This is a genomic window from Paenibacillus sp. FSL H8-0282 (assembly GCF_037963825.1).
Classification (GTDB): domain Bacteria; phylum Bacillota; class Bacilli; order Paenibacillales; family Paenibacillaceae; genus Paenibacillus_AQ; species Paenibacillus_AQ odorifer.
The window spans coordinates 3,287,270-3,517,955 of record NZ_CP150146.1 but is presented as its reverse complement, the minus strand read 5'-3'; the positions used below and the strand labels follow the sequence as shown (position 1 = coordinate 3,517,955).

Below are 230,686 nucleotides of genomic sequence, written 5' to 3'. Positions count from 1 at the left end.
CGGACGCGTATGATCGGTCGGCAACTCCAGCACCGGCGCTTCCTCCGCATAGGCGGACAGCCAGTACGCCTCATGCGCTTCCATCCGCTCAACCTCGAGCGTGCCTTGTTGCCAGACCGCATAGTCCTTGTACTGAATCCGCAGTGGCGGCAGCTCCTCGCCGGCATACGCCGTCATGAAGTCCGACAGCAAGATGTTCATCGATACGCCGTCCGACACAATATGATGCATGTCCCACAGCAGCCAATGGCGGTCCTCCGCTAGACGCAGCAGCGCAGCGCGCAGTAGCGGCGCTTGGTCAAGTGCGAACGGACGCACGAAGTCCCGTGTCAACGCCCGCGCATGCTCTTCATGCGTATCTTGGTAAACCCATTCCAACGACACGTCTTCGTGTATCTGTTGTCTCGGTTCACCGTCTACCCATGTGAACGACGTTCGTAGCGATTCGTGACGGGTAATGACTGAACGAATCGCTTGCTCCAGCCGATCCGCGTCCACCTTCCCTACCAGTTCCACGACGCCCGGCATGTTGTAGCGCGTGCTCTCTGGCTCCAGCTCATGCAGGACATACAACCGCCGCTGCGCCGACGACAGCGCATACGATGCCTGTGGCTCTGCCGGCTCAATCCGACCGTAGTCGCTAGGATCCATGCTGTGCACATATTCCGCCAACGCCTTCACCGTCGGTCGCGCGAACAACTCCCGTAGCGGCAACTCCACCGCCAACTGCTGATGGATGCGCGACACCAGCGTCACGGCTTTCAGCGAATGACCGCCGCGCTCGAAGAACGAGTCGCCGATGCCGATCGCACTCCCGCCCAGTGCCTCCGCGAACAGCTCCGCCAATTGCGCTTCCAGCCCATCCCGTGGCACTTCATAGGCTTCGGTGTAAGCCTCCCGATCCGGCGCAGGCAGCGCCTTGTGGTCTACCTTGCCGTTGTTGTTCAGCGGAATGTTCTTCAATTGTACAAAATAGGACGGAATCATGTACTCCGGCAGCTGTGCCGCCAAATGCGCACGTAGCTCCGGAACGGGAATAGCTTCGTCGCTCACGATATACGCGCATAAATACGTCTGCCCTTGCTCCTCTTCACGGGCAATAACCACTGCTTCGCGGATATGCTCTTGCGTCATGAGCCGCGTTTCGATCTCCCCGCATTCGATCCGGTAGCCGCGGATCTTCACCTGATGGTCAATCCGGCCCAAGTATTCGAGGTTGCCGTCCGGCAGCCATCTTGCCAAATCACCGGTCCGGTACATCCGTGTACCTGGTTCAAAAGGATTGTCCACGAACTTCTCCGCCGTCAGTTCCGGCCGGTTCCAGTAACCACGGGCTAAGCCATCGCCAGCGATACACAGCTCACCTGCAACACCGATCGGCTGCAACTGCCAGTTGTCGCTCAAAATATACAGCTGTGTATTGGCGATCGGACCCCCGATGCTCACCGTCTGATCATTGGTTACTTCCCGCATCGCGGACCAAATCGTCGACTCGGTCGGACCGTACATATTAAACAGCGCGGCCTTCGATTTGCTTTGCAGCACCGCCAGCAGATCGTCCGTCCAAGCCTCTCCTCCAATCAACATTTCCGTGACGCTTTCCAGCCACCCATCGTTGCCTGCAGACAGCAGCATCTTCAACCGGGAAGGCGTCATCTGCACCACGTCGATATGCTGGCGCTCGATCAGCGCCGCCAGCTGCTGAGGCTCCTTCTGCTGCTCTTCATTCGCTGTCACGACCCGCATGCCTTGCGTCAACGCAAGCAGTGTTTCCACCACCGAGATGTCGAACGACAGCGTGGTCGCAAATAACATCGACTTCGCTGGGGCGAACGGAATCGCTTGCCTCATCCCTGCGATAAAGTTCACCACCGAGCGGTGCTCGATCATGACTCCTTTCGGGTTGCCTGTTGTACCCGAGGTATAAATTACATACGCCAAACGCCGGGAGTCTATCGTTAGCGGCGGATTGGCCTCGAGTTGCGCTTGTCCCCTCTCCGTCAACTCGAGCACCGAACCCTTGAATCCACATGGATCCAGGCCCGGCTGAATCAGAAGTACCTCCGCGCCGCTGTCCGCTAGCATATACCGGATACGTTCGGCAGGCAGCGACGGATCGATCGGCAAGTAGGCTCCGCCTGCTTTCAGGATGCCGAGTACCCCGATAACTATCTCCAGCGAGCGTTCCGCCAGGATGGCCACGATGCGATCTGGACCCACACCCTGTTCGCGCAGCGTCCAAGCCAGCTGATTCGTCCGCGCATTCAGCTCCGCATAAGTTAGCTGCCGGTCTTCGTACACGACCGCCTCCGCGTTCGGTGTCTTCTCGACTTGGGTCTCAAACAGCCCATGGATCGTCGCTTCACGCGGATAATCCGCTACCGTGTCATTGAACGCGTGCAACTGCTGCTTCTCCTCCGGCGTTACGAGTTGCAAAGAAGCTATGCTTGCGTCCGTTCGTTCGGTAATTTGAGTCAACAGTTGTACAAAGTGAGACAATAGACGCTCAACCGTAGACGCATTGAACAAGGCGCGACTGTATTCCAGTGTCATATGGAGACTTTGATTGACTTCTACGATGTTTAGCGTCAAGTCGAATTTCGTCACCGGATGGCTCAGCTCGACCGGACGAACGTCAACGTCTGCCAGATCAAAGCTTACCTGCTCCATATTTTGCAATATCAGCATCGTGTCGAACAACGGGTTGCGGCTCCTATCCCGGCGCACGTTCAGCTTCTCTACCAGTTCCTCGAACGGGTAGTCCTGGTGTTCAAACGCTGCCAGTGTCCGCGCCTTCACCTCGTGCACGAAGTCGATAAATCGCTTGTCCCCGGATGGAGCGTTGCGCAGCGCCAGCGTGTTCACGAACATCCCGATCATCGGCTCCGTGTCCGCATGTGTGCGCCCCGACACCGGCGTACCCACCACGATGTCGCTCTGCCCCGTGTACTTGTGTAGCCACACGTTATAGGCTGCAAGCAGTACCATGTAAAGCGTCGATCCCGTCTTCGCTGCGACTTTCTTCAGCCCTTCGGCCACGTCAGCGTTAAGCTCCGCATGAACACGTCCGCCCTCGCTGCTTGGTACCGCAGGACGCACTCGGTCGGTCGGCAGCTCCAGCACCGGTGCTTCCTCCGTAAAGGCGGACAGCCAGTACGCCTCGTGCGCTTCCATCCGCTCGGCCTCGAGCGTGCCTTGCTGCCAGACTGCATAATCCTTGTACTGAATCCGCAGTGGCGGCAGCTCCGCGCCGGCATACGCCGTCATGAAGTCCGACAGCAAGATGTTCATCGATACGCCGTCCGACACAATATGATGCATGTCCCACAGCAGCCAATAACGGTCCTCCGCTAGACGCAGCAGCTCGGCGCGTAGCAGGGGTGCTTGGTCAAGTGCGAACGGACGCACGAAGTTCCGTGTCAACGCCCGCGCATGCGCTTCATCTGTATCTTGGTAAACCCATTCCAACGACACGTCTTCGTGTATCTGTTGTCTCGGTTCGCCGTCTACCCATGTGAACGACGTTCGTAGCGATTCGTGACGGGTAATGACTGAACGAATCGCTTGCTCCAGTCGACCCGCATCTACCTTCCCTGCCAGTTCCACGACGCCCGGCATGTTGTAGCGCGTGCTCTCCGGCTCCAGCTCATGCAGCACATACAACCGCCGCTGCGCCGACGACAGCGCATACGATGCCTGTGGCTCTGCCGGCTCAATCCGGCCGTAGTCGCTAGGATCCATGCTGCGCACATATTCCACCAACGCCTTCACCGTCGGACGCGCGAACAACTCCCGCAGCGGCAACTCCACCGCCAGCTGCTGATGGATGCGCGACACCAGCGTCACGGCTTTCAGCGAATGACCGCCGTGCTCGAAGAACGAGTCGCCGATGCTGAACGAGCCCGTGCCCAGCACCTCCGCGAACAGCTCCGCCAATTGCGCCTCCAGCTCATCTCGAGGCGCTTCATAAACCTCTAGACCTATATTTAAATCTGGTGCCGGCAACTCCTTGCGGTCTACCTTGCCGTTGTTGTTCAGCGGAATGTTCTCCAATTGAACAAAATAGGACGGAATCATGTACTCCGGTAGCTGTGCCGCCAAATGCGCACGTAGCTCCGGAACGGGAATAGCTTCACCGCTCACGATATACGCGCACAAGTACGCCTGCCCTTGCTCCTCTTCCCGGGCAATGACTACCGCTTCGCGGATGTCTGCGTGCCCCATGAGCCGCGCTTCGATCTCCCCGCACTCGATCCGGTAGCCGCGGATTTTCACCTGGTGGTCAATCCGGCCCAAGTATTCGAGGTTGCCGTCCGGCAGCCATCTTGCCAAATCCCCGGTCCGGTACATCCGCGTACCTGGTTCGAACGGGTTGTCCACGAACTTCTCCGCCGTCAGCTCCGGCCGGTTCCAGTAACCACGGGCTAAGCCATCGCCAGCGATACACAGCTCACCTGCAACACCGATCGGCTGCAACTGCCAGTTGTCGCTCAAAATATACAGCTGTGTATTGGCGATCGGACCCCCGATGCTCACCGTCTGATCATTGGTTACTTCCCGCATCGCGGACCAAATCGTCGTCTCGGTCGGACCGTACATATTAAACAGCGCGGCCTTCGATTTGCTTTGCAGCACCGCCAGCAGATCGTCCGTCCAAGCCTCTCCTCCAATCAACATTTCCGTGACGCTTTCCAGCCACCCATCGTTGCCTGCAGACAGCAGCATCTTCAACCGGGAAGGCGTCATCTGCACCACGTCGATATGCTGGCGCTCGATCAGCGCCGCCAGCTGCTGAGGCTCCTTCTGCTGCTCTTCATTCGCTGCCACGACCCGCATGCCTTGCGTCAACGCCAGCAGTGTTTCCACCACCGAGATGTCGAACGACAGCGTGGTCGCAAATAACATCGACTTCGCTGGGGCGAACGGAATCGCTTGCCTCATCCCTGCGATAAAGTTCACCACCGAGCGGTGCTCGATCATGACTCCTTTCGGGTTCCCTGTTGTGCCCGAGGTATAGATCATATAGGCCAAATCGCTCGACGTTGCATTAAGCGCGAGGTTTGCTTCTGACGGTGCTTGCCCGGCTTCCACCAGATCCAGCACCGTGCCTTCGAATCCGCACGGATCCAGGCCCGGCTGAATTAGTAGCATCGCTGCGCCGCTGTCCGTTAGCATATACCGGATACGTTCGGCAGGCAGCGACGGATCGATTGGCAAGTACGCCCCACCGGCCTTCAGGATGCCAATTACCCCTACCATCAGCTCCAGCGAGCGTTCCGTCAGGATGGCCACGATGCGATCCGGACCCACACCCTGTTCGCGTAGCGTCCAAGCCAGCTGATTGGCCCGCGCATTCAGCTCCGCATAAGTCAGCTGCCGGTCTTCGTACACAACCGCCACCGCGTTCGGTGTCTTCTCAACTTGGGCCTCGAACAACCCATGGATCGTCGCTTCACGCGGATAATCCGCTACCGTGTCGTTGAATGCGTAGAGCAGCAACTGTTTCTCCTCTGGCGTTATAAGTTGCAGAGAAGCTATGCTTGCGTCCGTTCGTTCGGTAATTTGAGTCAACAGTTGTACAAAGTGAGACAATAGACGCTCAACCGTAGACGCATTGAACAAGGCGCGACTATATTCCAGTGTCATGTGAAGACCTTGATTGACTTCCACGACGTTTAGCGTCAAGTCGAATTTCGTCACCGGATGGCTCAGCTCGACCGGATGAACGTCAACGTCTGCCAGATCAAAGCTTACCTGCTCCATATTTTGCAATATTAGCATCGTGTCAAACAGCGGGTTTCGGCTCCTATCGCGGCGCACGTTCAGCTTCTCCACCAGTTCTTCGAACGGATAGTCCTGATGTTCAAACGCTGCCAGCGTCCGCGCCTTCACCTCGTGCACGAAGTCGATAAATCGCTTGTCCCCGGATGGAGCGTTGCGCAGCGCCAGCGTGTTCACGAACATCCCGATCATCGGCTCCGTGTCCGCATGTGTGCGCCCCGACACCGGCGTACCGACCACGATGTCGCTCTGCCCCGTGTACTTGTGTAGCCACACGTTATAGGCTGCAAGCAGTACCATGTACAGCGTTGATCCGGTCTTCGTTGCGACCTTCTTCAGCCCTTCGGCCACGTCCGCGCTAATCTCTGCATGAACGCGTCCGCCCTCGCTGCTTGGCACCGCCGGACGCGTATGGTCGGTCGGCAGCTCCAGCACTGGCGCTTCCTCCGCATAGGTGGACAGCCAGTACGCCTCGTGCGCTTCCATCCGCTCGGCCTCGAACGCGCCTTGCTGCCAGACTGCATAATCCTTGTACTGAATCCGCAGTGGCGGCAGCTCCGCGCCGGCATACGCCGCCATGAAGTCTGACACCAGAATGCTCATCGATACGCCGTCCGACACAATATGATGCATGTCCCACAGCAGCCAATGGCGGTCCTCCGCTAGACGCAGCAGCTCGGCGCGCAGTAGCGGCGCCTGGTCAAGTGCGAACGGACGCACGAAGTTCCGTGTCAACGCCCGTGCTTGACCCTCATCCGCATCCCGGTAAACCCATTCCAACGACACGTCTTCGTGTATCTGTTGTCTCGGTTCGCCATCTACCCACGTGAACGAGGTGCGTAGCGATTCGTGACGGGTGATGACTGAGCGAATCGCTTGCTCCAGCCGGTCCACGTCCACCTTCCCTGCCAGTTCCACGACGCCCGGCATGTTGTAGCGCGTGCTTTCCGGCTCCAGCTCATGAAGCACATACAACCGCCGCTGCGTCGACGACAGCGCATACGATGCCTGTGGCTCTGCCGGCTCAATCCGACCGTAGTCGCTAGGATCCATGCTGCGCACATATTCCGCCAACGCCTTCACCGTCGGTCGCGCGAACAACTCCCGTAGCGGCAACTCCACCGCCAGCTGCTGATGGATGCGCGACACCAGCGTCACGGCTTTCAGCGAATGACCGCCGTGCTCGAAGAACGAGTCGCCGATGCTGAACGAGCCCGTGCCCAGCACCTCCGCGAACAGCTCCGCCAATTGCGCCTCCAGCTCATCTCGAGGCGCTTCATAAACCTCTAGACCTATATTTAAATCTGGTGCCGGCAACTCCTTGCGGTTTACCTTGCCGTTGCTGTTCAGCGGAATGTTCTTCAATTGTACGAAATAGGACGGAATCATGTACTCCGGCAGCTGTGCCGCCAAATGCGCACATAGCTCCGGAACGGGAATAGCTTCGTCGCTCACGATATACGCGCATAAATACGTCTGCCCTTGCTCCTCTTCACGGGCAATAACCACTGCTTGGCGGATGTGCTCTTGCGTCATGAGCCGCGTTTCGATCTCCCCGCATTCGATCCGGTAGCCGCGGATCTTCACCTGATGATCAATCCGGCCCAAGTACTCGAGGTTGCCGTCCGGCAGCCATCTCGCCAAATCACCGGTCCGGTACATCCGTGTACCTGGTTCAAAAGGATTGTCCACGAACTTCTCCGCCGTCAGTTCCGGCCGGTTCCAGTAACCACGGGCTAAGCCATCGCCAGCGATACACAGCTCACCTGCAACACCGATCGGCTGCAACTGCCAGTTGTCGCTCAAAATATACAGCTGTGTATTGGCGATCGGACCCCCGATGCTCACCGTCTGATCATTGGTTACTTCCCGCATCGCGGACCAAATCGTCGTCTCGGTCGGACCGTACATATTAAACAGCGCGGCCTTCGATTTGCTTTGCAGCACCGCCAGCAGATCGTCCGTCCAAGCCTCTCCTCCAATCAACATTTCCGTGACGCTTTCCAGCCACCCATCGTTGCCTGCAGACAGCAGCATCTTCAACCGGGAAGGCGTCATCTGAACCACGTCGATATGCTGGCGCTCGATCAGCGCCGCCAGCTGCTGAGGCTCCTTCTGCTGCTCTTCATTCGCTGCCACGACCCGCATGCCTTGCGTCAACGCCAGCAGTGTTTCCACCACCGAGATGTCGAACGACAGCGTGGTCGCAAATAACATCGACTTCGCTGGGGCGAACGGAATCGCTTGCCTCATCCCTGCGATAAAGTTCACCACCGAGCGGTGCTCGATCATGACTCCTTTCGGGTTCCCAGTCGTACCCGAGGTGTAAATTACATAAGCCAAACGCCGAGAGTCTATCGTTAGCGGCGGATGGGCCTCGAGTTGCGCTTGTCCCCTTTCCGTCAACTCGAGCACCGAACCCTTGAATCCACATGGATCCAGGCCCGGCTGAATCAGAAGTACCTCCGCGCCGCTGTCCGTCAGCATATACCGGATACGCTCGGCAGGCAGCGACGGATCAATTGGTAAGTAGGCTCCGCCAGCTTTCAGGATACCCAGCACCCCGACAACCATCTCCAGCGAGCGTTCCGTCAGGATGGCCACGATGCGATCCGGACCCACACCCTGCTCGCGCAGCGTCCAAGCCAGCTGATTGGCCCGCGCATTCAGCTCCGCATAAGTCAGTTGCTGGTCCTCGTACACGACCGCTACCGCATTCGGCGTCTTCTCAACTTGGGCCTCGAACAGCCCATGGATCGTCGCTTCACGCGGATACGCTGCCGCCGTGTCGTTAAATGCGTAGAGCAGCAATTGCTTCTCCTCTGGCGTTATAAATTGCAGAGAAGCTATGCTTGCGTCCGTTCGTTCGGTAATTTGAGTCAACAGTTGTACAAAGTGAGACAATAGACGCTCAACCGTAAACGCATTGAACAAGGCGCGACTATATTCCAGCGTCATGTGAAGACTTTGATTGACTTCGACGACGTTTAGCGTCAAGTCAAACTTCGTCACCGGATGGCTCAGCTCGACCGGACGAATGTCAACGTCTGCCAGATCAAAGCTTACCTGCTCCATATTTTGCAATATTAGCATCGTGTCAAACAGCGGGTTTCGGCTCCTATCGCGGCGCACGTTCAGCTTCTCCACCAGTTCTTCGAACGGATAGTCCTGATGTTCAAACGCTGCCAGCGTCCGCGCCTTCACCTCGTGCACGAAGTCGATAAATCGCTTGTCCCCGGATGGAGCGTTGCGCAGCGCCAGCGTGTTCACGAACATCCCGATCATCGGCTCCGTGTCTGCATGTGTTCTCCCCGACACCGGCGTACCCACCACAATGTCGGTCTGCCCCGTGTACTTGTGTAGCCACACGTTATAGGCTGCGAGCAGCACCATGTACAGCGTCGATCCCGTCTCTACCGCGATTCGTTTAAGAGCCTCTGCAGTCTTGGCGCTCACCGAGGTGTATACCTTTCCGCCTTCGCTGCTTGGCACCGCCGGACGCGTATGGTCGGTCGGCAGCTCCAGCACTGGCGCTTCCTCCGCATAGGCGGACAGCCAGTACGCCTCATGCGCTTCCATCCGCTCTACCTCGAGCGTGCCTTGCTGCCAGACTGCATAATCCTTGTACTGAATCCGCAGTGGCGGCAGCTCCTCGCCGGCATACGCCGCTATGAAGTCTGACACCAGAATGCCCATGGATACGCCGTCCGACACAATATGGTGCATGTCCCACAGCAGCCAATGGCGGTTCTCCGCTAGACGCAGCAGCCCGGCGCGCAGTAGCGGCGCCTGGTCAAGTGCGAACGGACGCACGAAGTTCCTTGTCAACGCCCGTGCTTGACCCTCATCCGCATCCCGGTAAACCCATTCCAACGACACGTCTTCGTGTATCTGTTGTCTCGGTTCGCCGTCTACCCATGTGAACGACGTGCGAAGCGATTCATGACGGGTAATGACTGAACGAATCGCTTGCTCCAGCCGATCCGCGTCCACCTTCCCTGCCAGTTCCACGACGCCCGGCATGTTGTAGCGCGTGCTCTCCGGCTCCAGCTCATGCAGCACATACAACCGCCGCTGCGCCGACGACAGCGCATACGATGCCTGTGGCACTGCCGGCTCAATCCGGCCGTAGTCGCTAGGATCCATGCTGCGCACATATTCCGCCAACGCCTTTACCGTCGGTCGCGCGAACAGCTCCCGCAGCGGCAACTCCACCGCCATCTGCTGATGAATGCGCGACACCAGCGTCACAGCCTTCAGCGAATGACCACCGCGCTCGAAGAATGAATCCCCGATGCCGATCGCACTCCCGCCCAGTGCCTCCGCGAACAGCTCAGCCAATTGCGCCTCCAGCGCATCCCGCGGCGCTTCACAGGCTTCTAAGCCTGCATTTAAATCTGGTGCGGGTAACGCCTTGCGGTCTACCTTGCCGTTGTTGTTCAGCGGAATGTTCTCCAATTCAACAAAATAGGACGGAATCATGTACTCCGGCAGCTGTGCCGCCAAATGCGTACGTAATTCCGGAACGGGAACAGCTTCACCGCTCACGACATACGCGCACAAGTACGCCTGTCCCTTTTCCTCTTCACGGGCAATGACTACCGCTTCGCGGATGTCAGCGTGCGCGATGAGCCGCGCCTCGATCTCCCCGCATTCGATCCGGTAGCCGCGGATCTTCACCTGATGATCAATCCGGCCCAAGTACTCGAGGTTGCCGTCCGGCAGCCATCTCGCCAAATCACCGGTCCGGTACATCCGTGTACCTGGTTCAAAAGGATTGTCCACGAACTTCTCCGCCGTCAGTTCCGGCCGGTTCCAGTAACCACGGGCTAAGCCATCGCCAGCGATACACAGCTCACCTGCAACACCGATCGGCTGCAACTGCCAGTTGTCGCTCAAAATATACAGCTGTGTATTGGCGATCGGACCCCCGATGCTCACCGTCTGATCATTGGTTACTTCCCGCATCGCGGACCAAATCGTCGTCTCGGTCGGACCGTACATATTAAACAGCGCGGCCTTCGATTTGCTTTGCAGCACCGCCAGCAGATCGTCCGTCCAAGCCTCTCCTCCAATCAACATTTCCGTGACGCTTTCCAGCCACCCATCGTTGCCTGCAGACAGCAGCATCTTCAACCGGGAAGGCGTCATCTGCACCACGTCGATATGCTGGCGCTCGATCAGCGCCGCCAGCTGCTGAGGCTCCTTCTGCTGCTCTTCATTCGCTGCCACGACCCGCATGCCTTGCGTCAACGCCAGCAGTGTTTCCACCACCGAGATGTCGAACGACAGCGTGGTCGCAAATAACATCGACTTCGCTGGGGCGAACGGAATCGCTTGCCTCATCCCTGCGATAAAGTTCACCACCGAGCGGTGCTCGATCATGACTCCTTTCGGGTTCCCTGTTGTGCCCGAGGTGTAGATCATATAGGCCAAATCGTTCGACGTTGCATTAAGCGTGAGGTTTGCTTCTGACGGTGCTTGTTCAGATTCTGCCAGGTCCAGCACCGTGCCTTCGAATCCGCACGGATCTAGACTAGGCTGAATCAGCAGCACCTTCGCCCCACTGTCCGCTAGCATATACCGGATACGTTCGGCAGGCAGCGACGGATCGATTGGCAAGTACGCCCCACCGGCCTTCAGGATGCCGAGTACCCCGATAACCATCTCCAGCGAGCGTTCCGCCAGGATGGCCACGATGCGATCCGGACCCACACCCTGCTCGCGCAGCGTCCAAGCCAGCTGATTCGTCCGCGCATTCAGCTCCGCATAAGTCAGTTGCTGGTCCTCGTACACGACCGCTACCGCATTCGGCGTCTTCTCAACTTGCGCCTCGAACAGCTCATGGATCGTCGCTTCCCGTGGATAGTCCGCCGCCGTGTCATTGAAAGCGTGCAGCAGTTGCTTCTCCTCCGGCGTTACCAGTTGCAGAGAAGCTATGCTTGCGTCTGTTCGTTCGGTAATTTGAGTCAACAGTTGTACAAAGTGAGACAATAGACGCTCAACCGTAGACGCATTGAACAAGGCGCGACTATATTCCAGCGTCATGTGAAGACTTTGATTGACTTCGACGACGTTTAGCGTCAAGTCAAACTTCGTCACCGGATGGCTCAGCTCGACCGGACGAATGTCAACGTCTGCCAGATCAAAGCTTACCTGCTCCATATTTTGCAATATTAGCATCGTGTCAAACAGCGGGTTTCGGCTCCTATCGCGGCGCACGTTCAGCTTCTCCACCAGTTCTTCGAACGGATAGTCCTGATGTTCAAACGCTGCCAGCGTCCGCGCCTTCACCTCGTGCACGAAGTCGATAAATCGCTTGTCCCCGGATGGAGCGTTGCGCAGCGCCAGCGTGTTCACGAACATCCCGATCATCGGCTCCGTGTCTGCATGTGTTCTCCCCGACACCGGCGTACCCACCACAATGTCGGTCTGCCCCGTGTACTTGTGTAGCCACACGTTATAGGCTGCGAGCAGCACCATGTACAGCGTCGATCCCGTCTCTACCGCGATTCGTTTAAGAGCCTCTGCAGTCTTGGCGCTCACCGAGGTGTATACCTTTCCGCCTTCGCTGCTTGGCACCGCCGGACGCGTATGGTCGGTCGGCAGCTCCAGCACTGGCGCTTCCTCCGCATAGGCGGACAGCCAGTACGCCTCATGCGCTTCCATCCGCTCTACCTCGAGCGTGCCTTGCTGCCAGACTGCATAATCCTTGTACTGAATCCGCAGTGGCGGCAGCTCCTCGCCGGCATACGCCGCTATGAAGTCTGACACCAGAATGCCCATGGATACGCCGTCCGACACAATATGGTGCATGTCCCACAGCAGCCAATGGCGGTTCTCCGCTAGACGCAGCAGCCCGGCGCGCAGTAGCGGCGCCTGGTCAAGTGCGAACGGACGCACGAAGTTCCTTGTCAACGCCCGCGCATGCGCTTCATCTGTATCTTGGTAAACCCATTCCAACGACACGTCTTCGTGTATCTGTTGTCTCGGTTCGCCGTCTACCCATGTGAACGACGTTCGTAGCGATTCGTGACGGGTAATGACTGAACGAATCGCTTGCTCCAGTCGACCCGCATCTACCTTCCCTGCCAGTTCCACGACGCCCGGCATGTTGTAGCGCGTGCTCTCCGGCTCCAGCTCATGCAGGATATACATTCTTTTTTGCGCCGACGTCATTAGATAATCCTCGCCCGGCTTCGCCGGTTCGATGGCACTGTATGCTGTCTTGGACATTCCCTCTATCTTCCGCGCCTGCTCCTTAATCGTCGGTAGTCGGAATACTTCCTGCAGCATCAGATCAGCATTCATCGTCTTCTGGATTTTGGACACCAGCGCAGTCGCCCGCAGGGAATGTCCCCCGATTGTAAAAAAGTCGTCGCTTACTCCAATGTTCTCTAAGCCAAGCACGTCCTGCCAAATACCGAGCAGCTTCCGTTCCGTTTCGGTGCTTGCCGCCTCATACCGTTCTTCCGAATGAATTCTATCATCCGGCTCCGGCAACGCTTTGCGATCCAGCTTGCCGTTGGGGGTCAGTGGCAAGCGCTCCATCGGCATAATGTACCCTGGTATCATATATGCCGGTAGTGCTTGCCGGAGATACTCCCGAATATCCGCCGAAGTCGTCTCCAGCTGCAGTACCACATACGCACACAAGTATTTCCCATCGGCGGCATCCTCTCGAACGATTACCACTGCTTCGCGGACCGCCTCATGCTTCAACAGTTGGCTCTCGATTTCTCCCGGCTCCACCCGGAAGCCGCGAATTTTCACTTGATGATCACGGCGCCCCAGGAATTCCATGTTGCCGTCCGGCAGCATTCGCCCCATGTCTCCTGTCCGATACATACGCCCCTGCGGCACAAACGGATTTGCCATAAACGATGTACTCGTTTTGGCCGGATCGTTCAAATATCCTCTAGCTACGCCCACTCCTCCGATATACAGCTCACCAGCCACCCCGTATGGAACCGGATGTCGTTCCTCGTCTAGAATGTAGAAGGTATTGTTCCCTAGCGGTTTTCCGTACGGAATACTCGTTTGATCCGGCGTAACTTCCTGGATCGGATAGTAGTTGGACCATATGGTTGCTTCCGTTGCACCCCCAAGCCCAATCACATGCAAGTTTGGGAAGAAGTACGTCTTCGCACGTTCCGCTAAATCGACCGGAATCCAGTCCCCGCTCACAAGCGCCAGCCGCAGTGTCTTCTGGCTGATAAGTTCCTCCTGTTCCTCCAAGGTATGCAGTACATGGTTCAGCGTCGTCGGCACCGAGTCCCAAATCGTAATCGCCTCTTGTCCAAGCAGTTGTAGCAGCTGTTTCGGATCCTGTATATGTTCCCGATTTGCAATAACTACCTGGGCTCCCACCGCCAGCGGTCCAAAAATGTCATACACTGACAAGTCGAAGCACATCGAAGTGACGAACAATAGCCGATCTTCCTTGTCAACAAGAAATTCTTCATTAACCCAGCTAATCAAGTTCACTGCCGAATGATGCTCAATCATTACCCCTTTCGGCAGTCCGGTTGAACCAGAGGTGTAAATAATGTACGCCAACTCGCGCGAATCTATGGTAAGGTGAAGCGCCTCGCTAGAATACTCGATCAGTGAAGGGTCCCTGCTGTCGACGAATTGTGCAAGCGCTTCTACATACGTCCGATCGACGATAACGACATTTACTCCCGCATGACCGATAATATGCGCGATCCGGCTTTGCGGATAGTCAGGATCAATCGGTACATATGCAGCGCCTGCTTTAAGAATCGCCAGCATACCGACAATCATATCGAAGCCCCGCTCGGTCATTAACCCTACCCGATCATTTACTTGCACCCCAAGGTCCCGCAGTCGCCGCGCCAATCGGTTAGACCGCTCGTCTAGCTCCCGATAGGTCAGTTGCTGACCGTTCCATCTTAAAGCTGGCTGTTCAGGTGTCCTCGCCACTTGTTCCTCGAACAGCTGGTGCAGCGTCTTCTCTGCTGCGTACGGCATATCCGTCTGATTCCATTCAAACACGATCACTTGTCGTTCCGCAGCCGTCATCAGATGCTCCATTGACAAGATATCGGTCTCTTCGTCGCATATAGCTTCAAGGATTCGTTCGTACCAAACGAACGCCGTCTCAATCTCCTGGTTCTCAAAATAAGCCGGCGCGTATTTGATCTGCACATTCAGCCTATTAAAGGATTGAGATACCTCCAGATCAAACCACGTATTCGTCATCTCGTTTGCTTCCAAGTTCAGCGCCGCCGTCTCCGGTACGATCGCTTGCCCCGGACGCATCTCCTCAAGCACATGGAAATCCGTGTAGTTAAACAACGTATCGAAGATCGGGTTGACCGACGAGCTTGACACTTCTCCGATTGATTGGGCGATGTCGACCAGAAACATTTCATGCACTTTCATTTGCATAAGCTGCTGTTTTGTGCGATATACCAGTTCCGGCTTGGACACTTTACGTGTTAGCCGCATGCGGATCGGCACCGTATTGAGGTAGCAGCCTAATACTTTGTCCGCATCCTCGATTGCCGGCCGATCGTGGCTGACCACGCCCGTTACAATATCTTCCTCCGTCGTCAGGATACCAAGCAAATACAAGTACGCGCTCAGGCACAACTCCTTGACGGTACAACCGTATCGCTTCGCCTGCTGCTCCAAGGATCCGAGCAGCGTGCCGCTAAGTTGGCTGCGATAAATTCTACTGTCCGCCCCACGCTCCCTCTTTTTGCCCGCGTAGTTGAACGGCAGCTTGTTGCGGGTATACCCCGCAAATTCGTTGATCCAATATAGCCGGCTCTCCTCGTCGTTCTCCCGGAACCGGTTGATTGCCACATAATCCTTGTAGTTGCTTTGTAGCGGCTTTATCTCGACCGGTTTTCCCTGTAGCAGTTGCTGATAGATACCCACAATCTCCTCCTGGAAGGATGCCACACTCCATCCGTCCAGAATCGCATGGTGGAACGTAAACACCATGTAATAATCGTGCTTTGCATTAAGCCGGAATAAGCGAAATCGCCACAGTACCTCACCATCGAACCGAAACAAGTTACGCTGGTCTTGTTCGATATATGCGCGGATAACGCGCTCTTGCTCCTCTCGGCTGAGTGACGATACATCTTGTGTCGACGGCTCCAGCACGATCCGAGCGTGCACAATCTGGACTTCTTCCTCAAAATGCGTTAGATCGAAGGTTGTGCGCAGGATCGGATGCTTATCGGACAACCGCTGCATCGCTTCTGCAAACCGCTCCATCGACACAATCTTGAAATGGTACAAAAACTGATCGTGGTAAATTGGCTCCTCTGGCCGCAATCTCGAGTAGAACACCATGCTTTGCTGAATCTTGCTAAGCGGATACACATCCTCACAATCGGCCGGCAGTTGTTTTGCCTGCTCGGGATCGTCCGTGATACGCCGTTTCATCTGCTTAAGCATCTCCCGTCCAAACTCCAGTTGCCGGACGGGCTTGCGTTCCTGAGATAACAAGTCGGACAACTGTCCGATTGTCTGATGCAGGTACAAATCTTTCATCTGGAGGGGCGTCTCCATGTCGCGATTTATCCGGCTGACCAGGCGAATGACCTTGATCGAATCACCGCCCAGCACAAAGAAGTTATCGTGGATGCCGACCTGCTCCGTTCCTAGCACTTCCTGCCAAATATCTGCCAACTGTCGCTGAGTCGGTGTGCTTGGCGCTTCGTAGACGCTGCCTGTATGCGCCGCTTCCGGCTTCGGCAACGACTTGCGGTCTACCTTGCCGTTAGTGGTCAACGGGAGGCTGTCTATGGCCACAAAGTAGGACGGAATCATGTACTCCGGCAGACATGCGGCCAAGTGCGCTCGTAACTCCGGAGCCGAAATCGCTTCACCGCTCACGATATACGCGCACAAGTACGCCTGCCCTTGCTCCTCTTCCCGGGCAATAACCACCGCTTCGCGGATGTCAGTGTGCGTCATGAGCCGCGCCTCGATCTCTCCGCACTCGATCCGGTAGCCGCGAATTTTCACCTGATGGTCGATCCGACCTAAGTACTCGAGGTTGCCGTCTGGTAACCATCTCGCCAAATCCCCGGTTCGGTACATCCGCGTACCCGGCTCAAAAGGGTTGTCCACGAACTTCTCTGCCGTCAGCTCTGGCCGATTTAGGTAACCGTACGCCACACCGTCACCACTTACGTACAACTCGCCCGCAGCCCCAATCGGCTGCAGCTGCTGCCATTCGTTGAGAATATAGGTTCGCAGCGTCGGAATCGGCTTGCCGATGTTGCTGATGCCGCTTGCGATCTCCGCCTCTCCAAGCTTTTTGTACGTCACATGCACCGTCGTTTCCGTGATCCCGTACATGTTGATCAAATCCGTATTCGGATACTTCCGGCTCCATTCCCGTAATCGACCCGGCGCCAGCGCTTCTCCGCCAAAAATGACGACTCGTACGCTCAGTGCCGCGTCCGGTTCCTGCATTTCCCGTTGTAACAACGCATAAAACGCACTCGGTGTCTGGTTCAACACCGTCACCCGCTCTTGCCGCAGCAGCCACACCATCTGCTCCGGATCCCTCGCCGTCATCATCGGCACGACGACCAGCTTGCCTCCGTAGAGCAGCGCTCCGTACATTTCCCATACCGAGAAGTCGAAGCAATACGAGTGAAATAATGTCCACACATCTCGTTCGTTGAAATCGAACGCCAAGCGGTCGTTGAACAACAGCCGCACAACATTCCGGTGTGCGATCATCGTTCCTTTCGGCTTTCCGGTCGTCCCCGAGGTATAGATCACGTACGCCAAATCCGCCGGCTTCGCCCCCTGCGGCGGGTTCTCTGCTTGTGCCTGTGCTGTTTCGTCGACATATACCCGGCATCCCGTAAACGCAAGCGATGGCATCCGAAACTCGACGTCACGGGTCGTTACCAGCCACTCCGCCCCGCTGTCTGCCAGCGTATAGGCAATTCGCTCGGCCGGATAATCTGGATCGATCGGCAAGTACGCCCCGCCGGCTTTCAGGATACCCAGTACCCCGACGATCATCTCCACAGAGCGATCTATCAGGACCGCCACGATGCGATCCGGTCCCACACCCTGCTCGCGCAGCGTCCAAGCCAGCTGATTCGCCCGCCTGTTCAGCTCCGCATAGGTCAGCTGCCGATTTTCGCACACGACAGCTACTGCGTTCGGCGTCTTCTCGACTTGGGCTTCGAATAGCCCATGGATCGTCTCTTCCCGCGGATAGTCCGCCGTCGTATCGTTGAACGTGTGCAACTGTTGCTTCTCCTCATCCGAAACGATATCGATCTGGGAAATCGGCGTATTTATTTGTTCCATTATCAAATCAAGGAAGTTAGCGAGCTGCTGTTTCAACCTGATCTGGCTCTCATAAGCATACCGATCGACATCATAATGCAGTACAAATGAAAGTGTATCGTCTTCCTTTTGAAAAAATATATGTATGAGGCATTCAGAGAGAGTAGGATCAATCGTTTGGTGAATGCTGTTAAGTGAGATAATCGTCCCTAAACGAAGAAACTCATCACGGTTTATAGGCAGTCCGGTTTTTTCAGCAATATAAGGATGTGGAAATTTCTGATGTTTAGCAGCTTCCGTTAAGCAATCGCGCACCTGGATCAGAACGTCCCTGAAGGTACTCTCTGAGCAAATTCGAATTCGAATCGGCAATACAGCCGAAGCAACTTCTTCACTTCCTTTTTTTTTCAGTGGAGGCATACCCACTAATAAATCCGTAAGATTTAGATATCGGGAAAGAAACAACAGCGTTCCGGACATTAAGACCATGAACATTGCTTGTTCGGAGTTTTTAGACAGGGACTCTACACAATGTAAAGTCTCATTTGAAAGTTGCTGTTCAACCTGTCGGAACGACTGGCCGACTATAACACCTTCCGTACCTAGGGAGATGGTTGTTGGTGACGGTGATTCCGCAAGCTGTTCAAGCCAATAATCAACGGCCTCCGAGTATTTACCACTAGAAGCCATAAGCCTAACGGATAAAGAATCCATTTTTTGAACCTCCATTACATAGAGTAGCTTGGCGAGCGATCTGTTTTACGACCAGTCAGTCAAGCATCAGCAGTCCTTGATATAAACTGGGCATATCTGTTTCGTAAATCGCCTGTTCCAAACGTAATCTCAGTTCATCGACAGGCAGCTTTTTCCCTTTAAGAATGGTCCGAAGTAGATGTAGGGATCTCTCAGTTTGCTCTAATGTCGGCTCTTTACTGGAAACGGTAATTTCTTCCTTCATTCTCTGCAAAATCTTATACGGCTCGACAACATTTTTTTGATATTCATCCTCATCTTCATTATGATTTTTTGTGCATACGGCAATAGATAAGCATTTATCCATCGGATTACTCTTGCGCCTCAGGAAACTTCTCCCGGGTTTATGCCTCATTTTGGGAAGACAATCTTGTATTGTCGAATGGACCGAGTCTATTGCATATACCGTCGCTTCTGGAAAATGTTCCTTCAAGAGCGGCCCTAGCGATTCACGAGGCCCAGTATCGATAAATGCATCAACAGGTAGAGTTGCCATCCTATTCATACAGGCCGTCCACAAAACTGGCCTCATTAATTGGTCAGTAAGCAATGGAATAATATCCTGTTCACTTTTGTAAAAATCCCCAGTAACATTCGATACAACTTGATGCCGCAAAGGATGAAGTGTAAGTTCATTCAAAAATGTGCGAAATGGGGCAGCTGCCGGTTCCATGAGTGGACTGTGAAAGGGAGCGCTGACTTTTAACGGTATGACTTGCGCGCCTGCAAGTTTCATGGAAATAGCGGCTTCTTCCACTGCATCGTTTACCCCTGAAATTACAGTTTGTTTACTAGCGTTGTAGTTAGATGGCACGACCGTACCTATATTTAGCGAAACCTCTCTGCATATCTCCTCCACTTGTCCTGATAAAAGACCGAGCACGGCATACATCGAACCTCCGCCCTCCGGTACAGCTTCCTGCATATATTTTCCTCTGGCATGCACAAGCTTGATAGCGTCGGTAAACGATAAGGTCTCTGCTGCACATAACGCCGATATCTCTCCAAGGCTATGCCCCGCAAGGACGGGTTGCACAACCTCAACCTCCTGAAGTATTATTCGATAGGCAATCAAACTTACGGTTAAAATTGCGGGTTGGGCAATTTCAGTCTTTTTAAGTACTTGCGGGCTTCCCTCGAAACATATTTTTTTTATATCGAAACCAAGAGCATCGTTGGCCATCTCGAACAATTCCCGTGCGATCGGATAAGCTGAATGCCACGCTTGACCCATCCCAACATATTGAGTGCCTTGTCCTGGGAATACAAATGCCATTTTATGCAAATATGACACCTCTTTCAGTCGGTTTATCCACTTTTATACTTGTATGCGATTACAATACCAAAATAAAAAGAGAGCTCTGTCTCTGTAATAAGAATCGCCTTAAGAGTGCACTCATAATTAAAGCTTTTCGAACGATCTGTCCTCCTCTTTTCTTCTCTTCTGATAAGTGAGAGATTTTATTAGTTGCTATAAAATGGTTAAACAAGGTGGCGAATCCATAGAATTCATCGGATCCCTTATTTTCAATAAATAACAAAATTGTACCATTTATTATTATATTTCAACTAGGAATACCCATCAACTTAAAAAAATTATTCTGTTGCTCGAAGCACACATACTCTGCTCGTGACGGACATCTGTCCACAAGATTAAATGACAATTATTCTCGCAAATGACGCGCTTGACCAAATGACCGTCGCATCTTTTTTAGAAAATTCACGAGTTGCTACACGCAAGACGACATCAGCTATGGAACGAGTATTCTTTTTTTGATCACGATTCGGATGCATGATTTCAATGTCCGTATTATCTCGGCAAACTTTTTCCCAATTCTCAACGACGATTGACCGAGTAAAGTCAAGGATATTGGGCTTGATTTCTCTCAAAGAACATTGAGTAGTAGAATGCCATCTTTCGGATTTCTGACGATATAACCTGCTGTAGATACAGTACAAGGTATAAAACCATCGGCATCAAGGTACGCATCTTCGTAGAAACTTACCACTTCGGAGCGGCTTGACATCATACATCTGATTTCTAATAGTCTTTATAGGTTTACTTGCAGACCAACGTCGGCGTTTGCCCGGCAACAGGAATTCTAGTTTCAGTTTCCAGATCAACTAACGTAAGGGCAGTGTGTTGATTTCGGCCTTACTGACCGCCTAAAGCTTCGGACTCGAATTCTCTCGGTCATTTGCTTCAAATGCCTATCCATCTCTGAAACTAGAATTCTGCAACCAAACAGAGTCAGTTGAATGTGTACCTAACCCTCAATCAGCGCAGGAACTCGATCAAACTTTACCCACTCGTCGCTTGTTACCGAACATTCACCATAATAAAACAGACACTGCTATTCAAAATTAATAAATTCGAATAATTCGTCTTCGTCTTCTTCTTTTTCATGTTGAAAGATCTCCATTTTTATTTCTTTAATGCACACAGAAGAATCGGTTGCTGTTACTTTAATGAGTTCACAAAAGCTTTGAAGCAGTCTCGTCGTTGTCTCATGATCGAACAAATCCCGGCTATATTCCAAAGATAATTGAAGTTCTTGTTCTATTTCGACAACATTCATCGTTAGATCCATCTTCGTTGTCGAGATATCTTGTTTAACGGGATGAACCTCAATACCTGCTAAATAGAGAATCGATTGTTCCATATTCTGCAGCACCAGAATCGTGTCAAACAGCGGGTTGCGGCTAATATCACGGCGCACGTTCAGCTTGTCCACCAGTTCCTCGAACGGGTAGTCCTGATGTTCAAACGCCATTAGCGTTCGCTCCTTCACCTCGCGCACGAAGTCGATAAACCGCTTGTCCCCGGACGGAGCGTTGCGCAGCGCCAGCGTGTTCACGAACATCCCGATCATCGGCTCCGTGTCCGCATGCGTTCTCCCCGACACCGGCGTACCGACCACGATATCGGTCTGCCTCGTATACTTGTGCAGCCAGACATTGTAGGCTGCAAGCAGTACCATGTACAGCGTTGCTCCGGTCTCTGTTGCAATCTGCTTGAGTGCATGGACAGTCTGAGCGCTCACCAAGGTTTGCACTCGACCGCCCTCGCTGCTTGGCACCGCCGGACGTACCCGGTCGGTCGGCAGCTCCAGCACCGGTGCTTCCTCTGCAAAGGCGGACAGCCAGTACGCCTCATGCGCTTGCATCCGCTCGACCCCGAGTGTGCCCTGCTGCCAGACCGCGTAGTCCTTGTACTGAATCTGCAGCGCCGGCAGCTCCTCGCCGGCATACGCCGTCATGAAGTCTGACACCAGAATGTTCATCGATACACCGTCCGACACAATATGATGCATGTCCCACAGCAGCCAATAGCGGTCTTCCGCTAAATGCAGTAGCTCGGCGCGTAGCAGAGGCGCCTGGTCGAGTGCAAATGGACGCACGAAGTTTCGTGTCAACGCCCGCGCATACGCTTCATTCGTATCCCGGTAAACCCATTCCAACGACACTTCTTCGTGTACCTGTTGTCTCGGTTCGCTGTCTACCCACGTGAACGAGGTTCGCAGCGATTCGTGACGGGCGATGACTGAGCGAATTGCTTGTTTCAGCCGATCCGCATCCACCTTCCCTACCAGTTCTACAACGCCCGGCATGTTGTAGCGCGTGCTCTCCGGCCCCATCTCATGCAGGACATACAACCGCCGCTGTGCCGACGACAGCGCATACGATGCCTGCGGCGCCGCAGGCTCAATCCGGCCGTAGTCGCAATGCTCCACGCTGCGCACATATTCCGCTAATGCTTTCACCGTTGGACGCGCGAACAGCTCTCGGAGTGGCAACTCCACCGACAACTTCTGATGGATGCGCGACACCAGCGTCACGGCTTTCAGCGAATGACCGCCGCGTTCGAAGAACGAATCCCCGATGCCTACTGCGCCCGTACCCAGCACCTCCACGAACAGTGCTGCCAATTGCGCCTCCAGCTCATCCCGCGGCGTTTCATAGGCTTCTATGCCTGCTTTTAAATCTGGTTCAGGCAACGCCTTACGGTCTATCTTGCCGTTGTTGTTCAGAGGCAGCTTCTCCAACGCCACGAAGTGCGACGGAATCATGTACTCCGGCAACAGTGCCGCCAAATACGTACGTAATTCCGGAACGGGAACAGCTTCGTCGCTCACGACATACGCGCACAAGTACGCCTGCCCTCGCTCCTTTTCGCGGGCAATAACCACCGCTTTGCAGATGTCTGCGTGCGCCATGAGCCGCGCCTCGATCTCCCCGCATTCGATCCGGTAGCCGCGAATCTTCACCTGATGGTCGATCCGGCCCAAGTACTCAATGTTACCGTCCGGTAACCATCTCGCCAAATCCCCGGTCCGATACATCTTCGTACCCGTCTCAAATGGGTTATCCACGAACTTCTCCGCCGTCAGCTCTGGACGGTTCCAGTAACCACGTGCCAAGCCATCGCCCGCGATACACAGTTCACCTGCGACGCCGATCGGCTGCAATTGCCAGTTGTCGCTCACAATGTACAGTTGTGTATTATCGATCGGTTTACCGATAGGTACAACCGGTTCCATAAAGGAGGTCATGCAGTCAAAATATGCAACCTCTACCGTTGCTTCTGTTGGCCCGTAAAGGTTGTGTAGCGTCGCTTCGTGACCCTCGGTTAACTTGTAGAAGCCCGCGACGTGCTGCGGCTTTAACGCTTCGCCGCTTGCAAATACCCGGCGTAAGCTGCTAAGCTTCTCTGTTTTAAACGCTTGCCCAGCATACTCCAGGAAGACGCTCAGCATCGACGGCACAAAGTGCATTGCCGTCACGCGATACCGCTCAATTGTTTCAGCTAGCACAGCGGGATCTTTCTCTCCCTGTGGTGGAAGCATGCAGACTCGGGCCCCTGTCATTCCCCATAGAAATAGCTCCCATACGGAAACATCGAACGTGATCGGCGTCTTCTGCAGAATGATGTCCTGTTCCCCAATCGGGTAGCGCTTTTGCATCCATTGCAGGCGGTTGATGACCGAGCGATGCTCAATCATGACCCCTTTCGGGTTGCCTGTTGTACCCGAGGTATAAATTACATACGCCAAACGCCGGGAGTCTATCGTTAGCGGCGGATTGGCCTCGAGTTGCGCTTGTCCCCTCTCCGTCAACTCGAGCACCGAACCCTCGAATCCACATGGATCCAGGCCCGGCTGAATCAGAAGCACCTCCGCGCCGCTGTCCGTCAGCATATACCGGATACGCTCGGCAGGCAGTGCCGGATCGATCGGCAAGTAGGCTCCGCCAGCCTTCAGGATGGCGTAAAGCCCTACCATCAGCTCCAGCGAGCGTTCCGCCAGGATGGCCACGATGCGATCCGGTCCCACACCCTGTTCGCGCAGCGTCCAAGCCAGCTGATTGGCCCGCGCATTCAGCTCCGCATAAGTCAGTTGCTTATCCTCGTACACGACCGCCACCGCGTTCGGTGTCTTCTCAACTTGGGCCTCGAACAGCCCATGGATCGTCGCTTCCCGTGGATACGCTGCCGCCGTGTTGTTAAACGCGTAGAGCAGCAACTGCTTCTCCTCTGCCGTAACGAGCGATATCGAAGCAATCGGCCGCTGCGCGTCCTCTAGAATTTGCCGCGCGATTTCTTTGATATGCCCCTCCATGCACTGGATGAACAACGGGTCGTAAACCTTGGCGTTGTAACGGAATGTCATCGACAACGCTTCGCCAGGCGCCAATACTATTGTCATGTCATAGTTCGTCTGCTCAAATACACCTACGTCACGGATCGCAAACGCCGCTTCATCCGTCTCGCCCGCTTGCCCAATCGCTTCGGCAATCGGGTAGTTCTCGAATACCAAAACATGGTCGATCAAGCCCGTCTTCAGTGGGCTCAGCCCTTGAATCTCGTACAATGGATAATGGCTGTGTGATTCCGACGCCAAAGCCGCATCCTGCACCTGCTGCAGCAGCGCCGTTACACGCTGGTCCTCCGTACAGTTAATCCGAACCGGCGTCGTATTGATAAACAGACCGATCATCCGCTCAATACCCGCTACCTCCGATGGTCTGCCCGATACGACCGTCCCGAATACCACATCCTCGCTTTGGTTGTACTTCTGCAGCAGCAGCCCCCAGATCGCCTGAATCACTGTATTCAGCGTCACTTGTGTCTGGCGCGCCAACTGCTCCAACTGCCGGGTCATCCCTCGATCCAGATGGAACGCGTACTCCCGCTGCTCGAATCCCGCATGCCCTACTTTCCCCGTGCTTCTTGGCACACTCGCCTGTTGCTCGTAGTTCGCCAAGTACTGGCTCCAATACTGGCGCGCCTCTTCCCGGTCTTGCTTGTTCAGCCATGCCATGTAACGGCTAAATGGATTCACTGGCTCCAACTCAATCGTCCGATTCGTCTGCAACCCGCGATAAATCGCCAGGAGTTCCTGCATCAGAATGCTCGTACACCAGCCGTCCATGAGGATGTGATGGAAGCTCCAGATCACATGCTGACATCTGTCCTGCCCATTGACGATCGTCACGCGCATCAGCGCATCTTCACTTAGATCGAAGCCGCTTTGCCGGTCTTCTCGCTTGATTTGTTCAAGATCTCCCTGATCTCTTACGCGCAGATCGACTGGCCGCTCCTGCAACACAAGCTGCATCGGCCGCCTAACCTGCTCGTTCACGAATGCCGTGCGCAGCATTTCATGCCGTGCCGTTAAACGCCCCAAGCTCTCCTCGAATATCGTAGCGTCGAGCGTCCCTTCGATCCGGAACGTAAACTGCTCGAAATAGGCCGTCGTATCCGGGTCAAGCTGGGCGTGATACAGCATGCCTTCCTGCATTGGTGACAACGGATAGATGTCTTGCACCTTGTAGCCGTAGGCTTGCTGCAAACAGCTCGCTTCCTGCGGCTCCAAATCTACCAAACGGAAATCGCTCACAGTCTTTTCGCTGTACGCCTGTCCGATACAGTGAGCAATCAGCCTGCGAAGCGCTTCTGTATAACGTGCCATCCAGCGTTCTACCGTTTCCTTCCGGTACACCTCCGCCGCATAGTCACATGTTAAAACGAGCTCCCCGCCGATCACCATTCCGTTCACGCTCAGCTTGTAATCTCTTGGACGGTTCGGGTCGATACTACGACCAGTCCCGTACGACGACGATTCAAATACGCTGGTGGACACATCCCGGTCGAACTGTCCCAAGTAGTTGAAGCAGATCTCCGGACGAAGGTCGAACTTCAACTCCTGCTTGTGCTCCGCTGCCGTCAAATATTTCAGCAATCCATACCCTAGTCCTTTTTTCGGAACGCTACGAAGCTCTTCTTTCACCGTCTTAATACTGTCGGTCAGATCCCCGGACGCGCTCAGATCAAGCAGCGTCGGCACGATCGTCGTAAACCAGCCGACCGTGCGGCTGACATCCACCGGTTCCCCGATATCTTCCCGGCCATGTCCTTCCAGATCCACGATAAACCGACGCTCGCCGGTCCATTCCTGTAGTGCAAGGCCTAACCCCGTCAGCAGGATATCGTTGATTTCCGTATAGTACGCCCGGTTGGCCTGGTTCAATAGCTGCGTCGTCTCTTCCCGCGACAGCTTGATCGTCACCGCTCCGCCGGTTTCATCGGCTTCCCCGACCCCTTCGTCTATCGGCAATGCCGTAACCGCTGTCTGCTCGATCCACTTCCAATATGCGATTTCCCGCAGCAGCTCCTCGCTGTCCGCATAGCGCGCCAGCGCCTTCGACCAAGTCTGGAACGCGTCCGTCTTCTCCGGAAAGCGGATCATTTCGCCTCGCTGCGCCTGCTCATAGCCGGTCTGCAAATCTTCGAACAGGATGCGCCATGACACTCCGTCCACTACTAAATGGTGGATGACGATGAGCAGGTGATCGCCCTCGCCGGTCTTCATCAGCCCAAGACGCAGCAGTGGCCCCTGCTCCAGGTGCAGCCCCCGCTGCAGGCGATAGGCTTCCGCCGCGATCCGCTCTTCCACGGCTGATTCGCCGCGTAAGTCGATCACGTCCATGCCAAAATTTGACTTGACAAGCCCGCCGTTCCACTGTACGAGACCCTGTTCTTCTATCCGATAGCTCATCCGTAGCGCATCATGATGCGCTACGATCCGTTCAAACACGCGCTGCAGGACGCTTTCGTCGAATCCGTCCCGACGATGCAGCATGACCGCCTGGTTATAATGATGCGGTAGCGGTGACGACTGTTCGAACAACCAATGCTGGATCGGAGTTAGCGGTACTTCGCCTTCTACCGGATGCTGATCGATTTGCCGTGCCAGCGTCTGCACATGCGGGCTCAGCTTCATGATCGTCGGATAACGGAACAGATCACGGATCGCCAATTGCAACTGATGTTGCCGCAGCCGTGCGGCAATCTGAACGGCCTTGATCGAATCTCCACCCAGCTCGAAGAAGGAATCCTGAACGCCAATCCGTTTGACGTTCAGAACATCTTGCCAAACCGATGCCATCAAGGCTTCTTCCGTTGTCCGCGGGGCTTCATACCCATGCAAACTTGCCTCCCGATCCGGCACTGGCAGCGCCTTGCGATCTACCTTGCCGCTAGAATTCAGCGGCAGACGATCCAGCGCCACAAAATACGACGGGATCATGTAGTCTGGCAGCTGTGCCGACAAATGCGCACGTAGCTCCGGAACAGAAATAACTTCACCGCTCACGATATACGCGCACAAGTACGCCTGCCCTTGCTCTTCTTCACGGGCAATGACTACCGTTTCGCGGATGTCTGCATGCGCCATGAGCCGCGCCTCGATCTCCCCGCATTCGATCCGGTAACCGCGAATTTTCACCTGGTGGTCGACCCGGCCCAAGTACTCGATGTTGCCGTCCGGCAGCCATCTCGCCAAATCCCCGGTCCGATACATCCTCGTACCCGGCTCAAAGGGGTTGTCTACGAACTTCTCTGCCGTCAGCTCCGGCCGGTTCCAGTAACCACGTGCTAAGCCATCACCCGCGATACACAGCTCACCTATAACGCCGATCGGCTGCAATTGCATATTTTCGTTTACAATAAATAATCTTGTATTCGGAATTGGGCTGCCAATCGGAATAATGCTTGGAACCTCTTTCCACTCCTTAGGAGGGGGCGCTAGCCATACTGAAGCGCATACCGTTGATTCGGTTGGACCATATTCATTCACATATTGAACATGTCTGCTCCATTGATTAACTAAATCATGTGGAGCTTCTGAACCTCCGGTAATAAGAATTCGCAAGGATGGCAATTGCTCGGGCGGTAAATGTCTCGCATACAACGGCGGCAGCGTAACGATAGTCGCCTTATATTCATTCATCCATTGAACAAAACAATTTGGATCCAAAATATCTTCCTGGTTGGGTATGCACAGTGTCCCGCCTGTAAGCAAAGCCATACAAATTTCCGATACGGAAGCATCAAACGAAAAACTAGCAAACTGTACAATACGATCTCCAAGACCCATTTCCATTTCGTTCGCATACAACAGAATTAAACTTGCGATACCCTGATGGGGGACCATAACTCCCTTTGGCCTTCCTGTAGATCCCGATGTATAAATGACGTATGCCAACTGGCTAGAAACGCTGTTAATTGGCAAATTGGCAGTAGATTGAACATAAAGGGCTTCATTCTCTAGATCCAGTACATCGATATCAATGGAAATGTTAGTTGTACCAGAATGGGTCGCTAACCATCGCGCTCCACTGTCTTCAAGAATATACCGGATACGCTCAGCTGGTAGCGATGAATCGATTGGCACGTATGCCCCGCCGGCTTTCAGGATACCCAGCACCCCGACAATCATCTCCACAGAGCGATCCATCAGGACCGCCACGATGCAATCCTGGCCCACACCCTGCTCGCGCAGTGTCCAAGCCAGCTGATTCGCCCGCGCATTCAGCTCCGCATAAGTCAGCTGCTGGTCCTCGTACACAACCGCCACCGCGTTTGGTGTCTTCTCGACTTGGGCCTCGAACAGCCTGTGGATCGTCGCTTCTCGCGGATAGTCCGCTGCTGTATCGTTGAACGCGTGCAACTGCTTCTTCTCCTCTGGTGTTACCAGTTGTAGAGAAGCTATGCTTGCGTCCGTTCGTTCGGTAATTTGAGTCAACAGTTGTACAAAGTGAGACAATAGACGCTCAATCGTAGACGCATTGAACAAGGCTCGACTGTATTCCAGTGACATGTGAAGGCCTTGATTGACTTCCACGACGTTTAGCGTCAAATCAAACTTCGTCACCGGATGGTTCAGTTCGACCGGGCGAACCTCAATGTCCGCTAGGCTAAAGCGTGTCTGCTCCATATTTTGCAATATTAGCATCGTGTCGAACAGTGGGTTACGGCTTCTATCGCGGCGCACGTTCAGCTTCTCCACCAGTTCCTCGAACGGGTAGTCTTGGTGTTCAAACGCTGCCAGCGTCCGCACCTTCACCTCGCGCACGAAGTCAATAAACCGCTTCTCCCCGGACGGGGCGTTGCGCAGCGCCAGCGTGTTCACGAACATCCCGATCATCGGCTCCGTGTCCGCATGTGTGCGCCCCGACACCGGCGTACCGACCACAATGTCGCTCTGCCCCGTGTACTTGTGTAACCACACGTTATAGGCTGCAAGCAGTACCATGTACAGCGTTGATCCGGTCTTCGTTGCGACTTTCTTCAGCCCTTCGGCCACGTCCGCGCTAATCTCCGCATGAACGCGTCCGCCCTCGCTGCTTGGCACCGCCGGACGCGTATGGTTGGTCGGCAGCTCCAGCACCGGCGCTTCCTCCGCAAAGGCGGACAGCCAGTACGCCTCATGCGCTTCCATCTGCTCAACCTCGAGCGTGCCTTGTTGCCAGACCGCATAGTCCTTGTACTGAATCCGCAGCGGCGGCAGCTCCTCGCCGGCATATGCCGTCATGAAGTCCGACAGCAAGATGTTCATCGATACGCCGTCCGACACAATATGATGCATGTCCCACAGCAGCCAATGGCGGTCCTCCGCTAGACGCAGCAGCTCGGCGCGTAGCAGGGGTGCTTGGTCAAGTGCGAACGGACGCACGAAGTTCCGTGTCAACGCCCGCGCATGCGCTTCATCTGTATCTTGGTAAACCCATTCCAACGACACGTCTTCGTGTATCTGTTGTCTCGGTTCACCGTCTATCCATGTAAACGAAGTGCGCAGCGATTCGTGACGGGTGATGACCGAGCGAATCGCTTGCTCCAGCCGATCCGCGTCCACCTTCCCTGTCAGTTCCACGACGCCCGGCATGTTGTAGCGCGTGCTCTCCGGCTCCAGCTCATGCAGTACATACAACCGCCGCTGCGCTGACGACAGCGCGTACGACGCCTGCGCCGCCGTCGGCTCAATCCAGCCGTAGTCACTTGGATCTACGCTTCGCACATATTCCGCCAACGCCTTCACCGTCGGTCGCGCGAACAACTCCCGCAGCGGCAACTCCACCGCCAGCTGCTGATGGATGCGCGACACCAGCGTCACGGCTTTCAGCGAATGACCGCCGCGCTCGAAGAACGAGTCGCCGATGCCGAACGAGCCCGTGCCCAGCACCTCCGCGAACAGCTCCGCCAATTGCGCCTCCAGCTCATCTCGAGGCGCTTCATAAACCTCTAGACCTATATTTAAATCTGGTGCCGGCAACTCCTTGCGGTTTACCTTGCCGTTGCTGTTCAGCGGAATGTTCTTCAATTGTACGAAATAGGACGGAATCATGTACTCCGGCAGCTGTGCCGCCAAATGCGCACATAGCTCCGGAACGGGAATAGCTTCGTCGCTCACGATATACGCGCATAAATACGTCTGCCCTTGCTCCTCTTCACGGGCAATAACCACTGCTTCGCGGATGTGCTCTTGCGTCATGAGCCGCGTTTCGATCTCCCCGCATTCGATCCGGTAGCCGCGGATCTTCACCTGATGATCAATCCGGCCCAAGTACTCGAGGTTGCCGTCCGGCAGCCATCTCGCCAAATCACCGGTCCGGTACATCCGTGTACCTGGTTCAAAAGGATTGTCCACGAACTTCTCCGCCGTCAGTTCCGGCCGGTTCCAGTAACCACGGGCTAAGCCATCGCCAGCGATACACAGCTCACCTGCAACACCGATCGGCTGCAACTGCCAGTTGTCGCTCAAAATATACAGCTGTGTATTGGCGATCGGACCCCCGATGCTCACCGTCTGATCATTGGTTACTTCCCGCATCGCGGACCAAATCGTCGTCTCGGTCGGACCGTACATATTAAACAGCGCGGCCTTCGATTTGCTTTGCAGCACCGCCAGCAGATCGTCCGTCCAAGCCTCTCCTCCAATCAACATTTCCGTGACGCTTTCCAGCCACCCATCGTTGCCTGCAGACAGCAGCATCTTCAACCGGGAAGGCGTCATCTGCACCACGTCGATATGCTGGCGCTCGATCAGCGCCGCCAGCTGCTGAGGCTCCTTCTGCTGCTCTTCATTCGCTGCCACGACCCGCATACCTTGCGTCAACGCAAGCAGTGTTTCCACCACCGAGATGTCGAACGACAGCGTGGTCGCAAATAACATCGACTTCGCTGGGGCGAACGGAATCGCTTGCCTCATCCCTGCGATAAAGTTCACCACCGAGCGGTGCTCGATCATGACTCCTTTCGGGTTCCCTGTTGTGCCCGAGGTATAGATCATATAGGCCAAATCGCTCGACGTTGCATTAAGCGCGAGGTTTGCTTCTGACGGTGCTTGCCCGGCTTCCACCAGATCCAGCACCGTGCCTTCGAATCCGCACGGATCCAGGCCCGGCTGAATTAGTAGCATCGCTGCGCCGCTGTCCGTTAGCATATACCGGATACGTTCGGCAGGCAGCGACGGATCGATTGGCAAGTACGCCCCACCGGCCTTCAGGATGCCAATTACCCCTACCATCAGCTCCAGCGAGCGTTCCGTCAGGATGGCCACGATGCGATCCGGACCCACACCCTGTTCGCGTAGCGTCCAAGCCAGCTGATTGGCCCGCGCATTCAGCTCCGCATAAGTCAGCTGCCGGTCTTCGTACACAACCGCCACCGCGTTCGGTGTCTTCTCAACTTGGGCCTCGAACAGCCCATGGATCGTCGCTTCACGCGGATAATCTGCTACCGTGTCGTTGAATGCGTAGAGCAGCAACTGTTTCTCCTCTGGCGTTATAAGTTGCAGAGAAGCTATGCTTGCGTCCGTTCGTTCGGTAATTTGAGTCAACAGTTGTACAAAGTGAGACAATAGACGCTCAACCGTAGACGCATTGAACAAGGCGCGACTGTATTCCAGTGTCATATGGAGACTTTGATTGACTTCTACGATGTTTAGCGTCAAGTCGAATTTCGTCACCGGATGGCTCAGCTCGACCGGACGAACGTCAACGTCTGCCAGATCAAAGCTTACCTGCTCCATATTTTGCAATATCAGCATCGTGTCGAACAACGGGTTGCGGCTCCTATCCCGGCGCACGTTCAGCTTCTCTACCAGTTCCTCGAACGGGTAGTCCTGGTGTTCAAACGCTGCCAGTGTCCGCGCCTTCACCTCGTGCACGAAGTCGATAAATCGCTTGTCCCCGGATGGAGCGTTGCGCAGCGCCAGCGTGTTCACGAACATCCCGATCATCGGCTCCGTGTCCGCATGTGTGCGCCCCGACACCGGCGTACCCACCACGATGTCGCTCTGCCCCGTGTACTTGTGTAGCCACACGTTGTAGGCTGCAAGCAGCACCATGTACAGCGTCGATCCCGCCTCTGCCGCGATTCGTTTAAGGGCCTCTGCAGTCTTGGCGCTCACTTCGGTGTATACCTTTCCGCCCTCGCTGCTTGGCACCGCCGGACGCACTCGGTCGGTCGGCAACTCCAGCACCGGCGCTTCCTCCGCATAGGCGGACAGCCAGTACGCCTCATGCGCTTCCATCCGCTCAACCTCGAGCGTGCCTTGCTGCCAGACTGCATAATCCTTGTACTGAATCCGCAGCGGCGGCAGCTCCTCGCCGGCATACGCCGTCATGAAGTCCGACACCAGAATGCTCATGGATACGCCGTCCGACACAATATGGTGCATGTCCCACAGCAGCCAATGGCGGTCCTCCGCTAGACGCAGCAGCCCGGCGCGCAGTAGCGGTGGTGCTTGGTCAAGTGCGAACGGACGCACGAAGTCCCGTGTCAACGCCCGCGCATGCGCTTCATCTGTATCTTGGTAAACCCATTCCAACGACACGTCTTCGTGTATCTGTTGTCTCGGTTCACCGTCTATCCATGTAAACGAAGTGCGCAGCGATTCGTGACGGGTGATGACCGAGCGAATCGCTTGCTCCAGTCGACCCGCATCTACCTTCCCTGCCAGTTCCACGACGCCCGGCATGTTGTAGCGCGTGCTCTCCGGCTCCAGCTCATGCAGCACATACAACCGCCGCTGCGCAGACGACAGCGCATACGATGCCTGTGGCTCTGCCGGCTCAATCCGGCCGTAGTTGCTATAATCCATGCTGCGCACATATTCCGCCAACGCCTTCACCGTCGGTCGCGCGAACAGCTCCCGCAGCGGCAACTCCACCGCCAACTGCTGATGGATGCGCGACACCAGCGTCACGGCCTTTAGCGAATGACCACCGCGCTCGAAGAACGAGTCGCCGATGCCAATCGCGCCCCCGCTCAGCACCTCCGCGAACAGCGTCGCCAATTGCATCTCCAGCGCATCCCGCGGCGCTTCATAGGCTTCGGTGTAAGCCTCCCGATCTGGTGCCGGCAGCGCTTTACGGTCTACCTTGCCATTGTTGTTCAGTGGCAGCTTCTCCAGCTCCATGAAGTGCGACGGAATCATGTACTCCGGCAGCTGTGCCGCCAAATGCACACGTAGCTCCGGAACGGGAATAGCTTCACCGCTCACGATATACGCGCACAAGTACGCCTGCCCTTGCTCCTCTTCCCGGGCAATAACCACAGCTTCGCAGATGTCAGCATGCGTCATGAGCCGCGCCTCGATCTCTCCGCACTCGATCCGGTAGCCGCGAATTTTCACCTGATGGTCGATCCGACCTAAGTACTCGAGGTTGCCGTCTGGTAACCATCTCGCCAAATCCCCGGTTCGGTACATCCGCGTACCCGGCTCAAAAGGGTTGTCCACGAACTTCTCTGCCGTCAGCTCTGGCCGATTTAGGTAACCGTACGCCACACCGTCACCACTTACGTACAACTCGCCCGCAGCCCCAATCGGCTGCAGCTGCTGCCATTCGTTGAGAATATAGGTTCGCAGCGTCGGAATCGGCTTGCCGATGTTGCTGATGCCGCTTGCGATCTCCGCCTCTCCAAGCTTTTTGTACGTCACATGCACCGTCGTTTCCGTGATCCCGTACATGTTGATCAAATCCGTATTCGGATACTTCCGGCTCCATTCCCGTAATCGGCCCGGCGCCAGCGCTTCTCCGCCAAAAATGACGACTCGTACGCTCAGTGCCGCGTCCGGTTCCTGCATTTCCCGTTGTGACAACGCATAAAACGCACTCGGTGTCTGGTTCAACACCGTCACCCGCTCTTGCCGCAGCAGCCACACCATCTGCTCCGGATCCCTCGCCGTCATCATCGGCACGACGACCAGCTTGCCTCCGTAGAGCAGCGCTCCGTACATTTCCCATACCGAGAAGTCGAAGCAATACGAGTGAAATAATGTCCACACATCTCGTTCGTTGAAATCGAACGCCAAGCGGTCGTTGAACAACAGCCGCACAACATTCCGGTGTGCGATCATCGTTCCTTTCGGCTTTCCGGTCGTCCCCGAGGTATAGATCACGTACGCCAAATCCGCCGGCTTCGCCCCCTGCGGCGGGTTCTCTGCTTGTGCCTGTGCTGTTTCGTCGACATATACCCGGCATCCCGTAAACGCAAGCGATGGCATCCGAAACTCGACGTCACGGGTCGTTACCAGCCACTCCGCCCCGCTGTCTGCCAGCGTATAGGCAATTCGCTCGGCCGGATAATCTGGATCGATCGGCAAGTACGCCCCGCCGGCTTTCAGGATACCCAGTACCCCGACGATCATCTCCACAGAGCGATCTATCAGGACCGCCACGATGCGATCCGGTCCCACACCCTGCTCGCGCAGCGTCCAAGCCAGCTGATTCGCCCGCCTGTTCAGCTCCGCATAGGTCAGCTGCCGATTCTCATACACGACCGCCACCGCATTCGGCGTCTTTTCGACTTGCGCCTCGAACAGCTCATGGATCGTCGCTTCCCGTGGATAGTCCGCCGCCGTGTCATTGAACGCGTGCAACTGCTGCTTCTCCTCCAGCGTTACGAGTTGCAAAGAAGCTATGCTTGCGTCCGTTCGTTCGGTAATTTGAGTCAACAGTTGTACAAAGTGAGACGATAAACGCTCAACCGTAGACGCATTGAACAAGGCTCGACTGTATTCCAGTGACATGTGAAGGCCTTGATTGACTTCCACGACGTTTAGCGTCAAATCAAACTTCGTCACTGGATGGCTCAGCTCGACCGAACGAACGTCAACGTTCGCCAGACTAAAGCGCGCCTGCTCCATGTTCTGTAACACTAGCATCGTATCGAACAACGGGTTTCGGCTCCTATCGCGGCGCACGCTCAGCTTCTCCACTAGTTCCTCGAACGGATAGTCCTGGTGTTCAAACGCCGTCAGCGTCCGCGCCTTCACCTCGCGCACGAAGTCAATAAACTGCTTGTCCCCGGACGGAGCGTTGCGCAGCGCCAGCGTGTTCACGAACATCCCGATCATTGGCTCCGTGTCCGCATGCGTTCTCCCCGACACCGGCGTACCCACCACAATGTCGGTCTGCCCCGTGTACTTGTGTAGCCACACGTTATAGGCTGCAAGCAGCACCATGTACAGCGTCGATCCCGTCTCTGCCGCGATTCGTTTAAGGGCCTCTGCAGTCTTGGCGCTCACCGAGGTGTATACCTTTCCGCCCTCGCTACTTGGTACCGCCGGACGCGTATGGTCGGTCGGCAGCTCCAGCACCGGTGCTTCCTCCGTAAAGACGGACAGCCAGTACGCCTCATGCGCTTCCATCCGCTCAACCTCGAGCGTGCCTTGCTGCCAGACCGCGTAATCTTTGTACTGAATCCGCAGCGGCGGCAGCTCCTCGCCGGCATATGCCGTCATGAAGTCCGACAGCAAGATGTTCATCGATACGCCGTCCGACACAATATGATGCATGTCCCACAGCAGCCAATGGCGGTCCTCCGCTAGACGCAGCAGCTCGGCGCGCAGTAGCGGCGCCTGGTCAAGTGCGAACGGACGCACGAAGTTTCTTGTCAACGCCCGTGCTTGACCCTCATCCGCATCCCGGTAAACCCATCCCAACGACACGTCTTCGTGTACCTGTTGTCTCGGTTCGCCGTCTACCCATGTGAACGACGTGCGAAGCGATTCATGACGGGCGATGACCGAGCGAATCGCTTGCTCCAGCCGATCCGCGTCCACCTTCCCTACCAGTTCCACGATGCCCGGCATGTTGTAACGCGTGCTCTCCGGCTCCAGCTCATGCAGCACATACAACCGCCGCTGCGCCGACGACAGCGCATACGATGCCTGTGGCTCTGCCGGCTCAATCCGGCCGTAGTCGCTAGGATCCATGCTGCGCACATATTCCGCCAACGCCTTTACCGTCGGTCGAGCGAACAGCTCCCGCAGAGGCAACTCCACCGCCAGCTGCTGATGAATGCGCGACACCAGCGTCACAGCCTTCAGCGAATGACCACCGCGCTCGAAGAATGAATCCCCGATGCCGATCGCACTCCCGCCCAGTGCCTCCGCGAACAGCTCCGCCAATTGCGCTTCCAGCCCATCCCGTGGCGCTTCATAGGCTTCGGTGTAAGCCTCCCGATCCGGCGCAGGCAGCGCTTTGCGATCCAGCTTACCGTTTACTGTAAGCGGTAGTTTCTCAAGCGCGACGAAATAGGACGGAATCATGTAGTCCGGCAGCTGTACGCCCAGATGCGCACGTAGCTCCGGAATCGGAACAGCTTCGTCGCTCACGACATACGCGCACAAGTACTGCCCTTGCTCCTCTTCACGGGCAATGACTACTGCTTTGCGGATGTCTGCGTGCGCCATGAGACGCGTCTCGATCTCCCCGCACTCGATCCGGTAGCCGCGGATCTTCACCTGGTGGTCGATCCGGCCCAAGTACTCGATGTTACCGTCCGGCAGCCATCTCGCCAAATCCCCGGTCCGGTACATCCGCGTACCCGGCTCGAACGGGTTGTCCACGAACTTTTCCTCCGTCAGCTCCGGACGGTTCAGGTAGCCGCGCGCCACACCCTCACCGGCAATGCACAATTCACCCGCAGCCCCGATCGGCTGTAAACTTCCAAAGTAATCGACAATAAATACTTGTTGATTGTCCATCGGATGACCGATCGGCACCGTATCCATTTCCGGTATCAGTAACTCTGGTTTGACCTCATACAAAGTGGAATCCACTGTACATTCTGTGGGTCCATATACATTTAGCAATTGCACCTGTTCGCCGAATGTTTTCCAAAAAAATTGTACAGTTTGAACAGTCAGTGCTTCTCCACCCACAATAATCTGCTTTACCCGAAGCGCCTGTCCAAATCTTGATCCACTATAGCTCAATAGAGAAAGGTAAGTAGGTGTTGCATCCGTGATATCGATCTCATTCTTCCAAAAGAAAGACAATAACCCTTCTCGGTCCAACTTCAAGTGTTCTGGAACGATGTGAAGCGTTTTACCGAATAAAAGTGCCCCGTAAATCGGTTTAACCGACATATCGAAAATAAAAGGAGCAAGCTGTGCCATATTCCGATATTCCGGATTAGCCTCGTAAATGGGATTAAACAAACTCAGCGTGAAATTGATCACGCTTCTGTGCTCGATCATCACTCCTTTTGGGTTTCCCGTAGTGCCTGACGTATAAATGACGTACGCCAAGTGATTCGGCTGTATAACCGTAGGCAAATTCGATTCCAAACGCTCTTTGTCGCCGGTATTATCAAAGTCTAGAACCGTTCCTCTAAATCCACCCATCTTCAAACTTGGACGAGCTAGCAATATGTCCGCACCGCTGTCTACCAACATATACTGAATCCGTTCGCTCGGATAAGCAGGATCAATTGGCAAGTACGCCCCGCCGGCCTTCAATATGGCCATCATTCCCACTATGGTCTCAATCGAACGTTCCGTTAGGATCGCTACGATGCGATCCGGCCCAACCCCGTGATTCCGCAGCGTCCAAGCCAGCTGATTCGCCCGCGCATTCAACTCCGCATAAGTCAGCTCTCGGTCCTCGTATACAACCGCAACTGCGTTCGGTGTCTTCTCAACCTGCGTCTCGAACAGCCCGTGAATCGTCGCTTCCCGCGGATACGCTGCCGCCGTTTTGTTGAATGTATAGAGCAGCAATTGCTTCTCCTCCGGCGTTACCAGTTGCAAAGTAGCTATGCTTGCGTCCGTTCGTTCGGTAATTTGAGTCAACAGTTGTACAAAGTGAGACAATTGCCGCTTAACCGTAGACGCATTGAACAAGGCTCGACTATATTCCAGCGTCATGTGAAGACTTTGATTGACTTCTACGACGTTTAGCGTCAAGTCGAATTTCGTAACCGGATGGCTCAGCTCGACCGGACGAATGTCAACGTCCGCCAGATCAAAGCTTACCTGCTCCATATTTTGCAATATTAGCATCGTGTCAAACAGCGGGTTTCGGCTCCTATCGCGGCGCACGGTCAGCTTCTCCACCAGTTCTTCGAACGGATAGTCCTGATGTTCAAACGCTGCCAGCGTCCGCGCCTTCACCTCGTGCACGAAGTCGATAAACCGCTTATCCCCGGACGGGGCGTTGCGGAGCGCTAGCGTGTTCACGAACATCCCGATCATCGGCTCCGTATCCGCATGTGTGCGCCCCGACACCGGCGTACCCACCACAATGTCGGTCTGCCCCGTGTACTTGTGCAGCCACACGTTATAGGCTGCAAGCAGCACCATGTATAGCGTCGATCCCGTCTCTGCCGCGATTCGTTTAAGGGCCTCTGCAGTCTTGGCGCTCACCGAGGTGTATACCTGACCGCCCTCGCTGCTTGGCACCGCCGGACGCGTATGGTCGGTCGGCAGCTCCAGCACCGGTGCTTCCTCCGTAAAGACGGACAGCCAGTACGCCTCATGCGCTTCCATCCGCTCAACCTCGAGCGTGCCTTGCTGCCAAACCGCGTAATCTTTGTACTGAATCCGCAGCGGCGGCAGCTCCTCGCCGGCATATGCCGTCATGAAGTCCGACAGCAGGATGTTCATCGATACGCCGTCCGACACAATATGATGCATGTCCCACAGCAGCCAATAACGGTCCTCCGCTAGACGCAGCAGCTCGGCGCGTAGCAGCGGTGCTTGGTCAAGTGCGAACGGACGCACGAAGTTCCGTGTCAACGCCCGTGCTTGACCCTCATCCGCATCCCGGTAAACCCATTCCAACGACACGTCTTCGTGTATCTGTTGTCTCGGTTCGCCGTCTACCCACGTGAACGAGGTGCGCAGCGATTCGTGACGGGTGATGACTGAGCGAATCGCTTGCTCCAGCCGATCCGCGTCCACCTTCCCTGCCAGTTCCACGACGCCCGGCATGTTGTAGCGCGTGCTTTCCGGCTCCAGCTCATGCAGCACATACAACCGCCGCTGCGCCGACGACAGCGCATACGATGCCTGTGGCTCTGCCGGCTCAATCCGACCGTAGTCGCTAGGATCCATGCTGCGCACATATTCCGCCAACGCCTTCACCGTCGGTCGCGCGAACAACTCCCGTAGCGGCAACTCCACCGCCAACTGCTGATGGATGCGCGACACCAGCGTCACGGCTTTCAGCGAATGACCACCGCGCTCGAAGAACGAGTCGCCGATGCCAATCGCGCCCCCGCTCAGCACCTCCGCGAACAACGTCGTCAATTGCGCCTCCAGTGCATCCCGCGGCGCTTCATAGGCTTCAGTGAAAGCCTCCCGATCCGGCGCAGGCAGCGCTTTGCGGTTTACCTTGCCGTTGTTGTTCAGCGGAATGTTCTCCAATTGTACAAAATAGGACGGGATCATGTACTCCGGCAGCTGTACGGCCAATTGCATTCGTAGTTCCATAACCGGAACAGTCTCATCGCTCACGATATACGCGCACAAGTGCGCCTGCCCCTTTTCCTCTTCCCGGGCAATGACTACCGCTTCGCAGATGTCTGCGTGCGTCATGAGCCGCGCCTCGATCTCCCCGCATTCGATCCGGTAGCCGCGGATCTTCACCTGATGGTCAATCCGGCCCAAGTATTCGAGGTTGCCGTCCGGCAGCCATCTTGCCAAATCACCGGTCCGGTACATCCGTGTACCTGGTTCAAAAGGATTGTCCACGAACTTCTCCGCCGTCAGTTCCGGCCGGTTCCAGTAACCACGGGCTAAGCCATCGCCAGCGATACACAGCTCACCTGCAACACCGATCGGCTGCAACTGCCAGTTGTCGCTCAAAATATACAGCTGTGTATTGGCGATCGGACCCCCGATGCTCACCGTCTGATCATTGGTTACTTCCCGCATCGCGGACCAAATCGTCGTCTCGGTCGGACCGTACATATTAAACAGCGCGGCCTTCGATTTGCTTTGCAGCACCGCCAGCAGATCGTCCGTCCAAGCCTCTCCTCCAATCAACATTTCCGTGACGCTTTCCAGCCACCCATCGTTGCCTGCAGACAGCAGCATCTTCAACCGGGAAGGCGTCATCTGCACCACGTCGATATGCTGGCGCTCGATCAGCGCCGCCAGCTGCTGAGGCTCCTTCTGCTGCTCTTCATTCGCTGCCACGACCCGCATGCCTTGCGTCAACGCCAGCAGTGTTTCCACCACCGAGATGTCGAACGACAGCGTGGTCGCAAATAACATCGACTTCGCTGGGGCGAACGGAATCGCTTGCCTCATCCCTGCGATAAAGTTCACCACCGAGCGGTGCTCGATCATGACTCCTTTCGGGTTCCCTGTTGTGCCCGAGGTATAGATCATATAGGCCAAATCGCTCGACGTTGCATTAAGCGCGAGGTTTGCTTCTGACGGTGCTTGCCCGGCTTCCACCAGATCCAGCACCGTGCCTTCGAATCCGCACGGATCCAGGCCCGGCTGAATTAGTAGCATCGCTGCGCCGCTGTCCGTTAGCATATACCGGATACGTTCGGCAGGCAGCGACGGATCGATCGGCAAGTAGGCTCCGCCTGCTTTCAGGATGCCGAGTACCCCTACCATCAGCTCCAGCGAGCGTTCCGTCAGGATGGCCACGATGCGATCCGGACCCACACCCTGTTCGCGTAGCGTCCAAGCCAGCTGATTGGCCCGCGCATTCAGCTCCGCATAAGTCAGCTGCCGGTCTTCGTACACGACCGCCACCGCGTTCGGTGTTTTCTCGACTTGGGCCTCGAATAGCTCATGGATCGTCGCTTCCCGTGGATAGTCCGCCGCCGTGTCATTGAACGTGTGCAACTGCTGCTTCTCCTCCGGCGTTACGAGTTGCAAAGAAGCTATGCTTGCGTCCGTTCGTTCGGTAATTTGAGTCAACAGTTGTACAAAGTGAGACAATAGACGCTCAACCGTAGACGCATTGAACAAGGCGCGACTGTATTCCAGTGTCATATGGAGACTTTGATTGACTTCTACGATGTTTAGCGTCAAGTCGAATTTCGTCACCGGATGGCTCAGCTCGACCGGACGAACGTCAACGTCTGCCAGATCAAAGCTTACCTGCTCCATATTTTGCAATATCAGCATCGTGTCGAACAACGGGTTGCGGCTCCTATCCCGGCGCACGTTCAGCTTCTCTACCAGTTCCTCGAACGGGTAGTCCTGGTGTTCAAACGCTGCCAGTGTCCGCGCCTTCACCTCGTGCACGAAGTCGATAAATCGCTTGTCCCCGGATGGAGCGTTGCGCAGCGCCAGCGTGTTCACGAACATCCCGATCATCGGCTCCGTGTCCGCATGTGTGCGCCCCGACACCGGCGTACCCACCACGATGTCGCTCTGCCCCGTGTACTTGTGTAGCCACACGTTATAGGCTGCAAGCAGTACCATGTAAAGCGTCGATCCCGTCTTCGCTGCGACTTTCTTCAGCCCTTCGGCCACGTCAGCGTTAAGCTCCGCATGAACACGTCCGCCCTCGCTGCTTGGTACCGCAGGACGCACTCGGTCGGTCGGCAGCTCCAGCACCGGTGCTTCCTCCGTAAAGGCGGACAGCCAGTACGCCTCGTGCGCTTCCATCCGCTCGGCCTCGAGCGTGCCTTGCTGCCAGACTGCATAATCCTTGTACTGAATCCGCAGTGGCGGCAGCTCCGCGCCGGCATACGCCGTCATGAAGTCCGACAGCAGGATGTTCATCGATACGCCGTCCGACACAATATGATGCATGTCCCACAGCAGCCAATGGCGGTCCTCCGCTAGACGCAGCAGCCCAGCGCGCAGTAGCGGCGCTTGGTCAAGTGCGAACGGACGCACGAAGTCCCGTGTCAACGCCCGCGCATGCTCTTCATGCGTATCTTGGTAAACCCATTCCAACGACACGTCTTCGTGTATCTGTTGTCTCGGTTCGCCGTCTACCCATGTGAACGACGTGCGAAGCGATTCATGACGGGTAATGACTGAACGAATCGCTTGCTCCAGCCGATCCGCGTCCACCTTCTCTACCAGTTCCACGACGCCCGGCATGTTGTAGCGCGTGCTCTCTGGCTCCAGCTCATGCAGCACATACAACCGCCGCTGCGCCGACGACAGCGCATACGATGCCTGTGGCACTGCCGGCTCAATCCGGCCGTAGTCGCTAGGATCCATGCTGCGCACATATTCCGCCAACGCCTTTACCGTCGGTCGCGCGAACAGCTCCCGCAGCGGCAACTCCACCGCCAGCTGCTGATGAATGCGCGACACCAACGTTACGGCCTTCAGCGAATGACCGCCGCGCTCGAAAAACGAGTCGCCGATGCTGAACGAGCCCGTGCCCAGCACCTCTGCGAACAGCTCCGCCAATTGCGCTTCCAGCCCATCCCGTGGCGCTTCATAGGCTTCGGTGTAAGCCTCCCGATCCGGCGCAGGCAGCGCTTTGCGATCCAGCTTACCGTTTACTGTAAGCGGTAGTTTCTCAAGCGCGACGAAATAGGACGGAATCATGTAGTCCGGCAGCTGTACGCCCAGATGCGCACGTAGCTCCGGAACGGGAACAGCTTCACCGCTCACGATATACGCGCACAAGTACGCCTGCCCCTTTTCCTCTTCACGGGCAATGACTACCGCTTCGCGGATGTCTGCGTGCGCCATGAGACGCGTCTCGATCTCCCCGCACTCGATCCGGTAGCCGCGGATCTTCACCTGGTGGTCGATCCGGCCCAAGTACTCGATGTTACCGTCCGGCAGCCATCTCGCCAAATCCCCGGTCCGGTACATCCGCGTACCCGGCTCGAACGGGTTGTCCACGAACTTTTCCTCCGTCAGCTCCGGACGGTTCAGGTAGCCGCGCGCCACACCCTCACCGGCAATGCACAATTCACCCGCAGCCCCGATCGGCTGTAAACTTCCAAAGTAATCGACAATAAATACTTGTTGATTGTCCATCGGATGACCGATCGGCACCGTATCCATTTCCGGTATCAGTAACTCTGGTTTGACCTCATACAAAGTGGAATCCACTGTACATTCTGTGGGTCCATATACATTTAGCAATTGCACCTGTTCGCCGAATGTTTTCCAAAAAAATTGTACAGTTTGAACAGTCAGTGCTTCTCCACCCACAATAATCTGCTTTACCCGAAGCGCCTGTCCAAATCTTGATCCACTATAGCTCAATAGAGAAAGGTAAGTAGGTGTTGCATCCGTGATATCGATCTCATTCTTCCAAAAGAAAGACAATAACCCTTCTCGGTCCAACTTCAAGTGTTCTGGAACGATGTGAAGCGTTTTACCGAATAAAAGTGCCCCGTAAATCGGTTTAACCGACATATCGAAAATAAAAGGAGCAAGCTGTGCCATATTCCGGTATTCCGGATTAGCCTCGTAAATGGGATTAAACAAACTCAGCGTGAAATTGATCACGCTTCTGTGCTCGATCATCACTCCTTTTGGGTTTCCCGTAGTGCCTGACGTATAAATGACGTACGCCAAGTGATTCGACTGTATAACCGTAGGCAAATTCGATTCCAAACGCTCTTTGTCGCCGGCATTATCAAAGTCTAGAACCGTTCCTCTAAATCCACCCATCTTCAAACTTGGACGAGCTAGCAATATGTCCGCACCGCTGTCTACCAACATATACTGAATCCGTTCGCTCGGATAAGCAGGATCAATTGGCAAGTACGCCCCGCCGGCCTTCAATATGGCCATCATTCCCACTATGGTCTCAATCGAACGTTCCGTTAGGATCGCTACGATGCGATCCGGCCCAACCCCGTGATTCCGCAGCGTCCAAGCCAGCTGATTCGCCCGCGCATTCAACTCCGCATAAGTCAGCTGTCGGTCCTCGTATATAATCGCAACTGCGTTCGGTGTCTTCTCAACCTGCGTCTCGAACAGCCCGTGAATCGTCGCTTCCCGCGGATAGTCCACAGCCTTGTCATTGAATGCGTGCAAAAACTGTTTTTCCTCCTGTGAAATAACCTCGACTTGTTCGAGCGGCACATCCCTGTAATCTATAATACGCTCCAAAAAATCTGATAATTGTTTGCAAAACCGCAGCAAGCTTGCTTCAGTATATCGATTTAGTTTGTAGTTAATGTTGATAAACAATCGATTGTCTTCTTTTGAGAACGACATTAAGGTTTCACACTCAGAATTATTAAGATCGACCATTTGATGAATTTCCTTGTATAAAATCGCTGTTTTAAGTCGCAATCGTTCATGATGAGTTAAAGGCAATCCATTTTTATCCGCAATATGTTTATGTGGAAATAGCTGAAACTTAACCGCATTTATTACGCATTCACGTACCTCTAGCAAGATATCCCTAAATGTTCTTCCTGGTTCTATATGTAATCTAATTGGCAGTAGATCTATTACGGCTCCCTCGTTATCTTTTCTTTTAAGCGGGGGCATACCTACTATAATATCCGGATTATTCAGGTGTTTTGACAAAAATATGGATATAACTGACAAAAGGACGACGAAAATTGCTTGTTCCGATCCTTTAGTCATAACTTTTATTTCTTCTGTAATCTTAGGAGATAGAGCGAATTTTAATTCCCCTCTGCAACCCTCTTCATGGCCGTTTCTCGTTTCCAGAAGGTGAGTAAGAACAGGAGGATTACTGAGCGCTTGCAACCAATACTCTATTGCTTCTGCAAACTCTTCATTCGTTAGCAGCAATCGTTGCGTCAAAAAATCTGCCATGCTCACCATACGCTCCTTTGAGTTAAATGTTAAGAGAAAATAATGACAGATGAATCTGTCATTATTTCTCTCGGAGAATATGCACCTTATTTACACAAACTCCATATCTCCAAACAATTCAAAATCGTTTTCTAATATCTCCGTCTTGATCGTGCCGATTTTTACTGTAGGCTCTGATGCAATACACTTGATTACTTCACAAAAACCAGTAAGCAATCTCCATATGGTTTCTTCATCAAACAATACTCGACTGTATACTACTGCTAGTTGGATTGCATGATCTGCCTCTATAACGTTCAGCGTCAGGTCTAGCTTCGTCGTCGGATGGCTCAGCTCGACCGGACGCACGTCAACGTTCGCCAGATTAAAGCGCGTTTGCTCCATGTTCTGCAGCACCAGCATCGTGTCAAACAGTGGGTTTCGGCTCCTATCACGGTGCACGTTCAGCTTCTCTACCAGTTCCTCGAATGGGTAGTCCTGGTGTTCAAACGCCGCCAGTGTCCGCTCCTTCACCTCATGCACGAAGTCGATAAACCGCTTGTCCCCGGATGGGGCGTTACGCAGTGCCAGCGTGTTCACGAACATCCCAATCATCGGCTCCGTGTCCGCATGCGTCCGCCCCGACACCGCCGTGCCCACTACGATGTCGCTCTGCCCCGTGTACTTGTGCAGCCACACATTATAGGCTGCAAGTAGCACCATGTACAGCGTCGATCCCGTTTCTGCTGTGACTTTCTTCAGCCCTTCGACCACGTCCGCGCTAATCTCCGCATGAACGCGTCCGCCTTCGCTGCTTGGCACCGCCGGACGCGTATGGTCGGTCGGCAGCTCTAGCACTGGCGCTTCCTCCGCATAGGTGGACAGCCAGTACGCCTCGTGCGCTTGCATCCGCTCGACCCCGAGCGTACCTTGCTGCCAAACCGCGTAGTCCTTGTACTGAATCCGCAGCGGCGGCAGCTCCGCGCCGGCATACGCCGCCATGAAGTCCGACACCAAAATGTCCATGGATACGCCGTCCGACACAATATGATGCATGTCCCACAGCAGCCAATAGCGTTCTTCCGCTAGACGCAGCAACTCAACACGCAGCAGCGGCGCCTGATCGAGTGCGAACGGACGCACGAAGTTCCGTGTCAACGCCCGCGCACGCGATTCATCCGTATCCCGGTATACCCATTCAAATGACACATCTTCGTGCACCTGTTGTCTCGGTTCACCGTCTATCCATGTAAACGAGGTGCGCAGTGATTCGTGACGGGCGATGGCCGAGCGAATCGCTTGTTCCAGCCGATCCGCATCCACCTTCCCAACTAGTTCCACGACGCCTGGCATGTTGTAGCGCGTGCTCTCCGGCTCCAGCTCATGCAGCACATACAACCGCCGCTGCGACGACGACAGCGCGTACGAAGCCTGCGGCGCCGCTGGTTCGATTCGGCCGTAGTCGCTTTGATCTACGCTACGTACAGATTTCGCCAACGTCTTCACCGTCGGATGCGCGAACAGCTCCCGGAGTGGCAACTCCACCGACAACTGCTGATGGATACGCGACACCAGCGTCACAGCCTTCAGCGAATGACCACCGCGCTCGAAGAACGAGTCATTGATGCCGATTGCATCCCCGCCCAGCACCTCCGCGAACAACTCCGCCAATTGCGCCTCCAGCGCATCCCGCGGCGCTTCATAGGCTTCGGTGTAAGCCTCCCGATCTGGTGCCGGCAACGCCTTGCGGTCTACCTTGCCGTTGCTGTTCAGTGGCAACTTTTCCAGCTCCACGAAGTGCGACGGGATCATGTAGTCTGGCAGCTGTGCCGACAAATGCGCACGTAGCTCCGGAACAGAAATCGCTTCACCGCTCACGATATACGCGCACAAGTACGCCTGCCCTTGCTCTTCTTCACGGGCAATGACTACCGTTTCGCGGATGTCTGCATGCGCCATGAGCCGCGCCTCGATCTCCCCGCATTCGATCCGGTAACCGCGAATCTTCACCTGGTGGTCGACCCGGCCCAAGTACTCGATGTTGCCGTCCGGCAGCCATTTCGCCAAATCCCCGGTCCGATACATCCTCGTACCCGGCTCAAAGGGGTTGTCTACGAACTTCTCTGCCGTTAGTTCCGGCCGGTTCTGGTAACCACGTGCCAAACCATCGCCTGCGATACACAGCTCACCTGCGAGGCCGATCGGCTGCAATTGCATATTTTCGTTTACAATAAATAATCTTGTATTCGGAATTGGGCTGCCAATCGGAATAATGCTTGGAATCTCTTTCCACTCCTTAGGAGGAGGCGCTAGCCATAGTGAAGCGCATACCGTTGATTCGGTAGGACCATATCCATTCACATATTGAACATGTCTGCTCCATTGATTAACCAAATCATGTGGAGCTTCTGAGCCTGCAGTAATAAGGATTCGCAAGGATGGCAATTGCTCGGGCTGTAAATGCTTCGCATACAGCGGCGGCAGCGTAACGATAGTCGCCTTATATTCATTCATCCATTGAACAAAACAATTTGGATCCAAAATATCTTCCTGGTTGGGTATGCACAGTGTCCCGCCTGTAAGCAAAGCCATACAAATTTCCGATACGGAAGCATCAAACGAAAAACTAGCAAACTGTACAATACGATCTCCAAGACCCATTTCCATTTCGTTCGCATACAACAGAATTAAACTTGCGATACCCTGATGGGGGACCATAACTCCCTTTGGCCTTCCTGTAGATCCCGATGTATAAATGACGTATGCCAACTGGCTAGAAACGCTGTTAATTGGCAAATTGGCAGTAGATTGAACATAAAGGGCTTCATTCTCTAGATCCAGTACATCGATATCAATGGAAATGTTAGTTGTACCAGAATGGGTCGCTAACCATCGCGCTCCACTGTCTTCAAGAATATACCGGATACGCTCAGCTGGTAGCGATGAATCGATTGGCACGTATGCCCCGCCGGCTTTCAGGATACCTAGCACCCCGACAATCATCTCCACAGAGCGATCCATCAGGACCGCCACGATGCGATCCGGGCCCACCCCCTGCTCGCGCAGTGTCCAAGCCAGCTGATTGGCCCGCGCATTCAGCTCCGCATAAGTCAGGTGCCGGTTCTCGTACACAACCGCCACTGCGTTTGGTGTCTTCTCGACTTGGGCCTCAAACAGCCCATGGATCGTCGCTTCTCGCGGATAGTCCGCTGCTGTATCGTTGAATGCATGCAACAATAACTGTTCCTCCTCCGCCGTCACGAGCGATATCGAAGCAATGATTGCTTCTGGCTGCCCTGCGATTTGGGACAATAGCTGTACAAAGTGCGTCAGGCGCCGCTCGACCGTCTCCGCGTTGAACAGCGTGCGGCTGTATTCCAGCAACAACTGAAGTCTTTGCTCCCGTTCCACGACGTTCAGGGTTAAGTCGAACTTCGTCGTCAGATGGTTCAGTTCGACCGGGCGAACCTCAATGTCCGCCAGACCAAAGCGCGTCTGCTCCATATTTTGCAATATCAGCATCGTATCGAACAGCGGGTTGCGGCTCCTATCCCGGCGCACATTCAGCTTCTCTACCAGTTCCTCGAACGGATAGTCCTGATGTTCAAACGCTGCCAGCGTCCGCGCCTTCACCTCGTGCACGAAGTCAATAAACCGCTTCTCCCCGGACGGGGCGTTACGCAGCGCCAGCGTGTTCACGAACATCCCGATCATCGGCTCTGTGTCCGCATGTGTGCGCCCCGACACCGGCGTACCCACCACAATGTCGCTCTGCCCCGTGTACTTGTGCAGCCACACGTTATAGGCTGCAAGCAGCACCATGTAAAGCGTCGCTCCGGTCTCTGCTGCGATTCGTTTAAGGGCCTCTGCAGTCTTGGTGCTCACTTCGGTGTATACCTTTCCGCCCTCGCTGCTTGGCACCGCAGGACGCACTCGGTCGGTCGGCAACTCCAGCACAGGCGCTTCCTCCGCATAGGCGGACAGCCAGTACGCCTCGTGCGCTTCCATCCGCTCAACCTCGAGCGTGCCTTGCTGCCAGACCGCATAGTCCTTGTACTGAATCCGCAGCGGCGGCAGCTCCTCGCCGGCATACGCCGTCATGAAGTCCGACAGCAGGATGTTCATCGATACGCCGTCCGACACAATATGATGCATGTCCCACAGCAGCCAATAACGGTCCTCCGCTAGACGCAGCAGCTCGGCGCGTAGCAGGGGTGCTTGGTCAAGTGCGAACGGACGCACGAAGTTCCGTGTCAACGCCCGCGCATGCGCTTCATCTGTATCTTGGTAAACCCATTCCAACGACACGTCTTCGTGTATCTGTTGTCTCGGTTCACCGTCTATCCATGTAAACGAAGTGCGCAGCGATTCGTGACGGGTGATGACCGAGCGAATCGCTTGCTCCAGTCGACCCGCGTCCACCTTCCCTACCAGTTCCACGACGCCCGGCATGTTGTAGCGCGTGCTCTCCGGCTCCAGCTCATGCAGCACATACAACCGCCGCTGCGCAGACGACAGCGCATACGATGCCTGTGGCTCTGCCGGCTCAATCCGGCCGTAGTTGCTATAATCCATGCTGCGCACATATTCCGCCAACGCCTTCACCGTCGGTCGCGCGAACAGCTCCCGCAGCGGCAACTCCACCGACAGCTGCTGATGAATGCGTGACACCAGCGTCACAGCCTTCAGCGAATGACCACCGCGCTCGAAAAACGAGTCGCCGATGCTGAACGAGCCCGTGCCCAGCACCTCCGCGAACAGCTCCGCCAATTGCGCCTCCAGCGCATCCCGCGGCGCTTCATAGGCTTCTATGCCTGCATTTAAATCCGGCGCAGGCAGCGCCTTACGGTCTACCTTGCCGTTGTTGTTCAGCGGAATGTTCTCCAATTCAACAAAATAGGACGGGATCATATACTCCGGCAAATACCGAGCTAGGTGAGCATGTATTTGAGATGCTGTCAGCGGCATGCTGCATACCAGATAAGCGCATAGATACGCATGCCCTTGCTCATCATTCCGAGACAATACGACCGCTTGGCGGATGTATTCATGCTCTTTCAGACAAACTTCAATCTCCCCACATTCGATGCGATACCCACGGATCTTGACTTGATGATCCATTCGACCCATATAGATAAGGTTGCCATCCGGCTGCCACCTTGCCAAATCCCCAGTCCGATACATCAGCGTACCCGGATCGAACGGGTTATCTACATATTTTTCCGTAGTCAGTTCAGGCTGATTAATATAACCGCGTCCCACGCCATCGCCTGCTATACAAAGCTCTCCCGCTACGCCAATGGGTTGCAATTGGCCGTTTGGATCTACGACGTAGAACCGCATATTGGCGTTGGGACTTCCGATCGTCACTGTTTTATCTGCGGTGACGTCTCGCAGCATCGACCAGACCGTCGTTTCTGTCGGCCCATACATGTTATATATCGCCGCAGAAGACCGTGATTGCAATTGATTCAGTAGATCCTCTGTCAGCGCTTCTCCGCCAACCATAATGTCGCTCACGCTCTCCAACCAAGAATCGGAACCAACAGCCAATAGCGTATGAAGTCTAGATGGTGTGGCCTGCAGCATGGCGATCCGATGTCGCTTAATCAGTTCCGTTAATTGCTGCGGATCCCTCTGCTGATCCTTGGTCGCGACAATGATGCGCATGCCCCGGGTTAACGCCAGTAACGTTTCAACAACCGAGATGTCGAAAGACAACGTGGCCGCGAATAGAATCGATTTGGTCGGCACGAACGCAATTCTCGTTGTCATGCCAAACAGAAAATTGACGGCGGAGCGATGCTCGATCATTACGCCTTTGGGCTGGCCGGTCGTCCCCGATGTGTAAAGCACATAAGCCAAATGGTGTGGCATCACTGTAATGGCAGGGTTCGTTTCAAGCCGATCTCCGATTTCGGTATCCTCAAAATCCAGAATGCATCCTTGAAACGCATACGTTTCTGAACCGTGATGACGCAGCAGTACACTTGCGCCGCTGTCCTTAAGCATGGACCGAATGCGTTCAAACGGCAAAATCGGATCGATTGGCAAATATGCACCGCCGGCCTTCAATATCGCCAATAGGCCAATGATCATTTCCAATGAACGCTCAGCAGCAATTCCGATAACCGTATCCGCTTGAACACCTTTGTCATGCAGCGTCCAAGCCAGCTGATTGGCCCGCGCATTCAGCTCCGCATATGTCAATTGCTTGTAGCCGCATATAACCGCCACTGCATTCGGCGTCTTTTCGACTTGCGCCTCGAACAGCTCATGGATCGTCGCTTCCCGTGGATAGTCCGCCGCCGTGTCATTGAACGCGTGCAGCAGTTGCTTCTCCTCCGGCGTAACGAGCGATATCGATGCAACCGACCGCTGCTTGTCCTCCAAAATTTGCTGCGCAATTTCTTTGATATGCCCCTCCATGCGCTGGATGAATGCCGAATCATAGACCTTGGTGTTATATCGGAATGCCATCCACAACGATTCGCCAGGAACTAGCACGGCTGTTAGGTCATAGTTCGCCTGCTCAAATACATCTAAGTCACGGATCGCAAACGCTGCTTCATCCGTCTCGTCCACTTGCCCAATCGCTTCGGCAATCGGGTAGTTCTCGAACACCAAAATATGGTCGATCAAACCCGTCTTCAGTGGGCTCAGCCCTTGAATCTCGTACAATGGATAATGGCTGTGCGATTCCGATGCCAAAGCCGCATCCTGCACCTGCTGCAGCAGTGCCGTTACGCGCTGGTCCGGCGTACAGTTAATCCGAACCGGCGTCGTATTGATAAACAGACCGATCATCCGCTCAATACCCGCTACCTCCGATGGTCTGCCCGATACGACCGCTCCGAATATCACATCCTCGCTTTGGTTATACTTTTGCAGCAGCAGCCCCCAAATTGTTTGAATCACTGTATTCAGCGTCACCTGCGTCTGGCGCGCCAACTGCTCCAACTGCCGGGTCATCCCTCGATCCAGATGGAACGCGTACTCCCGCTGCTCGAATCCCGCATGCCCTACTTTCCCCGCGCTTCTTGGCACACTCGCCTGTTGCTCGTAGTTCGCCAAGTACTGGCTCCAATACTGGCGCGCCGCTTCCCGGTCTTGCTTGTTCAGCCATGCCATGTATCGGCTAAATGGATTCACTGGCTCCAACTCAATCGGCCGATTCGTCTGCAGCCCGCGATAAATCGCCAGGAGTTCCTGCATCAGAATGCTCGTACACCAACCGTCCATAAGGATGTGATGGAAGCTCCAGATCACATGCTGACATCTGTCCTCCCCATTGACGATCGTCACGCGCATCAGCGCATCTTCACTCAGATCGAAGACGCTTTGCCGGTCTTCTCGCTTGATATGTTCAAGATCTCCCTGATCTCTTACGCGCAGATCGACTGGCCGCTCCTGCAACACAAGCTGCATCGGCCGCCTTACCTGTTCGCTCACGAATGCTGTCCGCAGCATTTCATGCCGTGCCGTTAAACGCCGCAAGCTCTCCTCGAATATCGTAGCGTCGAGCGTCCCTTCGATCCGGAACGTAAACTGCTCGAAATAGGCCGTCGTATCCGGGTCAAGTTGGGCGTGAAACAGCATACCTTCCTGCATTGGTGAAAGCGGATAGATGTCTTGCACCTTGTAGCCGTAGGCCTGCTGCAAGCAGTTCGCTTCCTGCGGCTCCAAATTCGCCAAACGGAAGTCGCTCGCGGTCTTTTCACTGTGCGTCTGCTTGATACAGTGAGTAATCAGCCTGCGAAGCGCCTTCGCATAACGCGTCATCCAGCGTTCCACCGTTTCCTTCTGGTATACCTCCGCCGCATAGTCACATGTAAACACAAGTTCCCCGCCGATCACCATCCCGTTTACGTTCAGCTTGTAGTCTCTTGAATGGTTCGGGTCGATGCTGCGACCAGTCCCGTACGACGACGATTCAAATACGCTGGTGGATACATCCCGGTCGAACTGTCCCAAGTAATTGAAGCAGATCTCCGGGCGAAGGTCGAACTTCAACTCCTGCTTGTGCTCCGCTGCCGTCAAATATTTCAGCACGCCATACCCGAGTCCTTTGTTCGGAACACTTCGAAGCTCTTCTTTCACCGCCTTTATGCTCTCAGTCAGATCCCCGGACGCGCTCAGATCAAGCAGCGTCGGCACGATCGTCGTAAACCAGCCGACCGTGCGGCTGACATCCACAAGTTCCCCGATCTCTTCCCGGCCATGTCCTTCCAGGTCCACGATAAACCGACGCTCGCCGGTCCATTCCTGTAGTGCAAGGCCTAACCCCGTCAGCAGGATATCGTTGATTTCCGTATAGTACGCCCGGTTGGCCTGGTTCAATAGCTGCGTTGTCTCTTCCCGAGAAAGCTTGATCGTTACCGCTCCGCCCGTTCGATACTCTTCCCCAGACCCTTCGTCCGTCGGCAGCACCGCAACCGCTGTCTGCTCAATCCGCTTCCAATATGCGATTTCCCGCAGCAGCTCCTCGCTGTCCGCATAGCGCGCCAGCGCCTTCGACCAAGTCTGGAACGCGTCCGTCTTCTCCGGGAAGCGGATCACTTCGCCTCGCTGCGCCTGCTCATAGCCGGTCTGCAAATCTTCGAACAGGATGCGCCATGACACCCCGTCCACTACTAAATGGTGGATGACGATCAGCAGGTGATCGCCCTCGCCGGTCTTCATCAGCCCAAGACGCAGCAGTGGCCCCTGCTCCAGGTGCAGCCCCCGCTGAAGGCGGTCGGCTTCCGCTGCGATCCGCTCTTCCACGGCCGGTTCACCTCGTAAGTCGATCACGTCCATGCCGAATCTTGCCTCGGCAAGTCCACCGTTCCTCTGTATGATGTCCTGTCCTTCTATTCGATAACTCATCCGCAGCGCATCATGATGCGCTACGATCCGTTCAAACACGCGCCGCAGGACGCCTTCGTCGAATTCATCCTGACGATGCAGCATGACCGCCTGGTTATAATGATGGGGTAGTAGCAGCGACTGTTCGAACAACCGATGCTGGATTGGAGTTAAAGGCACTTTGCCTTCTACCGGACGCTGATCGATCTGCCGCGCAAGCGTCTGCACATGCGGGCTCAGCTCCAGGATCGTCGGATAACGGAACAGATCACGGATCGCCAATTGCAGCTGATGTTGTCGCAGTCGTGCGGCAATCTGAACTGCCTTGATCGAATCCCCGCCCAGCTCGAAGAAGGAATCTTGAACGCCAATCCGGTTGACGTTTAGTACATCTTGCCAAACCGATGCCATCAAGGCTTCTTCGGTTGTCCGCGGGGCTTCGTACCCTTGCAAACCAGTATCCCGATCCGGCGCAGGCAACGCTTTGCGATCCAGCTTACCGTTTACTGTAAGCGGTAGTTTCTCGAGTACTACGAAATAAGGCGGGATCATGTAGTTCGGCAGATGTACGGTCAGATGCGCACGTAGCTCCGGAACGGGAATAGCTTCACCGATCACGATATACGCGCACAAGTACGCCTGCCCTTGCTCCTCTTCCCGGGCAATGACTACCGCTTCGCGGATGTCAGCATGCGCCATGAGCCGCGCCTCGATCTCTCCGCACTCGATCCGGTAGCCGCGAATTTTCACCTGGTGGTCAATCCGGCCCAAGTATTCGAGGTTGCCGTCTGGTAACCATCTCGCCGAATCCCCGGTTCGGTACATCCGCATACCTGACTCAAAAGGGTTATCCACGAACTTCTCTGCCGTCAGCTCTGGCCGATTTAGGTAACCGTACGCCACACCGTCACCACTTACGTACAACTCGCCCGCAGCCCCAATCGGCTGCAGCTGCTGCCATTCGTTGAGAATATAGGTTCGCAGCGTCGGAATCGGCTTGCCGATGTTGCTGATGCCGCTTGCGATCTCCGCCTCTCCAAGCTTTTTGTACGTCACATGCACCGTCGTTTCCGTGATCCCGTACATGTTGATCAAATCCGTATTCGGATACTTCCGGCTCCATTCCCGTAATCGACCCGGCACCAGCGCTTCTCCGCCAAAAATGACGACTCGTACGCTCAGTGTCGCGTCCGGTTCCTGCATTTCCCGTTGTGACAACGCATAAAACGCACTCGGTGTCTGGTTCAACACCGTCACCCGCTCTTGCCGCAGCAGCCACACCATCTGCTCCGGATCCCTCGCCGTCATCATCGGCACGACGACCAGCTTGCCTCCGTAGAGCAGCGCTCCGTACATTTCCCATACCGAGAAGTCGAAGCAATACGAGTGAAATAATGTCCACACATCTCGTTCGTTGAAATCGAACGCCAAGCGGTCGTTGAACAACAGCCGCACAACATTCCGGTGTGCGATCATCGTTCCTTTCGGCTTTCCGGTCGTCCCCGAGGTATAGATCACGTACGCCAAATCCGCCGGCTTCGCCCCCTGCGGCGGGTTCTCTGCTTGTGCCTGTGCTGTTTCGTCGACATATACCCGGCATCCCGTAAACGCAAGCGATGGCATCCGAAACTCGACGTCACGGGTCGTTACCAGCCACTCCGCCCCGCTGTCTGCCAGCGTATAGGCAATTCGCTCGGCCGGATAATCTGGATCGATCGGCAAGTACGCCCCGCCGGCTTTCAGGATACCCAGTACCCCGACGATCATCTCCACAGAGCGATCTATCAGGACCGCTACGATGCGATCCGGTCCCACACCCTGCTCACGCAGCGTCCAAGCCAGCTGATTCGCCCGCGCATTCAGCTCCGCATAAGTCAGTTGCTTATCCTCGTACACGACCGCCACCGCGTTCGGTGTCTTCTCAACTTGGGCCTCGAACAGCCCATGGATCGTCGCTTCCCTTGGATACGCTGCCGCCGTGTCGTTAAACGCGTAGAGCAGCAACTGCTTCTCCTCTGCCGTAACGAGCGATATCGAAGCAATCGGCCGCTGCGCGTCCTCCAGAATTTGCTGCGCAATCTCTTTGATATGCCCCTCCATGCGCTGGATGAATACCGGGTCGTATACCTTGGCGTTATAGCGGAATGTCATCGACAACGCTTCGCCAGGAACTAGCACTACTGTTAGGTCATAGTTCGTTTGCTCGTATACTTCTACATCGCGGATCCCAAACACTGTCTCGTCCACTTGCCCAATCGCTTCGGCAATCGGGTAGTTCTCGAACACCAAAATATGGTCGATCAAACCCGTCTTCAGTGGGCTCAGCCCTTGAATCTCGTACAATGGATAATGGCTGTGTGATTCCGATGCCAAAGCCGCATCCTGCACCTGCTGCAGTAGCGCCGTTACACGCTGGTCCTCCGTACAGTTAATCCGAACCGGCGTCGTATTGATAAACAGACCGATCATCCGCTCAATACCCGCTACCTCCGATGGTCTGCCCGATACGACCGCTCCGAATATCACATCCTCGCTTTGGTTATACTTTTGCAGCAGCAGCCCCCAAATTGTTTGAATCACTGTATTCAGCGTCACCTGCGTCTGGCGCGCCAACTGCTCCAACTGCCGGGTCATCCCTCGATCCAGATGGAACGCGTACTCCCGCTGCTCGAATCCCCCATGCTCTTCTATCCCCGCGCTTCTCGGCACACTCGCCTGTTGCTCGTAGTTCGCCAAGTACTGGCTCCAATACTGGCGCGCCGCTTCCCGGTCTTGCTTGTTCAGCCATGCCATGTAACGGCTAAATGGATTCACTGGCTCCAACTCAATCGGCCGATTTGTCTGCAACCCGCGATAAATCGCCAGGAGTTCCTGCATCAGAATGCTCGTACACCAGCCGTCCATGAGGATGTGATGGAAGCTCCAGATCACATGCTGACATCTGTCCTGCCCATTGACGATCGTCACGCGCATCAGTGCATCTTCACTCAGGTCGAAGCCGCTTTGCTGGTCTTCTCGCTTGATATGTTCAAGATCTCCCTGATCCCTTACGCGCAGATCGACTGGCCGCTCCTGCAACACAAGCTGCATCGGCCGCCTTACCTGTTCGCTCACGAATGCCGTGCGCAGCATTTCATGCCGTGCCGTTAAACGCCGCAAGCTCTCCTCGAATATCGTAGCGTCGAGCGTCCCTTCGATCCGGAACGTAAACTGCTCGAAATAGGCCGTCGCATCCGGGTCAAGCTGGGCGTGAAACAGCATGCCTTCCTGCATTGGAGATAATGGATAGATGTCTTGCACCTTGTAGCCGTAGGCTTGCTGCAAACAGCTCGCTTCCTGCGGCTCCAAATCTACCAAACGGAAATCGCTCACGGTCTTTTCGCTGTACGCCTGTCCGATACAGTGAGCAATCAGTCTGCGAAGCGCTTCTGTATAACGTGCCATCCAGTGTTCTACCGTTTCCTTCCGGTACACCTCCGACGCATAGTCACATGTTAAAACGAGCTCCCCGCCGATCACCATTCCGTTCACGCTCAGCTTGTAATCTCTTGGACGGTTCGGGTCGATACTACGACCAGTCCCGTACGACGACGATTCAAATACGCTGGTGGACACATCCCGGTCGAACTGTCCCAAGTAGTTGAAGCAGATCTCCGGACGAAGGTCGAACTTCAACTCCTGCTTGTGCTCCGCTGCCGTCAAATATTTCAGCAATCCATACCCTAGTCCTTTTTTCGGAACGCTACGAAGCTCTTCTTTCACCGTCTTAATACTGTCGGTCAGATCCCCGGACGCGCTCAGATCAAGCAGCGTCGGCACGATCGTCGTAAACCAGCCGACCGTGCGGCTGACATCCACCGGTTCCCCGATATCTTCCCGGCCATGTCCTTCCAGATCCACGATAAACCGACGCTCGCCGGTCCATTCCTGTAGTGCAAGGCCTAACCCCGTCAGCAGGATATCGTTGATTTCCGTATAGTACGCCCGGTTGGCCTGGTTCAATAGCTGCGTCGTCTCTTCCCGCGACAGCTTGATCGTCACCGCTCCGCCGGTTTCATCGGCTTCCCCGACCCCTTCGTCTATCGGCAATGCCGTAACCGCTGTCTGCTCGATCCACTTCCAATATGCGATTTCCCGCAGCTGCTCCTCGCTGTCCGCATAGCGCGCCAGCGCCTTCGACCAAGTCTGGAACGCGTCCGTCTTCTCCGGGAAGCGGATCATTTCGCCTCGCTGCGCCTGCTCATAGCCGGTCTGCAAATCTTCGAACAGGATGCGCCATGACACTCCGTCCACTACTAAATGGTGGATGACGATCAGCAGGTGATCGCCCTCGGCGGTCTTCATCAGCCCAAGACGCAGCAGTGGCCCCTGCTGCAGGTGCAGCCCCCGCTGCAGGCGATAGGCTTCCGCCGCGATCCGCTCTTCCACGGCTGATTCGCCGCGTAAGTCGATCACGTCCATGCCAAAATTTGACTTGACAAGCCCGCCGTTCCACTGTACGAGACCCTGTTCTTCTATCCGATAGCTCATCCGTAGCGCATCATGATGCGCTACGATCCGTTCAAACACGCGCTGCAGGACGCTTTCGTCGAATCCGTCCCGACGATGCAGCATGACCGCCTGGTTATAATGATGCGGTAGCGGTGACGACTGTTCGAACAACCAATGCTGGATCGGAGTTAGCGGTACTTCGCCTTCTACCGGATGCTGATCGATTTGCCGTGCCAGCGTCTGCACATGCGGGCTCAGCTTCATGATCGTCGGATAACGGAACAGATCACGGATCGCCAATTGCAACTGATGTTGCCGCAGCCGTGCGGCAATCTGAACGGCCTTGATCGAATCTCCACCCAGCTCGAAGAAGGAATCCTGAACGCCAATCCGTTTGACGTTCAGAACATCTTGCCAAACCGATGCCATCAAGGCTTCTTCCGTTGTCCGCGGGGCTTCGTACCCTTGCAAACCAGTATCCCGATCCGGCATAGGTAGCGCTTTGCGATCCAGCTTACCGTTTACTGTAAGCGGTAGTTTCTCGAGCACTACGAAATAGGGTGGGATCATGTAGTCCGGCAGCTGTACGGCCAGATGTGCACGTAGCTCCGGAACCGAAAGCGCTTCACTGCTCACGATATACGCGCACAAGTACGTTTGTCTATGTGAATCCTCTCGTGGGATCACGACTGCTTCACGAACCGATTCATGTGCCGTCAAAATAGCTTCGATCTCCCCACACTCAATCCGATAGCCGCGAATTTTCACCTGATGATCGATTCGGCCTAAAAATTCAATGTTTCCGTCCGGCAGCCATCTCGCCAAATCCCCAGTCCGGTATATTCGCTCGCCAGGTACATACGGATTCTCAACAAACTTCTCCTCCGTTAATTCTGAAAGATTTAAATAACCGCGCGCCAACCCATCTCCACCTAAGCAAAGCTCTCCCTTAACACCTATCGGCTGTAAATTCCCCTGATGATTCAATATATAGGCCGTTGTATTAGAGATTGGTTTACCTATTGGAATGTTATTTTGCTTGACCTGCACAATTGGATAATACATTGAAAAAGTTGTATTTTCTGTCGGACCGTATACGTTTACAATTTTTATGTTTGGATACTTATGGCACATACTTCGGATATGGGTGGGGGAATGAGTCTCGCCACCCGTCAGCAAATATCGCAGTGAAGCAAACGCTCCTGTTTCATACTGATCCAACTGATTAAATAGCGCCGTAGTGAGAAACATAGTTGTAATTCGATCTCTTTTGACACACTCAATCAATGCGGACGGATCCAATATCGTATCCCAAGCGGCCATATGAATCGAATGCCCGTTTAATAAAGCCCCCCATATCTCGAATGTTGAGGCATCAAATACGATAGAACCCGTTTGCAAAATGCGATGTTCTTCCGAAAAATCAATGTAATTGGTATTCCGAACCAGTCTAACGACGCTTCGATGTTCTACCATTACCCCTTTCGGTCTGCCTGTCGATCCAGACGTATAAATCACATAAGCCAAATTGTCGGAGCGCTGAACGTCCGTTTGATTCGCAAAGTTCCTTGGATCGGTTCCCAGATCTCCAAGATCCACTGTTCCGATGTTAATCGGCACTTGTCCCTTCGAACAGGTTGTCGTTACAAGCAATTTCGCACCACTATCCCCAATCATATATCGGATCCGCTCGATTGGCAGTGCGGGATCGATTGGTAAGTACGCCCCGCCGGCTTTTAAAATACCCAGGATTCCAACTATCAGTTCTAAAGACCGTTCAGCCATTATAGCTACTATCGTTTCTGACCCCACACCCTGCTCGCGCAGCTTCCAAGCCAACTGATTCGCCTGTCCGTTCAGCTCCGCATAGGTCAACTTTTGGTCTTCATACACAACCGCCACCGCGTTCGGAGTCTTCTCGACCTGCACCTCGAACAGCCCATGAATCGTCGCTTCCCGCGGATAGTCTGCCGCCGTGTCGTTGAAGTCAACTGTAAGTTGTTCGATACTCTTTTCATCTAATAGACAGATATCTTGAATTTTCAGACTAGGTTCTTGAACAATATCCTGAAGCATTACAGAAAAGGAGTGATAAATGTGCTCTACAATCTCATCCGTATGGTTGGCTTTATAATCAAAATCCAATTCGAATTCGCCATTCAAGGACCAGTCTCTAATAATAAACTGGAAAGGGAAATATTGATGTCCACTATAGACCTCGGTTGCTTCTACAGTTAAACTTTCTAAGTCAGTGACAAGTCTTGTGCCATAATTATTTACAACAACAGAAAATAACTGATCTACTCCCCTTTTCCGTAAATCTAATTCTTGTACTAAATTTTCGTAAGGATATTTTTGATGAAAGTAACATGACACCAGCTCCCGCTGTACTTCTCGGGCAAACGAGTCGAAGCTTTGCATAGTATTTATTTGAATCCGAAGTGGCATCGTACTTGCAAACATACCAATTGCGGATTTTTCTTTCGATCCAGAACGATTGGAAACTGGAGTCCCAATTACTAAATCGTTTTGCCCCGTAGTTCGATGCAAATAGACAAGCATTAACGAGACAAACCAAGCATTTAGTGAAATACCGTTCTCGTTAAGTCTTTCTCTAATCCGATCAGAAAGTTCTTTGCTCAGTGGGAATGATTTCCGTGTTCCAACCGTGTCGCCAGCAACAACTTTAGAAGTTCCCATGATCGTAGGGGACTCAAAATCTTGATAATGACTTAACCAAAATCGCTTGTCTTTTATGTACCGATTAGACTCTAAATATTTTTTTTCACTGTCTGCAAAATCTAAAAAATTACTAGAACCCCCTACTAGATGTTCTTCGCCTTTCGCTAGTTTTTCATAAATCTCAAGTACGTCTCGATGCCATACGTACCCTGACCATCCGTCCGCAATGATATGATGTACCTTGAGAAAATACCCACATTCATCATCACTGATTTTGAACAGGGCAAAGTAATTTAAAGAGCTATTTTCTAATTGATAGGGGATAGCCGCTTGTTGTTGCGCCCAATGTTTAAATGCCTCTTTGGGATTATTAGAAGTACTAAAATCTATTAGCGGCAATGGGGTTTTGCGGTAAGGCACAAGATATTGATATGGTTCACCATCTTGTGTACGTAAGAATCGTAATCCTAAACCCACATGTTTGCTGAGATTAGATTGGATGGCTGATTCAATCCACTCTAAATTCACTTCTCCTCTAAAGACAAAATACAGCGTCAAATTATTGAGCGAAGTATCAGGATAATGCTGCTCCATCATCCAAACCCTCTTCTGCGCGTGCGTTAACGGAAATACAGATTCGCTTCCACTTAAATGTCTCATATAACTTGAGTCTCCCTCATTAATGTGTTGACTCTAAATGAACTAACTGGAAAATAAATTCTAAAATAACATGTAAATAACTGTCATCCTTCTAACCCGTACTTCCAGCGAAAGGTTACAGTATTTTCGTTAAATCCCCATAGACACAGCAAGAGACATTGCCTAAAATCTCCCTTGAACTTAATACAAAATTGGCGAAACACTTGTTTTGTCATCTTTGTAAAAAGGCCTTCAATCACATTGAGCACGAACCATTCTTCAGTGTGAAGACAAATCCAAATCGATCTAGAACACTCTCCAGATAAGCTTTAGTTTCCTTGATAAGTGAGCGTTACCAGGTCAGTACACACCAGCAAAATCAGTGTTTCATATCCCTGGATATCAGCCCCATATTCACCTATTTATACGTTTACAATTCAAAAAAACACTGGAATAACTCCCTTTACTCTTCTTCCTCTTGCGACTAGCGAGAATTGAAACCTTTTCTAATCGTTTCTATAACGGATTGTGATTGACTATGAATAAAAAAATGATCTCCGTCAAATTCAAAATACTTGCAAGCGTTATTGGTTACTTGATCCCACTCTCTTACATCTCCTGACGTAGTTTCGTCCTGGTTACCGGAGAGTATATAGACGTCGCACCCAAGTTTACTTTTTCTCTCTTGGAATAAATAGGTCTCTGCTATCCGAAAATCTGACCTGATAATAGGCAAAAAGAGTTCTAATAATTCAGTATTTTCAAAAAAGTGCGGCGGCGTTCCGCCTAATTCCATTATATGTCGTTTAAACTCTTCATCTGGAAACGTGTGAACGATTTCTTTATCTTTATCTATTATTTGCGGAGCAGATCTTGCTGAAAAAAAAGCGATATCAGGTTCCATATACTCCATTCTTTTCAGTTGATGAATCGTTTCATATGCAAGAATTGCCCCCAGGCTATGCCCGAAAATCGCATATGGATTTTCATTTAATTGCTGCACAATAATTGATGTAACATCTTCAACTGCTTCTTCAAAAGATCGATAAAGCGGATCGTATATTCTCCTCCCTCTACCAGCTAATTCCACAGGAATAATTTCAGCGATTCCGCCTAATTCACTTGACCATTGACTATAGATGGAGGCCGAAGAACCGGCATAAGGTATACAAAATAATTTCATAGTTCGTCTCTCTCACTCTTTATTAAATTTTTGTTTACTTCATATATTTTGTGAAACTAAACCAAATAGCCGTATTTATTTATAATGCGCATTTCAAAAACATGATCAACCACGGTCATTCGCCCTTTCAATCTTGAAGAATTTGAGAATTATGGGTGCTGTCTAATTGCCAAATGCCAATTTTGCAGTGTATTCTTTTTTTGCGATAATCACTAAATTAGTCACCCCCTGAAAAAATGGTACTATTTTTACATAAATAATAATAATTACCTTACCATAAGATTTTCAACACAGATGTTGGTAATCCTTCCTTAAAGTGAAAAGAATGTTGAAGTTTCGTGAACAATGTCAGATGCTATTCTGCCCGTTGTATTGCTCCCGTTATTCTCACGATATTTGTTGGAGGTTTGTTCTTACTTGGCACGTCATTTCTGATATCTTTACTAGTCCATATTTTTCAACTCAGCCCGCTCTAACTTGTTCACTCTGTTGGAAATAGCACTGAGTCACTAAATACAGAAAAATAGATAGATTATAACAAAATATGTTTTTTATTCTATTCGTTTGAAAAGAACTACTATATAATGGTTCTGAATTGGGCGCGACTAAATAGTATATCCGCTAAATCTAATGAGAAATCTTGCTCTAAAAAGGAGATATAGACAGTAAATGGAAATACACGCCGTAAAATTATCTTTTGATAACATATTAACAATGCAAGAACACCTACTTATATATCTTCCTTCTAACAAAAGAGACAAAATCAAAAAGTATCATCATCCTGAAGACGGCCTTCGTTCATTGGTAGCTGACTTACTCTCTAGACTTGTATTATGTAAACTAATTGGCATTACTAATACAGAATTCACCTTGAAACTGACTACTAATGCAAATGGGAAACCATATCTACAAGCAGCACCCTGTCACTATAACTTGTCTCATTCTGGAGAATGGGTTGTATTGATTGTGGATGAAATGCCCGTTGGTATCGATATCGAGCAAATAAGATCTATTGATATGGAAATTGCGAAAAGATTTTTTTCTTCAGCTGAATATGACAAAATATCAGCCATGCCGTCCAATCAACAGCTTGCATTTTTTTATTCAATGTGGACCTTAAAGGAGGCAATAATTAAAGCAGATGGACGAGGGTTATCTATACCCCTTGACTCGTTTTCAATCTTAATAGAAAACGACAGGATTCATCTTGATCGGGGTTCATCTAGTATTCAGCCTAGTTTCTTACGACAGTATGACATAGATTCTACTTATTCTTTATCTGTGTGTGCTATGCGTAACAATTTTCCATTAGAAGTTAATATATGGAATCTCGAGTCTTTTGCCACAGCTACTAAAAATTCTCTTGATGCTCTTACTTCGAACTACAGCAAACGAAAAATTTAATACTTAAATCGATTTGAAAATTCAGATGATCTCAGAGTAGCTCGGTTATGCATCCTTGAGCCATTTCAAATGGCAGGTTAAACGCTGGACCGGCGTCTCTCTGCTACAATATCGACCAAAAGTTCAAGATGTCGCTTGGTTGTTTAATACAAAACACGGGAACGACACGCTTTACAAGACAGCTTTCCATTTTATGCTTGAATAATTCACAAATCAGGTAATGATGAATAAAATAGAATTTTCATACTCGAATTTGTAATTTCCCCACAGGAATCTCTAATTAAAAAAGAGTATCCCAAACCGGGATACTCCTCTTTACCATTAGCTTATCGTCTCACCCTCCGAGCAAAATCCACAAACTGAAATTTATCCAGCCGGTGTCTAGACTCGGTATATTGGTAAAGCACCGTGTTCTCCAAATAAACATAGTTTCGTACTACTACAATATGCGTAAAATTCTTCAAATCGAGCAGTCTATGATCCTCCTCGGTGGAAGGTTCAACAGATATGAGCTTCTTCGCATAACTGATCTTAAGTCCCAATTCCAGCTCCAGATATTCATAGATTGAGCCTTCCGCGATTTCCTCACTCAGAAAGGAAACAATATCCGCACGAAAATAATCCTTATCCAAAATGATCCGTTCACCTTCAATCTCTCTGGCACGAACAACCTTCCAAATCAGAGTTTCAGGTGGAATCTGCAGATGTCTGGCGATTACGGAGCCTGCCGGCTCTTGTATCGTCCGCTCTACCAGTGTCCGCGAGGCAGTACCCAGGGTATCGGCCATCTCTTTAAATGAAATCAAACCGGTAACAGGGAAATCCATTCGGGTCATGTCAAGCACAAAGGAGCCTCTGCCCTTAATTTTGTGAATATATCCTTCACGGAAAAGTAGATTCAGCGCTTTGCGCACGGTCTCTCGTGAAGTAGCGTAAGCTTCGGCGAGTTCACTTTCGGAAGGCAGCTTGGTTCCCGGCAGCAGTTGTCCAGAATGGATTTGGTTGCTGTATTCATTATAAATTTGCAAATATTTATTTTCTCTCAATTTTGATCACCGCCCTTTATTGTATCACGTCATGCCTTTGGAAGCATCGATTCAATTGGAGGGAAATTTATAGCGTTGAACATATAAATTCTTATATTTATAGAAAAACAGCCCCCAAGGGGCTGTCTTTCTAAAGTATAAAGTCTTTGCCAATATAGCCTTTATCAACCCTTGAGATGAATAGTCAAGATGCTTGTTTGTTTGGCCGTAGCTGGTCCGGTCTTCTCCTCGATCTTCTCGACCATCTCCTGACCTGCAGGAATGATGATTGGAGTAATCACCGGGTAACCTGCTGCGCGGATAGCTTCCATATCAAATTCTAGTAGAAGCTCTCCTGCTTGCACCTTATCACCAATATTCTTCAGGCTGGTAAAACCGCTACCTTTAAGCGCCACCGTGTTAATTCCAACGTGGATTAATACCTGAACACCGCTGGCATGCTCCAGTATAAGCGCATGTTTGCTCTTAATCACATGGGCTACTGTAGCATCAAAGGGAGCATATACTTTCCCCTCAGAAGGTTCGATTGCAATTCCCTCACCCATTTGCTTTTCAGCAAAGGCAGGATCGGGCACCTGTTCCAGCGATACAGCAGTTCCACTAAGTGGTGAGACAAGCTCTAGAATATTAACTGATTCCTGTGACCCTTGAACTGAATGACGGCTGCTCAATTCCTCTGGTTCGCTCGTAGTACTAGAAGCCTCTGTAGCTGTGTTCTTTTCGGAACGACCCACTACAGAACGTCCGTACAATACTGTGGCGGCAAATGGCACAACGAGAACAATAACCATGCCAATAAAGAAAACGCCCCACTGATTCGGGAAAATCGAAAGGAAACCGGGAATTCCCCCTACGCCAATGGATGAAGCTCGAACCTGGTTAACGGTAAGGAGCATACCGGCAATTGCTGAGCCGATCATCCCGAAGATGAAAGGATAGCGATAGCGGATATTCACCCCAAAGATTGCCGGTTCAGTCACGCCGAGGAATGCAGAGACGGAAGATGTAGCCGCCAACCCTTTTGCCTTTTGTTCTCTAACAACGAACATCATCGCCAGTGCCGCAGCGCCTTGCGCAATATTGGAGAGCGCCAGCATCGGCCAGAGGAAGGTGCCTCCCTCACTGCCGATGAGCTGAACATCGACTGCCAAGAAAGTATGATGCATCCCAGTGATGACCAGAAGTGCATAGAATCCACCATAGATCAAACCACCAAGGAGCGCAAAATGATCAAATACATAGATCAAACCCGAGGTGATAGCATTGGCAATGGCGAACGTAACGGGTCCGATAATGGTGAAGGCCAGAAAACCTGTAACCAGCAGGGTCACTGGAGCAACGACCAGTAGTTTAATGGAATCAAGCACCCGGCGGTTGAGGAACTTCTCCAGTCTAGCCAGAATATAGGCCGAAACCAGTACAGGCAATACTTGCCCCTGATAACCGATCTTCTCCAAATGCCAGCCGAACAAATTCCAGGTCGGAACGGTTCCCTCAGTTGAAGCACTTGCATAACTGTAGGCACTTAATAGATCCGGATGTACGAGAATGAGACCCAGCACGATTCCGAGCAGAGGACTGCCCCCGAAACGTGTAACAGCTGCCCAACCGATAAGGGCTGGTAAAAAGGTGAAGGCTGTGCTGGCAATCGTGTTAATAATCGCAGCAATGTCTTTCCATGCAGGATAGACATCTACCAATGACTTACTATCAAAAAAGATACCAGGTCCGGTCAAAATATTATTAATCCCAAGCAGCAAACCTGCGGTTACGATGGCCGGAAGAATCGGAATAAAAATATCAGCCAGTGTTTTGATCGCCCGCTGCAATGGATTCTGTTTCCGTGCTGCCGCTGATTTCACGTCATCCTTGGAAGAGCGGGCACCACCAGTGATTTGAATCATTTCATCGTATACTTTATCTACAGTTCCTGGTCCGATAACGATCTGGAACTGCCCTTGCGTAGAGAATTGTCCTTTTACGAGTTCGTTACGGTCCAGGGCTTCCGAATCCACCTTGCTCTCGTCATACAGCGAGAATCTCAGCCGGGTTACACAATGCGTCGCAACCTCAATATTCTCCTTGCCCCCAACCGCCCGTACAATATCTTCAACATTTTTGCGGTCTATAGCCATATCTTCACTCCTTACAAAATTGATGTGTGCTCCTTCTCAAGTACACCTCGTTAGCGGACTAACCACATGTAGGAAGCATAAGGACTAAGCTGAAGCTCTTGTGTTAATGATGGTGCATCTGCTGTATTCCCAATCAGAAGCTCGCCCTTACCACTTGGCGACAATTCAGTCCAGTGATTGTCTTTAAAGCGGAAAGAGATTTCTTTATTGCTGAAGTTCGAGACCACAACAAGTGTCTCTCCATCTCCTGTTCTGGCGTAAGCGAAGACTTCAGGATGACCTTCATCGAGTCTCTTGAAAATACCTTCTATGAATACTCCATACTCCTTGCGAAGTGCAATTAGTTTGCGGTAATGGTGGAAGATGGAATCAGGGTTTTCCAGTTCCTTCTGCACATTGATGTCTGGATACCGCTCATCTACCTTCAACCATGGAGTACCAGTGGTAAATCCGGCATTCCGGCTGTCATCCCACTGCATCGGCGTACGTGAATTGTCCCGCGAACGCTCCTGTAGAATGCTGAGGGCAACCTCCGGGCTTTTCCCCTGTTCACACAGAATGCGGTACATATTTAGTGACTCAATGTCGCGGAACTCATCGATGCTTTTCCATACCGGATTCGGCATACCGATTTCTTCCCCTTGATATACATAAGGTGTTCCCTGAAGGCCATGCAGAGTTGTCGCGAGCAGCTTGGCGCTTTCCACACGGTAGACCTTATCCTCAGTGAATCTGGAAAGAGCACGCGGTTGATCATGATTGTTAAAAAATAGTGCGTTCCAGCCTCCGCCTTTCTGCATTCCGGTCTGCCATTGCGCGAACAACCGTTTCATTGCCTCGAAATCATAAGGCATCAGTTCCCACTTCTGTCCATTCGGATAGTCGACTTTTAAATGATGAAAATTGAAGGTCATGGAAAATTCCCGCTCTTCAGGACTTGAGTACCGGATACAATGCTCCAGTGTAGTTGAGGACATCTCTCCTACAGTCACCATCTCAAACGGACCAAACACCTCTTCATACATTACTTTGATGTATGCATGGACCTGTGGACCGTCAGTATAGAATTTACGTCCATCCCCCGGTGGAACACTCCCGTCATCGTTAGGGAAGCGCTGATCTTTGGAGATTAAATTAATTACATCCATGCGGAAGCCGTCGACACCCTTTTTAGCCCAGAATAACATCATATCATTCACTGCTCTACGTACCTTCTCATTCTCCCAGTTCAGATCCGCTTGGGTTTTATCGAAGAGAGTAAGATAATATTGTCCCGACGCTTCGTCGAACTGCCAGGCAGGCCCACCGAACTTCGACTGCCAGTTGTTGGGTAAGCCGCCGTCCGGAGCCGGGTCCTTCCAGATATAGTAATCACGGAAAGGGTTGTTCCTGCTTGAAATGGACTGTTTGAACCACTCATGTTCAGTCGAGGTATGGTTAACCACGATATCGATCATTAGCTTCATTTCGCGTCTATGCAGTTCCTGTATTAGCTCGTCAAAATCCTCCATCGTACCGAAATCCGGGTTGATATTTTCATAATCTGCTACATCGTAACCGTTATCATGTTGCGGCGAAACATAAACCGGCTGTAACCAAACAATATCGATTCCAAGCTTCTGCAAATAATCTAATTTCTCAATAAGTCCTTTAATATCTCCTGTTCCGTTGCCTGTAGTGTCCTTAAAGCTTTTCGGGTACACCTGATACACCGTGGAGCGGCGCCACCATTCCGAATACTGGGACTGACTCAAGTTGAACACCTCCAAAAAGAATTCCTTTATTTCAACCATTAAACCTGTATATACAAGTTCAAACACTTCACACAGTTTAAACCTGTATATACAGGTTGTCAATACTATTACTATCGAAGGAGTGGCATGAGTAGAAAATAGATTATTTATAACGTTGTATTAGAATGCGATTCATCGAAAAAAGGGTTAACGACAGGTGGCTCTAAAATTAACCCCTTTAATAATTGATTATTACCCTAGTATTTGATCCGTAATAACAAAAAAAGCCGCTTTCTCGGCAGCTTTTTAGATACAAAGATATGTAGATAAAAAAACAAACAGGATACCTTTTACTAATACAAGTTAGGTATCCTGTTTCTATTCAAAGTGTCTATTCAAATTATAGTTTATTTAAGCTCCTGTAGGAGGCTCTTACCAAATTGGGGCATGGTCACAACAAAGTTATCAGCAACTGTTGCTCCAATATCCGAAAAAGTCCTCGATATAGGCAGCTCCCCTTGTCGATTGAAACTCTTACTGTAGAGGAGTAAAGGAACATATTCACGGGTGTGATCCGTGCCCGCATGAATGGGATCATTCCCATGGTCTGCCGTAATTATAAGAAGATCATCTTCACATAGCTCCGCTAGAACTTCATGTAATCGATCATCAAATTCTTCTAGCGCTTTCCCATACCCGATCGGATCTCTACGATGGCCATAAAGTGCATCAAAATCGACAAGATTCAAGAAACTAAGTCCTGTAAAATCAGTATGAAGGGTCTCCATGAGTTTATCCATGCCATCCATGTTAGACACTGTTCTGAAAGACTTGGTGACACCTTCCCCATCGTATATATCTGAGATCTTGCCAATCGCTAGTACATCGAACCCGGCATCCTTGAGCTCATTCATCACGGTTCTTCCATACGGCTTCAAGGCATAATCATGACGGTTCGATGTTCTTTTGTAATTTCCGGGCTGCCCGAGGAATGGTCTAGCAATCACTCTTCCTAGCATGTACTCCTCACGTAAAGTAATCTCTCTGGCAATCTCACAGATTTGATACAGTTCTTCCAAAGGAATAACCTCTTCATGAGCCGCAATCTGAATCACGGAATCTGCAGAAGTATAGACAATGAGTGCACCTGTGTTCATATGCTCTTGTCCAAGCTCATCGAGAATAGCTGTACCACTAGCGGGTTTATTCCCAATCACCTTTCGTCCTGTTCTTTCTTCTAATTCATTAATTAATTCATAAGGAAACCCTTCAGGAAACACTTTGAAAGGAACATCAATTCGTAGGCCCATGATCTCCCAGTGACCTGTCATCGTATCCTTTCCATTAGAAGCTTCCTGCATTTTGGTCCAATAAGCTAAAGGGTGCTCTACGTTGGGAACTCCGGGTATTGGGTCAATATGACTTAACCCTAGCTTGGATAACGCAGGAACATGTAGCCCATTCATTTTTTCTGCAATATGCCGTAATGTATGTGATCCTGCATCCCCAAACTTGTCAGCATCTGGAGCTTCACCAATGCCTACAGAATCCATAACGATGACGAAAATCCGCTTAAACCGGGGTGTTTGTTTCATGTTAATACTCCTTGCATCAACTAGAATATGATACCGATAATCAAAGCTGATAAAACGCTTACAAGTGTGGCGCCAAATAACAGCTTTAATCCAAATCGTGCGACGATATTCCCTTGCTTTTCATTCAATCCCTTCACTGCACCCACAATGGTACCAATCGACCCAAAGTTAGCAAATGAGATTAGAAAAACGGAGACAATGGCTGTAGTACGGCCACTTAAACCTTCTTGAATCTTAACAAAGTCAAGCATAGCAACGAATTCATTCGCAACAAGCTTTGTCGCCATAATACTACCGGCCTCAACAGCTTCATGCCATGGCACACCGATAAGAAAGGCGATGGGTGCAAAGACGTAGCCTAACACTCCTTGGAACGAGATTCCGAATATGCCACTGAAGACTCCGTTAATTAAAGCAATGATTCCTACAAAACCAACTAACATTACCCCAACTACTATGGCTACTTTAAAGCCATCCATAATATATTCGCCCAGCATTTCAAAAAACGTTTGTTTTTCTTCTACCTGAACTTCAACAATATCTTCTTCAGGTGTAACTTCATACGGATTAATGATGGATGAAATGATAAATCCGCCAAATAGGTTTAATATCAATGCAGCTACTACATACCGAGGTTCTAGCATCGTCATATAGGAACCAACGATTGACATGGATACCGTAGACATTGCAGACGCACATAATGTATACAAGCGATGTTTTGGCAATAGTCCAAGCTGGTTTTTCACCGAAATAAATACTTCATTTTGTCCGACAATTGCGGCTGCAACTGCATTATAAGATTCCAATTTACCCATGCCATTTATTTTACTTAGCACCAAACCAATATACTTTATAATGAATGGCAGTATTTTGTAATGTTGCAAAATCCCTATCAATGCTGACATAAAAACAATGGGCATCAAAACATAAAGGAAAAATGTATGCGCCCCTTCATTTGCAATGCCGCCAAACACAAAGTCAGTACCTTCATTGGCGTATCCAAGTAATTTTGCAAAACTATCAGCAAACCCTTTAATCAAAAATTCTCCAATGCTCGTTTTTAGGATAATTAATCCCAAACCTATCTGAATAGCAATCATTACAATGATTGGACGATATTTAATCTTTTTCTTATTGTTACTTCCTAGCCATGCCAGTAATAGAACAATAACCAGACCAGCAATAGAAATTAGATAATGCATTTTTAGCCCTCCAAATTATCGGTTAATTTTCTTGGAATCCTCATATCGAAATGCATCTTTCCACATTAACCCTTGTTCCAAAATAATCGCTAACAGGCTCCCGCATATTAATCCATTATTTAAAATGGCTATCACGATCGGAGATAAATGGGCCGTAGCTGATGCAGGAATAAACATTAAACCTACACCCACTAAAAGGGAAAGCCCACTGACAATAAATGTTCGCTCTTCATGAATAACCTTTTTCAATTCCTTTAGCGCTAGTCCGACCATCTTCACAAAAATGACGAAGGTAACAGAATAGCCTATGGGAGCTGGAATCGCAGATATGAAATTCATCATAGGCGGAAACAAGGATATTGAGATCACTAAGCTGCAGCCTATTAAAAATGATTTGCGCTCCCTCATCCCTGTTTGCTCAACATATCCCGCCGCTCCCGAAATAGGGACTGAGCCGACCGCTCCTAAACCACCACTAATAAGATGCGTAATTCCAGAAGTAAACCCGGCGCGCAAATAACGACGATGATCCCCTTGCTTTGGTTTCATAACGGTCTCCATCAAACGGATGGATGCCACTGCATTGGTTATTAATAATAGGGTTAGTAAAAATGCAGTAGTAATTGTCCCGGCATCGAATCGGGGTGTTCCAAATGGGAATATTTCCGGCAGCTTAAATAGAGTATCCGCACGAGAAACCGCCGGCATACTACCGCAGATTATAAATAATAGGCAGCCTATCACTATACTGAGAATTATTGAAAACTGGCTTAGTAATACAAAGCGGCTGTTGCCTAACCAAAAGGTAATGCAGACCACGATCACACTAAGGATGAATACTTTAACATCTAACATGGTGTGGGCTATGGTAATCCCCATCATCCCTTTCATAAAAGATCCGCTTAATTGAAAGATCAATAAAAGTAAATAAATAAAGGTGATGGTTGGAGTAAAAAGACGAGCGATTTTATCCATTAGCTTAAATGCTGAAATTAGGATAAACAACACTCCGCTAATGATCATCGCTCCACTTAAAGCCTGTAAAGCGCCGTTGTTAGAGGAATAGAGTCCCCCCACTAAACTCGCGTAAATGGTAAAAATGCTCCACCATAACCCTGCCGGACCTTCATGAATAGGGAATTTATGACCCATCAGGCCTTGTAAAAATCCAGCTATTGCTAAAGTAATCATGGTGCTCTGAATGAGTCCAGAAGTCTCTATGGGTGTTAAGTTATATAAATCTGCGATAGCAATGGGTGCAGCAATTGCACCAGCGATCATAAAAATCATCCACTGCAATCCTGACAGTATTACCTTCATTTCTTTTTCACTCTCTTTTCTAACAACACTGCACTCTTATCAATAAATCAGCCTTCAACGACTGTGTTAAGAGCTACTTCGACCATTTCATAAAAGGATTGTTCACTTTCTTTATGAGTTAGGTGCTCCTGTCTTAACAATTGACTGCCGACGGTCAAAATCGATAACGCTTTTACACCATATTTAGCGGCTAAAGTGTATAGGGCGGTACTTTCCATTTCTACAGCTAATACACCGAAATCCATGAACTTATGAAGCCGATCTAAATTTTCACGATAGAATTCATCAGAATTATAGATGTTACCAACAAACACCTTTGCATTTTTAGCTTGTGCTTGTTGATATGCTTTCATTAGCAATGAGAAATCTGCCGTTGGTGCAAAATTACAGCCATGAAAGATCTTTTCCGTCATATTACTGTCTGAAGATACTGCTTGGGCTAATATAATATCGCGGATATTGATATCTTCCTGCATCGCGCCACATGTACCAATGCGAATCAATTTCTTAACTTCATAATCGACGATCAATTCTGTTGCATAGATACTCATCGATGGATTTCCCATCCCTGTCCCCTGAACCGACACAGGCACACCCTTGTATAATCCAGTGTATCCATACATCCCTCTTACTTCGTTATAACAATAAGCCTCCTCTAAAAAGTGTTCTGCCACAAACTTTGCACGTAAAGGATCTCCTGGGAGCAAAACGAGCTCTGCTATTTCTCCCTTATTTGCACCTAAATGCCTACTCATAGTTCTTCCTCCAACTTTTAATAGTAAACTGAGGTTTACCGAAATCGCTTTCCACTTGCCTTCAAGTAAAATCAGTTTCGAAACTAGATTGAGCATAAGGTTTTTTAACATTACAAACTAGACCAAAAACTTACGGAGCTTACGGAAAATAATTGGTCAAATTATAAAAGCAGTTCTTTACGAATGTTGTCTAAATCTCTTTTAGAGGGGATCGTGGAAATAATAACAACAGGCACTGTCGTTAATGCAACCGGGATATTACTAATGACAAGATCGATATTATTTTGCTGCATGATCTCGTCGGTCAAGCCCTTCATTATGGAAGTATTAAGGATCAACTGATCTCCAATTTCCTTCTTTATCAAGTCTGCTATGTAATGACGAATTGAAAATTCTTCCCCGATCACTAAAAAAGCCCTCTTACTTTTATAACGTAAACTCGAGCGGACAATTAAGGTTAGCTTTGTTAAATGAAAATGATTAAACAAAACGGAAGGGTAAGTTTTATTCCACGTTTGCATACAGGTTTGCAATTCTTGATAAATCTGCTGGCATTCCTTTTGAACATATGTTGTTAAATGACTTGTTGAAATCATCATCCATTCCGGAATGGCATTTTCGATTAATAGCTTGTCAAAGAACCCGTAAATCTCCAAAATAAACCGTTCTTGCATATCTAAGTTCGGGTATACCTTTGCTAATAACATTAGAAGCAGATTCCCCATTTGATATTCTTCTTTATCCTTGTGTAATTCGACTTCTTTCATCGGAGTGATCTCTGACCCTTCATAATAATGATATTGGCTGAGACTAACCATGGATTGCATAAAGAATATTTCACTGTTTGGAAATTCAAGGGACAGCTTGTCCTCAAGACGTCCTGTAATAGTCTTCACTGGAAAATAAAACATCCCCTTTTCCCAAGGGTAAGCATTTTCGTCGATGTTCACACATTTTCCTTTAGCCACTCTTTCTATAACAATGGCCAACAAAAACGATAATCTCCTTTTGGAATTGATAAAATATACAATGTTATTCTCATTTTCTATATTTGTGATTAACTGATTAATATAAGCAAAATCAACATTCGCAAAGGGCCAGCCTGTAAACTCATACGCATCACAATATAACTTCCAATAAAAATATCGAATATTCATTTCATTCCCTTTAATCATGGGGGTAGAAAAACTAATGCGTAGCTTATAAGCTTTTAGATCATCATTATTTAATTGCACAATCAATTTCTTCAAAGACGAGGTACTCATAAACATGGCTTCGGAGAGCTCTTCCACTGACAGTCGACCCACATTCGTAAACAAAAAATCCATCAGCCGATAAAAGATGGTTTGTCTGAACATAGAAGAAATCACTTCACTAATCGTACTTCGCCCATCACGTTGAAGAACTATTCCCTTTCCTCTAGAAACCTCAATGGTTACAGTGGATGGTAATTGCTTGCTGATTTCCTCCACCATCTTCCGGATGGTCTTATCAGAGATCCCTAAACTTTTTTCGATTTCCGCTAAGGTAAACCATCTATGTTCTGTATCAAGCAGCGTTAATAGTTGACTAGCTAAATTAAATCCCTTATCCATTTTTCTACACCCACTTCAATTTCGTTTTAATTTTTATAGTATAAACAAATTCGCAACCATACCCTATTATTTTTCAATAAAAAAACCCGGGTTTTATTTACCCGAGTTTCAAATCACATTATATTTGTGTTTTTTCTTCAATAGGGCTAATTGCTTTCAACTGCATCGTTATGACGGCTGCAATAACGGCTTTGATGATGTCTCCCGGAAGAAAGGCTAATGCTCCGACAAGACCAGCCCAGATCGAAGTATTGGTTATCAATGCCATGACAGGGGCACCAATCAGACTCACTAGTAATACACCGAAGATTATGTTGATAGCTACCAGCTTCCAAGTTCGAACCTTCGGCCAGATTTTTTCGGAATACCAGCCAATAAGGCCGGCCGAGATTGGAAAACTAAATATGTATCCTGCAGAAGGTCCAACTAACACCGCGATTCCGCCGCGACCGCCAGTCAGTACAGGCAGCCCAATGGCTACTAGTATGATGAAAATAATGAGACTGAGGGCGCCCATCCGTTTCCCCAGAAAACATCCAGCCAACATGACGCCAAGCGTCTGGGCAGTGATCGGAACGGGGATGAAGCCGAGGGGGATGGGCGGTATCATCCCCAACACCGCGATAAGTGCTGCGAATAATGCAGCATAAATTAGTTCTTTTGTCTTCAAAAAAATGACCTCCATTGGATATCAATGATTGTATTCTGGTTAGTAAATACGTCCAGTAAGCTGAATTATAATGGAGTTATTCTTTATTGTAAACCATGAATTAATATATGGTTTACAATAGAATAAAATACCATGCTTGAGTTTTTCCTATTGTTATATAGAATTAGAGTATTCAGTCGCAATCGTTGGATGTTAATCTATTCAATGGGTTTTGGTCGGAGAGTTATACTTTTGGAGGTTTAAGTTCATGACAGTAAAAGAACATATTCTTGCCTTGCTCGACAGTAATAAGGGTGAATATTTTTCCGGCGAGGAAATAGCCGTTCAGTTATCCGTGACGCGCAGCGCGGTCTGGAAAGCCATAAAATCTTTACAGACAGACGGTTATTCCATACAAGCTGTAACCAATAAAGGATATTCCATGTCACCACAAACGGATATCTTATCAGCCAGTGCAATTTCAAAGTACCTGGATACTCAGGGGCAAAAGTTACGTGTTGAAGTCTTTAAGACCATATCTTCCACGAATGAAGCCGTAAAAAACCTTGCCTCAAATGGAGAAGCTGAAGGTAAAGTGATTCTTTCGGAAGAACAAACAGCTGGTCGCGGGCGAATGGGCCGGAAATTTTTTTCTCCACCTGGAACGGGTATCTATATGAGCATCCTGCTGCGTCCCAAGCTGTCCGCAACAGACTCAGCTTTATTGACCACTTGCGCCGCAGTAGCTGTAGCCCTTTCTATCGAGAGCGTATCCGGTAAAGAAACGCAGATTAAATGGGTAAATGACGTTTTTATGGAAGGTAAAAAAGTATGCGGGATCCTTACCGAAGCATCCGTGTCATTGGAAAACGGCTGGCTTGATTATGCTGTCCTCGGCATCGGTATCAATGTAGTCCTCCCTTCCGAAGGCTTTCCCAATGATCTTACCGAGATTGCAACAACTGTAATTTCAGAAAACAATCCTTATGGTGATCTGCGCAACCGTCTCGTTGCAGAAGTACTAAACCATTTCATGAGATATTATGAACATTTAACGGACAGATTGTTTCTTTCCGAATACAAAAAAAGGTTAATTTCACTTGGCGAACCTGTGACCGTGATAAAGGATAATGAACAACGTAAAGCAACAGCCATTGATATCGATGACGATTGCCATCTGAAAGTCAGATATGAGAATGGTGACGAAGAGTATCTTTCAAGTGGAGAAGTTAGCATTAAAATTTAACTGGAGCTTCGCCTCCAAAGCAGCTAGTGCTGCCTCATGGCAGGCTGCTTCATCATACGAGCCAAAAAAACCTTGCTGATCCAAGGTTTTTTTAGATGAACTAAAAATTTCAACTTAAAGCTTAGAATTTTACTGTACTAAAGTATCTAAATCAGGCTGCAATTTGTTCCGCAGAACATACAGCATGATGGCACCCACAAGGAACGCAACAGCATCTGAAATGACGAGCGACCAGACTACTCCGTGGAAACCGTTCATTCGATTAGCGATATACAATACTGGAATCAGAGTAACACCTTGAATAATTGACATAATAAAGGCGGCGGTTCCTTGTGCTGTCGCTTGGAAGATCCCCGTAAACAACGCGGTCGTTCCTGAAATGAACAGGGATAAGAACGTTACATGAAGAATATAGCTGCCCAGTTCAATTAATTGCGGGTCATTCGTAAATAAACCGATTAAGTGGTCGGAAATCAGATATACAATAATGCCGAACACGGCTGCTAATGCCACAGTCACTTTGATTGTGAATGTAATGGTATGCTTCATGCGTAATTTATTGGCTGTAAAAGAGAAGGCAATCAGCGGCACGACTCCCTCACATAAGCCCATCAGAATAACCTCTGGAAATTGTAATAATCGTGATGAAATTCCGAAGGCCGCAATGGCCTGCTCCCCATATTCGACCAGAAAACGGTTAAAGATAAGTGACATTGCACCCATGAAGAGACTCATAACAAAAACGGGTACTCCAATTTTAAATACATTGCTGAGAATGTCTTTGGAAGCTTTGAACCATTTTACAGAGATGGTTAAGAATTGGCTCTTATATCCCATGTGGAAGGCGTAGAATGCACTTGCAACCAAGTTAGAAATGACTGTAGCAGATGCAACCCCGATCACGTCCCAATGGAAGACGAAAATGACTAGCGCATCGAGAATAATATTCACAACAACACTGAGAAGCATGCCGATCATCGAAGTCATCGCTGCCCCCTCCGAGCGCACGATATTCTCCAGCGTGAAGAATAGAACGACGAAAGGTGAACCAATAAGCATAATCGTGACATAGTCCTTCGTGAACCCGAAGGAGTCAGGCGTCGCTCCCAAGCCATGAACGATTGAATCGATCAACGGGATGCCGGCAGCCATCAAAATAAGACCGAGAGCTAAACTGCTGTAAAAGGCGAATGAAGACACATGCTTTACATCATCATATTTTTTCTCTCCCAGCAAACGGGAGATGAATGCACTGCTACCGATACCAATCAAGTTACCTAGCGCCATAATGGCGGCGAATAACGGTAAAGTTAGTGCGAGTGCGGTTAACATCGCAGTATTGCCCAGTGTACCAAGGAAATAGGCATTCAAAATGGAGTATATGACACTCATCGACATGCCTAGCATCATCGGTACTGCGAAGTGAGCTACGGCTTTTGCGACAGGTGCTTTTTCAAAGTAATGGAGGTTTTCTGCATCCATAAGGTTCACCACTATCTTTCTTTATTTTGTTTTTTGAAATTACTTAGAATTCTAACTATCGGTCCAATATGATCCGTGACGCAGCAACAAGCAAACCTGTACCCTAACGACGAGTTTTCAGATTTGGCGTACGAAATTTGACTATTCTTCAGTTTCACATTACGCTGCCTTTGCCGTTCATCTTTCTCTGGTGGAAAGGCAGCGCCTCAGCTACTGTTTGCTAAAAGACTTTAATTACTTATCGTCTGGGCCATGTGACTTGTCAGGTGACGAATTACTGTCATCGCTGGAAGGCCAGCCGAATCCGCGCATGTCACCACGCCCTTCTCCGCCAAATCCAGGGAACCTTCCGCTAAAGCGTTCGTCCCTAGAATTTCCCCACATTCTGTGCATTTGTCCGCGCATAGCCATCATTTTTTCAAATTCCTCTGTTCCCATACGCGCCTTGGCAGCTTCCATCCACATAGCCATCAAATCACGTTCTCCGTCCGATCCAAGTTCTTCCTCCAAAGCTGTAATGACGCGAGTTAGGTAATCCCCGAAAGCTATCTGTTCTTCTGGCGATAAGCGAGAAAATATGTTGCCGCTGTCTATCTCTTGTTTCTCTTCCTCTTGTCCTTTTTGCGTTAGGTAAATCAACATGATACGTTTGTCTGTTTCTGAGGGTTTACGGGTGATGTATTCTGCTTTCTCCAGTTTACCAAGCAATTCATTGAGGGATGATACACGGATGTCCAACATATAGGATAAGTCTTTGGTGCTGATACCGTCTTTCATCCGAAGAAACGCTAATATCCTCCCTTGCCCACGTGATGCGTCGGCCATAGGACCAACCGCGGCATGAGACTTCAAGTGTTGCCTTTGCAACAGCCATTGCAGTTTCGCGAGTTTTTCGTACAATTCAGTATTCATGTCCATAATGAATCCTCCATTAAGTTTTTACGGTACCTGTTTAACTTTATAACGGTACCTGTTGATTTGTATTATAACGGTACCTGTTAGATATGTCAAAATGTTTTTTACAGGTACCGTTAATATGTTGTTTGACTGTTTATGGACGTGGCTTATAAGCTTGCAAACAAATACAAAACCCGCGCATTGCGCGGGTTATTTTAAAATTATATTGTGATCAGTTTTCATTTTTTATATCTGCAAGCAATCCTTCAAACCACTTCAGAGCGGTTTGCTCGCCTATTCGATGTGCCTTGATATTCTACTTATCACCGGCAAGTGTAAGCCACTTGCGGTTATGATGTTCCTGTACTTCAACGGGGGTATCGAAGAAATCACTCAAAACATCTGACTGCAAGCAGTTTACTGTCTCGTCACCTTTGTAGATTTCACCGTTCTTTACCAGCAGCGTGTGCGTGAAGCATGGTGTTATCTCCTCGATATGATGGGTTACATACAGCAAGGTTGGTCCACCAGGTTGCTTTGTTATCTTCTCGATCATCTGCAGCAGCTGTTCACGTGCAAAAATATCTAGTCCCGTGCACGGCTCATCAAGGATTAGTAGATCTGGATTGGCCATTAGTGCGCGTGCAATGAGGACTTTCTGACGCTGTCCTTGCGACAAGGTATCATATGTACGACCAGCCAAAGAAGAGCAGTCTAGAAACTCCATTAACTCCTCGGCTTGCTTTTGATCCTCTTCATTCGTCTTATCATACAGACCAATCGTCGCGAATTTTCCGCTTAGGACGATGTTCAGGGCAGTCTGATGGCCGTACAGCTTCTGCTGCAAGGAGGTGCTTACCCAACCGATTCGTTTGCGTAGCTCTCTCAAATCCACATCGCCAAAGCGATGGTCCAGCACTTCGACTTGTCCTGTTGTCGGCCAGATATAGCCGTTCACGACGTTTAGCATCGTCGTTTTTCCTGATCCATTCAGACCGACGATACACCAGTGTTGTCCCTGCTTCACTTCCCAATTCATATCGCGTAAGATCATTGTCGTATCACGTTGCCATGATACATTTTTGAGTGATATAATCATGCCCAATTTTCCCTCCTTAAACATGCTTCAATGAGTTCAATATTATCATGGTAAAGTCCTTCCCGTAAAAAAACATAAACGCAAGATTTTCTCGCCAGCGGTTCTACGGACAATTAATCTTTGATTCTCTGTTTGTTTCGGTATACTGTCGGAGGGATCCCGTTAAGCTGTTTAAAAATCTTACTGAAATGATATTCTTCGTAGTACCCGCATAATTTGGCGATTTCCTTAACTGGATAATCGGTAAAAACCAGATAACGACAAGCTTGCTGGTTCTGTAAGTGCATATGGTATTCCTTTGGCCCCATCCCCGTAAATTTCAGGAACATCTTCCGCAAGTAAGATGGCGAAATGCCGTATTTCTCCGCCAATTTCTCAATCCGGTGATGATCCTTATAGTCGTTCTCGAGAGTTTTCTTGATCTGTTCGAAGGCGGCGAAAGCTCCAGACTCCATCAGATTCCAGTCCGGTTGTACAGTCTGGTGCAGCATATGCAGTAGGATCTGCATTTTAGCCCGGGATACAGCTATGCCATCGGTTAGTCCGGGCAGCCAGTCCTGGTGAATCCCCCAGACCAGCTGGCTAATTTCCTCAGCTTGCTGTTGGTTATATTGGCTTAAGAAGGGAAGTCTCAGTTTTACGATTGGCTTGACTTCCTTCCATACCGCATCATAACCAAGCTCTGCACAATCGAAGAGCAACATCGTTATGCGAAGTGGAGCATCCATCTGCGAGCGCATGGACAGTTTAAGGCCTGGTTTTAAATAGATTAGCATTCCAGCCTCTACTTTGTGCTCAACATTGGTCAGGAAAACCCCTTTACCTTCATGAATCCAGTACAAGCTGTGCACATTTACCATGTTACGGATGTCCTCCCAGCCGGGATAGGTAGCTTTGTCGAGTACAAAATGGATATGCACTGTGAGGTCATTCAGCTTGTAATCATTTTCTTCCAATTAATAATCCCCTCCTGCTGCTAAAAGAGCGATTTAAACAAGACGGTAACGTTTTTTTCTATTCAATGCTTAAACTCCAAATGTTACTATCCATATTATCAAGATGTCTGAAATTCACAATACATTACAGGAAATAAAGGAGGAACACACTTGTTAAGGACTTTTAGCGAGTATCAAATTCGGAGAACTGCGCTGTTGGATGGGCCTTGGGATTTCATGAAGGATCCGTTAAATACGGGTGTTCAAAAAAAATGGTTTGAGCGATTTCCACATTCTTGGCAGTCTCTTTATGTGCCCTCGTGCTGGAATAATGAACTGGGAATGTACGATTATGAAGGTGTCGGTTGGTATCGTAAAAAAATACAGACTGTGAATTCGCAGCATGTCAGACTCATCTTTCATGCCGTGCTGGGCCATGCCGACGTCTATTTGGACGGGCAGCACCTTGGGTATCACTATGGAGGATTTACACCTTTTGAATTTATTGTTCCTTCCTTAGGGGCAGGAGAACATGAGATTATCGTCCGGACGGACAGCACCTTGGACCGACTTACGATTCCTACGGAGCAGGTGGATTGGTTTCATTATGGGGGAATCATACGGTCGGTGGAGCTGCAATATTTGCCTGAACTTTACATCGAACAACTGAAGATTGATTATGAACTGCATGGACCAGATGCCGATGTCACTGTTCAGGTGAGGCTCCATTCCTTCTTTAAGGAGCAGCACACTACAAAGATCACATTCTCCGAAAGCGGACATGAATTGCACTCGGAAGAAGTACAGATTGAAACTGGCCAGACCCTCAGTCATACGTTCAAGTTGCTTATGCCTGAAGTACGTTTGTGGAACGTAGGTCTTCCAGAACTGTATACCTTTCAACTGCGGACAGAGGAAGACGACAAGATTGAACGGATCGGTTTTCGCTATATTGAAACAAAGGATCATCGGATTCTAATTAACGGTTCACCCGTTTATCTTAAGGGGGTGAATAGACATGAAGAGCATCCTGAGTGGGGTTTCGCCTTCCCTCCGAAGCTGATGCACAAGGAGCTCAGTATCATTTTGGAGTTAGGTTGCAATTCCGTCCGGGGTTCTCATTATCCCCAAAGCCCATATTGGCTTGATCTACTCGATGAGCAAGGGATTGTATACTGGAGCGAAATTCCGATATGGGGAGCCTTTCTGCCGAACGAAACAGTAAGTGAGCCGCTCTTCCAGGAGCGTGCACTGACTATGATTGAAGAAATGATCAGCTTGCATATGCATCACCCAAGTGTGATCTTTTGGTCCGTTCATAATGAGATTGATACCCGGACGCAAGAAGCATATGCTTTCACACAAGCTCTAGTCGGATTGGTGAAGAAACTCGACAGTACTAGGCTTGTCACCTACGCTACGATGCATCCACTCGAAGATATTCTACTTCCTTTATTCGATGTTATCGGTATTAATAAATATTTTGGTTGGTACGAAGGCGATACAGCCAGCTTTAAAGACATGCTGGAACAGTTCCATGTGCGTGCGGAGCAGATGGGAGCCGGTGACAAGGTAGTGCTCATGACCGAATTCGGTGGTGCTGGACTATTTGGGGATGTGGGCTGGGAGCAGAGATTGTTCAGCGAGGATTATCAGGCAGATATTGTAACTGAAGCACTGGCGATCTTCAAAAATGATTCGAAAATTGGCGGGACTTACATCTGGCAGTTTGCAGACATCCGCGGCGATCTGAAGAGCAGCAGCAAGAACTTTCGCGACCGTGCCCGCGGCTTCAACAACAAGGGTCTGGTTAATGAATACCGCAAACCTAAACAATCCTTCCGTGAAGTGCGCCGTATCTATCAATCTTGGACAGATTAATATCCACATTGACTAAGAAGCCCATCGTCAACATGGGTTTTTTTAGTGTCTGCATTCTTAGTTCCTTACAGCTGGTGTCGGACGCGATATTTATATAGTTAAGCTGGGCGTATTAAGTCGGTTCTATTCTTCGCGTACTCGGGTAGCAGTAAGTTGATTGTCTATTTTCGGCATTCGATACAAGTGCTTGTCCTCTTACACTGCAGATAGATAAAGGAGTTTTAATCTAGAGTGATCAGTATGGTATGAATAATACTTGTTAATTTCCCATGGTCCGTTGCCGTTTTTACCATTGTACGTAGTCCTAACCAGGCATTCATTAAATAATGGGAAATAGCCTCGGGCTCCAGTGAATTTCTAAGTTCACCTCTTTGCTGGCCAGTCTGAACGAGGTCATATAACAACTTCTCCGTTTTTGAATAGCTATTCTCAACAAAGGATGCAACCTCCGGATCCAGTACTCCCAACTCCACACCCGAATTAACTATGAAACATCCTTGAGGTTCTCCTTCGCTCCTCATCGAAGATTCTAGAAATTGTCGAATGATCTCCTTTACGGGTTCTTGTTTCTCAACCAAGAATCTCATTTTTTTGTTTTGAGTAGATTCGTACCGTTGGAGTGCCGTCAAATATAAGGCGTGCTTATCACCAAATGTATCATAGATACTTCTTCTGTGAATTCCCATACAGTCTACCAAATCTTGCATTGAAGTTTTCTCGTAACCTTGCATCCAAAATAGTTGTATCGCTTTATCTAGTACTTCATTAATTTCAAATTCTTTGCTTCTTGCCATTGTAATCACCTCAAGCAATCATTATACATTTAAGTAAACGATCCGCAAACTAATATATAAAACGTAAATAAAATCAAGCAAGATGCTTGATTTTATTCATAACATGATAACTTAACTGATGCTTACCGAAGAATTCTTACTTTGTCTGCTTATAAACAATCCAGAGTCCAATCTTTTTCCAGCGTATGCAAAAAAGTTGTACCCCACGTTTAAGAATAGGGAAGCCAGTTCTTTTTGCTCCAGTTTCTTCAACGATCGTTTTAGTGACTAATATCTAATTCGATTTAAAACTCAGATATAATTGGATAGATTGGATCTCTCAGATTGAAATCATAGTTCTGGTCAACAATCCCTATCATATCATTGCTATCATAAAGCTCTACCATGAAACTCGCCATTTGTTTGGCAGTGTGGTATTTAGGCATGTTTGCTTTGTAATCAAATTCTTCAGCATCTATAGATTTCTTTACAAATTCCGTTTCAGTTATTGCTGGTGCTAAAACCTTTGCTTTTAATTTCGCGCCTTTAAGCTCTAGTTCCTTTGCAAGCCCTTCGGTGAAGGCACTAACATAATATTTAGATGCAGAATAAGCAACGCTCCCAACAGCAATGGCATATCCGAGTGCGGATGATACGTTAATTAACTGAGTTCCTTCTACATCAGCATAATCTCGCACAAATAGTGTTGAAAGGATCGTCAAGGATTCGATGTTAACACGTAACATAATTTCAACTTTATCTAAATTCTGTTCTACCACAAAAGAAGCTTCACCAAGTCCTGCATTATTAATCCAGGTTTCTATTTGGTATTCCTTCAAAGTGTTATACAGTGTGTAAGCCTGCTCTGTAACAGACAGATCACTTGAACGAACAATAACATCTACATTAGGATCAATATTCTGAATTGTTGATTTAAGTTCTTCTAATTTATCTAATCTTCTAGCTACCAAAATTAAATTTTTACCGCGTGCAGCAAACGCTAATGCTGTTTCATACCCAATTCCTGAGCTTGCTCCTGTAATCACTGTATATTTCATATTATTCTCTCCCTTTTAAGTTTTTTGATCATTTAACAACATTTCAATAGAGTTTTGTTCACGATTAAACTTGTATCTCATTCATCCCTCCCTTAATAAATTTCTTCAAAATATTCAAGAACGATCATTCTAGTTAAGGTAAAAAAACTACACTATTAACTCTAATTTGCATCAGTATATCAATTCTAGAATGATCAGTAAAGAATTTTTTGACAACAATTGAGCCCCCTCCTTAAAATCTGATAATAACTTTCCCTTTAGGATGACCTTCAGCAACAAAATTCAGTGCTTCGTTAATATCTTCTATATGGAATTCTGTAGGGTCCACTGCTGGTACAATCCCATTATCTTCAATAATCTTCGTAATTTTCTTTAATTGTTCGCCATCACTGCGAACAAAAATGAAATGATATTGAATCTTCTTTTTCTTCGCTTTATGATCATACTTAGCCCCGGCGATGGTGAAGAGCTTTTGTTTCCAGCCAGAGAAGCCCAAATCTTCTGCAAAACGTTTGTTAGGACCGGTCCGCAGAGAAAGAAGGCGGCCTCCTGCTTTAATAATTGAAAGCTCATGATCAAATTCGCTTGGTCCCAAGGTATCTATCACATAATCAACATCACTAAGCTGTTCCCAATAGTTCGTAGTCGTATAATCAATATATTGGTCTGCACCAGCGGCCATTGTCCGTTCACGTGCTTCTGGATTTCCACTGATGATGACCTTGAGCCCCATGCTTTTGGCGATAGGAATGGCCATTTGGCCAAACGAACCAGACCCTCCAGGGATAAACACGCTTTCGCCAGCTTTAGCATTTAATTCTTCATTTAACCCTTGATAGGCTGTCAATCCTGTTAATGGCGCAGCAGCACCAGTCACAAAATTCAGATTGGTGGGTAGGTACCCGATGGCATCTGCATTAATTGCCGCGTATTCCGCAAAGGCACCGATTTTTTGTAGTGGCAGACGTGAATAAATTGCATCGCCAACTTTGAAACCTTGCACCTTCTTACCCACTTTTTCAATAACACCCGTCAGCTCGTTACCAAGTACCAAAGGGAATTCATAATCCTGAATCAGCTTTACGCTTCCGGTACTAATGAGCAATTCCAAATGATTAACTGCTGCTGCTTTCACCTGGACCAAGACTTCGTTATCACTTATTTCTGGGATTGGAATATCGTTCACTTTTACTATGAACTTTTTTGAATATTTGGTGATCTGTGCTGCTTTCATGATAAATGACCTCCTATGCGTTAAAAAAGTAACATTTATTTATTTTTGTAACTTACACAACAAGCATAAAACTATAAGTTACAAAAGTCAACAATTGTTACTGGATATTTCATATGTTAAAATACTCGCAAGTGTATAAACGACAAAAAGGAATTTATTGAAGAAAGAAGGGTTGACAGTCGGTGGCTAAAATCACTCAAGAGCTTGTTATTGAAACAGCTGAGGCATTAATTAAACGCACGGAAAAATCCGAAGTGACACTCTCACAAATTGCGGATGAATTAAGTATCACCCATGCAGCGCTCTATAAGCACTTTAAAAATAAGCAAGAGCTCTGGGCAGCCGTATCTAAGAGCTGGTTCAACCGGATGATTTCAGAACAAATTAAATTAGATATGACTAATTTAACTAAACCGCAAGAATTGCTTCACGATTGGCTATGGGCATTTGTTAACGCAAAAAAACGCGCTTATAACGAGAATCCCAAGATGTTTGCCTTGAATACTCAATACGTGGATAGCAATCCACTGGTATTACGCGATGTTCTCTGGGATTCCTACCAAATCATTGACGGCCTCATGGACTATCACGATCCCCACTTGGAACGGGCTGAGGCGATTCTCTCTGCGTTTGCAGTATTTAGCCTCCCATCCTTCAAAGAATCCTGGAATTTACCTGACTACCAAGACAGGTTTGAACGCATCTGGAGTTTAATTAATAAGGGTCTTTGAATTCAAATCCCTTAGTTTTAAAAAAATTATTCTTCAATCATAAACATGGTCCAGAAGCTTCTGTCTTCTGAAGTACTGTAGTTGTTCTCCCACTTTTGTCCGGTTCCGCCAATTTTCGTAAACTCGGAGTAAAATTATCATTGCGAAGTCCTGCTTCGGTGGAATACGCGGAACTCCTCACTGAGCATGCCAACATGTGCGGGTTACGGACGACTCTGGAACCTGTGGCTGGTGCTAGATATGCGCCGCACGGCGTAATCCTTTATTGGTTCTTCTAAGATTACAACTTATAAAAAGAGGTCTGTTGTAATAAGACAGATCTCTTTTTTATTCCTTATTTTCATTCAGCGGATTATCGAATTAATAAATATCGTTAAAGTGCAAGCGGATTACAATATCCTGATCGTAATTGCCGAATCTCGAACCATAGAGTGTCCATTCCCCCTACAGTTCCCTTTAGCTCTAAAAAGTTTAGCTTTTTTTTCTCGGCTTCTATTCCGCAAGCTTGTAAGTCCAAGCAACTCTAAGAGACCAACCACCTCCTATTCTCGATACTCATCCCCGACTGCCTGCGCTCGGTTCTACCGCTGTTGAATTATGATTACCCGTTGCATTAATATTCCTTGCATACAGGTTATCTTTTGTTTGATTAGCTGAGTACTTACCAAAGGTGTTGGAAGTCTCAATGACTCCCCATCAATCCCTGCCTCGGTTGGAGATACACTCCACCATCTCCAGTGATAAGCAACTTCATTGAATGCAAAAGGCATTTATACTTCCAATCATCACGTTGAAAAACATTTGATTCCTCCACAACTCGTGTTCAATTTTATCGTTCCTTATTTTCACATTTATCCTTAAACTTGCACGAATGACGACGCCTCAAATTTACATACCTATTTTATGCGAAAAGCTGCAATTTCCGTGTTTTTGTGGGCATGCTAATGTTTGTTCAAATTCAACAATAAAGGAGACTGTTTATGACAGGGATTCTAGGCGGTAACCCCAAAGAAGAACCGATGCATTATGGAGAGATTTTTACGGTTTGGCAAGCCTCAATGGTAGCAAAGGGAGCACTCTCTTGTTACAGAGCTTATATGTATCACGCTGGTGACAATGACCTGAAAAAAATATTAGGAGCTTTAATTGATCAAGCGGAGCTTGAAATCAGTGAGTGTGATACACTGCTCTCAGAGCAAGGTATTGCATCTGCACCAGTAATGCCAAATCGGCCCGATGCCAAGCTTGAAGATATTCCTGTAGGGGCACGTTTCACAGATCCTGAAATTGCTGCCAAACTTGCAGCTGATAATGCTGTTGGACTTGTGGCATGTAGTCAGGCAATGGGACAATCGATCAGAGAAGATATAGGGGCTTTGTTTGCTAAATATCACCTTACCAAAGCAGCCATCGGCCTTAAAATTCTACATTTGACTAAGAAAAAGGGCTGGTTGATTCCTCCACCTCTTCTTGTCAAAAGACCTGAATCCGTTAAGGCGTAATCCTACTTCACTCTTCAGCTTCTTATAAAAGAAGGCCTGCAATCACTCGCGGGCCTTCTTTTGCTTGTCCTACTACGACCTTTATTGGAATATGTTATCTATATAAAGGAGGAGGACAACATTAACGTATTTATAGGTTATATGATTCTAGGATTATCCCTCTCGGCACCTCTCGGACCCATTAATGCAGCACAGCTGGACAAGGGACTCCGCGGAGGATTTATGCCTGCCTGGATAGTTGGTTTAGGGGCGGTTAGTGCCGATATCATCTATATGCTGCTTGTTTATTTTGGCCTCATTCATCTGCTGGATGCTCCGTTTGTTAAAGTGTTTTTATGGTTGTTCGGATTCTTTGTCCTCGTCTATTCAGGTGTAGACAGCATTAAAAATACAAGAGAAATTTCAGGGATTGAGATGAGGGGAAACGATGTCTCACTGTCCAAATCTTATCTTTCGGGATTTCTGATGTCCTTGTTTAATCCCCTCTCCATCCTTTTTTGGCTGGGTATATACGGCTCAATATTAGCTAAGGTAGTTAGCGAGTATCCAATGCAGCAGTTATTGATCTACAGTGGAGCGATCGTCCTCGGGATTTTACTCTGGGATGTAGCCATGGCTGCCGCATCCAGCCTCTTTCGGGGCGCTGTTCTTTTAAGAATAGCTAGGATACCCAAACGTGCTTCTACAATCATTCATCTCACTCCTAAATACTCCAAACCGTATCCAGCAGCTCGTCCACTGCTTGAATTCTGTTCACAGAGGGTGTTTGTATTAAATTCCCTCTGACCATAACCATAGCTACATTCGACAAAGCTTTTATGTTCTCCAATGGGTTTTGCTCCATCATGATTAAATCCGCATATTTGCCAACTTCTATTGTCCCTGTCTGGTGATCGATTCCCAAAATCTCTGCATTTGATTTGGTTACTAGTTCAATAACCTGACTTGCGTTCAGCTTTGTTTGTCGCATGAAATGATCAAGCTCACGCCAAAGATCATAGTGGGTTACATAGGACATAGCGGCATCCGTGCCCACACCAATTTTGATATCATGTTCTATAGCCTGCTGTAGCCCTTTTAACATAGAGCCATACACAAGCCGGGCATTTTCCTTAACGGTTGTATTCAACTTTGTCAGGCTCGGGTCTAATTTCGCACTGGGATAAGCTGCTTGTAAAGTAGGGATCACAGCGGTGTAGCCCTTTAAGGCTCTGGGATTATTTTTGTACAGCCTGATCATTTCCTCATCCATCTCCGCGCCGTGTTCAATAGTATCCACCCCACCCTTTAACGCAACTCTTACACCTTCGGTACTTTCTGCATGTGCCGCCACACGCATCCCAATTTTATGAGCTTCCTCGCAAATCGCAGCCACCTCTTCTTCCGTCATTTGCAAGCGGCCTGCTTCTCCGACCCTTTTGGCATCGGTAACCCCGCCAGTTACACATATTTTGATTAGGTCCACTCCGTTTTTTACATTGATTCTTACATTTCTTCTCCCTTCCCATGGTGAATCACCGACCAAAGCCAAATAAGGTGCACCGTGGCCATTCGTTACGCTCAGGAAATACCCGGATACCAAAAGATTAGGTCCAATAAATTGATTTGCCTTAATCTCATCCCTCAAAAGAACATCAGTATAAAAAAATTCACCTATGCTACGCATCGTTGTTACTCCGGAATGCAGTGCGGTTAGGGCATTGTTTTTCATCCGTTTCTTCAATACGTTTCTGCCCAGTCTCGTATCCAAAATATGATGAAACGCAAAATTCAGCAGCCCTTCACTGGCAGATAGCGTAAATGGCTTCCCATCGGCAAAAAGATGAACATGCGCGTTGATGAGACCGGGCATCACATATTTCCCCGAACAATCGATCGTTTGGTAATGGTTCGGAACAGTTACAGCGCTTGCTTTCCCGATCTCTTGAATCAACCCGTTTTCCTGAATCAAAATAGTCATATGGGTATCTGTTCCTTTTATTGCATCTCCATATATAACATTGCAGTCCTTAAACGCATAACCTATCTTCATCGTAGCTTCCCCCGTTTCATGATTACACCTTTCAATAGTGAATTCATTATTCAATATTGGATTAAAAAAATAGGGACCCTCGTAGATGCTTAATGTGCATATCCACTTAGTTGTCCCTCATTGCAGCGTTGTGCGCCAGTTCCACCCCACACCTAAATTCGGCGCATTGACGTTATTCGTTTAAGCTTTTTAGTCCATGCAGCCAGTATAAGCTTAATGCCTCAAAAATCCGTTTCCGGCTATCGGCGCTCATCTCGTGCTTTAATAAATCCAGAATCATATTGATGACATTGTTCGCGATGATCTTCAGCAGAATCATATTTTCTTCGGTTCCGATTTCGTATCTTTTATAATGATCCTTAATATAGGGCCTTTTAGTTTCGATCATCAGATCGATCAGCTCGTTTTTGGCATTGCTATATACGGTCCCTTTATTCTTTTCAAAAATAATAACAATCTGCCTGCTGTACTGAGTTAATATAGTTATTTGCTCTTGAACGATAGCTGATTTTTTCTCATTATTAACATCATCAAAAAAAGTCTGGTTATCGATGCGAATATTTTCCACTAACACATTCTTCAAATAGTCCACTAAAGACGGCGGAACAACCGAATAGAACAACTCTTTTTTATTTTTAAAATAAGTATAAATATTTCCAACAGAAATTTGAATTTCATCGGCAATATCATTCATTTTGGCATCAGAGAAGCCTTTTTGGAAAAATACCTTTAAAGCGGCGGATTCAATTTCCTGTTTCACTTCATCTTTTTTAGACTGCATATTGCCCCTCACCTTTAATAATGAATTGATAATTCACTATTAAAAATAATTCAAAAGATTGAATTTGTCAAACCACATTCGTGATTCAGCCATTACAATATCTCGATATAGCCTTCTGTTCCATGCACACGAATTCGTTGCCCGTCTTTTATCAATTTGGTAGCATTCTCCACTCCGACAACTGCTGGCAAGCCATATTCACGCGCAATAACTGCCCCATGGGTCATTAGTCCACCAACTTCAGTAACTAGGCCTTTTACAGATACAAACAATGGAGTCCAGCTAGGGTCAGTAAATAAGGTAACTAATATATCTCCGTTTTCTAGATCAGCATCCTCCATGTTTAAGATGACACGCGCACGTCCCTCTATAACACCGGCAGAAACCGCTAAACCTACAATAGCTTCAGTTGGGAGGTTTTCTCGTTTATACTTACCCGCAATGATTTCACCTTCAGACGTAATAACACGTGGTGGAGTTAGTTTTTCAAATAATTTGTACTCTTCTTTGCGTTTGCTGATGATCTGGTAATCCAATTTATTTGTGCTTACAACTTCGCATAGTTCTCCAAAAGTGAGATAGTATATATCTTCTTTTTCAGGAATAACTCCCGCTTGTATTAGTTGTTCAGCTTCTTTCAGTAAAGCTTGTTTATAAACGAAGTAGCGATTAACCATACCGTATTTGGGGTATTCCCTATACCCGCTGAAATTCCGGATGAGATCAATCATTCGTTTTGTTTCATTCGCTTTTTGTTCACCATCGGGTAATTGCTTCAATCGATCTAATAGCTCTTGTTCTTTTTTCAAAGCTTCCTGTCGACCTTGCTCAAATTTCCGATGGCCAGCATTAGGTTTAAAGTTTTTGATATTACTGAGAATCATGGGGACAAGTGTAGTTGGTTTTTCGCTCCAACGAGTTCTTGTAAGATCGATTTCTCCGGTACATCGCATTCCGTATTTACTGAGATAGTCATAGAAAGCGTCTTGGGTTTCCTGCCCACCCTCAAAACTAACCAGTTCATTTAAGAAATTATCATCTTTAACCTGCTGTAAATAATCAATGACTTCCGGATATGGCCGAATCACATCAGCGAGATTGAGTAGCGCCAGACCCATTTCTGAAGTAATATTGCCCTGTACAGATTGAGAAAGCGTATCCGCTGCGTTTTTTTCACCTAACCACTCATTTATTTTTTCATTGATCCATGCTGAGGCATCCATAGCCGCCATAATCACACGCATACTTTGTGGGTTGAATAGAATCTTCTTTAATTGCTGCATATCTTCCAGAATAAAATCAAACAACTCCGCCCCTGATTTGGTTTGAATGATTTGTTGCAACTCTTCTATCGAGGCTTGGTTGCTCTTAATGAGGTCAGAAACGATTGTCGGATCATTTTCGAGTTCTACTTGAGAATCACTAGGTGGCAGGCTTGTATTGCTCTTACTCGGAGTAGAAGCCTTTTCATTATCTGCCGAAAATTTTATAAAATCTTCTCGCTCTACGATGGTTATGAGTGCGTCTTTTATGAGGGGATCAGATTTACCTAAGGCTTCTATGATCATTTCTCTGCTGCCAGGTGAAGCAAGACTTGATGTGACATCAACAAACAATCTTCCGCCAGCTGTACGCATAGGTGCAGGAGTCGTTAACAGGTAAAAAGCCAATCCCAGCGGTTTCATGGGATCTGTCATCATTTGTTGATGACCAACAGATACATAAACGTGGTTTTCTTGATCATTCGCTTCAGGGATGGGGAATAAAGTCGTGATCGGCCGACTCTGGACGATATAAAATGTATCCTCGGCCAAACACCATTCGATATCTTGTGGGCAACCAAAATAAGCTTCAATCTGTCTGCCTATCCTTGCTAATTGTAAAATTTGTTGTTCAGTAAGTGTTTGAGTCTCTTGCTGATCGAGTTCGATCTGCCGGGTCTCTGTTCCGCCTTCTTTTAGTCCGTAAATAGCCAATTTTTTGGTTGCTATTCTCTTATCGACAATTTTCTCTTGCTGTACTTTATAACCATCGGCAGATACCAAGCCAGAGACCAGAGCTTCGCCAAGTCCAAAACTGGCATCGATGGATAGCAGTTTTCGGTTAGAAGTAATCGGATCAGCGGTAAATAAAATCCCTGAAGCCTGTGGAAAAACCATCCTTTGAACGATAACGGATAAATAAACTTGACTGTGGCCAAATCCATTTTGCATACGGTAGATTACGGCACGATCCGTAAATAGAGAAGCCCAACATTTGCTGATATGCTGAAGGATTGCTTCTATGCCGATGATATTTAAATAGGTATCTTGTTGACCTGCAAAAGAGGCATGTGGTAAATCTTCAGCGGTGGCACTAGAACGCACTGCATAAGCATGTTCATCACCCAGCTGGGTGAGATAGTGAGAAACTGCCTTCACAACATCGGAAGGAATTTCTGCTTCCATAATGATTTGCCGAATCTTCCTACTGATTTCACCGATTTGATCTCGATCTTCTACTTTTAGCATAGTTAGTTGATCCAACAAAGCATGATACGTTTGGTTCTGTTCGAGGGCTTGGTGATATCCTACTGTTGTAATACAGAATCCTTCTGGTACTTGTATTCCTTCTATTTGTGATAGTTTCCCTAAATTTAACCCTTTTCCGCCAACGAGCAAAAGCTGTGTATTGTCCACTTCCTGAAAACCGAGAACTAAAGAACGCATTTATTATCGCTCCTAACTATTAAATTGAGAAAAAAATTGACAAGAATTTAACGGCATGATAAACTAAATATATAAGATGCAATTATTATGCATAAATATAGAATTTCAGTCGTGAGTTGATTATATCATCGTGTCTTTTCATATGCAATATATAAGAATCTGATGAGATAAATCAGGTTCTTTTTTTGATTTCAGCTATCATTAGTGTTAAAACAAATAAACCGTAGCCCCTCAAGTGGCCTACGGTTTATTTGCTTTAATATTAGAATGACGTAATAGGGTATATTATAATCCCTTCACTTCAAACTCATAGATCCGCGCTGCCGTATCGGCTCCCTGCGTAGGTTTGAGAATCAATAATTTTACATAGCGGGCTTTTACTAACGCAATTGAATCAGTCGACTCGGCAGCCGAGTTTCCTTGGACGTTGACGACATCCTTCCAGTTCGTTCCGTCACTGCTGACCTGAATCGTATAATCACTGGTATTAAAACCGGACCACTCTCCTCCGCTCTCGGCATGCTTGATAACAAAAGCGCTGAGTTGATGTTCGGCGCCGAGGTCGACCTGAAGCCAATGGGGCAGATTACCAATTGCGCACCATTTACTGTTATCCGTCACTTTACCATCTACGGCGTTAGGTGCACCTTCCTTTTCCCCGCAGGCATGATCGGCTGTTGCAGTTTTACCAAGTGCCAGATTTTTCACTGCTCCAGCTTCCTTACTCACTGTGATGAGCTCTTTTTTCGTAATTGTGTCTTGGCCCGAGCTGTTAGTTGCAGTCAGCGTCACACTATAAACGCCTTCCTGAGCGAACGTCACAACTGGGTTTTTTGATGTGCTGACCGCGGGGCTTCCGCTTTCGAAGGTCCATGACCATCCTTCTGTCACTTCAGTCGACAGGTCGGTGAAGTTTACGCTCTCGCCTGGAGCGACTAGGGTTCGATCAGTTTTGAACTCCGCAGTCGGCTTTGGATAATCCGGCCAGCTGATCTTCACACTAGAGGATTGACCTTGCTGGTATCTTTCATTGACGGCAACAACCTTCAATACTGTGATAGTTTCTTTGTCTATTCTTCGCATCTCAGGAACGTAAAACACATGATTTGGTGTTGCACCTATGAACATCTCACTGCCATCTGGAAGCACTCGATAGATTTCGTATTGCTTGACCTGTTGGTCAAGCTGTTTCCACTGTAATCTGGCATCTCCATAAATACCATTGCGAAAATCAGTTTGAGTGACCTTAAGATCGCGAACCGCGGGTAGTGGTTTGATTGGGTCATTAGCATTTTGAATGGAGAGCTGGCCAATTTGAATGTTGTAATTATTAACCTCATTCTTAGAATCAAAATACAATGACAACGCTACGATCCGTTTCCCTTTGTATGGGGTCAAATTCAATGTGTCAGTTGTCCAGTCTGGCGATGTCTTATCCTTCACATTAAGGAAGATATATTGATCGGGCTGATCAGCGAATGCAAGACCAACCTTCAGGCTTGGCTTATTTTGTGTTTTGTACGTAATAGACAGCTTTGTGCTTGCTTCGATCTTAAGGTCGGTCTTGTAGAGCTTCAGATGTGTCGCATTGTTAGGGTTCAGTACGCCTGATACCTTCAACGAACTGCCGCCGTAATAGGCATCGGACCAATCGAGTACTGGTGAAAGCGGGATACCTTTGCTGTCTGCAATCCAGCGCCAGGAGGGAAGAATATCCTGCAGACTCCGGTTGTTCCAGCCTTTATCCCGCACCTGCTTCCCTCTTACAAAATATTTCTGACCGCTTCCCGTGTTGAAGTTGGTGGTGAAAGGCAGCTCATTGATTGGTGATGATTCGATCACATCGTTAGCGATACCTTTCCAGGCTTGATCGCTCGAGGTGTTACTCGGATTCCCGTTTGGACCCACCCAGAATTTGTTCTCGCGTACGAAGAAATCTTCCATACTCTCTGCGCTGTTAAAAGCCCAATCGGGGCGGTAAATACCAAGGGAAGTAACGGCAGGATCTTTATCCGGAAACAACAGATTCCAGTTCACCTTTGTATCGTAACCCTTGGCTTCGACATCGATGCCTGCATACAAGTCATAAGGACTTCTGCCCAAGCTTCTAGCCTTCTCTGCCGAGCTTTTAAGATCCTTCCACCAAAAGTTCAGGAACATATTGTCTGTTATTTGCTTTTTATTGTCTTGCAGGAACATCGCATTCTTGTCGTTAAGTGCATTTTGCCAACTGATACTGCCCTCATTGGTCATGGAATCATACCATACGATGTGCATAGAATTTGACTTGTGTGACTCCAAATAACTTAGGAAAGCTTGCATTTGCTGTGCGTCAGCCGGCGTTCCGCCCTCAGTCTCCTGGTTAATAAACCAGCCGTCAAATCCGTAATGGCTCGCAACCTGGATCAACTTGTCAGCAGCAGGAAAGGATCCGTCACTATTCTGCTGAAGCATCTGCTTGACCCATTCATACTTCCCGCCATATACGGTTGGTGGGAAGAATACCGTTCCAATGATCGGCACCCCATTTTTATGAGCCGCGTCGATCGTATCAGCGCTTGGAGGTACGATGATCCCTTCGCCCGCGGAACCACCCCAATAGACCAGCTTGTCAACATATTGCCAATAGGTAAATGTGTTAGCTTCGAATTTGCTTGAACCCTGCGATGGAACTCCGCTTGTTCCCGGGTTCAGTGCTGATAAAGCCATGACTTTTGGCGTTTTGGTTGCATAAGCGTTGACTCCATCTGCTACAAAACGGTCCTGCAGCGGCACTGTGCTCCGGTTAAATGCGGCATCCGGGTCAGATGCCGGACTCCACTGAAGCAATTGCTCCGGAAACCAATAGGATGAATAAGGCTGTTTCGCGAACGCAGTTGTGGATAAGGCTGCGCACATCACAAGTAAGAATATAAAACCTGCCCCAATCTTTTTCATGCCATACTCCTCCAATCGATTGATTAAATGATTGCGCTTACATTTTATCAAGTTGGACAAAGCTATAGATAGTGGATTAATGGCAAGTTCAGGTGCATTTATTACAGGTCGTCAGCCTAGGCTATAATCCCAGTGGGGAATTTGCTCCTTGAAATTTGATATTTATATACAAAAAGCCGCAATTATGCGGCTATTAAATGTTTATGATAAGGTATAGCGTCAGTTATTACGCTTTTAGGTTTAAAAGAAAATGCCGTGTGTCCTGATAAGCCTCTGTCCAGCCCATCTTAGCATAGAATCGAAGTCCATCGAGTCCCTTAAAATAATAGGCACCGATTAGCCGCTCCTCAAAATTCGGGGTCACTATTCTAGCTTTCTTTTGATAATTTTGATATGTGTTAATGACATCACACCAAGGCATATGCTTGTCGAGAACCGCAAGGTCTATGAGAGAATCGCCATACATGCAATTTCCATCAATAATGCCGGTTATCCGTGTTCCGTTGGACAACATATTCCACTGTTGAAAATCTCCGTGTATAAAGCTTCTATTAGATTCATTATAGGGTACATAGGTCATCAAACGACTATAGATTTCTTCGTATACGTCTCTTTCCAAGCAAGACGTGCGGAAGAGTTCATGCCAATTCTCCCAGAATGTCCCCGTCTGATCTTCCGCATTTACGGCAATGACGAAGTCTTTCCAAGATGAATAGGAACCATTGCCGTCAGGTCCGATCCAACCATAACCGTTAGTTCCCCCAATATCCGCTTCGGCCATTCTTGTTAAAATGCCGATAATTTCTGGCATCAGACGGGTTTGTTCCTCTGCTGTACAATCGGATAGATTGCGACCTTCCATTCGCTCCATGATCAAATAGGTTAACTGATTAGTCCTCCCTAACCCCAAACATTTTGGGAAAGGGATACCTTGGTCGAGTAGCAAATTAGATACAAATTGTTCGGTCTCATATGCTCGTTCCAAATCGCTGAATTTCACAACATAGTCTTTTCCTTCTAAAATAAAAGAAAACACGTTGCTTATATTGCCGCCAGACAACGGTGTAATCTCAGCCGCTCCCTGTCCAAGATGATTCCACAGTACTTTTTCAATTTCACTCATGGTCAATTCCGGTTTTTCGTAAGCCATATTTACTCCAACTCCTGCTTATTTGAGTCTACTATGAATTTATCCGCAGCATATCAAAAACACCCTCATCCTAAATATCTCGTTCCTCATACTCAAAGGGTTCATCACATGAGTAAATTTCATGGAAAAATCCTACATATGGGATATCGTCTTCTAGACATTTTATACGATATGACAGCTCTTCATCGCATTCCGGGTCTTCACCATTGTTCCGCATTACCTCGAATGCATCAACGATGTTTTCCATGAGGGTTACTTGGATAAACAATGGCAATGTGTCTAACATCGAATCTTCGATCCTGGTCTCGGATCTGTAGCCATCAAGGACTGTTTTAAAATAATCATCCATAAACTTTTTGCGTTTATCAGTGTCTTGTTCAAATTGTATCCAGCCCACTCCAAGTGTCCAGAGATTTGCCAGGTCATACATATACCAACAAAAGCAGGAGTTATCGAAATCAAAAACAGTTATTTGCCCTGTATTAAAATCGATCATATAATTCCCATCGCAGTAATCAAAATGAACCATCCCAAAAGACTCGTGATTCCTGTCCATCCCTTCTAAGGTTGTAAGGAGATCTACCAGTTTCTCTTTCAACAGAGATAACGAGTCAGGTATTAGCTTATCTATATAATCGGCATTGTATTTATCAAAAAAATCATACCGGGAATGGACAGGTGTATAACCCTTCGATAATTGATGCATTTTTCCAAGAGCTTTGCCACAGTTATAATAGTATTCCGTAATAGGAACGCCTTCCCGATACTGATAATTATTTTCCACGAGCATCCCCCCCTTGGCCTTTTCAAACAAGCAGACAAAAAAGGTATGATTATTAAGAGTTATCGTTTCCAGCAGATTCCCCTTCTGGGAGTTGACCACATTCGAAACACTGCCGCCATGCTCGTACAAATACCTGATATATTCCACTTCACCCAAAATATCTTCTCGGCTTCTGTCACTTAAGAAGGCAATTCTGATTATTTTTGCTTCAGAATCAGCTTTAGAACAGTTATATGCGACATTCCGTCCTCCTTCATGTGCATTGATAAGCCTGATTTCATAACTTTCCAATCCGTACAATTCCATCACTAATGGAAGTAAGTGTGTATCAGCGATTTTAATAACCTCGTTATAATTCAGAATATCTCTCCTCTCAACTTCTTCAATATATGGATAGTTTACCAGTTCCAGCTGATAAACTGGATGGAGAAAACAACTATAACTGAACTATCCTGCTTCATTAGGTCATCGTTCCTAGGTACACACGAATTAAAATATCTTGGTCATGGTTACCGAATCCAGCCCCATAAAGTGTCAAACCACCAACATTAACAGCCTTCTCGTCAACTGCGAACCGAAGCGTCCAGAATTGTTCCCGTAGCAAAATATCTGCGACAGTAATGTCCGACATCCTTTCTTCATCAATAAATGTGCCCGAAGTGTCAATGCGGAGCGTCTTCAATAACCCGTATTGATTTACATTCCGATGCCACCAATCCGGAGTATATATGCCTCGTGCCGCTCTTCCAAAGTCTGCCGGACTGGTCCAAGTTCCAAGCTTCACACCGTTAAAAAAGAACTCAATATCCGAAGGCCAATGGTCTTTCAAGCCTGGCGCTTCAGAAGCAATTTCCATTGAAATCTCGATGGCCTCGGGCATTTGACCGGGAAGTAAGTAGTTAGGCGTTTTGTACTCTACGTAACCTCTCCCAAACCACAAAATGCCGGCGTTGACCCGCTCGGGATCGAGAAAATAGCGGGGATCGTCCCAAACCCCAATCTCTTTCTCTTGTGTCCCAAGACCACATGTAGGATGGACATCAAACGAGGTATAATGACCGACTGAAATGGTCTGCTCTCTGATCCTCGGAGTTTGAGTGGCAGTGGGGAGTTCGATTTCAACTCTTTTTTGTTTAAGGAAGCACATTTTGTGTGTTCCTCCGTTTAGGCGTATCCTGTGACTTCCTGTAAGTCCAGCTTGTTCGAGCTTTCGGATATGCATAGTAACTATGGAAGGGCTAAGCTCTAACTTAGCCGCGATCTCCTTCACATTCATTTCATTATCTGCAATGAGGCTCATAATCCTCCATCTGACTTCGCTTGCCAGCGCTTCATATAACGCCATGAATTTTGCTTCGCCGTTTGCTTTGATCATCATCATAATCACCTGACCTGTGCTTATTGAAATTACATATATATTAATTTAATAAATATAACGTACATCTTCAACCCCGATTCATTGAAAACCTATAAGCAATAGTGTTTAATTTTCTTAGTAGTTAAATATATTGAATTCTTATTTATATGAATTTATTAATGAGGTGGAGAAATGAAATACAATAACCCGGTCATCAAAGGGTTTTATCCTGATCCCAGCGCATGTAAAGTTGAAGACACTTATTATTTGGTCTGCAGTTCCTTTCAGTATTTTCCCGGTGTTCCGATTTTTGAAAGCAAAGATTTAATTAATTGGACCCAAATCGGTCATTGCTTAACCCGAAAGAACCAGATTCAACTGGATACTGTGGACAGCTCCGGTGGTGTATTCGCCCCCACCCTGCGGTACAATAATGGACGATTCTACATGACGACCACTAATGACACTCTGCGCCAGAACTTCTATGTCTGGACTGACAATATTTACGGCGAATGGTCTGATCCGATTAATGTAGATCAAGGCGGTATTGATCCGGATTTGTATTTTGAAGACGGCAAAACGTATTTCATGAGTAATGGGACAGACGATTACGGAGTTAATGGTATTGTCCAATGTGAAATTGAAATTGAAACTGGGCAGAAGCTGTCGCCAAGCCGTTCAATCTGGCAAGGATCCGGTGGGCGTTATTTGGAGAGTCCTCATTTATACAAAATTAATGGACAATACTATCTGCTAGCTGCTGAGGGTGGAACCGAATATGGGCATATGGTTACTTATGCAAGGGGCAATTCTCCTGCTGGTCCATTCGAAGCCTATCCGCATAATCCCGTATTGACTAATCGAAATTTAGGCGGTTACGAGCTTCAGGGAGTTGGACATGGAGATTTGGTACAAGACCATGAGGGGGATTGGTGGCTGTTACATCTTGGATTCCGGCAGACTGGCCAGTATCTCACCTATCACCATTTGGGGCGCGAGGTTTTTCTAACTCCGATTACCTTTGGCGAGGATGGATGGTTTACAGCAGGTCATGAAGGTACCACACTTATAAGTTTCGAGACTGATCGTATTGCGGACACAGTCATTCAGCAGGAGAAAAGAGTCTTTACGTTCGAGAACACAGATTGGAATTTGGACTGGTGTTACCTGCGTCACCCGGTTACAGAAAATTATCGGTTAGAAGCTGATAAAATAAAGCTTAAAGGAACAGCAGTTACGTTAGATATCCCGGCTACTCCGACATTTATTGGTATACGTCAAAAAGATTTTAACGCAATTATTTCCTGCCAAGTCAGCCTTACGAATGGTGAAGCCGGAATTACACTTTACATGGACGAAAATCACCATTATGACTTGGCCTTGCGTAAACATCCAGAGGGTTATGAGATTATCGAACGGCTGAATATCGGAGATATCAAATCCATTGAAAAAACAAAAAATATAGGTCAGTGCAACCATGCTTCATTAGTTGTCAAAAGCAGTCCAACGCATTATCATTTTTATATCCAGGTAGACGGTACTGAGATCTTACTCGGAGCTGCGCAAACCAAATATCTATCCTCTGAAATAGCCGGAGGATTCACAGGTGTGCTTATTGGTTTGTACGCCACTGGAGAAGATCAAGATTATAATGCGATATTTACAAACTTTAGCTGCCTTTATTCATTAGAATGAACTGTTCAAGGCTAGGGGTGTTCATATAAATAAAAGATGGGTTAACCCCTTAATTATGGTTAACCCATCATTTATAAAAACCAACAAGATCCTAAGAAAATTAGATATCCAGCTTCCTGGTACTTAACGCTTTTACCATTACAGGATCTCTATGTGAAAAGAACAAGCTCTCTTTTGTGTCTAACAGCGCAATTTGTTCTATATCCTCTGAGTTTAATTCAAAGTCAAAGATATTAAAGTTTTCAATTATTCTTTCTTTCCGGACAGACTTTGGAATCACAACAACTCCTCTTTGCGTCAACCAGCGTAAAACCACTTGGGCAACAGATTTATTATATTTTTGAGCTATTGATACTAAAACTTCGTTCTGGAACATGTTGTTTTTACCTTCAGCAAATGGACCCCATGATTCAATCTGAACATTGTTTTCTTTCATGAATGCAGCACTTTCAATTTGTTGGCAGAATGGATGTGTCTCAACTTGATTAACGGCAGGTGTTACTTCATTATGAATAATCAAATCAATCAGACGATCGTTCTGGAAGTTACTTACGCCAATCGCTCTTATTTTTCCTTCACGGTACAATTCCTCCAGCGCCCGCCAAGAACCATGCACATCGCCAAATGGCTGATGAATTAAATACAAATCCAAATAATCAAGTTGCAATCTTGAAAGGGATTTTTCAAATGCTTCCTTTGTACGTTCGTATCCTGTATCTTGAACCCATAATTTCGTAGTAATAAATAGATCCTCTCTTGGTACTCCACTCCGTTTGAGGGCTCTTCCCACCGCTTCTTCGTTTAGGTATGAGGCTGCGGTATCTATCAGTCGATAACCTGACATGATCGCATCGTAAACAGCTTGTTCACATTCAGCTTCATCATGAATTTGAAAAACCCCAAAACCAAGTATCGGCATTTCAACACCATTGTTCAAAATAACTTTTTGCATAAAAAATCCTCCTATTAGTTGATGATATAGCTCTATTTAAAAGTGTGAACTATCAATATCCAGTTTTGACAAAGCTTCATTTAGACTATCTACATCTTCTTTTGTTAATTTGAGATCAGCTCCATATAGGTTTTCTTCTAATCTGTTTAATTTTGTAGTGCCTGGAATTGGAATGATATATGGTTTTTGAGCTAATTCCCACGCGAGTACGACTTGAGCTGGTGTTGCATTTTTGCTTTTTGCAACTTGAGTAATTAAATCTAATAACACTTGATTATGATCAATCACATCAGGTTTGAATCTTCCCATGAAACTTCGATAGTCACCTTCATCATATTTGGTTTCCTTGGTATATTTACCACTTAAGAAACCATTTCCTAATGGACTGTAAGCGATAAAAGCAATTCCTAACTCTTCACAAAGCTCAAACAACTCTTTTTCCGGTTCACGCCACATCATGGAGTACTGATTTTGGGTTGCAGTAATCGAACATACAGCATGTGCTCGTTTCATATAATCAATCGGTGCATTAGAGACTCCCCATGTTTTAATCTTCCCTTCAGCTATTAAATCTTTCATTGTTTCTGCGACAGCTTCAGGTTCGACATTCGGATCCACTCGGTGCTGATAATATAAATCAATGCAATTGACCTTCAACCTTTTTAATGAGCCTTCTATTTGTTCACGAATAGAATCTGGTGTGCTATTCAAAATAAGTTGAGGTTGACCGTCTACAGCTTCTTGTCCTAAAATTCCAAATTTAGTTGCAATCACAACTTGATCTCTTAGTGGTGCAAGGGCTTCGCCTACTAATTCCTCATTGGAATCTCCATAAAAAGCAGCAGTATCAAAGAAATTACATCCTAGTTCAACTGCTCTGCGAATTAATTTAACCATTTCATTACGATCTGCTGGCTTTCCATAGGCATGATCCATTCCCATACAGCCAAACCCTATTGCCGAAACTTCCAAGCCACTATTTCCTAATTTACGCATTTGCATCTGTGATCTTCCTTTCGCATGAAGTTCAGTCAAAGTTCAACGCTCGACGTAGTCTGCATTATTTTCAGCACGTTAATCCAGCTAAATTAGTTTGGGTACTATTTTAGTATGCAACAGTTTTTCACAAAACAGATATCATAATAGTATTAAATCATTGCCTATTCCTCTCATTTCATTGAAACCTCCCTATGTATGAGTTACTTTATGGCGACTACAAGGATTTAAAACCAAATCTTAAGATTAGATAAATATTGATTCTGCTCCCTTTAAAACAAAATCCTAACAGGTAATAATGGATACAAACCTACTATTGGAGTGAACAGTAATGATTAACATACTCGTAGTTGAAGATGATAAGCATGTAAGAAGACTTCTTGAAGCTGTTCTGAAACGCGAAGGATATGATGTTGTAACTGCTGAAGACGGAGTTAAAGCTTTGGAGGTCCTTGATTCACAGCATATTGATCTAATCATTCTGGATATCATGATGCCTAATATGGATGGTTATGAATTCGCCAAGGAAGTAAGAGATGCCGATAGCTTGGTCCCCATTCTTATGGCTACAGCAAAACAGCTGCCTGAAGATAAGAAAAAGGGGTTCCGGATTGGAACTGATGATTATATGACCAAACCCATTGATACCGAAGAAATGCTGCTCAGAATCCAAGCGCTGCTTCGCCGTTCGCAAATCGCAAGTGCCCGTAAATTAGTAGTGGGTAAAGTGATCCTTGATTATGACGCATTGACAGTAACCCGGGAGGACGAGAAACAAACGCTTCCGCAAAAAGAATTCTATTTGTTGTATAAGTTGTTGTCCTATCCTGAACGGATTTTCACGCGCATCCAGCTTATGGACGAGATATGGGGCATGGAAAGTGAAAGTACGGATACAACCGTTAATGTGCACATCAATCGCCTGCGGAAACGGTTTGACGCTTATCCAGAGTTTGAACTGGTTTCCGTCAGAGGTCTTGGATACAAGGCGGTGCGAAGCCAGTGAGCAAAATAAGTAACAAGCTCAGCAACAGAATCAGCCTTCCCATCTATTTTTCTCTTATCATATTTTTCATCTTTCTTATTACCGTTGTGATTACAGGACTACTCTTCTTTCTCGCACAGGTTTTTGGTTTGTTGAACGAAGAGCTTGCCCAGGATGGATTCGTACTACCCATAATGGTATTAATCGCTTGTACAATTATCGGTACCACGATATCAGCCATCACAAGCCGGAAAATGGTAAAATCCATCCGGATATTTATAGAGGCCACAGAGCGTCTTGCCAGTGGTGACTTCTCCATGCGGCTCCAGCTCAAAAGCCCGCCAGAGTTTGAAATTCTATCAGAGAACTTTAACCGTATGGCTGAAGAGCTTGGGGGTATCGAAATTCTGCGAACTGATTTTGTAAACAATTTTTCCCATGAATTCAAAACACCGATTGTATCTATTAAAGGGTTTGCTGAAGTCTTAAAGAATGATGATCTTACTAAAGAAGAACGTGATGAATATCTAGATATTGTCATTGAGGAATCGACCAGACTTGCCTCCCTTGCTTCGAATGTACTGGAGCTGACGCAGGTTGAGACGCAAAAGATTCTGACAAACAAAATGCGGTTTAATGTTGGGGAACAAATTCGCCAGTCTGTGCTTTTACTGGCTGCCAAATTTGAGAAGAAGCACCTGAAGCTGAATGTTAATATTCAGGATTATGAACTCTCCGGCAATAAAGAGCTTTTAAATCAAGTTTGGTTAAATTTATTGGATAACGCGATCAAATTCACTCCTGAGCATGGTGAAATTGAAGTTAAGATGAAGAAAAACGAGGATAACCTGGTGATTCTAGTTCATGACTGCGGAAGCGGTATTCATCCTGAGGCTCTTCCCAAGATATTCGATAAATTTTATCAGCAGGATACTTCCCACTCGACTGCAGGCAATGGACTTGGATTAGCAATTGTTAAAAAAATCATTCATCTACACCATGGAACCATTTCTTGCGAAAGCATTCCATTACAAGGAACCACATTTACAGTTACGATTCCGATTGGAATGTAGTGCGAGCCCTGGAGAACCTCATCGTTCTTTCAGGTTTTTTTTATTTTTCAGAAAAGTTAACTTTCAGTTTATCTTCTTTCGTTATCATTTAAGCAACGCCACATAAAGGAGTCAGATGTATGGTAACTATACTTAAGTACTTAAAACCGAAGGAATGGGCCCTAATCGGTATCAGCATCCTATTCATTGTCACACAGGTATGGCTGGATCTGGAATTGCCCGGTTATATGAGCGAGATTACTCGTCTTGTACAGATACCAGGGAGTGAAATGAGCGAAATCATTGCAGCCGGAGGCTGGATGTTGCTCTGTGCCCTCGGCAGCTTAGCCACATCAATTATAGTGGCAGGGATCGCCGCTAAAATTGCCGCCAACTTCTCTTCAAGATTACGCTCCAAATTGTTTGATAAGGTACAGTCTTTCTCTATGGAAGAAATCAACAACTTCTCTACAGCTAGTTTAATTACCCGTTCAACAAATGACATTACACAAGTGCAAATGCTGATTGTCATCGGTCTGCAACTGCTGGTGAAGGCTCCCATCCTTGCCGTTTGGGCAATGCTCAAAATTACAGGCAAGAGTTGGCAGTGGTCGCTTGCTACCGGTGTCGCCATTGGGGTATTGATTCTTATTGTCGGCATAGTGATCGTGCTAGTGCTTCCGAAATTCCAAAAATTGCAGCAACTGACTGATAATCTTAATCGTGTTGCAAGAGAGAATCTTACCGGCCTTCGTGTCATTCGTGCGTATAATGCGGAAAGTTACCAGGAAGATAAATTTAGCGTAGCCAACAGCGAGCTTACCCGAACGAATTTATTCGCCAATAATGTACTGTCCATGATGATGCCAAGTATTTCTCTGATTATGAGCGGTTTAAGTCTCGCAATATATTGGATTGGTGCTATTTTGATTCAAAATGCCAATGGTACGGCGAAGATGGGCTTATTTTCAGATATGATTGTCTTCTCATCCTATGCGATGCAGGTGGTTATGGCATTCATGATGCTGATCATGATTTTTATCCTGATGCCTCGTGCCCATGTATCCGCTAAAAGAATCAATGAAGTGCTGGATACTAAGCCAAGCTTAGAGAACGGATCACTTACTTCCTCCAAGGCAAATCGGTTGGGTGAGGTCGAATTCAAAAATGTCAGCTTTAAATATCCGGATGCAGAAGAATACGTTATTGAAGATATCAGCTTTACGGTGAAAAAAGGAGAAACTGTAGCCTTCATCGGTTCAACCGGATGCGGAAAAAGTACCGTCGTGAACCTGATTCCTCACTTTTATGATGCTACAGCAGGTGAAGTGTTGGTGGATGGAATTAATGTTAACCAATATGAGCAAACTGCACTGCGCAATAAAATGGGATATGTATCGCAGAAAGCGATTTTGTTTGGCGGCACGGTGAGCTCTAATGTTGCTTTTGGCGATAATGGCAGTGATCTGTCCTCTGATGTTGTTGATGCCATTTACACCTCTCAAGCTTCAGATTTTGTTGAAAAGATGGAAGGAAGCTACGAGGCTCATGTCTCTCAAGGCGGTACGAACTTGTCTGGCGGTCAAAAACAACGTCTTTCCATTGCCCGAGCCATTGCCCGTCGTCCTGAAATATTAATCTTCGACGATTCCTTCTCAGCGCTTGATTATAAGACGGATCGCAAATTGCGAAGTGAATTGAAGAAAAAATCCAGCGGTACAACGATACTAATCGTTGCCCAACGGATCGGTACAATCAAAGATGCAGACAAAATCATTGTACTGGAAGCCGGACGAATGGCAGGCATGGGAACACATGATGAATTGATGCAGACCTGTGATGTCTACCAAGAGATTGCTTACTCACAACTTTCAAAGGAGGAGCTAGCTTAATGAACAAAAGCAAAGAGCAACTCAACACGTGGAGCAAACTTCTCCACTATTGCAGAAAATATATCCCTGTAGTTCTTATAGCTATTATTAGTGCAGCAATCGGTACGGTTCTGACTCTGCTTGGACCGGATAAGCTTTCGGAGATGACAGACTTGATCACGGCCGGCCTCGTCACCGGAATTGATATGGAAGCAGTAACTTCTATCGGCCTTTTCCTTGTATTTATCTATATCCTTAGCGCTGTGTTATCTTTGGTACAAGGATTAATTATGTCCGCAGTTACGCAAAAGGTCTCCAAAAACTTAAGAGCCGATCTCTCACGCAAAATGAACAAACTTCCGATCTCTTATTATAATAATTCTACAACCGGTGACATCCTGTCCCGGGTTACCAACGATGTGGATACGATCGGGCAAGCTTTAAACCAAAGCGTCGGCACACTGGTAACTGCCCTTGCCCTCTTTACGGGATCCATCATCATGATGTTCAAAACAAATGTGATCATGACTATTACGGCGGTTGTTGCAACTATCATTGGCTTTGGCCTCATAGCGGCAATTATGAAAAAATCCCAAAAGTATTTTCAAAGTCAGCAAGAATACTTAGGGAAAATCAATGGCCATGTGGAGGAAGTATATACAGGACATACTGTAGTGAAAGCCTACAATGGTGAATCGCAAATGCGCAATACATTTGAATCCCTGAATATGAATCTTAAAGATAGTGCATTTAAAGCGCAGTTCCTCTCCGGTCTTATGATGCCGATTATGATGTTTATAGGCAATCTAGGTTTTGTGGCCGTTTGTGTAGTTGGTGCTGTGCTTGCTATGAACGGAACGATATCCTTTGGGGTCATTGTAGCCTTTATACTGTATGTCCGTTACTTTACACAACCGCTCTCTCAGATTGCTCAAGCCGCACAAAGTCTGCAATCGGCTTCCGCGGCAAGCAAACGTGTCTTTGAGTTCCTCGATGCTGACGAAATGGACAATGAAAGTCATAAAGAAAGACATCTTAAAACTGCTGTGGGCAAAGTTGATTTTGAACATGTGCAATTTGCTTATGAAAATTCAGATAAACTTGTGATTAAAGATTTTTCTGCAGAGATTAAGCCTGGGCAAAAAATTGCTATAGTCGGCCCTACCGGCGCAGGTAAAACTACACTGATAAATCTTCTAATACGGTTTAATGAATTAAAGGGCGGAGAGATTTATATTGATGATACCCCCATCAGCAGCTTAACAAGAGAAAACATCCATGATCTATTCTGTATGGTCTTGCAGGACACCTGGCTTTTTGAGGGCACTATCAGGGAAAATCTGGTGTACAACAAAACAGGTGTAACCGATAAAGAAGTTGAAGATGCTTGTAAGTCGGTAGGCTTGCATCATTTCATTCAGACCTTAAGTGCCGGTTATAATACCATACTAAATGACAAAGTTAATTTATCCACAGGCCAAAAGCAACAGCTTACGATCGCCCGCGCGATGCTCAAAAATGCCCCAATGCTCATCCTCGATGAAGCTACAAGCTCAGTCGATACAAGAACAGAGCTCTTGATTCAGCAGGCAATGGATAAGCTCATGGAGGGAAGAACCTCTTTTGTTATTGCGCATAGACTCTCAACCATTAAGAACGCCGATGTGATTCTGGTTCTGAAGGAAGGCGATATCCTGGAAAGCGGCAGCCACGAAGAACTACTTGCCAAAAATGGTTTTTATGCGGAGCTTTATAATAGCCAATTCGACCAAGCCTCTTAAAGCCTAGTTGACACTGTGAATTATATAACGAAAGTCAAAAGGACCTACTCATTGTTCTTATCCAGAACAATGAGTAGGTCCTTTATTTGCTATGAACACATATCATCTACTGGCAAGGAATTCATCAAGCTGTTTTTGCTTTTCAGCAATGACTTTATCTAGGCCAGCCGATTTTTGGGCGGCGATAAATTTCGGCAATTCTTTGTCCAGATCAACCGAGCCGGTCTCAAGCATCTTTTGATATTCTCTTAGAACGTTTGCTAGTGCTCCGACTTCGGATTTGACTGGCTCGCTGTCAAAGGTGAAGCCCAGTGCCGGCGATGATTTAGCGCCTTCGTTGAACTTTTTGAACTGCTCCCACTTGTCTGGAGCTTCCGAACTCCAGACATAGTTCAGGAATTGATTTCCCAGCTCCCAAGCGACGCCCGGTGCGTACTGTCCTGACTTCTCCGTCTGCGTCATAACATTACCATTAAGTGTAAAGTGTGTACCTTCAATACCGAAGTTAAGCAGATTAATAATTTCTTGATCTGTATGAAGCAGGTTAATCAGCATCATGGCGCGTTCCGGGTTCTTAGACGTTGATGAGATGGCTAACATGGCGCCGGTAGTCTCCGATGTGGCGACCGTTTTACCTGTTAAAGTAATTTGTGCAAGCTTGCCATCAAGTCCTGTCGCGGATGCGATTTCTTCTGCTTTGCCTGGCTTAAGAGGCTCTACAGTGGAAAATACATTGCCCGTCTTATAAGCATCAAGGGATGACGTTTGGGAAGTGGCCGCATCTTTGTTAAGATACCCCTTCTGGAAGAAATCACGGGTTACTTTTAATGCATTTAAGTATTGTGGATACTCTTCGGCCGGTTTGACTGTCGCTTCCGTGCCATTCTTATCGATAGCGCCAGGTATCGTCGTATCACCTAAAAAATCCAATTCCACAAAAGAGTGAGAGGCGAATGTGCCACCCGTTGTATACAGCGGATACATGGTTGGCTTCTTCTCTTTAACGATCTTATAAACGGCATCTAAATCTTCGATTTTTTGCACTTTACTCATGTCGATGCCGAGTTCATCAGCGATATCCTTCCGGTACACAATGCCCCCTGACGATGCCAATTCTTTATTCGTAGGGACTGCATAATTTTTGCCGCCGATTTTGGAGCCATCGAGAAAAGCTGGATCTAAGCTATCCTTAATGCCCTGGCCATACTGATCGAGCAAGGGACCGAGATCTAAGTAAGCACCTTTGGCAACGTTCTTTGCATACCCGTTCCATGAGGCTGTAAATAGAATGTCTACGGGCTCTCGAGAAGCGATGATGAGGTTAGTCTTATCATCCCATGCTCCCCAATCGATTGGTGCGATATCTACCGTCGCGTTGATTTTTTCGGTCAAGATCTTGTTCAGCGCTTCCTCGACGATAGCCTCGTCCGCCTGTGGAGCTCCTTCGTAGACCAGCTTTATTTTATAAGGCTCCAGCTTCGAGGGCTCATTGGATGTGTTATCGGTGGTTGAGTTCGCTGATGAGCTCGGTGCGGCGCTTTCTTTTCCGGCATTATCTGGTGTAGCGTTGTTCGAGTTGTTTGAATTGCCGCAAGCCGTAGTGGCTAATGCTGAAATAAGCATCAGTGTGAGAAGCAGTGAAGCCTTGCTTTTCGTATCCTTCATTTTCAAGTAATCCCCCCATAAAATAAAATGATATGCTAAACCATATACTGGTTTTAGCCGTTTCCGTGCCCACGTAAGTGATCGGCAATCTTAGCCTTTAACGGAGCCTACTGTCAGGCCTCTGATAAAGTATTTCTGGAAGAACGGGTAAGCAAATACGATAGGTCCAACACCTACAACCACCATCGCCATACGCACGGTTTCACTTGGGAAGTTGATCATTCCGCCAGCTCGGGTAATTTCAGCCATCGCGTTCGGGTTACTGGATAAGTACTGGATGTTGACCATCATCTTGTAAAGAAAGTACTGCACGGATATATTGTGGTTGTCTGTAATAAACATTAGGCTTAGGAACCAGTCGTTCCAGTATGTCAGTGTTTGGAACAGTGCAACGGTTGCCAGAACCGGCAGAGATAATGGCAATACAATTCGGATAAATATCCGTAGCTCCCCTGCCCCATCTATTTTTGCTGACTCCAGCACAGCTTCAGGTACGGTCTCCTTAAAGAAAGTGCGCATGATCAGTACCCAGAATGCGGACATGATCAGCGGCATGATCAGTGCCCAAAGTGTATCTTTTAATTCCAGCATCTGTACATATACCAAATACCAAGGGACTAAGCCGCCGGAAATCAGCATCGTTAGAAAAACAAAAAATGTAAAATACTTAGCCTGCGGAAAATTATTCCGTGAAATGGGGTACGCATACAGAGCTATTATGATGACACTTAGTATCGTACCTATCACCGTGACGGTTAGTGAGATTCCATAGGAATGAACGATTTGACTGATATCTTTCATTAGGAATCGATAGGCCGCCAGATTGAAATTTTCGGGCATAAATCGATATCCGTGTGTCATAACGGACTGCTCATCGGAGAACGATACCGAAAGAATCAGCAAAAGCGGTAGGATACAGAGCGCCGAATAGATGACAAAGAAGATGTTGATGAGGGTTGACGCCCATCCCGACAGCTGATTCTTTGGATTGGACCCAGATAAGGATTTACTCATTGTATTGGTCATAAGGGCTCCTCTCTTAGAACAGCGCGTTCTCGCGGTTAAAGCGGCGAACGACCCAATTAGATACAAAAACCAAGATGAAACCAACGACTGATTGGAACAGGCCTGCTGCTGAGGAAAGTCCGATATCCCCAACGGTCAGGAAGGTGCGGTAGACATAGGTATCGATAACGTTTGTCACAGGGAACAATGCCCCCGATTCACGTGGCACTTGGAAGAATAGACCAAAGTCGGCATTGAAGATCCGGCCAACCTGCAGCAAAGTCATAATCGTGAGGACAGGCATGATCAAGGGAATCGTGATTTTCTTGATCTGCTGCCACTTGTTAGCCCCATCAATTGTCGCGGCTTCGTAGTACTCCTCGTCGATACCAATGATTGCTGCCATATACACAACCGTGTAGTACCCCATGTTTTTCCACGTGTTAATGATCGGCAAAACGATCGGCCACACTTCTTTCGTGAAGTACCAGCGTACGGAATCAAGACCAAGCGCCGGCAGCAACGTGCCGTTGAAGTATCCTCGCTCGTCGCTCATGAACCCATACACTAAGTACGAGATGACGATCATCGACAGGAAGTATGGCAGGAACATGATCGTTTGGTGTAGCTTCGAGAGGAAGCGGTTCTTCATCTCGTTAAGCATCAAGGCGAACCCTAGAGGAAGCGCCATGTTCAATACAATAAACAGCGAATTATAAAGCAATGTGTTGCGAATGATGATGTACGAATCCTTCGAGGCAAACAGATATTCGAAATTCTTCATCCCTGTCCATGGGCTTCCCAGGATTCCGTCCTGGTAATTGATTGTTTTAAAGGCAATAACGATCCCGAACAAAGGGATGTAGTTATTTATTACAAGCAGAACGATTCCCGGCAGCATCATTGCGTAGAACATCCAGTAAGTACGAAGATTCTTCACGATGGAAAAATTACGTACAGTACGTATTGGTTTCCTATTTGTAGGAAGCGGCATAGCTTTCAATAGAGTTGTTGCACTCCTTTCACTGTCTTACACACTCCCCACACCGTTGTTTAGGCGGTAATGGGGAGTTCAGGTTTTCACTATTGAGCCGTAACGTCAATTGTGACGTTACTTATTGAGGTTCTGTTCCCCACTGAAGAGCGCCTGCGATATAGCCAGTTGTATGGCTCCAATCGGTGTAAGTCGAATCGGTCGGATCGAAGGAGTAATCTCCCGTCTGCGTATAGTTCGTCCAATCGGTCTTGTTCATGCGGATCTGAAGCTCAATGCTGGCTCCAGCTGCTAAACTTCCGGCTCCGCTCGTAAAGCCGATTTCCAGATAATGATCAGCTCCTGTCAAAGGAGCCGGCAACTTGACGAAGGCGCCAGTTACGTTGCTACTGCCGACAGTGGACCAATCGCACCAGAAATTCTGGTCCTTCTCCCCATCGATCGTGTAATAATAATGAAGCTTCACGTCGGACAGATTGATGGCCGTGGTACCGGTGTTCTTCAGCTTTATCCGAGGGCTCAACGAATTGCTCGTTGCCGTAACAGGAGAATTGTACTGCTGCACTTTGATAGATCCACTTTCGGCAGTGGGGGTATCGACCACGGAGACCTCAAGATTCGCACTTGCTCCTGCGCTAAAGTTGAACGTCAGCGTCGTTGTTCCCACCGGTTGGGCAGCCAGATATGCCTTCTGAATCGTCACTGTCGTGCCTGATACGGTGTAGTCCGTACCAGCAACTAGGGCAGTCGTGCCATTATTAATGCCGATGAGTGTGTTATCGTTCAGCGTCAAGGTCACCGGAATGTCGGTCTGATTCGCGATTTGCTTGTCAAAGGCAGCGGTCGTCGGACTGATCGTCGAGTTAATAACCGACGAATCGTTCACAGCAACGGATAGCGTAGCAGATGAACCGGCGTTAAACAGGAAAGTGAGGTTCGCCTTGCCGATTGGCTGCTGCGCGAGATAGCTCTTGTGTAGAGTGACCGTGTTGCCCGAAACGGTATAGTCCGTGTCCACAACGAGAGATGTCGTACCGTTCTTAATGTCGGTGAGCGTGTTGCCGTTCAACGTTAGAGTCACCGGAATATCAGCTTGATTTGCTGTTTTCTTATCAAAGGCAGCAGTCGTTGGACTAATGGTCGAGTTGCTGCTATTTCCGGTTGCGAATGCGGCAATGAATACCAACCCTGAATTCCAATAAACAGTATGTTCATTTGTAGTCCATTCTTGGAAGTTATCGGTATAGTTTTTGGCTGCAAATCTTGATATCTGGTTTCCTACGGTTATGTCGTTGGAGTATTTATTCGGTCCTCCGACAAGATATCCCTTAGGTACACCAGGTAATCCATCTGTTCTATACATGATGCTGAACGGATATTTCACGCTGTTATCACCGTAACCTGATACAAAAGATACGCCTACCGGGTTCTGGCCAAGAATCCAGTCTAACTGACTATTGTTAATCTCATTAATGATAGCGCGGTTGCTCTCAAAAGTTCCCAGTAACTTCGTACCGATGATCATTTCCATCGGTGTGTCCGCAACCTGCATGGTGATTCCCCAATAGTAGTTACCATCTTTTATGATGCTTTTCCAAGGGCTATCGTTATATCTGCTCACTTTGTCATTGAACCATTGCTGGAATTTATCCGAATACCAGCTTAAGACTCCGGAGTCCGGATTAGCGGCTTTCAGATAACTGAAGAAGCCTGTATTCCAGGTGTTTGCCCAACCACTGGCGAAATCAAGGGTATCCTCAAAAAATATTCCCATATCGGTGTAATTCGCCAGGAAATAATCATTGTATTCGGCATCGCCGGTCGATCGGTACAGGGAGCCTGCAGCCCACAGACGATTCGAAGCGTCATCCGTCACATCGTAAGGCCATCTGCCCGTGTTAGGCGTCCGAATATTTTCCGGATGTGCTTCCAGGTACCCCCATGCGTCTATTGCCGCATCCAAGCAACTTTGGGCAAAAGCCGGATCAATATTCTGATAAATTAAGTAGGCATGTGCCAATACACCGGCTGCGGTAGCTGTATCGGCGGTCGTTTTGATATCAGTCCGCGAGCTTACCGTATCCTTATCGATAATTTCTCTGTCTACCATATTGTCGTCATCCTGAAAGGTCACTCGCGCATAGAAACCGCCAGTTGCAGCATCCTGCATTTTGAGCATCCATTCCAGTTCCCACCTTGCCTCATCCAGGATGTCGGGAATGCCGTTTCCGCTCTCAGGAATATTAAATTGATTGTCTGTAAATTTCTCCGGCATCATTTCATAGGCCCAGAAGAGATCCGACAAGGCTTTGGCTCCTGCGTTAACGTACTTGCCTTTATCGCCCGCATCGTACCATCCCTTGGAAACATCTTTTTTGATGGAAGGGTTAGACATTAAAGGCACTGCGGTGTCAGGGGTAAAATCTGTTCTTTGATAATTTTGAGTGTATGGGCTGGTAATATTAATCCCGGTTCTCTGGTAATAGAAGTATCTTGTTACGTCATTTAAAAAGGGTTCATAGATTTCGTTAGCTTCGCCGATAGTGAACTTGGGCGAATTCTGAAGACCCTGCACTGAAACATAATATTTTCCCGGAATCGTTAAATTTGTGAAATCGGCGGTAAAAATACGCTCCCCGCTATCGATAGCATCATAATTTTTGGTGAGTACAAGCGTTCCGGAGTAAGCTGTCGAATTATTTGTGGCGTTAATAATGTTAAACGTAGTACCTGCATCGACCGTGAGCACATCCTCAAAACCGGTTACAAGCGCTTGCTTCACTCCATCTACGGGATACCCTAATTGATTGACCTTGATGGGGGCGTACTCTTTCTCCTTATCGGGAGACGTAACCCTAATGTCATTAAGCCACACTTTTAAAGGTTGAAAACCATTATTCTTGATGGATAATGCATCTATGGAAGATACATCAATTCCTTGGGAGACCTGAATTAGATCCTTTAACGGGATCTTCACATGGGTCCAACTTGTAGTAATGTTGACGTAGTTGTTAATGTTTACTGTAGTGGTAATTTCATTGCCGGCAGCTCTTTCGAATACCCGGTCTTTGAAGCCCAGTAAAAAGGACTCTCCGCCCGCATTTCCTTTGATATTAAACTCAAGGAATCCATTTGGATGATAAGAGGTAAAGTCATATGCTTTCCAGCCGGCAACCGTAATTAAAGCGTTGTACCAGGAAGGACTGGTAGGCGTCTTCGCATTCAACAATAATGAAGGCAATCCATTGTACATTGCTGTAGAATCAATGGGAAGCTTGCTGTTCTCCGTCTCCAATCCAAACCCGCTATCTCCTGCCCAGCCGTCGGATATATTACTGAATATTTGGTAATCTAGTAAGTCTCTCCACCCTGCAGGCGCTTCGGGGGTTGCCGCATTAGTCTTGATCGGATTTGAAAAAAAGATAGTCACAAACATAGTTAATGCCAGAAACACGCTTGCTTTTTTCCTCATTACCTCTCCTCCTAAAAAGTTTTGTGAGCATAAACTGCTTCGCTCCGCTTCATACAAAAATCAGTTCGAAAGTTTACACTTAGTTAGTGAGAGTTACTCTATGATTAACTTCGTATACCATCACCTCTTTTTATTGAAAACGCTTTCTAATAAAATCATTTTAATTCACGAAGTTAATCCTGTTATATAGAAGAAATAAAGGAACATAGAAGAAAACAAGCCACAATATTATGGCTTGTTTTCCATGTACCAATTATTTACTTCTCTCGTGATTACGTCGCCGCCATTCTTGTAAAATTGGGCTACGAACTCATCAAAGTAGGAGATCGGCTTCTCGCCATAAATGATGCTCAGATAACTCTCCGTTGCGAGTTTCTGCAGGAACACTCCGTGTTTCTCCATCCCGTCCGTTAAAGGTCCGTGGTATCGGTTTGGGATTTCGAGTCCCTGCTCGGCAATCGCCACCCCAGCCGCCGTAAGTTGAGCTGAATTTAAACCTTTAATAGCTTGTTCGATCGGCGTCGTCACTATGGCTTCCGAATTTTCAGATAATTTTCTGATTGCATCCGCATTCATATAAGGCAAGGCTGGAGCGCCACCTGTCAGCGGATAGAGCATCCAGCGCATATCCATTGAAGACCCGTCCGCAAGCGGCCACTTATCATTTGGCACGCCTTCAGTGGCGAAATTGACAGTAATGACCTTGTCGTTCATGATCACATAATCGTAACCTTCGTGAAACCCTTGTGCGAATCGGGGATCGAAGTACGGGTCATCCGGGCCGAAATTTTTGGCAAGCAACTTGTTATAATAAGCGAACCAGGCTTCCATATTCGTGAAATCCTTGCTGAACACCGTGTAGATACCGTACAACGGCTTTTGTGCCTTGCCCTTTAACCCATCTGGTCCGGCAGGAAGGGGGTAAGCCTGCCAAGCCGCTTCGGGATCGACCTTCACTGTATCGCCGAGCGGCCAGGCTCCCATCCAAAACGGGCCGAACATGACACCGGCCATTCCGTTAACCGCCAGTTCGGACGCTTGGCTCGGGTCCTGCATGCCTGCATCCCTGTCCATATAGCCCTTCGCCATCCAGGATGCCATCGTTTCCAGGTATTTCTTAGCATCCGGGTGTACGGCGCCAAAGATCAAGCTGCCCTTCTCGTCTTCATTCCAGAACAGTTTGATGTCAGACGTGCTAATCATCTGCCTTGAAAAAGCTCCGGCAATCGCATCTGTCTGCCCCATCCAGCTCCAGGGACCTTCCTTCAGCGGAACCGCTAGACCAACTTCGTCATCTTCGCCATTCCCATTAGGATCTTGTTCAGAAAATGCCTTCAGCACGTTCTCCAACTCACTTATCGTCGTAGGCGGGTTCAACGACAGTTTCTCAAGCCAATCCTTACGGATCCACATGACCGTTCCCTCATCTCCTGCACTAAAACGGGGAAGTCCATATATCTTGCCGTCTTTGGTCACTTCTGCCATGGTATAAGCGTACTTCTCCAGCGCTTCTTTTAGCTTAGGATGAGCATACTTCTCGATGGCATCATCCAGCGGAAGCAACTTGTCGGCTTTGAGCAGATACTTCAGGATGTCTCCTTCAGCGCTAAGGGTGTCCGGCAGCTTGCCATTCACAGCCAGCGCGAGCCGAATTTTGGTATCTGCATCTTCGAACTTGCTGACAATCCAATCAAACTTCGTGACGATTCCCAGATTATCTTCCATCCAGCGGGTATGCACGTTGTCTGTAAGGCTTTCATCTGGCTTGAATGCGTTAGGCCGATTCTCGTCTACGATTCCTGTTGTGATCGTTATAGGCGGATCGTATTTAAAGTCCCATACCGGCTTCTTTTCCCCATTGGATGTACTGTTCTGTGCCGTTTTCCCTGTGCTACTTAAACAGCCGGAAACTAGCAGCACTCCGCTCAGAACTGCCCATAGAAAGATGGCCTTTCTTTTTTGCTTCTTCACCGGCCCAATCCCTCCATTCCCAATCGGTATCTGTCCCTGAATTCCTGCGGCGTCACCTGATAATAGTCACGGAATTTCCGAATAAACCAGTTAGTATTGGGATAGCCAATGCTTTCACCAATATGGTAGATTTTATTATTTGTATGCTTGAGCATCTCGCAGGCTTTGAGCATACGCTGCTCGTAAATATATTGGGATACGGTAGTGCCTGTACACTGCTTAAAGATTTTTGACAGATGGTTAGGATGTACGAAGACGCGTTTGGCCAGCAAAGTAAGTGACAAGTCCTTGTCCAGCTCCTTCTGGATGTAGAGTTGCGTCTTCCGGACGATCACCTGGCTGTGGTCCTCGGTCTCCTCCCCTAGCTTATCGCGAAGTGTGCGTAGTAAGTCGAGCGCCCAGCTTTCCAGCTGCGACGCGTGCAGCATTGCTTTTCCTTTTACGAAAGCCGATTGCTCAGGAGTGAGCATTTGGGCCAGCGTCCTGCCACTGCGATTCGCGATATACTGGAAGGCATTGGAGAGAAAGAAAAAGACGTCGCGCATGAGGTAAGGTGAACCTGTATGCATAAGCGGTGACACGAACGCTCGGATCTTAGCTTCCGCCGCTTCCCATTGCTCCGTTTCCAAAAGATGTGTCAGCAGAGGCGTTTCATAGAGCTTGCGCATAAGACGCGCTTCCTCTTCATTCCGCTCTGGCACCTGCCCATCCGAAAAACTGTCACTATCCAATCGTGATTTAGCTGTCATATAACTAGCTTGCAGTTCTTCCGGGAATAGACAGTCGGTTTCTCCTACAGAAATTTCACCTTTAAGCAAACGCTGTACTTCTTTCTTTAATCGCTCTATCCGCTCAAGCACCCATTCCGGTTCGGGTGGTGCTCCTGATAGGTCGTATACCAGAGCGAGCAGGTTTCCTTCATCATCCGCAGCCGACCAGCAGTCATAGCGGTCCATCAGCAATTCTTCCAGCATGTTTGTTACCGCGAACCGGATCAGTGACTGCGAATAGAGATCTTGTCCGTCGAAAGGGGAACCCAACCGGACAAGGCACATCGAGACATGACCTGGTATTGGAAGAGGGAGGTCAAACAGCTTTAACTTCTCCGCAAGCGCCTTGCCATTCAGATTTCCGCTGAGCACTTTGAGCAACAACCCTGCTTTCAGTTCTGCACTATTGTCTCGGTAGATACGGAAGCCCTGTTCGATTGATCGCTCCTGCTCAAGCTGCTTAATGATCCGGCCCATTGCCGTAAGTAGCTGCTCGTCCTTCGCGGGCTTCATCAGGTAATCGAGCGCTTGCAGCTCAATCGCTTTTCGGGCGTAATCGAAGTCCGCATAACCTGTGAGCAGCAGGCACTTCAGCCCTGGAATACGAAGCCTGGCCTGTTCGATCAGTTCCAAGCCGTTCATGCGTGGCATACGGATATCCGTCATAAGGATGTCAATGGGGAAGGAGTCTATCAGAGCAAGTGCCTCGCTCGCGCTGTAAGCCTTCCAAACGCGGGAGATACCAAGTGTCTCCCATGGAATCGTATCTGCCAGACTGTCCGCATAATGTTTCTCGTCATCAACTACAAGCAGGCTATTCAATGCTCTTCCTCCTTCGTTTCTTCTTTCATCCCCTGTCTCCAAATCAGCCTCACGTTTAGACCACCCAGTCTGGACGGGCAAAACTCAATTTGAGCGTCTGAACCGAAGTTGCCTTGCAGTCTTTGATATACGTTCCAAAGACCGCAGCCTGCATATTCGCTGGCCGGAATATGAAGCTCCATTTGCAGTTGGTCCATCCGTTCTTTATTTAATCCTTTTCCGTTATCCTCCACTTCCAAGTGCAATTGGTCTTCATTGACGTAAACTCTAATTTCAACCCGGCCTGGATATTCGACGTTCTCAAGTCCATGCACGATCGCATTCTCCACGATTGGTTGGATAAGAAGCCGGGGAATTCGCAGCTCCGCCAACTCTTCAGGCAGTTCGATGCTGTAGGACAGTGTCTCATTGCGAAGCCGTAGAATCTCGAGGTGAATGCGCACGAACGCCAGTTCTTCACCCAGGCTGACTCCTTGATTATCCATTCGCGTCGTATACCGGTAATAGTCGGCCAGATGATACGCCATGTCTATAACTGCCCGATTCTTTCCCATTTTGGTCATATTAATGATGAAACCCAAACAATTGTACAGAAAATGAGGATGGATCTGTGCTTGTAGCTGTTTTAGCGTGGCATCGCGCGCAAGGATACGCGATTGTAGGACATTCTCGATGAGATCTTGGATCTGCGTCGCCATCTCGTTAAAGTTCTGCATCAGGAACGTGAATTCATTGTTTGATTTCTTCGGTAGCCGGTACGCGTAATCGCCCTCCTTAATCCGCTGCACCGCACGCACAAGTTGGAAGATAGGTCGATGTACGTTCCAGTACAAAGCAGACGCGGCGGTAATACAGGATAGGAGCAAAATAATCGAAGAAGCTCCAAATAATAACCTCTGTTGCTTGATAGGTCCGATAATCTGGTTAAGTGGAACAGAATCGACGAGATGCCACTCAAGAATATTGGAATAATAATAGGTAATCAGATAAGGCCTGTCGTCGAAGGAATGAATTAAAAAACTTGAATCCCGGCTATTGATCCTGTCGCCTAATTCCGCGATAATTTGGTCCATCTTGGGCCCATCTGCGGATCGGCTGGCGATGATGGCATGTCCTTCTTTGTAAAAAAACGGGTTGTCAGAGTGACCAGATTTGTAGGTATCAAGCAAATTTTCAAAGCTCCACTTGTAGAGGTTAATGCGAACGGCAACATCCAGATCGTCCGGACGGGCTGGTTTGTAACCCGTAGTGACATAAGTTCGAGTAAAACCGGAGCCAATCTCCAAATCTTCGCTGTAGCTCCACCCTAGCGAAAATCGGCTATCAAACTCTTTAAGGTCATATTCATAGGAGGGGGAAGAAGAAATACTATCGTCTCGTTGCGGGAAATAGACGGTCACGTCATTGCGCCAGTTGCCCGATGCGCTGGCCAGTGACAGCTTCTCTTGGATCAGCAGCCTTGTCTTCATTAGGGAATAATCGCTCATGTTGAGGTTGTAAAGGTATTCCAGCACGTTCGTGTCAACGAGCATAGGTGCGGAGACTAAGTCGAACTTCTCAATGCTGGCATCCAGTTGTGCCACGAAAAGCTCCATCCGGTTCAGGCTGGCTTTGATAAGCTCCTCCTGTATGACGTTGATGCTCTTAGAGGTAGAATAATAGTACAGCGCCACGACCGGAGTTAGCAGAATCAGCAACAACACTAACATTTTCTGAAAAATATTAAATTTGATCCGCATGGGATTTCCATCCTTGTTTTGTAATTACACCTCAACCTGTATTTTACAATGGATAGAAAGCGTTTTCTATACAAATTCTTTGCGTTTCAGCAAATTAAAATAACCTCATTCCCAATGAACTCTACTTAGGAATGAGGCTGCGCTAAAATTTGAAGGCATTATCAACCGTTATTTTAGGACTCCCTAAAAAGAATCTCCGCATTAAATATCTTGCGATCCTGCTATTTCCCATCAGTTTCATGCAGGCTAGCGAGAATTTTTTAACCCCTTTAGGGGATTTAACGGCCATGCTGATTATCAACTGTTGAGCAAAATGCACAAAACGAATTTCCCGATTACGAATGGGCTGCAAACGATCTAAACACTTGTATTCATGATTTGGCTCTAATTTTGATGCAACAATAAGTTCAGCAGCGACCAGCGCTGTTTCAAAAGCCAAGGACAATCCGATAGCTCCGAGTGGTGAGGAACAATGTGCAGAATCACCGATTAGAATACAACCCTTATTATGCCAATTGTCCACCATAAAAGTCTCTGATTGGATAGAAACAAACGATTTGAAATCAATGATCTTTTCAATGTCTTCTTTAAGCTCAGGAAAGGCCTTTATGAATTCAAGCTTTAATGGTTCGATGCCTTTGCTTTTTATGGAATTCCATTGGTCTTTCCTCATTGTAAAACCTATCTGCACACAATCAGAAGAATAAGGAAGCCCTATGAAGTTACTAAAATCAGACAATCTGAAAAGGAGTTTTTGATTTAGCTTGAACTCATTAGTCGATATTTTGCACCAGATTAAATCAAAATCTTCTTTTTTATACTTAAAAGAAAAATCGCTTGTCTTCCTAACCGTGGACATCCGTCCATCCGCTCCGACTACTAAAGAAGCATGGATCGCAGTCATTTGTCCATCTACTAAGGCGTTTACTCCGACTGTTCGATTTGCACTTTTAATAGTTGAAGTGACCTTTGCGTTAAAAATGAGCTCAAAATTACTATAATCCTTTGCCAGATCATAAAGAAAAGTTAACAGGACGGATTGTTTTATTTTAATTGCGTAAGGTGCCTCCGGCATTTCTTTTTCATAATCAATTTGAGTGATATATTTCTTATTATTCCATATTTCAGCATTAAATAATTTTATATGCTCATACTTTTCAAGACGCTGTTCCAGATTCAACTCTTTCATGAGCCTTACAAATCGAGGCTGAAGAACTTCTCCTCTGAACTTGCGATTAAAGCTTGTTTGACTTTCCAGTACGGTAACTCTAATTCCGTTTTTGGCTAACAGCAGCCCTAGAAAGAGACCAGAAGGTCCACCACCAACAATGCAAATCTCCGTTTCTTTATTCATTCCTATCACTCTGTGGGTAAAGTAGCAGCCCGTTCATTTTTCACTACTGGAACCCTAGCCGATAATCTAAGAAAAAGAGAGATTAAAAAACCTAATAAAAGAATAGAACCTAATATAGTAAAGGATAACGAATAATTTTCTGTTTTTAGTAATTTCAAAGCTAATATCGGGCCTGTGCTAGCGCCTAGGAATAGAATAAATGCATTGAATGAAATCGCAGACCCTCTTGCATTTCCCCCTAATTGACTGACGATTGAGATGATAACGGGAGTTACCAGCGCGATACCAGCCACAAATACAACGCTCATTAGGACAAGAAGTGGCAGGTTCGTACTAAAACCTAGAGCAAGCAACCCAATTGCAGCTAAAGCTAAGCCTCTCCTTAGAACAGCGGCCATTCCAAGTTTTTGAGCAATTCTTCCGGAAAAGGGTGATAAAAGCATCCCCGCGATTCCAAATGCACGAATATAAAGGATATCCTGTGAGGAAAGACCAAACTTAGCTGAGCTTAAATAACTTCCCAAAACGGTGTACATGCCAACTAAAGTTAATAGAAGCATAAAGGTTATCGCAAAAGCCAAAAGCAATTGTGATTGTTTTAGCAGAATTGTCATTTGTTTAAACTTCCGCAGAACATTTTCTTTCGGTCTTAGCATTTCATCTTTAGGAAGGAACCTCATTACTATTACTGAAGTAATACCATACACAATCCCCAAAATAAAGAAAATAGCACGCCAGCCAAGAGCTTCGTTAACAATCCCACTAAAAACCTGACCTACTATACCTGCCATTAACAGTCCTGAGCTTATAAATCCAACGGCTGTTAGTCTTTTATGAGGCGGGAACATCTCCCCTGCATACACTAGCGCAATAGGTGCAAAAGCAGCAGCCACTAGGCCTTGCACTCCTCTGAGCATAATAAGCCCGTAAAAACTATCCACAAATCCTAATGCAAGCGTAACTACGGTTAACCCAATAATGCTGGCTACTAAAAATACTTTACGTCCATATCTGTCTGAAAAAGGTCCATACAAAAGACAGCCCAGAGCATAACAAAGAGAAAATGAACTCCCAATCCAAGCCGCCTCACTCGAGCTAATCTGAAAGGCATGTGAAAATACTTCGGATAATGGAATTGTAATATACATGCTAGTTAAAATAACTAAACCACACCAAAATAAAATAATCGTCATTAATGAATAGTTCTTATTGTAATTCTGAACGTCTATCGTCTGATTCATAAAGTAAATATCCCCCGGTTTACTATTAATTTGCAACAGTGATGCCTTCCAAGACATGGATCAACAAATCGTTTATGTAATCCGCATCCGGAATTTGTTTATAGATGAGAATTTGAAAGTATATGGGACCATAAAGCAGATCTAAAGTTATATCAAGGTTGATTGCTGGTTTCAATTCTCCCTTATCTATGGCTGCTTGGAGTAATTGTTTGGCTTCATTTCTTTTTGTCATTAAAAACAATACGTAAAAATCTTTCGCGATTTCTTCGCTCTCTGTAACTATAGTTAAAGTGGATTTCCCGATTTTGCTATTGAGGATACGAGCTAAAGCTTCAAGCTGTTGTTTGAAGTTATCCTGAATGGATTTATTACTATCAAATTCAAACTCTGATTCTACGGTCATTAGAAAAGCGTCCAGTACAAGACGTGCTTTGTTTTCCCACCATCTATAGATGGTTGTTTTGCCTACTCCAGCTTGTGCTGCAATCGCCTCAATCGTTAAAGATGAATAACTGTTGGATTCTAACATTTCAAGAGTTGCAGTAAGAATCTCCTTTTTACTTCGAGGTTCTTTGTTTTTCACGTTCATATTTATTTCACCTCCTAGATGTTATTTAAGTTATTAAAAGGATGTAATTATAGAACGATACGTATCGTATCATTCGTTACACTATCTTATATCATTTTCATAAAATTTAAAATAGTTAATTTGAAAATTATTATTTTCTGGATTTAGGCATACGTTAGATGACGAAACATAACTTGCGCATACAAAAACTAACGCTTCGGAATGGTCCGAAGCGTTAGTTTTCGTGGATATTTGCAATTAAGGATTCGATGACTGATTAAATATGTGCGATATGTACAATATGATCCTTTTTATTTAAATTTTCACTTATAAATCATGGATATCAAAGCTAAGTTAATCATTGTTTTTTCTTTGTTCTTTTTCTCTTGATTTTATCAACTATAAACATAATAAAAATAATAACAAAAATAATTACGATAATTATACCTACTGGTGATTCGAAAAAAATGAGCTTGAAATAAAGTAATACAGTCTCCCAAAATGACCAGTCAAAATCAACCATAGGTTCCACCTTTCTAAAAATCTTGGCGAAGTGATTAAATTTTAATGTTCGTGGGACTTGTCTCAAGAGTAATACTTGTAAGCGCTCCTATTCTATCATATCAAGAGTCCCAGGCCACTCATTACATAAGGACGAACAATGTCCACAAGTAAATCGGTCTGATCAGCCTCTCCCTCAATTAACCAAGAAAATGCAGCGCCATAGATCGCTGAACCTGTCATTGCTGAAATGATCTTTATATGTTGGCGGTCTGCAATATCGTAATTAACCCCTTTCAAAAATATGTTTTCAATGATTTGCTGCAGCATATTTTTCACTTTCTCATCCACCAGCTTAGCAATGGATTTGGAATCCATTCTGCATTTCTGATAAAAATCAACAATGTACTGATGAGTCAACAAGATCAACTGGTTACATATTTCATCTGAAAACTCCCGTGCATTAATTACTTGTTCAGGAATCATTTGATGAAAAGACTGTTCTGTAAATTCATCGAGTAAAGCATATTTATCTTCATAATGAGCATAAAAAGTAGCCCGGTTTATCGTAGCTTTCTGTGAGATATCTTTTATTGTCATTGAATCAAATCCTTTAGTCTGTAAAAGATTTCTGAAAGCTTCTCTTATTAACTGGCGAGTCCGTAATACTCTCGGATCTTCTTGATGTACCATCTGAGTTTCCCCTTTCTAAAACATCAATTATCGGAATGTGTTGTCTATGCAACTCTTTTCTTATAATGACGGTTGTAAGCATAATCTTGCCATACTATTATCTTATCAAACAGATGTTGCTTAAACAATCAGTGACTAGTTAGTAGGAAGGAATGATAATAGTGAATATAAAACAAAATAGACTTCTAATATTTGGCGCTGGCGCAATTGGCAGTTTATACGCTCTTAGATTTGCACAATCGGGGTTTGACGTCACTTTACTGGCTCGGGGAAAAAGGCTGGATGAACTTAAGCGGAAGGGTTTGAGATACAACGACAACGGAAGGATAAAGCAACTATCCATTAAGACGGTCGAAAAGCTTGCAGATGATGACATCTATGATTTTATCTTTGTTCCTGTACGATATGATCAGGCAGAATCTGCCCTGTCTGCGATCAAAAATAATCAGAGCAAAACAATAATTACACTGACCAACACTATTGGTTATAATTCCTGGCTAGAGATCGTAGGTGATCGGTTACTTCCAGGTTTCCCTGGTGCAGGTGGAGACATTAAAGAGGATATTTTATACGCTCAATTTGGTTCCAAAACTTATTTTGGTGAAATAAATGGACAAACGACCGAAAGAGTTAAGGAGCTTGCTTTGATATTCGAAACAGCTGAAATGCATTATGAAATACAAAAAGATATTCAAGCATTTCATGTTTCACATGCTGCACTCGCTGCAGTCAACAAGCATTTTTATACGAATGAAGGAATGGTAGATATTGAGACAGCAATAAGTGAAAGCATTCTTAGCAAAGTAGCTACAGATATCAAACAAAATCTTCACTTGGTAGAGCAAGCTGGAATCCCTGTAATCCCGACCGAAACGAAGTCAATGGGAGAATTGATGGAAGAAGAGATTATATCCCGGTATCGGCAGATGCTGAGTGATGAATTTATCATTGATGTTAAGTTTGGAAACCAAGCTATCAGCAGAAAAGCAGAAATAATGTTATTGGATGAAAAGTTTCATGAGAAGTTTTCGTTTTTGTCCAAGCAAATTTTTCCATAAAAGTTATCAAATGAGTTCATAGCCCATATTACTTAATACTAAAACAACGTAAATATGGAGGTGTTAGATTGCCACTGAATCAAGATCAGCAGATCTTTCAACAAAGTACAACAACTCAAAACTGGGGAAATATTCAGGGACAGACCTTAGTTGCGGGCCAGGGTAGCTTGAGAAGAGGAATGAACTATAAGTTAGGCGCACAGGCTATGGCACAAATCAATAATTTATTAAATAAATGGGCTGAATTAAAAATATTGGGGAGTGCCGAAGTTTCACTTCTTCTCCAAGTACAGATACAAACGCCCCTGGATCTATTCGACGAAGCCGGGCTAGCTGGACGACTTCAAGCCGTTCTTAAAGCGGCGGTAGCGGCTGGATTAAGCATGAATATGACCGTTAAAGAGTTATTGAAAATCCTGAAGAATAAACCGTCAGGAAATGGTTTATCCGGTGAATTGATTGAGCTATTGTTAGAAGAATCAGAGCTCGAAGGTTATTTGTACGCCCAATTTGCGGTTGGTTTTATGGCGTATGCCAATTTTGTTATGCTTGGTAATTTACATAAGACAGCTACTCTAGGGGAATCTGGATTCCAATTTGTCTATGAGGCGGGAATGGGATTTATTGCGGGGGGTGGCTATAGAGGTGGCATCAATTTTAAATTCCCCGATCCTGCAAAACTGGTCAATCGTTATGGGAACGGCTTAATTGAGGGCATTGTTAATAAAGCTATTGACACACAGCAGGAACAAGCATTAATGCTCGGTACTATGCTGAGGATAGGAGTGAAATCAGCCTATGAGGTCAGTAGACAATTAAATGAAGGTACCGGGAGCAATACCGAAAAACTAGCGCAAACCGTTCTTACATTTATTGGGGGGCAATTCCAATCGTTGTTCTTCTTGACTATGAATGTGTTCTTTAAGGAAGAGATTCTTCGTTTAATTGGCCTTTCTTCTTTACCAGCTGAACAAACCACAGAAGTCATTCAAACCCTGAAAGGTTTTAATTCTTTTCAGTTAGTGCCGGATAACCATGAAATCTTTGTTCGTTTAGATTCATTATCAGCATTAATTCAAAACGAACAGCTTAAGAAGGAGTTTGTCCGAAGTATTTCTGCTTTGTGGGTATCAGCTTTGTTGCTCCCCCTTGCAGTGCAAGCTGCAGATAAAGCAACCATCCCTACTTTTACGGCACAATTGTCTTACCAACCTCCTCCCGCTGTCAAAAGTGCAATTAATACAGATTTGAACCGTCCGTCTGACACAAATTTGAACCAGGGGGATCTTCTTTCATTTCTACTTGATAAACCTTTGACGATTGCCATTCAACATGTAGATAGCGTTCGGGAGATAGCAGCAATTCTGAAACCTGCCGTTTCAGGAACTGCCCAAGATGCAATGAAGTTCTTATTTAGTCCCTCATTTCCTTCGACTACAGGGGAAAACTCTTTTAGATCAACGCTTGGAGCCATAAACCAAGCTTTCGATCATTATGTGGATACGGAAATAAGTGCTAGAAAAACTGCAATCTCGAACACTTTGGCTGGCGAGGAAGAGATTAAGATACTGTTTGAGCAAGCCCTGATTCCCTGCATACAACTGACTTCTGATGTTCTGATTCCAGAGATCGTTAATGGATTTCAAAATTTTGACATAAAAACTATGCAAGAAGCATTATCCAGCGTATTACTCACAATGCTTGGAAGAAACGTTATTCATGTCATGGACGGAATTCAGACTTCAGTTAATGAACAAATCGAGGGTCTTCTTCGCGAAGCTGCAGGTCAGGCTGCAAATGTTCTTGGACCACTTGGAGCTCAAGATATTTTAAAGAAACCGTTGGAGGCAGCTGTTAAAATTATTGCGGAAATGGTAGCGCCTTTGACACCTGAAGCACAAGAACAGCTTTTTGAAAATGCTCTAAACATATTTACTCCAATAAAAGGTAACGCCGTGGACTTCGCCAACCATTTGCAAAGCGATCCGATGTGGATGCCTCAAATGGCTGAAATAGAAGCAATAGCCACAATATTGATAAATCATTTAACTGATCATATGATTCAATTCGCTCTAAAACTGATTCCAGCGTTGTTTCAAGCCTTGATCGATGAACTACTCGCCATAATCGAACACTGGCTAAATGAAATAGCCAAGATATTAAATACTATTACCGATTTCATAACTAAGCTGATGCAAGAAAAACTAATGAAAGAACTGATTGAACCGGTAATGGAAATCGCTGAAAAAGCCGCTGACATATTAACGTTTAACATTTTTTCTCTAATCGGTGCCGGTAAAGTAAAAGATGAATTTTTCAAAGGGTTAAGAGGAGCAGTCGAAGCTATAATTCAAGAAGCAATCATCCCTCCTGTTGTTATGACAGTGAAAGAAATCAAGTTCAATCCTCGTAAGCTCGTGGATCTTTGCCGAGACGTTTCCGACTTTACTTTTACAAAATTTTCTGAGATTTTTAACGATTATATTTTTGGGGAGATCCAGAATCAACTTGAAAAAGGTTTAAATATGAAAAATTTCAAATTGGATATTAAAGTGCCGGTTTCTTTTTCGATTGACTTACCATGGCCTTTAGGGTCACAATCCTTTTCTCATACGTTTAGACTTACAGATGTCCTCATTCCGTCATCAATCGTTTTGGACATTGTAATGAATTTAATACGTAACAATCTAAAATTAGGAGGAACATCTGAGTATCTTTTCCAAATGGTTGTAGCAACTATCGATAATTTAAAAAAAGTAGATCAATATAAATTGAATATGGCAGATGCTTTGAAAAAGTATAGTAATTAAAGGAATATTCAAGATTCCAGTTCCCTTATAATGCAGTTTATAACTCAAAAAAGGCAACCAGTCATCCCTGTTTTTTCGGCGACTGGTTGCCTGAATTTGTGATTTTTTGTCCCTGTTCTATTCCTTAACGACTACGGTCATTTCTTTGCTACGTGTGATCCCGCTGCTGTTCACCAGCTCAGCCAGATTCATCGTGATTTTGAAACTGCCGTCACCATCCCAACTATCATTTCCGAAAGCAAAAAGAGCTAGAGCCAAGTGAACTTGGCTCCAGCTCTTTTGTGGTGCTTACAATTCCATTACTCTGTAAATTAAAGCAGCGGCTTCCGCACGTGTGGTCAGGCTCAGTGGTCTGAAGGTACCGTCGGTATAACCGTTGACTATTCCTGTCTCCCGCAGGTACTCAACCGCATCCATCGCGTAAGAACCGATTTGATTCTCATCGGCAAAAGTTGCTGCCTTGCCGGAGATATCCGACTGGAGAGCAGTTAAGCTCAGAGCGCGAAACAGAATAACAGCCATTTCTTGGCGGGAAATAGGTTCTTTTGCGGCAAATACGCCTTCGCTACGTCCGTTAACAAGCTTTAGCGCCTGAGCTGTTGAGACAGCTTGGTAATACCAAGCATTTGAACCCACATCTTTGAAAGTACTGCTACTCTCGGCTTGAAGTTCTAGCGCTGATACTAACAGTTGAACAAATTCCGCTCTTGTAATTTGCCGGGCAGGCTCGAATTTACCCCCGCCTGTGCCATGAATAAGATCACGGGAAGCCAAAGTTTCCAAGATGACTGTGGAGCCTGAATCAACATCGGAGAAGTGGATATTTGCATTAGCTGCAGCATAGAGTCCAAAATCCCTTGTTGTAAACGTTGTTTTGCCTGTTCCTGATACGTATTTGGAGTTTTTGACCACTTCGGCCACTCCCTCGCCGGTAACAGAGTAGACGATGGCTTGATGTGGGACTTCACCAAGGTTTAATTCATATCCAAATGATACCTTCATTGCCGCAGAAGGGCTTAATGTTTCTTTGGACTTACCGTCTACCGTCATTGAGATCCGGAACAAAGCATGCGTTTTCCATTTCTCTTTTAAGGCAACTGGAAGGGTTGACGCATCAACAAAATGGATAGATAGCTCCAACTGCCGGGCACCCTCTGGAATATTCTCACCTAAAGTGTTAATTGGAAGTGTTATTGTGGCAGCACCTGCTTTTACAGTTAGGGAAGTAACATTATCTTTTAGTTCGGGAATGGGCACTTGAAAAGCCACACCACTGGCAGTCGCATCCTCTTCAGCAAGCTCAAGTACTAAAGCTCCATCTTGCACTCCCTTCATCGCTTTTTGGAGTTCTCCTGTGGGAAGCTGTGCAATTTTCATTCCTTTAGCACCGGGTGAACCCTGAATGCGAATACGGCCCGCTGAAATTATATTCACTGGATTAACTATTTTTCCTCCACTACTCTCATTTGTGTTGCCACTATTATTGCTGCCGGACGAATTGCCGGGCGTATCTGTTCCCCCACCTTCTTCACTCCGCACTACATTCAAAGTGTATGTCATAGTTGTTATGCCGTTCGCAGCGGTAACTTTAACATCGATTCTGTTATCTCCTACCTTAAGCTCACTTCCGCCTGTTACCGTCAATTTGGCTTCTGCATCAGAAGGTGTCCCAGTTACAGCCACCGCTGTCTTGGAAAAGGGCACATTTATTGTATAGGTCAGTTTCTTACGGTCAAACCCAGGGATGTCTGTACCGTCCATACTCAAAACGCTCAAATCGGCATTATCACTCAGTGGGGTCTCTTCTTCACCTTCTACGTTCATAAACTGGAAGGTGCGGAAAAGTGAGGCGTCCTTCGCAGCGCCAATGCCTGATCCCCATTCAATATATCCTTTTCGACCCGCGCCATCATTATCGTTAACCAGCATGCTGAAGCTTAAGATATCGCTCGCCGCTGGACGGATCGGGCTTATTTCGCTCCAAGGTAGTGCCAGTGCATATGAGGTAACCTTGGTCGCCTCATCTCTGGTCACACTTAAAGTTCCCTTAGTCAACACTCCGGTAGCTGCACCTTTCATGGACAGCCAACGATATATTTGCGGCCCCTCTGGGGTTTGCGAGATTCCGTATTCATACCAGGATTGACTATCGCCCGGTACACCGGGAGCAAGACTGAACTGAATACTGTCATTTTGCCAAATATTAATCCCGGCGGCATTATGGCTGAATACATCATCGCGGATATCGGCGGTCAAATAAATGTGTTCTTCATCCCAGCGTAGTTGCGCTGTTCCACTAAGATCATCCGCACCCTTATATCCGTTGAGCAAAGGGGTTCCGTCCGCAAGATCAATCAGAGCTGGACTTCGTGTATCGGCCTGATGCTGCATCCGGTTAATATCTATGTTTTGCTTGAGGTGAACTGTCTCATAACCTTCAAGGTCAACTGTCAACTCAAGAGGATATTTAACCCCTTCAGAGAATCCCGGCAGTGGAATTGAATAAGTAAATCCACTATTTGGGGCAATTTCAGACAATTGCGATTCACTACCGCTGATCTGACCAGTCTCTTCCCCTAGGGTCCAGGAAATCTTTTTAATTCTCAGAGGATCCACACTGGAACTGTTCGTAAATTGAAGTTGTAGCGACATGCCGCCGTTATTACCATCTGTAATATGAGGAGCAATTTTTAAACCTTGAAAATATAGTCGCAGATCATCTACAGGGGCTTCTGGAAGCGTAGCAGGATCAAGTCCGGGTCCATTATAAGCTCCAATATTCGGTGGAGTTGCTGCTGAAACGGGATTGCCCCAGTAGTCCCGCCCACCGTTGTCTGCAATGACAGCACCGGCCCCAAGTGCAGGAGACCCCTCTCTCAGCTTGTAACCGTCCACTGTATTCCAGCCCATTCCGGCGGTGCCCTGAGCAACTAAGAGTGGATTTGCTGTGATAGGATTGGTATTTTCCGGCTCGCTTACTGGATGGTTGCCATATAATAGATTATGGTCGAAGCTACCGTTCACCCCTGGCAGATTATAACCTCCTTGACCAAGGTTGTAGACCAGATTGTTCCTAAAAGAATATGGAGCGTTAATATTTCCTGCGTCATCCCATTCATGATCGATAATTTTGGTGTTTTGCCCAGCTCCGATATAGATAGTATTGTTATAGATTTGTGTATCTGGCGTAACCCCGCCTGCAAAATTAAACGTATGCGTTAGATCATTCTGGCTGATGTTGTATCTGACTACATTGTTAGAGGAGCCTGTCAGCACGCCTGGAGTCAAACGGGCATCGACAAAAAGCATGAATCCGCCTTTGTTGCCATGGCTGTAATTATATTGAACCACACTGTCCATCGTATCGATATCCAGATTGAAGCCTTGACCATCTCCCTCTGGTTTGTTCGTGTTAAAAGACTCATTGAACTGGACGATATTATTCTTGCCGCGAGTCGGCCAAATTGCGGCAGAGCCGTTAAACTCGCCTTCTTCGGAATAATTTCCGCCTTCCTCCGCTATGTTATGCTCAATCACCGCTCCATCCGCACCGAAGGTGAGAATACCGTCGCTGTCGGCTTGTTTGACATAATTTCCACGGATCGTAACATTGACCGTAGCATAGTCTGCTCCGTTAAAACGCTGATCCCATACCACAATACCGGTCCGGCCTATCCGTTCCACTGTATTGCCCTCGATCCATACCCCATCGAACTTGTCCGTGCCCGTCGTTCCGCCCACATATACGGAGATACCTCCAAACGCATGCGGGCCACCTTCGGCTCCGGAAACCGTCGGATAACGGAAACTGCTTGATACATCATGGACATAGTTATCCTGAATGCGGATATTACTTAATGTTCCTCCATTAGCATTCTCCACCATAATACCTTCCCGGTAAACAGTTCCCCTCTCGGAAGCATAATTAGTGACCTCAAGATCCCGAATCACCCAGTTCGAGGCGTTACGTAGGTATACAGCTGCTCCGGCCATGCCTCCACCATTGATAATCGGTTTGCTTCCACTCCCATAGGCAGATATTGTAATCGGTTCTTCATCTGTGCCGCTGCCCTTAGGATATAATTGTTCGTTCCAGATTCCACCCTTCTTTAATAAAATCCGATCCCCAGCCTCAAAGGTAGTCTGATTCACTATAGAAAAGGTCTTCCAGGCAGTCTCCGGTGTTTTTCCATCGTTGTTGTCGCTGCCTGCAAATGAATCCACATAATATTCTCCGTCTCCACCGCTGCTCCCTCCATCTCCAGGCAAGCGGTTGGATAAGGTGACCGATCCTAGTTGCATCAGCCAGGGTGCGGAATCACCGCTAAGTTCTATTTTTAAGTAATGAAGTCCGGAAGGAATCCCCTGTGCCGGAGTATAATTCGTCCCGGTCCAAGCCGCATCACCAGTGGCCTGTGGAGGTTCATGAACAGCAGAAAGTTCTGTCCAAGTGGATGCATCCGCCGAACCATAGAACTTGATAGTCCCGCTAGACCCGGCAAAGGAATGCATGCGGGCTGTGAAATGTTGCAGATTATGCAAATGGTACACGAGTGATTCTGCTGAGTCTGCTGTTCTCACCGCACGAGAATGATCTCCACCAAAAAAAGCGGGATTGCTTGTATCTAAAGACCAATTTGTACTGTGTGTATAAAGCTGTGCAATGTCGTCAAGCTCATCAACAATCGTTTGTGGTGCAAGCGACACATTGGAGAGCGTAAGGTGCCCAAGCTGCATCAGCCAGGTATCGAGGTCACCACTGACTTCAATTTTGACATAATTGACACCATCCGGCAGCGCCCCCGAGGGTGTATATACTGTTCCGTACCAGCCAGAACCGGTTGCGGTGGGACTGTCGTTGATGGCTGGAAGCTCCGTCCAGATATCTGCATCTGGCGATCCGTAGAACTTGATAACAGCCGTGGAACCAGAGAAATAATACGCTTGAAGCGTAAACGACTGAACTCCAGTCAAAGGGTAAATGGCATAGCCAGTCTCCGTGGAGGTTCTGACCAGCCGGGCTGCATCTCCTCCGAAAAATTGAGGATTACTACTGTCAATTAGCCAGTTCTCGGACCTGTGTTCCGCTGCCGGTAGGGTTGAGAAATCATCGGCATTCGTCTCTTCAGAATGGGCAGAAACGCCCATTACGGGAAGCAGCGCTGTGAAGATCAGCACCATTATAAGCAGTGATTTTACGAGTTTTTTGAACATTATTGTATTATTCCCCCTTGAACATTTATTGGATGGTTTGGTTTGCGAGACCTTCAGCCATCGGGTAATTCCATTCCACGACAGCTTCGGACAGCTTTTCGTCCACAATGGATCTATACTTCTGCTGCGCCAAATTCAGTGCGATGGCATCCTTCACATGATCGAGCGGCTGAACAGCTGCATCATCTGCCGACAGGCAGTAAAGTAGATGGATAGCCCCATTTTCAGCAAACAAACTGCTAATCTCTCCCGGCGCCAGTTGCTCTGCGGTAAGCAATACCTTTGGATTTTCCAGAGCTGCTGTTCGCCGTGAAGCACTTGTTATTTTCACCTCGCCAACGTTTACGCCAAACTCTTTTGCCTGGTCTTGGAAGCCTGTGCCTGAAGAATCTGTTGCTGCTGTCGCTGTTGCTATTGCATGGAGCTTTTCCATTCTTTCTAAGGCTTTTTGCTGATCTTTGTACTCTGTTTCTGGGCCAAAGGGAAGCGTTGCCCATTCCAGACGAATCGTTCCCGGCAGAGAATATTTCGCAATTAGATTTGCTGCATATTCCAATTTCACCTGTTCGTCTGAAATCACGATACTTCCGTTACTGCGCATTGCCTCAATCGTGGCTTCCTCAAGGTTGCTCATGTAATAACTGAAATAGGCCTGCGCCTCCAGATGAAGAGGACCATACACCACCTCCTTATTCGCTGCTGCCTGACTCCGCCGATTATTCTCGCGCTCCATTTCCTTGAGAAAACCTTCAAAACTGATATCCGTTACGACTCCTGCTTCTTGAGCAAGCTGTAGCTCCATCCGCTTCGTCAAAAGCTGAGTTTGAGCTGTATTGATCCATTTCTGCATTGGATTTTCGCCGGAATAGTAGGCAGACCAGAAGTCTTTTGAATAGTCGGCGTTGTAAGTTTGTTTAAAATAATCAACAATCAGTGCCCGATTCATTTGAAGATGCCAGTTGAACTCCGCTGCTGTGGCCTCCTGCCCGTTAAGGGTCAGAAGCATTTCTTCTGCTTGTGGATCTTGCAACTTCTTCGCACCAATCAGCAGCAGGCTTCCTGCTAACAGAGCGGTCAGAATAACGATTAGCTGATTTCTTTTGGAATGAAGTTTTAGAGTCATATATTGATTCCTCCTCTCTTCCTTGGTGTTAAGCGCTTTCATTCTCTTCGATATTAGACATGTTTACCTTGAAATAACAGGCGAGAAAGCTGCGAAATGGTTTGCCATTTCACGATTTGACCGTAAAGGCCAGTTTTCGCCCCATAAAAAATGCTGCGGAGAATAGAGAAGTTACGTATTCGAACGTGGAATGTTGTACAATGTGCAGGAATTCAGCGCGTTTGTCGGGATTGAGCAGCAGATTGTTGTATATCAAGCATGATATCCATGCAATTACGGGATCGGAGTGATTTATAGAAAAGTCGATTTGCATTCATCACTGATTCAGTGTGTTCCTCAATTTTTTTTGATTGTAAAATCATCTAATAAAAACAAAGGCAGTCCGGAATTTTCCAGACTGCTTTGCATTGTTCTTAAGACTGATCTGTGCCCGAAAACATACAGAAATTCAAGACTCCACCTTTGACAATCTCGTCATGTGACAGAGAGTGGTGCTCCCATAGCGATCCGTTCCAGTGGACCGATTTGCTGTACACATTGGCGGGGCTGTTGTTCTCTGCTTCAATGATCCATTGCTGCCCATTTTCAAGCTGAATAGTTACCTTATCAAAAAGCGGGCTGCCGAGCACATATTCAGGAATTCCGGGACTTAACGGGTACAGGCCGATGGCGCTCCAAATAAACCAAGCACCCATGCTGCCGTTATCTTCGTCGCCGGGTAAACCATCCATCTGGCTGCTGAACAGTTCGGCCATGGTTTTGCGGACCCAATACTGCGTTTTGCACAGCACACCGAGTCTGGCAAATATATAAGGAATGTGGAAGCTCGGCTGATTGCTGATGGCAAACTGCCCCAGATCGGCGGAGGCCATTTCCGACATTTCGTGTATTTCCAAACCATAGGATCCCACTTTAAATACAGGTTCCTCAGCCATCAACTGATCCAGACGCTGGACAAAAGCCTCTTCACCGCCCATCAGCCCGGCTAGTCCCGGGAAGTCGTGGGGCACAGCCCAGCTCCCCTGCCAAGCCCCGCCTTCACAAAACGGATTACCCCACTCCAGAGGATCAAATGCTTCCTGCCAAGTACCGTCCTCATTGCGACCTCTCATAAACCCAACTGTTGGATCAAACAGCAGCTTATAATTCTGTGCCCGAGCCATAAAACGCTCATAATCATCCATTTTGCCAAGTGTTTTGGCAATCTGCGCAATACAGAAATCTCCGTATACATAATCCAACGTGTTGCTTACACTTTCATGGAAACGGTCATGCGGCAGATAACCCTGCTGCAAGTACAATTCAAGGCCCCTTCTGCCCAGCTTCTCGTCCACTGATGGACGATCTGCATGCTTCAGAAGACCTTCATACAGTACCTCTGTATCAAATCCGCCGATGCCCTTAACCACGGCATCCGCAGCTGCGGCATCAATCAGTGTGCCTGGCATGGCACTGCGCTCCCCTGGTGACAGCCACTTTGGCAGCCAGCCGCTCTCCTTGTATGCCAATGTCCACGCCTGCATAATCTCACCCAATAAAGATGGGAATAAGATACTGTATAAAGGAAGGCTGGTTCGGTATACATCCCACAGCCCGATATCCGAATACATTGGACCCTGGCAGATGCTGCCATTAAAAGGGCTGTAATGGATTTTCTCGTTCTGCTCGTTATATTCATGCCACGTTCTCGGGAACAGGCAGATTCGGTACATGCAGCTGTAAAAGGTGCGGAGGTTCTCTTCATCTGCGCTTTCAGCAACAATGCGCCCCAACCGTTCTTCCCAGCTTGCCTCTGCTCTATTCAAGATCTCTCCGAAGCCGTCTTCCCCAATCTCTCGGTTCAGATTAAGCAGCGCCTGCTCTCCGCTAATAAAGGAAGTCCCGCACTTCACTCCCACTATGCCAGATTCCGGTGCAGCTATTCCTACATAAGCGCCCAGTCGTTCGCCAGTCCCTTCATGGGTCCCCAGTGGCTGATAATCTCCGTTAAAGATTCCCGACTCCTCCATGTGAAAATCCCTATCGAACTGGAACACGAAATACATCGCGAAATTATCGGGCACCCCGGCGGTATGGCCTCTTGTGTAGCCGGTGATTCTACGTTTATCCGGCTGGAAGGTGAGATGTGACTCACCTTTCAGAGGTGCTATAATAAGCCTGTTCTGCTGCCTCTCAGCGAAAGTTATTCTTATCGCTGCACAACGTTCGGTTGGAGTCAGCTCAAGCCGGGTGCGGTAACGTTGAAGAAACACATCGAAATAGTGAGGGGACACTTGCATCTCTTCCGTTTTGAAGGAAGAAGAACGTGAACCGGGACTGAGGAGCAGTGGACCTGTCTGCGGCAACAGGATCAGATGCCCATAATCTCCGATCCACGGGCTGGGCTGATGGGTCAGCCGGATGCCCTCTAGGTGGCGATGGCGCGGGTGGAAGAACCAGGTTCCACCTGCTTCATAGGTTTGCGGGCACCAAGCCGCCATACCAAATGGCATCGCTGTAAGTGGCAGTGTATTGCCATGTGAATACCGGAAATCTGACTCCGTCCCCTGTAATGGATTTACATAATCTAACCAACCCAAATAGATACACTCCTTTAGCCAGTTTTCACCGGCTCTATATTCTCCGCTCTTTACTGATACCGGTTAAGATAATCGGAATACTTGAACATCTCCAGCTTCCACCCGCACAGTCAGTTTTGTAGTTGTGGGTTTCAATAGATTCATTGGTTGAATTTCAGCGCTGCCATCATCAAACCACGGTTCGACAGAAGTATAAACAATACCCAGCGTAACGTCAGCCTTAACCGCCATATCCCCTTCATTATGAACATAAAGAAATGCCCCTCGGTCCTGCTCACCTTCCCACTCGGAGAGATCCGCGCGGACACCGCCGCTTGCTTGTACATACGGCTGCAGCTTTAGTTCCTTCTGTAATAGATCCCGCACCAGCTGAAGCGTTCCGGGATGTCCATCCTGCCAGTAGGCAGCCGCAAGCAAGGTACCGAACCATACGGCACGCCCGTTGCCATAAGCGGCGGTAGTCAACACAGGCATGCGGTCCTCGGCAAATTCAGCCAGTACCTTCACATGGCTTTCCAGCTCGATATCCGATTTGTAATAGGATCCGTGCGCCGTATCGTCTGCTGCCGATTCCTCCGCCTTGCTGTGCTCCATAACATTCCGCAACGGAATCGCTGTCCGTGATTCGAACGCAACCTGATGATAGCTGTGATCCAGGTTCTCAGCGGAATGAATCCAAGTCTCACGGACCCCGAACACCTGGTCAAATCCATAACCGGGCACCGTATAGCTGTGGCAGCCATTCTCTGCCTGAAGTGCACCGAACGAGCATTCCGAAATCAAGATCCCGCCCTTTTCCACCCACTCGCGTAGGATGTCACACAGTTTGCGGTTCAAATATAGAGGATAGGGCATCCACAAGCAGTGGTATTGCTCCAGTGTCTTCTCGTTAACATCCGTCTCATGCAGAAATTCAACTTTATAATTGAGCTCATGCAGTAGTTTATGGGCGCCTTGTAAGGAATCGTTGTAGGTGTCCAGATGATCATGTGCCGCAAAGTTAGCAACCTGGTTCTGCGGACTGAACAGAATGGCAATCCCGTCTCCGCGCCGTTTTGCATGCATCAGCTCTTGCTTATTGTTTTGCACCAGCTTATTTAGATGAGCCATATCCTTGTACCATGGGGTTGGACTTCCGTCCAAATATACACTGCCCCATGCAGGGGCCTCCTGTCCCAATATCTCTGGTCTGTACTGCCAGAACAAATATCCCGTGATGCCACGAGCGAGCGGGGTCAGAATATGCCGTTTCATTTCCCGCAGGTCCGGCTGACGCGGCTTCATTGCAGTATTGCCTGGCAAAGCATGAATCTCCGAATTGATAATGGGTTTACCTTTGGCGGCAGAGATCAGTAGATCAGCAGACCAGGCCGAGGACCCAAGGCTATTGCCTGTCAAGTCACAGGGCTCAGCCAGCTTGAAGTCGTCCGAACCCGCTGTAATCATATTAAAGATAGGGGCGGGCACAGTGTGGGCCATAACAGGATGCAAAAGATCCAGTGACTTCACTATATCTACCCGGCTCCGCAGCTCATCCGTTAAAGTACCGGACATGAACAGGCGCCAGTCCACCAGATCATTAAATACGCCTTGTCCACGCGGTGCCTCTACTTCCTCCCAGCTTCCGTAAGTCCGCTGCCATGATTCATTGAGAGCTTCCAAAGTAACATATTTATTTTTTAGCCATTCTTGGAACACCCACAGCGATTGCTCGCAATAACACACCTGGTTGTCAAAAGACAGCTTGCGCTTGATTCCTGTGGTTAGTTCAGGCTCATTCCATAAATCCCAGACCCAGAGCGCCGGATGATCCTTAAAAGTCTTCACCGTCTCCGCCAGAAACTTTGCCTTTTCTTCGGCGGCAGCTGCATGATGATAACAGGGCCCCGGCGCTCCGCCGATCTGGCGGCAGTTAATCGCCCTTGGTTCCAGAATGGAACCGTCCGCTGTAATCATTTTGGAATCAGGATATTTTTTATAGAACCAGGCCGGCGCCACGTCGAAAATTACATTCAAAATGACCTTCAAACCATTCCTCTGCGCAATATCCATTAGCTCCTGAATATCATCGAAATGATAGGTCCCTTCTTTGGACACACTCGCGCGCCATTGTACCCAATATTTCACACAATTGAAGCCCTGTCCGGCAATATTGCTTAGGTCTTGTTCCCATTGATCACGGAAGGGGGTCGGGGAACGGTAATATTGAAACCCAAATGGAATAAATGAATCTTGCATCTAGTGTACTCCTCCTACAACGTTCAATTTCGATCTCTCTATGTTTATAAAAGCGCTTACTGCTCTTTTACGCTTAAAGTCTATCACAGTGGATTTTGCAAAAGTTAGGATGGAATCCTATGAAACGGTTTGCGAAGCTGTTGAAATGTTTGATCCTTACGCTACGTGGCAGTCACTGCGCAGAGTCACCGGGGAACATACTGCGAAATCGTTTGCGATCCTGACAACCTCAGAAATTATACCTCCTCTTTAAGAGGTTTCATGTTTATAATGGCTGTAAGACATATTAGAAACTACTTCGAGGTGAAGCCAATGTTGAAAGCGCTTGTAGTGGATGACGAATATCTGGTCCGCATGGGCATCACCCAGACCATAGACTGGGCAGAATACAACGTCGAGATCATAGGAGAAGCCAGCAATGGCGAGGAAGGATTGGAGCTTGCCCTACAGCACCGTCCAGATGTGATCATTACCGATATTCGTATGCCGTATATGAACGGTCTTGAGCTCATCGAAAAAATACGGGAACAGGACATGCTCGTAGGGATTGTCGTGCTCAGCGGTTATGACGAATTTCAATATGCGCAGGCTGCTTTGCGTTATGGCGCCTCCACCTATTTGCTAAAGCCCATTAATATAGAAGAACTTGCAAATACAGTTCGAAGCGTCGGGGATGAAATCCTTGGCAAAAAGCAACTCTCCAAGCGGTATTCACAGCTTAATGAGGAAATGGCCTCGATCTCCAAGCAGTTCTGGCAGGATTTGCTGCATGACCAACTGCATGACGAAGAGTTTATTTCAAATAAGATAAAATTACTGGAACTGCAATTGGAACCTGGAAAAGCTATCCTACCGCTGTCCATTACCTTTCCTCCTGATAACGGCCTTCAAGGAAATACTGTAGGCAAAGCGCTGGAGGATGCAGCGGCGACTATTCTGGAAGCGCATTCTTTTGAGCAACTGTGTCTATTCCGGGACAGCCATCTGGAGTGGGTTATGATCCTTCGGACCGGGGAACCAGAGCTGGCCGGAGATTCTGCACGAAAATTGGGCAAACAACTATCTGAATGGAGCCAACAGCACTTCGGCCAGGCCTTAAGCGTCGGCATAGGTAAACCTGCGGGAGAATGGAACGGGATCGTAGATTCATACCGGCAGGCTGTACTTGCTGCGCAGCGTGCCCTTTCTGGCATAGAACGTGTGCTGTATGCTGAAGAAGAGGCTGGAGCTCGGTGCCGGCGCGAAATCAGGGACGCACTCGCTTTTATCCGGGAGCACTATGCCGGAAACATTACCGTTGAGATGGTTGCTGCGGCGGTCTTCGTCAGTCCAACCCATTTGATGCATCTGTTCCGTAAAGATCTGAACAAAACCTTTTACGAATGTCTGACGGAATACCGTATCGAGGAGGCCAAACGTATGCTGCGCAATCCGAAGTATCGGGTGTACGAGGTTGGCAATCAGGTCGGCTTCACCGACTCCAAATACTTTAGCCAGATCTTCAAAAAAATGACGGGCATCCCGCCGAGTGAATATGCAAAAACCTATGGGTAAGCGGAGACTAGCCAACCGGATGGATTCCTGGATGAGGCGGTTCAAGATCAAAAGCCGGATTGTTGTTGTTCTGTTAGCAGGACTGTCTCTGCATCTGGTGCTGATGCTCGTTATTTTCAATTTTTATTCCTATACCTACCTGCAAAAGGATCTGTACCGCCATGTCGTTCAGACTCAGCGCCAAATTGGGCTTAGCGTGGAGCTCATGGTCGATGACATTCAAATGTTGTTTCTGCGGTTTCTGGTGAACAGTGATATCTACCAAATCATCAATAATGATTCCCTGCCGTCAGCTGATAAGGAATCGCGAATCGGAGCTATCATCGACGGTATGCTGGCCCAGAACGACCTGGTGGGTAACGTGATTATCAGCACCAACGATAATATGCTTTATTCTTACCAGTCTAAGGAGCAGATGCTGGAGGTGCCTGAAGCCCTGTTCATCAAACGCATTCAGGAGAGCAGCATGCCTGTTGTCGGTGAGATCAAACGGGATGGAGAAGGCAATGCGTATATTCCATTCGGCCAGCAGTTCCGCAATTTCAATACTGGACAAAATATCGGGGTCGTGATCATTTATGTCAGGGAGGCTGCTTTGGCGGACCTGTATTCCTCCAGCTTCACTGGCATCGGCTACTCCTTCCTGACTTCCGACAATCGGATTATTTCTCACCCCGACAAACGGCTCTTGGGCAATTTTTTGGAGGAAAACGCCCCTCTTCGCCCAGGTAAAAAAGAAGGCTATCGTACCTGGTCAGATAACGGAAATTCCTACATCATTGCTACTTATCCTTTGAATCCCCGGTTGGAGACACTTGGGGTCAGCTGGGAATTCACCAGTGTGATTTCCAATCACAAACTGCTCTCGGGAATCGCCAAAGGCAATCAAAATGCGCTTCTGTTCGCCAGCGTTACCTTTATTGTGCTGCTGATTTTTTCCTTCTATCTGGCAGCCAAAATCACCCGTCCACTGCTGAACTTGAAGAAGAAGCTGAGCCTGTTTGGCAAAAAAGATCTGGCCGCTGTTTATGAACAGCGCGGTCAGGTTGATGAGATTTTTCAGCTTGAGTACAGCTACTATCAGATGGTGGAGCGGATCAGCCAATTAATGCTGGAGAAAGATGAGGAGAAAGAAAAGCAACGGAAAGCTGAGCTGACCGCACTTCAATCACAGATCAATCCCCATTTTCTCTACAACACACTGGATGCAATTGCCTGGATTGCCCGACTGAAGAAGCAGCCCGATATCGAACGGCTGATTTCTTCATTAGCTACCTTTTTTCGAATCAGCCTGCATAAAGGCGACAAGTTCGTGACCGTGGACGAAGAAATCCGCTTGGTGCAGAGTTTTGTGACAGTTGAGCAAATGAGGTTTCCGGATAAGTTCGAGATTGAATACGAGATTGAGGAATCGCTGCGCAAGGTTCGCATTCTGAAGCTGATTCTTCAGCCTATTGCAGAGAATGCGATCAAACACGGCATCAGCGAGAAACGCGGGATGGGCCGAATCTGGATTAAAGGCGAATTAGTGGCAGATGAGATTCGCTTCACAGTGACTGATGACGGGGTGGGATTTTCCAACGGTGCGACGCTTAGCCAAGCCAAGGAAGATGTGTTGTTTCAGAGCGGGTATGGACTAAGAAATGTGGACGAACGAATTAAACTTGAATATGGTCCTCAATATGGTTTAAGTATCTCCAGCACGCCGGGGCAAGGCACCACGGTTACGATCAACTTGAAGAAGGAACTGCCCAATTAGCGAATTTAGTTTATAAATGCGGACATAACAAAGAAATCGAACCTTTTTGAGTGGGTAAGCGGGACTTCTACTTTGCTTAAAAAAACGATTTCTTGTTTTATTCTGAGTAGTGGCAAATTAAAGATACTTTCGAGAATTATAGGTGCTTTAGTTGTATTTAATACAGCTAAAGCACCCTTTTTTTGCAGCGAGCAGAAGTTTAAATGTATTTGGTACATCTATACGTTCCAATTCTGTTGGCAGCAACTAACTTTCCGAATAATAAGTGTACTGAATACAACTATATCTTACTTCATCCGTTTATTGCCCAAGCTAGATGTATGAAATACACTTCGGTTAGCGATTTTCATGATTCAGACTCCATCTTATCTTAGTCTTTCATTGTTGAATTAATCTTCAGGTACAACTGCTTCAGTGGATTAACTATACTGCCGCTAAGCACTGAGATCAGCAGCCAGAACACTATGAACACTACGAGGTTCAGGGCGAGCATTAAATACTTAAACGTTCGCAGCTCTGCATTCATGCCATCTGCTGAGATATAGGTGACAATCCGCTCTGCCGATTCCGGTAGTGGATAGAGCAAAATCAGGCCGTCAGCCGTTTCCCGCTCCAGCAGATCTGCATCACCTCTGCCTGTACTATTTTGATCGATACCCTGTGTCACAGGCTCAGGCAAGGTAGCTTTTTCCGAAGTAACTAGTGCTGCTTTGATCTCCTGCAGGCGCTCCTTCGGGACATCGGCAGCACTCAATAGCTTCCTGTTTCCGGTCAGTAGGTAAACTTCATTTCCCCCGTAGATTGTATTCTCGCCAGATAGGTAGAAGCTGTAAAGCTTGTCAATCTCCACTTCGAGCGAGAGCAGACCGAGGACGTCTCCCATCGAACCCTTAATTTTTACTTCAAGCAACAGACGGTCGCGCAGATCCGAAGGTGCATTCATTAGATGCTCCCGGTTCAGCACCGTCCAGCGCAAAGCCTGCTCTCGGTTATTTAGAAATTGTTCCATCCCTGGTTCTTTTTTGATCTCTGCAAAGGGCAGCAACCCGGAAACATTGCTCGAGGAGTAAGTTCCCCCTGCTTCTCCCCAAATGTAAATGCCGAGAATGTCACTACTGGAAGAACGTATGCCCTCAAGTATCGGAGAGATTGCCCCGTCATATGTTGGTTTTTTCAGCGCATTCTGCACCACCTGGTTGTTGGATATAAGCTTCGAGGTCTCCTCCAGCCAGTTCATGAACAGAAGTGTGTTCTTATGCTGCTGGCCAGTGTACTGAACGGATAGCTGCCGCAGCATGTCAAGGCTTCTATGCTCCATAGTACGGTACAGAATGAAGCTCGAAGCGACAATATAGACAGTAATGAACAACACCAGGACTAGGCGGATATTGCGGCCGAACGATCTGAACATATGACTTCCCCATCCCCCTCCGGTGTATGAATCATGAAAACAAAATCAACTGAAATCAGACTAACAGCTAAGGTGACTAATGTCGATCTCCTTGTAAAAGGAACCCTCATCTGTCTCATGCACTTCATGATTAGGCAGAATTATTGTAATTGCCGATCCGGCTTGCCAAAAAGCTTTCATGTGGAAGATCTCCTGTCCTGTTACTGAACGGATCTCCCATTTGATGTTTATTGGGCCGATACTTGTACTTACGGTTCCGCTGGCCTGCCGCAGTTCTCCATAGTGGGGCTTTATAGTTATTCCCTCTATTCCTTGTTGGACACCCAATATCCCTCTGGTGAACTCAGTGATCGGCAGTGCGCTCCATGCGTGGCAGTCACTTCTGGTGCCGGTTGAATCTATTTCTGGAAGTGTAGTGAGATTAAGCTCCAACTGCTTCAACCACCGTGTCCATAGTCCGAACGAGCGGTCATACATTCCGCATTTCTCTAGCGCGCGGAATAGATAGTAGCTCATCGGCAACGAAAGCTTAGCCAGTGATGTGTCTGTTAACGTTGACTCCAGCAGTGCCGCCCCTTCTACAACATCCACTGTGCCCGCCAAAACCGCCCAGACCTGCGTGTGCTGGCTATGCTGCGTTCCCGCAGTTGCCTCCGGACTGTCGCGGAACAGCAGACTGTTCGTTAGCCGGCAGCAATCCATTACCGCAGCGTTGACCGCCGCTTTGCGTTGACGCAGTTCACCAGCAATCTGTGTCCAACCGCTGGCTGCAAGCAATTCAGCCGCTTGCTCCAGCGCGGCCGCATACATCAGGCTCAGTACGGTTGCGGGTGCATCATCCGTACAATCCGGTGCGCCGAGCGGCCATTCCTCCACCCAATCGAAGTAATTCCAATATTGGCGGGGCGTTCTGTCCACCAGACCCTCCGGAGTCAGATGTTGATCGAACCAGTCCAGCACAGATAACAGCGCTAACCGGTACTGATTCACCAAGGCCATATCCCCGAAGGATCTGTAGTGGTCATGAATCATTCCGATCCAATATAGGGAGAAGGAAGGAATGACCTGCGGCAGCACTGAGGGATAGCGACTTTGCAGCATCCCGTTTGGTAGCTGAGAGGCCTTATAATCTTCCATAGCTCTCCGCGCTAACCGGTCGTCCCCTGATAATAGGTACGTAAACTCCATCATCAGTTTGGTATCCATGGTATACTGCAGCTGTTCATAATACGGAGTATCCTCGTAGGTCTCATGCATGCAGCGCTGAAGTGTTCGTACACTGAGCTCCCATAGTTGGTTATATTGTTCATCGGAGCAGTGAAAGTTTCCTTCCGGCTGCAGTGGATATCCGGTCTCCCTATAGCTAAAGCTGGAAATCGTTAGAGGCTCGACACCAGCCTGCACTTCCAGCCGTACATAGCGGAAGGTACGGAACCAGAACGGTTCGTAGATTTCCTTACGCGCAGAGATGCCGTAACCTGCCGGGTGATAGCTATCGTAACCGCCTCTTAATACATGTTCCTTCGTATTATCGCGGACAGCTTTGCGGCGAATCTCATCATCCCCCGTTTCTTCTTCATAACACTCAGCGCATAATAGGGTAATCCGGCTACCTTTGCCTCTAAGAAGTCTAAGCTGCAAATACCCTGTGGTTAGCTCGCCAGCATCCAACTCCAACCAAAAATGTTGCCCTGCTTCTATTGTTATTCCAGCGGAAGGCAGTACTGCGTTGGGTGAAGCGCCGCCATCTCCATTTCGCAGATCCAGACTATGCCCTTCCTCAAAAAAGGCATGCCCTTCCCCGCTACTGCTGCGCATCAGCTTCAGAAAAAATTGCCCCCGCTCATACAACAGCGGAATCGGACGCCGGGCCAGCTGCCAAGGGGTTAATTGGCCATATTCATCCCGCACCGGTTGCACAATTCCGCTAGCAAGCCAGGCACTGTCATCATATTCGGGCAGTGTCCAATCCAGCAGCGCTGCGTCACCCTCCACTTCTTCCAGTCCACCCATCCAGCGTATGATCGGAAACTGCTGGAGCTTATAGCTGCGATCCTTAATACTTTTCCATGAGCTATCCGTATTTAGCTCCTGTACTAGCTGCCCGCCTTGTGTAACTGCCGCTTCCACAAGCAGCCCGCCTTTTTGCGAGCGCCAGACGGACAAAGGTCCGTCTTCACCCAGTTCAAAGGGCGTAGTCCCTGCATAATGAACGACCATAACAGCAAGCACATTTAAACCTGGTTGTAGAACATTGTCCAGACTGAATTCTTCATAATACTGTATATGACCATGTCCTTTACAAGGACCGGCCCATAAACGCTGCCCATTGACGAACAGCCTGTAGCGGCTGTCTGCGGTAATGGCCACATCCAGGGTGCAGGTCTTTCCGATACCAGCTGGCAGTTCGAACACTCTGCGAAAGTACGCACGCTCGTGCTGCTGTTCCCTATCCGCTGATCCTTGCTCCTCCTGCGGCCAGATCCAGCGTGCTCCCCAGTCTCCCCATTCTTTTGCTGCCATGTTATGCATATCTCCTTTACCTCATTTATGTAGTTAAGGCAATCTACGCAGAAACGGCATCGCCGCCCTTCAGAAGGACGACGTCGCCGTTGGTCTGCGTTTTATTTAACCTTATCGAGATAATCACGTTGGAATTCTTCGGCAGCCCTATCCAAGATCTGTTGCGGATCTGCGTTCTTGTCCGTCAGTACGGTTTGCAGTACGATATCCAGCTTTTGGTACAATTCCTGTGCGTTGACTGGTTCTTCCGCCCGCATGCCTTTGCTGCCATTGTCCATATAATCACGGAACAAATCCAGATTGACGTTGTTGTATTTGTCGAGAATCTTTTGTTCTTCTCCAATCCGTTTCTCATCAGTCCAAATCCGCAGCCCGTAAGGCCCTACGATCAGCCCTTGATCGCTCAGTGTCTTCTTCTCAATATCCCAACCGGTCAGTGCCTCTTCAGAGGACTCTGGTGTAAATCCGTAGGTTTTTAGCCATTTGAATCCGGCATCAATCTGCTCAGGTGTTACATTAGGCGAGAACATATATAGGCCGCCACCGAGCAGGGTTACAGGTTTCCCGATTGGTCCTACTGGAAGCGCGGACATTGCCACATTGTCCTTGGACATCTTAGTCTGTTGCTGGATGACCGGTGACCAGTCATTCGTGCCGAAGCTCATAGCGACCTGATCGGTTCCGAACAAGCGGAACATATCGTTCGTAACATCGACCAGATTGTTGTCGGGCAGTACATCATATTTCCATTTTAAGTCCTTCACATATTGCAGGGCCGCTGCTGCTTCAGGCGAATTGAACACCGCCTGCCATTTCCCGTCTACCTGTTTTTCAAATTCTGCTCCGTATGCCCAGGCAATGTTCATGAACATCCAACCGCCTTGACCACTTTTTGTAGGCAAGAACATTCCGGCTTTACCGGTCTTTTGTTTAATAATCTGCGCAGTTTCTGCTAGCTCTTCATATGTTTTAGGAAATTTAGGAATCCCCTTGTCGTCCAGCAGTCCAGCCTCCTTGAAAAGATTCATATTGTAGAGCATACCGATGACGTATCCGTCCTTCGGAATCCCATAATACTTGTCGTCCTTGGTAACCATTTTCAGCAGATCTGGATTGATCGCCTTGTCGTAGCCATATTTTTTCATCGTATCCGTTATGTCAGCCGCGTAATTTGCCTTGATGATTTTGCTTGTTTCTGTAAAAAAGGTTTCGTATACCGTCGGAAGCTGGCCGCTGGCCGCTTTTGGCAGGAATGAGCTGACATCATAACCCCATTCATCTTTGTCCACAATAATTTCCGGATAATTGGCTTTCATCTTCGCCATGACCTGCTCATACTGGGCGATTTTGGCTTCCTCATTCGGCTTTGGCCAGTTACTGACCTTGATCGTCACCTGTTGATTGCCCGCTGTCTCCGTCTTTCCTCCGGCATTCTTCTCATTGGAGCCGCCTCCGCAGCCAGCCAGTCCGGCAGAAAAAAGCAGCGTAAGTGCCAGTGTAGCTGTCAGGTTCTTGGTGTGTCCTTTTTTCAATGTAATTCCCCCTAGTCTTATTGTTAAAGCATTCTTCGCAACATGTAAAGCGCTTTCTTTTTGAATCTGAAATCATCTTAACATGCACCTTCTGCAGCACCCTACGGGGCAAAACTGTGAAATGGTTTGTGATCGGGTGATGTTACCCTTTAATACTGCCGCCGAAGGATTGCCCGTTCATAATGTACTTTTGGAAAAAAATAAACAGGATAATCGGCGGCAGAATCGCAAACGTCAACGCAATAAACTGTATGTCCTGCGGCAATGTCGCCTTCAGATTGTAAATAGCCACAATGACCGACCAGGTCGATTTATCCTTCAGCACCATAAAGGGCCAGAAGAAGTCCTGCCAGACACTGTTCATCGTAAGGATTGTAATTGTAGCCATAACTGGTCCGCTGAGCGGGAGAATGACTCGAATAAAAATACCGATGGTGCTCGCTCCGTCAATTTTGGCTGCTTCCAGCAGCGCTTGTGGGATGGTATCGAAAAAGTTTTTGAAGATCAGAATTACCACCGGATTCACAGCAGCCATAAACCACATCGGCCAGTAAGTATTGGTCAGGTTCAAGTGCAACAGCGGAAAATCAATCAGATTCTTAAACAGCGGCACCATGCCCACTGTATTCGGCACCATCATGGTCCACACGATCAGGGCAAACAGCAGGGCACTGCCCCGCGGCTTTAGCTTGGAGAAGAAATATCCGGCCAGTCCGTTAAAAGTAAGGCAGAACAGTACAGAACCTGCGGCCAGATAAGCCGTATTCAGATAATAACTGAGGAAGTTAAACTCCTGCCAGGTCTCCCATAGCTTGCCAACATTGAACGAGCGGGGGATCAGGGTGGGCGGGATTGCATAAAACTCTTTGATGTCCTTCAGACTTGAGACCATAATCCAGACCGGAGGCAAAATACAGACAGCGGCCAGCACAATCATCAGATTGAACATGCACCAATACAGCAGGCGCACCCAAGGTGATCTGTATTCTATATTGCCGATAATGCCATATGCTTCTTTAGTTTTCATAGCTTCTACTCCCTGTTCAATTTCTTATCCAGCCGGAAATAAATAATGGTAAGCACCATCAGGACTAGAAAAGTAATAACCCCGAGCGCCATTGAATGGCCTGCTTCAAAACTCCGGAACGCATAATAATAGCTTTGCAGCATCAAGGTCATTGAGGCATTGTTCGGTCCACCCTCAGTCATTACCAGGGGTTCATTGAAGATCTGGAATACACCGCTGATCTGCAAAATCATCATCAGTCCGATCATGCTAGAGATTTGCGGAATGGTGATACTTTTGAATCTCCGCCATACATTCGCACCGTCAATCGAGGCTGCTTCGTACAGATCATGATTAATACTCTGTAGACTTGCCAGATAAAGCAGCACTGTTCCCCCGAAATTTCGCCAGGTAATCGTGAAGATAATCAGCATTATCGTCATTTGCGGATCCTGAAGCCATTGCTGCACCGGAAATCCCATGGCACTCAGCATAATATTCAGCACGCCACCCTTTCCGGGCTCAAACAAAAACATCCATAACATCGAAGCGGCAATGCCGGGAACCATACTCGGAAAAAAGACCGAAAAGCGAAAAAATGACTTCCCATGTCTCAATTCATTAATCACGACAGCGACAATAATGGGTACGGCAAAACCGATCAGTAGTGACCAGAACACATACACAAAAGAGTTGGTCAATGTCTGTTGAAACGCCGAGTTCTGTATAACATCCTTGTAATTCTGCAGTCCGGCGAAACTTACGGCATTATAACCCTCAGTATTGAAAAAAGAGAGCACAATGCCCTTCACGAGCGGCTGCCAGGAAAAAAAGAAAAAGGCAAACAGTGTGGGTACAATTAATATCCAGGATGACCAATCTTTGAATAAACGCCGTACAGGATAACCTTTCTTTTTCTCTGTCATTAAAGGATTTAGTTCACTGGTTTTTCCAATCATGCTCCTGTCCTTCCTTCCTCCCGGAATCAAGCTTTAATCCGGTCAGGCGTTGTATAGTTGTTATACCTAAATGATAGCGCTTCCTACTGAGCGCCGAAATCCGGTAACCCTGCGAAAGCGTTTGTAAAGCTACTTATTTGTTGGCAAAAAAAAGCAGTGCACGCACCGGAATGGCCGCACACCACTTATGTTCATGTTATGGTGAATCGTTTAGGCCTCACTTAACCCTGCGCTGATGCAGAGGACGGCCGCTTCCGCCCGAAACGCTTCGCTCGCCGGATTGGGCTGCTCCTCCAAAATACGAAGCACCGACTGAGGCTCTACGCCGGGCTGTGGCACACGGGAGGGAGAAACTACGCTCCACTTCTGCTCACCCTTGAGCCTGTATGACAGCTCATAAAGATATAAGCCCGCATGTTGTCCGTCAGTGAGCTGGCTTACGCCATCCTGCCACGAGCAGAGTTCAAGCGGATGCTGTTTGTCCGGCAATACACCGGACGCCAGTGTGATGCGCTCATCTCGAACTACCTGCTGCTTCTGTTCCCAAGCCTGCTGATCTAGGATTCCCAGATCCAGGCGGTATTCCATTCCCGGCTCTCCATAAAGAGTCCAAGCCACAGGGCTACCCACCGCTACGAACTTAGGTGCTTCCAGAAAAACGGGTTGATGAGTTGGGACAAAACGTTCGGTCTGCTCCCACTCTCCCGCAGCCGGACTGCGTCTGCGATAATGCACCGTGCCCGTGAATTCGAGCTCCTGTTCCTGTAGCAGAGCTATTAGACATAGAGTAGCTTGCTCGTAAAGATCCGTGCAGTTGTTATGGCCGAAGCGGTATCCGATCTCATGGCGAAGCGGTATCCCGCGACTCCGGACCAAAGCCGCGAAGGAAAAGCTGAAGCGGCTAAGGGTAAAGGCATCATGCGTGCCATGGTTAATCAGCAGCTTTGTGCCACTCGCTTTAAGACCCTCCAGAAAAAATTCGGATTCCAGTCCGGTCGTTTCCTTTAGACTTGCAGAGTCAATAGTTCCCGTCAGAGTCTGTAGCAGAGTCTCGATTCCCGTGCTGCCGTTCTGTGGATGCTGCCAATCTTTCTTCCAGATTTCCCGGTAACCGGTGTCTACTTCCGCCACATGCCAGATCAGTGGGCAAGCTCCTTCGGCAAACTCACGGGTAAGCCCGTTCAGAATCAACGGCGGTGCATAACACAGTGTGTAGCGCACCCGGTAGGGTAAGCAAAGCGGATTGCCTCCAGCCAGCAGCGCAGTTAAGCCGCCGCGCGAACCACCTACAGCCACTACCTGCTCTGCATCACCGCCATAACTTTCTTGACCTCTGGTAATTGCCGCCCCAATGCCAGCATAGATGGAGCCTTGCAAGGAACGGCTGCCGATATATCCTCCTCCGTTCCACAGAATGCCGACAACGCCTTTGCCGGTGCTGGCCAGAGTCTTGCCGATGATTTCCAGAAATGAGGGACCTACCGTACTGAAGGTATTCTCATTGGCATCATAATAACCATTGAACAACAGTGGATATCCCTTAACATTTGCCGCGCTCCAAAAGGGCGGCAGAATATAGGAAGCAAGGCTATGCTGGTCATTCTCTGTAACTAGCAGACTGCCGCTGATGAGCTGAAATACAGGCGCATTACTTAAAAGTGAAGCATTGTCTGTGGATGCATTGCGGAAAACCACCGGAAATCCGAAGGTCTTAAGGATGCGGTCGCTCAAGGAAACTGCAACTAGATCATCTACAGCATAGAGACTGTAGCGGTCACCGATATAATGCTCGAATTGCGGAGTTTTAAAATTCTTATTTCCCTCGTTGCCTCCGAACAGCTGATGATCTTCCGTATTGTATACATAAGGGCTATCTGGGTCGCTATTGTAGAGCCGTGCATGCTCGGAAACAACCTTTTCCCCGGCTTCGTCCATCCGCAATGTCCCTATGCCATCTGTTCCGCCATAACGGAAGCCTCCTTTTCCCTCAGCAACGCTATTATCCCAGTGAGACACTACAGGAAGCATATTGGTCAGCATAGGACTGACTAATACAAATACCCCCTCCTCTTTCTCGGAGATCCCTTCTGCTGCTTCAACTTCAACAGTGTCTTCATGGAGGGTTGACCAATTCGCTTTCTGATAAGCTACTTCGCCGCCTCGCAAGCAAGCAAGCAGCAGTGGAGCGTTGTGCAGCCTTAAGTAATCAGCCACTGCTCTGCTAACAGGTATAGCGACAGGTGTAGATCCCTTGGCTTGAATAAACCGACTTAGCGGAACATGTACCTCCGGTACAAAACACAATGTTTTACTCACGATTTTTTTCTCCTCCAACCTGTATCATTCTGCTCTGTGCTGTTAGGAACGACATGAATCTAATTTCTGGCAAGCCATCTGTGATCCTATAATTTTCCCCAGACAGGAATCCTCCTGAGAGTTTAGGAGTGCAAGTAACCGTTACTGTTTTGGTCTCACCCGGAAAGAGGGTATGGAACTGCTCATCCGCTTCCATCCAGTAGCGGTCTCCCCTTTCCTCTGCATGGATATGCAGTAAAACTTCACTACCGGTATTTTGGACTGTAAAAAGGGCCTGCTGGCTCTTCTCCTGAGCACCCGTCGGCTGCCATAAACTCTCCTGACGCACCTCAAGATTGCCTCCTATAAGTGCAAGCGCGGGAGCATATGGATGCTTTTTATTGGTAGAGAATACATATAAATTCTGCTGTGGTGCTTCATCGCCGTCCTGGTAGGACAATCTGACGAAATATAAAGCATCCTCATGCTCTGGCACGTTGAAATTCAGCACCCCAGCGCCGACAGCCTGATCTTTGTTTCCCTCTGCCTCAAATGATTGCTGATAGATGCACCGTCCGACTGCATCGAAGACTTCCGCGTCGACTTCTACCCTGTGTCCATTTCCTCCATGCACGTATACATCTCCCTGAAATCCGGTGCTTGGTGTAAGCAGTAGACTGCGGTAGTCCAGCGAAACATGTAGCGGACGGAAGGCAGATTTCACCCAATGGTAGGCCATCTTCGTTTCACCGTAATAATCGACAAGGTTAGTGCAGGACACATTCGGCCACGGCTCGTTGAATTGCCATACAATGCTGCCGCTGTTTCGGAACTTACGGCGGCGGTTAGCCTCCAGCACGAACCGGATTCCTTCCGCCTGTATCCACTGGCTGCAGGCAGAGAACTGCTCCAAATCTGTCATGCTACCGAACATTTCTTCTTCACGGCTCAGCGTATCCCACCATTCCCCGTGATGTCTCCATATCGCGTTGTTCTCCATAGAAACCGGTCGCCGGTTGGTCTCACTCAGAAATTTCTCCAGACTTTTGAGAGAACTCAGACCGTCCACCCCAAATTCGCTGTGCAGCAGATTATCGTTGCTGCCATATAACTCGTAGTGATAAGGGTTTCCCATATACTTCCAGTAACCGTGCACATCATGCCCCTGACCTTTGGCATCCGTAATATATTCTACCGGGCCGGAAGCTGAGGTCGGTAGGAAGAGTCGCTGCGGATCATACTGTTCTACCAGTTCTTTCAACATCGCCAGATTGGAATCGCTGCTGTCGGAAGGCTTATTTGGCTCACTCATTAATTCATTGCCGCCGCTCCATACCGTTAGCGATACATGATTGCGTTTGTCACAGAGCGCTGTGCAGGCAGTCTTGTGAAGCAGCTCCAAAAACTCCGGCTGCTTCGAAGGGATATTGTCAATACCTGAACTCGACTGAATGAACTCCTGCCAGACCATAATGCCGTTCACATCACATAAGTCGTAAAAAGCCTTTTTCTCAATGATTCCACCGCCCCATACCCGAACGAGATTAATATGAGCTGCTTTCATCAGACGAATCATCAGTTGATATTGTTCAACCGTTACATTCCCGTAGAGATGGTCCAGAGGGGTCATATTTACCCCTTTCATATAGATCTTGCTTCCGTTAATCACCACTGTATATGGTAGGGCGTTGTCTGGACTGTCTACATTGTGGATATAATCGAGCTTGCGAATGCCCGTTTGAAAGCTCTGGGTATCCAACTCCGTTCCAGCTTCATCCAGTAGCTTTAGTTCAAGATTGTACAGTGGCTGCTTTCCATAACCGTTTGGGTACCATAGCTCAGGTTCGGGTATGTCCAGCTCCGCGTTCAGAAGCTCTCCAGCTCGAACTAGTCGCGATTGAACCAGCAGCGGATTCCCCTCCGGATCAGCACAGGTGATGCACGCTGTCAGTGTCCCATCATCTTCAGAGCCAGCCATTCGCTTGATTCCTGCTTGAATGGTAATTCGACCAGACGAGATCTGATTTCTATCGTTCTCGCCAAACTCCGCATCTGTAGTGATCGACACATCATCCCAAGAGCACTGTTGATGTACCCTCAATACCACATCATCCCAAATTCCGACATTGACCAACCGGGTAGAGAAATCCCATTTATAATTAAAACGGCTCTTCTGCGTGAAGGTAGCCGAGGTTTTGCCGATTTGCCCCATTTCATCTGGCGCCTGCTTCAACAGCACTGAAATTTCAAGGCTTTCCCGCCCGGAGAGCAGGTCTGTAACATCAAATACAGCCGGCTCGAACATACCTTTATGTTCACCCAGCAGTAAATGATCAGCGTATACCGAGGCTTCATAGTCCAGTCCCTGAAAGACCAGTTCAACTCTGGCTGCTCTCAGCTCAGGCTGCTTCAAGGTCGTACGGTAAACCCACCAGCGGTTCTCCACCCATTCACAACTCAGGCTATTTAACTCTTGATTAGGGTTGGTAATCCAGCCCTGTCTGAAGAGATCATAGTGAACTCCACCCGGCACAGTGGCAGGCATCCAGTCCGTAACCCCCATCAATTCCTGTCCCAGCTCCATACTGGTGCCCTTTAGCGGAACCCAGGGCCAATACCCTTTGACTTCCCACTTCAAATCGTTCAATCGAATTTCATTCATGTCTTCCCGTTCCCCCAAACCCTGCTAAATTTGGCGCTGTTCCTGACGATGAGCGGCTCTGGCGCCATTCGTTAATGCGCTTACAACTTTAGGTGTGCAGCTTCATTACCAATGATAGCACCGGGTTAATGTTTTCAAAGGTCTCCAACCCTGTGAAATCGTTTGTAAAACTGCTCAGTTGCTGATAAACACAAACAACCCCTCTAGGCTGGAGTGAGGCTTATCAGCAATCATCTATAGAGGTGGCTTTTTAAGGCTTGTTTTGTTTCGGAGCCTCTGACTCCCGTGCTTTACCAATACGTGTAATACGTCGAACGCGAAAAAAGGAGTTCCCTTGAGCCGCGAAAGGCTGCTTGGTGAACTCCTTTACAGAAGTTCTAAGAACTATTGCAACAATGTAGCACCACCTATCGGACATAGATGACGCTAAAAGCAGTATTATTGTACTTTTGGTGGGCTAACGGTCCCCATAGCCACTATCTGTATGAAATACAACACATATGGACCTCTTTTTAAGCAATAGCGTCACTGGAGTCCGAAATGTTGTTCAAAAGGCTGAAAATTAGTAAATAGTGTCATCTGGGTCCGAAACCCTCAGAGACTCAGATAACGATGACACTGTTGAAGCTGGCGGCTACCAATAAACTAAAAGCAGCAAAAAACTAAGAGCAGCGAATCTCTCTTTATTAAGAGAATCGCTGCTCTAGATCTTTTTACGATGAAACCGTCTGTCTTACTCAATGAAGAAAGTAGTTTTTAGTATAGCGCCCTTGGACTGTTCATCCATATGAAATGCGATAAGGAGCCTTAGTAATCGCCTGCCTCTACCTATTGGATCAGCTCAAGAAGCTCCGCAACATTCGCCTTGTACTGTGGTTTGAAATCATCTGATTTCATATAACCCGCAAGGCTGGATAAGAACTGTCTGCCTTCCGGCGTATCGCTAACCTTATCAGCATCCAATGCGCATATCAGCAGGTTGCCTGCTCCTACACTGCATTCCACTAGGAAACTCAGCTTATGATTGCGTTCAAAATTATCGATAGTCTGCACTACGGGATTCCAGTTGCGGTCTGCCGCATCCATGATGAGCGATTTCGAATTCTCAACAATACTCCACCAAGGATAGGTAGAATATTCCTCGCTCGGGAACTCACGAAGCACCGGGTGCTTGTTATCAATCAACATCCCCATAGTACCAATGGGTACTGGCCGGTTCATGCTCTCTGAGATCGAGCGGAACATTGGATAACACCAGAAATCTGTGCAGTAATAACCTTCAACAGCATTTTGGAGAGATTCCGGGTTCGGCATAAGCAGCACATTCTCACCTTGCTCCAGCAATGCAAGCGCATCATCAGATAGCTTGTCGAAGACATGGACACCCTCCAGCATGTTGCCACTCTTCACTGGATAAATCCACAGGTCATAGCTCTTGCGGATATCTGTTCCCTGTATGGAGAGGGATAATACGATAGTACTCATCCGTTCAACTACAGGTAGTTTTATTGCCAGATCGCAGATATCGATATAATTCGTTCCTGCAGGTACGTCCACCTCGGTTGAACCTGAGGCGAGTATACCGTAATCCTCGGTAAGCTCCCAATGCAGTTCAAATGTACTCGGCATACCACTGCGGAAACAGCTCAGTTCGACATGGGCATCGAACGTTTCACCAGAGACATAGTTATACTTGGGAAATCTCGCCAACAGAACGGCATCATTACAAAAAGTTCTCCAGTCCTCAGCACTTATCATTCCTTTGGAATCCATAAAGGCGTCGAGGACACCCACCAGCGCCGTTCCCTGGCCACTGAAATCCTGCAAATCAAGCAGTTGGAAACCCGCAAGCCGACGGGAGCGGAATGCCGCCTCGAGTTCCTCTTTGTAGCAAGCTACTGCCAGTTGCCCCGAGCATTCGAAATATTTGGCGGCCAAATGACCCAGCCCTTTACTTTCCAGTCGTTCACGGAAAATTTTGAAATTCTCAGCTTTGAGCGGACCGTTGTATTTATCGATTTCCTCATAATTAGGATAGGTAGCATACTGTCCGATCTCATGCGAGATTACCGGAATGTGCGGTATCCATTCTGCGGAAGCGTCTCCAGCCTTCACCGTCTTGGCTTCCGTACCATACTGGATCTGGATCTCTCCGCCAGCGGCAGCTTCCATCCCCTCTCCGTTGAAGAGATCCTGAGGGACGATCTGATCGTCATAGTCTTTCATCGTGCCTGGCAGATCAATCTGGACATGACCTAATGGAGCATCACACATCGCATAGGAGCCTCTGAACAGCCGATCTCTGGAGAAGCGCACGCCGCTGAAGAAATCGTCATGTTCCAGAATTTCTGGCACCCATTGGTGGTTATTGGACCCCTGTGTATAGAGAATCCGATTATCAAATGCTTTATAGTCCTTTAGGAAGGAATCAATCTTAGCTTTGCTGCCCCATAGCTCGTTGCCAAGCGACATCATCACGAAGGAGGGGTGATTGCCAAAAGCCTGGAGAATGGCATAGCCTTCGCTGATCAGATAGTCCTGCTCCGCCTGATTATGGCCCTCGTCGGTTTCTTCCGTGATTGTTCCCCAAAATGGAAGCTCTGGTTGCATGTAGATACCGAGCATATCCGCTGCGGTGAAAGCAGCTTCCGGCGGACAGCAGGTATGAAAGCGATAATGATTGATGCCGTAAGACTTGGAGATGCCAAGGATTCTTACCCATTCCTCGACGTCAGTCGGGGCATAACCGGTAAGCGGGAAGATTAGGCCGTCATGTTTGCCGCGGAGGAAGGTTTTTTGTCCGTTGATTGTAAACTTATCGCCCTCTGCCCGGAATTCCTTCAATCCAAAAACGAGCTCCTGTCGGTCCATTATATATCCATCGCTGTCTTTCAAAACAAGGTTTATGTTATAAAGATTGGGAGCGCCTTCACTCCAGAGCAGCGCGTCTTGACCAAGCTCATAGTTGAAGGAAAAACTACCCGGTGAGACTGGGTACTCCCGCTGGTCCACAGCATGTGTATTGTCGCTGTTGAAGCTCTGCGCAGACACTGTAAGTATAGATTCGTTCCTGCTGTCCAAGGTTGCCGTGATTCGGACTGAGCGGGCTGAGAGATCCGGATCGAGCCGGATGCCGCTGAGCCGTGACTCACCATAGAACTGAAGCTCCATACGTCCGGTAATCCCATTCCAGTTGGTCTGGGTATCCTGCGACGTTAAATGTCCACCTTTGGTTGGGTAACCAGTATTGTCCACGCGGATGGTGAGCGTATGATTCCTAGGTTGAAGCTGCGGCAACTCGTATATATGTGGGGTGTTCAGACTGTTACGGCTGCCTATTTCCTGATTGTCCAGCCATAGAGTCGTCAGCCTCGTGCGTTCCAAATATAGGAAGCAGACTTTGCCGGCTAGTTCTTCCGGAATGACGACCTCTTTTGAATACCAGACTTGCCCTTCAAACAAATACTCATCCGTTAATGCGCTTACTAAAACATCCTCGTTCTTCGAACCTTTGCGTGCGTAGGACGTTGTTCCCGGCAGTGTGATAACATCTGTAAAAGGCAATGCCAGTCCTTGATTTCCCTCATCCAATTGCAACTTCCATTCGCCTTCCAGGCTGATCTTTGTCTGCAAAATATCACTCCTAATAATGATAATCTCTGAACTCCTGAGGTGTAGTGCCGGTTGTTTTCTTAAAAAGGAAGGCAAAATAAGCCGCGGTTTGAAAGCCCACCTGTTCGGCAACCTCGTAGACCTTAATATTGGGGTCACGAAGCAGTTCCTTGGCTTTGTTCATACGCGCTTCCTGCACGAAGTCGGAAATCGTCCGGCCCATTTCTTTCTTGAAGAGAACACTTAAATAGCTGTGATTCAAGTGGAACTGCTCAGCAAGCTGCTTAACAGTCATGTTCTCATGCAGATGCTCCTCCAGTTGGCGGGCGACCCGCTGGATAAGGTTATGCTGCTGAGCGACCTGCTCTCTTTGATTAAGCTTAGCATATTGCGCCAAATATTCCAGTACGACCTTCCTGACTTCATCTACGCCTGTACAGTCGATCAGCCGCTGCCACATGAGGATGTTCATCTCTGAATCCTTCTCATGTATACGCTTCAGTTTTCTGGCTAGTTCACTAAGCAAACCCATTCCGAAAGCCTGCACATAGGAAAAGGATACAGGCTCTCGCGCAAGTAACACTTCGAAAGCATGATTGAAATAAGCGGAAGCTTTATCGCTCTCTCCTCTGTCCAGTAGCTTAACGATTTCCGGAATGTATTCTTCACGCAACCGGAAATCATGATATTCATTCATCAAGTTCCGGTCGAAATAAAGGATTTGTCCGTAGCCGGCCAGCCTGGCACCGGTCATCATATGCCTTACTTCCTTATACAGCAACGGTATTTCCGTCCAGAACAAACACTCTCTGCTGATTCCGACCGAGACGGAGGCTTTATACTGCTCTCTTAGGATATCTTGGATAAACGCAAGCTGCTTCTCAAGTCTTGCCCGCACCAATGGCGTTGCGTTCAGCACAATGACGGCCAGTTCATCCGCTCCTGTCTTCCCTATATAGGTACCGGAGAAACCAGATAGACCAGTCTTAACGCAGTTCAATAGCCCTTCGCTAAGCAGGATCCGATCCTTGGCATCATACGGATTATCTAGGAACCTGCGGTCATATCCAAACAGGAATAAAGTTGCCTGCCATTCCCCATTAGGCAGATCCAGCAGGCGCCGCCAGGATTCGAGCAGCTCATCACTGTGGATCCAGCCTTCGACCATATCTTTGACGAAACGTTCCTGCAGCACCTCATAGCTCTCTGTAACTTTCTCCCTAAGTACAGTGGTTTCCTGTTCAATCTGTTTTTTCTTCTCAACTACTTCTCTGAACACAGCCAGTTTCATTTCGAGTTCTTCCGTCTTGATGGGCTTCAGAACGTAAGCTTTAGCTCCCAGATGTATAGCCTCCTGCACAAATTCAAACTCGTCATATCCACTGATCATCACAGTCTGTAAAGACTGGAGTGTCGGATAATCCGCTCTGCATCTGGCGAGCAGTTCGATCCCTGTCATACCGGGCATCGAGACGTCAGCGATCATCACATCCACAGGAGTTTCTCCTAGAATCGTTAGTGCTTCTTCACCAGATAATGCAGTTAACGGTTCCTCATACCCCAGAGCTTTCCAGCCAATATGACGAAGAAGCCCTTGAATCTGCATAGGCTCGTCGTCGACAATTAATGCCCGCATTAAGCTCCATCCCCCTTTTTTATCTCAGGACTTTCCTTGCAAACAGGGATATCAATGGTTACACAAGTCCATTCGTCTTCTACACTTTCAATCTCAAAGCGGCCCTCTGTGCCAAAATACAATGCAAGACGTTCACGGATATTGTTCATCCCGAATCCGTTTTGCGTACCCGTGTAGCTGCCGGCACGGATCTGTTCCAGCTTCTCACTGCCAATCCCTTTTCCATTATCAAAAATCTGAAACTGCACCGTATTCTCCACTCGTTTGATCGTAATTTGTATAAAAGCATGAGTTCTAGTTGTGATGCCCCCGTGCAGATAACAGTTCTCGACCGTTGGCTGTAGGATCAGCTTAATGCTGTACAGGTCAAGAACGTCCGGCTCTACCAGCCACTCTACGGATACCTGACCGGGATAACGCAGCTGCTGAATTTCGATATACGCCTTAAGATGCTCAATTTCGTCACGGATCAGCGTCACATTAACCCGGTTATTGAGTGCCAGCCGATAGAATGTCGTCAGCGCATCTATGGTTCGGATTTGCAATTCGTCCTGCTGATCTAATGCCCGCCAACGGATCAGACTTAGCGAATTATAGATGAAATGAGGGTTAATCTGTGCCTGCAACGCCCTGAATGATTGCTCTCGCTCTTTGAGCATGGCCTCTGTATGTTCTTCGACCAGTTTTCTCAAACGGCCAGACATGGAATTGAACAATACCTCAAGCTCCCCCAGCTCATCGTTGTCACGGTTTCTCACTGTAACTTCGAAATAGCCCTGTGAGATATCTGTCATCCTGGTGCCCAGCTTGCGGATCCGCCAAATCACATTTTTAAGTACAATCATGATTAGAAAGATGGACAGCAGCAGGAAAAAAGCAATACCTGCTCCGATATAGTACATAATCCGCGTAGACTGCTCCTCCAGTCGGTCAAGATGCACAAGTGCGGCAACCGTCCAGCCAGACTTAATCTCCTGAGTGATCAGCATCATCCCGCTTTTTGTCGCTGAGGTTTCCAACGAATTGTTCCAGTACTGACCTAAGGAGGATGAGGATAACCGGCTGCCAATTTCAGAGGGCTCCGAGGATGCAATAATGCGTTCGTTGTCGTCAACGATATACAATTCTCCGGCCCCTTCAAAAGGATGTTCGAACGATTCCATGAAGACACCGTTATAGTTCAGTAACAGGTACACAATCCCGTAAACATCTCCATATGCGTTCAGAATTTTATGGGATACCACTAGCTTAGTCCTGTCGTCAGCTGCATTAGTCCATACCAGATTGTCTGTTGTGCGAAGCATTTTCGTATACCAATCCCGCTCTCGAATTCCCGAAAGGCTACGTTCTTCCGGCTTCCACAAAAGCCCTCCATCTTGCACTAGTGTATCGTTGGTATGATAGATTCGGAAATTCTCAATCCCTGGCAAGTATTTACTGGTGAGCAGGAAGGAACGGTCCACATAATTGACCGTACCCAATTGTTCATCGATATCCGCATAGTCCCTGGCTAATCTAGAGATCAGCTCACCATCCGTAGCCGTTCGGGTAGCCAGCAGATCATAGCTTTGCTTCCTGAATTCAATACTCTGCGCACTTTGCCGAACGGCTTCCCTGATCGTAAGCATATAATTGGCCCGCACCGTATGAAGCATCATGTACCCTGCACCTGCAGCCAGCAGTACGGTGGGGAGAAATACAATTAGTCCGTAGAATAATACAATTTTACTCCTCAGGTTCATGGAACGGGTCATACGGATGATCCATTTCTCTATTTGTTGTTTAATCATAGATTCCCCCCATGAAGTGCAAAGGGAGCCCCCTCCAAGTGAGAGGTGCTCCATTAATTTTTTATCGTTTACGATCCGCGACTGAAAGAGCATCACGGTTGTCTATTGCAAGGCTGTTACTTCCTCCTTGTACGTATCCAGCCACTCCTGCTTGACTTCACTCCAGTGCCCACGCTTCTCTAGTGCTGCTTGGAAATCGCTCCAATTCTTTTCGAATTGCCCCTCGTCTTTGGCCATTAAAAGCTTGGCTCGATATTCCTTGCGGATATTTTCGATCTCCGGTGAATATTTCTCCCATGCGCCGCCCTGTTTCATCTGGAATAGATCATAAGGCTCTGCCACGCGGATCGTTCCCATTTTGCCGATAGCTTCAGTGAACTTAATGGTCTTAGCAGCTCCGGCTTTTCCTGCATCCTCTGTGTTCCACCATGGGTACCATTCATTGCTGTAAGAGGCAGTCATGTAAAGCTCAGGGGTGACTTTAGCTTTTTGTGCGGTGTCTCCGGAATTGCGGCTCGTCTTGTAGGTTTCGTCTGTGAATTTCCATTTGCCCAACGGTTGATCAATCCAATCCCAGTATAATCCCGCCGGTCCTTCATTAATGACCTGCTGCTGCTCGGGTTTTGGCTGCAAGGTATAATCGAAGAATTTCAGAATAGCTTCCAGATTTTTAGTTTTTTCACTAACATAGACATCATAGCCTGGATTCGGATTGGTAACCTGGTTAATTCCGACTTTCTCTACACCATCCACTTTAGGAAAAGGGATCGCTTCGTAAAACCACCCTGGCTCTGTTGGGCCGTCCAATGTCTCCCAGGCTGAGGCAGGAATGTTCCAGAAGCTGCCGACATTGAAGGCAATACGACCCGATTTGTTCTTTTCTGTATACTGTTCTCTTTTGCTGGTGACGACCTCTGGATCGATCAACTTCTCCTGGTACATCTTGTTCATCCATTGATAAGCTGCTTTATAATTGGGATCGTCGTAAGCGAATACAAAATCATCGCCGCGTTTGTCAACGCCATTACCTGCTGTAGTCACCCCGAATGCTGTCAAAATCGCGTTTTCATCGCTCCAGCCCAGATTATCACTAGTGTCCATCAGGAATGATAGCGGAATAAGCGATTTGCCGGAAGCATCCTTCTCTTCTGCAGCTTTCCGAAGGAAGGTCTCAACTCCTTCTAACGTTGCTAAGTCCTCTTTGGTCATACCTGTTTTCTCCAGCACATCACTTCTGACAATCCAGGCTTGAGATGCCCAGCCTGGCCACGGATCTTCCGGGTTTTGGTCAAACCAGGTAGGAATGGACCAGATATGGCCCTCATTATCCTTCATAAGTTCCAGATACTGCTTTGGAATAGACGCAAGTCCTGGATATTTGTCAGGCATGTCGAAATACTGCTCTAGCGGCATTAGCTGTTTCGACCGGTTCATCGCGCTTTTGACCGTTTCGTTTCTGCTGAAGATAGCTGCATCTTCAAAGCCACCAGTGTTTATCTTCAAATTAAGTGCAGTCATCGCGTCGCCTTGAGTGGTTTCCAGCTTCACATTTACTCCAGGCTCCTGTTCACGCCAATATTTCTGGACCAAACTATCATTATTGATGGTTGCCGTCCATCCAAGCCAGAGATTAAAAGATGTCGAGCCACTGGCGGGCTGGTTACTTGACGTTTCATTGTCGCTTCCAGGCTTGTTCGCAGTATTCTCACCTGATCCGGAGCATCCGGCAATAGACATCAGTAAGGTTGCTGCAGCCAAAGCGGCTAGACCCGTTTTTTTGAATATCATTGATTTTTCCCCCTGTTCTATTATTGAAAATCAGCCTTTTACTGACCCTACAAGAACTCCTTTCACAAAATATTTCTGCAGGAACGGATACACGCACAGGATGGGGATTGCACTCACCATAACGACTGCCATCTTAATCGACATCAGCGTAATGTTCTGCATTTGTGAGCTTCTCGCCAAAGCTTCCTGGTTGGTATTCGAGCCAAGGACAGCGGATAAATCCTGAGCAGCGAGCAATTGCTGCAGGAAGGTCTGCACCGGAATCAGGTTCTGCTTCGTGACGAAGAAAGCACCGGCGAACCAGTCATTCCAGTGTCCCACTGCGGTAAACAATCCAAGTGCGGCAAGCATAGGTTGAGAGAGTGGAATAATAATCTGAATCAGAGTACGAACAGGACCGGCTCCATCTAGTTCAGCGGATTCTACCAGAGCTTCAGGGATTCCCTGTATAAACTTCAGCATGACAAACATGTTCCAGACCGAGAACAGCCCGGGAAAAATATACACCCAGAACGTGTTGATAAGCCCGAGATTATTAAGCTGAATATAGAAAGGAACCAGTCCTCCACTGAATAGCATGGTTAAAAGAATATAGCCTAGAATCGTGCTTCTTAATGGAAGGCCGCGGTAGGACAAGCCAAAGGCCACCAGAAGTGTGACGATAAGTCCTGCGAATGTGCCAATGACTGTCCTAGCGATTGTAATTAGATAAGACTGGCGGATAATCTCATTTCCTAATACAATCTCATAATTAATTAATGTGAAATTCTTGGGCCATAGATACACGCCACCTTTGGCCGCACTTGCACCGTCATTCAGTGAGATGGCCAGCATGTACAGGAATGGATATAGTACAGACAAGCACAGACCGGCCAGTACTATGACGATGACGTATTGAGCTATTTTTTCACCTCTGCTGAGCTTCATATACCATCACCATAATCCTTCACCATTTATTTTTCTGGATAACTGATTAGTCGAAACAACCAATATCAAACTAATCACTGAGGATAACAATCCCACTGCGGTCGCCATCCCAAAATATCCCTGCTGCAATCCGTTGCGGATGATATACGTATCCAGTACATCCGCGACCCCTTGATTAGCAGAATTCATCAGCGGATAAATCTGATCCATCCCTACTGAAATCAGGCTTGGGATACTCAGAATTAGCACAATCGATATTGTCGGTAGAATACCCGGGAAGGTGATATGCCGAATCTGGGCTAGCTTTCCTGCACCCTCTACTTTGGCGGATTCATACAATTGCGGATCAATCGTTGTGATCGCAGCCAAATAGAGAATCGTGTTCCAGCCGGTCTCTTTCCACAAGCCGCTTAATATAACCATGGGCCGGAACCACTCCGTGGAACCTAGAAAAAATACAGGATCACCGCCTGCTTTCTCGATGAACTGATTGACCAGCCCACCATCCAATGTCAGAAAAGACTGCAGGATGTAAGCGACTACAATCCATGAGAAAAAATGTGGCAAATAGCTGACCGATTGCACGAATCGCTTAAATACAGGCCGGGTTACCTCGTTAATCACCAGTGCCAGTAGAATCGGTGCCGGGAATCCGAAGATGAACTTAAGCACAGATATATATAACGTATTTTTGACGACAGTTAAAAACTGGGGATCTTGCAGGAAAGAAAAGTTGTCTAATCCCACCCATGTGCTGTTCCAGATCGAGGTGCCAATCTGAAAGTCGCGGAAGGCGACCTGAATCCCTGCCATCGGAATATAGCTGAACAGAAATAGCAACAGCACTCCCGGAAGAATCATTAAATATTGCCATCGGTACTTGTAGAACTTAGCGTACAATTTACATCCCTCCTTGATATTTCTATCATAAGGTGCAGCGGGAACCCTGCCTATATAACAGTGATTGGTTATCTATTGCTCTGATTGGTTCTTTAAAGCGCTTACGTTGTTAGACAAGCTCCGCGCGCACGCAAATAAACGCAGCCTTAAACGGCTGCGTTACATTTTTATGACGAAAGCTAATTATTCGATTCAAATTATTATTGTTAATGTACGGCTTTTTGCCCTACCGGTTGTGAAGCCTTGGAATAGCGGTTCTCTGGCAATGGAATACCGAGATTTCCACGCAGGGTGCTACTTTCGTATTCAGTGCGGAACAGGCCCCGCTCTTGCAGAATCGGCACTACCCGATCGACGAATTCCTCCAGTCCATTAGGAACAGCAGCTGCGATCATAAATCCGTCTGCTCCTCCACCCTCAAACCAGGTTTGAATCTGATCAGCCACTTGCTCAGGTGTGCCAATAAAGCTGCTGCGCGGGGTAGCGGATTGTAAGGCGACCTGTCTTAGTGTTAATCCTCTCTCCTTCGCGTCCTTTTTGATTTTATCCGTGCCGCTCTGAAAACTATTGCGCCCCAACTCACCAAGCTCAGGGAACGGTTCATCCAGCGGATATTGCGAGAAATCATGATGCTCGAAGAATCTGCCCAAATAGTTCAGTGCATTCTCAATCGTCACGAGACCAGCAACCTCCTGATATTTGCGCTCTGCTTCCTCTGATGTGTCGCCAATGATTGGTGCAATACCAGGAAAGATCAGCACCTCATTCGGATCCCGGCCAAATGAAGCTACCCTTGTCTTAACATCGCTATAGAATGCCTGGGCATCTTCTAGCGTTTCGTGGCCAGTGAAGATAGCATCCGCTTCCTTTGAGGCGTAATTTTTACCAACTTCTGAGGAACCTGCCTGAAACACTACTGGCTGCCCCTGCTTCGAACGAGCAATATTGAGCGGTCCTTTCACGGAGAAGAACTCTCCTTGATGGTCCAGGGTATGCATTTTTTGCGGATCGAAGAATACACCTGTTTCTTTGTCTCGAACAAACGCATCATCCTCCCAGGAATCCCATAATCCGCGGGTCACCTGCAAATATTCGGTAGCAATACGGTAACGCTTGCCATGGTCAGGATGCTCTGTTTTGCTATAATTCGAGGCAGAGCCTTCCAGCGGTGAAGTCACCACATTCCAGCCGGCCCGGCCACCGCTGATTACATCCAGTGAGCCGAATTGACGCGCGACGGTAAACGGTTCACTGTAGGAGGTGGACAGGGTACCAACCAGACCGATGTTGGTGCTGACGGCGGCGAGTGCGCTAAGAATGGTCAGCGGTTCAAACCGGTTAAGGAAATGCGGAATGGACTTTTCATTAATGTACAAACCGTCTGCGATGAAGATCAGATCCAGCTTGCCTTCTTCTGCCTTCTGTACCCACGCTTTGTATAATTCAAAGTTTACACTTGCATCCGGCTTAGCATCAGGATGGCGCCACATCGACGTGCTGCCTCCTACTCCATGCAGCAGTGCGCCTAGCTTCAGTTGTTTTGGTTTGGTCATGTTCATTCCTCCTAAAAGTTTTGTGAGCATACGATTCCCAGGTTTTACTTCATGCAAAACTAACTATGAAAGTATTCATTGCACGAACGATGCATTGGCTGCGCCCTGCTTGATTCGCTCAATCTGGCCAAGATGTCTCTCTACATGTGCGGTGAAGCTATGGACGATATCGGAAATTTTAACGTTTTCCCCCTTGAAGTTAACCCCGCTTTTCTCCCAATCCTCTGCGCTGAGTCGTTCAAACAATAGACTGTTATAATAAAGCAGGCTGCGGAACAACTCCAGACTATCGGAAGCACTACCACTATTGGCGTACTGGCCGCTGACCCAAGCGTCCTGATTGAAGACTGGCAGCTGCGCAGTTGTAGCAGCGAGAATATCACGGATACGGAACGAAACCACAATGCTGTGATCAGCTAGATGGGCTAAAACCTCAGTAATACTCCAACTCGTTGGTGCTGCCTTCCATTTCAGCTGTTCCTCTGATAACCCTGCGGTTGCATGCACCAGTTGGTTGTGCGTACTTAAAAAATTGCTAATTTGAACTTTGCTCATTAAATCCCCTCCAAAATAAGGCCTGCTTGCGAATGATCAGGTGTAAAACGTGATAACGCAAAAGGTTGAATGTTGTGGTTGGTAGCTCCACTTGTCGCCAAATCAGCAAGTATTTCACCTACAACACTAGAAAATTTAAAACCATGCCCTGAGAACCCTCCGGCTACCAGCACATTGGAGTGGAGCGGATGGCGGTCAATAATGAAATCTTCATCAGGTGTATGCTCATATTTGCATACAGAGCCTTTAAGTAATCGGCCAGCTGCACCCGGCATGTAAGTCTCCAGTACTCTTCGGAGGTCTTGCTCATCGCTGGCTTCACTGCCAAAGGGAGCAAGTAGTGTGCCTGGTTTCCATTCCAGCCCCGTATCGTGCCGGCCGATCTTCAGACCGGCTCCAGCAATGCTGGGAAAGCCATAATAGCCACCTTCCTCAGCTCCTAGCGTGAAGCCAGGGAAGTTACCGGCTGCAAAAGCAGGTGAGCTCTCAAACCAGCCCACAACTTTGCGGATCGCCTTGATTGGCAAATGCACAAAAGGCGCTAACGCACCAAACCAGGCTCCGGCACTAAGGATAGCTGACGCTCCGTGATAATCGCCGTTTGTTGTATGAACTGTTACACTGCTTTCGCGGGCGGTGATGTTTACTACCGAAGTGTTCGTCAACAGTTCCGCACCCTGTCCAAGGGCAAGCTGGCGGTAGGCGGTGATACAGCGCTCGCTGTACAAATACCCGGCATCCGGTTCATACATTGCTGCGAATGTTTCCGGAATGTTCAATCCCGGCCAGCGCCGCCGGATCTCTCCGGCATCCAGTTGCTGGACCGGCACCTTCCGTATCTTTGCTTCCGCGAGACGACCGCTAAAGGAATACACTGCACTATCTGCGAGATTCAATACACCCGAGCGGACAAGCAGTTCTATTCCGCTCAACTGCTCAGCTTCTTTCCATAAACGATCTGCCCGCAGAGCCAAATCAATGTAGGCGGGATCACCACTGTAAGCATGCCGGATCAGCCGCGTTTCCCCGTGATGGCTTCCCTGTGTATGTGGAGGATCAAAGGCATCAATTAGCAGCGTCTTCACTCCGCGCCTCGCAAGATAGTAACCGGCACTCATGCCCATCGAGCCTGCGCCGACGATAATTACATCGTAAGTGTTATGTTCAGCTATAATTCTGCACCTCCATCGGGACTGTACTGCACTAGGGATCGTACAGCTACATCCGCAAGGAAACGTGCTGCCACAGGGAGTGCGCGTTCATCCAGATTGAAGGCCGGATGATGCCATTCCTGGCTTCCTTCAGTACCTACAAAAACGAACAGTCCGGGTACCACGCGCTGATAGAAGGCGAAATCCTCTCCAGCCAGAGAAAGCTCTGGCTGAATCGCTCGGTAGCCAAGAGCATCGACCGATTCACCTCCAAGCGCTGCTAGGGAGGGATCGTTGATAACCGGAGGTGGCCCTTCTATCCAGCGAACGGTAGCTTCTGCTCCAAGAGCCGCTGCTACACCGACCGCCACTTCCTGAAACCGGTCCAGCACTTTGCTGCGCACCGTTTCATCAAAGGTGCGGATCGTCCCTTCAAGCACCGCTTTTTCGGGGATAATGTTCCATGAATTGCCGCTGTGAATCTGCGTCACACTGACCACCGCACTCTGCAGCGGGCTGACATTGCGACTTACAATGGACTGGAATGCCGTCACAATATGCGAAGCCGCTACAATCGGGTCTATGCCAGCTTCCGGAACGGCAGCATGAGAACTGCCACCCTGCACTTCTATCACAAACCCGTCAGCTGCTGCCATTAAAGGACCACCCTTAATACCGATGGTTCCGACTGGCAGGTCTGGCTTGTTATGCAGCCCGATCACTGCCCGGACGTCTTCTAGTGCCCCGCTAGCAATGATTCGTTGTGCACCCTGCGCCTTCTCCTCGGCTGGTTGGAATAACAGGCGCACCGTTCCCTGTAATTGCTGCTCTCGCTGTTTCAATTGATAGGCGGCACCAATCAAGGCAGCCGTATGGAAATCATGCCCGCAGGCATGCATTTTGCCGGGATATAATGAAGCAAAGGATACTCCGCTTTCCTCCTGGATTGGCAAGGCATCAATATCTGCGCGCAGTGCGATGACCGAACCGGGCTTTTTGCCGCCAATCTCTGCGATCACGCCGGTAGACAGACCGTATTCTACGATCCTGACTCCTGCCCGCTCCAGCAGGGAAATAATATATTCTGTTGTGCCATATTCTTCATTGGACAGTTCCGGGTGCCGGTGCAGATGACGGCGTATCCCGATTAATTCTTCTTCAAGCACTTCCGCACTCAACTCTTTAGCTTTACTTGTCATTTACAGTCACCCTCCTTTACACGATTTCCTGTGTGATACCGAGCCCGCCCGCTTTATGCCTCTGCAGCCACTTCAGCGATTGCTTCGCTCAGTAGCTCAAAGGATCGGAGCCGTTTGTCAAAGGGCTGTACATTCGTCGTTATGATGAACTCCTCGACACCGGATGCCTCTGAAAGTTCCAACAACTGTTCACGGACAGATGATTTTGTTCCCTTGGTAATCTCCGGTTCCAACTCTTCAATCGTGTAGGCTTCATTGCTCTGGCGGGCAAATTCCTCCGCCTGTTCCAAGGTCCCTACTGTCAGCTTCTTCCCGCTCGCCAGTTGAATCCGGATCAGCTTATGCGCACCTGCCAGTTCTTTCGCTCCCTCTTCAGTCTCAGCCACCACTAACGCTAAAGCGATAATGGCTTGCGGTTGTCTGCCCTGTGAAGAAGCGAAACCGCTGCGGTAAGCACGAATGGCATCCAGCGCTACCGCCTTATCGCTGTTAATAAACAGGGAGAATACGTAGGGTAACCCCAGTTCAGCGGCAATTTCCGCGCTGCTTACACTCGCGCCAAGGACATACAACTCAGGAGGAATACCAGGAAGGGGACCTGCCTTCAACCCTGCCAGCGGATGGTTTTCTTCGAGGCGGTTATGTACATACTTTTCCAGCTCGATGATTTTGTCCGTCAGGTCTGGGGTTTCAGCTTTTCCCTGCTGTAGTGCCTGTGTGCTACGTGGGAGTCCACCGGGAGCACGTCCCACACCGAGATCCACTCGTCCAGGAGCCAGTGTAGACAGCACATTGAAGTTCTCCGCTACCTTATACGGGCTGTAATGCTGGAGCATGATGCCACCGGAGCCAATGCAGATTCGCTCTGTTTTAGCCAGAAGATGTGAGATAAGTACTTCCGGGGAAGAGCCGGCTACCTGCTCGGAGTCATGATGCTCCGAAACCCAGAACCGGTGGAATCCAAGCTCTTCGGACAATTGTGCCAGCTTGATCGTATGCTGGAATGCTTCCTCCGGCGTTTCTCCCGGATAGATCGGACTTTGATCAAGTACGCTGATTGTAATAACCATTGTTTTTCCTCCTATATGGAATAGTTAAATTCAGGTGTGATCCGCTTCAGGAACTGCTTCGTTCTTTCTTCGCGCGGATGGTTAAACAGCTCTGCCGGAGTCCCTTCTTCAACAATGACGCCTCCGTCCATAAAAACCACATGATTCGCCACATCGCGAGCAAAGCCCATTTCATGAGTCACCACAATCATTGTGATGCCTTCCTTGGCAATTTTACGGATGACGGCCAGCACCTCACCCACTAACTCTGGGTCCAACGCCGATGTGGGTTCGTCGAACAATATAACCTCCGGCTCGAGCGCCAAGGCACGGGCAATGCCAACCCGCTGCTGCTGGCCTCCGGACAGCTGACTTGGATAGGCGTCCAGCTTGCTGCCAAGACCAACCTTTTCAAGCAGGGCAATACTCCGATTTTTCGCTTCGTCCTTCGGAAGCTTTTTGACAATCAGCAGTCCCTCCATCACGTTCTCCAGCGCGGTTTTATGGCGGAATAAATTGTACTGCTGGAACACCATTGCCGTTTTTTGCCGGAGCAGATGAATCTCCTTTTTGCGGGGATGTTTGCAGTTCACTTTGAAATCGCCGATGGCGATCTCTCCGCTGCTTGGCTTCTCCAGATAATTCACACAGCGTAAAAGTGTCGTTTTGCCTGAGCCGCTGGGACCGAGAATGACGACAACTTCACCCTTCGTCACCGTTAAATCTATATTATTGAGCACCTGATTCCGACCAAATGACTTCGAAATTTGCGCAAGCTTGATCATGCTACTCCACCTCGATTGTACAGATTAATTCTTTTTTCAATCAGCGACGTCACGCGTTCGATTAGGAACGTAAGTCCCCAGAAAATCAGTGCTGCCGCCAGATAAGCCTCAAAAAACTTCCAGTTCGTTGAAGCTACAATTTGCGCCTTAGCATTGATATCCACCACCGAAACGGTAAAAGCAAGGGTAGATCCATGCAGCATACCAATTACCGAATTTGACAGATTAGGCAGACTCGCCGCCAGCGCCTGAGGAAAAACAATCCGCCGCAGTGCCTGGGGTGTGGTCATTCCGATAGAATGGGCAGCTTCCAGCTGACCGCGATCCACAGCAAGCAGACCGGAACGGACGACCTCGGACATATAGGCTCCCGCTGTAATCGAGAACGAAATATAGGCAAAACCGATCATCGGAATGGCTACCGACCTGAAGCTCCAGCCGAACTGCACTGCCAGACCATCGATTAACACGGAAAGCCCAAAATAGATAAGCAAAAGATGCGTCAGCATCGGTGTCCCGCGGATGAACGTAACATAACCGACAGCCAGCGGATACAGCAGCGGAATTCTGTATATCCGGATCAACGCTACAGCCACACCAATCACAAATCCAATGAGTACTGAGACAGCAGTAATAGATAAGGTCACAGGAATTGCACTTAAAATTTGCACCAGAGCAGTCCAGATAAAAGATGGGTCCAGCTTCATAATCCGCTACCTCCTTTACCCGGTCCAAGTTCAGCAATGATGCGGCGGTAGGACCAGCTTTTGTTGATTTTGAACGATTTTTTCTCCGGTGTATTCCGTTTCTCATGCCGCAGCAGCCGGCGTTCTGCTATAAGCAGCAGTTTCTCAATTGTAAAGCTGATAACCAGATAGATTAGCGCAAGCGCGATATACGTTTCAATAAAATGCTGAGTTAAGCTGCCTAGCGTCTGTGCTTTACCTGACATTTCCATCACCCCAAGAGTAAAGGCCAATGACGTATCTTTCAGTAGAGCAATCACCAGATTGGAGAATACCGGAACTGCGATTCCGAGCGCCTGCGGCAGCACGATTCGCGTAAAAGCTTGAAACCCCGTCATCCCTGTAGCATAAGCAGCCTCTACCTGCCCCTTATCCACCGCCATTACAGAAGCCCGGATCATTTCGGACATGTATGCCCCCGTATGCAGCCCGTAAGTAAGAATCACAAAAACAAGCACCGGAGTCCGGGTCATATCGACATGAACCAGCTTCATAATTTCGGGCAGACCATAATAAAACAAGAAGAGCTGGATAAGAATCGGAGTTCCCCGAAAAAAAGAAATATAGATTTCGGAGATGGTTTTTAACACAGGCACTTTATAAAGTCTTGGCAGAGCTACGAGAAAGCCGACAAGAATTCCTGTCAGTAGAGAACAGGCGACAATCAGAAGCGTGGTGCTTAAAGTCCCTAGTAACTTAGGCAAAAACGTAAATACAAAGCTGATATCAAACTGTGCGCCCATATATTCCCCCCCTTCCCGTGCTCACCGGCTCAATCATTTAACCGAATCCGCTGTAACATCCGCACCCAACCATTCCGTACTAAGCTTGCCTAGTGTGCCGTCTGTCTTCAGCTCTTTAATCGCACTGTCAATCGCATCTGACAGCTTTTGTGAATCGGCATCATCCTTACGGAAAACATAGAGAATATCCGCGGATGACAGCTCGTCGCCCGTAGCTTTTAGCTGACTCTGCGGATCAATGATCGGCAGGACAAAATCTGCAGCCAGCGTAGCGTCCACACGCCCAGTACTAATCTGTGCGACGGTATCATTCGCTGCACCATTCTGATACACGATATCAATCGCATTGTCATTCTCTTTATTGTAGTTCTCGAGTATTTGTGCTTGTGCACTCGTTGCACCTACAAGCACCTTTTTCCCTTTGAGATCATCAAGCGATTGGATTGAATTATTATCCTTTGCCACTACAATGCGGTTTCTCCAGTGGGCATAGGCTTCTTTGTTAAATGAGTATTTCAGCTCCCGTTCCGGATTTTTCTCCATGACATGGGCGACCAAATCGATTTTTTTGGTTTCCAGGCTCAGCAGCAGATTGCTGAAATCCATGGTTTGAAATTCGAATTCATATTCTGGCAGCTGCTTATCGATTTCTTTGAGCAGTTCCACATCAAATCCGGTGAGTTTGCCGTTCTCATCTATGAAGCAGACTTTCGGAAAAGCAGTACCCGTGCCCACAATGATCTTAGTTACCTTTGCCGAATCCTTTGCCGGTGCCGCAGCTTCTGCTGCATTTCCATTCTGATTGCTGCTAGCGCTGTTACTGTTGTTTCCGCAGCCGGCAATCGCCAGTGTCAATACCGATGCAAATACTAGTGAAATGGACTTTTTCATTGTTTTATCCCCTTTGAATGAACTGTGGTTTGTCTGTAAGTGTTTTTTTCATCAGATACATAATGCCGTCACCGTTCTGCTGATCCAGTTCTAAAAACCGTTCGTACCCCCGGCGTTCATACATTTGAACCAACCACGGATGTTTCTTCGCCGTTGCCAGCGTGACTGCAGCCGAACCTAACTGTCCAGCAATAATGTTCTCTTCCACCCAATCCAAAAGTTTTCCACCATAACCTTTGTTACTGTAATCTGGATGAGCAGCAAACCATTTGATAAAAGGCAGTGGGCTAATCTTCTTAATCTCTTCTTCCTTTGAAAGGGTTATGGTTGCAACTATCGTTCCGTCAACTTCAAGCACATAACACTCATTAGTAGCTATATTGTCTTCAATAAGCGCCAAGTCGGCTGTGGCCGCCGGCCAATGCAGCCCGAGTTCACGAATCAGCTGATAGGCACGATATGTAACATCTAGCAATTGCTCCGCATCCTTCAGTTCTGCCAGCCTGAATACCTCACTCATCACATGCCCTCCAGCCTTTCGGAAATTAATTTAATAATCCCTATCGAAATAGTCGTGATTATATGCAATTAACTTTATCACTGCATGTGTCCACGCGCTAATAGAGTTTTTTAATACATCTATACAATTAGTCGATCTCCCACTTTACCAATCCCCAGTTCAAGCAAGGTTTCGATGAATTCTGCGTTTTCTCCATTCAATGAAATCAGGCTGGTTCGCAAGGAGATGCCTTCCGTCTCCGCAATATCCACCCGGATCAGCGACCCCGTCGCCACTTCCTCTTGCACACTGAGGGCGGGAAGGAAACAGATGCCTGCTTTTTTCAATACCAGCTTTTTGGCTGTCTCCAGGTTATCTACCTGATATTCAATCTTCGGTGGCTGTTCCATACTCTCAAATACACGATGCAGCCGCATCCAATCCAAAGATCCGCATTCAAAAAAAACCAACGTCTCCTGGCGGATATCCTCCAGTGAAGCCCGCTGTGCTTTAGCAAAGCGGTGTCCCTCATGTACATACAGTGAGATGGGGTCCTCGCAGAATGGAAAGGTTTGAATTGCCGGATTTACGACCTTACGGATAAAAGCCAAATCAAGCTCTTTCGATTTTAACTTTTCAGTCAATACTTCCGTAGAAGCTGTCATAAGCTTGATTGTGATATGAGGATATCTGCGCTTTAAATGAAGCATCAGATGGGGCATTAAATAATTGGAAACCGAGACCGTACTGCCGATTCTCAGTTCATTTGGAATGTGTCCCTTAGCCTGAACCTGATATTTACCGTTCTGATAGATCTGGAGAATCTGCTGGGCATAGGGTAGAAACTGTTTACCTTTATCCGTCAGGTTAATCTGCTTCCCCAACCGATCAAACACTTTGCAATCCAGTTCCCTTTCTAGCGATTGAATCCGGGCCGTTACTGTCGGCTGTGAGATATATAGGACTTCGGCCGCTTTATTGAAGCTTCCATAATGATTGATGTAGACAAAGGCCTCAATATTTTCAATGTTCATCCCTAATCCCCCTATGCTTTTATTAATTTTACTATTCCGATGAAAAAACAATGAATTATAGCGATGCTTTCCTATAGATTTTGTTTATATCTTAGTCATCGCCCTATTTTTTGTCAACAATTAATTCCGTGTAAATCAATCGGATTTTGAATCAAACGTTATGTTTATTTCATATAGAACTTTTCTATTCCTATATCAGAATTATAAAACACCTCTTATTCCACTGGGAATTATCATATATAATAATTTCATTCGAATGAACATTACATTTGTCTGAAAGGGGATAGCGAAAACATGTCACAAAAGATCATTATCCGTGAAGCTGAGAATAAAGATTGTAATGCTATCGCCGAAGTGCTGTTAGATGCATACCATCAATATTCGGAGATCATGCCTGAGCCGTTGTGGCTGGAGTATCGAAAATCGCTTCTTGATTCCGTTCATGGTGATACTCCGCTCGTACGGATCATCGCTGAAATCGACAAGAAAATCGTTGGTAGCGCACTCTTGTTCAGCTCCTCGGAAACGGCTTACGGGAAACCGGAGCTCGGGATTCACTCCCCTATCCTACGTCTGCTAGCCGTATCTCCATCCGCTCGTGGTCTTGGCGTTGCAACCCTTCTGATTCGCGATGCTGCACGGAGATCACTACAGTTGGGTGCCACCACCTTGAACCTGCACACCTCGGAAATGATGTCTTCAGCCATCAAACTGTACCAGCGCTTAGGCTTTAATCGTGCGTATGAGACTGATCTTATGAATGGCGAAACCCTGGTTCAAGGCTTCCGGCTAGACCTGCTGTCCTCCGTTCATTCTACAGCGGGACAAATATAGAATTCGAGAATTCTTAAATATTTGTCTTTTAAATATAAAAAGAAGCCTCGGAAAGCTTACCCAATGATCTTGTGTGATCGTTACGGTGAACTCCCGAGGCTTCTTTATTTTTCTTTTTTATAAGTAATTTCTTTAAAACTCACAGTGATTTTTCCCGTATTATCGGCATCGCCCATTCGAAGATCTGTAGTAACGGTAGCACTGGAAGGGATGGACGAAAAGCTTGCCCCCTTCTGCTTCTTTTTTACATCATAGAGATAATAAGAAACATCCTTAACATTAAGCCCTACATTATCCTTGTGTATAAGTTCTACAGTATAGGATTTTATCACGGCTACATTAGCGTCCATCCACCCCACAACTTCAATAGCTGTATCTTCATGGTTGCCTTCAGTCTTAATGGAGCCGATGGAAAGACCATCCTGATTATAAAAATTAATTTTTTGTGCAGCTATTTTCAGATAATCGATATCGATGTCAAGAATTCGGTTTTCGTTGATCTCTGCTGAATCCATCCAGGCAACCGTGCCCGCGGGGTTCCACTTTATTTTCTCAGAAGGTACATATTGCTCTTGTGGTAACGGAACAGTACGAAGAGAAACTCCTTTATTATCGTAAAAGGTTAATTCGCCGCTCTCATCATCATGTACAAATCTTTTAAAAGTTGGTGAGAGGAACAGGGATGGCGCCCCGGTCGTCGAATGTGGGATTACGCGATATTTCAGAAGATGGACATCGTCCTTTCCCGTTTTCAGATCAAAGATCCATACATTGCCGAGATAACTCTGCATAAACAATTTTTGCTCATCAGCTTTCCATTGAAATTTATAAATGTAATCATAATCATCAGAAAGCGGCCAGAAGTTTTCCCGAAGTCGTTCAATCTTTCCTGTAAGAACATTATATGAGGACAAATGATATTGCCCAGCTTTTTTCGTCACATCCGATTCCAGAAATAATAGATGATCCTCATCCAGCGGGATTAGCATATTATAGTTGCTCATAAAAGCATTATTCCATAGATTATTGGAATCGTTGAGCTCGTCACTCCATTTCACCTTTACCTCATCCGTAGCAGGATCATGGGCTAATAAAGCGTTGACAGCATTATGGTCGCCATAGAAAAGATGAATGGTATGATAAGAGATCCCTTGCAGTTCAACTACTGCTCCACCGTTTAACAGATAGTTATTTTCGGATAGGCCAACCGGTTTGGCCACCAGATCTCCAATAGAGTTCCGTTCTGTATTAAACTCCAAACCATTAAATTTTGCTTCCGAGAACAGAATCTTCTTTAACTCGGCAGTTGATTCCTTAGTAAGTGTGTAGCCTGTATCCGTTTTGTTCACATTCATTAACATGCCTTGCTCGCTTGTCTCGTTAATCCATAAATGAAAGGCATATTTATTATTATCTGAAATTAGAACGATATCGTAGTTAGGCGTTGCGGTATTTAAATTCCCTGGTATTTGTTCAGCAGTACGGATGGCTCGGACGAAAGTATCTATGGTTTCATGATCTGTGTATTCATCCTTTATGTTAGCATTCACTGAACCATGTGCTAGAGCGTTTGCTAATGTGATTCGCTTGATGGTCTCATCTAATTTTAGATTATCTGATTCTACTTGTTGTTCAGTTGATTGAAATAAGGTAAGCAAAGCAGCCTTATCCGTTTCAGATAACTTGTAATGCCCATTTACTCCTGATTTGGTGAAAAGACCATTATTATTGCCCATAATCCAGAATGAGAATTTTTCGTTTTCTTTACTCTTCAATTCAACAGTAACCTCATAATCAGGTGCTGCAATATCAAGCTTCGCGTTGTCATACTCAGCAGTATGTATAGCTTTATTGAAACGTTCTATTAGCTTTTGGTCCGTTATGGTTATTAATCCGCCGCTATCATTATGGATTGTAATGGAGTCCACAGAACTCAGATCGATTAGCTTTTTATTCGCTTTATCTTTACTCCCTGTATTGGCACATCCAACAAAGATTATTGAAATAACTGCTAAAAGGGCTAGTAGATTTAACTTTTTCATATAGGCTCCCCCTTCTTATTCTCTCTTCTTTGACGCCGGATAGAGGATAAAGTTGCAAAAAATGAGATTTTACACCTATTTAAAAAGATCTAATTAAGCCAAATCTAGCCTGTAACCATTGGATCTGATTCTTGGCCTGAACAAAAGTACAGTGTTTGTAGCGATAAAAAAAGCCACCGCACAGGCCTGTTCTCCTGTAAGGCAGCTTCTTCTTTATCTCATTATATCTTTTACAGCACCCGTCAGTACACCAATAACTTCTTGCTCGGAGGCCAGCGGAGAGTCTCCTTCTACTGTGTGGGCTAGCATTCCGGCCGCGGCCGCAAAGGCTACAGTATGCTGAGGATCAAAACCTTCCAGCTCACCATGAATTATACCACTGGCATAAGCATCTCCAGCCCCGACTCTATCAAGCACCGGAAAGCTTAAGGTCTCGGAATATGCGAAGCGACCGGATTTGAAGATATAACCGCGCAATGAATGGCGGTTATCATCATGGATGGACCGATGCGTTCCTGCTACCGTACTTAGACTGTAGCGTGAAGCTACTGTGGGAATCAGCTCCTGAAGTTGTTCTTCTCTTGAAGTTCCTTCGGGCTTCATACCAAGGATTAGCATTGCGTCTTTTTCATTCATCAGCACGATGTCGGCCAAATGCAGCATGTCTTCGTAATGGGAGCGCGCCAGCTCATAGCCTCTCTCCCCCCAGAGCGATGGGCGGTAATTGCAGTCAAAAACGACTAGACCACCGTGTTGCTTAACCGTTTTTGCATAAGTTTTCATCGCTTTTCGCACATCATCGTTCATTGCCAGTGTTATCCCGCAGAAATGAACAGCATCCGCGAGGTCTGCCAGCTCTGCGAATGGATAAGTACCCGGAGGAGCAGTATTGAAGCTGCTCTCCGGGCGACCGGAATAAGTCACTCGGGAGGGGCGAGCCCCGAATCCGTTTTCAAGAAAGTACATCCCTATACTTGAGCCCCCGCGTTGGATATGCTCCGGCTGGATGCCCAGTCGCCGAAGATAGGCTGTTGCTGCGTCACCAATAGGATTCGCAGGCAGTCTGGACACCAAAGTCCCCCGATGTCCGTATCGGGACAATGCGGACAGTACATTGACTCCGGTGCCGGAGAACGAATACTTCAGCAGGTTACCCTGAGATAACAGTTCAAAGCCCGGTACCTGTAGCCGCATCATTATTTCACCAAAAGCGGCGATATGTTTAGGCATATTGATCTGCCAGCTTTTTCATCGTCCGATACAGCTGTTGTATGTCCGCCACTCTCGTTCTTCCGCTCTGCGGATCGATGATCGATGTATAGACATGGGGAATCACCTGCGGCACTCCCGCTTCCAATATAATAGACAAGATCTCTTCAAAGTTGTCCAGATCGATACCGCCGGTCGGCTCCAGCGCAAAACCCTCTTCCGCACAGGCTTTGGCCACAGCGATTAGCTCCGCTTTACGGCTCAGCCCCTGCATCGGAAAATACTTTAAAGCATTTCCGCCCATATCCCGAACCAATGCAATCGCCGCATTTACGGGAATTACAGCGGGTACAGATTGTGCCGCACTGGCCGGGCCGGTGGAGATATTCACAAAACCAGGTTGTCCCGTTGGTGCGATCATGCTGTTAATCCAACTATCTTTCGCTCCAAGGTTAGCACGGGTCGCACCAACTGCTGGGAATACCTGATTAATGTGGCTGCCAGCATAGGATTTGACAATCTCTGCAACAACAGCAGCTTGCCGATTATCACCCGTACCTAGTCCTATTGATACCGCACCGTCAATTTCCCGCCCATATGCCTCCATCGCCTGCACGGCTTCTTCTACCGTTGCATAGTCTTTAGACAATACACCGACCAGTACATAACCTTCGGCAGCAGCAAACACCTCTTTGGCATTTTCTATATCCTTAGCCAATACGTTTAAGGCCACCCGACCTTTATAGAACCGCTTGTTAATTTCAGACATTGCTTGCCCCTCCTGTCAATTCCCTTATCCTCGCTGTAATCATTTCTATGTCATCACCCATTAGCGGACGCGGGTCAATATCAAAATAACCTTGCCTTACCCCATAGTCTCTAGTGTAAATAGCCACTTCACCTTGTTGAAGCTGCTGGGACAGCTCAAGTGCTGTTATTGCGCACTGATTCGGGTCCACATGGATGCGTCCACGGTAAATCGCCCGGCCTGCTTCATCCTGCACGATAGTTACCCGAATTCCGGGAAGCCCATCGAGCGGCATCAGCAATTGGAGCGTAGCTTTTTCCTTTTCGCTTGTATCCTGTTTGTGAGCATATTCATCCAACGCTTGCATCAGGCCGAAGGATGTTTCCTTACCAACCTTCATGCTGCGTCCAATGCCGTGAAGCTGCACTTTTAGCCATTCAATATAAAGACGTTTTCCCGCCACAAGTCCGGATGTTGGACCTTCTATAGCTTTGGAGCCACTATAAATGACCAGATCGGATATTTGCACGTATTTCTGCAGATCCTCTTCCGCTGCAGCATCTACAATAAGCGGGACGTTATGAGTTTGAGCCACAGCCCAAGCTTCCTCTACAGAGATCATATTCTTCTGAACGGCATGATGAGATTTGACATACAAGATAGCCGCAGTCTGATCCGAGATCGCAGCAGCCAAATGCTCCGCCCGTCCTTCATTGGCATAACCTGCTTCCACCACTTTACCGCCGCCGAGATAAACCATGGTTTCCACTGGTGCACCGTATTGTACGTTATGACCTTTTAACATCACAATTTCATTTCTAAAAATGCTATCCTGATGGAGCCGTAGACTTGTACGAATATTACCGCGGGTTACCAGCGCCGCCACGGATAAAGCAATTCCACTGGAAGCCGAGTTCACGATCACCGCTGCTTCAGAACCTGTATGACGTGCAACATAATCCCCCGCTTTATCCACCAAATCGGCGATTTCCACATAACTCTGTCCGCCTTGACGCATAGCTTCCATCACCGTATCGGTCGGTGCCGATACCCCGAGGATGCTCATCCGGCCGCTTGCATTAATAACTCTTTTCAGGCCGTATTTCGCATTCCATGTATTTGTCACCTATGATCACTCCTATTGCTTGAATGGTTTGCTGTGCTACCCGGCGTTCCCCCTCAGAATCTACCAGTTCAATCTTCTTATCCGTCACACGAAAAAGGGTCAGATTCGCCTTGTTATTGATCCGAATCTCCCCAAGTTCCGGGCGTCCCAGCCACTGGGCTGCTCTGCTTGTCACCCGTGCAATTGTATCTTCAAGGGAATATCCCAGTGCAAGGAATTTGTTCAACAGATTCGCCATGGAGTAGACGGGACCATTGATACGGTTGCCTCTGTATATGTCTGTGCTGATCGTATCCGGATCAATACCGTTTTGTTTGGCCGCCTCGGCCACAGCGAACGAGAAGCTAGCCGTACCATGTCCCACATCCAAGTGAACTCCACGCTCAATAGCATCTCTCAGCACTTGGAGCGGTCGATTCTCCTTATCGAACAAATTGTTGCTTTTACCATTTAGATAATGGGTTATCACGTCGTTGCGTTGAAGTAGCGGTAAAACCTCACGGATATCCGGCGGTGCGGAGCCTATATGTACCATCAGCGGCAGCCCGGTCTTTTCCGAAAGCTCCAGTGCATGTTGAAGCGGTTGAATGCCATTGTCACCCACTACGCTTTTGCTGATTCTGGCCTTCAAGCCTACGATAAATTCAGGATAAGCAACTACCGCCTGAAGCACCTTTTCATGATCAATCCACTCTAGTTGGGACAACTCGTCAATTCGCATCAGGCCAATCTTTGAAATGTTAAGAAAAGCAAGCAGTTGCGTTGCCGACTTTTTCCCCGCCTCTGCCAGCTCACCAATACGCTCCGCTCCGCAGCTACCTGCGTCCACGAGCGTAGTCACGCCACATTTGATTCCGATTTCATCGATCTCGTCTCCATACGGATTCAATTCTGCAAACGCATGTACATGCAAGTCGATCCAGCCGCTAGAGACATACGCCCCATTGGCTTCCACGACCTTGAAACCATGGTCTTCGGCGGTGCCTCGGGGAACAATCTGGACTACGTTGCCATCAGCTATGACAATGTCCACTTCCGCTCCATTCAGGACTTTCGCCCGGCGGAGGAGCAAACGTTCTGCTGTCATCGTCACACCTTCTTTCCAAATTCAGAACATTACCGTCCTAGGTCTTTCCCGCACAATCTATAACACAAACAGTCCCAATGGATGTAGGATCTTTTTTCACAGGGACTGTTTGGATGAACTATTTATTCTTTATCACTACCGTGTTCAGACCCGAAAACCCTTTAAAAAATTCACAGCCTGGCGGATATCTTCCTCCGGATTAGTGCCAACTTCCCGTTCTATGGTCAGGAATCCTGTATAACCGATGTCGTTCAGTGCTTGCAGATAGTTGTTCCAATCAACAGAACCCGCTCCGAGCGGAACTTCACGGAATGCCGAGCCGGTCTCGGCCATTTCAGCGATTTTCTCATGGTCTAATGCTGGTGCTTCATAACCATATTGACCGTAAACATCGCGTGGATCGATATCGGCAAGCTTGAGACCATCTTTAGCATGGGTGTGTACAATGTAGTCTTTTAGAGTATGAACACCTTGCACAGGATCATCACCAGTCACCATGACCATATTGGCCGGATCAAAATTAACGGAAACCCCTCTGGAACCCAGACCGTCGAGGAACGTCTTCAGACGTGCAGCGGGTTCTGGCCCAGTCTCAATCGCAAAATAAGAATTCATCTCATGTGCATATCTGCTAAGTTCCTCACAGGCAATGTGCATGGTTTCATAGATTTTACTGGTAGGGTTAGAAGGAACAATACCGATATGTGTAGTTACGATATCTGTACCTAGCTCCTTGGCCAGCTCCATAATGCGCTTGGACTTTTCAATTTTGGCACGGTTCTGGGCAGGGTCCTGAAAGCCATGTCCGCCTAAATCTCCAACGAGGGCAGAGATTTCTAAACCCAGCGATGCAATGTAATCCTTCCATTCACGGCGTGCTGACTGAGAGAGAGTAGCGGGATCAAATTCGCCTTGTACCGCATAAATCTGAACTCCATCTGCCCCAGCTTCTTTTGCCTTGCGCAATCCCTCTTTCACTCCAACCTGAAAGCTGTCTACGATAACACCGATTTTATTAGTGATAATTGGTTTAACCATGGCATAATCCTCCAGTATAATGAATTAGATTTGGTTCCAAACCCGCTTGATGTATTCCAGCCCCAGTCTTGTTCCCTTACGGCACTCTTCCATTCCCTCAAATTCTACAGAGATATATCCATCGTAACCGCTTTCCTTAACGATTCGAATTACACTCGGCATATCGATGTCTCCTTGACCAACGATGGCACCTCTCAACCAGTTCCCACCGGAGGATTGGAACCAACCTTCGCCAGGCTGGCGGTCTTGCGGACGAATATAGAAATCTTTGAAATGCACCATTGAAGCAAGCTTGATGTTGTTAGGTACAGCTATTAGCGGGTTCTCATCTGCGCACAGGAAGTTCCCAATGTCGAGTGTTGTACGGAAGTTGTCTCTACCCACCGCATGAACCAGCGCCTGTACACGATCGCTGTGCTGAATAAAGTATCCATGATTCTCCACACTGGTCGTAATGCCTAAACCTGCGGCATAATCAGCAATTTCTCGGCAGGCTTCAGCCAAACGTGGAAGCTCTTCCAAAAAATGCGTGATGGATAGATCGTTTGAGGAGGCTACATCATGCCGCATCCGCTGAATGCCTAATGCCGCGCACACGTCTACTTCCCGCTTTACCCGCTCGACTTCCCGCTGCATTTCCGCTGTCTCCAGCCCGGCAAAGTTCGCCCCGATAGCATAATTGGATAACTCTAGTCCACGACCCGCTGCTGTTCGTACAATCTGATCAATTAGCTCAGGATTTTCAACCAAATTGATACCCAAAGGTACAATCTCCGCATGTTCTGCGCCCAGATCGGCGATCGTCTCAATGACTCCTTCAAGCGTGAGCTCACCCGTTGAAAAAGCCGAATGCAAACTGTAAGTGCTGATTCCTAACTTCATAGTTTCACCTCTTCACCTTTGGCTGCGGATTCATAGATCGCGCCGAGTATCTTCATGATTGTAACGCCGTCTTGCACAGGACTAATTGGTGTAGAGCCGGTACTGATGTTGCTAGCAAAATGATTAATTTCATTCTGGAATGCACTGTTGAACTCAAACCCCTTATTATCGGTCTGCGGATAGGTATTGACGATCGTATCCGCCTGTTCTTTAACAATGACTATCTCAGGATCAATTTCAAAACCCCCCTTGTCACCATACAGGCGTACCGAACGCTCGTCTTCTTTGGCATGCAGTGTAAAGCTGACATCGACCATTAGCGAAGCTCCATTCTCAAAGCGAATCAGTGCATTCGCTAAATCTTCCACCGTATTGTTCGCTGCGTCGTAATCGGCGGCTTTATAGAATGAGAGATTCTTAATATTAGAACGATTGCCGAGCTTCCGGTAGGTATTAGCACTTACCGATACTGGATTCGGACGGCCCATCAAATACCAGCATAGATCAATCACATGGACACCAATATCGATCAGCGGTCCGCCGCCGGAGCGTTCAATATCACTGAACCAGCCGCCGGGATTGCCTAGTCTCCGGAACGTCGTTGCTTTTGCATAATAGATTTCGCCGAATTCTCCTTGTTCCACCAACGTCTGAAGGAGCTGGGCATTGGAGTCATAACGTCGTACAAAGCCTACTTGCAAAATCTTGCCGCTCTTTTCCACTGCTTGCTGTACCTGAAGCGCTTCTTCAACCGTACGGCAAAGCGGCTTTTCCACAAGCACATGCTTGCCTGCCTCAAGCGCCGCGATGCTGATCTCGGCATGAGAGTTGTTCCATGTGCAGATGCTGACTGCATCTATTTCGGAATTGGCCAGTAATTCACGATAATCCGTGTATACCTTCTCGACGTTATATTCTTTAGCAACTTCGCGTGCACGTTCTTCATTCAGATCACATACCGCATATATGGTTGTCTGCGGATTATTCCGATAAGCACTTAAGTGCATGCCGGAGATAGAGCCCGTACCTATTACGCCAATTTTGATCTTATCCATTAACACTCGCTCCTTTATTTTGCATAGGTTATGATTCGTATTATAATGATTTCAACCCTAAACACCATGCAGAGCCTTGCGGTTTCATTTGTACAATTGTGCTATAGGAGGTGCAGTCTATAAATGTTGGACTATGATAAACATCTACAGGAACCCATGGACATGCCGGATCCCGAGTTTCCGATTAAAGTACATACCCAGCGTTTCCACCAAGAAGGAGTTATGTTGTTCCCACATCATTGGCATGAGCATCTTGAGTTTATATTTATTGAGAGTGGTGAGGCTGTTTTTGAGTGCGGACGAACACCGATCAACGTTCGGGCTGGCGATTTAGTTGCTGTGAACAGCAACGAGCTGCATTATGGGGTAAGCGCTTCTTCTGATTTATTGTATTATGCGATTATTGCAGATACTTCTTTGCTGCATAGTGCGGTAAGCGACGCTGCCGAAACCAAGTTCATCGCCCCGATTCAGCGGAACCAGCTGCTGTTACGTAACCATATCCGGGGGGATCAGCATATTACTGACTGTGCTTTGGCGATTATTCGGGAACTGGAACGTCGCGAATTTGGTTACGAGCTGGCCGTCAAGTCCGAGCTATACCGCCTGTTAACGCTGTTGTTGCGCAGACATATCGTCACCGTACTCTCACAAGCTGAGCAAGAGAGGCGTATTCAGACCGTTGAACGCTTCGCACCTGTTTTGCGATATATCGATACCCATTACCAGGAACCGATTCAAGTTGACGAACTTGCGGCGCTAACGGGGCTAAGCCGCTTCCATTTCAGCCGTCTCTTTAAGGAACTAACTGGGCATACGATATCTGAATATGTAAATGCTGTCCGTTTAGACCGTGCAGATTATTTGCTCCGCCATACCCAGCTAACGATTTCTGAAATCGCTACCACTACCGGCTTCAGCGATATCTACTATTTCAGCCGCACCTTCAAAAAGCATAAAAAAGTAACCCCTAGCAGTGTGAGGGGATTCTAGTTAGAGTGAACAAAGGACTGCCTCTTGGCAGTCCTTTGTTAGTGTATACAGCGTTCCTCTAGTTAAACTATTATTGCCATACAAGCTGTCCCTTTCTTATTTTTGCTGCATAGATGATTTGGCCTGTATGATAATGGACTTCTCTCACCATCGCTATCATGAGATTAAGAGCAGTGGTCTCGTTATTTACTTGGCTATATGTAAGTGGTGGCAAATTAAGAAAGGGTTGTGACATCAATAACTCCGGGTTAGATTGGAGCCGTTCAAGGTATTGGATAATAATATCAAAAGCATCCCTGGTCATGGTTATAGCTTGTTCTTTTGTCATTTCTAGACCTCTTTCAAACTCCCTCTCTCTATCTCTTGTATCAGGAATATCTAAAAGAATGGTTTCAATTCGTGAGTGTACTGCCCCGCTAATATGAGCAACTAAATTTGCAATACTGTTACTTTCCACGGTTGGGGACCATGTAATATCCTCTTGGGTACATTGCTCGATTGCTTGGAGCGTCCATTTCTTTTCCGATCTAAATTTAACCAACATACTTTCAATTAACTCAATGGCGATATCCATTGCTAACCTCCTATTGATATAACCTATGTAAATTTTACCAAACTCATCTCTACTGTCAAATGAAATCCAGTACCAATGCTATTTTTATGCCACAATGTTTTGTTACATTCTTATCCGAGCTCCTGAGTAGAGTTAATTGATAACGTTTGTTGGCCTTAAAAGAAGGAGTTGGTATATGACACTGGATCATTCAGATTAGTACAAAAGAGACTGATGAGATTATCTACTATTTTTAGAAAAAGGAGATACGAAATGAAACTTAAAAAATGGATTGCCCCTATCCTCACATGTTCTCTGATGAGCCTCTCTTTCGCTACAGGATCTGCAAGTGCAGCAACTAACAGCGAGTATAGCTTGAAATTCAATGCGACTAACTATACTACAAAGACCATAACGGTGGATGGTCAATCCGTCACTTATCGGGCATATGAGAATATCGTTTATGTAAAGAACCCTGTAGATATTAATTATGAAACTATGAACGTCTATGTCCCTGAGGAATACTTCCAGGGTAAGTCGATCGGTAGTTACACCGCCGATACCGCACCTATCTTCTTCCCAAACCAGGTTGGCGGGTATATGCCTGCTCAGCCAGGTAGTACTGAAACAGGTAAAGGAATGGGTATGGGGGCAGGTCCACAGAACGGCGCTCCGAAAACAGACAAGGAATCCGCAGCAGCCCCAGGCGCCGATACAGGAACGGAATTGAATAAACCCGCTGCGGGTAAAGACGAAAACGCAGGAACACCTTCATCTGAATCTCCCAGTGCTATCGCAGTTGCCCTGTCCAAAGGTTATGTGGTCGCATCTCCAGGCGCTCGCGGTAGAACTACAAAGGACGAAAAAGGTGTTTACACTGGTAAGGCACCCGCAGCTATCGTAGATCTGAAGGCGGCTGTCCGCTACCTTCGCTTTAACGACGACATTATGCCTGGTGACGCCGAGAAGATCATCTCTAACGGCACAAGTGCTGGCGGCGCGCTCTCCGCATTACTGGGTGCTACCGGCAACAATGCGGAATATGAGCCTTATTTGGAAGCGATCGGAGCAGCTGATGAGCGTGACGACGTTTTTGCCGTTTCGGCCTACACGCCGATTACGAATCTAGATAACGCAGATGCAGCTTATGAGTGGCAATTCAACGGAATTAACACTTATGAAAAACTTGATTTCTCCGGAAATACGGATTTTAACATGGAAAGAAAGTTGGTAGAAGGAACATTGACGGAGGATCAGATTCAGGTATCTAACGAACTGGAAGCTATGTTCCCTGAATACGTCAATAGTCTAGGACTTACGAATACTGACGGAACAGCTTTGAAGATGGATGCGGACGGCAATGGCACCTTTAAAGATTACATCAAAGCTTTTGTGATCGCTTCAGCGCAAAAAGCGTTAAAATCGGGTACAGATCTGTCCGACAAAACCTGGATCACCATTGAAAATGGCACTGTTACGGATATCGACTATGATCAATATCTTGCTTACTTGGGCAGAATGAAACTGCCTGGAGCCTTTGACGGTTTAGACCTGAGCAATGGTGAAAACGATCTATTCGGCACAGCGAATGTCGCTGCACAGCATTTTACTCAGTTCGGTTTGGAGCATGATACAGCGGGGGGAACACTTGCTGACCAGAATCTAGTGAAAATGATGAATCCAATGAACTATATCAGCACTGAGGGAACAACCACTACAAATAATTGGCGGATTCGGATGGGAACCAAGGATAGTGATACTTCCCTCGCTGTTTCTACTATATTGGCAACAGAGCTTGAGAACAAAGGTTCAAACGTTGACTTTGCAATGGCTTGGGATATTCCACACAGCGGAGATTACGATCTGGATGAGCTTTTTGCTTGGGCGGACAAGGTTAGTGCTACTTCACCAAAAGCATTCGCAGCTGCCATTCCTTCCAAATCATCATTGTTGGTGAATGGTAACAAGATATCTGTTAACGCGTACAATATCGACGGCAGCAACTATTTTAAATTACGGGACATTGCTATGGCTGTAAACAACACTACACAACAGTTTGAAGTGATATCGGATGAAAATACGAATACTTTAAACATTACATCTGACAAAACGTACACTCCGACGGGCATTGAACTTTCAGCATCTGTAAATACTAGTTCAAAGACCGGTGTTATGACAGCCACTAAGATAACTTTGAACGGACAAGAGATTTCAGTAACGGGCTATAATATCGGCGGTAGTGAGTATTTTAAGCTGAGGGATATTGCAAAATCACTTGATTTTAATTTGGAATGGGATGCTGGAACGCACACCATAAGTATAGATACTTCTAACATCTATAAGGACAGTAATAAATAATAGAACAGTAACTTATTCTGGTTACAAGAGGCCGATCCTTCAATCGGTCTCTTTCCATTCCATTTAGAATGCGATTATTTCCCTCACGAACATGCAGTCTTCCTTGCTCCTTTTAGACAATTTACATACAATAAGGTCCAAGATATCGGAATAAAGGTGGTAGCTATGCAGGGTAAAGTGAACATACTAATTTGTGATGACAATATAGCTGTACATGAGAGCATATCTGCTTATTTACAGGCGGAAAATATGGAATATGAATCCGTATACAATGGTGAGGAAGTTCTTTACAAATTGGAAGATCAGCATTTTGATCTCATAATTCTAGATATTATGCTGCCTGGACTTTTTGGGACAGAGGTCTGCCGTAAGATTCGCTTGACTAGTAACGTCCCGATTATAATGCTGAGCGCAAAAGGTGAGGAAACTGACCGCATATTAGGCTTGGAAATTGGTGCAGATGACTATATTACAAAACCGTTCTCCCCCCGGGAGGTCGTCACAAGAGTAAAAACCATTTTAAAACGCACTCATTACACCTTTCCAAGTGAAGACGCCATCCTGACGCTGGGAGAAATGAAGATTGACCGAAATGCTTTTAATATCAAAATTAATGGATCACGAATGGAATTCACACCTAAAGAGATCGAATTGCTTATCTATTTTACAATTAATAAAAACAAGGTGCTTTCAAGAGAACAAATCTTAAATAAGGTCTGGGGTTATGATTATTTCGGTGATACTAGAGCCGTTGATAATCTCATAAAAAGAATGAGAAAAAAACTGCCTGAAAAGAATTTGGGATTTGAAATCAAGTCTGTTTATGGGATGGGCTACAAAATGGAGACTTCCACATGAAAAAAGTAACTTCCAACAAAAAAGTGATTTATCTGGCCATCCTCTTTTGTTTCATTTTAGGACAACTTGGAGGAACCTTGATTATTAAACAGCTTTTTTTGAATTATAAATTAAAAGATATGCTGCCTCAGGCCTCTGCTATAGCTGCTGAAATGGCACAAAATGAGATGAGCATTCGAGGTTTTAAACCGTATCTTATGAAGGTGTATGATTTAGAGGGGAATGACCTTTCACCTGGTGACGAAAATAAGCATCTTTTTTTCAATGTTACATCGGAAGAATTCAAGGATGCCCTTATAGATTATATTCCCGAAGTAATTAAGTACAATAAATTCGCTGCGATTAAAAATATTAATGGGTTTCCGAGTAAATCCATTGTCGTAGGTGCACCTATTATTCAGGATAAACAAGCGGTCGGAGTCGTCTTTTTATTAGAACCTGGTAGTGAATTTCAGGCGGTATTGAATGGCTTCTATTACGTTTTTACAGGTACCCTTCTGTTAGGCACACTAATAATCAGCTTCTTTATATCCTCCTATCTAAAGGAGATGAAGCAGCTTGAAAAGACTCGTCGGGATTATATAGCGAATATTAGCCATGAGCTGAAATCTCCCATTGCCTCTATCAGAGCTTTAACGGAGACGCTGGCAGATGGAATGATTCAAGATGAAGAAAAAACAAATAAATACTATGGAATTATTTTATCCGAATGTGCGCGCTTGCAACGATTGATTTATGATGTACTGGAATTATCAAGAATGCAAAATAAAAAAGAAACTTGGAATAAAGAAAAAATAGATACTCAGGAATTAGTCATGTTTATTGAGTCTAAATACTCTTTCTTGTCCGATGAAATGGGCATTGTATTTGAGATTACAGATAACGCCAGAAACCTTCCAGATGTTTTTTCTAATAAAGATAAAGTGTTGCAATTAGTCAATATTTTGATGGATAACGCCATGAAATACGTTCAGGAGGATGGGAAAATAACTTTTGATGCTATTGTGCATTCGAGGGTTGTAACTGTGCAGATATCAGACAATGGACCCGGCATTGCAAAAGAGCACCTCCCTTATATCTTTGAAAGATTTTACAAAAGTGAACAGTCCCATAATGAAAAAGGAAGTGGTCTTGGGCTTGCTATCGCCGAGGAAATTGTAAATGGTCTGGGAGAAAAAATATTGGTTACAAGCAAACAGGGAAAAGGAACGGCTTTTCAATTTACCATTAGACGGTTCAAATAATAACTCTCTCATTTAACACCAAGAAGGTCAGGTAAGGGTATTTCCCTCTACTGACCTTCTTATATTTTATTAATTGTGTAAAAGAAACTATCTTCCATCTTATGGGTATAATTAACATAAAGCTCTATAGGAGGGAAAATCATTGAGAAAAATAAGGAAGCTGATTCTTTTAGGATTTTGCATCATGATTTTACCGGGAACCGTAATTTATGCTGCAGTTGGCTCATCTGAAGTTTCATTATATTTGAATAATGTGCTTCAAAAACAGCCCGCAATATTGTCCGAAGGTTCGATTTCCTTGACGACTGAACAGTTGTCTAAAGATTTATTTGCACTATTCGCCTTGGATGAATCAGGTAAAACCGTTCGAATCTACAAGCCTAATATAAACATGGTTATGCTCGATAATAACGGAGAGATTTTTGGTAAAGTAAAAAGCCCGTCACGTTTTGCATTTTCGACTCTATTACAGGTGGATCATTTAAAAACAGAAATTTCAGATATTAAGGTTGTGATCACCGATCCTGCGGATAAAACAGAAACCATTGATGCTCAACAAATTAAGAACAGCGAAGAAAACTTTTGGTTCAAAACCAATGAGTATACATATTCCTTTACTACAAAGGGCACCTACACTATTCAAGTATTTTTTAAAGATGTGGCTTCGAAAAAGTGGTTTCCTGTCTCCGAAATCGATATATTTGGCATTTGAATTCCAGTTATAATGGACTCCGCTCATTCTATTCTTATCGCGATATTACCAAATTGTTCTCCCTGCTGCATTCGGTGAAATGCCTGAACTGTGTCTTGTAACGGATACACTCGATCAATGATAGGTCGAATCGAATGGTGTTCCATAAATTGAAGCATATCCGCAAACTCTTCACTACTTCCCATTGAGCTACCTATGATACTAATTTGCGGGAAAAATATGGCTCGCGTCGGGATTTCGATTCGATCTCCTGAGCTTGCACCAAACGTAACAATACGTCCATTGGGTTTAATAATATCAAAGTAATGTGGGAACGTCGCAGGCCCAATGCTGTCGAGGATGAGATGAACGGTGTCTCCTTTCATGCTTTCCTTCCAGTTGCTATGACTGTCAAACGCATGATCAGCTCCATGAGCGAGTGCAGCTTGTCTTTTCGTTTCACTGCGTGAAGTGACACTGATACGTGCACCCACCGCTGAAGCCATCATCATGGCATAAGTCGCAACCCCACCACCAATGCCAGGTATAAGAACATGTTCACCTTTCTTTAAGCGGCCTCTAGTGAATAGCGCCCGATAGGCTGTTAAGGCAGATAAGGGCAGCACGCCGGCTTCTTCCCATGACAGGTAAGCTGGCTTGCTGATGGCATTTTGCGCAGGAATGATGATTGACTCAGCGAATGTGCCTTCTGAAGGTCCCCCTACAATGGCTGGAACGTTTGGAACATTGTCGCTATATTCCCATCCGATGCACGGATTAATGATGACATCTTCACCTACATTATGATCCAGCACACCTTCACCTATTGCTTCAATTCTCCCCGCGCCATCAGAGCCGATAATCAAAGGAACATCCTGTTTTGTTCGGTCATCCATGATAAACAAGTCCCTGTGGTTCAGCCCTGCAGCCATTAACCTAACCTTCACTTCTCCAATCCCCGGTTTCTTATCCATAATCTCTTTATAGTTCAAGCCCTTCAGGCCACCTTCTCCAGCATGTACAATGGCTTTCATCATCCAAGCCCCTTCCTCAAGTTGTTATTAATGAATCTATAATAAATTTTACATAGTGGGTGTAATCCAGTAAAATGATCAAAACTGAAGGTGACTATCATAAATCATCATACCAAGAAGGTGCAAAGGAAATGGAAAGTGGAGATTTGAGAATATTTCAAGCGGTTGCTCGCGAGGGTAGCATAACGAAGGCTGCTCAAGTCTTGAATTATGTCCAGTCAAATGTGACGAACCGGATTCAGTATCTAGAAGCTCAGCTGAAAATCCCCCTATTTCGTCGATCCAATCGAGGGATGACGTTAACGCCGGCAGGTGAGAACTTACTGGTATATACAGACAAAATATTATTACTAATGGACGAGGCTGTGATAACCACACAATACTCTGAGCACCCTGCTGGTCCGCTCCGTTTAGGTTCCATCGAAACAACAGCGGCTACTCATCTGACACCTCTGCTAACCGAATATCACTTACGATATCCCGAGGTTAATCTATCGCTTATAACGGGAGAAACGCATAACCTCTTACAAAAGGTGCTTGATTACCAACTAGATGGAGCCTTTGTTTATGGACCCATTGACCAGCCTGATATAGAACATGTTGTTGCTTTCGAAGAGGAGCTGGTGCTTATCTCACAACCAGGTAAGAGCGAAATGCGCGAATTGCTTACAAAGCCAATGTTGTTTTTCGACGTCGGATGTACACATCGTGCCAAAGCTGAGAGTTTCCTAAATGAAAGCGGGATGAGCTCTTATAAGATTATGGAATACGGAACGTTAGATGTAATTCTAAGTGGGGTTTCAGCTGGACTCGGCGTGTCAATGCTGCCCCAATCTTCGATTTCCAAGGCCGAAGAGGCGGGAGTAATTACTTCCCACCGTCTGCCTGAAGGATATCGAGATTTGCAGGTATTGTTTGTGTATCGCCGGAACGCGGTTTTTTCTAGTGCGTTGTCAAAATTAATCCAAATGATCGAAGAAATATAGCAAACATACATATTGGGGATTGATTATATTCGAGCGCAAAGCTTGTTTATTAATCAAACCCTTTTCAGCTTTTTACGATTATACTTGGTATGTCTTGTTCCCATTTACTCACCACGAATCACTCGAAAACCTTGATCAGGGCCCATACCATTCGCTTCGAACTTTCCCCGAAATGAAATCTCGTTGTTGCTAATGCCGCCGATCCACCCGCCACCCTTTACAACCCGAAAAGAACCGCTCTTACTATCTATATCTCCGTACCAGTTCCAACACCATTCCCTAACATTCCCTGACATATCGTAAAGACCTAGCTCATTAGGTTTTTTGCCACCAATAGATTTTGTTTTGTTATGGTTGTTTTCTATGATCGGCCAGTTCCAATCTCCTGATAAGTATTTGTCTCCAGCGTTTTGCCAATACCATGCTACTTCATCTGCTTTATTGCTTCCACTGTAGGTGTAACTTTTGCTTAACTGTCCTCCACTTGCAGCATATTCCCACTCTGCTTCAGTAGGCAATCGGTAACCATTAGCTCCTGCATTGAGCGTTACTGTCCATTTTAAATTATCATTATCACTCTTATTATTCGGATCTTTTTTATTTTTATCTATATTGTAATAGGGTTTGAACCCCTCTTTTATACTTCTTTTATTACAGTAATCTATTACGTCATACCAGTTAACCATTTCTACTGGCAAGTTGTCGCCTTTGAATGCTGAAGGGTTGCTTCCCATTATTTCAACCCACTCTTTCTGAGTAACTTCATATTGCCCGATATAAAAATTTGATATAGTTGTACTTTTGTAGTTGGAATTTGTGTTAATGAAAGCCCCGCCTTTGACTAATACATAAGTATCCTTCTGTTCAGGCTTTTCTTGCGAACAAGCGCTGATAACAACTACTATTAAAAGAGAAATTAATAGTTTTCTCATGGATATATCTCCTTTCCAACCACTGGTATGTAGTTAAGTATCATTTGTTGAATGATCTAGAATGATCTAAGGCTGCCGGCTGTGGACCGACAACCTTAGCAATGACAGTGATTAATAGTTATTTTAATCATCTGGAGATGCCTGAGCTGGTCCGATGCTCAAGTTACCATACTGTTACGTTTGAGCTCCCGCTACTTTGATATCCTTCTGTCGCTAACACCTGATAAGACCAACTGCTGCCCAGATTCATTCCGTAACTTTTCCAAGCATTAACGTGGTTGGCAAAAGTGATCGCGACATTGCTTCCCGTTGCTCGTTTGGATTGTCTTACACTCCAAAACTGTGTGAAGGTTGCCGTACCATCAATAGAAGGGGCGTTCGTTCTCGTAGTCGTATATATATCATATGTGCCTCCATCACTGGTCACGGTACCTTTATAAGTTCCAGTAGGTCTATAAGTGCCCCAGCTATCAACGACGTAATATTCTATGAGGGAGTTTCTCGTCCACCCATAAAGAGTTAAATACCCATTGCCGGATGGTGCCCAGACGCCTGCATTGTAGTTTATTGTTCTAGATGGGGATCCAGTATTCCAACCTTTACCAACAACAAAGTTACCAGTATTTGACCATGTAACACTGTAATTCCCACCAGATCCATTAGTAGCATTTACTGTCCCGCCACCATCGGTCCAATTTTGCCAATAGTCTGTCGCTGCACTTGAGGTTGCTGCAAACAAGCTGAAACTCATTGAAGCTGCCATAATTACAGTCACGATTTTCTTGTTAAATTTAAACATAATCTACCTCCTGAAATTTTTTGTCACTACATACCTACATACTGCTTGTCTGTATTTCTAGTAGTCGAAGCAATTCCTTGTTGGGGCAGATTCGCAACACCACTTCCTTCCATATATATTAATGTAAGCGATTACATATGGAATTTTATCATAGATCGTTTACTATTTAATCTCTTCAAATTAAAGCTTTTACCCTAAAAAGTATTGTTCTTTTGGGATACCTTATTCACTGGATTTTTGTATCTGCCACAATTACAATCCAGTATTTTTTAGTAACACGTTCATAAACCAAGGCTTAATCAGTGGTAAGGCTACTGCTGGTTGCATAGCTTTTGTATGGTCCATCTGGGCTCCCGAAAGGATTTCAACATCCCAGCCTAAATCCGCCAACTGCTCCTTATTCTTTTTTAACAACCCGACGATGTCAACGGTAACGCTCCCGAAATTTTCACCGTAAACAATCGTATCATTTCCACCTGCAAAAGCTAGTTTAGGGAGACTAAGCAAATGTTGAATACTGCGATCATCAAAGGCTGTGAGGCTCTGGTATAGAGAGACAAATTGTGCTGTAACACGGGTATCTATGGTAACCTTTATATTGTCCCAATCCATTTCGTTTGGATTCTCCGATCCTGTTGGGCTTTCTACAGATTCATTTTGGTTACTCAAAGCTTGTGTATGTGTTTTATGGGTCACAACCCTCATTTCTTGATAGGGGCCATTATAGGGTGGAAAACCTCCCATTACCAAACTCTCCAAGCGATCTGTTCTTATAGCCATTTGCAATCCAATCAACGCAAGCCAGGAATAACCGTAGTAACTAAAGCTTGTAACATTCATTTCATCCGCAATGTGGAGAAGATCCTTCACAATATGATCTGCTGTTAGATTTTCCTCTGGATATTGAAATAGATGACCTTCATAATCGAAATAAAGCACTTGAAACGTATCCGCTAATCCTTCAACAAAATGTTTGCCTAATTCGGGATCTACTCTCCATAGCTTTAAGTTTTCTGCTTCCTGATTGTACACAGATTTTTTAGCGATGGGTAACATGAGGGTTGGACAATCTGGAAGTCCTGCCATACCTACTTCTATTTCTGATTGGTTTGCTAATTGTATTATCTTTTTCAATGAACTCACTCCTTTGTGTTCTATAAAAGTATCATATAACATTCATGCAATCTTTCGGTTTATCCCTCTACCTCCCTTGATATATCTACCTAAATTCGATTTAATATTGTTGTAGCACTTGAAGGTTCAACTTTAATGTTTTGGGGTGATGATGTTTATGGAAGAGATATATACACCTACACTGATAGCTAAGCAATTAAATGTGAGTACCACTACTTTAAGGAGATACGAAGATCAAGGTTTAATTCCAGATGTACCAAGGACCGCCAGCAACCGCAGATGTTACACTTCCATCCATGTGCAAGCTTTTATTACCATTCGGGCATTATTGCAGGGATATGAAATTCCGGTTGTGTACGATGTGATGAGGAAGATAAAAGGCCAGCAGATGGAGTCTGCTCTTTGGGCAATCAATCAAGAGCAACATAAGACCCAAGTGGAAAAAGAAAGGTTAGAGGAAGTCTTACGCATGTTTCGGGATGTTGATTTATCTAAATACAAAGATTTAACTGTATCAGATTCAATGACGATTGGTGAAGTTGCACAAATGGCAGGAGTTAATCCATCAGCTATTCGGCATTGGGAACAAGAAGGGCTAATCTCTTCGAATAGGAACAAAGATAATGGCTACAGAGTCTTCACTTTAACGGAATTAAGAAAAATTATTCTTATCAGCAGTTTAAGGAAAACTGTTTATTATATCGAGAATATGAAACAGCTTTTGAATGAAATAGAAACACATAACTACAAAAAAGTGGAGATATCCTTTCAGCTTGCCTTACAAAAATTGAATTCTCAATTAATGAAGCAATTTTTCGCGATAGCTGAACTTACAAACTATGTGAAATTGTATAAAAGTAATGCCGAGTAACATATTGATCATAGAAAAAGGACTACCTTGCGGTAGCCCTTTTGTGCCTATTTGAACTTGATGTCAACAATCTTCCCGCTTTCCACAAAACCAATATTTCGATAAACCTTATTCGAGTCAGGATTCTTTAAATCAGCATAAAGCATGGGCACTAAATCCTCCGATAAAAGAACGGAACATAACTCTGCTACTAGTGCACTTGCATAACCTTTTTTCCGGCAAGACGGTGGTGTGTATACCGCATTTATTCTGGAATATCTTGCCGACCTATGTGCAATGTACGCCATCGATACAGGTTTATCGTCTACAAACCATATATACAAGTTCCCTGTCTCAATCATCCTCTTGGCATCTAGAATTTTAGCTTCTGGGTTCACCCTAACCCCATAAGCCCCCTCTGAGAAACCCGCCAAAAACTCTGCTACAATGGCCACATTTTTTCTCGTTCCTTGTTGCATTATGCCTTTTACGTTCAAAGGTTTCTTTGGATCTGTACAGAAATAAGATTCTATAGTCATCGTGGACTCATATTGAAGATGATTTGCCTGAGAATACAGCTGTGCAAAACGTTCTGTTGTTTTTGGTTCTCCAGATACTCCCGGTAATGTAGTCTCTTTAAGAAATTCTATAAGTTCTTCGTAGAGAACGGCCTTCTTATCCTCGACAATATCCTTAGAACTCCAAAGCCAAGCGTTATGTCCCGTTGACTGGGCATAAATCATTGTTTCATCAAAATCTTTTAAGCAAGTAGAACTCTTCGACTCGCAAATAAGGTGAATCAGGTTGTATTGAACCTCATCAGCAATAAACATATCCTGGCTAAGTATTCGATCGGAGACATTGATTTTTTGAAACATTGTTACTCCTCCTTATTTATTTATAAGAACGCAAAAAACTCCGTCCCATTAGGGACGGAGTAGATTCCGCGTTACCACCCTGATTGGTGTATTTATGAATACACCCTCTCTGCTGCCATCGTCCAACAACGATGCTTCTTTGTAACGGCAGAATCCCGGGCCCGCCTACTATGATTTCGGGAGCCAGCTCTGAGGCGATTGTTCGATTCGGGTGTCCTCTGCCTCGCACCAACCGGCAGTTCTCTGATCGACATATCCGGATTTACTTGTCCTCTTCGTCGCATTTGATTGCAATGTAATTAGATACAATATAAAGTAATAGGGATTTTATGTCAATAAAAAATATGTAAGTTGGCGACGTTAAACAATTATTATTCACTGCGGAAAAATACTAAACACCAAATTGTCTTAAATGATGGTCTAGATGTTTATAAATCCCTTTACCCCATTGCTCCGGAGTGAATTTTCCGAAAAAAGGATGTGGATGGGATGAACAATTCTCCGGACCGTTACTTTGAAAAGTTATAATTTTTTGTTTCAGTATTTCTTTTTCTTTTCCAAAATCTCTATCATCTAAAATAAGTATGGTCGGAATTGTTGACATATTATGTGGTACTGGCTTGTCATTGTAAAAAATAGATTTCACAAACCCTCCTATTAATATTCCTAGCCAACTTCTAGGAGGAAAGGAGTTTCCATTTGCGATGTCTTGAAATGCTGAACAGTGAGCCAACATTTGAGAAACATTCATTTTTCCCCACTGTGGGTTTGAATTAGGACTTAAATTCTCGATACGGCTCAGTATTTCCGCTGTATGTAATTTGTTATATATATTTTCCATAAACACACTTCCATTACGTTTTTTGGGTTTTCGATTTTTTCATTATTAGTTCTGGTGATCCATATATCACGATAAGCTATTGTATTCATGATTGCATCATAATAATTTTACAGTATACTGCCGATCTAATATTCGCCATTTCCATTATTCTATCCTTTATTCACTATCATGTCCTTTAACGTAATAAAGCTATCCATCATGGAGGTAGCTCCTCGTCTTAAACTGTCTTTAAATATCGTTTCCCGTCAGTTCAACAACCTACGGATTTCTGCAATACAGAAATACTTTCCTTTAGGAACGCCCTATTCTTTTCAATCCCTCTATTTTTACACCAGACAACAGCACCAAAAGCATCGTAAAAATCATAAAAGGGTAGTATTGTTTCCAAATCCATTAGAGGACGAATTGTTGAATATCCCTCTTTATACGAAATTCTACTTTGAGGATTCACTTCCCAAACATATCGGTTAATTTTTGTGAAATCAATTTCAGAGGATCCACCCCGTGCACTCTCAAAATCAATAATTCCAACAACCATATTATTATTTGTTAGTATATTACCTTGTCGAAAATCCATATGAACAACACACGGGCCATCAGGAGGAGGTAAAACTGAGAAAGCACCCTCAAAGTAATTAATACATTTTTCGAAAAGTCCTCTCTCAAGGACTTCCTTGCAAGGTTCTATAAATTTTTCAAAGCTATTTCTTATATAAAGTCTCCAATTGTTCTGATTGAAAAATTGAAAACCGTCTAATCCTTCCACACCATATCCCGGCATTTTAACTTCATGCAGCTTTGCGTGAAGTACTCCAATTTGAAATGCTAATTCATCGTCAATAGCACCTGTACATGGTATACCTTTAATCTCAGATAAAAGTAATGCACCAGAAATTAAGTCATCCCCACTCCAGAAGTCTAACACCTTTGGAACCGGTAATACCTCCCTCAACAGTTCAAGCATACGATATTCGCGATATAGTTTATCCCTGTTATAAGGGATCTTCGCATACAGCGTTTCTCCATTAGTAAGATTCAGCTTGTATACTTGTGAACTAAAGGACTCAGGAACATTATCTATACTTAATACATTAAGGTTAAATCTTTTTATGATTGTTTCTACTAAATTCAATTCGCACCTCACATGTTTTGAATGAATAGTAATTAGTTCAGCTATCTTATTCTTAATTTTATTGAACTATCCTAACCATTAGTGTAATAAAATTACACTTAGCCCTTTTTCCTTCTTGCTCTCAGGTAAATGACCGAAATCACTACTAGTCCTATTGCAATTACAATATACAAATCAATATCCTGCTCAAACATTAACCACATCTTATATTCTAGGTGTACTTGCTGTTTGGGTCGAAGTCCTTCACCGAATAGTTCTGTTGCTTGGTTAAGGTTATTCATTTCAATTGTTGAACTGCATGGACTACTGCTTGATTCGCCATCCACTTCGCTAATGTATATTAAGTATTTATTACCTTCCTTAAAATCAAAACCCCAAGTGTAGTCTGTTCTCACAATAATTTGAGAGTCAACTTCAGTTTTCCAACTTCGTTCAACATCCACTAATATATATCTGATTTTCTCTTTTGGCCCCGTAAATCCTTCTTGTTTCAAATCGACCTTTATTTGTTTTACTTCACCGTAAATTGCTCCACCGTAGACCTCTAGGGCTTCTTGGGGACTTCCTAACTCGACACAGGATAAAGCTTTAGCATCTTGTCCATTTGCAATAAAGAATGCGAATGTGAATAAACATATTAACGTGATTAAACGAGGTTTCAATTTACCACCTGCTCTTATATTTTATTACATAACTTCTTTATTGACATAAGTTATAGGTGAAATGTTGCACTAATTTTCCAACTCCTTCAATGAAATAGGGAGTACACCTCGACGGTATGCTCCCTATTTGGGTTGACAATAGTATTTCGTTGGCCGTGGATGCAGCGCAAGCGCCGCACCTCAGAATATAGAAGTTAAAGTTCTTTCTGGGAGCTGAAAGCTTTGAAGAAATATTCCCCACGGATTTGACAACTTTATTCCCTAATACATTTACAATTAGATGTTGAACTGAGCTTTTATAAAAAAACGCACCTGTTAGCTCAATAGCAATAATCTGCAACTCCTTACTTCTCCCAAAGCTCGATCAGTCGACCTTCTGGGTCTTCAATCCAAATAAACTTTCCAAATTCATTAATCTCTATTTTCTTTGCAAGAGGTACACCAATCTGTTCAAAATGCTTAATCGTCTCGTTTAGATCATGCACTTGGAAATTCAACATCACTTGTTGTTCTATTGGAAAATAACTGTCATCCTCGGTAAAGAAAGAAAAGATAGTATCATTTCCCACTTGAGGTTTTATCACAGTCCCATTCCAATTCTCTATGTCAAGCTTCAACACCTCACTGTACCACTTTTTTGTAGCTTCAAGATTCTTAGTTCTCCAGAATATTCCTCCGAAACCTTTAATCATCGTATCTACACTCCTGTCTGCATTGAATTTTCTAATAATATACCCTTTAGGATTAAGGAGAATCCACCGTTAACCTCCAGTCATTACACCGAAGGTTAGTACTAACGGGGTATTCAAAATCACATTCACCAATAAACGAGGAGCCAAGCTTATGAAAAATGATATTGGAAGCAGGAGTGAAGTGTATCGGACCCTATAGTCGCTATTAACCATAATTCGGCTCATTTGAGAACCTATCGGACTCTATAGTCGCTATTGGCTCGAAAAGCCCTCATATCGCGCATGTTTGGAACAAATAACGCCTCTGGGGTCCGAAACACTTATTAAAAGTCAAAATTCAGCCGAATAGCTGCATCTGAGTCCGATCGCTCATGGTGAAGAGAGCGTGTAGGGAATACAAAACGCACAACAAGCAGCATAGTCGCACATCCGGTATCACAGACGCCAAACAAGCAGCATAGTCGCACATTCGGTAATACAAACGCCCAACAGCAAAGCACCAATCAAGTATTGAAGTATCCGTGTGTTCGTGTGTTCGTGTGTTCGAGTATTCGAGTACGCAAATGTTCAAGGAGATACATCATGCTTCTTCCATGTGGAGATCATTCCTCTTAGCCCCACGCGTTGTCCGTTGCTCATTACTTCTCCTTCTTATGTAAATAATCTTCATTTTAGATTCTAGATTAGAATTATTTGCTATAATGTTCTCATGAAAAATAAAACTATTCTAAACAAATTAGCTATCATTCTACTTTTTATAAGCATTCTCTTTGGCCTACGCTGCATTTGGTTGAGTCTATTTAAGGTTTCCGACACTGTACCTGTGATTAACAATGGGGTACTGGATTTACGCGGCCAGGATCTGGAGCAGGCTAACTTATTCAGGCTGGATGGTGAATGGAGCTTCTATCCTTCGCAATTCGTTTCATCGAAGACTTCTACTATACCAAAGCTATCCCACTCGCTTCAAGTTCCTGGAAATTGGAACCATGTTATGGGAAGCGATCAGAATTCTTCTTATGGTTTTGGTACTTACCGTTTGCGAATTTTGGTAGACCCGCTTCAGCAACCTGTCTCTTTCTGGATCAAACAAATTTATTCCGCTTCCAGTGTGGAGATTAACGGCACTCCTATTCTCAATAATGGGGTAATAGCTCTTGATGCCGATACATATGTACCCAAAACCACCTCATATACAGCAGCTTATTTTTCAAAAAACACTACAGTGATAGATGTATTTATTCACGTAGCTAACTTTGATCACCCCTATAAGGGCGGTATAAAAGGCCCTATTTTCTTTGGTTCTCAGGAACTCATTGACCGGACATACTTTTACACTGTCGGATTTCAAATGCTTACAGCAATTATCTTACTACTACATGGGCTTTATGCCTGTATTCTGTACTTATTTAATCCTAAAGAACGTGCTCTGTTTCTTGTAGGGTTAATGACCTTATCTGTAGCTGTAATCCTTTTAGCTCGAAATGACAACTTAGTGCTTTCATTACTGCCGATTAATTATACTTGGTCCTTAAAAATCCGTTTGATCGCCTTCTTATGGCAAAACCTTTTTATTCTGCTTGTTTTCAGGAAATTCACCTCAGGTGCCAAAGTCAACAAGTGGTTACGTGCTTACACATGGTGTCTTTTCCTTTATACCTTGTTTATATTTATTGTCCCTGCTTATTTAGTCAGCACATCCATTCATTTGGGAATCATTCAAGTGTTCCAGTATATTCCCTTCATTTGGTTGCTCTATAGCTTAGGGCGCTTATTGTTCAAAAAGCAAGATGATAAAGATGTTGTTTTTCTGCTGTTATCAGGTGCGGCGATCGTTTCTAATTTGTTATGGAATTTGTGGGATAGTAACGGACACTATTCAATTGTCTATTATCCTTTGGATATTATCGCAGCCATCGTGGGCTTCTCAGCTTATTGGTTTAAAAAGTATTTTCAAAATGCTAAAGAGAACATGGAACTAAATGAGCAGCTGAAAAAAGCAGACAAACTTAAGGACCAGTTTCTCGCTAATACCTCACATGAGCTGCGTACACCGCTTCACGGAATCATGAATATCGCGCAAAATATTGTCACAAAAGAAAAGGACAGACTTTACGAAAGTAGCCGTCAAGATATGGAACTGCTGATTACAATCAGCCGCCGTATGTCTCATATGCTTGGTGATCTACTGGATGTGGTCCGTCTTCAGGAGCATCGTGTTATTTTACAACAGGAACCTATTTCGGTTCAATCGGTAGTTCCCGGTGTGATTAGTATGCTTCAATATATGATTGAAGGTAAGCCAGTCCAGCTATCTATGGATATCCCGGAAGCTATGCCGCCAGTTCTTGCGGACGAGAAAAGACTGGTGCAGGTTTTATTAAATCTGGTGCACAACGCGCTCAAATACACCGAAGCAGGACTTGTAGCTGTTAAGGCTGAGGAACAGGACGGACAGGTTCTTATCTATGTGACAGATACCGGAGTAGGCATGACTGAAGAGACTATGGCACGGATATTTCTACCCTATGAGCAAGGCCCTCACGGAATAAATGACGGGCGTGGAATTGGGCTGGGATTAAGCATATGCCGACAGCTGGTAGAACTGCATGGGAGCAGCCTAAACATTCAATCTGAGCTTGGTAAAGGTTCAACTTTTAGTTTCACTCTCTCTCTTGCCGATTCTTACAGCGAACAGATAATAAAACAGACGGAACCTACAGTTTCGTATATGGCAGATGAGATTCATAGACAGATGGCTGAGTGGGGAATTTCCGAACACCAGCCAAGTAATCTCTCTGAAAAAATTCCGCCGCTTTTTACAGAGATGAAGGTAAATATTCTGGTGGTAGATGATGATCCTGTCAATCTGAATGTACTAAAGGGTATTCTTGAAACCGAACCTTATATCATAACTACCGTGAACTCAGCCCATGAAGCATTGGAATTGTTGGATAAAAGGAACTGGGACTTACTTATTGGCGATGTTATGATGCCACAGATGTCGGGATACGAATTAACACAGAAGGTTCGTACTCGCTACTCCTTATATGAGCTCCCGATTCTATTGCTTACTGCCCGTAGTCAGCCTGAGGATATTTATACTGGATTTTTGTCCGGTGCCAATGATTATGTCACAAAACCTGTGGATGCAGTGGAGCTTAAATACCGTATTCGGGCTTTAACTGCAATGAAGCTATCCTTCAATGAACGGGTGCGGATAGAAGCAGCCTATCTACAAGCACAGATACAACCGCATTTTTTATTCAATACGTTGAACTCTATTGCCGCACTCAGTGATTTGGATACTAAAAAAATGCAGGAGCTCATTGGCGCGTTTACTTCTTTCTTAAGAATCAGTTTTGACTTTTTAAATATCGGAGAGCTCGTGAACCTCTCCCATGAACTGGAATTGGTAGAATCTTATCTTTATATTGAACAGACTCGATTTGCAGAAAGGATATCTGTTGTCTGGAAGGTAGATCCGAATATTGACATCCTAATTCCTCCTCTATCCATCCAACCGTTGGTAGAAAATGCTGTTAAGCACGGTATACTTAAGCGCCAACAGGGTGGGACTGTTGAAATACGTATTATCCGTCTGCACAACGCTGTAAAGATTGAGGTGGAGGATAATGGGCAAGGTATGGATTCCGGGACCCTCTCTTTACTGCTGAAGCCAATGATGGAAGGCAAAGGTGGCATCGGGCTGGCCAACACCCATCGGAGGTTAAGTCAATTATATGGTCAAGGTCTCTCGATCCAGAGTAAGCCTGGAGAAGGCACCTTGGTATCCTTTGTTATACCAGAGGACAGTGATAACTTTTCAAGCAAAAAAGCCGCTCCATAAGGAGTGGCTTTTTTGTATCGTTATCTATATCCTTTTAGAGTAAGCTTAAAAAATAGTCGGCACCATTCCCCCATCCATGCGAATTGGAGAACCTTTAAATGCAGAGGCATAAGGACTGCATACAAATGCTGCTAGTCTGCCTATTTCAAAAGGTTTAATAAATCGTTGTATTTCAGATTGTGGAAGATTTGTAGTCATGAATTTTCTTTCTTTTTCTGAAAAAGTCATATCTTCATTGGAGTATATCCCATCAATAATTTGATGCACATTTTCAGAAAGTGTTGGTCCTGGCATGATTGTATTGACTGTAACTTCAGTTCCTATCGTTAACTTAGATAAGCTTTTTGACAATGATAATAACATTGATTTGGTCATTGCATATTGAGGCATTTGGCCTGAAGGCATAATGGCTTCTTCACTAGCAATAAAGAGAATGCGGCCATAATCTTTTTGTAACATTTTAGGTAAATAGAATTTTGTTAATCCATTTGCAGCAAGGACATTAGTACGGAAATATTTTTCGAATATTTCGTCGTCAACGTCCTCATATTTCATAATTTCATAGATACCCATATTATTAACTAAAATATCTATATTAGGGTATTTTTCGAATAAGGCTTCTCTTTGTTCAATATTCACAATATCCGCTGTAGCATTTTGTGGAGAGGTAGCCGGGAAATTTGACTTTATTTCATTTACAGTTTGTTCTACCTGATCATAATTCCGTCCATTAATCAGTACATTAACTCCTTCTTTAGCAAGTTCAAAGGCGATTGCTTTGCCAATACCTTTTGTTGATCCTGTAATTAAAGCTGTTTTATTATTTAATCCCATATCCATATTACATTTCTCCTTTTATCACGGCGTGCTGAGTAGTTGTCATTTCAAGAACAGTCCTGTGTGCCGGCTAGGATTATATTATCGTACCGGGGTTGTTCAGTAACTAGCGGATTGCGCCAAAGTTCTTGTTTAACACGCCAATGATAAATCTCTGAAAATACTGTCTTTATGAAGAGGGTATCGAGTTTAAACCTAAATGTTCAGTACGCCAATTTGAAGGAGTATCACCTTCCCAAAGACGGAAGGCACGGTAGAACGAGTTCTGGTCTTCATATCCAATCAAGAAAGCCACTTCTTTAATATCAAGCGATGGATCTGCCAGATACTCTCGTGCTTGCTCATGTCTAGCTTGTGTCAGCAATTGCTTGAAGCTTGTGTTTTCTTCAGTAAGCCTGCGTTGCAACGTACGGTCACTCATACTTAATGCCTTCGCAACAGCATGAATGTCAGGGCGTCCTCCGCTGAAGCTGTGTTTCATGATCCATTTGACCCTCTCGGTTATAGAGCGAGTGCCCTTCTGTTCAGCAAGCGTCCGGTCCAAAAAGGGAGTCAGAATCTCCAGCAGCTCTTCGTTGTACGAGATAAAAGGCCGATCCAAATCATTTCGACGCAACGTCAAACGATTATATTGAGCACCTATCTGAATTCGGCAGCCGAAATAAGCTTCAAGAATCTTAACATTTCCTATAGGCTGTGAAAACTCGACAAGCTGTGCTGTCAAAGGTAGACCTGTGCCTCGCCGCCCAAGCTCTAGAAGAAATGCCAAAGTGAGGCCTAGTAGCAGCGGTGGACCAAAATGCCCGGGATGCTGCCATTCCAATTCGATTGTACATAGCTCGCCTTCTTCGGTAAAACGCAAGCTTTCAGGAGGGCACATTTGTTTGTATCGTACCATTCGCTTAAGAGCATCGCGATAGTCCTTAGCATGGTATGTTGCTAAGACCGTAGGCGGATATTGTGTAGTTTCAAAGACGGTTGCAAGCTTAATGATTCCTTCGGCTGTATCCCCAATGAGATCGGAATATGCCTGCCAGACTGCGAAATATTGGGCGGTGGTGACTTCTGACTCTGTGATCTGGCTAAGTGGAAGATTTGCTTTGCTGGCTACATCTTGTGCAGTTATTCCTAATTGACTTAATCCAGCCCAAAATCCTGGTGGGATTTTAATTTGATCAGAGGTATGAGACTTCATACATATGGACCTCCTTTATTAAGAACTCCAGCACGCTTGGGCAAGCAGTTCGAACGAATGTAACCGTTTCTCATAATCTGGAATCATGGTAACGATAATGAATTCATTAACTCCATACAAAAGAGATAACCGTTCCAACTTACCTTTAACACTTTCCGGAGTACCTACCAGCAGCTTGCGTTCCAAGGGCTCAGACTTCGCTTCGGCAGAACCTTCTTGTTGGAATAATGCCGTACCAGATGAGGCCAATCGCTCTGCCTCTTCCTCAGTCTCGGCGCAAATGACGCCAACAGCAACCATGGCCTGCGGTTCAGGAGAAAGTGAAGAAGGAGTAAAGGTTTCACGGTAAGCTTGCAAAACCTCCTCCCCTGCTACATCGCTCATGAACTGGCCAAACACATAACCTGCTCCAAACTCGGCAGCATATGCCGCGCTTTTCTTGTTTGTACCCAGCAGCCATAGCTCTGGAGATACGGGAGGGACCGGACGGGCGGTTATTGAACGTCCTTCATAGGAATAGTTACCCTGCAATAATTCAGTGACGCCTTTAAGCAGTTCTGGCATTTTCCAAACATTTTCGAGAAAATTTCCACTCAGTGCTAAACTTACTTCAGCAGTACCGCCGGGAGCTCTGCCTAATCCAAGGTCGATGCGTCCCGGGTACAAACTGGCCAGCAAATGAAATGCTTCCACCACCTTTAGCGGCTTATAATGTGGCAGCAATAAAGCGCCTGAGCCAAGGCGAATGTGTGCTGTTTTCGCTCCAATATGCGATAAAAGCACCTCCGTAGAGGTACATGCTAATCCCGGCATATCATGATGTTCAGCAACCCAATAACGAGTATATCCCAGTCTTTCTGCTGTCTGAGCCAGCTTCACTGCTTGTCCCAATGCGGTACTAGCATCCACCGTATTAAAAACAGGTACGAGATCTAATACACTAAGCTTAATGGATGTTGTTGTCATGGTTAAGTCCTACTCGAGGGTTTCGGTAAAATTCGATCATATCGATAAAAATAAGCTTGTAATCAACTGCAACCGCGGCCAGATCATACATTCGGCCATGGCCGTCTTCTTTGGAGGCAAAAACAACATCGTGCCGCAGCTTATCCATAATCATTTTGCCGATGAACTGATGCTCGTATTCTGCGTACTTCTTTTTGAAAGCTTCATTAAATTCCCACAGCTCTTGGTAAGACCGCTCTAGCATTGCGTTTACCAAAGTCAGCTCGTTGCCCTCTTTTTGTACAGCCACGTAATAATTTCCGCGCTCATCCTTGATCAAATCCTTATATAACTCAACGTTCAAAGTTAACGTCTCCTCTCTGATTACCTAGGACTCAATTTTATAGGCTTGCAGTCAGCACCGTTGGCTCTGTCGTGATTTCTACGTTTCCTGCAACGGCTCTGGAGATCATGCAGGAGCCTTCTGCTTTATGGGCAATTCGGATGGTTTTATCGATATCGTCCTGTGACGCATCTTTGGTAAGGGTGATTAAGGGTGAATGTTTGATGGCTTCATATGTAAAAATGTTATTCGTTACATCGACCGTCGCCTCTGAGGTTAACGTCAGCTCTGAAGTCGTAAGCCCTGCCCGCTCCAGCATTGCTGCAAGTGTAATGAGATAACAGGTTGCTGCTGCTCCCAAAAGCATCTCATCCGGATTCGTTCCTACTCCGGGTCCTCCCATTTCCTTCGGAATGGAAATTTGAGTCTTAAGCTGTCCAGCTTCAATAGTTCCGTCACTGTTACGGCCACCGTTCCATACGGCGTTCAATATAAATGGGTGCTTCATTTTTATATATCCTCCCTAGCTTGATATGCATGATATATTTTTCATCGAATACTTTACATGCTAACATAGAAGAATGTGGTGAACAAACAGGCTCAGGCCTACTATTCATGAAACTTATCTATAAATTAAAATTCAGGAGGTTCTACCATCATGATAAACGACACGGATATCAAACATCTTAAGCGTTGTATTGAACTTGCCCAAATTGCACTCGAAGCTGGGGACGAACCCTTTGGTTCCGTCCTTGTATCAGCAAGTGGCGAAGTGCTGGCGGAAGACCGCAACCATGTAGGTAGCGGTGACCATACTCAGCATCCCGAATTCGCTTTAGCCCGCTGGGCAGCTCAGAATATGACACTGGAAGAACGTAAGCAGGCAACAGTGTATACCTCCGGAGAACATTGCCCTATGTGTGCAGCGGCACACGGGTGGGTTCATTTAGGACGAATTGTATATGCAAGTTCCTCGAAGCAATTATCGGCGTGGTTAAATGATATGGGAATTGCAGCATCACCCGTCCGTAATTTAAGTATTCAGGAGGTTATTCACGATGCGTTCGTAGATGGCCCTGTACCCGATCTTGCAGAACAAGTACGGGAGCTTCATCTACAATTTCACGAGAAAAGACTTCATTAGTATGACGAAACAAAAATAATTGATTTTTCCGTAAAAAAAGAACCTTTGTATAAAGGTTCTTAGGCTGTCGAGAAAGTCTCGACAGCTTTATTTATGCCCAGAAAAGGGTGATTTCACATCCCTTTACCTTTTATTATTCTTAATTACTTCGCTAAAGCGGTCAGGGAAATTTGTATGTACACCATCTACACCCCAAATTACGGCTTTATCCATATTCACTTGATAATTCACAGTATATGGAAACACCTTTAGCCCTGAATTTTTTGCCTGCGCGACATATGCCGCATTTATTTTTTGAAAGTTAGGACTTATGCCTACAGCATAAGTTTTTAATCTATTCACATAGGATTCTGATATTTTATAAACAGGGAAATCATACCATACAATTTGATAAAGAGGGACTGCTGGATTTATGGAATGGAATCTACGTAAACTCGCTTCACTAAATGAATGAATAGCAACATGAGCCGACAGATCATAATTTAAAATTTCTTCGTTTAACAATGCCTCGATGTTCGAATTCGACGTGGGATCTTTAATCTCAATCATATAGTCCACTTCTTTTCCGAACCTTTCAAATACCTCTTTTAGTGTCGGAATACGTAAATCTACATATTTATCTCTAGCGAACATGGGATATTGTTCATTAAACCATGAACCCGCGTCTAATTTTGAGATCTGCTCTAAAGTAAAATCCTTTACATACCCTTTAGCATTCGTGGTACGGTTTACGGTCCCATCGTGAATAACAACAGGAACATGATCTTTTGTTAACTGAATGTCTAACTCGATATAATCGGTCTTCATATCAATGGCTAGCTCGAATGCAGGTATTGTATTCTCAGGAGCATATCCTGAAGCACCACGGTGAGCGATGGTATATACTTTATCCGCAGGCATGATAATTTCCTTTACTTTAATGCGAATCCAGGGGGAATAAGCATACAAAGAGGTGAACAATAAGATTAATAAAAGCACATGTATACCTATAAAGTAGATTCTGGAATTTTGAATTTTTTGCATTAAGCTGACCTCATCTTTTTAAAAATATAATGTAGAATACTTGGTGTCTTTCGCTCTAACATTCATTCTTGTGTAAAATTATGATTTATATTCCCTTATGTTAATCTCACCTCATTGTATTTGTAAGGACAAAGTTTGGAGATTTCTATTGTACCAGATTATCTAGAGAAAATATTGCGAGGCAGCATAAATGGGAAAGGGTCTGCAAGGTCAAGAAAGCAACATCTAAACTTTGTGGGGTATAAACTATAGTTGCTATATATACAGAGTCCTAAAGTTCTTATACCATTAACTTTGTAAGCGATTAACTTTATAGGAGGAAATGACTTGACAAAGCCAGTGCAACCCAATGAACCTCTCGTAACTCATATTTATACTGCGGATCCTTCTGCTCATGTATTTGAAGGCAAGATTTATATTTATCCCTCTCATGACCTGGATCACGATATGATCTCTAATGACAACGGTGACCAATATAATATGGAGGATTACCATGTTCTGTCTATTGATGGAGATGGCTCCCCTTGTATCGACCACGGTGAAGTGCTTCATGTGAAGGATGTCCCATGGGCTAAACAGCAAATGTGGGCTCCGGATGCAGCATACAAAAACAATACCTACTATTTGTTTTTCCCAGCCCGAGACCATGACGATATTTTCCGAATTGGGGTTGCAACCTCAGCGTCACCTTCCGGACCCTTTACACCTGAACCGAACTACATTCCCGGCAGTTATAGCATTGATCCCGCTGTTTTCGTTGATGATAGTGGCAAATCATATATATACTTTGGGGGTCTTTGGGGCGGTCAACTTGAAAAATGGCAAACCGGCTCATTTGTTGCGGATGCAGAGGGACCGGCTGAAACGGCACCTGCTCTAGGACCTATCGTAGCGGAGCTGAACGAGGACATGCTGAGCTTTGAAGGTGCGCCTAGAGAAATATCCATCGTCGATACGAACGGAAATCCGATTCTTGCTGGAGATGAAGAGAGAAGATATTTTGAAGGTCCATGGGTTCATAAATATAACGGTTATTATTATCTTTCTTATTCCACGGGTACTACCCATAATATTGTATACGCTATCAGTAAAGATCCGCTTGGGCCTTTTGTATATCAAGGAAAAATACTTACACCCGTCCTGGGCTGGACAACACACCATTCTATTGTTCAGTTTAAAGAGAAATGGTATTTATTTTATCATGATAGTTCTTTATCTGGTGGTGCTGACAACAAGCGTTCTGTAAAATATACGGAGCTGAAATACAACGATGATGGCACCATTCAAACCATCCATCCTTAGTTTTTATTGAAATGGAGTGCATGCGTAGTGCACAGGAGGGGAAATATCATGCCAATAACACAACAAGGTGCTTTTTATACGGGGAAATATCGCAATTTATTTAAAGAGCTCGGCTTTTCTGAAGATGAAATCAACGCTAAACTCGAAGAAACTTGGAGTGATTTGTTTTACGGAGATCCGAACGTACGAATCTACTATCCGCTGGACGAGGATAAAAGCTATATTCTGGATACAGGTAATCTGGATGTTAGGTCTGAAGGAATGTCCTACGGGATGATGATGGCTGTTCAAATGAATAAAAAAGATGAGTTTGATCGTTTATGGAACTTCTCTAAGACGTTTATGCAGCACAAAGAAGGCCGTTATGCCGATTACTTTGCTTGGCACTGCAAGCCTGACGGTACAAGAATTTCTCAAGGACCCGCACCGGATGGGGAAGAGTTTTTCGCCATGGCTTTGTTTTTTGCCTCAAAACGTTGGGGGAACGGTCCGGCACCTTATAATTATTCCGAGCAGGCTCGAATAATATTGCGTGCTTGTGTACATAAAACTGAAACAGGCGCTGGTGACTCAATGTGGGACGCGGAAACGAAACTGATTAAATTCGTACCGGAATCCACCTTCAGTGATCCATCTTACCATCTCCCCCATTTCTATGATTTGTTCGCTTTGTGGGCTGATGCAGGTGACCACATGTTTTGGCGAGAAGCGGCGGAAGCCAGCCGCTCATATCTACACACTACATGTAATCCTATAACTGGTCTCGCTCCCGAATATGCTAATTTTAACGGCACCCCGGCAGAACCCCAGCCTCATGGTGATTTCAGTCATTTTTTCAGTGATGCTTACCGGGTTGCGGCTAATATCGGTTTGGACTGGGCATGGTTCCAAAAGGACAGCTGGCAGGTCGATCAATGTAACCGGATTCAAGCTTTTTTTAGGAATATCGAAGTTTCCAATTACCGGAGGTATACCATTGAGGGACAGGCATTCGACGAACCGGCGCTGCATCCGGTAGGCCTTTTGGCGACCAACGCTATGGCTTCGCTTGCTTCTGATGGCCCGGAGGCAGAGCATTTTGTCCGTTTGTTTTGGGATACACCTTTGCGAACTGGACAACGTCGTTATTATGATAACTGTCTGTACTTCTTTAGTTTACTGGCCCTAAGTGGAAACTATCGCATTTATTGAAGTAAATCGAACAAAACAATAGGACTCCATTCCTCAAAAAGCCGAGGAATGGAGTCCTATTAATCGTAATAAAGCTTTGCTATTATTTAATAACTACATATTCCAAGTTCACAAGTTTTGCGTAAGCAATAATTTGGTCTGTTGTAAGAGTTAATGAAACAACGGTGTGGTGACCGCCACCATTTTCGATCCAAGCTTTAACTCCGTCTTGGAAGTTTGGTTTAACATTCCAAAGCACACGAGCTACTGGAAGGTTTGGAGCTGGAACAGTTGGTTCAAAAGCAGTCACTTCATTGATCAAAAGTTTGTAATGCGTACCGAAGTCAGCCATGGAAACCACTACACCGTCTCCTGCTTTGCCGTCAAATACTAAACGGGCTGGATCGTCTTTACCACCAATACCTAGTGGAGACACGATGATTTTTGGTTTGTTGCTTGCCAAAGTTGGATCTACTTCAAGCATATGGGATTGAAGAATAGATTCTTGTCCAACTGTCAATTCATAAGTGTAATCTTCCATAAAGCCAGTCGATTGGTTATGGCTCATCACTTTAAGCAAGCGGTCTAGAGCTGCAGTCTTCCAGTCTCCTTCTCCAGCAAAACCATATCCTTGTGCCATCAAACGTTGAACAGCAAGTCCTGGAAGTTGTTTCATTCCATGTAAATCTTCGAAGTTTGAGGTGAAGGCATTGTAGCCACCTTGATCAAGGAAACGTTTGATAGCAATTTCATAGCTTGCTTGAACTCTTACGCTAGCTTCCCAAGCTTCTTTGCTGTTAGTGCCATAGTCGAATTCATACAGCTCTGCATATTCAGCAAACAAACCATCGATTTCCTCTTCTTTAACTTCATTAATGACTTGAACCAGGTCACCAATACCAAAGTAGTCAACCGTCCAGCCAAATTGAATTTGGGCTTCAACTTTATCTCCTTCAGTTACACCAACGTTACGCATGTTGTCACCAAAACGAGCAACTTTGATATTGAAGCTTTCGTTATAAGCAACGGCTACGTCCATCCATTCTGCAATTTGCTTTTGAACTTCAGGGCGTTCCCAATAGCCTACAACCACTTTGTTTTGTTTGTTCAAACGGGCGTTAATAAAACCATATTCACGGTCACCATGAGCTGCTTGGTTCAAGTTCATGAAGTCCATATCAATTGTTGCCCATGGAATACTTTCATTATATTGCGTAGCTAGATGAAGCAAAGGTTTTTGCAGCATTTTTGTTCCGCGGATCCACATTTTTGCAGGTGAGAAAGTATGCATCCAAGTGATGACACCGGCAACTTCGTCACGGTAGTTAACTTCTTTCATAATGTTGGTGATTTTATCTGCGCTGACAGCCAAATCCTGCAATACTAGTGGGTAAGGCAAAACTCCGCTTTTATTCAAAGCATCTGTCATCGTTTGTGCGTGCGCTTTAACTTCAGCCAATGCTTCTTCCCCATAAAGATGTTGCGAACCTACGACAAACCAAAATTCTTTTGCTACTGCTGTTGACATATTCATCCTCTTTTCATCATTTTGTAGTTTGATTATTTTTGACCGTAATAAGCGTCTTTCCCATGTTTGCGCAAGTAATGTTTATCTAGAATACGTTGTGGCAATTCTTCCGCAAAATGGTTCAACTCTCTAGCAAATAAATTCATTTTCGATACTTCATCCAACACTACGCTGTTCATTACAGCGGATTTTGCATTTTTCCCCCAAGTAAAGGGTCCGTGGCCTTTAAGCAAAACACCGGGAACCGCCATAATATCTATCCCGCGTTGTTCAAAGGTTTCGATGATTACATTACCTGTTTCCGCTTCGTAACCCCGATCGATTTCCTCTTGCGTCAAGAAACGCGCACAAGGAATGGAGCCATAGAATGTATCAGCGTGCGTAGTTCCCATTACAGGAACGTCAAGTCCTGCTTGTGCCCAGATAGTCGCCCAAGTGGAATGTGTATGCACGATTCCGCCAATTTCGGAGTAATGTTTATAAAGTACTGCGTGAGTAGGGGTATCGGAGGAAGGTCTCATCTCCCCTTCAACCACATTGCCATCCAGATCAACAACTACCATATCGCTGGCTTTCATTGTTTCATAATCTACACCACTAGGTTTGATTACGAATAATCCACTTTCGCGATCAATTGCACTCACATTTCCCCATGTATACTTGATTAGTCCATGTTTCGGCAATTCCAGATTGGCTTGAAAAACCTCTTCTTTAAGTTGTTCTAACATCTTGGTCCCTCCATTTTCAGACTAAATTATCAACAGCGGATTGCTCAATCGCCAGACCTTTTTTATAACGTTCGATAAAGGTTTCAAAACCTTTAATGTCGGTTGCATCGGGATGAATTTCTTCTCCCTTTACATCTTTGAACACTTTTTGATCGAGGAAGTCTTCCAAGCTTTCTTCCTGATTTTTGTTCATCATGTAGGAGGCAAGAATAGCCATTCCCCATGCGCCGCCTTCTCCAGCTGTCGACATTACGGAAACAGGAACATTCAGTGAAGCTGCCATCATTCTTTGGCCAACAACCGGAGTCTTAAATATACCGCCGTGTCCTAAAATACTATCTATGGCTACATTCTCTTCTTTCGTTAAAATGTCCATTCCAATTTTCAAAGCACCAAAGGCGCTGAACAAATGTGTACGCATAAAGTTAGCCAGATTAAATTTGCTCTCAGGCGAACGTACAAATAACGGACGACCTTCTTCTAACCCCGTAATGTTCTCACCCGAGAAATAACCGTAACTGAGCAATCCACCGGCATCTGGGTCTGCTTCCAAAGCTTTATTCAGCAGTACGCTGTACAATTTGTCAGCTTCGACCTTTTGCCCCATCGCTTCATAGAATTCACGGAATAATCCGAGCCAGGCATTAAGGTCACTTGAACAGTTATTAGCATGAACCATACCTACTGGACTTCCGTCTGGCGTAGTCACCATATCGATTTCCGGATAAACCTTGGAAAGCTCTTTTTCCAATACGATCATGGCAAAAACAGAGGTTCCTACGGAGACATTCCCGGTACGTTTTCTTACACTATTGGTAGCAACCATACCGGTTCCTGCATCCCCTTCTGGAGGACTAAGCGGAATCCCAGCTTGTAATTGCAATGATGGATCCAGAATTTTGGCTCCTGCTTCGGTTAATAGACCTGCTTGCTCACCGGCAACATACACCTTAGGAAGAAGGTCGCTGGTCTTCAGCGAATAACCTTTGCCAGCAATAAGCTCGTCAAACTGTTGTATCATAGATTCATTATAATTTCCTATGGATTCATCAATCGGGAACATACCTGAAGCATCTCCAACACCAAGTGCTTTGTTGCCGGTCAATAACCAATGAATGTATCCTGCTAACGTTGTAACAAACCGAATCTGCGGCACATGTTCTTCTTTGTTTAAGATCGCCTGATAAAGATGAGCAATACTCCAACGTTCAGGAATATTGAATTTAAATACATCTGTCAGTTCTTTGGCTGCCTTACCCGTTGTTGCATTACGCCAAGTCCGGAACGGAACGAGCAATTGATCCTGTTCGTCAAAAGCCATATATCCATGCATCATTGCAGAAAACCCGATTGAACCAACGGTTTGGAGGGTGATTCCGTAATTTTGTTGAACTTCTTGCTTCATCTCACGATAAGCATCTTGTAGACCTTTGATAATATCTTCTAGGCTGTACGTCCAAAAGCCGTCTTTCAACTGATTTTCCCATTCATAACTTCCAGAAGCGATCGTTTGAAAACTATGATCAATAAGTACTGCTTTAATACGCGTGGATCCAAATTCAATCCCTAGCGAAGTTTCTCCCTTATTGATTGCTTCTTCGATGATTAATCGATTCGATATCACGTTGGTCACCTCTCTGACAGCGCTTTTTTAATATAAAAGAATTCGCTTTCTTAATTGACAGCTTTAGTATAAATTTTTGTACGTACATTTGTCAATAAAATAGTTATATATACATACAAATATGGAGAAGATAATAATTTAACTCCGGACTTAGTTTGTTTATGATGATCTAAAGGTACGAAATATTTACATTTTTCATAAAAAAAGAGCCCCTTTATATTTAATTCGTAGTCATGCTATAATTTGTACATACAACTTAACGAAATGTACGAATTATAAAGCGAACAAGTATGGAAAGAGGAATTACATGAAACCAAAGTATCAAGTGATTATAGAGGATATAAAAAGCAAGATCCTTTCAGGAGATTACAATGTAGGCGAACAAATTCCTACGGAGTCTGCCTTGCAGTCCTTGTACGAGGTTAGCAGACAGACTGTTAGAAAAGCCATTTTAGAGCTATCCAACGAAGGATTCCTCCGCAGCGAAAAAGGTTCTGGCACGTATGTCAGCAACCAATATCGCACAAAGACCGGCGGGAGTTCCCATAAGAAGACGATCGGTGTAATTACGACCTATATCTCTGACTATATCTTCCCTTCTATTATCCGGGGGATTGAAAGCCGAATGAATGAGGATAACTATTCACTACTATTGGCTAGTACCAATAACGATGTTGCGCAAGAAAAAAAAGCTCTCGAAATGATGTTGTCCTACGGCGTAGATGGTTTAATTATTGAACCTACGAAAAGTAATCTGTATAATCCCAATATTGCGTATTATCTGTCGTTTAAGGAGCAAGATATTCCACTCATTATGATTAATGCTTTTTATGAGGAAATAGAGCTCCCCTTCCTTTGTCTTGACGATGTGCAGTCCAGTTATCTGGCAACAAAAGAATTGATCTCCAAAGGCCACTCTCAAATTGGACTTATCGCAAAAATGGATGATTTACAGGGCAAATATCGAATGAAGGGCTATATCAAAGCTCTCGAAGAAGCTAAATTACGGTTTTATCCAGAGCAAATATTTTCGTTCAACACCGAGACCAAACAAACCTTAGCTACGAACTTGAAGGATTTCCTAAATAAAAATAGAGATACCCTCTCTGCGATTGTCTGCTACAACGACGAGGTTGGTCTGGAAGTGGTCAATGCTTGCAGACAGCTAGACATTTCTATACCAGAGGAATTATCAATTATTGGCCAGGACAACTCCTATATTGCCCAAAATGCAAACATCAAACTGACCACTTTAACACATCCCCAAGAAACTATGGGCCGTGATGCAGCGGATTGGGTCATTAAAAAATTACAAGGAAAAAAGGATCTTCCCAACAATACTTATTATCAACCTGTGTTAATTGAAGGAGAAACAGTAGTCGAGAGATAGAATAAATTCTGAGGGATTTTGCGTTTATCTTCATATGTAAATGTAATAACCCACCAGTCGTGACTGGTGGGTTATTTGCAACTGTTATCTCCGTATTCTTTAAAGGTTCGATTCGTGTTTTGAAGTCATCAGTACAGAAGAAGCAAACTGTTTCACAAGCTTGCCGGGATTGATCCCGTATTTCTCCCGAAACACCTCCGAGAAGTGACTTGAGTTGGAATAACCCACAGCACAGGATGTCTCATTAACGTTCAAATCACCTTGCTGCAATAGGTGTAGAGCCTTCTCCAGCCTTATATCCCGCAAATAGCCGAATACAGTTGTTCCGAACATTTCTTTAAAGCCAGATTTTAATTTGTTATCATTCATGCCAATCAATCGGGAGAGCTCCAACAGGCTTGGCGGATCTATCATCCGTTGCATCATGATGTCCCGCGCTTCACTAATTTTTGTCATGTCGCTTTTCGACAGCTTTGTTGTCCCAGAAGTACCTTCTGTTAGAATCGATTGAAAGCCCAACGACAAAAGCTCTAATGTACTACATTCGATCTCCAGATTTTTGGTGCTGCGGTTTTGAAGAGCTGCCAGCATTCGCTCAAGCACGATAGCAGTAGACGGCTGCATCGTTTCCTGAAAAACACGAAAAGATGCTTGGCCAAGAATGCGGTCAAAATCAGCGGATCTCCCACCCCCGCCTTCTTCCATGAAGTGATGGAAAGTCGAAACAGGAATACCTATGCCTAACATCAGATAAGATTCATTCCCCTGAAACTCAAATTGAGAGCCAACTTCATTCATGAGTTGTAGCGTACAGCTTCCCGGAACAAACTCATACTGGACACCATCAACAGAGACTTCTCTTTTCCCTTGCAAACAATAATTAAGCTCAACCATTGCTGTTTTGGTTACGAGAGGCACGCTGTAATCCTGGCGAAAGGTAAAATCGGATACCACCACATTGATATCAAAGCGTGGGACGAATCGACGAACGAACCCTTCTCCCCTTTGCGAATGTAGTGCCATGTGCTCTGTACGATCTCTATTCTGCCGCGGCAGCTCAAGCCCATCGAAAAAAAGATTGAAATTGTGATGAAAATCTATTCCAGTCATTGCTACCGCTCTCCGATCAAGTTTTTATAATAGTGAGAACCATTCTCATTATTATAAAGGATCCTCTCTTTTTTGACCCGCTTGAATATGGTGTTATCTGGATACGCCATCTAGGAAACACTAACATTTCTTTTACTTAATTTCTTAAATACCGAGTATTCCTTATTGGACTTAATAAAACTTAATATCTTTTCGGCACATTCTATTGAATTCATCTCTTCCGTATTTACTTCGAGGTCATATTCATCAAAGCAATATACTTTGCTAAACTGTGAAGCTGCTAGTCCAATCTTTCTATCTCCTCTTGTTTGCTCTCTTCTTATGAGTTCTTCTTTCGAGCATATTACACCTATAAATAACGTAGGCTGATCGAAAAATTGCTCAAGAAACACATTAAACCTCTTATCATTGTCGATTACGGTATCTACTATTACATTAAAACCCATTTCTATTAACAATTTAATTGTCGAGCGGTACACTGAGAATATGGAATCATCTAATATTTGGGAAACGACTTGATGATCTATTTCTCTTGTAGGTTCATCTGGAAATTTATTATTAATAAAATCATTGTAATTATTAAAAAAATCATCAATTGATAAATGATAAAAAGGAATCTCTTTCTGTTTTATCAGTTCAGTCGATATGGAGGTCTTTCCGGAACTTGAAGTTCCATTTAGAAAAACTAATATCCCTTGCTTCAATTTAATCATCCCTTTAAATAATAATCATTGCAACTCAGAGAATATTCGAGAAAAGATTAAATTATCCTTTACTGTTTGATATGTTCCTTGATTTGTTCGGATATTTGCTCCAACAATGCTTCTTTTCCTAAAGCAAAGAAAGCCTCATTATAATTTTGTCTGCTTGTCATGCGATATATATTATTCGATTTTGCAGCTTTCAGATTACTCCAGACCTTGCTTTGGTCAAGAACATTCTGGTCATTATCGGATAATAAAATGATATGGTCTGGATTAAAGGTAGACAGTGCTTCTAGACTTGTCACTTTCCCTCCCCATGGATCTGGCTCCGGTGTACCTGGCGCGAGGGGTAATCCTAGATCATTAAAAATCATATCCGCAATACCTGTGCGGGAATAGATGCGTATTTCTTTCTCTGTAGCTTCGATTATCGCAAACGTCTCTTCCTTGGTTATCTCAGTGATTTGATCATGTAGTAGTATAGCACGTTGATCATAGGCCTTCAGCCACGTTTCCATTTCCGCTTTCTTATCAAGCACCTCCGCAACAAATGCAAATCGCTCTCTAAAAGCGTTAAAGCCATAAGGCACCCTCACTGTTGGAGCAATCATATTTAGTTGATCATAGATTTTTTCTTGGGTAGGTCCTGCCAGTATCAAATCAGGGCTTGCTGCAATGATCGCTTCTAAGTTGACTTCCGTCTGAAACCATCCAGCGGGAGTTACATCAGGCAGTTCTTTTTTGAGAATAGGAGTGATTTCTAATGAATTAGCCATATCTGTATTCCCAGTAATAACAGGTTTATATCCAAGCACCAGAAGTTCTTCCGTTGAGCCGGATACATCGGCAATTCTAACCGGGTTCACCGGTATTACAATATCCCCTTTAGCATCCTTGAGGGTACGTGTTTCGGTCGAATTAGTAGCGACGGGTTCTGAATTTACCGCAGGTTGAGAATTTTCTACCTTAGCCTCCTGACCTGAATTCCCACACCCGTACAGCATCACCATCATGATTAAGGCGATTCCCACAAAAGAGATCTGTTTTAAACTGAACATTTTTCCAACCCTCTCCAATCTACTGATAATCATTCTCACTTCTAGCAAGTCCGATCATACACTCTGCTGATAGGACAGAACTACCGGCAGAGGGATTGAATAACGGTTTGGCGGATATTTATTTAATTTTTATCGTTTTTTAATTACTTCTGAAGGATTAATTCCATACTGCTTCCGAAAAGCTTCGGCAAAATGACTAAAGTTGTTGTAACCTACCATCGTCGCTGTTTGGCTGACACTAATCTCCCCGGTACTTATGATTTCCCATGCTTTTTCTAAACGTTTGTTCCGTAAATATGCAAATACAGTTGTTCCGTACTCTTCCTTAAATCCAACTTTTAATTTGTATTCGTTAATGCCTGCCAGCTTGGACAATTCGATTAGCGAAGGTGGGTTTGCCATGTGGTCAAGGATGATATCCCTGGCTTTCCGAATGTTTTCTCGGTCACTACGTGATAAATGCAAACTGCGTTTAGTATGTTTCTGCTCAAAAAGAAATGCGTCAAAATATACAGATAGGAGTTCTAATGCCTTCCCCTCTACGTACAACCGGCGCATGGAGGTATGATATGGACAGTCTCTCAATTGCACCAATAATCGGGTGGTTTCTGGAAGAATAGGCATACGGAACATTCGAAAAGCACGTGAATCTAACAGCCCGGATAAGCTGCGAGCATGTGAAGAGCTTTGATCCGCCATCCATGAATCGAATAGTGTAACCGGCACACCTATGGACAATAAACGGATAGGTTCAGCACTCCGATAGTGAAATTCCGCTTGGAAATCCTGCATGAACTGCAATGAACAACTATCGGGCATTAACTCATGGCTGGTATCTGTTACATGAACTTCCCCGCTTCCCTGCAGACAAAAGCTTAACTCAATCATCGCCGCTTCGGATTGAACCCGAACTAGGCGATCATCAGCAAAACGGTAATCACTATCAACAATTTCGATCCCGGAGGGTGTGATCACTCTATCGACGTATCCTTGTGTACTGGATTGTGCAAAATGTTTCCTCTCTGTAGTGCCCCTCATAGACGGAGCCTCAAACAAAGCATCGAAATACCCGTTATAGATGTTATGAATAGATGAACTTGTCATTCTGTTATACACTCAGCAGGTAAGCTGCACTCCGTAATCCCAATATTATGTTTTATCATGAGCAGATCACCTTTTCTCTTCTATTAAATGATAACGATTATCATTTAGATCATTATATGCGAGATATTAGATAACCTGCAATGCACAGTTTTTAAGGATCTCTTATCTCCGCCTTCTCAGTAAAGCGGTAGCACTTCTTGTGTCAGACCTGAAAAGAGGTCGCTGGTTTGATCAAAAAAGGTATCAGGCAAATAATAATAAGCATCACCCATAGACACCACCTTTAATTCGGGAATGATATACATGGCGATATAAGTCCCGTCTTTGAGGTTGAACTGTAATTGATATGATTTTCCTTGGGATTGCGCCGCTGCAAGAGCTTCATATTCCTTAATGCTTAGCTCTGTTTTTTTTGCGCTGTACAAACCTTCGATAATGGACTCAACAATAGGATGATCAGTGATAGTCTTTTGCACGTCATTCCCCACATGATTCAGAATATAGATATCTTTTGCATGCTCCTTCAGATTAGCCAGATCTAGATACTCCTTCGCGCTCATTGCAGAATCGTCTACCTTCGCCACAATTTCAGCTAGATAATAATATTGCTCATCCTTAACTGCAATACGAAAATGGGATGGGTATGTTGGGATTTCATACAGCTTTCCACCCATAGCGAACGTAGCGGCATAATCTTTTTCCGCATTCTTATCCCCGTCATTCTTTCCGGGCTCTTGGTTGAGATCAAACTCTAATGCACCAAGCGATTTGTCAGGCTCCATACCTGTGAACTTAAACTGAGCGCCATCTGCTACGAATGCATAACGGTATCCATTGTAATTCAGAATTTTGCGAACCCCTGTGGGAGACGAGACTGGTGTCTGCTGTGATATTTGTGGTGAATTAGGCAACGGAGTCTGCGGAAATTTATAAACGGCCACACCTAACACCAATGCAGCACAAGCTGCGAGTGAGCCCCACTTTACATAAGCTTTTTTATTAGTGCGTCTCGCGGAGTTGGCTTTTTCTATCAGATTTTCGTCTATGTAACCGATTGTTTTGAAGAGCTCTTTATTATTCAAAGGAAATAACCCTCTTTCTGAAGATATATTTGGAGTTTTTTGCGTGTTCTGAAAAGAATTGATTTGGTTTTACTTTCACTGATTGAGAAGCGTGCGGCAATATCGGCCAAAGAATCAGAATACCAGTAACGCCTCAAAAAAACATTCCGCTGATCTTCCTTAATGTTGTGTAGAAATTTGCTTATAGATTCGGCTATTTGTGCTTCCTCGTATTGGGTTTCAACGTTGTCTGAAGAGGATAAACAATCGTTTAATTCATTAAGAATCGTATCGAATTTTTTATTCCGTTTTTTAGCCATGTAATAATCGTATTTGTTCAAAGCAATATTTCGTGTGATTCTCCCCAGAAAAGAGGACAGCTTTGCAGGAGACTTCGGCGGTATTGCTTCCCATGCACCAAGAAAGGTATCGTTAACACATTCTTCCGAATCTTCAGCATTAGACAAAATGTTATGAGCGATCCGAGTACAATAATTTCTATATTTTTTCGATGTTTCTTCTACTGCCCTTTCATTACGTGCAAAATACAATTGTATGATTTCACTATCTTCCACTCCATCACTTCCGTTCGATTTGATTAAGCATTCACTTATAAAGTAGGAAAAGAAGTGTTTAGGTTGCATAAAAATATAATTTTCTATAAGCTTCGGCATTCAACGCTGATAATATGACATAAAAATACAAATAACCCCTCATCCTAAGGGATAAGGGGAAGTTATGATATCATCTAATTTTTAATTAATTCTACTTCCTTCATTGGAGCCTTTGTCTTACGGAGCATCATCCAGATCCCCCCCAGACAAAATAAAACACTACATCCCATGCCAAACAACGCGCTGGCGTTTAATGCCTGAGGTGAGCCTTTCATTGTAAGCACAGCCATTTGAGTGACAACAATGGAGACTAAGGCATCAGTAAAGCTAATCATTTTTAATGTTGATATAATGGGATTTTTGAGATGACGGTTAACAATATTTCCATGAATGGCAAAACCAAGTTTTGTAAAAGCGATCAGTGCTACCAGATATACAATGTAACCTTCATAAACCAAAGCGTCTCCGACTAGATAAATCCGCAAGCAGACCAACAGATAAGAAACCCCTAGAAGACAAAGAAAAACACCGCCACGCTTATAAACATAAAGCTCCATGGAATACCTTTGCTGTGCTGAACTGACTTTTTTAGCTAATGTATATTTATGAAGCACCTGTCCTTTGGCTATACACAGGATCAGATAATAAAGTGCATTTGTGATGAACCATCCGGACAATAGATATAACCCAAGAATTAACTTGCCTATACCAATAAAAGCATTGATGACTAGGGAAGCAGCGTTGAACATGGCGGTTCGATCTTGCGGATTTCCGAAGTACCGAACTAAGATTGCCTTAATATATATCATCCTTTCAAGAAAACCTTCATATCTCATTTTATGTTTCTAAGGGGACAATAGTATCATACTTGGCTCAACCCAGCAATAAAGCAAACAAAGTTCTGATTTATGATATATTAGAAAAGGTTGTGCTAATTCAGCAAGAGGAAATAGCAACAGCAATTGTTAATGGAGGCAGGTCGTATATGTATAGAAAATTAACAGCAGCAGAGTTGGATGTTATTTTAAGCTCGATTAATAAGGAACAGCATTTTTTATATTATTCATACCTTACTTTTCGCAGACAAAACACAGTGCATTACGGTCAGTATTCTGACCAGGGCGAGTTGCTTGGAGTATTAGCCTTTTTAAGTGGCCTTCCGTTTAATGCTTTTTCTGTATATCCAGTTCAGCAATCCTTTTGTCTCAGCTCAATGTTGGCGTTCATGAAAGATGAATTACATCTACATAACCATGCGGTAGGTAGCTTTATTATTAACGAACAAGAGCTGCAGGTCTTTGCTTCTCAGCTTGAGTTCTACAGCCCTCCCAAAAAATTGCTTCTTATGAAACATATTCATGAAGATGTTCTACCAACAGCGGACAAGCATGTTATGCACTTAGGACCTGCTCATTTCCAGCGAATTGAAGCAAAGATGAACGAGCTGCAAACCATGGCTTTTTCAAAAGAAGAATTACAGAATCCGTTCTATGGTGTGATGGCACAAGACGAGCTGATTGCTGTAGGAGGATACCATATATATAGTGAGGATTACGTTGAACTAGGAAATATCGGAACAGATGTAGCCTGGAGAAGAAATGGTTATGGAAAAAAAGTCTGTGCAGAGCTAACACGCCAAGGACATGCCATTTCAGCTAACGTATATTTGAATGTTTTTGAGGAGAATGTAGGAGCCATTTCTCTATATCAATCGCTGGGATATGAACTCATTTGCCAACAATACATCGTTGAATTTGTTATTTAAATTAAAAACGTACTGCAGCTAATGCAGTACGTTTTTTTTAAATTTTAGGTGATACGCCAGTTAACCTTGTTTATTTCATTGCTTTTGCCAGCTCTGTGAAAATAACCCCAAGCGCATGAGCACCCGCATCTGGATAACCGATGCTGCGTTCCCCTACTGTACTGGCTCTTCCCATACGGGCAACGATTTCTATAGTATTTTTAGAACCTTGGACAGCTGCTTCCGCTGCTTTATTTGCCGCCACTTTAATATCGTCGCCTTGTTCTGCACTTTGGGTCCAGGCATCTGCGAACGGTACAAGCGCATCAATCAATGTCTTGTCTCCGACGACAGCCCCTCTGCCAAAAGATCTTTCACCCGTATCTTGAATCCCTTTGACAACAGCCTGCATCATATCAGCAAACTCCTGAATGGTCAGCTCTTCCTTCTGCTGAACATTTTTGCTCGCTGCGCGGAAGCCTGATCCCCAGATCGGTCCGGATGCTCCGCCGCAATATTCCATAATGACCATGGAGCAGGCGTCAAGGAACTCACCGATATTAGTGAGATGATGAGCTAAAATATCTTCCCACTCGACTTTCAGCTGTTTAAAGCCCTTAGCTACACTCATCCCGAAATCGCCGTCTCCAGCGTGGGAGTCAAGCTCACAGAACGGAACTTCATTCTCGATAATAACCTGGCTCATTTGATCGAGCAGATAGACGATATTTTGCAAAGTAAACCGATTGTTCTTAATCACCGCTGCAGCAGCATCCGTATTATTCTTAAAGGATACATTGCTGTCTGCTTTCTCTTCTTGGATTACTTCAGTATATTTCACAGGCT

General features: G+C 46.7%; 135 protein-coding genes and 1 other annotated feature (2 of these 136 cut by a window edge). Of the genes, 29 read left to right on the top strand and 106 right to left on the bottom strand.

The genetic code is table 11. The annotated features are described in order from the left end of the window. From NST94_RS15130 to NST94_RS15105, 6 genes are all read right to left on the bottom strand, one after another. A protein-coding gene (locus NST94_RS15130) for a non-ribosomal peptide synthase/polyketide synthase (protein ID WP_339281039.1) crosses the window boundary here: on the bottom strand, window positions 1–18,795 show its 5' portion. It extends 12,381 nt beyond the left edge of the window; only the first 18,795 of its 31,176 coding nucleotides appear in the window; it begins with the start codon at window positions 18,793–18,795; its stop codon lies off the left edge, out of view. Window positions 18,796–18,850: 55 nt separating this feature from the next. Then, the gene (gene fabD / locus NST94_RS15125; RefSeq protein ID WP_143766520.1) at window positions 18,851–20,110 is read right to left on the bottom strand and encodes an ACP S-malonyltransferase; all 1,260 of its coding nucleotides are present in this window, start codon (window positions 20,108–20,110) and stop codon (window positions 18,851–18,853) included. A 610-nt stretch (window positions 20,111–20,720) separates the two neighbouring features. Next, the gene (locus NST94_RS15120; protein WP_248549767.1) at window positions 20,721–20,864 is read right to left on the bottom strand and encodes a hypothetical protein; all 144 of its coding nucleotides are present in this window, start codon (window positions 20,862–20,864) and stop codon (window positions 20,721–20,723) included. Between the two features lie 324 nt (window positions 20,865–21,188). After that, window positions 21,189–45,158 (bottom strand): non-ribosomal peptide synthase/polyketide synthase, encoded by a 23,970-nt coding sequence (locus tag NST94_RS15115; protein ID WP_339281038.1) that lies wholly within the window; start codon window positions 45,156–45,158, stop codon window positions 21,189–21,191. A gap of 90 nt (window positions 45,159–45,248) precedes the next feature. Beyond that, window positions 45,249–61,817: a non-ribosomal peptide synthase/polyketide synthase gene (locus NST94_RS15110; RefSeq protein ID WP_339281037.1), complete on the bottom strand. Its 16,569-nt coding sequence runs from the start codon at window positions 61,815–61,817 to the stop codon at window positions 45,249–45,251. Between the two features lie 463 nt (window positions 61,818–62,280). Continuing rightward, a complete protein-coding gene (locus tag NST94_RS15105; protein WP_339281036.1) occupies window positions 62,281–62,979 on the bottom strand; it encodes an alpha/beta fold hydrolase in 699 nt (232 codons plus the stop codon). 669 nt (window positions 62,980–63,648) lie between these two features. On the opposite strand from NST94_RS15105, the gene NST94_RS15100 reads away from it, so the two are divergent. Beyond that, complete coding sequence (locus tag NST94_RS15100) at window positions 63,649–64,383, top strand: 4'-phosphopantetheinyl transferase superfamily protein (RefSeq protein WP_076302119.1); 735 nt, start codon at window positions 63,649–63,651, stop codon at window positions 64,381–64,383. A 326-nt stretch (window positions 64,384–64,709) separates the two neighbouring features. On the opposite strand, the gene treR is transcribed toward NST94_RS15100, so the two are convergent. The 9 genes from treR to NST94_RS15055 form a co-directional block, all read right to left on the bottom strand. After that, window positions 64,710–65,429: a trehalose operon repressor gene (treR, locus tag NST94_RS15095; RefSeq protein WP_339281035.1), complete on the bottom strand. Its 720-nt coding sequence runs from the start codon at window positions 65,427–65,429 to the stop codon at window positions 64,710–64,712. A gap of 164 nt (window positions 65,430–65,593) precedes the next feature. Further along, entirely contained in the window at window positions 65,594–67,564 is a 1,971-nt protein-coding gene (gene treP / locus NST94_RS15090; protein WP_076130501.1) for a PTS system trehalose-specific EIIBC component, read from the bottom strand. A 50-nt stretch (window positions 67,565–67,614) separates the two neighbouring features. Further along, window positions 67,615–69,357 carry an alpha,alpha-phosphotrehalase gene (gene treC / locus NST94_RS15085; protein WP_339281034.1) on the bottom strand — a complete coding sequence of 581 codons (1,743 nt, stop codon included), beginning with the start codon at window positions 69,355–69,357 and terminating at the stop codon, window positions 67,615–67,617. Between the two features lie 347 nt (window positions 69,358–69,704). After that, on the bottom strand, window positions 69,705–70,892 hold the full coding sequence (gene deoB, locus NST94_RS15080; protein WP_076190302.1) for a phosphopentomutase: 1,188 nt from the start codon (window positions 70,890–70,892) through the stop codon (window positions 69,705–69,707). A gap of 20 nt (window positions 70,893–70,912) precedes the next feature. Then, window positions 70,913–72,094, bottom strand: a complete 1,182-nt coding sequence (locus NST94_RS15075; protein WP_036677141.1) for a NupC/NupG family nucleoside CNT transporter — start codon at window positions 72,092–72,094, stop codon at window positions 70,913–70,915. Between the two features lie 15 nt (window positions 72,095–72,109). After that, on the bottom strand, window positions 72,110–73,414 hold the full coding sequence (locus NST94_RS15070) for a purine/pyrimidine permease (RefSeq protein WP_076302118.1): 1,305 nt from the start codon (window positions 73,412–73,414) through the stop codon (window positions 72,110–72,112). A gap of 47 nt (window positions 73,415–73,461) precedes the next feature. Beyond that, the gene (gene deoD, locus NST94_RS15065) at window positions 73,462–74,169 is read right to left on the bottom strand and encodes a purine-nucleoside phosphorylase (protein ID WP_076130497.1); all 708 of its coding nucleotides are present in this window, start codon (window positions 74,167–74,169) and stop codon (window positions 73,462–73,464) included. Between the two features lie 161 nt (window positions 74,170–74,330). Continuing rightward, entirely contained in the window at window positions 74,331–75,764 is a 1,434-nt protein-coding gene (locus NST94_RS15060) for a helix-turn-helix domain-containing protein (RefSeq protein ID WP_076309464.1), read from the bottom strand. A 118-nt stretch (window positions 75,765–75,882) separates the two neighbouring features. Next, window positions 75,883–76,434, bottom strand: a complete 552-nt coding sequence (locus NST94_RS15055; protein ID WP_339281033.1) for a biotin transporter BioY — start codon at window positions 76,432–76,434, stop codon at window positions 75,883–75,885. Between the two features lie 247 nt (window positions 76,435–76,681). On the opposite strand from NST94_RS15055, the gene NST94_RS15050 reads away from it, so the two are divergent. Beyond that, the gene (locus NST94_RS15050; RefSeq protein ID WP_076190305.1) at window positions 76,682–77,659 is read left to right on the top strand and encodes a biotin--[acetyl-CoA-carboxylase] ligase; all 978 of its coding nucleotides are present in this window, start codon (window positions 76,682–76,684) and stop codon (window positions 77,657–77,659) included. 129 nt (window positions 77,660–77,788) lie between these two features. Here NST94_RS15050 and NST94_RS15045 read toward each other — a convergent pair whose 3' ends face one another. From NST94_RS15045 to NST94_RS15030, 4 genes are all read right to left on the bottom strand, one after another. Beyond that, entirely contained in the window at window positions 77,789–79,141 is a 1,353-nt protein-coding gene (locus NST94_RS15045) for an MATE family efflux transporter (RefSeq protein WP_076302116.1), read from the bottom strand. A 234-nt stretch (window positions 79,142–79,375) separates the two neighbouring features. Then, window positions 79,376–80,059, bottom strand: a complete 684-nt coding sequence (locus tag NST94_RS15040) for a MarR family transcriptional regulator (RefSeq protein ID WP_076130492.1) — start codon at window positions 80,057–80,059, stop codon at window positions 79,376–79,378. Between the two features lie 295 nt (window positions 80,060–80,354). Continuing rightward, window positions 80,355–81,137: an ABC transporter ATP-binding protein gene (locus NST94_RS15035; RefSeq protein WP_076130491.1), complete on the bottom strand. Its 783-nt coding sequence runs from the start codon at window positions 81,135–81,137 to the stop codon at window positions 80,355–80,357. A gap of 113 nt (window positions 81,138–81,250) precedes the next feature. Further along, on the bottom strand, window positions 81,251–82,093 hold the full coding sequence (locus tag NST94_RS15030; RefSeq protein ID WP_076184951.1) for an AraC family transcriptional regulator: 843 nt from the start codon (window positions 82,091–82,093) through the stop codon (window positions 81,251–81,253). Between the two features lie 150 nt (window positions 82,094–82,243). Here NST94_RS15030 and NST94_RS15025 point away from each other — a divergent pair, with 150 nt between their 5' ends. Next, entirely contained in the window at window positions 82,244–83,953 is a 1,710-nt protein-coding gene (locus NST94_RS15025) for a glycoside hydrolase family 2 TIM barrel-domain containing protein (protein WP_076302115.1), read from the top strand. 221 nt (window positions 83,954–84,174) lie between these two features. Here NST94_RS15025 and NST94_RS15020 read toward each other — a convergent pair whose 3' ends face one another. The 3 genes from NST94_RS15020 to NST94_RS15010 form a co-directional block, all read right to left on the bottom strand. After that, a complete protein-coding gene (locus tag NST94_RS15020) occupies window positions 84,175–84,747 on the bottom strand; it encodes a TetR/AcrR family transcriptional regulator (RefSeq protein ID WP_076302114.1) in 573 nt (190 codons plus the stop codon). A 284-nt stretch (window positions 84,748–85,031) separates the two neighbouring features. Beyond that, window positions 85,032–85,784 carry an SDR family NAD(P)-dependent oxidoreductase gene (locus NST94_RS15015; protein WP_339281032.1) on the bottom strand — a complete coding sequence of 251 codons (753 nt, stop codon included), beginning with the start codon at window positions 85,782–85,784 and terminating at the stop codon, window positions 85,032–85,034. 232 nt (window positions 85,785–86,016) lie between these two features. After that, complete coding sequence (locus tag NST94_RS15010) at window positions 86,017–87,018, bottom strand: NADP-dependent oxidoreductase (RefSeq protein WP_248548311.1); 1,002 nt, start codon at window positions 87,016–87,018, stop codon at window positions 86,017–86,019. A 182-nt stretch (window positions 87,019–87,200) separates the two neighbouring features. Here NST94_RS15010 and NST94_RS15005 point away from each other — a divergent pair, with 182 nt between their 5' ends. From NST94_RS15005 to NST94_RS14995, 3 genes are all read left to right on the top strand, one after another. Next, entirely contained in the window at window positions 87,201–87,749 is a 549-nt protein-coding gene (locus NST94_RS15005) for a TetR/AcrR family transcriptional regulator (RefSeq protein WP_076184956.1), read from the top strand. A gap of 980 nt (window positions 87,750–88,729) precedes the next feature. After that, complete coding sequence (locus NST94_RS15000; RefSeq protein WP_036677170.1) at window positions 88,730–89,251, top strand: DUF3231 family protein; 522 nt, start codon at window positions 88,730–88,732, stop codon at window positions 89,249–89,251. 120 nt (window positions 89,252–89,371) lie between these two features. Beyond that, window positions 89,372–90,037 carry a LysE family transporter gene (locus NST94_RS14995; protein ID WP_339282149.1) on the top strand — a complete coding sequence of 222 codons (666 nt, stop codon included), beginning with the start codon at window positions 89,372–89,374 and terminating at the stop codon, window positions 90,035–90,037. Here NST94_RS14995 and NST94_RS14990 read toward each other — a convergent pair. From NST94_RS14990 to NST94_RS14960, 7 genes are all read right to left on the bottom strand, one after another. Next, window positions 89,955–91,283, bottom strand: coding sequence for an amidohydrolase family protein (locus tag NST94_RS14990; RefSeq protein WP_076130483.1), 1,329 nt, complete (start codon window positions 91,281–91,283; stop codon window positions 89,955–89,957). The genes NST94_RS14995 and NST94_RS14990 overlap by 83 nt on opposite strands. A gap of 172 nt (window positions 91,284–91,455) precedes the next feature. Continuing rightward, window positions 91,456–92,064: a TetR/AcrR family transcriptional regulator gene (locus NST94_RS14985; protein WP_076133162.1), complete on the bottom strand. Its 609-nt coding sequence runs from the start codon at window positions 92,062–92,064 to the stop codon at window positions 91,456–91,458. Window positions 92,065–92,156: 92 nt separating this feature from the next. Next, window positions 92,157–94,772 carry a phosphoenolpyruvate synthase gene (gene ppsA / locus NST94_RS14980; protein WP_248548309.1) on the bottom strand — a complete coding sequence of 872 codons (2,616 nt, stop codon included), beginning with the start codon at window positions 94,770–94,772 and terminating at the stop codon, window positions 92,157–92,159. Between the two features lie 285 nt (window positions 94,773–95,057). Further along, entirely contained in the window at window positions 95,058–97,709 is a 2,652-nt protein-coding gene (locus NST94_RS14975; RefSeq protein WP_248548308.1) for a discoidin domain-containing protein, read from the bottom strand. Window positions 97,710–97,935: 226 nt separating this feature from the next. Further along, window positions 97,936–98,859: an aminoglycoside phosphotransferase family protein gene (locus NST94_RS14970; RefSeq protein ID WP_076184961.1), complete on the bottom strand. Its 924-nt coding sequence runs from the start codon at window positions 98,857–98,859 to the stop codon at window positions 97,936–97,938. A 70-nt stretch (window positions 98,860–98,929) separates the two neighbouring features. Next, window positions 98,930–99,949, bottom strand: a complete 1,020-nt coding sequence (locus tag NST94_RS14965) for a phosphotransferase (protein WP_339282148.1) — start codon at window positions 99,947–99,949, stop codon at window positions 98,930–98,932. A gap of 154 nt (window positions 99,950–100,103) precedes the next feature. Then, window positions 100,104–101,018, bottom strand: a complete 915-nt coding sequence (locus tag NST94_RS14960) for an ArsR family transcriptional regulator (RefSeq protein ID WP_339282147.1) — start codon at window positions 101,016–101,018, stop codon at window positions 100,104–100,106. Window positions 101,019–101,192: 174 nt separating this feature from the next. Between NST94_RS14960 and NST94_RS14955 the strand changes: the two genes are divergently transcribed. Continuing rightward, on the top strand, window positions 101,193–102,695 hold the full coding sequence (locus tag NST94_RS14955) for a glycoside hydrolase family 43 protein (RefSeq protein ID WP_339281031.1): 1,503 nt from the start codon (window positions 101,193–101,195) through the stop codon (window positions 102,693–102,695). A 100-nt stretch (window positions 102,696–102,795) separates the two neighbouring features. Here NST94_RS14955 and NST94_RS14950 read toward each other — a convergent pair whose 3' ends face one another. Beyond that, on the bottom strand, window positions 102,796–103,647 hold the full coding sequence (locus tag NST94_RS14950; RefSeq protein ID WP_076281834.1) for an aldo/keto reductase: 852 nt from the start codon (window positions 103,645–103,647) through the stop codon (window positions 102,796–102,798). Window positions 103,648–103,683: 36 nt separating this feature from the next. After that, complete coding sequence (locus NST94_RS14945; protein WP_339281030.1) at window positions 103,684–104,649, bottom strand: aldo/keto reductase; 966 nt, start codon at window positions 104,647–104,649, stop codon at window positions 103,684–103,686. A 325-nt stretch (window positions 104,650–104,974) separates the two neighbouring features. Here NST94_RS14945 and NST94_RS14940 point away from each other — a divergent pair, with 325 nt between their 5' ends. The 4 genes from NST94_RS14940 (at window position 104,975) to NST94_RS14925 (ending at window position 110,332) form a co-directional block, all read left to right on the top strand. Further along, complete coding sequence (locus NST94_RS14940; RefSeq protein ID WP_036677195.1) at window positions 104,975–105,649, top strand: response regulator transcription factor; 675 nt, start codon at window positions 104,975–104,977, stop codon at window positions 105,647–105,649. Next, complete coding sequence (locus NST94_RS14935) at window positions 105,646–106,701, top strand: HAMP domain-containing sensor histidine kinase (protein WP_081383288.1); 1,056 nt, start codon at window positions 105,646–105,648, stop codon at window positions 106,699–106,701. Before NST94_RS14940 ends, NST94_RS14935 begins: the two co-directional genes overlap by 4 nt. Before the next feature lie 119 nt (window positions 106,702–106,820). Next, window positions 106,821–108,572: an ABC transporter ATP-binding protein gene (locus NST94_RS14930; RefSeq protein ID WP_339281029.1), complete on the top strand. Its 1,752-nt coding sequence runs from the start codon at window positions 106,821–106,823 to the stop codon at window positions 108,570–108,572. Further along, window positions 108,572–110,332 (top strand): ABC transporter ATP-binding protein, encoded by a 1,761-nt coding sequence (locus NST94_RS14925; protein WP_036677200.1) that lies wholly within the window; start codon window positions 108,572–108,574, stop codon window positions 110,330–110,332. The genes NST94_RS14930 and NST94_RS14925 overlap by 1 nt, the downstream gene beginning before the upstream one ends. 102 nt (window positions 110,333–110,434) lie before the next feature. On the opposite strand, the gene NST94_RS14920 is transcribed toward NST94_RS14925, so the two are convergent. From NST94_RS14920 to NST94_RS14870, 11 genes are all read right to left on the bottom strand, one after another. Then, window positions 110,435–111,997 carry an ABC transporter substrate-binding protein gene (locus NST94_RS14920; RefSeq protein ID WP_076130604.1) on the bottom strand — a complete coding sequence of 521 codons (1,563 nt, stop codon included), beginning with the start codon at window positions 111,995–111,997 and terminating at the stop codon, window positions 110,435–110,437. A gap of 90 nt (window positions 111,998–112,087) precedes the next feature. Next, window positions 112,088–113,023, bottom strand: coding sequence for a carbohydrate ABC transporter permease (locus NST94_RS14915; protein WP_081383287.1), 936 nt, complete (start codon window positions 113,021–113,023; stop codon window positions 112,088–112,090). Window positions 113,024–113,036: 13 nt separating this feature from the next. Beyond that, window positions 113,037–113,942 carry an ABC transporter permease subunit gene (locus NST94_RS14910; protein WP_305953568.1) on the bottom strand — a complete coding sequence of 302 codons (906 nt, stop codon included), beginning with the start codon at window positions 113,940–113,942 and terminating at the stop codon, window positions 113,037–113,039. 175 nt (window positions 113,943–114,117) lie between these two features. After that, window positions 114,118–117,468 (bottom strand): glycoside hydrolase family 9 protein, encoded by a 3,351-nt coding sequence (locus NST94_RS14905; RefSeq protein ID WP_339282115.1) that lies wholly within the window; start codon window positions 117,466–117,468, stop codon window positions 114,118–114,120. Between the two features lie 228 nt (window positions 117,469–117,696). After that, window positions 117,697–119,439 (bottom strand): extracellular solute-binding protein, encoded by a 1,743-nt coding sequence (locus NST94_RS14900; protein ID WP_076130602.1) that lies wholly within the window; start codon window positions 119,437–119,439, stop codon window positions 117,697–117,699. Beyond that, on the bottom strand, window positions 119,436–121,031 hold the full coding sequence (locus tag NST94_RS14895) for a response regulator (protein WP_076130601.1): 1,596 nt from the start codon (window positions 121,029–121,031) through the stop codon (window positions 119,436–119,438). Before NST94_RS14895 ends, NST94_RS14900 begins: the two co-directional genes overlap by 4 nt. Further along, window positions 121,028–122,770 (bottom strand): histidine kinase, encoded by a 1,743-nt coding sequence (locus NST94_RS14890; RefSeq protein ID WP_076130600.1) that lies wholly within the window; start codon window positions 122,768–122,770, stop codon window positions 121,028–121,030. Before NST94_RS14890 ends, NST94_RS14895 begins: the two co-directional genes overlap by 4 nt. Window positions 122,771–122,912: 142 nt before the next feature. Then, entirely contained in the window at window positions 122,913–124,124 is a 1,212-nt protein-coding gene (locus NST94_RS14885) for an FAD-dependent monooxygenase (protein WP_339282114.1), read from the bottom strand. A 5-nt stretch (window positions 124,125–124,129) separates the two neighbouring features. After that, window positions 124,130–125,365, bottom strand: a complete 1,236-nt coding sequence (locus NST94_RS14880; RefSeq protein ID WP_339282113.1) for an MFS transporter — start codon at window positions 125,363–125,365, stop codon at window positions 124,130–124,132. 25 nt (window positions 125,366–125,390) lie between these two features. Beyond that, entirely contained in the window at window positions 125,391–125,954 is a 564-nt protein-coding gene (locus NST94_RS14875; protein WP_076306557.1) for a TetR/AcrR family transcriptional regulator, read from the bottom strand. Window positions 125,955–126,551: 597 nt separating this feature from the next. Continuing rightward, complete coding sequence (locus NST94_RS14870; RefSeq protein WP_280752984.1) at window positions 126,552–127,127, bottom strand: TetR/AcrR family transcriptional regulator; 576 nt, start codon at window positions 127,125–127,127, stop codon at window positions 126,552–126,554. A gap of 161 nt (window positions 127,128–127,288) precedes the next feature. On the opposite strand from NST94_RS14870, the gene NST94_RS14865 reads away from it, so the two are divergent. Then, window positions 127,289–128,185 carry a 2-dehydropantoate 2-reductase N-terminal domain-containing protein gene (locus NST94_RS14865; protein ID WP_339282112.1) on the top strand — a complete coding sequence of 299 codons (897 nt, stop codon included), beginning with the start codon at window positions 127,289–127,291 and terminating at the stop codon, window positions 128,183–128,185. 68 nt (window positions 128,186–128,253) lie between these two features. Then, window positions 128,254–130,995 carry a hypothetical protein gene (locus NST94_RS14860; protein ID WP_339282111.1) on the top strand — a complete coding sequence of 914 codons (2,742 nt, stop codon included), beginning with the start codon at window positions 128,254–128,256 and terminating at the stop codon, window positions 130,993–130,995. Window positions 130,996–131,112: 117 nt separating this feature from the next. Here NST94_RS14860 and NST94_RS14855 read toward each other — a convergent pair whose 3' ends face one another. From NST94_RS14855 to NST94_RS14835, 5 genes are all read right to left on the bottom strand, one after another. Continuing rightward, complete coding sequence (locus NST94_RS14855; protein ID WP_248548295.1) at window positions 131,113–131,253, bottom strand: hypothetical protein; 141 nt, start codon at window positions 131,251–131,253, stop codon at window positions 131,113–131,115. A gap of 30 nt (window positions 131,254–131,283) precedes the next feature. Further along, entirely contained in the window at window positions 131,284–136,209 is a 4,926-nt protein-coding gene (locus tag NST94_RS14850) for an S-layer homology domain-containing protein (protein WP_339282110.1), read from the bottom strand. Between the two features lie 25 nt (window positions 136,210–136,234). Continuing rightward, entirely contained in the window at window positions 136,235–137,332 is a 1,098-nt protein-coding gene (locus NST94_RS14845; RefSeq protein ID WP_280752981.1) for a hypothetical protein, read from the bottom strand. A 413-nt stretch (window positions 137,333–137,745) separates the two neighbouring features. Next, window positions 137,746–139,911, bottom strand: a complete 2,166-nt coding sequence (locus NST94_RS14840) for a GH92 family glycosyl hydrolase (RefSeq protein WP_280752980.1) — start codon at window positions 139,909–139,911, stop codon at window positions 137,746–137,748. A gap of 63 nt (window positions 139,912–139,974) precedes the next feature. Continuing rightward, window positions 139,975–142,149: an alpha-amylase family protein gene (locus NST94_RS14835; RefSeq protein ID WP_280752979.1), complete on the bottom strand. Its 2,175-nt coding sequence runs from the start codon at window positions 142,147–142,149 to the stop codon at window positions 139,975–139,977. Between the two features lie 270 nt (window positions 142,150–142,419). Here NST94_RS14835 and NST94_RS14830 point away from each other — a divergent pair, with 270 nt between their 5' ends. Continuing rightward, the gene (locus tag NST94_RS14830; protein WP_076309437.1) at window positions 142,420–143,703 is read left to right on the top strand and encodes a response regulator; all 1,284 of its coding nucleotides are present in this window, start codon (window positions 142,420–142,422) and stop codon (window positions 143,701–143,703) included. Then, window positions 143,696–145,462: a sensor histidine kinase gene (locus NST94_RS14825; protein WP_339282109.1), complete on the top strand. Its 1,767-nt coding sequence runs from the start codon at window positions 143,696–143,698 to the stop codon at window positions 145,460–145,462. The genes NST94_RS14830 and NST94_RS14825 overlap by 8 nt, the downstream gene beginning before the upstream one ends. A 370-nt stretch (window positions 145,463–145,832) precedes the next feature. Here the strand turns inward: NST94_RS14825 and NST94_RS14820 are convergent, their stop codons facing one another. The 24 genes from NST94_RS14820 to NST94_RS14705 all read right to left on the bottom strand — a co-directional run bounded on the left by NST94_RS14820 (window position 145,833) and on the right by NST94_RS14705 (window position 178,708). After that, the gene (locus NST94_RS14820) at window positions 145,833–146,873 is read right to left on the bottom strand and encodes a hypothetical protein (RefSeq protein WP_280752977.1); all 1,041 of its coding nucleotides are present in this window, start codon (window positions 146,871–146,873) and stop codon (window positions 145,833–145,835) included. A gap of 60 nt (window positions 146,874–146,933) precedes the next feature. Next, window positions 146,934–149,396 carry a hypothetical protein gene (locus NST94_RS14815; protein ID WP_280752976.1) on the bottom strand — a complete coding sequence of 821 codons (2,463 nt, stop codon included), beginning with the start codon at window positions 149,394–149,396 and terminating at the stop codon, window positions 146,934–146,936. A 101-nt stretch (window positions 149,397–149,497) separates the two neighbouring features. Beyond that, window positions 149,498–150,928 carry an extracellular solute-binding protein gene (locus tag NST94_RS14810; protein ID WP_081383668.1) on the bottom strand — a complete coding sequence of 477 codons (1,431 nt, stop codon included), beginning with the start codon at window positions 150,926–150,928 and terminating at the stop codon, window positions 149,498–149,500. Window positions 150,929–151,070: 142 nt separating this feature from the next. After that, complete coding sequence (locus tag NST94_RS14805) at window positions 151,071–151,955, bottom strand: carbohydrate ABC transporter permease (RefSeq protein WP_280752975.1); 885 nt, start codon at window positions 151,953–151,955, stop codon at window positions 151,071–151,073. Window positions 151,956–151,960: 5 nt separating this feature from the next. After that, entirely contained in the window at window positions 151,961–152,893 is a 933-nt protein-coding gene (locus NST94_RS14800; RefSeq protein WP_197740348.1) for a sugar ABC transporter permease, read from the bottom strand. 210 nt (window positions 152,894–153,103) lie between these two features. After that, complete coding sequence (locus NST94_RS14795) at window positions 153,104–155,209, bottom strand: hypothetical protein (protein ID WP_076276559.1); 2,106 nt, start codon at window positions 155,207–155,209, stop codon at window positions 153,104–153,106. Next, entirely contained in the window at window positions 155,202–157,850 is a 2,649-nt protein-coding gene (locus NST94_RS14790; protein ID WP_076276558.1) for a glycoside hydrolase family 2 TIM barrel-domain containing protein, read from the bottom strand. The genes NST94_RS14795 and NST94_RS14790 overlap by 8 nt, the downstream gene beginning before the upstream one ends. 828 nt (window positions 157,851–158,678) lie before the next feature. After that, window positions 158,679–161,483 carry a glycoside hydrolase family 2 TIM barrel-domain containing protein gene (locus tag NST94_RS14785; RefSeq protein ID WP_280752973.1) on the bottom strand — a complete coding sequence of 935 codons (2,805 nt, stop codon included), beginning with the start codon at window positions 161,481–161,483 and terminating at the stop codon, window positions 158,679–158,681. A 10-nt stretch (window positions 161,484–161,493) separates the two neighbouring features. Next, a complete protein-coding gene (locus NST94_RS14780) occupies window positions 161,494–163,098 on the bottom strand; it encodes a response regulator (protein WP_280752972.1) in 1,605 nt (534 codons plus the stop codon). Then, a complete protein-coding gene (locus tag NST94_RS14775) occupies window positions 163,098–164,888 on the bottom strand; it encodes a sensor histidine kinase (RefSeq protein WP_076184638.1) in 1,791 nt (596 codons plus the stop codon). Before NST94_RS14775 ends, NST94_RS14780 begins: the two co-directional genes overlap by 1 nt. A 102-nt stretch (window positions 164,889–164,990) precedes the next feature. After that, window positions 164,991–166,676 (bottom strand): hypothetical protein, encoded by a 1,686-nt coding sequence (locus tag NST94_RS14770; protein ID WP_248548284.1) that lies wholly within the window; start codon window positions 166,674–166,676, stop codon window positions 164,991–164,993. 30 nt (window positions 166,677–166,706) lie between these two features. Beyond that, the gene (locus tag NST94_RS14765; RefSeq protein WP_036677267.1) at window positions 166,707–167,603 is read right to left on the bottom strand and encodes a carbohydrate ABC transporter permease; all 897 of its coding nucleotides are present in this window, start codon (window positions 167,601–167,603) and stop codon (window positions 166,707–166,709) included. Window positions 167,604–167,609: 6 nt separating this feature from the next. Continuing rightward, on the bottom strand, window positions 167,610–168,503 hold the full coding sequence (locus tag NST94_RS14760; RefSeq protein ID WP_081383282.1) for an ABC transporter permease subunit: 894 nt from the start codon (window positions 168,501–168,503) through the stop codon (window positions 167,610–167,612). A 206-nt stretch (window positions 168,504–168,709) separates the two neighbouring features. After that, window positions 168,710–170,056: an LLM class flavin-dependent oxidoreductase gene (locus tag NST94_RS14755; RefSeq protein WP_076125544.1), complete on the bottom strand. Its 1,347-nt coding sequence runs from the start codon at window positions 170,054–170,056 to the stop codon at window positions 168,710–168,712. A 75-nt stretch (window positions 170,057–170,131) separates the two neighbouring features. Then, complete coding sequence (locus NST94_RS14750; protein ID WP_076184634.1) at window positions 170,132–170,611, bottom strand: DinB family protein; 480 nt, start codon at window positions 170,609–170,611, stop codon at window positions 170,132–170,134. Beyond that, window positions 170,611–171,783 (bottom strand): N-methyl-L-tryptophan oxidase, encoded by a 1,173-nt coding sequence (solA, locus tag NST94_RS14745; protein ID WP_280753004.1) that lies wholly within the window; start codon window positions 171,781–171,783, stop codon window positions 170,611–170,613. Before solA ends, NST94_RS14750 begins: the two co-directional genes overlap by 1 nt. Beyond that, the gene (locus NST94_RS14740; protein WP_280752971.1) at window positions 171,780–172,961 is read right to left on the bottom strand and encodes an amidohydrolase; all 1,182 of its coding nucleotides are present in this window, start codon (window positions 172,959–172,961) and stop codon (window positions 171,780–171,782) included. The genes solA and NST94_RS14740 overlap by 4 nt, the downstream gene beginning before the upstream one ends. A 53-nt stretch (window positions 172,962–173,014) precedes the next feature. After that, window positions 173,015–174,031, bottom strand: coding sequence for an LLM class flavin-dependent oxidoreductase (locus NST94_RS14735; RefSeq protein WP_339282107.1), 1,017 nt, complete (start codon window positions 174,029–174,031; stop codon window positions 173,015–173,017). 11 nt (window positions 174,032–174,042) lie between these two features. Further along, window positions 174,043–174,795 (bottom strand): amino acid ABC transporter ATP-binding protein, encoded by a 753-nt coding sequence (locus NST94_RS14730; protein WP_076125552.1) that lies wholly within the window; start codon window positions 174,793–174,795, stop codon window positions 174,043–174,045. Continuing rightward, window positions 174,792–175,502, bottom strand: a complete 711-nt coding sequence (locus NST94_RS14725; RefSeq protein WP_339282106.1) for an amino acid ABC transporter permease — start codon at window positions 175,500–175,502, stop codon at window positions 174,792–174,794. Before NST94_RS14725 ends, NST94_RS14730 begins: the two co-directional genes overlap by 4 nt. Then, window positions 175,499–176,284, bottom strand: a complete 786-nt coding sequence (locus tag NST94_RS14720) for an amino acid ABC transporter permease (protein ID WP_248548281.1) — start codon at window positions 176,282–176,284, stop codon at window positions 175,499–175,501. The genes NST94_RS14725 and NST94_RS14720 overlap by 4 nt, the downstream gene beginning before the upstream one ends. Window positions 176,285–176,317: 33 nt before the next feature. Continuing rightward, window positions 176,318–177,175, bottom strand: coding sequence for a transporter substrate-binding domain-containing protein (locus tag NST94_RS14715; RefSeq protein WP_076125557.1), 858 nt, complete (start codon window positions 177,173–177,175; stop codon window positions 176,318–176,320). Between the two features lie 4 nt (window positions 177,176–177,179). Then, window positions 177,180–177,695 carry a GNAT family N-acetyltransferase gene (locus NST94_RS14710; protein WP_339282105.1) on the bottom strand — a complete coding sequence of 172 codons (516 nt, stop codon included), beginning with the start codon at window positions 177,693–177,695 and terminating at the stop codon, window positions 177,180–177,182. A gap of 119 nt (window positions 177,696–177,814) precedes the next feature. After that, complete coding sequence (locus NST94_RS14705) at window positions 177,815–178,708, bottom strand: LysR family transcriptional regulator (protein ID WP_076309429.1); 894 nt, start codon at window positions 178,706–178,708, stop codon at window positions 177,815–177,817. Window positions 178,709–179,002: 294 nt separating this feature from the next. Between NST94_RS14705 and NST94_RS14700 the strand changes: the two genes are divergently transcribed. After that, on the top strand, window positions 179,003–179,542 hold the full coding sequence (locus NST94_RS14700; protein ID WP_248548279.1) for a GNAT family N-acetyltransferase: 540 nt from the start codon (window positions 179,003–179,005) through the stop codon (window positions 179,540–179,542). Between the two features lie 104 nt (window positions 179,543–179,646). On the opposite strand, the gene NST94_RS14695 is transcribed toward NST94_RS14700, so the two are convergent. The 8 genes from NST94_RS14695 to NST94_RS14660 all read right to left on the bottom strand — a co-directional run bounded on the left by NST94_RS14695 (window position 179,647) and on the right by NST94_RS14660 (window position 188,729). Beyond that, window positions 179,647–181,584, bottom strand: coding sequence for a hypothetical protein (locus NST94_RS14695; protein ID WP_248548278.1), 1,938 nt, complete (start codon window positions 181,582–181,584; stop codon window positions 179,647–179,649). A gap of 213 nt (window positions 181,585–181,797) precedes the next feature. Further along, window positions 181,798–182,814, bottom strand: coding sequence for a sugar kinase (locus NST94_RS14690; protein ID WP_076309427.1), 1,017 nt, complete (start codon window positions 182,812–182,814; stop codon window positions 181,798–181,800). Next, window positions 182,807–183,562 (bottom strand): KDGP aldolase family protein, encoded by a 756-nt coding sequence (locus NST94_RS14685; protein ID WP_339282104.1) that lies wholly within the window; start codon window positions 183,560–183,562, stop codon window positions 182,807–182,809. Before NST94_RS14685 ends, NST94_RS14690 begins: the two co-directional genes overlap by 8 nt. Further along, the gene (locus tag NST94_RS14680) at window positions 183,555–184,667 is read right to left on the bottom strand and encodes a DgaE family pyridoxal phosphate-dependent ammonia lyase (RefSeq protein WP_076125569.1); all 1,113 of its coding nucleotides are present in this window, start codon (window positions 184,665–184,667) and stop codon (window positions 183,555–183,557) included. The genes NST94_RS14685 and NST94_RS14680 overlap by 8 nt, the downstream gene beginning before the upstream one ends. Then, window positions 184,621–185,754 carry an amidohydrolase/deacetylase family metallohydrolase gene (locus NST94_RS14675; RefSeq protein WP_076317046.1) on the bottom strand — a complete coding sequence of 378 codons (1,134 nt, stop codon included), beginning with the start codon at window positions 185,752–185,754 and terminating at the stop codon, window positions 184,621–184,623. The genes NST94_RS14680 and NST94_RS14675 overlap by 47 nt, the downstream gene beginning before the upstream one ends. 144 nt (window positions 185,755–185,898) lie before the next feature. Next, window positions 185,899–186,792, bottom strand: coding sequence for a sugar phosphate isomerase/epimerase family protein (locus tag NST94_RS14670; RefSeq protein ID WP_280752970.1), 894 nt, complete (start codon window positions 186,790–186,792; stop codon window positions 185,899–185,901). A gap of 24 nt (window positions 186,793–186,816) precedes the next feature. Then, window positions 186,817–187,674, bottom strand: coding sequence for a sugar phosphate isomerase/epimerase family protein (locus NST94_RS14665; RefSeq protein ID WP_076125572.1), 858 nt, complete (start codon window positions 187,672–187,674; stop codon window positions 186,817–186,819). Next, window positions 187,671–188,729: a Gfo/Idh/MocA family oxidoreductase gene (locus NST94_RS14660; protein ID WP_076307811.1), complete on the bottom strand. Its 1,059-nt coding sequence runs from the start codon at window positions 188,727–188,729 to the stop codon at window positions 187,671–187,673. Before NST94_RS14660 ends, NST94_RS14665 begins: the two co-directional genes overlap by 4 nt. A 123-nt stretch (window positions 188,730–188,852) precedes the next feature. Here NST94_RS14660 and NST94_RS14655 point away from each other — a divergent pair, with 123 nt between their 5' ends. After that, entirely contained in the window at window positions 188,853–189,722 is an 870-nt protein-coding gene (locus tag NST94_RS14655) for an AraC family transcriptional regulator (RefSeq protein WP_076125575.1), read from the top strand. A 70-nt stretch (window positions 189,723–189,792) separates the two neighbouring features. Here NST94_RS14655 and NST94_RS14650 read toward each other — a convergent pair whose 3' ends face one another. Next, entirely contained in the window at window positions 189,793–190,296 is a 504-nt protein-coding gene (locus NST94_RS14650; protein ID WP_036677310.1) for a DUF1572 family protein, read from the bottom strand. Between the two features lie 252 nt (window positions 190,297–190,548). On the opposite strand from NST94_RS14650, the gene NST94_RS14645 reads away from it, so the two are divergent. The 4 genes from NST94_RS14645 to NST94_RS14630 all read left to right on the top strand — a co-directional run bounded on the left by NST94_RS14645 (window position 190,549) and on the right by NST94_RS14630 (window position 195,447). Further along, window positions 190,549–192,633 (top strand): subtype B tannase, encoded by a 2,085-nt coding sequence (locus tag NST94_RS14645; protein ID WP_339282103.1) that lies wholly within the window; start codon window positions 190,549–190,551, stop codon window positions 192,631–192,633. Between the two features lie 165 nt (window positions 192,634–192,798). After that, window positions 192,799–193,491, top strand: a complete 693-nt coding sequence (locus tag NST94_RS14640) for a response regulator transcription factor (RefSeq protein WP_076184620.1) — start codon at window positions 192,799–192,801, stop codon at window positions 193,489–193,491. After that, entirely contained in the window at window positions 193,488–194,735 is a 1,248-nt protein-coding gene (locus tag NST94_RS14635; RefSeq protein WP_248548273.1) for an ATP-binding protein, read from the top strand. Before NST94_RS14640 ends, NST94_RS14635 begins: the two co-directional genes overlap by 4 nt. A 142-nt stretch (window positions 194,736–194,877) precedes the next feature. Continuing rightward, window positions 194,878–195,447 (top strand): hypothetical protein, encoded by a 570-nt coding sequence (locus tag NST94_RS14630; RefSeq protein WP_339282102.1) that lies wholly within the window; start codon window positions 194,878–194,880, stop codon window positions 195,445–195,447. Window positions 195,448–195,470: 23 nt separating this feature from the next. On the opposite strand, the gene NST94_RS14625 is transcribed toward NST94_RS14630, so the two are convergent. Next, entirely contained in the window at window positions 195,471–196,460 is a 990-nt protein-coding gene (locus tag NST94_RS14625; protein WP_076302135.1) for a zinc-binding dehydrogenase, read from the bottom strand. A 131-nt stretch (window positions 196,461–196,591) separates the two neighbouring features. On the opposite strand from NST94_RS14625, the gene NST94_RS14620 reads away from it, so the two are divergent. Beyond that, window positions 196,592–197,446 (top strand): LysR family transcriptional regulator, encoded by an 855-nt coding sequence (locus NST94_RS14620; protein ID WP_076302134.1) that lies wholly within the window; start codon window positions 196,592–196,594, stop codon window positions 197,444–197,446. Between the two features lie 104 nt (window positions 197,447–197,550). Here the strand turns inward: NST94_RS14620 and NST94_RS14615 are convergent, their stop codons facing one another. The 3 genes from NST94_RS14615 to NST94_RS14605 form a co-directional block, all read right to left on the bottom strand. Then, entirely contained in the window at window positions 197,551–198,378 is an 828-nt protein-coding gene (locus tag NST94_RS14615) for an SUMF1/EgtB/PvdO family nonheme iron enzyme (RefSeq protein ID WP_076280618.1), read from the bottom strand. A 163-nt stretch (window positions 198,379–198,541) separates the two neighbouring features. Further along, a complete protein-coding gene (locus tag NST94_RS14610) occupies window positions 198,542–199,177 on the bottom strand; it encodes a glycoside hydrolase family 11 protein (protein ID WP_036677315.1) in 636 nt (211 codons plus the stop codon). A gap of 252 nt (window positions 199,178–199,429) precedes the next feature. Further along, the gene (locus tag NST94_RS14605) at window positions 199,430–200,311 is read right to left on the bottom strand and encodes an alpha/beta hydrolase (protein ID WP_076281125.1); all 882 of its coding nucleotides are present in this window, start codon (window positions 200,309–200,311) and stop codon (window positions 199,430–199,432) included. A gap of 157 nt (window positions 200,312–200,468) precedes the next feature. On the opposite strand from NST94_RS14605, the gene NST94_RS14600 reads away from it, so the two are divergent. After that, window positions 200,469–201,182: a MerR family DNA-binding transcriptional regulator gene (locus tag NST94_RS14600; protein ID WP_339282101.1), complete on the top strand. Its 714-nt coding sequence runs from the start codon at window positions 200,469–200,471 to the stop codon at window positions 201,180–201,182. 47 nt (window positions 201,183–201,229) lie between these two features. On the opposite strand, the gene NST94_RS14595 is transcribed toward NST94_RS14600, so the two are convergent. The 5 genes from NST94_RS14595 to NST94_RS14575 form a co-directional block, all read right to left on the bottom strand. Beyond that, on the bottom strand, window positions 201,230–202,039 hold the full coding sequence (locus NST94_RS14595; protein WP_339282100.1) for a GNAT family N-acetyltransferase: 810 nt from the start codon (window positions 202,037–202,039) through the stop codon (window positions 201,230–201,232). Window positions 202,040–202,086: 47 nt separating this feature from the next. After that, window positions 202,087–202,327 (bottom strand) — a binding site (T-box leader). Between the two features lie 103 nt (window positions 202,328–202,430). Beyond that, on the bottom strand, window positions 202,431–202,880 hold the full coding sequence (locus NST94_RS14590) for a DUF1569 domain-containing protein (protein ID WP_076125859.1): 450 nt from the start codon (window positions 202,878–202,880) through the stop codon (window positions 202,431–202,433). 250 nt (window positions 202,881–203,130) lie between these two features. Then, a complete protein-coding gene (locus NST94_RS14585) occupies window positions 203,131–204,012 on the bottom strand; it encodes a phosphotransferase (protein ID WP_076280623.1) in 882 nt (293 codons plus the stop codon). 98 nt (window positions 204,013–204,110) lie between these two features. Then, the gene (locus NST94_RS14580) at window positions 204,111–204,674 is read right to left on the bottom strand and encodes a hypothetical protein (protein ID WP_339282099.1); all 564 of its coding nucleotides are present in this window, start codon (window positions 204,672–204,674) and stop codon (window positions 204,111–204,113) included. Window positions 204,675–205,018: 344 nt separating this feature from the next. After that, window positions 205,019–205,366, bottom strand: a complete 348-nt coding sequence (locus NST94_RS14575; RefSeq protein ID WP_339282098.1) for a VOC family protein — start codon at window positions 205,364–205,366, stop codon at window positions 205,019–205,021. Between the two features lie 709 nt (window positions 205,367–206,075). On the opposite strand from NST94_RS14575, the gene NST94_RS14570 reads away from it, so the two are divergent. Next, window positions 206,076–209,216 carry an ATP-binding protein gene (locus NST94_RS14570; RefSeq protein ID WP_339282097.1) on the top strand — a complete coding sequence of 1,047 codons (3,141 nt, stop codon included), beginning with the start codon at window positions 206,076–206,078 and terminating at the stop codon, window positions 209,214–209,216. 45 nt (window positions 209,217–209,261) lie between these two features. On the opposite strand, the gene NST94_RS14565 is transcribed toward NST94_RS14570, so the two are convergent. From NST94_RS14565 to NST94_RS14545, 5 genes are all read right to left on the bottom strand, one after another. Beyond that, on the bottom strand, window positions 209,262–210,056 hold the full coding sequence (locus NST94_RS14565; RefSeq protein WP_076125594.1) for an SDR family NAD(P)-dependent oxidoreductase: 795 nt from the start codon (window positions 210,054–210,056) through the stop codon (window positions 209,262–209,264). 166 nt (window positions 210,057–210,222) lie between these two features. Further along, the gene (locus tag NST94_RS14560; RefSeq protein ID WP_076302077.1) at window positions 210,223–211,248 is read right to left on the bottom strand and encodes an AraC family transcriptional regulator; all 1,026 of its coding nucleotides are present in this window, start codon (window positions 211,246–211,248) and stop codon (window positions 210,223–210,225) included. An 18-nt stretch (window positions 211,249–211,266) separates the two neighbouring features. Continuing rightward, complete coding sequence (locus tag NST94_RS14555; protein ID WP_076190360.1) at window positions 211,267–212,214, bottom strand: LLM class flavin-dependent oxidoreductase; 948 nt, start codon at window positions 212,212–212,214, stop codon at window positions 211,267–211,269. Next, window positions 212,195–212,557 carry a hypothetical protein gene (locus tag NST94_RS14550; RefSeq protein WP_076184608.1) on the bottom strand — a complete coding sequence of 121 codons (363 nt, stop codon included), beginning with the start codon at window positions 212,555–212,557 and terminating at the stop codon, window positions 212,195–212,197. Before NST94_RS14550 ends, NST94_RS14555 begins: the two co-directional genes overlap by 20 nt. Before the next feature lie 37 nt (window positions 212,558–212,594). After that, on the bottom strand, window positions 212,595–213,044 hold the full coding sequence (locus NST94_RS14545) for an OsmC family protein (protein ID WP_038571065.1): 450 nt from the start codon (window positions 213,042–213,044) through the stop codon (window positions 212,595–212,597). Window positions 213,045–213,194: 150 nt separating this feature from the next. On the opposite strand from NST94_RS14545, the gene NST94_RS14540 reads away from it, so the two are divergent. Beyond that, on the top strand, window positions 213,195–213,680 hold the full coding sequence (locus tag NST94_RS14540; RefSeq protein WP_076190361.1) for a nucleoside deaminase: 486 nt from the start codon (window positions 213,195–213,197) through the stop codon (window positions 213,678–213,680). A 123-nt stretch (window positions 213,681–213,803) separates the two neighbouring features. Here NST94_RS14540 and NST94_RS14535 read toward each other — a convergent pair whose 3' ends face one another. Then, window positions 213,804–214,703 (bottom strand): glycerophosphodiester phosphodiesterase, encoded by a 900-nt coding sequence (locus NST94_RS14535; protein ID WP_052097044.1) that lies wholly within the window; start codon window positions 214,701–214,703, stop codon window positions 213,804–213,806. Window positions 214,704–215,030: 327 nt separating this feature from the next. On the opposite strand from NST94_RS14535, the gene NST94_RS14530 reads away from it, so the two are divergent. Both NST94_RS14530 and NST94_RS14525 read left to right on the top strand, forming a co-directional pair. Next, a complete protein-coding gene (locus NST94_RS14530; RefSeq protein WP_076302076.1) occupies window positions 215,031–216,005 on the top strand; it encodes a glycoside hydrolase family 43 protein in 975 nt (324 codons plus the stop codon). 48 nt (window positions 216,006–216,053) lie between these two features. Continuing rightward, window positions 216,054–217,196 (top strand): glycosyl hydrolase family 8, encoded by a 1,143-nt coding sequence (locus NST94_RS14525; protein WP_076190363.1) that lies wholly within the window; start codon window positions 216,054–216,056, stop codon window positions 217,194–217,196. Between the two features lie 82 nt (window positions 217,197–217,278). Here NST94_RS14525 and araA read toward each other — a convergent pair whose 3' ends face one another. Genes araA through NST94_RS14510 form a run of 3 tightly spaced genes read right to left on the bottom strand, consistent with a single transcriptional unit; the run spans window position 217,279 to window position 221,055 of the window. Then, window positions 217,279–218,703, bottom strand: coding sequence for an L-arabinose isomerase (gene araA / locus NST94_RS14520; RefSeq protein ID WP_038571054.1), 1,425 nt, complete (start codon window positions 218,701–218,703; stop codon window positions 217,279–217,281). A gap of 32 nt (window positions 218,704–218,735) precedes the next feature. Then, window positions 218,736–219,431: an L-ribulose-5-phosphate 4-epimerase gene (locus NST94_RS14515; RefSeq protein ID WP_036677359.1), complete on the bottom strand. Its 696-nt coding sequence runs from the start codon at window positions 219,429–219,431 to the stop codon at window positions 218,736–218,738. A 16-nt stretch (window positions 219,432–219,447) separates the two neighbouring features. Next, window positions 219,448–221,055, bottom strand: a complete 1,608-nt coding sequence (locus tag NST94_RS14510) for an FGGY-family carbohydrate kinase (RefSeq protein ID WP_076302075.1) — start codon at window positions 221,053–221,055, stop codon at window positions 219,448–219,450. 307 nt (window positions 221,056–221,362) lie between these two features. Between NST94_RS14510 and NST94_RS14505 the strand changes: the two genes are divergently transcribed. Beyond that, on the top strand, window positions 221,363–222,445 hold the full coding sequence (locus tag NST94_RS14505) for a GntR family transcriptional regulator (RefSeq protein ID WP_076125610.1): 1,083 nt from the start codon (window positions 221,363–221,365) through the stop codon (window positions 222,443–222,445). A 99-nt stretch (window positions 222,446–222,544) separates the two neighbouring features. Here the strand turns inward: NST94_RS14505 and NST94_RS14500 are convergent, their stop codons facing one another. The 7 genes from NST94_RS14500 to NST94_RS14470 all read right to left on the bottom strand — a co-directional run bounded on the left by NST94_RS14500 (window position 222,545) and on the right by NST94_RS14470 (window position 228,932). Next, a complete protein-coding gene (locus NST94_RS14500) occupies window positions 222,545–223,555 on the bottom strand; it encodes an AraC family transcriptional regulator (RefSeq protein ID WP_076184602.1) in 1,011 nt (336 codons plus the stop codon). A 110-nt stretch (window positions 223,556–223,665) separates the two neighbouring features. Continuing rightward, window positions 223,666–224,259: an AAA family ATPase gene (locus NST94_RS14495; RefSeq protein WP_076184601.1), complete on the bottom strand. Its 594-nt coding sequence runs from the start codon at window positions 224,257–224,259 to the stop codon at window positions 223,666–223,668. Window positions 224,260–224,327: 68 nt separating this feature from the next. Continuing rightward, complete coding sequence (locus tag NST94_RS14490) at window positions 224,328–225,317, bottom strand: ABC transporter substrate-binding protein (RefSeq protein ID WP_076302074.1); 990 nt, start codon at window positions 225,315–225,317, stop codon at window positions 224,328–224,330. 129 nt (window positions 225,318–225,446) lie between these two features. Continuing rightward, window positions 225,447–226,421 carry an AraC family transcriptional regulator gene (locus NST94_RS14485; protein ID WP_076280634.1) on the bottom strand — a complete coding sequence of 325 codons (975 nt, stop codon included), beginning with the start codon at window positions 226,419–226,421 and terminating at the stop codon, window positions 225,447–225,449. Window positions 226,422–226,597: 176 nt separating this feature from the next. Next, a complete protein-coding gene (locus NST94_RS14480; RefSeq protein WP_248548270.1) occupies window positions 226,598–227,503 on the bottom strand; it encodes a hypothetical protein in 906 nt (301 codons plus the stop codon). Continuing rightward, window positions 227,500–228,156 (bottom strand): sigma-70 family RNA polymerase sigma factor, encoded by a 657-nt coding sequence (locus tag NST94_RS14475; RefSeq protein WP_249267686.1) that lies wholly within the window; start codon window positions 228,154–228,156, stop codon window positions 227,500–227,502. The genes NST94_RS14480 and NST94_RS14475 overlap by 4 nt, the downstream gene beginning before the upstream one ends. Before the next feature lie 74 nt (window positions 228,157–228,230). Beyond that, window positions 228,231–228,932 (bottom strand): hypothetical protein, encoded by a 702-nt coding sequence (locus NST94_RS14470; protein ID WP_076190366.1) that lies wholly within the window; start codon window positions 228,930–228,932, stop codon window positions 228,231–228,233. A gap of 149 nt (window positions 228,933–229,081) precedes the next feature. Between NST94_RS14470 and NST94_RS14465 the strand changes: the two genes are divergently transcribed. Beyond that, window positions 229,082–229,861 (top strand): GNAT family N-acetyltransferase, encoded by a 780-nt coding sequence (locus NST94_RS14465; protein ID WP_076302133.1) that lies wholly within the window; start codon window positions 229,082–229,084, stop codon window positions 229,859–229,861. Window positions 229,862–229,931: 70 nt separating this feature from the next. Here NST94_RS14465 and dhaK read toward each other — a convergent pair whose 3' ends face one another. Next, window positions 229,932–230,686: the end of a dihydroxyacetone kinase subunit DhaK gene (gene dhaK, locus NST94_RS14460; protein ID WP_076302073.1), read on the bottom strand. 1,006 nt of this gene lie beyond the right edge of the window; only the last 755 of its 1,761 coding nucleotides appear in the window; its start codon lies beyond the right edge, outside the window; it ends in the stop codon at window positions 229,932–229,934.

Bases quoted from the DNA above. Each gene is read 5' to 3' on its own strand.
- NST94_RS15110 (WP_339281037.1), bottom strand. From the start codon at position 61,817: ATGAGACATTTAAGTGGAAGCGAATCTGTATTTCCGTTAACGCACGCG.
- NST94_RS15060 (WP_076309464.1), bottom strand. From the start codon at position 75,764: ATGGATAAGGGATTTAATTTAGCTAGTCAACTATTAACGCTGCTTGAT.
- NST94_RS14500 (WP_076184602.1), bottom strand. From the start codon at position 223,555: ATGACTGGAATAGATTTTCATCACAATTTCAATCTTTTTTTCGATGGG.
- NST94_RS14560 (WP_076302077.1), bottom strand. From the start codon at position 211,248: ATGAAGTCTCATACCTCTGATCAAATTAAAATCCCACCAGGATTTTGG.
- NST94_RS14885 (WP_339282114.1), bottom strand. From the start codon at position 124,124: ATGAATAAAGAAACGGAGATTTGCATTGTTGGTGGTGGACCTTCTGGT.
- araA (WP_038571054.1), bottom strand. From the start codon at position 218,703: ATGTCAACAGCAGTAGCAAAAGAATTTTGGTTTGTCGTAGGTTCGCAA.
- treP (WP_076130501.1), bottom strand. From the start codon at position 67,564: ATGGCTATAGACCGCAAAAATGTTGAAGATATTGTACGGGCGGTTGGG.
- NST94_RS14720 (WP_248548281.1), bottom strand. From the start codon at position 176,284: ATGGGCGCACAGTTTGATATCAGCTTTGTATTTACGTTTTTGCCTAAG.
- NST94_RS15050 (WP_076190305.1), top strand. From the start codon at position 76,682: ATGACAGTAAAAGAACATATTCTTGCCTTGCTCGACAGTAATAAGGGT.
- NST94_RS14915 (WP_081383287.1), bottom strand. From the start codon at position 113,023: ATGACCAATACAATGAGTAAATCCTTATCTGGGTCCAATCCAAAGAAT.
- NST94_RS14525 (WP_076190363.1), top strand. From the start codon at position 216,054: ATGCCAATAACACAACAAGGTGCTTTTTATACGGGGAAATATCGCAAT.
- NST94_RS14700 (WP_248548279.1), top strand. From the start codon at position 179,003: ATGTCACAAAAGATCATTATCCGTGAAGCTGAGAATAAAGATTGTAAT.
- NST94_RS14945 (WP_339281030.1), bottom strand. From the start codon at position 104,649: ATGCAAATGCGTAAATTAGGAAATAGTGGCTTGGAAGTTTCGGCAATA.
- NST94_RS15000 (WP_036677170.1), top strand. From the start codon at position 88,730: ATGACAGGGATTCTAGGCGGTAACCCCAAAGAAGAACCGATGCATTAT.
- NST94_RS14970 (WP_076184961.1), bottom strand. From the start codon at position 98,859: ATGGCTTACGAAAAACCGGAATTGACCATGAGTGAAATTGAAAAAGTA.
- NST94_RS14685 (WP_339282104.1), bottom strand. From the start codon at position 183,562: ATGTCTGAAATTAACAAGCGGTTCTATAAAGGTCGGGTGGCCTTAAAC.
- NST94_RS14920 (WP_076130604.1), bottom strand. From the start codon at position 111,997: ATGAAGGATACGAAAAGCAAGGCTTCACTGCTTCTCACACTGATGCTT.
- NST94_RS14600 (WP_339282101.1), top strand. From the start codon at position 200,469: ATGGAAGAGATATATACACCTACACTGATAGCTAAGCAATTAAATGTG.
- NST94_RS14650 (WP_036677310.1), bottom strand. From the start codon at position 190,296: ATGGATATCGCCATTGAGTTAATTGAAAGTATGTTGGTTAAATTTAGA.
- NST94_RS14540 (WP_076190361.1), top strand. From the start codon at position 213,195: ATGATAAACGACACGGATATCAAACATCTTAAGCGTTGTATTGAACTT.
- NST94_RS14620 (WP_076302134.1), top strand. From the start codon at position 196,592: ATGGAAAGTGGAGATTTGAGAATATTTCAAGCGGTTGCTCGCGAGGGT.
- NST94_RS14965 (WP_339282148.1), bottom strand. From the start codon at position 99,949: ATGGAATTGTACGGATTGGAAAGTTATGAAATCAGGCTTATCAATGCA.
- NST94_RS14725 (WP_339282106.1), bottom strand. From the start codon at position 175,502: ATGAAGCTGGACCCATCTTTTATCTGGACTGCTCTGGTGCAAATTTTA.
- NST94_RS14925 (WP_036677200.1), top strand. From the start codon at position 108,572: ATGAACAAAAGCAAAGAGCAACTCAACACGTGGAGCAAACTTCTCCAC.
- NST94_RS14825 (WP_339282109.1), top strand. From the start codon at position 143,696: ATGGGTAAGCGGAGACTAGCCAACCGGATGGATTCCTGGATGAGGCGG.
- NST94_RS14485 (WP_076280634.1), bottom strand. From the start codon at position 226,421: ATGACAAGTTCATCTATTCATAACATCTATAACGGGTATTTCGATGCT.
- NST94_RS14780 (WP_280752972.1), bottom strand. From the start codon at position 163,098: ATGCGGGCATTAATTGTCGACGACGAGCCTATGCAGATTCAAGGGCTT.
- NST94_RS14770 (WP_248548284.1), bottom strand. From the start codon at position 166,676: ATGATATTCAAAAAAACGGGTCTAGCCGCTTTGGCTGCAGCAACCTTA.
- NST94_RS14515 (WP_036677359.1), bottom strand. From the start codon at position 219,431: ATGTTAGAACAACTTAAAGAAGAGGTTTTTCAAGCCAATCTGGAATTG.
- NST94_RS14755 (WP_076125544.1), bottom strand. From the start codon at position 170,056: ATGACCAAACCAAAACAACTGAAGCTAGGCGCACTGCTGCATGGAGTA.
- NST94_RS14570 (WP_339282097.1), top strand. From the start codon at position 206,076: ATGAAAAATAAAACTATTCTAAACAAATTAGCTATCATTCTACTTTTT.
- NST94_RS14575 (WP_339282098.1), bottom strand. From the start codon at position 205,366: ATGATTAAAGGTTTCGGAGGAATATTCTGGAGAACTAAGAATCTTGAA.
- fabD (WP_143766520.1), bottom strand. From the start codon at position 20,110: ATGGCATTTGTATTCCCAGGACAAGGCACTCAATATGTTGGGATGGGT.
- NST94_RS14750 (WP_076184634.1), bottom strand. From the start codon at position 170,611: ATGAGCAAAGTTCAAATTAGCAATTTTTTAAGTACGCACAACCAACTG.
- treC (WP_339281034.1), bottom strand. From the start codon at position 69,357: ATGGTTGAAATAAAGGAATTCTTTTTGGAGGTGTTCAACTTGAGTCAG.
- NST94_RS14655 (WP_076125575.1), top strand. From the start codon at position 188,853: ATGTTGGACTATGATAAACATCTACAGGAACCCATGGACATGCCGGAT.
- NST94_RS14635 (WP_248548273.1), top strand. From the start codon at position 193,488: ATGAAAAAAGTAACTTCCAACAAAAAAGTGATTTATCTGGCCATCCTC.
- NST94_RS14670 (WP_280752970.1), bottom strand. From the start codon at position 186,792: ATGGTTAAACCAATTATCACTAATAAAATCGGTGTTATCGTAGACAGC.
- NST94_RS14595 (WP_339282100.1), bottom strand. From the start codon at position 202,039: ATGTTTCAAAAAATCAATGTCTCCGATCGAATACTTAGCCAGGATATG.
- NST94_RS15105 (WP_339281036.1), bottom strand. From the start codon at position 62,979: ATGAAATTATTTTGTATACCTTATGCCGGTTCTTCGGCCTCCATCTAT.
- NST94_RS15020 (WP_076302114.1), bottom strand. From the start codon at position 84,747: ATGGCAAGAAGCAAAGAATTTGAAATTAATGAAGTACTAGATAAAGCG.
- NST94_RS14955 (WP_339281031.1), top strand. From the start codon at position 101,193: ATGAAATACAATAACCCGGTCATCAAAGGGTTTTATCCTGATCCCAGC.
- NST94_RS14730 (WP_076125552.1), bottom strand. From the start codon at position 174,795: ATGATCAAGCTTGCGCAAATTTCGAAGTCATTTGGTCGGAATCAGGTG.
- NST94_RS14645 (WP_339282103.1), top strand. From the start codon at position 190,549: ATGAAACTTAAAAAATGGATTGCCCCTATCCTCACATGTTCTCTGATG.
- NST94_RS15045 (WP_076302116.1), bottom strand. From the start codon at position 79,141: ATGGATGCAGAAAACCTCCATTACTTTGAAAAAGCACCTGTCGCAAAA.
- deoB (WP_076190302.1), bottom strand. From the start codon at position 70,892: ATGAAACAAACACCCCGGTTTAAGCGGATTTTCGTCATCGTTATGGAT.
- NST94_RS14830 (WP_076309437.1), top strand. From the start codon at position 142,420: ATGGCTGTAAGACATATTAGAAACTACTTCGAGGTGAAGCCAATGTTG.
- NST94_RS14705 (WP_076309429.1), bottom strand. From the start codon at position 178,708: ATGAACATTGAAAATATTGAGGCCTTTGTCTACATCAATCATTATGGA.
- NST94_RS14800 (WP_197740348.1), bottom strand. From the start codon at position 152,893: ATGATTGGAAAAACCAGTGAACTAAATCCTTTAATGACAGAGAAAAAG.
- NST94_RS14710 (WP_339282105.1), bottom strand. From the start codon at position 177,695: ATGAGTGAGGTATTCAGGCTGGCAGAACTGAAGGATGCGGAGCAATTG.
- NST94_RS14890 (WP_076130600.1), bottom strand. From the start codon at position 122,770: ATGCGGATCAAATTTAATATTTTTCAGAAAATGTTAGTGTTGTTGCTG.
- NST94_RS14490 (WP_076302074.1), bottom strand. From the start codon at position 225,317: ATGTTCAGTTTAAAACAGATCTCTTTTGTGGGAATCGCCTTAATCATG.
- NST94_RS14475 (WP_249267686.1), bottom strand. From the start codon at position 228,156: ATGCCGAAGCTTATAGAAAATTATATTTTTATGCAACCTAAACACTTC.
- NST94_RS14735 (WP_339282107.1), bottom strand. From the start codon at position 174,031: ATGGTTATTACAATCAGCGTACTTGATCAAAGTCCGATCTATCCGGGA.
- NST94_RS14465 (WP_076302133.1), top strand. From the start codon at position 229,082: ATGTATAGAAAATTAACAGCAGCAGAGTTGGATGTTATTTTAAGCTCG.
- NST94_RS14665 (WP_076125572.1), bottom strand. From the start codon at position 187,674: ATGAAGTTAGGAATCAGCACTTACAGTTTGCATTCGGCTTTTTCAACG.
- NST94_RS14690 (WP_076309427.1), bottom strand. From the start codon at position 182,814: ATGCCTAAACATATCGCCGCTTTTGGTGAAATAATGATGCGGCTACAG.
- NST94_RS14555 (WP_076190360.1), bottom strand. From the start codon at position 212,214: ATGACAACAACATCCATTAAGCTTAGTGTATTAGATCTCGTACCTGTT.
- NST94_RS15100 (WP_076302119.1), top strand. From the start codon at position 63,649: ATGGAAATACACGCCGTAAAATTATCTTTTGATAACATATTAACAATG.
- NST94_RS14805 (WP_280752975.1), bottom strand. From the start codon at position 151,955: ATGAAAACTAAAGAAGCATATGGCATTATCGGCAATATAGAATACAGA.
- NST94_RS15040 (WP_076130492.1), bottom strand. From the start codon at position 80,059: ATGGACATGAATACTGAATTGTACGAAAAACTCGCGAAACTGCAATGG.
- NST94_RS15070 (WP_076302118.1), bottom strand. From the start codon at position 73,414: ATGAAGGTAATACTGTCAGGATTGCAGTGGATGATTTTTATGATCGCT.
- NST94_RS15120 (WP_248549767.1), bottom strand. From the start codon at position 20,864: ATGATGTCAAGCCGCTCCGAAGTGGTAAGTTTCTACGAAGATGCGTAC.
- NST94_RS14790 (WP_076276558.1), bottom strand. From the start codon at position 157,850: ATGAATGAAATTCGATTGAACGATTTGAAGTGGGAAGTCAAAGGGTAT.
- NST94_RS14815 (WP_280752976.1), bottom strand. From the start codon at position 149,396: ATGGCAGCAAAAGAATGGGGAGACTGGGGAGCACGCTGGATCTGGCCG.
- NST94_RS14640 (WP_076184620.1), top strand. From the start codon at position 192,799: ATGCAGGGTAAAGTGAACATACTAATTTGTGATGACAATATAGCTGTA.
- deoD (WP_076130497.1), bottom strand. From the start codon at position 74,169: ATGAGTAGGCATTTAGGTGCAAATAAGGGAGAAATAGCAGAGCTCGTT.
- NST94_RS14715 (WP_076125557.1), bottom strand. From the start codon at position 177,175: ATGAAAAAGTCCATTTCACTAGTATTTGCATCGGTATTGACACTGGCG.
- NST94_RS14880 (WP_339282113.1), bottom strand. From the start codon at position 125,365: ATGAATCAGACGATAGACGTTCAGAATTACAATAAGAACTATTCATTA.
- NST94_RS14905 (WP_339282115.1), bottom strand. From the start codon at position 117,468: ATGAGGAAAAAAGCAAGCGTGTTTCTGGCATTAACTATGTTTGTGACT.
- NST94_RS14660 (WP_076307811.1), bottom strand. From the start codon at position 188,729: ATGGATAAGATCAAAATTGGCGTAATAGGTACGGGCTCTATCTCCGGC.
- NST94_RS14615 (WP_076280618.1), bottom strand. From the start codon at position 198,378: ATGAGAAAACTATTAATTTCTCTTTTAATAGTAGTTGTTATCAGCGCT.
- NST94_RS15115 (WP_339281038.1), bottom strand. From the start codon at position 45,158: ATGGCAGATTTTTTGACGCAACGATTGCTGCTAACGAATGAAGAGTTT.
- NST94_RS14625 (WP_076302135.1), bottom strand. From the start codon at position 196,460: ATGAAAGCCATTGTACATGCTGGAGAAGGTGGCCTGAAGGGCTTGAAC.
- NST94_RS14695 (WP_248548278.1), bottom strand. From the start codon at position 181,584: ATGAAAAAGTTAAATCTACTAGCCCTTTTAGCAGTTATTTCAATAATC.
- NST94_RS14565 (WP_076125594.1), bottom strand. From the start codon at position 210,056: ATGGATATGGGATTAAATAATAAAACAGCTTTAATTACAGGATCAACA.
- NST94_RS14930 (WP_339281029.1), top strand. From the start codon at position 106,821: ATGGTAACTATACTTAAGTACTTAAAACCGAAGGAATGGGCCCTAATC.
- NST94_RS14590 (WP_076125859.1), bottom strand. From the start codon at position 202,880: ATGGAAAATATATATAACAAATTACATACAGCGGAAATACTGAGCCGT.
- NST94_RS15035 (WP_076130491.1), bottom strand. From the start codon at position 81,137: ATGATTATATCACTCAAAAATGTATCATGGCAACGTGATACGACAATG.
- NST94_RS14820 (WP_280752977.1), bottom strand. From the start codon at position 146,873: ATGTTCAGATCGTTCGGCCGCAATATCCGCCTAGTCCTGGTGTTGTTC.
- NST94_RS15010 (WP_248548311.1), bottom strand. From the start codon at position 87,018: ATGAAAGCAGCACAGATCACCAAATATTCAAAAAAGTTCATAGTAAAA.
- NST94_RS14875 (WP_076306557.1), bottom strand. From the start codon at position 125,954: ATGAACGTGAAAAACAAAGAACCTCGAAGTAAAAAGGAGATTCTTACT.
- NST94_RS14610 (WP_036677315.1), bottom strand. From the start codon at position 199,177: ATGTTTAAATTTAACAAGAAAATCGTGACTGTAATTATGGCAGCTTCA.
- NST94_RS14870 (WP_280752984.1), bottom strand. From the start codon at position 127,127: ATGGTACATCAAGAAGATCCGAGAGTATTACGGACTCGCCAGTTAATA.
- NST94_RS14845 (WP_280752981.1), bottom strand. From the start codon at position 137,332: ATGACTCTAAAACTTCATTCCAAAAGAAATCAGCTAATCGTTATTCTG.
- NST94_RS14985 (WP_076133162.1), bottom strand. From the start codon at position 92,064: ATGCAGTCTAAAAAAGATGAAGTGAAACAGGAAATTGAATCCGCCGCT.
- NST94_RS14975 (WP_248548308.1), bottom strand. From the start codon at position 97,709: ATGAAAAAGATTGGGGCAGGTTTTATATTCTTACTTGTGATGTGCGCA.
- NST94_RS14990 (WP_076130483.1), bottom strand. From the start codon at position 91,283: ATGAAGATAGGTTATGCGTTTAAGGACTGCAATGTTATATATGGAGAT.
- NST94_RS14835 (WP_280752979.1), bottom strand. From the start codon at position 142,149: ATGCAAGATTCATTTATTCCATTTGGGTTTCAATATTACCGTTCCCCG.
- NST94_RS14740 (WP_280752971.1), bottom strand. From the start codon at position 172,961: ATGACAAGTAAAGCTAAAGAGTTGAGTGCGGAAGTGCTTGAAGAAGAA.
- NST94_RS14675 (WP_076317046.1), bottom strand. From the start codon at position 185,754: ATGACAGCAGAACGTTTGCTCCTCCGCCGGGCGAAAGTCCTGAATGGA.
- NST94_RS14940 (WP_036677195.1), top strand. From the start codon at position 104,975: ATGATTAACATACTCGTAGTTGAAGATGATAAGCATGTAAGAAGACTT.
- NST94_RS14535 (WP_052097044.1), bottom strand. From the start codon at position 214,703: ATGCAAAAAATTCAAAATTCCAGAATCTACTTTATAGGTATACATGTG.
- NST94_RS14775 (WP_076184638.1), bottom strand. From the start codon at position 164,888: ATGATTAAACAACAAATAGAGAAATGGATCATCCGTATGACCCGTTCC.
- NST94_RS14950 (WP_076281834.1), bottom strand. From the start codon at position 103,647: ATGCAAAAAGTTATTTTGAACAATGGTGTTGAAATGCCGATACTTGGT.
- NST94_RS14545 (WP_038571065.1), bottom strand. From the start codon at position 213,044: ATGAAGCACCCATTTATATTGAACGCCGTATGGAACGGTGGCCGTAAC.
- NST94_RS14505 (WP_076125610.1), top strand. From the start codon at position 221,363: ATGAAACCAAAGTATCAAGTGATTATAGAGGATATAAAAAGCAAGATC.
- NST94_RS14850 (WP_339282110.1), bottom strand. From the start codon at position 136,209: ATGTTCAAAAAACTCGTAAAATCACTGCTTATAATGGTGCTGATCTTC.
- NST94_RS15075 (WP_036677141.1), bottom strand. From the start codon at position 72,094: ATGCATTATCTAATTTCTATTGCTGGTCTGGTTATTGTTCTATTACTG.
- NST94_RS14470 (WP_076190366.1), bottom strand. From the start codon at position 228,932: ATGAGATATGAAGGTTTTCTTGAAAGGATGATATATATTAAGGCAATC.
- NST94_RS15015 (WP_339281032.1), bottom strand. From the start codon at position 85,784: ATGAAATATACAGTGATTACAGGAGCAAGCTCAGGAATTGGGTATGAA.
- NST94_RS14765 (WP_036677267.1), bottom strand. From the start codon at position 167,603: ATGAAGCTCAGCAGAGGTGAAAAAATAGCTCAATACGTCATCGTCATA.
- NST94_RS14960 (WP_339282147.1), bottom strand. From the start codon at position 101,018: ATGATCAAAGCAAACGGCGAAGCAAAATTCATGGCGTTATATGAAGCG.
- ppsA (WP_248548309.1), bottom strand. From the start codon at position 94,772: ATGCGTTCTTTAGTTCTCGGTTTTCAGGAAGTGGACAATACACAGCTT.